We start from the raw sequence: 212,293 nt of genomic DNA on the forward strand, positions 1-212,293 counted from the left end.
ATCTGCTCCACCATCCCGTAGAAGTTGTGCGAGCGCACCAGGCCGACCTCGGCCAGGCGCTCGCGGAAGACGACCGGGGAGACGGCCTGGTCGACCAGCTTCTTCCAGCCGCCGGAGTGGATCAGGATGCCGTTGGCCAGGTCGAGACCGTTGTCCCGGGCCACCTCGTAGAGGTGCAGCCACACCATGTAGGTGAAGCCGAAGATCAGGAACGGCGCGTCGCCGTGCTTGTCGAGGAAGCCGCGGATCGCGCCGAGGTCCACGTGGCCGTCGTTGTCCAGCGCCCAGACGTGGTCGCGGCCGAACGTCGACATGCCGAGCACGCCGGCGCCGCGGGCGCTGAACGACCGGCGGTCCTTGAGCATGGCCTTGGTGTCGACCAGCAGCATTGGCAGGCGCTTGGGGCCGAGCACGGTCTGCACGGTCGCGCCGAGCTGCCGGGTCTGCGTGGCCGCGGCGGCCTTGTCGAGGTAGATCCGGCTGACCTCCCCGGTCGTGCCGCTCGACGTCAGCACCTTGAACACCTCGTCGTCCGGGATGCTCTTGAGCTCGAGGTTCTTGAAGAGCCGCACCGGCAGCCAGGGCAGCTCGGCGATCGACGACGCGCCCTCGTACCCGTTCGCCGTCAAGATCCGGTCATAGGGCGCGCACCTCGCGCGGTGGTGCGCGACCAGGGCCGAGAGCTCCTTGCGGAGCACCTCCTCCTTGGCCGCCTGCGGAAGGGTGAAGACACTCACAGCGACGCCTCCAAGGCGCGGTAATCGATCTTGCCGTTGGGGAGCAGCGGCAGCGAATCGATGCTACGCACGACGACGCCGGTGAAATGTGTGCCGAGCCACTCGGCGATCTTCGTGCGCAGGTCGCGCGCCTCGTCCTCGGAGACGCCCTCGGCGAAGACGTTCAGCTTGTCGTCGCCCGGGACCGCCGCGACCGGGAAATGCTTCTCCACGTCGTCCAGGTTGATCCGGACGCCGAAGACCTTGCCGATCCGCTTGGCGCGGCCGGTGATGAACAGGAACCCCTCGTCGTCGAGGCGGCCGAGATCGCCGGTGGGCAGCACGCCGCCCATCTCGTCGCCCCGGGCGAGGTCGGCGGCGGTCTCGGCGTACCCCATCATGACGTTCGGACCCCGGTAGACGACCTCCTGCGAGGCGGCGTCGACCGAGAACGACCCGCCCGGCAGCGCGACGCCGACCGAGCCGAGCTTCTCCTGCAGCCGCGCCGGTGGCAGCGTCGCCATCCGGGGAGCGGCTTCGGTCGTGCCGTACATGACGGAGAGCGAGCCGCCGACGGTCGCCATCCGCTGCGCGAAGTCGGCGATCAGGTCGGTGCGGAGCCGGCCGCCGGCCTGGGTCAGCTTGCGCAGGGCCGGGTACTTGGCCGGGTCGAAGCGCAGGCGCCGCAGCATCTCGTACTGATAGGGCACGAACGCCATCGAGGTCACGCCGTGCTCGACGACGGCGGTCCAGAAGTCGCGCTGCATGATGCCGGTGCGCTCGAGGATCACGGTGGCGCCCCGCAGCAGGTGGGTGTTCAGAACCGACATACCGTACGAGTAGAACAGCGGCAACGTGGTGATCGCGACGTCGTCCGGGCCGATGTCGAGCACGGTGGCGATCTGATCGGCGTTGGTCCGCACCGCGTCGCGGGAGAGCCGCACCAGCTTGGGGTTGCCGGTCGAGCCGCTGGTGGTGAGCAGCACCGCCAGGTCGGGATGCACCTCGTCGGTGGCGAAGCGCTCGGCCCAGTGCGCGTTGTCGGCCTCCGGGTCGAGCAGCACCACCGGCCGGCCGAGCCGCAGCGCGGCCAGGTAGCGCGCGATGCCGGGAACCGTCGTCGCGATCGGGTGGAACACCACCGCGCCGGGCTCCGCGGCGAGCGCGTCGGCCGCGGCGTCGACCAGTTCCGGGGTCAGCGTCTCGCCGGTCGCGGCGTCGATCACGCGCGCGCCGGGGTGCAGCAGGTTCACAGCGTCAATCCTCCATCCACTCCGAGAATCTGGCCGGTCACGAACCTGGCCTGCTCGGAGAGGAGGAATGCGATCACGTCGGCGACCTCGTCGGCCTCGCCGAGCCGGCCCAGCGCGGTGTCGCCGATCCGCTCCGCGCGCCCCTTCTCGTCGAGCGAGTCCAGCATGTCAGTCGCGATGAAACCCGGCTCGACCGCGTTGACCCGGATCCCCTGCGGGCCGAGCTCCTTGGCGGCGGACCGGGCCAGGGCCGCCACGGCGGCCTTGGACGCGGCGTAGACGGCCTGGCCGGCGATGCCGCGCGTGGCGGTGATCGACGACACCAGGACAACAGCGGGGGTACGCCCGCGGGCCAGCAGACGGGCCGCGCCACGCAGCGTGTAGGCCGCGCCGGCCGAGTTGACCGCGAACAGGCGCTGGATCGTCGCGTCGTCGGTCATCCCGAGCATGCCCGCCGCGTGCGTGCCGGCGTTGACCACCAGCGCGTCCAGCCGCTTGAAGTTGGCGAAGGCCAGCTGCATGAGCGCCTTGCTGGTGGCCGGGTCGGCGATGTCGCCGTGCGCCGCGAAGGTGGTCACCCCGAACTTGGCGGCGATCTCCTCGGCGACGGCGGCGATCCGCTCGCCGTGACCGTGCAGCACGAGGTCGTGGCCGCGCTCGGCGAGCTTGTGCGCGGTGGCGCGGCCGATCCCACGGGAGGCTCCGGTGACCAGAGCCACCCGATCAGTCATTGATGGTCACCCCATATTTGCCGAGGATCCGCACGGCCTCGGCAAAACTCGACATGTTGATCACATCGTCGGTGTCGATCATGACAGAGAACTCGTCCTCGATACTCGCGATCAATGACATGTGCGCGAGCGAGTCCCACTTCTCGTTGCCCTGGTATTGCAGGTCGTCCACGGGCGCATCCGCGGGAAGATCCAGAGCGCTCCGAAACGCTCCCCGCAGTCGCTGCAACTCGCTCACAGGCACTCCAAGTCGGAAATTGGGCTTCGGTCCAGTCCATCTACCTTCTTACAGGTCGCGCAACGACATGACCAATCCTGGCTGAACTCACGTGGAACGAGTGTTGTCCTTTCCCGTCCGGCCTGGAAACCTCGACCATCGTGGCTATGCTTCCGGCTCGGACCACCTTGACTCGGACCACCTTCCTGACCACCCCCCGGGAGCAAAGACGTGTCTGAAATCAGCGGATCCTCGATCCTCGTCACCGGCTCGACCGGTTCCTTCGGGAAGGCGTTCCTCAAGTACGCCCTCGAGCACCTGGACCCGCAGCGGATCGTGATCTTCTCCCGGGACGAGTTGAAGCAATACGAGGTCCGCCAGATGTTCGGCGACGACAAACGCCTGCGCTTCTTCCTCGGCGACATCCGCGATCGCGAGCGCCTGGCCCGGGCCATGCACGGCGTCGACTATCTGATCCACGCGGCCGCGCTCAAGCAGGTCGACACCGCGGAGTACAACCCGTCCGAATTCGTCGCCACCAACATCAACGGCTCGCAGAACGTGATCGACGTCGCGATCGACGCCGGGGTGAAGAAAGTGGTGGCCCTCTCCACCGACAAGGCGTCCAGCCCGATCAACCTGTACGGCGCCACCAAGCTCGTCGCCGACAAGTCGTTCATCGCCGGCAACCACTACGCCGCCACCCACCCGACCCGGTTCTCGGTGGTCCGCTACGGCAACGTGATGGGCAGCCGCGGCTCGGTCGTGCCGCTGTTCCGCCGGCTCGCCGCCGAGGGCCGGAGCCTGCCGATCACCGACAAGCGGATGACCCGCTTCTGGATCACCCTCCCCCAGGCCGTGAAGTTCGTGGTCGACTCGTTCGACAAGATGGCCGGCGGCGAGCTCTTCGTGCCGCGGATCCCGAGCATGCGGATCATGGACCTGGTCGAGGCGGTCGCGCCCGGCTCGGCCACGCACGAGACCGGCATCCGGCCCGGCGAGAAGCTGCACGAGGAGATGATCGCCGCCGACGACAGCCGCCGCACCCTGCGCTTCCCCGACCGCTACGTGGTGCAGCCGGTCGTGGCGAGCTGGGGTTACCAGACCCCCGAGGGCGGCGAGGAGGTCGAGGACGGCTTCAACTACCGCTCGGACAACAACGACCTGTGGCTGAGCATCGAGGACATGCGCAAGCTCCTTGGCGAGGAGAAATGATGCTGCCGTACGGGCGGCAGTCGATCGACAACGCCGACGTCGACGCGGTCGTCGCCGCGCTCGGCAGCGACTGGCTGACCACCGGCCCCCGGGTCGCGCGGTTCGAGAAGGACATCGAGGCCGTGGCCGGCGCGCCCGCCGTGACGGTGACCAACGGCACGACGGCGCTGAACGCGGCGTACGCGGCGGCCGGCGTCGGCCCCGGCGACGAGGTCGTGGTCACGCCGATGACCTTCGTGGCCACCGCGTCCGGCGCCGCCACGCTCGGCGCCAAGATCGTCTTCGCCGACGTCGAGGACGACACCGCCAACCTCGACCCGGCGGCGGTCGAGGCCGTGGTCACGCCGCGCACCCGGGCGATCGGCGCGGTCGACTATGCCGGGCACCCGGCCGACTACGACGCGCTCCGCAAGATCTCCGAGCGGGCCGGCGCGGTGCTGATCGGGGACGCGGCGCACGCGATCGGCTCGACCTGCCGGGGCCGGCCGGTCGGCACGCTCGCCGACCTGACCACCTTCTCGTTCTTCCCCACCAAAAACCTCACCACGGCCGAGGGTGGCGCGGTCGCCTCGATCCGGCCCGAGCTGCTCGAGCGGGCCCGCACCTACAGCCGCATCGGCATGGTGCGCGAGCCGGCGAAGCTCCGGCGGCCCGACGAGGGCGGCTGGTTCTACGAGGTGCACGAGTTCGGCAACAACTACCGCCTGCCCGACGTGCTGTGCGCGCTCGGCAGCTCCCAGCTGAGCCGGCTCGCCGAGTTCAAGGCGGCCCGGCAGCGGCTCACGGCGCGCTACGACGAGCTGCTCGCCGACGTGCCCGGGCTCCGGCTGCCGATCCAGCGCGAGGGCGTCGACCCGATGCGCCACCTCTACCCGGTGCGCATCCTCGACGGGCGCCGCCGCGAGGTGTACGACCGGCTCCGCGCGGCCGGGATCGGCGTGCAGGTCAACTACATCCCGGTCTACTGGCATCCGGTGTTCGAAGACCTGGGCTACCAGCGGGGGATGTGCCCCGTTGCCGAGCGCTTCTACGCTGAGGAGCTGTCGCTACCGCTCTTCGTCGACCTCACCGACGCCGACCAGGATCGCGTCGTGGATGCTTTGCGGGCGATTCTCATCGGTTGATCGGCCTCGGGAGCCTCGGGTGCACCACGGAAATCATTTCTACGGCCACGCGCACGTGCTCGCGGAGTATTGCGGCCTCGATCCGGAACACCCGCCGCGGATCGAGGGCTACGTGCAGCACGGGTGGAACGTGGTGGACGGGCTCGGCGCCGGCACGCCGTACATGCCGGGCCGGCCCATCTTCGTCTGGTCCGAGCAGACCCGGCGGCGCGCCTGGTCGATGGGGCGCCGCCAGGCCACGGTGATCGGCGCGCCGTTCCTCTATCTGCTGCGGCTCGCCCCCGAGCCGGCCGAGCCGGTGACCCGCGAGGGCACGATCTGGTATCCGTTCCACGGCTGGGAAGGACAGCGGGTGCAGGGCAGCCACGCCCGGCTGATCGACGAGATCATGGCGACCGAGGACGGCCCCGTCACGTTCTGCCTGTACTGGAACGAGTACCACAACGACCGCATCCGCGCCGAGTACGAGAAGGCCGGCCTGGTCGTGTGCCACGGCTACCGCGGCCGCCACTGGCTGGACACCGACACCAGGTTTCTCCACAAGCAGCTCGCCGAACTGCGCCGGCACCGGCGAGTGGCGTCCAACCGGCTCAGCAGCGCCATCTTCTACGGCGTTGCGGCGGGCTGCGTCCCGGCCGTCTACGGTGACCCGATGCGTCTGGAGAACGAGGATCGGCCCACCGCCGAGCGCATCCGCCGGCAGTGGCCCGAGCTGCACGGCAAGCACCCCGACCCGGCCACGGCCCGGCCGGTGGCGATGGCCGAGCTCGGCGACGGATACCTCGCGTCCCCGGCCGAGCTGAGCGTCATGCTCGGCTGGTCCGCGACGCCCCCCGGCGCCACCCAGACCGGGGCGGCCCAGACCGGGGCGGCCCAGACCGGAGCGGCCCAGACCGGTGCCAGCCGCGGGGCGGTGCCGGCGTGATCACGTTGATCGGGGGCGAGATGGCCGGCTTCGCGGAGGACCGGCCGCCGGCCGGCGGGGCTCTGCTCGGCCACCTGGCCGCCCACCTGGCCGGCCAGCTCCCGGCCGGCACGACCGTGCTGGTCGCCGGCCCGCACGAGCCCGCGCTGGTCGGCGAGCTCGCCGCGCACGCCTCGGTGACCTGCCTGGTCCGCTCGGAGACGGCGGCGATCGAGCTGGACCGCCGCGGTGTCGACGTGCTCTGCGGCACGCTGGCCAAGCTTCCCGAGCCCGGCCGCTGGGACGTAGTGGTGGCGCTCGACGGCCTCGGCCGGCTCTGCTCGGCCGAGGGCCCGCAGCTCGACTGGGTGGAATGCCTCCAGGTGGTCAAGCGGGCGCTGCGCCCCGGCGGCACGCTGCTGCTGGCCGTCGAGAACGAGCTGGGCCTGCACCGCCTGGTCGACCCGGCCACCGCCACCTCGGCGCAGACCGACGACGCGTGGCGGCCGCTCGGCGAGTTCGACGACACCAAGCCCGGCACCCCGACCCGGCTGGCCGCGCGGCTCGCCGCCGAGGGGCTCGCGGTCGACTGGCTCGGCGCGGCCTGGCCCGAGCCCGGCCGGCCGACGATGATCGCCACGCCGAACGCGCTGCGGGACGGGCCGGTGGACGCGCTCGCCGCTCTCACCGCACGAGCCGCCGCGGCGGCGTACGCGAACCGCAGTGTCCTCTCGGATCCTCGCCGCCTGTCCGCCGCGGCCGTGCGTGCCGGCCTCGGACCGGAACTCGCGGCATCCTGGCTGGTCGCCGCCCACCTCGCGCCACGCCCCTCGGCGGTCCTGACCCTCCCGCCGGTGCTGCTCGGCCACGGCCCGGCCCTCATCGACGGCCCGGCCCCGGCCAGCGGCCCCGCCAACGACAGCTCCGGCCCGGCCGACAACAGCTCCGGCCCGCCCAACAACAGCCCCGCCCCGGCCCCCGGGGGCCGGATCCTCGAGCTGTCGCCCGGCCCGGACGGCGTCTGGGTCCGCCGCCTGCTGCGCGGACCGGACGGCGAGGGCCGATCGGCGCTGGACGGCCCGCTGCCCCGCGGACGGCTGGTCGAGGAACTGCTGATCGGCGCCTGCCTGCGGCACGACCTGCCCGTCCTGCGCCGGCTCCTGGCCGGCTGGATCGCGGCGCTGCCCGGCGTCACCGCCGACAACGTGGTGGTCTCGGGCGACACCTTCAGCACGCTCGACCCCGGCGTCCCGGCCTCGGCGGATCCGCTCCGCGAGCTCGCCCGGACGCTGCTCACCGGCGGGTACGCGCATCCGTGGCCCGCCGCCACCGACCTGCGGGCGCTGACCGCGATCCTGCACGGCGCCGCCGGGCTCACGGGCGACGTCCCGGACGGCCCGGACGGCGCGGACCCGCCGCAACCGGACTCCCGCCGAGAGCACGAGGAACAACTGCGGGCCCTCAACCGCAGGCTGGCCGACGCGGCCTCCCGCGCGCAGTGGTACGAGCGCGAGCTCGCCAAGCGGGCGGAAGAACTCCGCAAAGCCCGGGTTCAGATCTCCGCTTTCAGCGGTAGTTTCGGCTACCGCTTCGCGAAGCTTGGGTATGGAGTAGCACGCAAGGCCCGGAATCGCCTTCGAAAAAGGACATAGATGACATCCCTCGGCATCATCCAGGCGCGGATGGACTCGTCCCGCCTCCCCAACAAGGTGCTGCTCAAGCTCGGCAGCCGCACCGTGCTGGAGCGCGTCGTGCTGGGCGCGCGGCAGAGCGGGGTGCTCGACGAGCTGGTCGTGGCCACCACCGTCGAGCCCACCGACGACGCGATCGTCGAGGAGTGCGAGCGGATCGGCGTGCCGCACTTCCGCGGGCCGGTCGACGACGTGCTCGGCCGGTTCCTGGGCGTGCTCGACCGGCACGAGAGCGACATCGTGCTGCGCTTCACCGCCGACAACCCATTGATCGACCCGGCGATCATCGATCTCGCCCACCGGGTCTTCGTGGCTTCCGGCGCCGACTACCTGTCCACCTCGCTGGCGCACACGCTGCCGCGCGGGCTGGACGTCGAGATGGTGCGGACCCCGGTGCTGCGGCAGGTCGACGAGTTGGCCACCGACCACCACCGGGTGCACGTGACGTCGTACATCTACACGCACGCGGAGCAGTTCGACGTGATCGGGCTGACCCTGCAGCCCGACCTGTCGCACCTGCGGCTGACGCTGGACACCGAGGACGACCTGAAGCTGATCGAGGCGATCGTCGGCCGCTTCGGCGACGACCCGGTCGACCTCAAGACCCTCGCCACCTGGCTCTCCTCCCGCCCCGACCTGGTCGAGATCAACGCACACGTGCTCCAGAAGGCGCTTGTGCAGGCATGACCGACCGCACCGGAGTCAGCGCCGCGAGCGTGGGGCCAGGAGGGCATGCCGAAGGCGGCTCGGCGTGACGATCGTCGGCATTCGCTGCGACGCCGGTGCCCGCACCGGCGTCGGGCATCTGGTGCGGTGTGTGGCGCTCGCCGAGGAGCTGGTGGCCCGCGGCGTCGGCGTCCGCTTCCTCAGCGACCTGGGCGGCGTCGAGTGGGCTGAGGCCCAGCTCAGCCGGCGGGGACTGCCCTGGCACCCGCCGCCGTTCGACCCGGTCGGCCTGGTGGCGGCGCTCGAACGCCTCGAGATCGACGCGCTGGTGATCGACTCGTACACGTTGCCACCGCCGCACAGCGTCGCGGTCCGCCGGAGCGGGCGCCGGGTGCTGGCCATCGTCGACGGCGACTTCCGCGGGCAGTCCGCCGACATCTACGTCGACCAGAACCTCGACTCGGTGATCCACGTCGAGGACGCGATCGGCCTGGCCGGCCTCGATTACGCGCTGCTGCGCGCGTCGGTGCGCTCGCTGCGGCCGGCCGCGCCCCCGGTGCACCGCTCCGGCCGTACGCCCAAGGTGGTCGCCTTTTTCGGCGGAACCGACGCCTACCGCGCGGCGCCGCAGGTCGCCGAGCTGCTCACCGGGACCGGCGTGCCCTTCGACGCCACGATCGTCGGCGCCGACGAGCAACTGCGCGCCGAGCTGGCGGCGATCCCGGCCGGTCCCGGCCGGCGCCTCGAGATCATCCCGCCCACCGACGACCTGCCCAAGCTGCTCGCCGGCGCCGACCTGGCGGTCAGCGCCAGCGGCACCTCGACGTGGGAGCTGCTCTGCCTCGGCCTGCCCTCGGCGCTGGTCTGGGTGGTCGACAACCAGATTCTCGGGTACGAGCGGGTGATGGCGCGCGGCATCGCCGCCGGCCTCGGACAGCTCGGGCATTTCGGCGACGACGCGGTGTCGACGCTGCGACGGCTGCTCACCGACGCGGATCTGCGCACCGACCTGGCCGCCCGGGCGTGGGCGGCCGTCGACGGACGCGGCGCCGAGCGAGTGGCCGACGCCCTCCTCCAGGCCGGGTGACGCTCGGCCGTCAGGGCCGGGTGATCTCGATGACCACCTTGCCGACCGCGTGCCGCTCGACCGCCTCGTGCGCGTCGGCCACCCGCTCGAACGGATAGCGCAGGATCGGCAGCCCGGCCTCCTCGCCGACGCGGAAGGCGCCCGCGTTGACCGCCTCGGCCACGGCCGCGACCGCGTTGTCCTTCTCCTCGGTCGTGGTGGTGTAGGTCAGCACGAAGTCGAGGCTGACGTTCTTGAGCATCGCCTTGAAGCTCGGGATCGTCACCTCGCCGCCCACGTAGAGCGCGATGTTCCCGCCCGGCGCGACCGCGCTCAGGTCGGTGCGCAGGTTGTCCGTGTTGACCTCGACGATGACCTGGCAGCCGCCCGGCGCCAGCTCCTTCACCCGGGCCGCCACGTCCTCCTCGCGGTAGTCGATCACGGCGTCGGCCCCCGCCGCGGTCGCCAGGTCGGCCTTCTCCTTCGAGCTCACCGTGGTCAGCACGGTGGCGCCGGCCCACTTGGCGAGCTGGATGGCGGCGTTGCCCACCGCACCCGCGCCGCCGGCCACCAGCACCGTGCGACCGGCGAGCGCGCCCGGCCCAAGACGGGCCGGGCCGTCGCCGGCCACGGTCAGGCAACGGTGCGCGGTGAGCGCCGGGATACCCAATGCCGCGCCCACCTCGAACGGGACATTGTCGTTCATCCGGACGACCTGGCGGCGCGGGAGCACCACGTACTCCTGGGCGGTGCCGTTCGCCCGGCCGTAGCCGGCGTCCCACACCCAGACCCGATCCCCCGGCTCGAGCCCGGTGACCCCGTCCCCGACCGCGTCGACCACACCCGCGCCGTCCTGGTTGGGCACCCGCGGCGGCGCCACCCCGTCGGGCACGCCGCGTCCGGCGCGGGTGCCGGTGTCGGTCGGATTCACCGCGGACAGGACCATCCGGACGCGAACCTCACCGGCCCCCGGCCGCGGGGTCTCCCGCTCCACGATCTGCAGGACGGCGGCGGGCCCGGGCTCTTCGAAGACGGCAGCAAGCATGCCTCACACCCTAGGCCGACAGCTCCGGCGCATGGGCTCACGGCCACCGCTCGACCACGGCGCCCGGATCATCCCTCCGCCAGTCGCCGCCGGCAGGTCTCCACGTGCTCCAGCACCGTGTCATTGTCCGGGAGCAGGCCTTGTCAGAAAGCGGACTTCGTCACGATTGATCGCCCATCGCGTCGAGATACGCGTCCAGATCGATCTCGGGTTCGGAAGCGGGCCGGAGCTCGACCGACAGCCCCAACGCGGAGATCACTTTGAAGACCAGACCCACCTCGGCGGTCGGCTTGCCGGCCTCGAAATCGGAGAGCCACCGCCGACTCACCGTGGCCCGGACGGCCAGGTCGTGCTGGCTCATACCGGCCGACCGCCGGTTGTCGCGCACGAGACCCGAGATTCGCGGTGCCGCGATGCAAGACGCCGCTGCCCGCCGGGCGCCAGGGCCGCCGGACGGTCTGACCGCAGCCGGATGACCAAAGGGTGGCTCAGTGACGGGTGACAAGAGCGTCGCGGGTTGATCGAAGCGTAGGGTCGGCCCATGACCGTCGCGGACACGTTGATCCACTACCGCAGCGCGCGGGGCCGCTGGGTGCTGCTGGCCACGGTCCTCGGGTCGAGCTTGGCGTTCATCGATGCCACCGTCGTCAACATCGCGCTCCCCTCGATCGGCGAGGATCTCGGCGCCGACGCGGCCGGGCTGCAGTGGACGGTCAACGGGTACGCGTTGAGCCTGGCCTCGTTGATCCTGCTGGGCGGCTCGCTCGGCGACCGCTTCGGCCGCAAGCGGATCTTCATGATCGGCGTCGCCTGGTTCGCCGCCGCCTCGCTGCTGTGCGGCATGGCGCCCACCATCGAGTCGCTGATCGGCGCCCGGGTTCTGCAGGGCATCGGTGGCGCGCTGCTCACCCCCGGGTCGCTGGCCATCCTCCAGGCCTCGTTCAGCCAGGACGACCGGGCCCGGGCGATCGGCGCCTGGTCGGGGCTGGGCGGCATCGGCGGCGCGCTCGGCCCGTTCCTCGGCGGCTGGCTGGTCGAGGCCGGCAGCTGGCGATACATCTTCCTGATCAACGTGCCGGTGGCGCTGCTGGTGCTCCTGGTCTGCGCCCGGCACGTGCCGGAGTCGCGCAACCCGGAGGCGGCGCACCACTTCGACGTGGCCGGCATCGTGACCGGCGCGATCGGGCTGGGCGGCCTCACGTACGGCTTCACCGCCTGGCCGATGCGCGGCCCCACCGACCCGGTCGTGCTGATCTCGCTGGCCCTGGGCGTGGCGGGGCTGGCCGCCTTCGTGCTGGCCGAGCGCCGGTCGCCGCAGCCGATGGTGCCGCTGGAGATCTTCCGGCACCGGGCGTTCAGCGGCGCCAACCTGGTCACCTTCGTGGTCTACGCGGCCAACGGCGGCGTCTTCTTCCTGTTCGTCATCAACCTGCAGGTGGTCGGCGGGTTCAGCCCGCTGGCGGCGGGCATCGCCCTGCTGCCGACGACCGTGATCATGCTGCTGCTGTCGGCCCGCTCGGGTCAGCTGGGCCAGCGGATCGGCCCGCGGATCCCGATGACGGTCGGGCCGCTGATCTGCGGGGGCGCGCTGCTGATGATGGCGATGATCGGGCCGGGCGCGTCGTACCTGACCGACGTGCTGCCCTCCGTGATCATCTTTGGGCTGGGGCTGACCACGCTGGTGGCGCCGCTGACCGCGACGGCGCTCGGCTCGCTCGACGACGCGCACGCCGGCATCGCGTCGGGCGTGAACAACGCCGTGGCCCGGGCCGCGAGCCTGCTGGCCGTGGCGGTTCTCCCGCTGGCGGCCGGGCTGGGCAGCGGCAGCCTCACGGTCGCCGACCAGCTGCAGCCGGTCTATCGCAACACGATGCTGATCTGCGCCGGCCTGATGGCCGGTGGCGCGGTGCTGGCCTTCCTGCTGATCCCCAACCGGATCCAGAAGCCGACACCGGCACGGACGTTCTGCGACCCGTGCTCGCCGCCGATGCCATCGGCCCACGACGCGGTCAGAAGTGGGCGATGATCCGCCGACCCGGGCCGTCCACGGTCATCCGGCCGCCGTACGGCAGGATCCACTGCGGCGCCGTGTGTCCGAAATCGACACCGAAGACCGCCATCGCCGACGGGTGATAGTCGGCCAGCGCGCGGAGCACCGCCTCGCGCTGCTCGTCGCGGAAGCGGGCCCGCTCCTCCTGCGGCGGTCGATGCTCGATGTTGCTCGCCTTGGCCGTCCCGACCAGCACCGCCGGGAACTGTTCGAGCAACCCGCGCTCGCCGGCGTTGCGCAGCATCCGGAACACCTCTTCGGCCGGCGGCATCTCCTCGGAGGTCTCCAGCAGCAGGATCATCCCGGCGTAATCGGCGTTCGGCTTGATCCACCGGTGCGCCGCCAGGTTCCCGTGCAGGATTTCCAGATTGCCGCCCCACGTCGGCGCGGTGACCACCCGGTCGGCCCGGTGCCAGTGGAAGCCCGGGCTCGGCACGTACGGCGCCGAGCTGGTCAGCGACGCCGGGTCGGCCAGCTCAGCTCCTCGTCGCTGAACTCCTCGACCGGCGTGATCTCGAGGTCGGTTGTCTCGAAGAGGGCCGCTCGCAGCGAGGCGAGGTGTTGGTGGTCGGCCACGAACGGCGCCGGGTCGAGGTGCGGGAGCACGGTGATCTGGTCGCTGCCGCCGATGGTGGCGAAGACGGCGCGGATTTCCGGATCGGCCCACGCCGCCATCAGGTCGGCCGCCCGCGCGGCCGGCGACGCGCCCTGCTGCCGGGTGGTCGGGAACTCCACCGGCTCGAGCTCGAGCAACTCGCGGAGCCGGCGCATGGCGAGCTCGTGGGTCGCGGGGTAGACCGCGGGGCCCGCCCAGGAGGGGGACACGATGGCGACCTTGTCGCCTGGCTTGAGCTTCATGCCCCCTATCCAAGCGTCAAATCATCCCCGCCCGCAGCGCATATGCGACCGCGTGCGAGCGGTTGCGCAGCTTGAGCCGGTGCGTGACGCCATAGATGACGTTCTTGACGGTCCGCTCCGAGTAGCAGAGCTTGCCGGCGATCTCGTTGGTGTCGAAGCCGTCGGCCATCAGCCGCAGCACGTCGATCTCGCGCGGGGTCAGCCCGGACGCGTTCAGGCCGTTGGGCGCGAGCACGTCCCGCTGCATCCGGTCGACCTGCTTGAGCAACTCGCCCACGAGGTTCGGCGGCATCACCCCGCCGCCGGCCGCCGCCGCCCGCACGCTGTGCGCGAGCCGCTCGGAGGTCACCGCGGCGCGCGGCAGGATCGCCACCACCTTGCACTCGACCGCGGTCATCAGCTCGGCCTCGACGACCTCCTGGCAGACCAGCACGATCGGCGCCACGGTCTCGGCGCCGGCCCGGCGCAGCGTGGCCACCACGTCCGGGGTGAGCCGCTCGGCCGCCGCGACCAGCACGTCCGCGTCGGCGCGCTGCTGCGGGCGCAGCACCGTGATGTCGCCGCGGAACTGGAGAAGCGCGGCCAGCCCGGCATGGCTGACCGGATCCATCGCCTGCAACGCGACCCTGACGTGTTCCATGGCCTGCTCCTTCCCCAGCGACGACGACACGCGGCGTGGATCGAGTGTCGGAGAAGGTTCTTCAGGAATTCTTCAGAGATCCTTCATCGCCGGAGAGGGGCCGATAGACCAGTTCAGCAGAGGTCCGTTCCGGCGCGGAAGGCTTACCCGCGAGGTGTGCCCGTAAGTGCGGTTTCCGTTATCCATTGACACCCGGCCCGTCTCCACCGAAGTTGGGTTCACCGACCCGGGAGGACACGTGCCGGAAGTTCTGCGCGTCTGCGTGCTCGGGCCGGTCCGTGCCTGGATCGGCGACCACGAGATCGACCTGGGCGCGGCCCGGCAGCGGGCGGTGTTCGCGGTGCTCGCGGCCCATGCGGGCCGGCTCGTCGGCCGCGACGAGCTGATCACCGCGATCTGGGGGGACTCGCCGCCGGCCACCGCGGCGGGCAGTGTTTACACGTACGTCTCGGGACTGCGCCGCGCGCTGACGCCCGGCCTGCTCACCTCCGCCTCCGGGGGATATCTGCTGCGGGTCGAGCCGCCGGATCTCGACGCCGACCGCTTCCAGCACCTGCGCGCCCAGGCCGCCGAGCTGCTCACCGCCGGCAACAACCGCGAGGCCGCCGACCGGCTCGACGAGGCGCTCGCGCTGTGGCGCGGCGACGCGTACGCGACGCTGGCCGGCCCCTTCCTGGAGCTGGACCGCCAGCGCCTGGCCGAGCTGCGCCTGGCCACCGCCGAGCAGCGCGCCCGCATCCTGCTCGACTCCGGCGGCGACGACGGCCTGATCGCCGAGCTCACGGGCCTGGTCAAGGACAACCCGCTGCACGAGCCGCTGCAGGAGCTGCTGATGCGCGCCCTGCACCGGGCCGGCCGGCACGCCGAGGCGCTCGAGGTGTTCCGCACGGCGCGGCGCACGCTGGTCGCCGAGCTCGGCATCGAGCCCGGCCCGGCGCTGCGCGAGCTGCAGCGGCAGGTGCTGGCCGGCTCGGCCGAGGAGCCGGCCGCGCTGCCGGTCCCGGAGCCGCTGCGCACGGTGGTTCCCACCGCCGTGGCCAAGGCGTTGCGCGATGGCCTCGCGGCCCGTGACTGGATCGGCCGCGAGACCGAAATCGATCAGCTTCGTGCGCTCGTTCGGCAGGTCGCGGCCGGCGCCGGCGGCGCGGTGTGGATCGAGGGCGAGCCCGGCATCGGCAAGACCGAGCTGCTCACCCACGCGTTCGCCGACGCGGCCCGGTGCGGCTGCCGGGTGGCCTGGGGCGCGGCCGACCAGCTCGGCTCGCGGGTGCCGCTGCAGGTGCTGTCGCGGGCGCTGGGCCTGGAGTCGGCGTCGCGCCGGCCGCGCAGCCCGCTGGCCGAGCCCGACGTCGCCGAGGATCAGATCGTCGCCGCCGTGCGGGCCGCCTGCGCGGCCGGGCCGCTCATCCTCATCGTCGACGACATGCAGTGGGCCGACAGCGCCACGGTGCGGGTCTGGGATCGGCTGCGCGCGCTGGTCACCCGGCTGCCGCTGCTGCTGGTCGCGTCGTCCCGGCCGGGCGAGCGGGCGGCGCCGGCGCACGCCGTGCGCCTCCGCCCGCTCTCGGCCGCCCAACTCGACCGGCTGGTGGCCGCGCTGGTCGGCGCGCCGCCCGGCGCGAACCTGCGGGCGCTGGTGGCCCGCTCGGGCGGCAACCCGCTGTTCGCCCGCGAGCTGGTCGGCGCGCTGCGCCAGCGGGACGTCATCGAGGTCGCCGGCGGCCGCGCCGACATCGGGCCCGAAGTCACCGTCGAGCCGCCGCGCACGCTGATGGCGGCCGTGCACGCCACGCTCGACCTGCTCTCCGGGCCGACCCGCGAGGTGCTGCGGCTGGCCGCGCTGCTCGGCTCGGAGTTCTCGGTGAGCGAGGTGGTCGCGGTGACCGGCCGCTCGGCGCTCGACCTGGTCGGCGCGCTGGAGGAGGCCCTCGCGGCGAGCGTGCTGGTGGACAGCGGCACCGACCTGGCGTTCCGGCACGCGTACCTGCGGCAGGCGCTGGTCGGCAGCGTGCCGCCGGCGCTGCGGGCCGGACTGCACCGGCACGCGGCCGAGGTGCTCGCGGCCGGCGGCAGCCCAGTCACCCGGGTCGCCGAGCAGCTGGTGGCCGAGACGCCGGCGGTCGACACGTGGGTGCTGAACTGGCTGCTGGCGCACCACGCCGAAGTGGTGCGCCGGGCGCCGCAGATCGCCGGAGACCTGATCCGCCGGGCGCTGCGCACCGACCTGCCGTCCGCGGCGCAGCGCGGCGTGCTGCTGGTCGCCCTGGTACGCCTCGAGTTCCGCCGCGACCGCTACCCGATGACCGAGGCCGAGGAGGCGATGAGCCTCGCCACCGACCCGGCCGACCGGGCCGAGATGCGGCATCTGCTCGCCACCATGCGGCATCGCAAGGGCGAGGAGGCCGAGGCGGTCGCGATGCTGCGCGAGGCGATGGACGACCCGCGGGTGCCGACGATCTGGCGCACCCGGCACCGGGTGCTGCTGGCCAACTTCCGCCGCGGCGACCTCGACGACCTCGACCGGGCCGAGCGGCGGGCGCGGGACGTGCACGCCGAGGCGGTGGCGGCCGGCCAGCCGTACGAGACCGCGTTCGCCCTGCAGACGATCTGGCTGACCAGCTCGATCCGCCGCGACCACGAGCGCGCGCTGCGCCACGTCGACGAGGCCCTCGACGTGGTGGCCGGCCGTACCGACCTGGCCGGCACGTACTTCGACCTGCTCGACAACCGCCTGTTCTCGCTGCAGAACCTGGACCGGCTGGACGAGGCGCAGCGCACCCTGCGCCGGGCCGCCGAGTTCGCCGCCGCGCACCGCCTGCCGGCCGGGCTCCAGGTGGCGACGGCGGTGCAGGACTACTGGCTGGGCCGGTGGGACGAGGCGCTGGCCGAGGTGTCCGCGGTGACCGAGGACGGCCCGGGCATCACCCTGCACGGCATGCGCGAGCCGGGCGCGGTGACCATGCTGCTGCACGGGGTGGCCGCGCTGATCGCCCTGCACCGCGACGCCCGCGACCTGGCCGCCGCCCACCTGGACGCGGCCGACGCGGTGCCGGCCAGCGACGCGGAGCGGGAGAACTGCGACTTCCTGCTGGTGGCGCGGGCGCTGGCGGCCGAGCAGCGGGGCCGCACGGGTGAGGCGCTGGAGGTGGTGGCGCCGCTGCTCCAGCCGTCGTACGCGCCGATGATGTTGCGCCACCAGTGGCTGCCCGACGTGCTCCGGCTGGCCCGCCGCGAGTCCCGGATGGACATCGCCGAACGGGCCGCCCAGATCTGCGCGGCCGAGGCGGCGCACGAGGTGCGGCCGGCCCGCGCGCACGCCGCGCACCTGCGCTGTCAGGCCCTGCGCAGCGGCGACCCGGGGCCGGCGCTGGCCGCCGCCGAGCACTACCGGCGGGTTGGCCGCCGGTTCGAGCTGGCGGCCGCGCTCGAGGACGCCGCGTTGCTCGGCGGCGACCGCCCGGACGACGCGTTGCGCATCTACACCTCGATGTCGGCGCGCTGGGACATGGCGCGCGTGTCGAGCGCTGTCGTTCGACCACATCCAGCAGCTGGTGAAGGCCCTCGACGGTCGGCACCGTCAACAGCAACTGGCAGCAGGTGATCGGCGGCGCGTCACTCGATGCTGGCGGTGCCGAGCAAGTGACCGTCGTGGTCGGCGACGCTCACCGACTGCACGTCGCGCAGCTGGATCGAGCTGGCCCCGACGACCTTGGCACTGCCGCTCGGGGTCGGCCCCCAGGCTGCCGCCTGCTCGACCTGGCCCCGCATGCTCTTCACCTGGCACCGGAACGGGCCCTCGCCGCGCAGCTTGGTGACGTCGAGGGCGATCGACACGCCCCACGTCTTCGGGGTCAGCACGGCCTCGCCCGTCATGCCGCTGCCTTGCGCCGCCTCGAACCGGGCGGTCACCAGCTGCGGGCTCGGCAGAACCTGCGACGGCTGGTTCTCCCGGCTCCCGCGGATCACCCCGACCCCGATGACGACGGCGACCAGCACCACGGCGGCCGCGGCCAGCCAGCGTACGCGAGCCATCCGATTTTCCCGGCTGCGTTCGGCGCGCATGCGCCGCAGCAGGCCTTCCACGTTTTCCGGGGACGGGCGGGCGGACAGGCTGATCGGTGGTTGCGCCGTGTCGCCGGCCGCGCGCTGGGCGTCCGGCAGGCGTTGCAACAGCTCGGGTACGGGCGCCAGCCGGTCCAACTCGTCGCGGCACTCGTCGCAGTCGCGCAGATGGGCGTCGAGCCGGTCGGTGTCCGGGTCGTCGAGCCCGCCGAGCAGGTATCCGCCGAGCAGCCGGCGCAGGTCGTCGTGATCAGGGTTCACCGCAGCACCCCCATCTCCTCGAACGCCGTACGCAACGCCCTGACCGCGTAATATGCCCGGGACTTCACCGTTCCTTCGGGCACGGACAGCCGCCGCGCCGTCTCCGCCACGCTCTGTCCCTCGTAGTACATGGCCTTGACCACGGCCTGGTGGTCGACGGACAGCCGCTCGAGCGCCTCGGCCACCAGCCAGCCCTCGACCAGCTGGTCGACGTTGTCCTCGGCCGGCATCGTGTTGACCGCGACCTCGTCGGCCACCAGATGCGGGCGGCGCTGCTCGGCCCGCCAGGCGTTGGTCACCACGTTGCGGGCGATGGTCAGCAGGTAGGAGCGGGTGCGGCCCGGATCGGTGTCGAGGTGATCGATGTGCTTCCAGGCCCGCAGCAGGGTCTCCTGCACCATGTCCTCGGCGCGATGCCGATCGCGCACGTAGCGCAGGACGAAGCTGAGCAGGACCGCGTAGTGCTCGTTGTAGAGCGCGGTCATCAGCTCCTCGTCGGGGCTCACCCGTCGCCTCATCCGCGCCATGCCCTTCGCCTGCGTCCACCGCCACTCACTTGTACACCGCCCGGGTAACAGCGGTTCGACCGGCGGCGAAACGGGCGATGCCCGGTCCCCCTCGCCGGGACCGGGCATCGCGTCAAAGAACCTCAGCGCTTCGGACAGAGACCACTACCGGGCCCGCCGTAGCGGAAGGTCCGGGGGTTCACGACGGTCAGCGGATAGGCCTTGGTCTCGGACCGCATCCACATCGCCAGTTCCGGGCCGTTGATGTACGTGATCGTCGTCATGAACGCCGAGGTGCTGTTCTCGACATCGGCGGGCTTGCCGTTACCCATGTCGGTGCAGGGGTTCTCGGTGGCCGCGGCCACCTCGCCGAAGACCTGGACCAGGCCGGAGCGGTTGAACTTGACGCCCTCGTCGTTCCACAGCGATTCGGAGAAGTAGCCGATCCACTCCGAGTCGTAGGCGACCCACCAGGAGCCGTTGAAGTACTGGATCGCGAACTTCTTGACCGAGTCGGCGGGGAGCGTGTCACCCGGCTTGACGTTCTTGCTGTACTGCTGGAAGCCGCAGCCGTTGTAGCAGCTCTCCTTGTTGTTCACCCAGTGGTAGACGAACAGGTGGGGGTCGTCGTCGCCGTTGACCACGCGGTCGACGTTCCAGCCGATCTCGACGATCTGGCTGCCGTCGGCCGACTGGAGGGCGAGCTCGCCGAGCGTGTGGTAGTCGCTGCGGGCCAGCTCGGGCTTGCCGATGTACATGTTGGCGTAGAAGCCGTCGGTCTCGGCGTCCTGCGAGCCCACGTTGTAGTGGTAATACGCCGTGGGGGTCGGGTTGCCGGCGCCGCTGGGCTCGGGCGCGGCCGACTTCGTGTTGTCGGCGGGCTCGGGCGCCGGCCGCTCGGCGTCGCGCGCCGCGGTCGTCGCGGTCTCAGTGGCCTCGGGCTCCGTCGTCGCCGTGGGAGCGGCCGTGGTCTCTTCGGGGGCTGGGGCCGCCGTGGTCGGCTCGGCCGAGGGCTCGGGCGACGCGGACGGCGGCGCCGGCGGCCGGATGTTCGTGCGTTCCTGCCGGAGCCCCGTGTTCCGGGCCCACCGGCCCTTCGGCGCATACCGGCCGCGAGGCTGGACGGAGCCGGTCGCGTCGTTGGCCGCGGCGGCGAAGCCACCGGCCCGCAGGGACCTGCTGGAGGCGCCGGCCCGGCCCTTGCGGATCCTCTCGGGACGCTGACCCCAGGGAAGCAGGGCAGGGGGCGTCGCGAGGCCCACGGTGGCGGCCGGGGCGGCCGCGGGCTGCTGGTCGGAGGCGCCCGAGATCTGTTCCGCACCCGCGTTCAGGGTCGAGGCAACGCCCAGGGCGCCGACCACGGCTAGCGCAAGGCCGGCGGCCAGCAGGCCGCGGCGTGACTTCAACACGTGTCCGTCCTCGTTGATCGTGGGGTCGGAGGTGTGGGCGAGGTGGGCCTCCGGCACCGGTTCTCGGCGGCGCAGGTCACCATATAGCCTTCTCGATTCCCGTTGACCCTGCCGACGGGATTTCCGCCTTAACGGCTGAGGCCCCGAGCCGATCCGGTGATTCAAAACCCCATTTCGACGACGCTGCGTGTCCGGGCGATCGCGGAGGGCGGATTCACGCGTTGTTCGGAAAGAGGCAAAGCGCTACGAGCTTCTTTCAGGTCCGGCGCCGGCCGGAGCCGGGATCGGGTGCCGGAGTGGTACGGTGCCACGCTCGCGCGGCCCGCGACGGTATGCCACGAATCCCGCGCCACCTGTCCGGATTTATCCGCATCAAACGCTCTCCGTCCGGCACGGAACCGAGCGAGATCATCCGGACAAAAGTTCACCATCTCGGATCGGCCCGATAATCGTCGAAATTGCGTTGGGACCGCACCCGGCCCGATCAATCCGAACCATTTCGCACCCATCCGCCGGACCGGGCGCGCCGAACCGCAGGCATGACGTGCGAGCTGACTCCCCGCAGCCGTCCTGGAGCCGCGCCGGACCGGGTCGACCACCGCTACCGGCCTCCCGGTACGCCCCTGAGCGCGTGCGCATCGCGGCGGCGACGGCGGGCGACCGGACCAGTGAGCGGAGCCCAGGCCCGGCCGCCGTCCCCCGCGACCGGTCAATGCGCGGCGGCGTCCTCGGGCCGGGCTTTCTTGGGGAGCAGGAAGGCCAGGCCGAAGGCGAGCATGAGCAGCACCAGGGTCACCCCCGTGGTCCAGACCGTGGCGTCCTGGAACCCGGCGCGGACCTGCGCCCCGCCGTACGCCTGAATCTCCGGCGACGGCGCGCCGGCGCCCTCGCAGCTGGCCGGCACCACGTCGGGGTCGTCCTGCGCGGTGCGGTCGCGCAGGCAGTCCCGCAGACCGGCGATGACCGCGGGCTGCGCGTCGGACGGCACGCCCGAGGTGGTGAGCACCGTCCGCAGCTCGGCGGTCGAGCCGTCCACGTGGGACACCACCTGGCCCGGCAGGATCGCGAAGAAGATGGTGCCGAGGACGGCGATGCCGAACGCCCCGCCGAGCTGCTGCACCGAGGTGAGCGCCCCGGACGCCGAGCCGGTCTCCTCGTGGTCGACGCCGGCCAGGACGATGTTGAAGAACGGCGCCATCGCGAGGCCCATGCCGACGCCGAGCAGCGCCGTCGCCGGGATGAAGTGATACGGCGTGATGCCGTCCCCGACGAGCCGCACGGTCAGCGCGAAGCCCACGGTCGCGACGATCATGACGGCCGTGCCGATGAGCAACAGCTTGCGGCCCAGCTTCTCGGCCAGGCCGGCGCCCGCCGCCACGAAGCCGGCCACCGTGCCCAGCGCCTGCGGCAGCGTGGTGAGCCCGGCCTTGAGCGGCGCATAGCCGAGGCCGATCTGCAGGTAGAACGTGACCACCAAGCCGGTGCCGATGAGCGCGGCGAAGAAGACCAGGCCGACCGCGAGACCGCCGGAGAACGCCCGCTTGCGGAACAGGCTGGGCGTCACCAGCGGGTCGAGACGCCGGCGCTCGCGGCCGGTCTCGTAGATCGCGAACAGGCCGAACACGATGACGCCGGCCGCCAGCAGTACGAAGCACCACACCGGCCAGTCCAGCTCGCGGCCCTGCACCAGCGGGTAGAGCAGCAGGAACGCGCCGACCGCGGCCAGCAGCACGCCGAGCACGTCGAGCCGGGGCGCCTTGTCGCTCTTGAACTCGGGCAGGAACCGGATGGCGCCGAAGACCGCGAAGAGGCCGAGCGGCAGGTTGATGAAGAAGATCATCCGCCAGCCGGCGTCGAAGTAGTCGGCGTCGACCAGCCAGCCGGCCAGGATCGGGCCGCCCACCGAGGACAGGCCCATCACCGGCCCGAACGCGCCGAACGCCTTGGCCTGCTCGGAGGCGGAGAACATCTGCTTGATCATGCCGAGGCCCTGGGGCAGCATGACCGCGCCGAACAGGCCCTGCACCGCCCGGCCGACGATCAGCTGGGTGGGCGACTGGGCGAGACCGCAGGCCAGCGACGCGAGCGTGAAGCCGGCCGCGCCGATGAGGAACATCCGGCGGCGGCCGTAGATGTCGCCGAGGCGGCCGCCGGTGAGCAGGCCGATCGCCATCGCGAGCGTGTAAGCGGCGCCGAGCCACTGGATGAGGCTGTACGACCCGCCGAGCTCGAGGCGGATCGACGGGCCGGCGATGTTGGTCACCAGGGCGTCGAGCAGGTCCATGACCTCGACGCTCAGGATCACGAAGAGCGCGACCCAGCGGTAGCGATAGACGCTCGCGGTCGCGAGCCTCGCGGGGTTCTGAACGGTGTTCGTCGTCACGAACACCGTTCTACTAGCGAACAGCGTTCGCGTCAAGGTAAATTAACCGACGATGAAGGAGTCACCGTTCCTCCGCCGGGCGATCAAGCCGCAGCGCCCCACCAAGGCGCCGCTGAGCCGCGACCAGATCGTGCGGGCCGCCCTGCGCATCGTGAAGGTCGAGGGCATCGACGGCGTCAGCATGCGGCGCATCGCGGCCGAGTTCGACACCGGCCCGTCCAGCCTCTACGCCCACGTGGCCAACAAGGACGAGCTGCTCCAGCTCATGTTCGACGAGGTGTGCGGCATGATGCCGCTCCTCGAGCCCGATCCCGCGCGGTGGAAGGAGCAGATCCTCGAGACCGCCCGCGCCGGCCATCAGGTGCTCCTCGACCACTACGACCTGGCCCGGGCCGCGCTGGCCACCATCCCCACCGGCCCGCACGCGTTGCGCGTCTCCGAGGCGATGCTGGGCCTGATGCTGTCCGGCGGCGTCCCGCCGCGCGTCGCCTCCTGGGCGATGGACCGCATCTTCCTGTACATCACCGCCGACGCGTACGAGATGTCCATCTGGCGGGGCGAGGTGGCGGTGGCCGGCACCGACAAGGCGGCCTTCGTCTCCGAGATGGCCGAGGAACTGGTGAGCTTCTTCGAGCAGCTCCCCGCGGACGAGTTCCCGCACCTCCACAAGCACGCCAAGGACATGGTCGGCGGCGGGACCGACGAGCGTTTCGAGCTCGGCCTCGCCATGCTCGTCGACGGGCTCGACAAATATGTCACGAAATGAGCGATCAACGATGTCTTCAACATCGACCATCCCGGCCCGTCACCCGTAGTTGATCTGACCAGTTTTGTTGATACTGGTCGGATGGAAGGCCTACCGGTCCCGGTCACCGCGTTCGGTCCACTGCATCTGCACGCCCTTCGGGTGCACCGGCTGGCCAACACGGGCCGCGGCCACGAGGCGATCCAGGCCGCCGACGCGTACCTGGCGCTGGCCCGCCTCTGCGGCGACCGGAAGACCATCCCCTTCCTGGTGCAGGGCAAGATGTACGCCAACCTCTACATGGGCCGTTTCGAGGAGGGCGCCGAGCTCGCGGCCGAGCTGCTGGCCATGCACCGCGCCGCCGGTTCCGCGCTCGGCGAGGCCAAGACCCTGTGCGACCTGGCCCAGTTCGACGTGCTGCGGTCCCGCTACGTCGACGGCATGCGCAACCTGGCCCGCGCCTCGGTGCTGCTCGACCTGCCGCACCCCGGCCGCGACCGCCGGATCTCCGCGCTCTGCTCGTTCGCCGAGGCCGCCACCGCCGCCGAGATGTACGAGACCGCGTCCGCCAGCTACGAACAGCTCAGCGAGGCCACCTCGGGCTTCGACCTGGTGCACGCGACCACGCTGCTCTACTGGGGCCTGCGCCTCGACCACATCGGCCGGCACGACGAGAGCGCCAGCCGCCTGCGCCGCAGCGCCGAGATCACCCGGCGGCACGTCGACCAGCGCCCCGACGACGACGGCCCGGCCGCCATGCTGGCGCTGGCCCTGGCCAAGCTCGGCGACGTGATCCCCGCGGAAAAGCTGGCCCGCGACGCGATCCTGCCGCTGCGCGAGGCCGAGAGCTTCCAGCACGCCCGCATGGCCCACCTGGCGCTGGGCGTCAGCCTGCGCGCCCAGGGCGCGCTGCACGAGGCCCGCACCGAGCTGATCGCGGCCCGCGAGCTGTGCGCCTTCGGCGGACGCCCCGACGAGAAGCCGATCATCCGCTACGAGCTGGCCCGCACCGCCCTCGAGATCGACGGCGGCCAGCCCAGTCAGGATCTGTTCGACGCGGTCCAGGGCCAGACCCGCGAGCTGTGGCGGGTGCGCATGCAACGGCTCGCGATGCTGCGCCAGGCCCGCCAGCAGGAGGAGGCCGAGACCGCGCGGGCGCGGGCGGAACGCGAGGTCCTCCGCGACCCGCTGACCGGCCTGGGCAACCGCCGCCGCTTCGATCTCCTGCTGGACCGCATCGACTCGGGCCGCCTGGCCCCGCCGCTGGTCCTGCTGCTGGTGGACGTCGACCACTTCAAGGCGGTCAACGACGCCTACTCGCACTCGGTCGGCGACCGCGCCCTGCGCGAGGTGGCCCGCATCCTGCGCGCACACTGCCGCGCCGAGGACGTCCCGGTGCGCTACGCCGGCGACGAGTTCACCCTCTTCCTCCGCGGCGACCTGGCCGTCGGCCGCGAGGTGGCCGAACGCATCCGCGCCGCGGTCGCCCACTCCGACATCATCCCCGGCGTCCGCCTCACGGTCAGCGTCGGGCTGGCCACCCTGACCGCCGACATGACCGGCGACGCCCTCTTCCGGGCCGCCGACGACCGCCTCTACGCCGCCAAGTTCAGCGGCCGCAACACCATCGCCTCCTGATCAGCCCCGGCCGGCGTTCGTCACAGGGGTTTCACGACGCCGGATTTGCCGCTGTAGAGGCTTCGACTGCCGTCGACGTCGCGCGGGGTGTCCGGCGCGTCCAGCCAGATGATGTAGGGCGCGCCCGGCTTCAGCCCCTTGATCGTCGTCGATACCGTGCAGCCCGCGCCCGCCTTGACCGTCTGCCAGGAGGGCTCCGGTTGCGGCCCGGCCACCAAACCCTGCGGGACGGCGGTGATGCGGTAGGAAGACCCGTACGCCGATGGCCACTCGACCTTGAATCCCCCCGCGACCGGGGTGATGTTCATCGGGATGAGCACCTGACCGGAGTCGGGCCAGCCGATGGTGCAGGACGCCGAGTCGGTCGGCAGGAACGACACCGGCGGCAGACCGGCCGGGCGCGAACCGGTGTACCAGGAGCCGCGCGCGCTGGGCGTCGGACTGCCCGACTCGAAGAGCACCCAGGGCCCGGAGGTCGGCGTCGGCGTCGGCGAGGCGGTGGGCGCCGGCGGGCCGCCGCAGCCGGTCAGGGCGAGTGGCAGCCCCGCCAGCGCCAGCGCGAACGACCGGCCTCGCATCCGACCCCTTTCCCGCAGGTGGTCCCTACCTCCCGATCGGCTTGGGCGCCGCCGCGCTTAGCGGCGGCGCAAAGGTCCAACCCCGCGCCAGCAGGTCGTCGGTCGCTCGCACTGCCGCGCGCAGGCGCCGACCGTAAGTTCCGGTCAATTCCCGATTTCGTACGCCGTGAACCCGCAACTCGTCGCGGAAGCGCCCGGTCATCCACCGCCGCAGATGCTCCCCGTCGCGCAGGCCGTCGTCCTCGAACGGCACCCCGTCGTCGTCGGTGAGCAGGTAGAGGTCGGCCGGGCGGACCAGCTCGCGCACGGCCGGCGCGACGACGACCGTAACCCGCTCGCACTCGCGCTCGGCCGCCCTGATCAGCTCGTGGTGCCCGAGGTGCGGCGGGTAGAACTTCCCCACGATCAGGCCATGCCCGAACCTCACGCCGCGACCAGCTCTCGGCGCGCGGCCGGCCGGCGGCGCCGGCTCAGAACCCGCCTCATGCCGCGACCAGCTCTCGGCGCGCGGCCCGCCAGGTGCGCAGGCCGAGGATGCAGAGGGCGAGGAAGGCCACGTACAGGATCGCGGTCAGCCACAGGTCCTGGTAGCCGGACGAGCAGGGCCACGTTCACCAGGCCGGTGGCGAAGCCGAGCAACTCGGCCCAGGTGGTCGGCGCGCCGAACGCGGTGAACGCGGCGCCGGTCAACCAATCGATCACGACGAGATCATCGCATCGGCGGCGGGCCGGTGGTGCCGCGGACGACGAGGTGCGGCGGGATGACGGTCTCCCGGTGCGCGACGGGCGTGCCGGCGATGCGCTCGATCGCCCGGGTCACCGCGAGCGTGCTCATCGCGTCGATGTCCTGAGCGACCGTGGTGAGGTCGATGTGGGCGAGCCGGCTGAAGCTGCTGTCGTCGTAGCCGACCACGCTGATGTCGCCGGGCACGTCGAGGCCGCCGCGGCGCAGGCCGTCGAGCAGCCCGGTGGCGGACAGGTCGTTGAACGTGGTGACGGCGGTCGGCGGGTCGTCGAGCAGGAGCCTGGCGGCCCGGGCGCCGTCCTCCTCGCCGGAGCCGCCGGGGATGACCCGGATGAGATCCTCGAGGCCGTGCCGGCGCATCGCGTCCTGGTAGCCGCGACGGCGCTCGCCGGCGGCCACCCAGCGGGCGCCGTCGACGTGCGCGATCCGGCGGTGGCCCAGCGCCACCAGGTGGTCGACCGCCAGGTGCAGGCCGCGCGCGTCGTCGGTGCGCACCACGTCGACGGCCCGGTGGCGCACGGCCCGGAACATCACCACTACCGGCAGGCGCTCGGCCAGGGCGGCCAGATCGGCGGTGGGCGCGAGCGGGCCGAGCAGGATCAGCGCGGCGCAGCGGTCCTGGAGCAGGCCGGCGAAGGCGGTGCGCTCGTCGCGGCGCGGCGTCACGGCGCTGAGCGTCAGCTCGTACCCGGCCCGGTCGGCCGCGTCGTAGAGCCCGGTCAGCACGTCGTCGTGGAACGGGTGCCGCACGGCGAAGACCACCCCGAGCAGCCGGCTCTCGCCGCTGCGCAGCAGCCGGGCGCGGCTGTCGGGCTGGTAGCCGAGGCGGCGGGCGACCTCGAGAACCTGCTGCCGGGTCGTCGCGCCGGCGCCGGGCGCGCCGCGCATGACGATCGAGACCAGCGCCACCGACACGCCCGCCTCCGCCGCGACGTCGGCCAGCGTGGGTCGCCGCTCCCCTGCCCGCATGACCCGGAAGTTTACGTCCGACCACTAGAACGTTCTAGGAAGGCTGCCGGATTTGCCGGGATGGGACGCATCCTGCGCGGCTCGCGTGATGTTGTCGGTGGCAGAGGCGCCGACGACGGCGCCGGATACGGGGGCACATCATGCGCACGGGCATCAGGACTCTGTTCACCGTCTGTATCATCACCGCGCTCGCGCCGGCCGCCCCGGCCGCCGCGACTTCGGCCGCCGCCGCTTCGGCTCGCGCGCAGGCCACCAGGATCGAGGTCGACCGGGAGGGCGGTTTCGCGGGGCGCCACGACTCGTACGTGGTCGACCGCTGGACCCATGGCGGACGGCGACCCCTGCGGATGGCCGGCAGTCGGGCGTTTCTCCGGCTGCGCGGCTCCTACGGGCGGCTGAACGCGTGTTGTGACCTCTTCTCGTACCGGGTCACCGTCACCTACCGCGGCGGCTGGCAGAAGGTGGTCTCCACCATCCAGGGCGCCCCGGCGCCGCGCATCCTGTGGGACGTCATCGCCGACGTCCAGCGGGCCGGTGTGGACAGCGGCGCGAAACTGTCACACCCCGCTGCTTAGCTGAACCCCACCCAGTGCCGGGGCGGGGGCGGTCAGTGGGCCCGCCGATCGCAAGCAAAGCGCCCGCCAGACCCGGCGACCAGGGGGATCAGCGGCCGGCCAGGCTCAGGTGATAACCGGCCATCTCCAGCTCGCCCTCGCCCAGCACGACCGGCGTGTGCAGGCCCGAGTCGTCGCTCAGGGTCATCGTCGCGCCGTCGATGTGGTAGGTCCCGTGTGCGTGGCGCTTGCGGCCGGCGATCTGCCCGTCGTACGTGCCGTCCTCGAAGATGTCGAGACGGACCGTGCCGTCCGCGCTCAGCCAGACCCCCACCGGCGCCGTGGTTCTGACCTTCGCCGGCTTGCCGGCGGCGCCCATCGCCCGCCGCAGCAGGGCGGCGGTGTCCAGGGCGTGGGTGTCCAGGGCGTGGGTGTCCAGGGCGTGGGTGTCGACGGCGCGCTTGAGCATGGCGGCTCCTGGAGGGGCGGGCGGTTCGAGTGCGGGGAACGGCCTCTAACTTCGGCCGCGCGGGCCGATCTCGGAGTGCAAGCAGGTTGCGGTTCAGTTGGACGCGCGCAGCGCGGCCGTCACGGCGGTGATCATCTTGTCGAGGTAGTCGTCGCTCAGCGGGGTGCGCGCCACGGCGAGCCGCCAGTAGAGCGGGCCGAGGATCAGGTCGACGGCCACCTCGGGGTCGGTGCTCGCGGGCAGTTCGCCGCGCGCCTTCGCCTGGCCGATAAGCTTGTCGCCGACCGACTGCTGGTGGGTGCGCAGCGCCTTCTGGAGGGTTTCGGCGATCTGCGGGTTGCGGGAGGCCTCGGCCATCAGGTCGGGGATGATCTGCGATGCGATCCGATGCTGGAGCGCACGGCTTACGATCATCATGAGCAGCTGGAGGTCGCCGGCGAAGCTGCCGGTGTCGGGCAGCGGGACGCTGCGGCCCGCCACGTCCGAGACGATCTCGAGGACCATCTCGAGCTTGTTGCCCCAGCGCCGGTAGACGGCGGTCTTGCCCACGCCGGCGCGGCGGGCCACGGCCTCGATCGAGAGCCGGCCGTAGCCGACCTCGGCCAGCTCCTGCATGACCGCGTCGCGGATCGCCTTGGTGATGTCGCCCCGGAGCACCGCTGCCCCGGCGGGTGCACGCTTGGTTGTCGCCACGCGATCACTATACGCCAGGACGTAACGGTTGCGTTCCGCCGTTTGGTCGGATAGCCTTCCGTCACGTCGATACGAACCCGTTCCATCGACAGCGGCTTGGCATCCTGATTGTTGTGTTCTCGCGGAAAGCAGCAGGACCCGATGACCCCCTCGGGCCGACGAGATCGGAGCACCACCCCATGGCTCAGACGACCGTCGTCGAGTCCTACTCCGGGCCGACCCCGAAGGAGTTGGCCCGGAAACACGGACTAGGCGCAGCGGGACGACTGCCCAGCCTGCCGGAGTACACCCGGCAGATCTGGTCGTACCGGCACTTCATCTGGGAGTTCGCGAGCGCCAAGGTCTCCGCCGCCCTGGGCAACACCCGCCTGGGCATGATCTGGCAGGTCCTGACGCCGCTGTTCAACGCGGCCGTCTACTACGTGATCTTCGGCGTGCTGCTGAACACCCAGCGCGGCGTGGACAACTTCATCCCGTACCTGTGCACCGGCGTTTTCATCTTCGGCTACACCCAGTCGGTGGTGCAGGCCGGCGTCACGGCGATCAGCGGCAACCTGGGGCTGATCCGGGCGCTGCACTTCCCCCGGGCCAGCCTGCCGCTCTCGATCACCCTGGTCGAGGCCCGCAACATGATCGCCTCGATGGCCGTGCTGATCGCCATCGTGCTGTTCAAGGGCGAGCCGCTCACCTGGGAGTGGCTGCTGCTGGTCCCGGCCCTGCTCCTGCAGACGGTCTTCAACGCGGGCTTCGCCATGCTGGTGGCCCGGCTCGGTTCCAAGCTGCACGACCTGCGCCAGCTGGTCCCGTTCATCATGCGGGTCTGGATGTACGGCTCGGCCGTGCTCTACCCGGTCACCCAGTTCACCGAGCACCTGCACGGCTGGAAGCTGGCCGTGGTCCAGGCCAACCCGCTGCTGATCTTCATCGAGCTGATGCGGCACGCGCTGATGGAGAACGTGACGCTGGCCGGGCCGCCGATGCTGCTCTGGACCCAGGCGGTCGCCTGGACGCTGGTCATCGGCCTCGGCGGGTACGCGTACTTCTGGCGTGGAGAGAAGGGTTACGGCCGTGGCTGACGACGAGCGGATCCCCACGATCATCGCGGACAACGCGCACATCATCTACCGCATCCACGGCTCGGTCTCGGCCGCGCAGAACTCGCCGGTGAGCAGCCTCAAGCGGCTGGTCACCCGCACCAAGAGCGCCGCGGTGCGCGAGGTGCACGCGGTCAAGGGCGTCAGCTTCGTGGCCTACAAGGGCGAGGCCATCGGGCTGATCGGCACCAACGGCTCGGGCAAGTCGACGCTGCTGCGGGCGATCGCCGGGCTGCTGCCGGTCGAGCCGGGCGGCGCGATCTACGCGGCCGGCCAGCCCTCGCTGCTCGGCGTGAACGCGGCGCTGATGAACGACCTGTCCGGCGAGCGCAACGTGACGCTCGGCTGCCTGGCCATGGGCATGACCCCGGCCGAGGTCAAAGGGCAGGTGCAGGACATCATCGACTTCTCCGGCATCAACGAGCGGGGCGACTTCAGCTCGCTGCCGATGCGGACGTACTCGTCCGGCATGGGCGCCCGGCTGCGCTTCGCGATCGCCGCGGCCAAGAAGCACGACGTGCTGCTCATCGACGAGGCCCTCGCGACCGGCGACGCGAAGTTCCGCAAGCGCAGCGAGCAGCGGGTGCGCGACCTGCGCGCCGAGGCCGGCACGGTGTTCCTGGTCAGCCACAGCGAGCAGTCGATCCGGGACACCTGCGAGCGGACCATCTGGCTGGAGAGCGGCGTGATCAAGGCCGACGGCCCGACCGAGGACGTGATGAAGGAGTACGAGACCTTCGTGAAGAAATGAGGCTTGTTCGCGATCTACGTCGAGCTTCGCATCAGCGCATGTGATGCAAACGGTCTCCACCGTCGCGAACAAGCCTCATCAGGTCTCGTACTCCTGTCGCTCACGGGCGTACCGATAGGTGCACGTGGTTGGTGTGGTCGCTCGACGGGTCGCCGTTGCCCCTCGTGTACGCCTTCCAGCCGCTGCTCGGCAGCCAGATGCGCCGGAACCAGATGACGTACAGCACGCCCAGCTTGCTCGAGTTGTTGATGAAGTAGTTCGCCAGGTTGTTGCCGTACGTCTTGCTGCTGCCGGTCGCCACCCCGCCGAACCCGCCCTTGTCGGCCGCGAAGTCGCAGGCCCGGCCCTTGGGATGCTCGCCGCTGTTCTGCTCGCGGAAGCAGTGCACGTAGTGGGTGAAGCCGTCCGCCTGGGCCTCCCGCATGGCGTGCAGCATGCGCTGGGTGATCCGGCCACCGCTGGTCGGGTCGTCCACCATGCCGCTGCCACCCTGGAACGCGCCGGCGCCCTTGCTGCTGCCGCCGTCGCTGGGCTGCGGGTCGTCCTGGCCGGCGTTGGCCGCCTTGAGCGCGCTCTCGGCCTGGACCTTGCGCTTGGCCATCACGTTGACCTGCTTCTGCTGGTCGCGGATGGTCGCTTCGATCGCCAGCTTGGCCTTGGCCTGGCCGTCGCGGGTGGCCTGGAGGTCGGCCATCACGGCCTTCTCCTTCACCGCGACGGTCTGGAGGGTCTCGGCGCGGTCCAGGAACCCGCCGGCCGAGTCCGCGGTGAGCAGCGCGCTCATCGGGCCGAGCCGGCCGCTCATGTAGGACTGCTGGACGATCTTGTCGAACGCGGCCTGCCGGGGGGCCAGGTCGGTGTCCAGCTGCTTGAGCCGGGCGGTCAGCTCGACCTGCCGCTTCTTGCTCGCGGCCAGCGCGTCCTTGGCCTCGAGGTAACCCTTGGAGGCGGCCTCGAGCTGCTGGATCAGGGTCTTGGAGCCGCCCTCGCCGTCGTCGCCGGTGTCGCCCGGGGCCGCGGCGGCGGGCCCCGCGACCGCGAAGGCCAGGCCGCAGGCGGCCACCAGCATGGCGAGCGTCGCCGCTAATCGCCGGCGGACAGTAATGTGCCGCACAAACTGTTCCTTCCGTCGGCCGCCGACCGAGTTAGCTGACGGGTTCGGGACGGAAGTTCCCTACCACGCCTTCGGCGTGGATTCACCCCAACGCTGAGTTTCCTCAATCGCAGTGGTTCCCCGGCTCGCCTTGCGGCGATTAGGCGGCGATCCCCGGGCGGGGATCGGGACCGACGATACCCACGACATCGATTGATCGACAGATCTCGCACTCCACGCGATCACCGGATAACCGTCTGTCGACTTATTACGGAAAGTGGCCGAAGGATTACCACATTCGCATTTTCCCGGCACTGAACTGTCGCGCGACCTCGGGTAAACTCACCCGCGGCTCTGCCACCGAGGCACCGCCCCCGAGGTGCCGGCAGGCCGCCGCCCAATCGCCGCGAGGCGAGCCGGGGACCCAGGTTTCGCAGGGGTGAATCCGGGCCGAGTCGACAGACGAGGCCCGGTAGGGATCGCTTCCGTCCCGAACCCGTCAGCTAACCCGGTCGGCGGTAACCCGGAAGGAACCTGAATGACCGTACGTCCCCGCCGGTGGCTGACCCTCGCCCTGGCGCCGCTCGTGGCTGCCTCGATCTTCGCGGCGCCCGCCGCGCCCGCGAGCGCCGATCCCGACGATTCGTCGTCCTCGTCGGCCCAGCCCGACGAAAAGGGTGACGAGATCGAGTCGAACGCCACCCTCAACGAGGTCCTCGAGTCGTCGAACCGCAAGTTTGTGCAGGCCAAGGCGGCCGTCGCGAAATCGACCTCGACGCAGAAGAAGCTCGCGATCGAGATCAACCTGGCCGAGGCCAAGCGCGACTCGCTGATTCCCGAGGTCAACGCGATCGCGGCGCAGCAGTACCGCACCGGCCACCTCGGCGCCGCGAGCTTCCTGCTCGGCAGCCAGGGATCGGACGACTTCCTCGCCAAGGCGGTCTCGCTCGAGGAGATCAACGCCCTGCACGACCGGAAGCTGCACGAGCTCAACACGGCGATCGACGAGGTCACCGCCAAGAAGGCGGAGCTCGACGCCGAGGTGAAGCAGCAGCAGACCAACCTGGTCGCGATGAAGAAGCAGAAGGAGGCGGCCGACAAGGCGCTCGCGCTGGTCGGCGGCAAGAGCCTCACCGGCGGCTTCGTCGACGCGGTGTCCAAGCGGGCGGCACCGGCCCCGCGCAACTCCGACGGCGGATTCTCCGCCGAGAAATGCAACGTGAACGACCCGACCACAAGCGGTTGCATCACCGCCCGTACATTGCACATGTACAAAGAGGTGAAGAAGGCGGGCTTCAATCGCTTCGTCGGTTGTCACCGCGACGGCGGCCCGTTCGAGCATCCGAAGGGCCGGGCCTGCGACTGGTCGTTGCAGAAGAGCGGATTCTCGGTCGCGCACAACGCCGACATGAAGAACTACGGCAACGACCTGATGGCGTTCCTGGTGCGCAACGCCGATCGCCTGGGCATCTATTACGTCATCTGGTACGCGCAGATCTGGTTCCCGGCCACCGGCTGGCACGCCTATCACGGCGCGAGCAGCCACAAGGACCACGTACACGTCTCGATGCTTTAAAGAAAAGGGCCCCGCTGGGGGCCCTTTTCGGTCAGTGAGGGTTGTTCGGGGCGGTGGAGACCAAGCCGCTGACGTACGGCGAGGTGCAACTCGAGGCCGGCCCCGAACAACCCTCAGTCCTGCGGCGCCCGGCGGACCGGCGCCCGGCCGGCCGGCTGCGTGGGCGGCGGGCCGACCGGGCCCTGCGGCGGGATCGGCACGGTCACCGGCTTCACCTGGGTCACCTCGATCTCCTTGCCGTGGTGGGTGAAGACCAGGCGGGCCGAGCCGCCACCGTTGCGCAGCGAGTAGGTGACCTCGTCGGCGGTCACGTTCACCCGCACCCGCAGCCCCCGCCACAGCAGGGAGAACTCCAGGCTGCTGATCCGGCTGGGCAGGCGCGGCGCGAACGACAGCTGGCCGTTGAAGTCGCGCATGCCGCCGAGGCCGGCGACCAGCGAGATCCAGGTCCCGGCCAGCGACGCGACGTGCACGCCGTCGCGGGAGTTCTGGTGCAGGTCGTGCAGGTCCATCAGCGCGGCCTCGCCCAGGTAGTCGTGGGCCAGCTCGAGATGACCCACCTCGGCGGCCAGGACGGCCTGGACGCACGCCGAGAGCGAGGAGTCCCGGACCGTCCGCGCGTCGTAGTAGGCGAAGTTGCGCTGCTTCTCCTCCGGCGTGAACGCGTCGCCCCGGATGTACATCGCCATGACCAGGTCGGCCTGCTTGACCACCTGCTTGCGGTACAGGTCGAAGTACGGGTAGTTCAGCAGCAGCGGGTACGCCTCCGGGGGCGTGTTCTCGAAGTCCCACTCCTGCAGCCGGGTGAAGCCCTCCGATTGCTGGTGCACCTGGAGCTCCCGGTCGTACGGGATGTGCACGGCCGCCGCCGCGTCCCGCCAGGAGGCCATCTCCTCGTCGTCCACGCCGAGCTGACGGGCCAGGTCGGGGTGGCGCTTGGCCGCCTCGACCGCGCTGAACATGTTCTGCTGGGCCATCAGGTTGGTGTAGATGTTGTCGTCCACCACGGCCGTGTACTCGTCGGGGCCGGTGACGCCGTCGATGTGGAAGCGGCCGTGCCGGTCGTGGTGGCCCAGCGACCGCCACAGCCGGGCGGTCTCGATCAGCAGCTCGAGGCCGACCTCGCGCTCGAAGTCGTAGTCGCCGGTGGCCTGCACGTAACGGCGGACCGCGTCGGCGATGTCCGCCCCGATGTGGAAGCCGGCGGTGCCGGCCGGCCAGTACGCCGAGCACTCCTGGCCGTGGATGGTGCGCCACGGGAAGGCGGCGCCCTGCAGGCCCAGCGTCTGAGCGCGCTCCCGGGCCAGATCGAGCGTCGAGTGCCGCCAGCGCAGCACGTCGGCCGCCGCCGCGGGCTGGGTGTAGGTCAGCGCGGGCAGCACGAAGGTCTCGGCGTCCCAGAACGTGTGGCCGTCGTAGCCGGGGCCGGACAGGCCCTTGGAGCCGATCGGCCGCTGCTCGGCCCGGGCGCCCGCCTGCAGCGTGTGGAACAGGCCGAAGCGGACGGCCTGCTGCACCTCGGGGTCGCCGTCGACGCGGACGTCGGAGTGGTCCCAGAACGCGTCGAGGTATTCCCGCTGGGCGTCCACCAAGCCCTCCCAGCCGTCCAGCCGGGCGCTGGCGAGCGCGGCGCCCACCTGGTCGCGGATGGCGGGCAGCGAGCGGCTTCCGGACCACCCGTACGCGGCGAGCTTGACCACCCGTAGCTTCTGGCCCGGCTCGAGCTTGGTGGCGACCGTGGTGCGCAGCCAGTCGGGGTGGCCCTCGGTGGTGATCGCGTGCTTGCCGGGCGCGTCGACCAGGTGCTCCATGGCCGCGGCCATCCGCAGGTCGCTGGCCTTGGTGCGGTGCACGAGCAGGCCGCCGGTGCGCTGCTCGAGCATCTCCTCGGCCTGCAGCGGGTGGTCCAGCACCGCCGCCACCCGCGGGTCCTTGCTCATCGGCGGCAACTGCTCGTTGGCGACCAGCTCGGACTGCAGGATCAGCCGGGCGGAGGCGTCCAGCGGCTCCACCTCGTACAGGAAGGCGACGACGGCGCGCTGGGTGAACGAGACCAGCCGTACGGTACGCACGCGGATCGCCTGGCCGGACGGCGAGACCCACTCGACGTTGCGCTCGAGCGTGCCGGCCCGCAGGTCGAGCACCCGCTCGTGGGAGCGGAGCTCGCCGTACCGCACGTCGAACGGCTCGTCGTCGACCAGCAGCCGCATGAGCTTGCTGTTGGTTACGTTGATCATCGTCTGGCCGGACTCGGGGAATCCGTAGCCGGCCTCGGCGTACGGCAGCGGGCGCAGCTCGTAGAACGAGTTCAGGTACGTACCCGGAAGGCCGTGGGGCTCGCCCTCGTCCAGGTTGCCGCGTATCCCGACGTGCCCGTTGGCCAACGCGAACACCGACTCGGACTGGGCCAGCAGGTCCAGGTCGAGCCGGGTCTCCCGGATGTGCCAGGGGTCCACGGGATATGCCCGTTCACGGATCACGGTGGTGCCTCTCGCGAATGAAAAGAGAAAGACGTCGAAAGATATAAACGCTGATACGGGGTCAGCGCGTCAGGAGTTCGGACAGGTCCGTGACAACGATGTCGGCCCCGTGCTCCACCAAAGCGTCATGCTGCCCGACGCGGTCAACTCCGACCACGATCCCGAAATTACCGGCCCTGCCTGCGGCAACGCCGGCCTGAGCGTCCTCGAAGACGGCGCACGCCGCCGGCGGGAGACCCAGGAGCTTGGCCCCGTACAGGAAAGTGTCGGGTGCCGGCTTGCCAGGCAAGTTTTGCTCGCGTGCGGTCACGCCGTCCACGCGCTCCTCTATGAGGTCGGCAATACCGGCTGCCTCCAGCACGTCCTTGCAGTTGGCGCTGGCCGAGACCACCGCGCGGCGCAGTCCCGCGTCGCGGGCGGCCTTGAGGTACTCGACGGAGCCCTCGTAGACCTGTACCGCGCCCTCTTTGATCTTCTGCAGGACGAGGACGTTCTTGCTGTTCCCCAGGCCGTTCACGGTCAGCTGGTCGGGACCGTCGTCCGGAGCCCCCTCGGGCAGGGTGATACCGCGAGAGGCGAGGAAGGTGCGGACACCATCGGCGCGTGGCCGGCCGTCGACGTAGTCGTGGTAGTCGGCGCCGGAGTCGAACGGCACGAAGTCTTGCCCGTGCTGTGCCGACCACGTCTTGAGGAACGTGTCGAACGTCTGTTTCCACGCAGCATTGTGCACAAGCGCGGTCTGCGTGAGCACGCCATCAAGATCAAAAAGGCATGCCGTCACATGCGGAGGTAGTCCGAGCACGCGCCCAATGTAGTCGCATGCGGCTCGTCGCGAGTCCCGAAGGGCGGCTTCACATTTTCCGGGACCTTTACGCCCTGTTCAACCTGCTGTTTCAGGCGGATGTCGCCCGGCGTGGCAGAGCGATCCGCAGCCCGATCGTGGTGCCGATCGGGCCCGTGGCCACGGTCACCTCGTCGCAGAGTTGATGGGCGAGCCAGATCCCCCGGCCGCCCACCTCGAACGAGTCGGGCACCTCGGGCGGCCGCAGAAAGTGCGCGGGGATGCCGGGGCCCGCGTCGGTCACCGTGCACCACGCCGAGCCCCCGGCCAGCCAGAGCACCGCGCGCCCCTGGCCGCCGGCGTGCAGCACGACGTTGGTGATCACCTCGTTGACCGCGAGCACGAAGCCCTGGAGCCGGTCGCCGGACAGGCCCGCGGCGGCGAGCCGGCCGGACACCTCGTGCCGCACCACGGCGATCTCGTCGCGGCCGAAGCGCCGGTCGAGGAGCTGCGGCGCCTCGCTGGGCGACGGGTCCAGAGAAGAAGAGCCCGGGGCCGAAGTACCCGGAGCCGATCGCACGCTCTGTCCCATTCTCTCCTCCACCGTGGTGCAGCCTACGCGGTGTGCTCGTCCCCTGGCACGAGGCCTCTCGGAAGAGATGCGAGTTGCCGCGTCGATACGCCATCGCACCGACGCACGGAATCGGTTGGGGGCGGCGACCGTCACCGCCAGCCGATGTCGATCCGATCGCCGCGCTCGTCGAAGAAATGCAGCATGTCCATGCGCACCGCGACCGACAGCGGGTGTCCGGGTGAGACGGCCGGATACGGCGCCAGGCGGACCGCCAGCTCGGCCGGGCGGCGGTGGTGCCGCCCCGGGTCGAGCACGCTGGTGCGTTCCTCGCGGGTCTGCACCGCGGTGGCCGCGGCGCTCCCGCGGCCGGTCAGCTTCTGCAGCGCACCGCCGAACTTGCGGAGCGTGCCGCTCGGCTCCGGGTCGGGCTTGCCGGTGCCCATCTCGTCCACCACGATCGCGGTCGCCCCGATGTCGAGGTACGCCAGCGACTCGTGCCCATGGTGCTCGAGGTAGCGGATCCGGCCGCGGAGCACGTCGCCCTGCACCTCGGGCGCCACCGGGGTGAGCGCCTCGGCCCGCATGCCGACCACGATGCGCTCGCCGTGGTAGTGCGCCACCGCGCGGGCCCGGATGTCGGTCCACGGCAGGTACAGCGCCTGCTCGCCGAAGTTCAGCGTGACGTACTGGTCGAGATGCACATAGACGGACGCCTCGAGCAGGTTCATCCGGGGCGAGCCGAGGAACGCGGCCACGTAGAGGGTGGCCGGCCGGCCGTACACCTCGGTGGGGGTGCCGACGTCCTGGAGCACGCCCTTGCGCAGGATCGCCACCCGGTCGGCCATGGTGAGCGCCTCGGCCTGGTCGTGGGTGACGTACATGGTGGTGACGCCGAGCTCGCGGGTGAGGCCGGTGATCTCGGCGCGCAGCTCGGCGCGCAGCCCGCTGTCGAGGTTGGACAGCGGCTCGTCCATCAGGAACAGGCCGGGGCGGCGCACGATCGCGCGGCCCATGGCGACGCGCTGGCGCTGGCCGCCGGAGAGCTGACTGGGCTTGCGGTTGAGCACGTCACCGATGCCGAGAGCGCTCGCGACATCGCCGACCCGCTCAAGCCGGCTGTTCGGCTCCATACCGGACAAACGCAGCGGAAAGCCGATATTTTCGTTCACCGTCATATGCGGATAAAGAGCGAAGTCCTGGAACACCATCGCAATGCTGCGGTCCCGCGGCGCCAATTCGAGCACCGGGTCGCCATTGAGGAGAATGTCCCCTTCGGACGGATCCTCCAGGCCCGCGATCATTCGCAAAATCGTCGATTTCCCGCAGCCGGACGGGCCCAGGAGCACGAGAAACTCGCCGTCGTCGACGTCGAGGCTCACATGATTGACGGCAACCGTGCCATCGGGCCAAACCTTGGTGACGTCCTTGAGCAAGACGGTGGACACCGTCTCTACCTCCTACCGGGAAAGTACGCAATGATCCCGGTCCCACGATGTCCGGCGATCTAGCTCACTTTGACGAGGAGTATCGATATGCCGCCATCGGGTGAACGTGCCATTTGCCCACAGTAACGGATCGATTACACCGAACTATCGCTGGTCGAGAAAGACCCGGCGAACCACCCGTTCGGCCGCGCGGCCGTCGTCGAGGTAGCAGAACCGCTCCCGGAACGCCGCGCGCGCCGGGTCGCCCCAGCGATCTTCCTGGAAGATCGCCACCAGGTCGTCGTACGTCGTGGCGACCGGGCCCGGCGGCATCGCCATCAGGTCGAAGTAGACGCCGCGCAACTCGCGGTAGACCTGCCAGTCCGGTGCGTAAATTACCAAAGGCTTGTCAAGCACCGCGAAATCGAACATCGCGGACGAATAGTCGGTGAGCAGGACGTCGGCCGCCAGATAGAGATCCTCGACGTCCGGATGCCCCGAGACGTCGATGATCCGCTCGCTGCCACCGACCGGGCGGGAGACGCCCGCATAGAAGTAGTGCGCGCGCACCAGGAGCACCGTCTCGGGGCCCAGGGACGACGCCAGCCGCTCCACGTCGAGCACGGACGCACCCTCCGGCAGCCACTCCCGATGGGTCGGGGCGTAGAGCACCACCCGCTTGCCGGCGCCGATGCCGAGCCGCTCGCGCATCGCGGCACCGTCCGAAGAGGACGCGGTGGCGAGCCGGTCGTTGCGCGGGTAGCCGGCCTCCAGCGTCTCGTACCCGCACGGATACGCCCGCTCCCAGGCGATCGTGGTGTGCGCGTTCGCCGACACGCTGAAGTCCCACCGGTCGGCGCGCCGCATCTGACCGGCGAAGTCGGTGTCGCGCACCGCCGCCGGATGATCCAGCTGGTCCATCCCCATCATCTTGAGCGGGGTGCCGTGGTGGGTCATCACGTGCGTGGTGCCGCGCCGCTTGACCATCATGTTCGGCCAGTTCACGTTGTTGATCAGATAGCGGGCGCGGGCCAGCGCGCGGTAGTAGGGCAGCGTGCCGGCCACCACGTGGTCGACGCCGGGCGGCACGGCGGCCACCCGCGAGGGTTCGATCACCCACACCGCGCGCAACTGCGGGACGAGCTCGGCGGCCTTCGCGGCGATCGCCGCCGGGTTGCAGGTGACGCCGCGATACCAGTACGCCGCGTAGAGCGCGAGCGAGCGGTCCACCGGCAACACGAGTTGCAGCCAGTAGTAGAGGCGCCCGAGGACCTGCCAGAAGCGCTTCGCGACCTTCGGGCGGGGCCGGCGCAACACCGCGCGGGCCGCCCGCATGGCGATCTCCGCGGCCCGGAACGCCGGGTACGACCCCCGGGCGACCAGCCGGTAGCGCAGTCCCTCTCCCCCGCCCGGCGACGGGAAGCCGGCCGGCGGCAGGTGCCGGCGATACATCTCCCGCATCCGGGCGAAGAAGCGGCGTCGCGAGGCCGGCGGCACCCGGTTGTCGTGCCGCAGCACCCGCATGAAGTGCCACAGCATCCGGCGGAACAGCAGCCCGCGCACCTCGTCGCCGGGATTCGCGTACTTCGCGCAGAGCGCGAGCGCGTGCTCCCAATGGTCGAAGACCTCGAAGTGCCGCTCACCCACGGTCTGGGTGATCGCCCCGGTCCGCCGTTGCCGGTAGTGCACGCAGGTGCGCGGCAGCCCGCTGATCCGGCTGGCCGCCAGCATCAGCGGGAACGTGAACGAGACGTCCTCGTACCAGCCGGCCTCGAACGCCAGGCCGAGCCGCCGGAGCAGCTCGCGGCGGATCACCTTGTTCCACGCCACGTGCAGGGTCTCGAGCACCCGAGGCCACTGCTCCGCCGAGAAGACGCGGGGCGCGTCGCCGAGCAGACGCTTGGCCGAGCCGGTTTGCACCGAGCCGTCCCAGTGCACCCGGTCCCAGCCCACCACCAGCACGTCGGCGTCGGTGGCCCGCAGCCGGGCGGCCACCGCGGCGAGCGCCCCGGTGGCCAGCCAGTCGTCGCTGTCCAGGAACCAGACGTATTCGCCGCCGGCGTGCTCGAGCCCCAGGTTGCGGGCGCGGCCGAGGCCGACGTTGGCCGGCGAGGTGATCACCCGGACCCGGGGGTCGCGGGCCGCGTACTCGGCCAGGATCCGGCCGCTGTAGTCGGGCGAGCAGTCGTCCACCGCCACGATCTCGAAGTCCTCGAAGCTCTGGCTCAGCACCGAGTCCAGGCACTGCGCCAGATAGCCCTGCACCCGGTAGACCGGCAGAACGATGCTCAGAAAGCTCACGAGCGGCGCCAGTCGGCGATCGCGTGCCCCAGGAACGAGGCGCCCACCAGCGCCGCGATCCCGGCCTCGGCGAGCGTGGCGTGCCCGGCCAGCGCGAGCGCGGCGAGCACCACCACCCGCACGTCCCAGCCGAGCAGCGCACCGGCGCCGCGCGCCCCGGGGGCGCCCTTCTCCATCCGCGCGGTCAGGTCGTAGTGGCGCAGGGCCAGCGTGAACAGCAGCAGGAACACCACCGGCGGCGGCACCGAGCCGACCAGCCCGACCGCGACCACGTAGAGATACTCGGCGGCGCGCAGGAACGCCGGGACCAGCCAGTCGAGCGGGCCGTCGTGCCGGGCCTTCGCCGGGATGCCGGCCCCGAGCAGCACCAGGGCCACGGCGCCGGCCGCCGCCTCGGACGAGGAGCCGGACAGCACCGAAGAAGCGACCAGGATCAGCGAGGTGACGGCCGCGAGCGCGGCGAAGGCGAGCGGCGCGGGGGCGCCCGGGAAGGCGAGCAGATGCCGGACGAGCGGCCCGTCGTCGCGGTGCCGCATGGTGTCGACCTTGTCGAGCACGCCGACCCGCATCGAGATCGACCGCAACGAGCGAAGAGCCAGGGTGTACGCGAACGCGAGCAGTCCCGCGGCCACCACCGCGCCGAGCGCGACCCGCCCGTTGGTCAGCATGGCCAGCACGGCGATCAGCGCCCAGCGCTCGCCGATCGGGAAGACCACGATCCGCTTGAGCCAGTACGCCGCCGACCCGGTCTCGCCCTGCACCCGGTTCGACGCCGCGGACAACCGCGCGCCCACCCCGCCGGCCGCCTGGGCCCGCGGGTGGGCGGCGGCCTCGTCGTGCAGCGCGCCGTACCACGTGTCGGTCATGTGCCGGACGGTCTGGAGCAGGATCGCCATGATCGCCAGCGGCCACGCGTACGGCAGGCCGATCCGCTCGGCGCCGGCCGCGAGGCCGGCATACACGGCGTATTCCTTGGCCCGGTCGGCTATCGTGTCGAGCCAGCCGCCGAACGCGCCGAACCGGCGGGTGTACCGGGCCAGCTGGCCGTCGACGCAGTCGAGCACGAAGCCGAGGTAGAGCAGTATTCCGCCGGCGATCATCGCGGGCCGGGAGGCCTGCCAGAAGGCGAGCGCGGCGGCCACCGCGAACAGCACCGAGATCCAGGTGACGGCGGTCGGCGACAGGCCGAGGCGAGCGGCGGCCCGGGTGACGATCGGCGACCAGGTGCTGACCGCGTACGTCGTGAAGAAGTCGTCCTTTTCCTTGACGGCCAGACGCAGGAGCGCGGCGTCCTCGTCGACGGCCACGACCGCCGCGCGGGCCCGGGCCAGCTCGGCCGACGTGTGCACCTGCTCGGCCCGGAGCAGCCGCACCGGGGTGGCCACCGGCACCACGCCCGCGTCGAGCAGGGCGGACAGCAGGTCGGGACGGTCGGCGACCTTGTCCAGCGTGGGCAGGTCGGCCGGGGCGAGGCAGAGCGCGCCGAGGTAACGGACCGTGCCGCCGCCGGGCCCGGCCGGCAGCAGCTTGCCGCGGTCGTCGCGCAGGTCACCGGCCGGGTCGGCGGCGACCAGCGCGGTGGTGCGACCACCCGGCTCGGTCGCCAGCATGCGAAGCAGGCCGGGGTGCGCCACCAGGTTGTCGGCGCAGATCAGCAGCCGCTGATCGGTGTCGTACGCCCGGCGGGACAGCGCCCGCAGCCGCACGGGATCGCCGAAGCGCTCCACCTCCGTGGCGCCCGCCGCGTGCAGCGCGCCGACCAAATCGTTCGCCAACCGGCCGGCGTCGCTGGGATCGAGGGCATTGCCGTTGCCGGCGGAGAGTACGGCCAGCGTCACGGATTTGTCACCGCCTCGACCCGGGGCCCGTAATCGGCGTCCAGGTTAACAGCGAGCCGGTCTCGGGTACGGGTCACCCTTACGGGAACGCGGCCGACCGGCTCCACCTGCGGACTGAGGGAAGCCGCTCGCGGCGCACCTACCTTCGAGCTACCGACAAAGAACCTGAAGGAGTGAGTGATCGTGACCCGCCGCCTCGCCCGCCCGCGCGACGACCGCTGGATCGCCGGCGTCTGTTCCGGACTGGGCCGCCGCTTCGGACTCTCGTCCGGCGCGGTCCGCCTGATCTTCGTGATCTCCTGCCTCCTGCCCGGACCGCAGTTCGTCATCTACCTCATCCTCTGGGCTCTGATGCCCAACGAGTGAACCCGTGCCGGGCTCGCCGCCGGCGTTCCCGGTGCGGACGTTCCGCGCCGGCGAGCCCGGCGCGGTCTCACGGCGTGGTGAACTCGATCGTCACCGACGTATAGCCGAGGCGGCTGAACAGGCTCACCAGCATGTGCTGGGTGTTGTCCCTCGCCCGCTGGTCGAGGCCGCTGGACCGGGCCGCCTCGGTGATCCGCTGCTGGGCGAGCTGATAGACCCGCTGCTGTTTGTCGGTGTCGGACTTGAACGCGTCGCCGATGCTGGTCAGCAGCCCGCGATTTTCCTCGACGACGTAGCTCTTCTGCAAGTCGAGCGCGGCGTCGCCCTGCTGCGGCGGCGGCAGGGTGATCTTGATGTTCTTCTTCTCGTTGTCGACCTCGAGCGCCTTGTCGGAGAGCGTGGAGAAGTCCACATACTCCTCCACGGTGCCGGAGCCGACGAAGAGCACCCGCCGGTTGATCAGCCAGTCGGGGACGTACTTGCGGTCCTCCTGGAGGTCGACGATCACCTGGAAGGTGCCGTCGGCGGCCACGTATCGACTGAGGTCGCGCATCGACTGCAGCAGCACGGGCTGGCTGCGGTCGGTGGTCTGCCGGTCGAACGGGTTGTCGAAGCTGGGCAGCACGTTCAGCGAGCGCAGCCCGAAGCAGGCGGCGACGATGACCGCGAAGACCACGCCGAAGAAGATGAGGACGCGAGCGACGATGCTCTTGCGCGGGGGATCGGGAACAGCGGCCGGCTGCTCGTCGGGGACGGCCGGATATTCCTTCGTCGGTTCGTCGACATCCGGTGACTGAGCCATACCCATAAGGTACGAGGGGGGTACGACACTCGCACTCGCAAGCCGCGCAGCGACTCAGTCGAACGCGCTCAGACCGGTCAATTTTTGACCTATCACCAGCTGGTGGATCTCCGAAGTTCCCTCGTACGTGAGCACGCTCTCGAGGTTCGCGGCGTGCCGCATGATCGGATACTCGCCGCTGATGCCGTTGCCGCCGAGGATCGTGCGGCAGGTCCGGGCGATCTTGATGGCTTCCCGGACGTTGTTCAGCTTGCCGACGCTGACCTGCTCGGGACGCAGCGAGCCGGTCGAGTCGCGCAGCCGGCCGAGGTGCAGCGCGAGCAGGAAGCCCTTCTGCAGCTCCAGGGTCATGTCGGCGAGCTTGGCCTGGGTCAGCTGGAATCCGGCGATCGGCCGGCCGAACTGCTCGCGGCTCCCGGCGTACTCGAGCGCGGTGGCAAGACAGTCGCGGGCGGCGCCCAGCGCCCCCCAGATGATGCCGAATCGGGCCTCGGTGAGGCAGGACAGCGGCGCCTTGAGGCCGGCGGCGGCCGGCAACCGGGCCTCGTCCGGCAGACGCACGTCGTCCAGAACGATCTCGCCCGTCGACGACGCCCGCAGCGACATCTTGTTGGTTATCTCGCGGGCCGCGAACCCCGGCGTATCGGTGGGCACCGCGAAGCCGACCACGCCCTCCTCGGCTCGCGCCCAGATCACCGCCACGTCGGCCAGCGGCGCATTGGTGATCCACATCTTGCCGCCGGTGAGGACCCAGCCGGACCCGTCGCGCCGGGCCCGGGTCGACATGGTGGCCGGGTCGGAGCCGTGGTCGGGCTCGGTCAGTCCGAAGCAGCCGATCAGCTCGCCCGCGGCCATGCCGGGCAGCCAGCGCTGCTTCTGCTCGGCCGAGCCGAACCGCCAGATCGCGTACATCGCGAGCGACCCCTGCACGCTGACCAGCGAGCGGACGCCCGAGTCGGCGGCCTCCAGCTCCATGCAGGCCAGGCCGTACGACACCGCGGAGGCGCCGGCGCAGCCGTACCCGGTCAGATGCATGCCGAGCAGGCCGAGCTTGCCGAACTCGCGGGCCAGCTCGCGGACCGGGGCGGCGCCGTCCTGGTACCAGCCGGCGACGTGCGGGCGTACCCGGTCGTCGGCGACCCGGCGGCACAGCGCGCGGATGTCGCGCTCCTCGTCGGTCAGCAGGCTGTCGACATCGAGCAGATCCAGCGGGGACACCGGCATGGTCAGCCCTCGACGACCAGGACGCGGGCATGGATCTGGTTGCGCTGCTGCAGGGCCGCCCGCAGCGCGCGGTGCAGCCCGTCCTCGAGGTAGAGGGAACCCTGATATTCCACGACGTGCGGGAAGAGGTCACCGTAGAAGGTCGAGTCCTCGGCCAGCAGCTTGTCGAGCGCGAGCTCGCGTTTCGTGGTGATCAGGTCGGCGAGCCGGATCGGCCTGGGCGGAATCTCGGCCCAGGCCTTCAGCGTGGTGTGGTGATCGGGATACGGGGCTCCGTCCCGGACGGCTTTGAAGATCACGCCGGTTGCCCCCTTCCCAAAAGCACCCAAGTTGCCGGCCCCAAGCACCCAAGTTACCGGCTAGCCTAGCCGCGCCCATCGGCCATGATGCACCACCTCGTCGACCGGGCGGTGCCCCCGCTTCAGCGACGGGGACTTCTTGTCGGGCGCCCGGTAACCCACCGTGAGCGTCCCGATCGGGTGGAACTCGCCGGGCACGCCGAACGCGTCCTTGAAGCTCTGCGTCGTCTCGACCGGGATGCCGAAGAAGCACGAGCCGAGGCCCTCGTCGACCGCGGTGAGGTGCATGAGCAGCGCCGCGAACCCGGTGTCGATGTCCCAGTACGGCACCGGCCAGTGCTTCTCGGACCGGTCGGTCCAACCCTTGTCGGCCTGGGCGTAGCGATCCAGGTAGGCCGACTTGTTGGCCAGGCAGACGATGATCACCGGCGCCATCCGCATGCGGGTCAGCCAGTCGCCGCGCCACACCGGCTCGGCCTCGCCGCCGGTGGTGACCGACCAATAGAGATCGCGATCCGCCGGCTCGGTCAGCACCAGGAAGCCCCAGCCCTGCGAGAAGCCGGCGCTCGGCGCCCGCAGGCCGTGCTTGACGATCTTGTCGACGATCTCGGGCGGTACCGGGCGCTCCGGGTCGTAGGTGCGCACCATCCGCCGCTTGCGGACGACCTCGGCGAACTCCATCAGCTCCGGATCCCCCACGTCGCCGTCCAGCGCTCGCCGGGCGCCAGCACGGTCAGGTCGCGGCCGGTGCGGAAGGAGTCGGGCGGGCAGGTCATCGGCTCGATCGCCACCGAGCGGCGGAACCGCTCGTCGTCCAGGGTGTCGCCCGAGAAGACCTGCCAGTACTTGAACTTGTCGTCGGCCCAGACCACGACCTTGGCCGGCGACGCCGGGTCGGCGATGGTGACCTCGGTGATGCCGGACGCGTCGTGCTCGATGTCGCCGAACGTGGTGTCGAGCACCAGGTCGCCGATCTTGCGCGGCTCGGTGAAGTCGTACTCGGTGCCGGCCACCCCGACCGCGCCGATCGGCAGCAGCCGCCCGTCGGCCAGGATGCGGGTCTTGCCGGGGACGTGCAGCAGGATGTCGTCCACCGCGACGCCGGGAAGCTGCACGTACGGGTGGACCGAGAATCCCCACGGCGCGTTCGACGGGCTGTTGTTGACGACCTCCTGCTCGCAGCGCAGGCCGTCGGCCGAGACCGACCAGCGGGCGCGCAGCGTCAGCCACCACGGGTAGCCGATCTGCGCCGGCAGCTCGTACTCGACGGTGATCGCGTCGGCCGTCTGCTCGGCCAGGCTCCAGCGGGCCCAGTTGGCCAGGCCGTGGATCGCGTTGTGCCGGCCCGGCTCGGTCAGCGGCAGCTGGTGGGTCTGCTGCTCGAACGTGTAGTTGCCGTCGCGGATCCGGTTGGGCCAGGGCGCCAGGATCTGACCGGCCGAGGCCGGCGACAGCTCGTCCGCCTCGAAGCCGTCCAGCACCGGCACGTCACCGACGGAGTAGTGGCGCAGCGTGCCACCGACCTCCACGATGACGGCCCGGGTGCCGCCCGACTCGATCGACCACTGGGTTCCGGATATCGCCGGCACGACACTCGTCATGGCTTGGACACTAGTCGTTCCGGGTCCTCCGCCGGGGGCCGGTAGCGCACCAAAGCGGGGAACGCGAGCCCCAGGGCCACGGCCAGTCCGGCCGCCACGAATCCGCCGCCGGCCCAGGACCCGGTCGCTCCGGCGAAGCCGGCGGTGGCGCCGGCCCGCAGGTCGCCCAGGCGCGGCCCGCCCGCCACCACCACGATGTAGACGCCCTGCAGCCGGCCGCGCAGCCGGTCCGGCGCGAAGGTCTGCAGCATCGACTGCCGGTACACGGCGCTGACCAGATCGGCCGCGCCGCCGACCGCGAGCAGCAGCACCATCAGCCACAGCGAGTGCGCGAGCCCGGCGAAGCCGATCGCCAGGCCCCAGGCGACCACCGCCGCCACCAGCGCGATGCCCTGCCGTTTGACCCGGCCGATCCAGCCCGAGGTGAGCCCGGCCACCACCGAGCCGATCGCGATCGCGGCGTACAGCCAGCCGATCGCCGCGCCGCCGCCGAACCGGTCGGCCGCCACCTCGGGGAACAGCGCCCGGGGCATGGCGAACACCATCGCGATGATGTCCACCGCGAAGGAGAGCAGCAGCACCGGCTGGGTGGTCAGGAAGCGCAGGCCGTCGACGATGCCGCGCAGGCCGGCCGAGGGCTTCTCCTCGTCCTCGGCGTGCACGATCGGCGGGATCGGCGGCAGCTTCCAGGTGGCCCAGAACGAGATCGTGAACAGCACCGCGTCGACCAGGTAGGCCACCGTCACGCCGGCGCCGGTCGAGGCCACGCCGAAGATCAGACCGGCGGCCAGCGGGCCGAGCACGCCGCCCGCGGTCGTGGTCGTGTAGCTGAGCGTGTTGGCCGCCGGGACCAGGCCGGTCGGCACGATCCGGGGCACGATCGCCTGCCGGGTGGGCGAGCTCACCGCGAAGCCGGCCGACTGCAGCGCGGTCAGTGCGAGCAGCAGCCAGCCGCTGCGCACGCCGATCAGCGCCTGCGCCAGCAGTCCGACGGTGGACAGCCAGGCCAGCGTCGAGCTGGCCAGCAGCAGCTTGCGCCGGTCGATCACGTCGGCGGCCGCGCCACCCCACAGCCCGAAGATCAGCAGCGGGATCAGGCCGGCGACGCCGAGCAGGCCCACCCACGCCGAGGAGTGCGTGATCGCGTACATCTCGACCGGCACCGCCACCGCGGTGAACTGGAAGCCGAAGAACGAGACGCCGTTCCCGATCCACATGCGGCGATAGGCCGGAGCCCGGAGCGGCCGGGTGTCGATCACCCAGGACTTGCGCTGCTTCTCCTCGACCAGCTCCTCGGTCGACTCCACGGCTTCCTGGCTCAAGGGGCCAGCCTCTCGACGATCCAGGACCGATTTTCGGTACGCCGGAAGCGCAGTCGATCGTGCAGGCGGTTGGAGCGCCCTTGCCAGAACTCCACGGTCTCCGGCACGACCCGCAACCCACCCCAGTGCGGGGGCGCCGGCACCGGCCCGTCACCGAACCTTTCCCGCGCCGCCGCCAGCCCCGCCTCGACCGCGGCCCGGCCGGGCAGCACCCGCGACTGCGGGCTCGCCCACGCGCCCAGCTGCGATCCGCGCGGCCGGGAGGCGAAATACTCCTCGGTCTCGGCCCGCGGCACCCGCTGCACCGCCCCGGTCACGATCACCTGGCGCTGCATGGCGAACCACGGGAAGACCAGGCTCGCGTACGGGTTGGCGGCCAGCTCGGCGCCCTTGCGCGACTGGTAGTTGGTGAAGAACGTGAAGCCGCGCTCGTCGTACCCCTTGAGCAGAACGGTTCGCGCCGACGGGTGACCGTCCGCGGCGGCCGTGGCCACGATCATCGCGTTCGGCTCCGGCAGGCCGAAGGCCGCCGCGTCCGCGAACCAGGCCTCGAACTGCCGGGTCCAGCTGGTGGCGAGGTCCGTTTCCAGGAGCTCGCCACGCTCGGTGTAGTCGCGCCGCATGGCCGCGGGCGAGGGGGGTTCCACAGTCACGAGCGCTCCCTGAACACTTTTCGGCACAACGACCGTAAGTCCGAGCGGCCCTTACGTCAGCCCGGTAAGGATGGGTGTCGCCGAGAGCACATCGCATCGCCCCCATCAAGCGGGCAATATGAAAGACTCGTAGCATTTCCTCGCAGGGAGCCCTGTCTCAATTGTCCGACTTTACCGGCGCCGTCTTCAAACCGGGCCTCGAGGGCGTCGTCGCGTTCGAGACCGAGATCGCCGAGCCCGACAAGGCCGGTGGCTCACTGCGCTACCGCGGCGTCGACATCGAAGACCTGATCGGCACGGTCTCGTTCGGTGACGTCTGGGGCCTGCTGGTCGACGGCAAGTTCGGTCCCGGGCTGCCGCCCGCCGAGCCGTTCCCGGTCCCCGTCCACTCCGGCGACATCCGCGTCGACGTGCAGTCCGCGGTCGCCATGCTCGCCCCGTACTGGGGCCTGCGGCAGTTGCTCGACATCGACAACGACCAGGCCCGGCGCGACCTCGCCCGGGTCTCGGTGACCGCGCTGTCGTTCATTGCCCAGTCCGCCCGCGGGCTCGGCCTGCCCGCGGTCCCGCAGAAGGACATCGACAAGGCGTCGACCATCGTCGAGCGGTTCATGCGCCGCTGGCGGGGCGAGCCCGACCCGAGGCACGTCAAGGCGGTCGACGCCTACTTCATCTCGGCCGCCGAGCACGGGCTCAACGCGTCCACTTTCACCACCCGCATCGCCGCCTCGGTCGGCGCCGACGTGGCCGCCTGCATCTCGGCCGGCATCGGCGCGCTCTCCGGCCCGCTGCACGGGGGCGCGCCGTCCCGGGTGCTGCACATGATCGAGGCGGTCGAGCGGGGCGGCGACGCCGAGGCGTACGTGAAAAGTGTCCTTGATCGTGGCGAGCGGCTGATGGGCTTCGGCCACCGGGTCTACCGCGCCGAGGACCCGCGGGCCCGGGTGCTGCGGCAGATCGCCCGCGAGCTCGGCGCCCCCCGCTACGAGGTCGCCGCCGCGGTCGAGCGGGCCGCGCTGGCCGAGCTGCGGGCCCGCAAGCCCGACCGGGTGATCGCCACCAACGTCGAGTTCTGGTCGGCGGTGGTGCTCGACTTCGCCGAGGTGCCGGCCCAGATGTTCACGCCGATGTTCACCTGCGCGCGGGTGGCCGGCTGGAGCGCGCACGTCCTCGAGCAGAAGAAGCTCGGCCGGATCCTGCGTCCCAGCCTGCGGTACGTCGGCCCGAACCCGCGCAAGCCGCAGGACGTCGAGGGCTGGGCGGCGCTGGCGCCGGCCCGAAATGCGTGACGGTCGCCGCGCCGGTCTCCCGCATAATGTGTGACCGTGACTGAGCTGACCCGCGGCGGAAGGGCCGAGGCAAACCGTGAATAGCATCCGGATTCCTGACGAGATCAAGCCGGTCGACGGGCGCTTCGGCTCGGGCCCCAGCAAGGTGCGGCCCGAGGGCGTCGAGGCGCTGGCCGCGGTGTCGCGCACCTACCTGGGCACCTCGCACCGGCAGAAGACGGTGAAGGACCAGGTCGCCCGCCTGCGCCGGGGCCTCGCCGAGTTCTTCGCGCTCCCCGACGGGTATGAGGTGATCCTGGCCAACGGCGGCACCAGCGCGTTCTGGGAGGCCGCCACGTTCGGCCTGATCCGCGAGAAGGCCCAGTTCGCCGAGTTCGGCGAGTTCGGCGCCAAGTTCGCCAAGGCAGCCGCCGACGCGCCGTTCCTCGCCGATCCGACCGTGCACAAGGCGCCCGGCGGGCAGGCCGCGTTCCTCACCGCCGAGGCCGGCGTCGACACGTACGCGTCGGTCCACAACGAGACCTCGACCGGCGTCGCCGTGCCGGTCCGCCGGGTCGCCGGCGCCGACCCCGGTGCGCTCATGCTGATCGACGCCACGTCCGGCGGCGGCAGCCTCGACGTCGACCTGCGCGAGACCGACGTGTACTACCTGGCCCCGCAGAAGGCGCTCGGCTCGGACGGCGGCATCTGGCTGGCGCTCATGTCGCCGGCCGCCATCGAGCGCGCCTTCGAGATCAAGTCGACGGGCCGGTACATCCCGCAGTTCCTCGACCTGGTCACCGCCATCGAGCAGTCCCGCCTCGAGCAGACGTACAACACGCCCGCCCTGGCCACCGTCTTTCTCGCCGCCGAGCAGCTGGACTGGATGAACGCGCAGGGCGGCCTCGCCTGGGCCGTGAAGCGCAGCGCCGAGAGCGCCGCGGCCATCTACGGCTGGGCCGACCGCTGCTCGTACGCGACGCCGTTCGTCACCGACCCGGCGCTGCGCTCGGCGGCCGTCGCGACCATCGACTTCGACGAGGGCGTCGACGCGGCCGCGATCGCCAAGGTGCTGCGGGCCAACGACGTGGTCGACACCGAGCCGTACCGCAAGCTCGGCCGCAACCAGTTGCGGATCGCGCTCTACCCGACCGTCGACCCGGCCGACGTCACCGCGCTGACCGCCTGCATCGACTACGTGGCCGAGCGGCTTTCGTAGGCTCTCCACAGCTCGGTTCGCTTCACTGGCGGGATGCTTCTTGATCCGGACAACGCGGCTTTCGTGCGCCGCGTCCACGACAAGGGCCTGCGCTTCGACCGCCGGCGCCTGCTCGGCATGCTGGGCAGCGCCGGCGGCGCCCCGCCCAGCACCCCACCAAGCGGCCCGCCCAGCGACCCCCGCGGCGCCCCGCCCAGCACCCCACCAAGCGGCCCGCCCAGCGACCCCCGCGGCGCCCCGCCCAGCACCCCACCTGAAGGCGCGCCCGCCTGGCGACCCGTCGCCGCCGTGGGTAGCCCGGCTCGGTCGTAGCAGCCAGTCACGGCGGGCCGGCCCGGTGGCGTTTGTCCCTGATCGGGCAGGACTGCCCATTGCCCCGGCCGCGCAATACCGCCCCCGATGCTGTCGTTGCCGTCCTCTGGTGAATCTTGAAGACCTGCCGCTCGATGCGAGCACGAAGTCACCAACTTGAGCGCTCCCGGCCGGCCCCGCCAGAGATATAGGCGTATATTTCCGGCACGATCCCACATGCTGGAGCCGCTGCCACCATCCGAGAGACGCCGCCACACCGTGGGACAGCCACCGCAACCGGGCCCGCGACACCGCGCCACCCGGGCTATGGCGGGCCCAGCTCAAGCGACAAGTCGCCCATTCAGGACCAACTGTCGATCATGGCCCACCCCCGCGGCCCGCCCTCCCAGGGGGAGCCCCCACAGGTCATTGTCCCCGGGAAATGGCGTGGTTGCGTGTCATGGGCGTGCAGCCTGTGGATAACCCGCGACTGTGGAAAACGAGCCCCCGCGTAACCGTTCGTGCTTCTGGTCACTCCTCGGCCCGTACGCGAATGGGGGCTTATGGGGGTTGATCTGTGATGTTGAAGATCATCTCCGCAGGTCAGCGAATGTGAAGGGCGTTTGAACTCCGGCGCGTCATCCCCCAAAGGGTGAGGTTGACGCGTACCGTGTTCCAGAACGCGCCCGGGTGACGGACTCTCGGGAGCACAGGCCAACGCGACGGGACGGAGGCAACGCATGCGGCCGGTACGCTTCGTCGCCCTCTCCGAGGACGGTCAGGCCCTGGTGCTCGCCGACGAGGTCGGCCGGCTTCTGGCCCTCCCCCTCGACGACCGGGTCAACAGCGCGGTCTCCCACGAGGCCCACCCCACCTCGCCGGGGGCCGTGACGGCCGTGACGGCGCCGGAGGCCCCACCGTCGCTGTCTCCGCGCGACATTCAGGCCCGCATCCGCTCCGGCGAGTCCGCCGAGGACGTGGCGCGCATCGCCGGCGTCCCGGTCGACCGGGTGCTGCGCTATGCCGGTCCGGTGCTGCAGGAGCGGGCCATGCTGGCCCAGCACGCGCGCCGCACCCGGCTCAAGACCTCCGACTCGGGCGCGCCGCTCGCCGAGGTGGTCGACAGCCGCCTCGCGCAGCACGGCATCGACACCGAGAAGATCTCGTGGGACGCGTTCCGGCGCGACGACGGCACCTGGCGCATCGTCGCCACCTGGCCGTCCGGCAAGGCGACCGCGCAGGCCATCTGGGATCTCGACAAGGGACGCCAGGTCGTCTCGCCGCACGACGACATGGCGCAATACCTGTGCGCCGAGCGGCCGACCCAGATCTTGGGTCAGGATCCGGTGCCCGAGCGCACGTTCCTCGAGCCCGCCCGCGGTGGCCACGGCCTGCCCGGGGCCGGCCGCACCGCCGAGCCCGCCCGCGGCGGGCACGGGCTGCCCGCGGCCGAGACTCCCGCCGCGCGGCCCACTCGCGACCCGATCCGTGCCGGGCGCGACGCGCTGCTCGCCGGCCTCGACCGGCCACTCGGCGGCGGACGCGGCCTGGAGACCAGCGAGCCCCGGCGGCCGGTGGCCGGCGGCGCCGCGGCGCTGCTCGGCGGCGGTTCCGGCTCGGCCTTCGACGACGACGCCGACCTGCCCAAGGAGGTGCCGGCGGTGCCGTCGCTCGCGGTGCTGCGTCCCCGGCGCACGGTCGGCCAGGCCGGCCAGCAGCAGGGCGAGTCCACCGACGAGACGAAACCGCGCAAGCGCTTGCCGAGCTGGGACGACGTGCTGTTCGGTGGCGGTCCGGCGGCTCGCGAGTCGTCCTGACCCGGCTGTTCGTCGCGGTCTTCCCGCCCCCGTCGGCGGTCGAGCCGTTGCGGGCCTGCCTGCCGGCCGGCGCCAAGCTGACCCGGCCGTCCAAATGGCACGTGACGCTGGTCTTCCTCGGCGAGGCGCCGGCCGACGAGGTGTCCGCCGCGCTCGACGAGGTGCCGGTCTCCGGCAGCTTCGCGCTGCGCCTGGCCGGCGGCGGTCGCTTCGGCACGGCGGCGTGGGCCGCGGTCGGCGGCGACCTCGCGGCGCTGCGCAACCTGCGCGAGGACGTCCGGAACGCGCTCACCGCCGCCGGCTTCCGCTCGGCGGATAGGCCATACCAGCCGCATCTGACGGTGACCTATCGCGGGGATCGCGCGGTGCGGGAGGCCCTGGCCGGATACGCCGGCGACTCGTGGACGGTGACGGAGTTCGCGCTGGTCGACAGCCACGACGGCGAATACGGCACGCTGCGCGCCTGGCCGCTGGAACAGGGTGGGTGAGCCGGCCGCGCTAACGCAGGGCCAGCCCCGCGGCCCGCAGCTCGCTCTCCACCCGCAACCGCTCGAGGTCGCGATCCATCCCCTGCAGCGGCCCGAGGTGCTCGACCAGCCCGAGCGCCCGGCACGCCAGGCGCAGCCGCTCGTCGTAGGCCCGCAACACGGCCGCCCGCCACTTCTCCGAGTGCTGGCTGGGCCCGCCACACCGCTGCTGGGCCAGCCGGCGCAGGTCGAAGGCCAGCTGCTCGATCGAGGGAGTGTCGAGCAGCGACAAGGACGGGACCGGATCGGAGGCGCGCAGGGCGCGGTCGAGCCGGCGCAGCGTCACGATCTCGCGCCGGCCCCGGCGGGTCCACCAGCGGCGCGCGCCCGCGTCGTCCGCGCAGAAGACGGCCATGCCGACGCACGGCAGGAACAGCAGCGTCACCAACGCCGCCGAAAGCACCACCATGTGCGCCACGCTCAAAACGTAGGACGGACACCGGCCGGACCGGAATGACCGTTCGGCCGACCCGATCTGCCAATCCCCGCGGGTGCGGGCGGGCGGTACTGTCGAGCCCGCCATGCGCCCCTCGACCGTTCTCGCCGTGCTCGCCGAGCTGGCGCCGGCGGGCGGCGACCGGGTGCTCGACGTGACCCGGGGCGGCCAGGCGCTCGCCTGGCTCGACGACGCCGAGCGCACCCGCCGCCGCAAAGAGATCGACCGGCTGGCCGCGCTGGACGCCCTGCATCGCGACGAACGGCTGCTGCGCCGCGGCTGGGGTTTCCTGGCCGGCCGCGCCGAGGTGGACGGCAAGGCCCGCAAGATCCGGGTGCCGCTGCTGAGTCAGCCGGTGCGCCTCGAGCGCGGCCTGACCGGCTACCGCGTCGTTCCGGCCGGCGACGTCGAGGTCACGCCGCTGGTCACCGACCGCGATCTGGCCGCGGCGCTGGAGTCGGCGCCGGGCCTGGCCGCCCCCGGCTGGCTGGAGGCGACCGGAAGCAAGGCGTGGCTGCGCTCGGCGGCCGCGGCGACCGGGCTCACGGTGGACGCGCTGGTCGACGACGCCCGCCGCCTTCCGGCCGACCGGGTGGTGCTGGTCGCCCGGGCCGCGCTCTACGTGGCTCGGGACGTCTTCGGCGGCGGCCTTCAGGACAGTCTGCGTAGCTGGACGGGGCGCGACCTGGACGGGACCGCGCTCGCGGCGATCTACGACTCCGCAGCGCCGGACCAGCCGGACGACGCGCCCGTCCTTTCGCCGCTGCCGTTGACCGCGGCGCAGGCCGAGGTGGTGACGCGAGCCCGGACCGCGCCGATCACCGTGGTGTCGGGTCCGCCGGGCAACGGCAAGAGCCATACGGTCGTGGCGGCGGCGCTCGAGGTGGTGCATCGGGGCGGCTCCGTGCTGGTGGCGACGCAGTCGCCGCACGCGGCCGAGGTGCTGGCGGCGCTGCTGGCCCGCTTTCCGGGGCCGACGCCGGTGCTGTTCGGCGACGCCGGGCGGCGGGAGAGCCTGGCGGCCGAGCTCACCGCGGGTGCGGAGCGCGGACCGAGCGAACGAGACCTGCGTGCGGACGTCACGGCCGTCGACCAAAAACATGATTTCGTACGCCGTACGCGCACCCGCATAGCCGACGCCCTCGACCAGGAGTCGCGGGCGGCCGAGCTGCCCCACTGGGAGCCACGCCTGGCCGCCCTGGCCGCGGAGGTGCCGGGCGCGTTCGCCGACGACTTCGACCCCGCCCGGCTCGGGCGGCGAGGGCTGGCCGGCTGGTGGGCCCGTCGACGGTTGCGCGTGCGCCGGGGCGTACCCGGGGAACGGGTGACCGAGGCGATCGCCGCGGCCACCGCGCAGCGTGCCGCCGCCCGCCTCGCCGCGACCGGCGGCACCGACCTCGCGCCGCACTGGCTCGCCCTGCACGCGGCCGAGGAAGACCTGGCCACCGCGGTCGGCACGGCCATGCGGCACGCGGCCCGCAGCGAGAAGCGCTGGGACCGGGACGCCCGCCGGGGCGCCGCCGCGCTCGCCGCCGCCCTGCGCGCCGGCCGCAACCGCCGCCGCGAGCTGCTGGCCCAGCTGGACGCGCCGCCGCTGGTGCGCGCGCTGCCGCTGTGGATCGGCACGGTCGCCGACGTGGAGGATCTGCTGCCGGCGTCGCCCGGGATGTTCGACCTCGTGGTGATCGACGAGGCGTCCCATGTGGACCAGGTGCGGGCCGCGCCGGTGCTGGCCCGGGCCCGGCGCGCGCTGATCGTCGGTGACCCGCGGCAGCTGCGGTTCGTGTCGTTCGTGAGCGACGTCGACGTGGCGGAGGTGCTCGACCGGCACGGCGCGGACGAGCGGCTGGACGTGCGCCGGGTCAGCGCCTACGACCTGGCCGCGGGCGCGGCGCCGGCCACGTGGCTGACCGAGCACCACCGCAGCGCGCCGCATCTGATCGGTTTCTCGGCGCACCGCTTCTACGGCGACCGGATCGAGGTGATGACCCGTACGCCGGCGGCCGAGGCGACCGACGCGATCGACGTGGTGCGGGCGCCGTCGGCCTCCCGGGCCGGCGAGGTCGGCGCCGTGCTCGAGGTGGTGCGCGGCCTGGTCGCCGAGGGCCGCCGCGGGATCGGGGTGATCTCGCCGTTCCGGGCCCAGGCCGAGGCCCTGGAGGCGGCGCTGGTGGCGGCGTACTCGGTGGAGCAGATCGAGGAGCTGGGGCTCCGGGTCGGCACGGTGCACGGCTTCCAGGGCAGCGAGGCCGAGGTGGTGGTCGTGTCGCTGGGCCTGCTGCCCACCGATCCGGCCGGGCGGCGCCGCTTCGTCGCGGACCCGCACCTCTTCAACGTGATGATCACCAGAGCCCGCCGCCGGATCGTCGTGGTGACCACCCTGGCCGCGGCGGACGGCCTGATCGGCGACTACTTCGACTACGCGGCCAAGCCGCTGTCCCCGCCCGATTCCGCCGGACGGGATGGCGGCTGGGGCGGCGAGCTCGCGGCCGAACTGGAACGGCTCGAGGTCGAGGTGCGCGCCGGCTACCGGGTCGGGCCGTGGACGGTCGACCTCTGCATCGGGTCGGGCGCGGAGCCGGTGGGAGTCTTCTGCGGTCCGCATCCGGACGGGGCCGAGGCGCACCTCGCCCGCCAGCGCGCCCTGCACCGGGCCGGGTGGCGCCTGCTCGACGCCTTCGCCAGCCGCTGGGCCGGTGACCCGCGCCGCGCCGCCCTGGAGCTGGCGGCGGCGCAGCGTCCGGCCGGCATGCCGTCGTCCGGTTAGCGGCGGCGGGACGACCCGCTCACCGGGTGGAAAGCGCCGGGGAGGGTCCGGTCTCGGGCAAGGGCAGGTGGACCACCGGAGCCTTCTCGGCCGGCGCCTCGTCGCGAGCCGGCCGCACGACCTGCAGCCGGGGCACCGGCCGCATCCGCACGACGATCCGGTCGCCGCTGACTCGGAGCTGCCAGACCAGCGCCACCACCGCGGTCAGGAAGCACAACAGCCCGGCGCCCCAGATGCTGGACGGCACCCCGAAGTGGTCGCCCCACCAGCCGACCACCGACGCCCCGATCGGCGTCGTCCCGAGGAAGACCAGCACGTACAGGGCCATCACCCGGCCGCGGTACTCGGCGTCGACGCCCATCTGCACCCGGTGGTTCGCCGCCTGGGCCAGGAACATCGAGAAGAAGCCGGTGGGCAGCAGGACCGCCATGGCGACCACGAAGCTCGGCGCGAACCCGACCGCGAACTCCAGCGCGCCGAACGCCAGCGCCGAGCCGAGCACCAGGTACGCGCCCGGCCGGGCCCGCCGCGCGCTGCCGGCCAGCGCCCCGCCGAGCGCGCCGACCGCGAGCATGGTGGTGAGCAGTCCGAACGACGACGGGCCGGCGTGGAAGTTGATTTTCGCGAGCGCGGCCAGGGTGACCGGGAAGTTGAAGCCGATCATGCCGACCATCGCCATGAGGGTGATCGGGAGCAGCAGGTCGGGCCGCTTGCGCACGTACCGGAGGCCGTCCATGACCCGGGCGTCCTTCTTGATCCCGGTGTCCGTGCGGTAGAGCTCGGCCGGCCGCATCCGGGTGTAGCTGAAGATCGGCGCGATCGACAGCAGGGTCGCGATCAGAAAGACCGGGCCGGTGTGGAACAGGGCCAGCGCCACTCCGGCCAGCGCCGGCCCGCCGATGCGCGCGGTGTTGAAGGTCGCGGCCGACAGCGCCAGCGCGTTGGGCAGCAGCGGCAGCTCGACCAGCTCGGAGACGAACGCCTGCCGGACCGGGGTCTCGACGGCGTTGGCGATACCGAGCAGGCCGGCGAAGAGGAAGACGTGCCAGAGGCGTACGACGCCGGCGGCGACCAGGACGGCGAAGACGATCGCGGTGATCGCGAACGCGGCGTTCGCGGCGACCAGGAGCTTGCGCTTGTCGTACCGGTCGGCGAGCCGGCCGGTGTAGAGGGTGAGCAACAGCACCGGAAGGAACTGGAGGGCCGCCACCGTGCCGAGCGCGCCGGGCGAGTTGCCGGACAGGTCGAGCACGAGCCAGTCCTGAGCGGTGAACATCATCCACACGCCGACCAGCTTCACGAGCTGGCCGGTGGCGAAGAGCCGGTAGTTGGGGACCCGCAAGGAACTGAACGTGGTACTCAGCACTGCCCGCACGAGGCTGCGCCTCCTTCTCGGTCGTACGCGTCATCACGATGTGATGAAGCGCGGCGACCGGGAAGCGGTCAGGCCCGGGCGACCTGCTGCATGATCTCCGCAGCCCGGAGCAGCACGTCCCGGTCCTCGGCGCTGAGGGTGGCCAGCTGGTCGGCCAGCCACTCGTTGCGCGCCTTCTCGAACTGGGCGTACATCTCCCGCCCCTGCTCGGTGGGCGCCAGGATCACCTGCCGGCCGTCGGTCGGGTGCGGGGTGCGGGCCACCAGCCCGCGGTCCTCCAGCTTTCCGACGATCTTGGTCATCGTCGGGGGCTGGACCCGTTCGACGTCGGCGAGCTCGCGCGGGGTCAGCGCGCCGGCCAGTTGGAGGCTGGTCAGGGCGGAGAGCTGACTGGACGTGAGATCGCCGACCGCGCGGGTCTGCCGGACCCGCCGGTTGAGCCGCTGGATGGCCTCGCGCAGCGTCCTGGCCAGCTCGTCCGCTGTCCCTCGCTCCGTAGCCACCGGCCACTCCATCACGATTCTTAGCCTAGCTAATGAGCTAGGCTAACGACCATCCGATTAGCGTATGACCGCCGTCACCGGGCCCGCTGAGCAGGCCCGGTAGACGGAAGTCTAGGTAGGCGTCAGAGGACCCAGGTCTCCAGGGGACCACGGAGGAAATACAGGACGAAGAGCACGGCGACGCCGTACAGGATGGGGTGAATTTCCCGGGCCTTGCCGACGGCGGCCTTGAGCAGGACGTACGAGATGACCCCGGCCCCGATGCCGTTGGAGATCGAGTACGTGAACGGCATCAGCGTGATCGTCAGGAACGCCGGCACCGCGATCGAGTAGTCGGTCCAGTCGATCTGCCGCACCGACATCATCATCAGGAAGCCGACCACCACGAGCGCCGTCGAGGCGGCCTCGAACGGCACCACCTGCACCAGCGGCGCCAGGAACATGGCCAGCAGGAACAGCACGCCGGTGACCAGGTTGGCGACGCCGGTCCGGGCGCCCTCGCCGACGCCGGCCGCGCTCTCGATGTACGACGTGTTGCTGGACACGCTCGCCGCGCCACCGGCGGCCGCGGCCACCGAGTCGACGAGCAGGATCTCCCGCGTACGCGGCGGCATCCCGTTCTCGTCGAGCATGCCGCCCTCCTGGCCGATCGCGACCATCGTGCCCATGGTGTCGAAGAAGTCGGTGATCAGCAGCGTGAAGACGAACATCACGCAGACCAGCCAGCCGGCCCGCGACCACGAGTCGAGCACGTTGAAGTGACCGATCAGCGAGAAGTCGGGCGAGCTGACCACCTTCTCGGGCAGCTTGGGCACGTTGAGCGACCAGCCGTGCGGGTTGGTCGCCGACGAGCCCACGCCCGCGATCGCCTCCACGATGATCGCCAGGATCGTGCTGCCGAGGATGCCGATCAGGATCGCGCCCTTCACCCGGCGCGCGAACAGCACCAGCGTGAACAGCAGACCGATCACGAAGACGAACGAGGGCCAGGTGAGCAGCGTGCCGCCGAGTCCCATCTCGACCGGCACGGTGGTGTTGGCGGCGTCCGGCACCCGGTGCACGAACCCGGCGTCGACCAGCCCGATGATCATCAGGAACAGGCCGATGCCCACCCCGATCGCGGTCTTGAGCTGGGTCGGGACCGCGCGGAACACGAGCTCGCGCAGGCCGGTCAGCACGAGGATGGCGATCAGGACGCCCTCGATCACCACCAGCCCCATCGCGTCGGCCCAGGTCATTTCCGGGGCGATCTCGTACGCGACCAGCGCGTTGACGCCGAGCCCGGCCGCCAGCGCCAGCGGGAACCGGGCCACCACTCCCATCAGGATGGTCATCACGCCGGCCACCAGCGCGGTGCCGGCCGCGAGCGCCGCCAGCGGGAGCCGCCCGCCGTCGCCGTCCGCCCCCGACCCGAGGATCAGCGGGTTGAGCACGACGATGTAGGCCATGGTGAAGAACGTGGCGAAGCCACCACGGATCTCGCGGGAGAGGTGAGATCCGCGCGCAGATATCTCGAAATATCGGTCGAAAGCGTTGCGCGCACCCTTATCGGTGGCGACCGTCGACATGGGGTCCTCCGCAGGTGTCGGAAAACTACGACTCGCGCATGCTTTCAGATGCAATGACCTGCGGAAAGTCCAGGCCGGTAAAATGATCTACCCTGTTCCGTGTGACGCAGCCGAAACCCCGGGTCGAGCCGCTGGACCCGCCGATGGTCCCGTTCGCGATCGCCGGCCTGGCCGCCTTCGCGATCGCCGGCCTGGTCATCTGGCTGGCGAGCGGCCCGGACAGCTGGCTCGACACCTGCATCGCCGGCTTCCTCGTCGGCATCCCCGGCCTGATCACCATGATCATCCACGACCGCAACCGCAAGCGCCGGCGCGCGATCACCCACGCGGAGTTTCGCGAGAATTAGCTGTGGCCGTAGTCCTCGGCCGGCTCTTCGTTCTCCACCGAGCCGTGGCCGCGGCTCACCGCGACCGACTCGACCTCGCTGTCGTCGTACACCGTCGGCAGCTCCTCGACCGGCTGCTCCGCCGAGCCGAGCAGGGCCTCCGAGTGGGCGCCGCAGCCGTGGTCGGCGCTGACCGCTCTGCCGTCGTCGGGCGCATACAGGTTGCCGCAGACGCCGAACATCGCCCGCAGCGAGCCGGCCAAGGGGAGGTAGAAGCCGCAGGTGCCGCAGCGGGCGTTGCGCGGCGCCGCGGCGGAGATCGGCGCCTCGGGGCCGGCCTCGCCGTCATACCACCGCTGGGCGGTGTCGATGCGGCCCTCGCGGGACATCACCCGGGACCGGCCGAGCCCGAGCTCCCAGCTGACCTCCTCGACCGCGGGGTCGTCGCTCAACACGTAACCCTGGGCCAGCCGATCGTCGTCGGGCGCGGTCGGCATGAGGTCGCCCACGCCGAGGTCGCCGGGCTGCAAACGCTCGTTCCACGGGACCCAGCCGGGGGCGAGCAGCGCGTCCGGGCCGGGCAGCAGGACGGTCTCGCAGACCGTGACGTGCCGGCTGCGCGGGACCCTGGTCACCGTGACCGCCCAGCGCCAGCCCCGGTAACCCGCGAGGTGGCTCTCGAAGAAGTGGGTCACGACCCGGTCGCCCTCGGCGATCGCCTCGAGGTGCTCGCCGATGTCGGCCGGATCCACCTCGGTGATCGCACCACGAGCCACCCCGACGGCATCGGCACAAACCTGGTCGAGGCGGGCAGCACGCGTGGTGGTCCTGGTCGTCACGACTCCATTGTCCCCTACCGGGACTCCTGAGCCGCAGCGACTCCCCCGAATTCCACGGCCGCGGGAGCGGACGCGGGTCGCCCCGATCAGTCAGGATGGTTCCATGCCGCTGCTTCCCACCCTCGGACGCACCGTCGGCACCGGGATCAAGGCCGCCCGGATGATGGTGCGCGGTTCCGTGCGCGGCGGCGCGTGGGCCACCCGCCGCGTCGGCACCGTGCGCGCCCGGGGCGCCGCCAACGAGATCGGCATGATCCGGCTCTTCGACCTGCATGCGATCTCCTGCGCGGGCGACACGCTGATCGCGATCGGCCTGGCCGGCACGATCTTCTTCAACGTGCCGCTCGGCGAGGCGCGCAGCAAGGTCGCGCTCTACCTGCTGATCACGATGATCCCGTTCGCGCTGCTCGCGCCGGTGGTCGGCCCGCTGCTCGACCACTTCCGGCACGGCCGTCGCTACGCGCTCGCCGCCACCATGCTGGGCCGGGCGTTCCTGGCCTATGTGATCTCCGATCACCTCTTCGGCTGGGGCCTGTATCCGGCGGCTTTCGGGGTGCTCGCGCTGTCCCGGGCGTACGGGGTGGCCCGCTCGGCCGCCGTGCCGCGGCTGCTCCCCGAGGGCGTGGGCCTGTCCCAGGTCGGCGCCCGGGCCAGCGTCTACGGCACGTTCGCCGGCGCGGTGGTCGCCCCGCTCGGCCTGCTCGCCTTCAAGATCGGTCCGCAGTGGCCGCTGCGCGTCGCCACGGTCATCTTCGTGGTCGGCATGGTGATCTCGCTGCGCCTGCCCCCGCGGGCCGACTCCGACCCGCCCGAGGCCGTGCCCCGGCCGTGGCGGGCCGCGCTGGGCCTGGGCCGCGGCGGCGACCGGCCGCTCGCCGGCCGGCTGGTGATCGCCACCCTGATCGGCAGCGCCAGCCTGCGCCTGCTCTACGGCTTCCTGCTGCTGTTCCTGGCCTTCGTCATCATGGCCGGCGACCTCGACACGATGCTGCTCGGCCGCGACGTCGGCACCAAGGTCGCGGTCGGCCTGATCGGCGGCGCGCTGGCGGTCGGCACGTTCCTGTCCACCGCGGCCGGCACCCGGCTGCGCATCCGCCGCCCGCTCGCCCTGCAGTCGGCCGGCCTGACCATCACGGCCGGCGTCGCCGTGCTCTCCGCGATCTTCTACAGCCTCGCCATGCTGGCCCTGTTCGCGCTGGTCACCGCGATCTTCAGCGGCATCTCGAAGCTCGCCATCGACGCGAGCATCCAGGAGCGCGTCCCCGAGCGGCTGCGCGCCAGCGCGTTCGCCCACTCCGAGACGGTTCTGATGATCGCCTGGGTGGCCGGCGGCGGGATAGGCATCATCCCGCTCCCCGGCCGCCTCGGCATCGCGGTGGCCGCGCTGATCGCGGTCGCCATGGCGGTGCGCGCCGGCTGGGCCGCGGCCCGCCTCCACAGCGAACACCTGAGCGGCCGGGCCGGCAGCCCCGACGAGCAGCCCGCCGAGGCCGCGACGGCCGCCGCCGACCGCACCGATCGAACCGACCGCGCTGAGCCGGCCGACCCCTGGCCGGACGCGCCCACCGTCCCGGTCCGCAACAAGCCCAACCCGGCTCCGGCCCCGGCCCCGCGGCGTGGCGCCGGCACGGCGACCCAGGCCCGTCCCGCCGACCGCACCCGGATCGACCCGGTCCCCGGTCCTCCGGACAAGCCGAGCGGCCGCCGATGGGGCTTCGGCAAGCGCAAGGAGACGCCACCGGCCCGGCCAGCCGCTCCCCCGCCGCCTCCGGCCGAGCCGGCCCCGAAGCCGGCCCAACGGAGCCGGGCGGCGGGCCCGGCCGCGACCGTGGACGATGCCGGCCCGGCGCCGGCCCCACCCGGCTACCACGTGTACCGGCCGAGCTCGGTGGATCGTCCGGCGAACGGCGACGGCGACGAGGACCGCCCCTGATGGCCCACCCGATCCTGGTGGTCACCGCGGTGGCCGCCGAGGCCGAGGCCGTGCGGGCCGGGGCCGATCCAAGCCATGTCGTGGTGGAATCGGTCGGCGTCGGGCCGGCGGCGGCCGCCGCCGGGACCGCGCGGCTGCTCGCGAAGGGCAGTTACCGCGCGGTGATCAGCGCCGGCATCGCCGGCGGGTTCCCCGGCCGGGCGCCGGTCGGCGCCACCGTGATCGGCGCCCGCAGCATCGCCGCCGACCTCGGCGCCGAGTCGCCCGACGGCTTCCTGCCGATCGAGGAGCTCGGTTTCGGCACGAGCGTGCGGCCGGCCGATCCGCTGCTGCTCAAGGGACTGACCGCCGCGCTGCCCGAGGCGATCGCCGGCGATGTGCTGACGCTCGCCACGGTCACCGGCACCGCCGCCACCGCCGAGGCGTTGAGCCGGCGCTTCCCGCGGGCCGTCGCCGAGGCGATGGAGGGCTTCGGGGTGGCCGTCGCCGCGGCCGGTCTGCCCTTCGCGGAACTGCGCGCGATCTCCAATCCGATCGGCCCCCGCGACCGCGCCGCCTGGCGGCTCAAGGACGCGTTCGCCGCGTTGTCCACAGCTTCGACGGCCCTGTGGACAGCCTGTGGATAACTTCACGATGTGGGAAGGTAGACAGCTGTCGTGACCCACGAGGCCCACGCGACGGGTCTAGCGTGGACGCGTGGCCCTTTCACTAGCCGTCTCTCCATGCCCCAATGACACGTTCGTCTTCCACGCTCTCGTGCATGGGCTCATTCCCGGCACCCCCGAGGTCAACCTGACCTTCGCGGATGTGGATGTCACCAACACGGCGGCCGAGCGCGGCGAGTTCGATCTGGTCAAGGTGAGCTACGCGGCGCTGCCCTGGCTCCTCGACGACTACGAGCTGCTGCCCGCCGGCGGCGCGCTCGGCCGGGGCTGCGGCCCGCTGGTGCTGGCCCGCTCGGCCGGCCAGGAGCTGACCGGCGCCACGGTGGCCGTCCCCGGCGACCGCACGACGGCGTACCTGTTGTTTCGCCTGTGGGCGGCCGACCAGCGGCCGGCCAAGATCGAGGTGGTCCCGTTCGACCGGATCATGCCGGGCGTCGCCGACGGCACGTACGACGCGGGCCTGGTGATCCACGAGGCCCGGTTCACGTACCAGCGCTACGGCCTGGTCGCGCTGGCCGACCTCGGCGAGTGGTGGGAGGCCGACACCGGCCTGCCGATCCCGCTCGGCGCGATCCTGGCCAAGCGGGGCTCGGCCGACCCGGCCGAGGCGACCGAGTGGATCCGCAAGTCGGTGAGCATGGCCTGGGCCAATCCCGCGGCCAGCCACGACTTCGTCCTGGCCAACGCGCAGGAGATGGAGCCCGAGGTCGTCCAGCAGCACATCGACCTGTACGTGAACGAGTTCACCCTGGACCTGGGCCGAGACGGACTCGCCGCCGCCGACGCCCTGTTGCAGCGCTCGGCAGCGGCGGGTCTGACGCCTGAAGTAAAGCTGAGCTAGCTGGCTCCGCTTCGCTCCGCGGGCAAGCGCCTAGTAACCGGTGAGATGGCAGGCGATTTCCCGCCGTCCGCAAACCCCGCGGCCGTCGGGAAATCGACTGCCATCTCACCGGCGGCGCTTGCGATCAAACTTCGAACTCCTTGGCGACGGCGTGGACCAGCTGCGCGATCTTCTGGGATGTCTTCTTGTCGGGGTGCCGGCCGCGCGAGAGGCCCGGCTGCACCTGCTGCTCGAGCACCTTGATCATGTCTTCGATCATGCCGTGCAGCTGGTCGGCCGGGCGCCGGCGCAGCTCGGCCAGGGACGGCGGCGCATCGATCAGCTTGACGCCCATGGCCTGGGCGCCCTTGCGACTGTCGACCACCCCGAACTCGACCCGCTGACCGGCCTTGAGTTCGGCCACGCCAGTAGGCAGCGCACCCTTGGGCAGGAACACATCACCGCCCTCATCGCTGGTGACGAACCCGAATCCCTTCGCCGCGTCGTACCACTTCACTCGACCCGTGGGCACCGCTGACCTCAACTTCACTCAATGGAAACAACCGCTCACCGCAAGGCTACTGAAGCGGCGGGCTACTACCCAACTGCAATCTGACTCAGCAGGGCCGGAAAGGCCGTGAGGTCGGGCAGGACGTGCGCCGCGCCGGCCGTGCGCAACTCGTCGGCCGAGCACGGCCCGGTGGTGACGCCGATGCCGGGCACCCCCGCGGTGCGGGCGGCGATCATGTCGGCGACGTGGTCACCGACGTACCAGCGGACGCCGTGCTCGGTGAGCGCGGCCGCCTTGCCCTCGGCGAACAGGTCGCCGGCCAGCTCGTCCACGACCATGCCCAGGTGATCGAGGTGCAGACGAGCCAGGCGGCCCTGCTTGGAGGTCACCACGACGACCCGCAGGCCGCGCTCGCGCACGGCGGCCAGCGCCGCGAGCGCGCCCGGGGTGGGCACGCTCGGCGTGATCGCGTAATCCGGGTACAGCGCCCGGTACGTGGTCACCGCCTCCTCGACGTCCGCGGCCGGGAACCACTCGCTCAGCTCCCTGCGCAAGGGCGGGCCGAGCCGGGTGACCGCCAGGTCGGCGTCGACGAAGACACCGGTCTTGGCGGTCAGCGCCCGGTAGGCCGCGTGGATCCCCGGCCGGGAGTCGACCAGGGTCATGTCCAGATCGAAGCCGACCCCGATCACGCGGGCGTGGACGGGATGTACGTCAAATGCTCCACCGGCAGCGGAAAGGTCAGGTCGTCGCCGAACGGCGAGGGGGCGGCGGCCCGGTCGGCCAGCAGCTCGGAGACCGCGTGCGGGCCCTTGTCGGGGGCCACGCCGGTCGACGGACGCGCTCCGGCGCCGCCCCGCACATCGGTACCCGGCAACTTGTTCTGAGCGGCCACGGATCTCCCCTTCAGGTGTTTCCCAGAGCCGGGCGGATCGCCCGGGCACCTCAATATCGTCCCACGGCGGCTAGCGTTGAGAACGATGGCCACCACATTCGCCGATCAGCTCCGCTCGCTCACCGACGAGGCCCTGGGCGCGCTCCTGCAGTTGCGCCCCGACCTCGTCGTGCCCGTGCCCGCCGACGTCTCGGCGCTCGCCGTGCGTGCCCAGTCCCGCGGCTCGGTCGCCCGCTGCCTCGACGCTCTGGACGAGTTCACCCTGCGTATCCTCGACGCGGCCCGGCTCAGCCGCGCCGCCGACACCGCGCTGACCTCGGTCGACGCCATCCTGGAGCTGGCCGGCGGCGGGGTCTCGCCCGACGACGTGCGGGCCGCCGTGGATCGGCTGCGGGCCCGTTTCCTGCTGCACGGCCCCGCCGAGGCGCTGGAGGTCACCGGCGCGGTCGACGAGGTCACCTCCCCCTACCCGGCGGGCCTGGGCCGCCCGGCCGACTACCTCGACGCCCAGACCGCCGCCCTGGTCGCCGACCGGGCCAAGCTGCGCCGCACCGTCATGGCCGCGCCGCCGGCCAGCCGGGCGGTGCTCGACCGCCTGGCCGCCGGCCCGCCGATCGGCGTGCTGAGCCGCGACGCGACGAGCCGCCAAGCAGCGGGCCGCGAGGCAACGGGCCGCGAGGCAACGGGCCGCGAGGCAGCCGGCCGCGAGGCAGCCGGCCGCGAATCAGGGAGCCGCGACGGAGCCGGCCGCGACGCGATGACCGAGCCGGTGCGCTGGCTCGTCGAGGAGCACATCCTGGTGCCGATCAGCGAGGCCGGGCGCGCCCCGCGGCCGGACGGCGAGCTGGTCGAGCTGCCTCGCGAGGTGGGCATGCTGCTGCGCCGCGAGACCGGGCCGCTCGGCGCGCTGCGCCCGTTCCCACCGCTGCCCGAGGGCACCTCCCGCGACCCGAAATCGGTCGACTCGGCGGGCGCCGGCCAGGTGATGGAGGCGGTCCGGAGCGCGGAGGCGCTGCTCGACGCGCTCGGCGCCGAGCCTGCCCCGGTGTTGCGCGCGGGCGGCCTCGGCGTCCGCGATCTGCGCCGGCTGGCCCGGGCCGCCGGCCTCGACGAGCCGGCGGCGGGGTTGCTGCTCGAGATCGTGTACGCGGCCGGCCTGCTCGGCGAGGCCGACGCGCACGGCTCCGCCCGCTCGGTGACGGTGAGCCGCGCGGCCGGCCCGGCCGACGAGATCTTCCTGCCCACCGGGGCGTACGACCTGTGGCGGGCGCTGAGCATCGCGCAGCGCTGGCACACGCTGGCCCGGGCCTGGCTGTCGCTGACCCGTCAGCCCGGCCTGATCGGCACCCGCGACGACCGGGACCGGCCGATCAACGCGCTCGCCCCCGAGGCCGAGCGGGCCGGGGCGCCGCTGGCGCGGCGGGAGGCGCTGCTGGTGCTGGCCGACCTCGCGCCGGGGGTCGCGCCGGCGGCCGACGAGGTGCTCGAGCTGCTGGCCTGGCAGGCGCCCCGGCGGGCCCGCGGCCGGGAGGCGGCCCACCGCGACGCCCTGGCCGGCGCGGCGGTGCTGGGTGTCACCGCGTTGGGCGCGCTGACCTCGTACGCGAGACTGCTTTTGGAAGATCTGGACGACGACGCCGAGAGCGATCCGCTCGGCGTGCGCGCCGCGGCGGCCCGGCAGCCGAGCGACGCCGTCCGCACCCTGGACGGCCTGCTGCCCGCCCCGGTGGATCACATCCTGGTCCAGGCCGACCTGTCGGTCGTGGTGCCCGGGCCGCCGGAGCCCGAGCTGGCGGCGGAGCTGGACGTGGTGGCCGAGCCCGAGTCGGCCGGCGGCGCGAGCGTGTTCCGGGTGACCGCGGCCAGCGTGCGGCGGGCGCTCGATGTCGGGTACACGGCCAACGACCTGCACGCGCTGTTCAAGCGGCGCTCACGCACACCGGTGCCGCAGACGCTGACGTACATGATCGACGACGCTGCCCGGCGGCACGGCGGCCTGCGCGCCGGCTCGGTGGGGTCCTACCTGCGCAGCGACGACGAGGCGCTGATCGCCGAGGTGCTCGCCGACAAGCGGCTGGTCCCGCTGGCGCTGCGGCAGATCGCGCCGACGGTGCTGGTCAGCCCGGCCCCGGTGGCCCGGCTGCTGGGCCAGCTGCGGGATGCGGGGTTCGCCCCGGTCGCCGAGGACGCGGGCGGGGCGGCCGTGCTGTCGCGTCCCAAGGTGCGCCGCGCCCCGACCCGTACGCCATTGGCAGCGCGACTCTCCGACCAGGCCGGACCACCGATCCTCGCCGGGCCCCGGCTTGCCGGGGTGGTCGAGCAGATCCGCCGCGGCGACATCGCCACCCGCGCCGCCCGGCGCGCCCCGGTCACCGTGCGCGCGGCGAACGGCCAGGCCGTGACCGGGCTCACCGCGGTGCAGCGGCACGGCGAGGCGATGGCGGTGCTGCAGCAGGCGGTCCGCGAGAAGGCCCGGGTGTGGGTCGGGTACGTCGACTCGCACGGCGCGACGCTGTCCCGGCTGGTGCGCCCGGTGTCGCTGAGCGCCGGCTACCTGCGCGCCGAGGACGAGCGCACCGAGACGCTGCACACGTTCGCCCTGCACCGGATCACCGCGGCGGTGCCCGAGCAGGAGTGAGCGAGGGTCGCACGCCCCCGAGACATCGCGCGACCCCCATTAAAGAAACGTGCGGATCGCCGGGCCGGTTGCATGCGATTTTCCCGTGGCAAACTGGAGGGTCGGCAATTGCTAGGGGGCTTTGGTGAGCGGCGGACCACTGATCGTGCAGTCGGACAAGACTCTCCTGCTCGAGGTCGACCATCCGGACGCGCAGGCGTGCCGGATGGCGATCGCGCCCTTCGCCGAGCTGGAGCGCTCGCCCGAGCACGTGCACACCTACCGGCTGACCCCGCTCGGGCTGTGGAACGCGCGGGCCGCCGGCCACGACGCCGAGAGCGTGGTCGACTCGCTGATCCGCTTCTCGCGGTACCCGGTGCCCAACGCGCTGCTGGTCGACGTGGCCGAGACCATGGATCGCTACGGCCGGCTCCAGCTGGCCAACGACCCGGTGCACGGGCTGGTGCTGCGCGGCCTCGACAAGATCGTGCTGGTCGAGGTGGCGAAATCGAAGAAGCTGGCCGGCATGCTCGGCGCCCGCATCGACGACGAGACCATCGTGGTGCACCCGTCCGAGCGCGGCCGACTCAAGCAGGCCCTGCTCAAGCTGGGCTGGCCGGCCGAAGACCTGGCCGGGTACGTGGACGGCGAGGCGCACGACATCTCGCTGGCCGAGAACGGCTGGCACCTGCGCTCGTACCAGCAGGAGGCGGTGGACGGCTTCTGGGCCGGCGGTTCCGGCGTGGTGGTGCTGCCCTGCGGCGCCGGCAAGACGCTGGTCGGCGCGGCCGCGATGGCCACGGCGAAGGCGACCACGCTGATCCTGGTCACCAACACGGTGGCCGGCCGGCAGTGGAAACGCGAGCTGGTCGCCCGCACCTCGCTGACCGAGGACGAGATCGGCGAGTACAGCGGCGAGCGCAAGGAGATCCGCCCGGTCACCATCGCGACGTACCAGGTGCTCACCGCCCGCCGCGGCGGCGCGTTCACCCACCTCGACCTGTTCGGCGCCCGCGACTGGGGCCTGGTCATCTACGACGAGGTGCACCTGCTGCCCGCGCCGATCTTCCGGTTCACCGCCGACCTGCAGGCCCGCCGCCGGCTCGGGCTCACCGCCACGCTGGTGCGCGAGGACGGGCGCGAGGGCGACGTGTTCTCGCTGATCGGGCCCAAGCGCTACGACGCGCCGTGGAAGGACATCGAGGCGCAGGGGTGGATCGCGCCGGCCGAGTGCGTGGAGGTGCGGGTCACCCTCACCGAGTCCGAGCGGATGACGTACGCGGTGACCGATGCCGAGGAGCGCTACCGGGTGGCCGCCACCGCGCGCACCAAGCTGCCCGTGGTCAAGGCGCTGGTCGACAAGCACCCGGGCGAGCAGGTGCTGGTCATCGGCGGATACATCGACCAGCTGCACGAGCTGGGTGAATACCTGGACGCCCCGATCGTGCAGGGCTCGACCACCAACAAGGAGCGCGAGCGGCTGTTCGACGCCTTCCGCGACGGTTCGCTGAAGACGTTGGTGATCTCCAAGGTGGGCAACTTCTCGATCGACCTGCCCGAGGCGGCGGTGGCGATCCAGGTGTCCGGCACGTTCGGCTCCCGGCAGGAGGAGGCGCAGCGGCTCGGGCGGGTGCTGCGGCCCAAGGCGGACGGGCGGCAGGCGCACTTCTACACGGTGGTCTCGCGCGACACGATCGACACCGAGTACGCCGCGCACCGGCAGCGGTTCCTGGCCGAGCAGGGCTACGCGTACACCATCGTGGACGCGGATGACGTGCTGGGCCCGCTCATCGGGTGAAGGCCGGCGTCGGCAGCTCCGTCGCTCGCTCGGGCGTCACGCTGATCGGGGCCGGTGGCGGCGACTGCTCACTGCGGGCGAAGGCGAAAAAGCCGAAGCACGCCGCCAGCATGATCACCAGGAGAATCGCCCCGGCGCCGACCACCGGCAGCACCCACGGCGCGCGCTCCTTCACCATCGGCGGCGGCGGTGGCAGCGGCGGCTGCGCGACCGGCGGCAGCGGGCCGGCCTCCTCATAGGCGGCCCGCGCCACCACCTCGGGGCTGCCGAGCCGCTCGAGCACCTCGATCAGCTCGGCCTCGCCGCGCAGGTGGCGGTCGGCGCGCTCGTTCTCGATGTGCGCGGCCAGGTCGGCGAGCAGCTCGCGCCGCTGCTGCGCGGGCAGCCCGGCCAGGCGCAGGTCGACCTCGCGCAGGTATTCGGCGACGACGTCGGTGTGCTGGGTCCTCATACGGCCTCACCGGTTCCCACGAGACGGTCGACGGTCTGTCGAAACGAAACCCATTCGGTGCGGAAGTGCTCGAGCGCGGCCCGCCCGGCGGCGGTCAGCCCGTAGTAGCGGCGCGGCGGGCCGGACGGAGACTCGGCCCATTTGCTGTCCAGCCAGCCGACCCGGCGCAGCCGGGAGAGCAGCGGATAGATCGTGCCCTCGCTCGCGGCCAGGCCCGGCTCCTCGCCGAGCCGGCGGACGATCTCGGTGCCGTACCGGTCCTCCAGCTCAACCATGGCGAGCACGCAGAACTCGAGCGTTCCGCGGCGCAGGCTGGTCGCCAAGTCTCCCATGCCTCACACAGTATCTTGCGACGCAAGGTAGCTCAATGCCGCGCCGGCAGCACCGGGCCCGGGGTCATCAGATCGGCCAGCAGATCGCCGTGCTTCTCGATGCGATCGAGCACCTCGTCGGCCCGGTAGTGGTGCGGCTCCGCCGAGCCGGTTCCGATCGCCTCGACCTCGTCCCAGGTCAGCGGCGTCGACACGGTCGGGAACTCCTGCGCCCGCAGCGAGTACGGCGTGACCGTCGTCTTGGCCGCCGCGTTCTGGCTCCAGTCGATGAAGACCTTGCCGGGGCGGATCGCCTTGGCCATCTTCGCGGTGATCGAGGCGGGCACCATGGCCGCCAGCTCCTCGGCGACCCGCTTCGCGTACGCCGAGACCGTCTCGGCGTCCTGCGTCCCCGAGATCGGACAGCACAGCTGCATGCCCTTCTTGCCGGACGTCTTCGGGTACGCGGCCACCCCGTCCTCGGCCAGCCGGTCCCGCATCAGCACCGCCACCGCGCTGCATTCCCGCAGCCCGGCCGGCGCGCCCGGATCGAGGTCGACGACGAGGAGATCGGGATCGGCGCCGACCCGCCACTGCGGCGTGTGCAGCTCCAGCGCGGCCAGGTTGGCCAGCCAGACCAGCGTCGGGAGGTCGTCGACCACCACGAAGTCGATGGTCTCGCGGCTCTTCGTGGACCCCGGCACCGGCAGCGTCTCCAGGCGCACCCACTCGGGCGTACCCCCGGGCTTGTTCTTCTCGAAGAAGTGGGCGCCCTCGACGCCGTTGGGATACCGGATGCGGGTCACGGCGCGGCCGGCCAGATGCGGCAGGAGCGCCGGCGCGACACGGGTGTAGTAGTCGATGACCTCGCCCTTGGTGAAGCCCGCGGCCGGGTACATCACCTTGTCGAGGTTGGACAGTTCGAGGTCGCGTCCGTCGATCGTGACGTGGAACCGCTCAGGCGCCATCCTCGTCCTCCTCCGCGCACTCCTGCGGGCTCTTGTCGTCGCGCAACCGCAGGAAGCGCGGGAAGCGCAGGCGACCGTCCGGCGTCCGGTTGCCGTAGCGGACCTCGACCACGAGCTGCGGGTCCACCCAGTGGGCGCCTCTGGCATCCTCGCGCGGAACCGCACCGGGCGCGAACGGTGAATCACGCCGGGCCAGCGGCTCCAGCCGGGACAACAGCTCCTTCTCGGCCACCGCGCCGATGCCGCCGCCGACCCGCCCGCGGAAGACCAGTCCGTCCGGGCCCGGCACCCCGACCAGCAGGCCGCCCAACTTGCGCGCCCCCGACCGCCAGCCGCCGATCACGTAGTCGCCGGTGCGGTCGAACTTCACCTTGATCCAATCCGGCGAGCGGGTGCCGGGCAGGTAGACCGAGTCGGTGCGCTTGGCGACCACGCCCTCGAGGTGGTTCTCGCGGGCCGCGATCTCGGTGGCCCGCCCGTCGCCGAACGACGGCGGCACCATCCAGCGCGGGCCGGCGAGCTCGAGCTCTTCGAGCTTCTCGCGCCGCGCGAGATACGGCAGGCCGGTCAGGTCCATGCCGTCGTGATAGAGCAGATCAAAGATCATGTACGTCACGGGCAGGCTCGCCGCGAGCCGGGCGGCCCGGCCGTGCTCGCGGACGTGCATGCGCTCGGCCAGCGCCGTGAACGACGGCCGCCCGTTCGCGTCGAGCACCACCATCTCGCCATCCAGCAGCGTGCCCTCCGGCAGGTGCAGGTCGGCGATCTCCGGGTACGCGGCAGTCACCACCGCCCCGGAACGCGCGAACAGCTCGGGCGGACCCCCGGCGAACAGGGCGAGCACGCGCACCCCGTCCCACTTGAACTCGTAGCTCCAGTCCGGGCCGACCGGCAGCGCGCCCGCGGTGGCGAGCATGGGAGACAGCGGCGCACCAGGCACTCGATCACCATAGGCTTACGCAGGCGTCTCAGTAGTGCGATCCTGACCAGGGGAACCTGACGAGGGGATATTTGACCATGCGCGCGATTTGGAAGGGCGCGGTCTCGTTCGGCCTGGTGTCGATCGCCGTGAAGCTGTACTCCGCGACCGAGGAGAAGGACATTCGGTTCCACCAGGTGCATCGCACCGACGGCGGCCGGATCAAGTACCAGCGCACCTGCTCCATCGACGGCGAGGTGGTCAGCTACGACGACATCGCCAAGGGTTACGACATCGGCGGCGGCGAGATGGTGATCCTCACCGACGAGGACTTCGCCGACCTGCCGCTGACCACGTCCCGGGCGATCGACGTGCTGGAGTTCGTCCCGGCCGACCAGATCGACCCGATCCTGTTCGCGAAGGCGTACTACCTCGAGCCGGAGGGGCAGGCCGCCAAGCCGTACGTGTTGCTGCGCGACGCCCTGCAGGACGCCGACCGGGTGGCGATCGTCAAGATCGCGCTGCGGCAGCGGGAGCAGCTGGCCACGCTGCGGGTGCATGAGGGCGTGCTGGTGCTCAACACCATGCTGTGGCCCGACGAGGTGCGCCGGCCGGAGTTCGGCTTCCTCGACGAGGACATCGAGACGCGGCCGGCCGAGCTGGCGATGGCCTCGTCGCTGATCGACTCGATGGCGGGCAGCTTCAAGCCCGACGAGTTCACCGACAACTACCGGGCCGCCCTGCAAGAGGTGATCGACGCCAAGGTCGAGGGCCGCGAGATCGTGCAGCCCGAGGAGGCCGAGGAGGCGCCGGCCGCCGCGATCGACCTGATGGCCGCTTTGAAGGCGTCCGTCGAGCGCGCCAAGAAGGCCCGGGGCGAAGAGCCGGCGCCGAAGAAGAAGGCCGCCTCGGCGAAGAAGGCCGCCCCGGCGAAGAAGGCGGCCCCGGCGAAGAAGGCGGCCAAGAAGTCCGCATGACTAAAGTTGCCCCGTGGCACTGACGTGGGCTGAGTCTTATCTGGGCAAGGTGCGGGCGAGCATCGGCGACACCGACACGATCCTCTTCGTCGGCGCTCGCGGGGTGATCATCGACGATCAGAACCGCCTGCTGCTGATTCAGCGCTCCGACAACCGCCGGTGGGCGATCCCGGCCGGCGCCATGGAGCTGGGCGAGAGCATGGAGGAGTGCGCGATCCGCGAGGTGTGGGAGGAGACCGGGCTGCGGGCGACGTCGCTCACCCCGTTCGCGTTCTACAGCGCGTACACATACACCAACGACTACGGGCACACGTACCAGCAGATTCTGATGAGCTTCCGGATCCACACCTGGGAGGGCGAGCTCCAGCGGCAGACCGAGGAGTCCGTCGACGCCGCGTTCTTCCCGCTCGACAAGCTGCCCGCCAAGTCGTACGTGGTCGACGAGACGCTCAAGGATCTTGCATCCTTCGAGGCCACCGGGCGCCTGGTGCTGAAATGACGTCGCGCTCCGAGGGCGCCGCCACGTAGCATCGCGCCACGTGAGCAAGCGCCTGGGGCTCGATCTGAGCCCACTTCGCACGTCCCGCGACTACCGGCTGGTCTTTCTGGGCGGTTCGGTGTCGGCCTTCGGGTCGTTCATCACGTACGTCACCATCCCGTACCAGGTCGCGAAGCTCACCGACGACCCGCTGATGGTCGGCCTGCTCGGCGTCTGCGAGCTGGTGCCGCTGCTGGTCATGGCCTTCGTGGGCGGCGCCCTGGCCGACTACGTCGACCGCCGCCTCCTGGTCCGCGGCGGCGAGCTCGGACTGACCGTGCTCACCGGCATCCTGCTGCTGAACGCCTTCTCCGACCGCCCGCACCTGTGGCTGCTCTACGTGATCGCCGCGCTGGCGGCCTGCGTCGACGGCCTGCAACGACCCGCGGTCGAGGCCATGGTGCCCCGCCTGGTCGAGCCCGAACAGCTGCCGGCCGTGATGGCGCTGCAGTCGCTGAGCATGCAGATCGCCCAACTCGGCGGCCCCGCCCTGGCCGGCCTGCTGATCTCCGCGGTCGACCTGACCTGGGTGTACGCCTTCGACCTGCTGACCTTCGCGGTCTCGCTGACCTGCCTGACCCTGGTCCGCGCCGTGCCGCCTCCGCCCGCCGCCGACCGCCCGTCGATCCGCTCGGTCGTCACCGGCCTGCGCTACGCCCGGTCCCGTCCCGAGCTGCTCGGCACCTACCTGGTCGACATCAACGCCATGTTCTTCGGCATGCCGCAGGCCCTCTACCCCTTCCTCGCCACCCAGTTGGGCGGCCCGCGCATCCTCGGCCTGCTCTATGCCGCCCCCTCGGTCGGCTCGCTCATCGCCACCCTCACCTCGCGCTGGACCGCACGCGTCCACCGCCACGGCCTGATGGTCCTGATCGCCGCCGCGTTCTGGGGCGTGGGCATCGTCGGCGTCGGCGTCTCCGACACGCTGTGGCTTACGCTGTTCTGCCTGGCCTTCGCCGGCGGCGCCGACATGATCTCCGGCATCTTCCGTTCGATCATGTGGAGCCAGACCATCCCCGACCACCTCCGTGGCCGGCTGGCCGGCATCGAGATGCTCTCTTACACCACCGGGCCGCTGCTGGGCCAGCTCAGATCGGGCATGATGGCCCGCACCCGGCTGGGCGTGACCGGCTCGATCTGGCTCGGCGGCGTCCTGTGCGTCGCCGGCACCCTCGCCCTGGCCGCGGCCCTGCCCCGATTCCTCCGCTACGACGGCAAGGACGGCCAGGCCCTCAAGAAAGCGGCCGACGAGGAGTGGCTGGCCGCCAGCGCCGCGCGTTCCGCCCAGGTCTGACCCGGCGAGGCCCTACTTGCCTCTTTGATCGATGCCGGTAGTATCCCCGTGCTCTGACCTGCAACGGGGAGGTAAAACCCACATGCGATGGAAGACCTCGGCCGGCGTGCTGATAGCGCTCGCCTTTCTGATTCCGGCGACACCGGCGATGGCCCGAACCGATGCGGCCGGGCTGGACAGCGCCTGCCACACGGTCGAGCGCAGGGTGTTCAAGGACATCCGCGAGCTTGTCACCATCGATCTGGACACCGCCACCGACGTGCAGATCCGGCTCCTGGCCAACCAGATCCAGGCCGAGGCGAAGGCCGAATCGCTGCCCGTCCTGCCGGACGAGGTGCAGGAGCGGCTGGACGGCACCGCGGACGAGCTGCGGGCATTCCTCAAGACCGGCATGCCGCAAGCCTGGACAGTGGCGCTGCGGGTCGAGGTGGTCCGGACGTTGACCGACGCGGGCGCCAACGTCAACGCGGAGGCGCAAAAGGTGCTCGACGCCGGGACCGTCGACACCTACCTGACTTATCTGAACGACGGCCTGTACGCGGCGCGTGCGCTCGACTGCGCGTCCCAGCCCACGGCGCCACCGCCCGTCACGCCCACCGCCACCAAGACCGCCGCACCGATCCCCGCTTCCCCCACCGGCGCGGCCACCTCCTCCGCCGCCTCGGGCACCGCCGGCGGCGAGGGCGGCGGCCTGCCGGTGACCGGCTCCAACATCGGGGCCGTGGCCGGCATCGGCGGCGCGCTCCTGCTCCTCGGCGGCGCGGGCTACCTGATCGGACGCCGCCGCCGCTCCCGCTTCGTGGCGTAGCCGACTCCGTCTCGATAACGACGAAGCCCAGGTCAGTGACCTGGGCTTCGTTCGTTGAGCCGCCTGCTCGCGGTCAGCCGCGCCAGAGGGTGAGCATCATCGCCTCGACCGCGATGTCGGGCTTGACGTTTTGGTCGATGGCGTCGCGGCAGGCCAGCACCGCCTCCAGGCGCCGCAGGGTGCTCTCGGCGGTCCACTTGCCGGCCGCCGCCTCGCACTGCCGCGCCACATCGGTGTGCACGATCGGGACCGGCGCTTTCAGCGTGGTGACCAGCACATCGCGGTAGAAACCGGCCAGGTCGACCAGCGCCCGGTCGAGGGCGTCCCGCTTCGAGCGGGTCGCCCGCGATTTCTGCCGCCTCTCCAGGTCTTTGATCTGGCCGGCGGCGCCGCGCATCGCACCGGCCGCGCCACGGCCGGTGCCGCCGGCGCCGAGGGCCTGCTCGAGGGACGCGCGCTCGGCCGCGTCGGACGCGGCGATGGCCTCGGCCGCCTCGGCCTCGGCCGCCTTGATCAGGGCGGAGGCGGCCTCGTAGCACGCGCCGACGCCGGTCAGCCGGCGCGGGACGGCCAGCACGGCGTCGCGGCGCCCGCGCGCCTCGGGGTCGTTGGCCAGGCGTTTCGCCCGGCCGACGTGGCCCTGGGCGGCCGCGGCGGCCCAGGAGGCGACGTCGGGTGCGACGCCGTCGCGGCGGCCCAGCACCTCGGCGACGGCCGCGGCCGGCGGCTGGCGGAGGGCGATCACCCGGCAGCGGGAGCGGATCGTCACCGAGATGTCGTCGGGGTGCGTGGATGGTGTGCACAGCAGGAAGACCGTGCGGGGCGGGGGCTCCTCGATCGCCTTGAGCAGGGCGTTGCCGGCCTGCTCGGTGAGCCGGTCGGCATCGGAGATGACCACCACCTGCCAGCGGCCGCCGGACGGGGCGCTGGCGGCCCGCAGCACCAGCGCACGCATCTCGTTGACCCCGATCGACAGGCCCTCGGGCACGACGAAGCGGACGTCGGCGTGGGTGCCGCCGAGCGCGGTGTGGCACCCGTGGCACTCGCCGCAGCCGATGCCGTCGCGCTCGCACTCCAGGGCCGCGGCGAATGAGCGGGCGGCGACCGAGCGACCGGAGCCGGGCGGACCCGTGAAGATCCAGGCGTGCGTCATCGCGCCCGCCGCCACCTGCTCGCCGGCCACCACCCGGGCGGCGGCCGCGGCGGCGCGGCGCAGCGTCTCGACCGGCTCGTCCTGGCCCACCAGGTCAGCGAAGACGTCTGTCACGGCACAGATGGTATTGCGCGGGTCCGACATTTCTTAATCGGCGACGGTCGGCGACCCCCGGAACGGGTTATCCACAGAGGACAACTGGGCGTAGCGAAGGAGTGACCGTTCCGGGTACGGTCTGGTCCCGGAAAGCGACGGCGTGCTGACGTGCGGTGAGGAGCCAGGGGGAATGGCGCGCGAGATCGACGAGGCGTGGATCGACGATGCAATCGATCGATATCGACGCCTTGATGAGTTGCGCGGTGAGTTCGAGCAGGTTGTGGCGTCGCATTCCGTGTCGGTCCATTCGCCGGACGACTCGATCGAGGTCGTGGTCACGGCCCAGGGAGAGATCACCGACGTGCGCATCTCCGGCTCGCTCCAGCAACGGGGCACGGCGGAATTCGCCCGCGAGATCCAGGCCGTCGTGACCAAGGCCTCCGAGGCGGCCCGATGGGCCCGGGCCAAGCTCCACGAGGAGTTCTTCGGCCGGCTGCACCCGCTGAAAGAGGATTGAGATGAGTCACCTCGCCGACCGGCTCGACCGGGCGGCCGACACGCTTGCGACGGTCGACCGCCGGCTCCCGGCGCTGGCCATCGCGCCGTCCGCGTTCGGCGCCGACGACGCCGGCATGCCCGGCCGCCTCGGACGCGAGCTGCATCGCCGCTGGGCCGCCGTGCTCGAGGCGCGCGGGCGTGAGGCGGCCGATCTCGCCGGGCGGCTCGCCGAGGCGGCGGGCGCGGTGCGAGCGGCGCGACGGGCATACGCCGAGACCGACGAGGCCGTGCGACAACGGCTCGGCCGGGAGGTGTGATGGACCGTCTCGATACGGTGCTCGCGGTCGCGGCGCCATTGCTGACGCGGATCGACGACGTGCTCGGCCGGGAGGTGTGATGGACCGTCTCGACGCGGTGCTCGCTGCCGCGGCCCCACTGCTGACGCGGGTCGACGATCTGCTCGGCACGATGGGGGCGCCGGCCGATCACGACGTGTGGCGCCAGCTTCGGCGGGTGCGGCTGCTGCCCGGCGACGCGGCCCGCGCGGTGGCGGCGTTGCACCCCGGCGAGTTCGACGACGCGGTGGGCCTGCTGCGGTCCGACGCGCGGGCATGTGCCGATGTGGCCGCCGCGCTGCCGCCGCCCGACGGGTGGGAGGGCGAGGCCGCCGACGCCTACGCCGAGGTGCGCCGGCGGGTGGCCGATCGGCTCAGCGGCGACGGCGACAGCCTGGACGAGCGGCTGGAGGCCTCGGCCGACCTGGCCCAGGCGCTGATCGACTGGATGACCCGGGCACGCGCCGACCTGGCGGCGGCGCTGGCCACGGTGCTCAGTTCGGAGCAGGCGCTGACGCTGGCGGCCGAGGACGCGCCGGAAGCGGCGGCCGAGGTCGGCGCCTACGTGTTGCGGGCGATCGCGGACAGCTACGCGGAGGCCGACGACCTGCTCCAGGCCTCAGCGGAACTGGCCGAGGCCATCCCCATGTGACGACCGGCCCATGTGACTCCCGGCCCATGTGACTCCCGGCCCTATGTAACGACCGGCCCGATGTGACGACCGGTCACGCGGTCTCGGGCCCGTTGTGCGAGCCGCACCGCGGATCCCGACGCGCCCGCACAAAAGTGATGCGCCTGCCATAAAAAGCGATCCGGACGTGGGCGCGGCGCCGCATTCGGATTTCGTTGCTCCGAATGCGACGCCGCGTCCTCCTGCACCCCCCGCAGGTGTTGCCCACTCAACGCCATTCATCGACCGTTGTCTCGGCTCTCGGGCCGGATCGGGACGCTCGGCGGAGCAGGACGGCACGACCGTCGATGCGGACTCGGCCGTCGGGGGATCGATGGGTGTCCATCTGGGCCATTTCGCTTCCGGCCCGGAGGTGGTGGCTCAGGAGTGCGAGCGCCGCCGCCGCTTGCCGAGGACGACGGCAGCCGCGCCGCTCAGCAGCAGCGCGATGCCGCCCGCCGCCAGCCCGGCCGCCCCGGGACCGGTGATCGGGAGACCAGCGCCGGCGCCCGACGTGTCGGCCGGAGCGGTGACCCGCTCGGGAGCGACCGCCGCCGCCTCCAGCAGCCCGAAGGCGAGATCGAGCGAGGCCGTGGCGGACTTTCCGCCGTACCCCGACTTGTCCCGACCGCCGGAGACCGCCCCGCCCTGGGTGATCGACACCTGGATCGCGGTGGCGCGAGCCGCGATGGCGCGCCCCTTGGCGGCGCGCCGGGCCCCGCCCAGCTCAATGTGCACCCGAGTGCCGGCGGCCGGCGTCGACTCGGTGACCGGATTCGGGGCGCTCACCGAAGGCAGGCCGGGCACATGCGGCAGCGGCAACGGCCGGCTGTCCGGGCGCAGACCGCCCATCCCCGCGACGTCGAGCACGCCCGACTCGGTCGCCTGCCGGTCCGGGCGAAGCGTCACATCGGCCGACTCCCCGGCCGCGTCGAGGCGCTTGGTCGCGATGCCGTCGCCGGAGATCTCGATGACCGCCGGCCGGTACCGCACCTCGCCACCATCGGCCCCCATCCGCGCCACCAGCGACGGCGCCTTCAGCACGCGCATCAGCACCCGCCCGCCGGCCAGCTCGATGCGTCCGGCGGTCACGGTGGCCGAGGCCACCGAGTGGGCATTGCCGGCGGGCCCCTCCAGCGCCGTCGTGCTCACGCTCGCTGCCTTTTCCGGTACGCGTACGAGCGCGCGCGCCGGTCCACCGAGGACACCGGCGCCGTTCACCGCCGACTCGGCGCGAGCCGTCTCCCCGCTCGCCGCGCCACAGGCCATCGCCGCGTCCCACCGGGCGCGCCCGGACAGCCGGCCCGGTCCGATCTTCAGCGGACCGGCCTTGCCGGCGGAGGTGGACCGGGTCGCCGGCGTGGCATGGTTCGGCGGCGCCTGCTGCAGCACCGGCTCCGTCCAGGACGGCTTCGCCGCCGCCTCGCCGTCGAGCAGGCGTGCCACGGCCGCCGACTTGACCTTCGAGGTGGCGACCATCGCCGTACGCGCCTCGCCCAGCCCGACATCGCTCACCCGCGCCGAATCGTTGCCGCGCTTCGCGGCGTCGCCTTCCGGGGCCCGCCCGACGACGCTGCCGCCGCCCCAGCCGCCGGTGTCCTCATCGGACTCGTCGGCGGCCGGCGAGGCCGCCGCGCCGTCCGCATCGGCGGCGAACGTACGGGGAAGGATCGGGTTGTCCGGGGGCAGGATCGAGCCGAGGAACGCCGCTCCCGCCGTGCCGATTCCCTCGCTGATGGTGTCGGTGTCGTCGGGGTCGTCCCGGGTCGGGTCGATGCTTCCGTCCAGGACCCGGCCGGCGGCGCCCCCGGGCGGCGTCGAGTCCTCGGTGCCCGAGTCTCCGGTGCCCCAATCTCCGGTGCCCGAGTGCTCGACGTCTTCGGTCGCCGGCCGTTCCGTTCCGCCGGCGCGTACCTCGAACCGATCGATGCGGAGCAGCTCGGCGCCGGACTGGGCCGCGTAGCTCTCGGCGTGCTCGCAGGGCGCGGGTGCGGCGAAGGCGGGCAGCGGCGCGGCGACCGAGCCGGCGAATCCAAGCGCTACGACTCTGGCGGCCAACGATCTGGCGGGCTTCATGGCAGTTCCCTCCCGAAGTGTTCCGCGATGTGGCGGCGTCTACGGGTCTGCCCAACGACGGTCGATCTGGGCGGTTGCGTCGTATCTATGCGACAACCCCAGCGGGTAGTTCAAAGCCGACATTTGGTACGGCCGATCCGCCGTCGTAGTGTGTTCTCCATGGGAATGCTGTGCGCGGTCAGCTTCAACCGGTACGGCCGTCTCTACTACCTCGATCCGGGCGCGTTCTCGCCCCAGGTCGGCGACCGGGTGCTCGTGCCCACCGACGACGGCCCCGAGGTGGCGGAGTGCGTCTGGGCGACGCAGTGGGTCGACGAGGACACGTCCGGGTTCCCCAAGGTGGCGGGCCTGGCGGGCGACGACGACCTGCGCCGCGACGAGCTGCTGCGCAAGCGCAAGGCGGAGGCCAAGGTCGCGGCCAAAAAGCTGATCAAGGCGCATGAGCTGCCGATGAAGGTGGTCGCCGTCGACCACGTCCTCGACCAGGGCGGTTCCGGCGGCCCGCGCACGACGATCTACTTCACCGCGCCCCACCGGGTCGACTTCCGCTCGCTCGTACGCGATCTTGGGGCGACCCTGCATTGCCGGGTGGAGCTGCGGCAGTTGTCGGCGCGCGATTCGGCCCGGGTGCAGGGCGGCATCGGCTCCTGCGGCCGCGACCTGTGCTGCGCGACCTTCCTCACCGACTTCGAGCCGGTCACCATCCGGATGGCCAAGGACCAGGACCTGCCCCTCAACCCGCTGCGCATCTCCGGCGCCTGCGGCCGGCTGATGTGTTGCCTCAAATATGAACATCCGCTGTACCAACGGTTCCAGGCCTCCGCCCCGGCCGTCGGCAGCCGGGTCACCACCCCCGAGGGCGATGGCCGGGTGGTGGCACACAGCGTCCCGCGCGACGAGGTCGTTGTGCGCATGGACGCCGACGGGTCCCGCTGCTCGTGCAGCCGGGCCTCGGTCTGCGGGCCCCGGCAGAGCCACGAGGAACGCTACGGCTGATCAGCGCACCTGGATCGGGGGCTCGATGCGGCGGGCGACCAGCGGGGCGTCCGGGCGCAACCACGAGGCGTGCGGCTCGGCGTCCGGGTCGGCGGACCACTTCTTGCAGATCTTGTCGATGCCGATCGGGTGGATGGTCAGCGATCCGTCGGCGGCGATGTGCAGGCGCAGGAAGCTCTTGGCGTCCTCGATGCCCTGGCCGGCGAACAGCTCGTTGACGTTCACCTGGAACTGGCCGGCGATCAGCAGGTAGAGCGCGCACACCTGGGTCGACAGGAAGCCGATGATCGGCAGGTAGATGACCGCGGCCACGGCCAGCGGCGCCGGGCCGGTCCAGTTGTGCGGCGGCAGTTGCAGCCACACCCAGGTCCCGAGGATGGCCAGGCCGATCTGGGCGAAGCCGTGCGCGAGCCCGAACAACCAGTGCCGGGCATGATGGGTGAACGCGGCGCCGGGCGGGCGGGCGAACAGGACCGTGCCGGCCAGGATGATGAAGACCATCAGGCCGAGCGGGATCGTGAACAGCCGCTGGATGTTGCCGCCCTGGCTGGCCGCGCCGGCCATGGCCAGCATGGTCAGCGTCTGGATGATGCCGAGCATGGTGGCGAAGCCCGCGTTGCGCGCCGGCACCCGGGCGAAGACTCCCCAGCTCATCCGCCGGGAGGTGGCGGCGTCGGGGAAGCGGGACTTCAAGTGGTAGTCGCGGCTGCGGCTCTTGCTGCGGGTCAGCGTCTCCTCGGGCGGGACGGTGAGCGTGCCGGGCAGCTGGTGGGTGCCCAGCAGGTACGCCCCGCCGCCGCCGCACGTGATGAGTTGCCGGTCGGGCCCGTCGTAGCGGGCGTAGTGGTGCAGGTCGCCGGAGACGAGCACCCGCACGTTCGCCCCGGTCGGCGCGAGGATGCTGCGGATGAAGTAGTCGGTCGCGTCGTACGCGTCGGGGTCTTCCGCCGCCTTGACCCACTTGGGCGAAGGGGTCATCAGGATGATCCGATCCTGCGGGCCGACGTGTCGGGCCGCCTTCTCGAAGTACAGCAGCTGCGGATCGTCGATGTACGCCCCGAACTGCTCGTCCATCGCGAACAGCCACCAGTCGGCGGGCAGCTTGACCGCGAAGTACGACCGGCGCTGCTGGGTGCGCCAGCCGCCGATGTGGCCGTCCTTGCGGCGCGCGAACAGCCGCAGGAACGCGGTGAGACCGTCGTACCAGTCGTGGTTGCCGGGCAGCGCGAACAGCGTGGGCCGCGGCTCGCCGGCCGGGGGCTCGGGCAGGGCCGCCCGGTAGGGGCCCTTCATCCGGCTCTCGTACCCGTCGCCGCTGGCCAGCGGGTAGACCTGATCGCCGCCCATCAGCAGCAGCCGGCCCCGGGGCAGCTCGGCGCCGTCGATCTCCAGGCGGGGCTGGGCGAGCAGCCAGGCCACCGAGTACGTCGCGTGGAAGCCGTCGCCCAGATCGGCCACGTAGTCGAGCCACATCTCGCCGTCGGCGGTCGCGGAATGGTCGAACCACTCGCCGTCCAGCGAGTTCTGCAGCTCGCGCTTGTCGAGGTACGCCCCGAAGAGGGTCGCCAGCAGCGCACGCAGCCCGGTGCTGAGCAGCAACAGCGGCGCCAGCCAGCCCACCGGGCGCTGCGGGGTGAATCCGAGCTCCTGAGGATCCATGCTGCGCGGGCGGGGCGGGACGACGGGCTCCGCCTCGGCGGGCCGGGAGTGATCGTCGGTCACGCCTGGCAGACTAGTCTCGGGGGGCGACACAAAGCAGCGCCCGGGTCCGGGCTCCGGGGACGGATACCGTACACTTATCCATCGTTGCCGCCTTAGCTCAGTCGGTCAGAGCGACGCACTCGTAATGCGTAGGTCGACGGTTCGATTCCGTCAGGCGGCTCAGAGTGATGACCTGACCAGCGGAGAGGCAGGTCAGGGCATCTTTTTTATCGATGAAGATTTGAGTCATCCCCCGAAAATCACCTCGGTACTGCCCTCAGCGCATCAAATCTCCCCGAGTTTGTGGGCCGGATCCCGCTGTCCGAGCAGTCTTGGTCGGCACCTCTAGGCCCCGGCTGGCCAGCGGTTTGCTCGCCGCGTCTCGCCCGATGGCATCTTCTTCCGTGTGCGTCATCGTCGGCGGCCCGGGACCGTGTTCGGAACGGCGGCTATATAGGCGCCAGACTCATCGTCGGTTACAGTTGTTTCGGATATGGCCAGTGCGAGGAGGCTGAGATGGCGCGTTCCAGCGTGCTGGGTGAGGCGACTCGTGTCGAGCCGACCTCGGATGATCGTGAGCGGGTGGCGGCAGTCAGTCGAGCAGTAGCCGGGGCCTCCCAGGCGATACTCCGAATGCCAGACGGGGAGGAAATCGCGTTGCCCGAGTCCCTGGTGGCGGTGCTGGTTGCCTCCGCGGGCCAGTTGTCGCAAGGCCACGGCGTCACGGTGCTTGCCACCGAAGTCCGCCTTACCCCCGCCGAAGTGGGGGAACTGCTCGGGTTGTCCCGGCCGTTCGTGGCCCGGTTGCTGGACGCCGGCGACATCCCGTCAGAACACCTGCCGGACAGCAAGCACCGAGTGGTGAGTCTTGCGGACGTGCTGGAGTTCCAGGCACGGCGCGAACGCCGCCGGGCGGGCCGCCGACGTATCGCGGACGCGGTTCAAGCCGCCGATCTCCCCTACTGATCCGGCAGCGCTCGCGATGACCAGAGTCTTCGTCGACACCAATGTGCTGTTTCCGTTCTCAGTCATGGACCTCATGCTGGCGCTGACCGAGGACGGCGTGCACGAGGTGCTCTGGACACAGGCACTATTGGCCGAGTGGGAACGGGTCATCGTGCGCGCCGAACGCCGATCGGCTGCCTCGGCCGCTGCGATCACGGCCGCGATCCGTGAGTGTTTCGGCGACAGCGAGGTGCTCGAGCATGCGTACGTCCATCTGATCGACCAGATGCCTGGCAAGGACCCCGACGACCGGGTACACATGGCCGCCGCCGTCGCCGGTCGTGCCGTTGCGATCGTGACCTGGAATCTTGCTGACTTCCCGGCGAATGAACTGACATCCCGCGGGGTGCGGGTATGTACGCCGGACGACTATCTGTGTGAACTGCTCGACGCCTGGCCGGATGAGGTCCTCAACTCCGTTGTCCGGTTGGCCGACGAGAAACGCCGACCGCTGATGACCGCGATCGACGTGACCGACTCCCTCGCCAAGGCGGGCGTGCCGGTATTCGCCCAGCGCCTACAGACGATGCTGACCGACCGGGATCAATAGGCCCTTATCCGGACGATGACTTCCACCAATTGCACGCCGACGTCAAGTTCGCTCTCGCAGCGCGCGTTTGTCGTCAGCGAGCACCCTGCCGTGCATCACCGTGCGCGGTCGCGTTCTCGTACGGGCAGTACGCGCCGCTCTTTATGGCGAACTGGGCCAAGAGCCCGACACTGACGGACGCGGCGAGCGCTGCGACGTTCGGACCACCTGCCCCAGTGTTGATCCCGGATTGGCTGATGTACTCGGGGTCGTCGAGGAGGCCGGCTCGATCGAGGCTGAGCTCGCTGACCCGGAGTTGCCCATTGCAGACCATGCAGGGGCGGCCAGGGACGAGTGCATACGCTCGCCGAGTACCGCCTCGCATTTCCCTGCTTGGCAGCGTATCTAGGGCGATGCCGCCGTCGATGACCGGGATGAGGTCGGCTTACGCGATGACGTTGAGGACGCCGCGAGGCAAGGGGCGGTCGACGCAGGAGAAGATGACGTCGTAGTCGAGGGCTGCGGCGAGCCCCGGCGGTGTCGTGATGCTCAGGTCGTGTACCGCCACCGTGAAGTTGTGAGCAGTCGCGGCCTGTCGAGCGATACGTGCGGCGACCTCGGTTTTTCGCCGCCCGGGACGCGGCGACAGCGGGTGGAGGGGTAGGCGACTTGTTCCCAATCTGACAGGTGCAGCTCAAGTCCGTGCCTTCAGCGGCTTGATCGAGCTCGCCAGCGCGATCGCCACCACCAGCAGCACCATCACCGCGAGCAGAGCCTTCAGCACGGTGAAGTGGTCGCCCAGGAAGCCGATCAGCGGCGGCCCGCCCAGGAAGGCGCAGTAGCCGATCGTGGCCACGACACTCACCCGGGGCGCCGCATGCGCCGGGTCGTCGGCGGCCGCGCTCATGCCGACCGGGAAGCCCAGCGACGCCCCGAAGCCCCACAACAGCGCCCCGGCGAAGGCCACAGCCGGCCACGGCCCGAAGACGAACAGCGCCAGCCCGGCGACGCTGACCACCGCGAGCACCCGTACGACCGGCACCCGGCCGTACCGGTCGAGCCAGCCCGGACCGAACCACCGGCCGGCGGTCATCGCGGCCAGGAACACCGCGAACGCCAACGTGCCGACGGCGGCGGACACCCCGTACCCGTCGATCATGGCGACGCTGATCCAGTCGATGCCGACGCCCTCGGTGAAGGCGAAGGCCAGCACGAACAGCCCGATCAGCACGGTCCGCGGTTCGCGCCAGGTGGCGAGCGTGCGGCGCAGCCGGCCGGCCGGCGCGGAAACGGCGTGCGCGGGCTGGTCGGGCACGACGTCCGCGGGATCCTCGTCGGGCCCGAACGAGCGCACCGAGGCGATCACCACGATCGCCACCACCACGCCGACGGCCAGCAGGTGGATGGTGACCGACAGATGCACCGCCACCGCGAGCGCGCCGACCAGCGCACCCGCCACGGTCCCGACGCTGAAGCCGGCGTGGAAGCGCGGCATGATCGCCTTGCCGAGCCGCCGCTCGACCACCGCGCCCTGGACGTTCATCGCGACGTCCCAGGCGCCGTTGGCGAAGCCGAAGCAGAACAGGCCGAGCACCACCGGCAGGACCCCGAACTGGTAGCCGAACGCCACGCCGGTGACCGCGATCCAGAGGATCACCGCCATCGCGGTGACCGTGCGGCGCGAGCCGAAATGAGCGACGATCTGACCGGCCAGCGGCAGTGCCACGACCGAGCCGGCCGCGATGGCGAGCAGCACGAAGCCGAGCCGCGACGGGGTCAGCGACAGCTCGTCGCGGACCTGCGGGATCCGCGATGCCCAGCTCGCCCCGGCGAAGCCGAGCATGATGAAGGCGGCGTACACGGCCCGGGTCGCCTGCCGGACCGGCGTGGCGACCATCTCGGTGGTGGTGCTCATCAGGAGTTCTCCAGCAGGCGGGCGACGATCCGGCGGGTGTCGGCGCGGTCGAAGGTGGCGGTGGACAGGGTCAGATGCATGACCATGCCCTCGATCTGGGCGTCCACGCCGCGGGCGGTCACCGGGTCGACGAACCGCTCGAGCACGGCGCGGGACCGCCGCATCCAGGACTCGGTCACGCTCCGGAGCGCGGGGTTGCGCAGGGCGGCGAGATACAGCTCGTACGCGACGACCCAGTCCCGCGAGCCCATGCCCGCGCCGCCGTGGATCAGATCGGTTACCGCCTCGATGAAGCCGTCGCGATCGCGTACGTCGTCGAAGCGTGCCTGGTAGAGCGGCGACATCCGCTCGGCGTGCCGCTCGAAGGCGTGCGCCAGCAGGTCGTCGAGGCCGTCGAAGTGGTAGGTCAGCGAGCCGAGCGGCACGTCGGCGGCGGCCGCGATCCGGCGCATGGTGGTGCCCGCGACGCCATGGGCAGCCACGACGTCGATCGCCGCGTCCACGATCCGGCTCTTGCGCTCCGGGTCGTATCGCCGCGGCGCCCGGGCCGCGGGAATGGTCGTCACGGCTCCACCGACCTGATCACCCGCGCCGGGTTGCCGACGGCGACCACCGTGTCCATAGGTACGATCGTACACAGCATATGTACGCTCGTACACAACCCGCCTGGCTAGACTCTCCGCTCGTGATCTGGGATGTCGCTGTGGTCGGGGCCGGACCCGCCGGACTGGCCGCCGCGCACGCCGCGGCCACCGCCGGCGCCCGCACGATCGTGCTGGAACGCTCGACCCATCCGCGCTACAAGACCTGCGGCGGCGGCCTGATCGGCACGTCCCTCGCGATGGCCGAGCCCCGCCTCGGGACCGTCCCGGGCCGCGACACGATCGACGCGGTCACCTTCACCCGCGGCGGCAAGCGCACCTTCACCCGGCGCGCCCGCGGCGGCCCGCTGCTCACCATGGTGCGCCGCGACGACTTCGACCACGCCTGGTACGAGGCGGCCGTCAAGGCCGGCGCCACCGTCCGCCAGGAGTCCCCGGTCCGGTCGATCACCCAGGACGACGAGACCGCGACGGTCGGCCTGGCCGGCGCGAACGGCGGCGAGGAGATCGTCGCCCGGACGGTGATCGGGGCGGATGGCTCGGCCGGCGTCACCTCCCGCCACGTCGGCGTCTCCTTCGACCAGCAGGATCTCGGCCTCGAGCTCGAGCTGGCGGCCACCGAGCAGGACCGCCGGGAGTGGCGCGGCCGGGTGCTGCTCGACTGGGGCCCGGTCCCCGGCTCGTACGGCTGGGTCTTTCCGAAGGACGACCAGCTGACGGTCGGCGTCATCATGACCAAGGGGCACGGCGCCGAGACCAAGCGATACCTGCGCGACTTCGTGGCCCAGCTCGGCCTGACCGGCCGCCGCGTGGTGCGCGACTCGGGCCACCTGACCCGCTGCCGCCGCCCGGACGCGCCGCTGCGCCGCGGCCGGGTGATCGTCGCCGGCGACGCGGCCGGCCTGCTCGAGCCGTGGACCCGGGAGGGGATCAGCTTCGCCCTGCGCTCCGGCTCGTGGGCCGGCGCCGCGGCCGCGTCCGGCGACCTGGCCGCCTATGAGCAGCGGGTGGAAAACGAGCTGGCCCCCGAGATGGCCGCCGGCCGCCGGCTGCTCGCCGTCCAGATGCGACGGCCGATGCTGATCCACACCGCCATGGCTGTTCCGGTCGGCTGGCGCGCGTTTCAGATGTTCTGCCGGGGCGAGCTGGCGATGGCGAGCGCCATCGAGCGTCCGGTCATCCGCGCCGCGGTCAAATTCCTAGGCGCATAGGCGGCGCGGCCACGGGGCCCACAGCACCGGGGCGGCGAATCCGCCGCGCCGGGCATCCCGCGCGTCCCGGCTGGTCAGTGGCCCCTCGCGGCGCGCGGTAAGCCCGACGCCGGTCAGCCGGGTCTCGAACCAGGAACCGCCGATCCCGCGCCGGACGCGCTCCCACAGCCCGCCCTCGATCAGCGCCCCGACCTGGCCGCGCAGCATGCCGATGAGCTCGGCGGGGTCCTCGGCGCAGGCGTCGCATCCGCAGGCCGGCAGGATGTCGACCCACCAGCGGCCCAGGCGGACCATCAGCCCCGGAAAGTCGGTGAAGGCGATCGCGAGGGGCCCGGCCGCAGGCGTACGCGGAATGAGCCGCACCATCCGCACCAGCGCTTCCTCGGCCCCCAGGCACTCCTTGCTCTCCCGCCGCTCCACCATGTAGCGCTCGTGCAGATCGTCGAGCAGCGTCTCGGCCGCGTCGTGCAAGACCGCGAAGCGTCCGGTATCGGTGGCGTTCGGGTAGGCCCTCACCTGCGCCAGTATGCCCCGCCCGGCGAGGGGCGGCTGCCGGTACGAGGGACGTTGGCGAATGATGAAGGACTCAGAAGCGGAACTCGCCGACGCCGACCCCGTCGACGAAGGCACGCCATTCCGCCACGGTGAACGACAGCACCGGCCCGCCCGGATTCTTCGAGTCGCGTACCAGGATCCGGCCATCGACCTCGGCCACCTCGACGCAGGCGTTGTTGCCGCACCGCGATGATCGTCGCCACTGTGTGTGTTCGGTCAGCCTGTTCAATTTCCACACCTCCAGACGATTCCCGCCATCCACGGTAAGGGAGCGTCGGAAGAGCCCGGAGAAGTTCACATGAGTGAATATGCGCCTATGCCACATTCATCCGAGAACGAGCAAATTGCCGCACGTCGTACTGCCTGATTAAGGCGCAATGTCGCATTTACCGACATCCCATCCCTCGTCAGCCCGTCGCCCGTACCTGATCCTGGAGAGCCTTGATGCGGTCGGCGATGAATTCGAGCGTCTCGTCCTCGGTGGCGGCGGCATGCCAGATCTTGTCGAAACGATCGTGGTACTTCGGTACCGAACGATCATCGACGATCTCGTCCTGCAACCCGGTCTCCACATACAGCACCTCGTTGCGCTCGCCATCCTTCCCCGATTCGAGGGTCAGCAGGTCGAACGTGGCATTGTTGGTCACCGTGTAGCCGCTGTCGAACCGGAGCACCCGCAAATTGATCTTTTCGGCGGACATGAGATCGTGCAGGTCCTGGAGTTGCTGCAGGAATACGTCGGGGCCGCCGATCGGCCGGAGGAGCACCGACTCGTCGAGCAGGGCATAGATGCGGAGCCCGTTGCCGAGCCGGGACAGAACGGCCTCGCGGCGACGCTCCCGGGCCTGGGCGCGCAGCCGGCGCGTCTCCAGCGGGATGTCGCCCTGCTCGAAGTTCGCCAGGTTGGCCCAGGTGTACGCCGGCACCTGAAGCGGGCCGGGCATGTAATAGACCTGGTAGTACCGGATCTCCACCGCCTCGGCCTCGAACTCGACCAGGCGCAGCATCGGGCCGGTCATGTGTTCCTTGACGCCGGGCTTCTGGTACCACTCGCCCCGGGGCCTCTTCCGCGCGATCTTGGTCAGCTCGAGCAGCTCGGTGACGGTGCCGCGATCCCGGACCTCGAGGTAGGTCAGCAGGGGCCGGAGGTCGTTGGGCGCGATGCTGACATCGCCGTTCTCGATGCGAATGACCTTGCTGAGCGACCACTCCATGGCCTCGGCCACCTGCGGCTGAGTCACATTGGCGCGTTCGCGGGCGTCACGTATCGCGAGGCGCACCTTATAGCGCGCAATCGTCGGCGAAACCTCGTCGGCCACTGCTGTTCGCCAATCCCTCCCTGCCGCGCATCGGACCTGCCGGCTCGCTGGTCGCCCCGCGTGATCAGCAATGGCACCATGTTATACACCGCCGCACCGGAACAACATATTGCGTCGAATCCATGTGCGGCGGCCGACCCTCAGAACGGCCCGCGGCGAGACGAGCGATTGCGGTACCCCGCGCAGCCGCCGATGGCGAGTCGTTTAGTTGAACTCCCCTGCTTTGACACCCTTGACGAAGGCCACCCACTCATCGGCGGTGAAGGCGAGCGGTGCGGCCTGCGGGTTCTTGGAATCGCGAACAAGAACGGCGTCCGAGGTCTGCGCGACCTCGACGCATGCGCTGCTGCCGCAGTAGCTGCTCTTCTGCCACTGTGGCATCTGATCGGTGTTCACTTGAGCCTGACCTTCCGAGTCGGCGGTATTATTCGCGTGCTAGAACCTTGCGATCCCTGGAATGGTTACGATGCTGTCGTCATCCCAACTCATCTGATGCGCCTCCAGACAAAATGATCGTGTCATTCTTCCGATCGGCTGTTTTCCAGAGCTTTTGCCAACGATCCTCACAGCGCGCGACCAAGCCGATCGCAGCGACTCTGGTGATCGTGAAATCCTCGGAAGCCGCATCCGCGGCCCGGGTCCGGCGCGTGCGACGCGCGGGGCGGCCCGTCTTCCCGGCGACCCCGACGGGGCGCGCCACCGGCGCATGCCGCATCGCGCGCAAGCGACGTCGCGCATCAGTGAGCGCGTCAACCTCGACCATGAGGTCCTTCAGCTTCGAGAAGACGATGATGGGTACGGCCGATAACCTGCGACGTCGCTGGATGCCATGCCGCATCCAGCGAGGTCGCGCGATAGCTTACTTACCGTCGTACCAGATGGGAAATCCGCATACGGCGTTTCCTCAAATTTCGAGCCGATCATTGCGTCATCAATTCTTGACGGTGCGCTATCGTCCCTGGTAAAGACGGGGCGACTACCCCGCTACGAGGCCATAGGAGTGCCGGACGGCGCGTCGCTCGATCGTGCGTCGCAGCGCGCGCGTCACCTGATTGAAGATCCGCGGGTCGGGCGACGTGTACACGGTGACGTCCTCGGCGCGGTATCTCGCCCGGATCTCCCACGCGTGCCCGCTGCTCCGGCGCCGCAGCGCGAACAGGGCGACTCCGACGATCGCCACGATCAGCGGCGCGGCCGCCAGGGCGCCGAACTTCAAGCCGGCGACGACCGCGAGGAGGAGCAGGCCCAAGCCCAGGGCGAATTCCACCCCCGACGGGGCGCCCGCCACGGCGCGCTCCAGACGGACGTCGTCCAGGTCCTCGATGGCGAAGATCTTGACGCGCGGGCTCTGCCAGACGAAGTGGGTTTCGGTGATGACGGCGTCGGGTCCGCGATAGTAGGTGCGCATTTCCGTCCTCCCCCTGCTGTTCCGGCGAGGAAGGAAGTGCGGGCCGCGGTGGCGGCGCAGAGAGAATTCCCACCTCGCTTGACTCGGGCGAGCATTCCCGCAGAAGGAAAACGGCACCTGGTTGCCGCCAGGTGCCGTTCTGGATCTCCCCTCCGAAAATCCGCCCTCCGGACTGTCTGCGTCGAGTACAGCATGGCCACCAGTCTCACCGCTACCGTTCAACCTGCCATCTAGCAGACTGCGCACAAGCCGATCCGACGCGATCAGCATTTCCGCAGATGAGACCCGCGCGGGCGAGAAGACGTGGCACGAAGCCGACGTCCTCAGGCGGCCGCGGCCCGGTCCGCGTACGGCGGCGACTCCCGCTCGGCCTCGATCGCCCGCAGCAGCGCCCGGCCGACCTGGTGGAACACCCGGGCATCGGTTGAGGCGTAGAGCATCACCTCGCGGCCTCGACAGGTCGCGCGCAGCTCCCAGCGCCGGGGCCGGTGCTGGCACACCATCGCGTAGACCAGGCCGGCCGCGCCGGCCAACACCGCGATGGCGAGCGCGACCAGCACCCCGCCGGCCACCGAGATGACCGCCGCCGCGACCAGGACGGCCGCGGCGGCGGGGAGAACGACGGCTCCGGGGCGGACACCCTCGGGAACGGCGGGTGAGATGCCGACATCGCGCAGGTCGTGGATCGCGAATCGTCCGGGCGACGGTCCGTGCCGGACGAAGAGCTCGCTGGTCACGACCACGTCAGGCGCACGGTAGTAGATACGCATGGCGAACTCCCTCCCTGGCTGCCTTGCGAGTCAGGGATATGCGAGCCACCATGGGCAAAGAGAGAATTCCCCGCCTCGCTCGTGTCGCTGTTTCTTGTCGAGTGTCGTCTCGACGACGGAGCTCCAGAGGTGAGAACGGCACCCGGTTGCCGCCGGGTGCCGTCGAGGTGTCTCCCCTTCACTCCGCCCGTTGCTCGGGACTGTTGCCGTTTTTTGGGGGCAGTTGCTCTGTTGATAGTGAACCACGCCACCCCGCTCTCCGCTACCTCTCAATCAGCTATGTTGCAGATTGCGTACAAGCCGGTTAGCCGGAGTAGCGCGCGTCACTCCTGCCCTTCTGCGGCGTTTCATTGACGTATGCACCGGGTAGGCCTCAACACGGATGCCACGACGAACCGAGGATTTACGCAGGTAGGAAGGGCGATGACCGCATGGAGAGCCGCCTGAGCATCGCGGGTCAAGCGGTGCAACCCATCCTGGTGATGTTTCCGCTGGGACTGTTCTCGATGGCCGTCATCTTCGACGTGGCGAACCTGCTCGGCGGCCCGGGCCTGCTGGGCGCGCTGGCGTACTGGAACATCGTGGCCGGCCTGGTCGGCGGATTCCTCGCGATGGTGGCCGGCGCCATCGACCTCGCCTTCGTCCGCCGCCCGGTGGCGAAGCGCATCGGCGTGCTGCGCGTCCTGATCAACATGGGCGTGCTGGTCCTGTTCGCCGTCATCCTCATGGTCCGCGTCGGCAACGACGACCGAGCGGCCGGCGTCGGCCTGCTGCTGATCGAACTGGTCGCGCTGTCCATCTCCGGCTTCGGCCTGTGGTTCGGCGGCGAGCTGGCCCACGGCCGCACTCCCGCCTTCGCCAAGGCCGCCGCCGGCAATCGCGGCTATTAAAAAAGAGCATTTACCGGTACGAGCATCGGCCGGTTGACGCCGCGCACGGCGAGGTCCGTGCGCCGTCGCGCCAGGTGCCGCCCGCGCCGGGCTGACCCGTCGTGGCGTCTCGGGCTCGCGGGCTCCGCCCGCCTCGCCCCGCCGCCGGAGAACTCGGCGTCCGTCGTTTGCCGCTGCGTCCGGTGGGAACGGCGATAGCAGATACACGACGAAGGGACGACACGATGAGCACTTCCATTCAGGGCAAGCGCGTGGCCTTCCTGGCGACCGACGGCGTGGAAGAGGTGGAGTACACCGAACCCCGCAAGGCCGTGGAGGGCGCCGGCGGCCGGGCCGAGCTCGTCTCGATCAAGGACGGCGAGATCCAGGCCGTCAACCACATGGACAAGGCCGGCACCTACCGGGTCGAACGGAAGGCCGGCGACGCGGATCCCGCCGACTACGACGCGCTGGTCCTGCCCGGCGGCGTGGCCAACCCGGACTTCCTGCGCGCCGACCCCGACGCGGTGCGGTTCGTCCGCGAGTTCGTCGCCACCGGCAAGCCGGTCGCCGCGATCTGCCACGGCCCGTGGACCCTGGTCGAGGCCGGCGTGGTGGCCGGCCGCACGCTCACCAGCTGGCCGAGCCTGCGCACCGACCTGACCAACGCCGGCGCCACCTGGGTCGACGAGCAGGTCCACGTGGACGGACAGCTGATCACCAGCCGCAAGCCGGACGACCTCGAGGCCTTCAGCGACGCGCTGCTGCGCGCGCTCTAGGCACCGCGGTCACCTCCGGTGCGGCGGCTTCTCGTCCTCCACCCCGAGCAGCTCCGCCATCTCCTCGAGCGCCGACTCATGCGCGCCAGGTGCGTCCCCAGCGCGCCCGGCGCGCCCGGCGCCCTCCCGCCGAGCGGCGTCACGCTCGACATCGCCAGACGGGGTGCTAGGCGCGGTCGGGTCGGGGGCGGTCGGGTCGGGCGCGGTCAGGTCGGGCGCGGTCAGGTCGGGGCCGTCGGGTAGCGCGGTGGACGCCGGTGCCGGGTGCGGGGGCGACGCCGCGAGCAGCCCGTCGAGGCGTCCGGCGACCGCGGCGGTGATCTCGTCGGCCGGGCGGGCCGCGTCCAGCACCAGGTAGCGCTTGGGGTCGGCGGCGGCAAGGTCGAGGAAAGCGTACCGGACCCGCTCGTGGAACTGGCGGGACTCGGCCTCGAGGCGGTCCTGGCCCTGGCCGCGCGCGTCGACGCGGCTCAGGCCGACCCCGGGGTCGACGTCGAGCAGCACCACCAGGTCGGGCTTGAGGCCGCCGGTCGCCCACGAGGAGAGCCAGGAAATCTCGGAGACCGGCAGGGTACGGCCCGCGCCCTGGTACGCCAGCGACGAGTCGACGTACCGGTCGCTGACCACCACGGCGCCGCGAGCCAGCGCGGGACGCACGACGGTCGCCACGTGGTGCGCGCGGTCCGCCGCGTACAGCAAAGCCTCCGCCCGCGGCGCCGGCGACTCGCTCTTGTCCAGCACCAGCTGGCGGATGCGCGCGCCCACGTCGGTGGCGCCCGGCTCGCGGGTGACCACCACGTCGCGACCCTGCTCGCGCAGCGCCGACGCGAGCCGCTCCACCTGGGTCGACTTGCCGGCGCCCTCACCGCCCTCGAAGACCACGAAGACCCCGGCGCGGACGAACTCCTCGGCCGGCGCGAGCGGGCGGCCACGGATCGAGCCCCACAGGTCGGCGAGCACCGGTACGCCGCGCTTGTCGTCCATCTGCCGGAACGAGCTGATGCCGACCCAGATGCCGATCCCGCCCGCGACCAGCAGCAGCACCCGGGTGCTGCTGACGTCGACGCTGATCGCGCCGAGGTCGATCCGGCGGGAGCTGCCCAGGCCGACCAGGAAGCCGGAGAGCGTGATGGCCAGCAGCAGCACCATCCGCACGCCGATCTGCACCACCGCGAAGACCCGGCCGCGGACCGCGTCGTCGACCTCGCCGTACAGCAGCGTGGTGCCGGCCAGGAACGCCATGCCGGCCCCCGCGCCCACCAGCAGCGCCCCGGCCAGCGCCATGGACAGGTGGAACGCGACGCCGAGGAACATCACCGAGCCGCTGGCCAGCACGATGCTCATGCCGAACCAGCGGCGCCGGGACAACTCCCGGATGATCATCGGGCCGAGGCCGATGCCCACCGCGAGGCCCATGAAGATGACGCCGAAGAGCAGGTAGAACGCGGCCTCGCCGGCGCCCAGCGAGGTGGCGAAGGTCTTGGCCGCGCCGATCACGACGCCGCCGGCCGCGAACGCGCCGAAGATGCCGAGCACCAGACCGCGTACGAGGGGGGTGTTGCCGATGTACTTCCAGCCGTCCAGGAACTGCCGGAACATGCTCTGCTGGGCCTCGCGCTGCCGCTCGGCGCTCTTGCCGCCGATCTCCTTGATGCCGAAGAAGACCGTGAGCGCGGTGGCGAGGCGGGAGATCGCGTTGAGGTACAGCGCCAGCTGCACCGGTTGCGCCCAGTCCGGCAGCGTCACGCCGGACTGCTGGACCCCGGCGGTGAGGGCGGAGAGCGCGAGCGCGGCGAGGATCGGCGTGATGCCGTACGTGGTGACCAGGGTGAGCTGATTGCTGATCTCGATGCGGGACTTGGGGATCAGGTTGGGTACCGCGGCCTCCTTGGCCGGGATCCAGATCAGCGTGATCGTCTCGCCGATGAACGTGGCGATGGTGGCCCAGGCGACGATCACCCCGGGCGAGGCCCCGACCAGCGCGACGATCGGGATCGAGCCGTAGAACACGAATCGCAGCAGGTCGGTGATGACCATCGTGTAGCGGCGGTCGAACCGGTCGGCGAACACCCCGGCGATCGGCCCGAGCAGGAGCGCGGGCAGCAGGCGTACGGCGATCGTGCCGCCGAACGCCGCGCCCTGCCCCGCGCTGCTCTGGAACTGCGCGGCGGCGAAGATGCCCGTGGCGAGCAGCCCGATCCAGTCGCCGAACGAGGCGAGGCCGAGCACCAGCCAGAGACGCCGGAACGGCCGGATGCGCAGCACTGAGCGCAGCGCCGCGACCCCCGACAAGTCGACAGGTCCGGTTTCGCGCGTTTCGGTGTCGATGGCCGTACCTCCCGTGATTCCCGCAGGGTGCACTGTAACCGGCGACCTCGACCGGACAGGTTTCGCACGTTCGGGTAACGCAAAAGTGAAGGTCTTTCGCATTGCTCGATGAAAGCGTTACCGTGCTCGCGTGATCCCCCGAGACCGCAGGACGCTGCAGAAGCGCCTCGATCGGGCGACCGGCGACCTCGAGACGCCGATCGCCGCGGTCGACCTGGCTGCCTTCGACGACAACGCGGCCCAGCTGGTGGCCCGGGCCGGTGGCAAGCCGGTGCGGGTGGCCAGCAAGTCGGTGCGCTGCCGGCGGCTGCTCGAGCGGGTGCTGGCCAAGCCGGGCTGGCACGGCGTGATGGCGTACACGCTGGCCGAGGCGGTCTGGCTGGTACGCGAAGGGGTGACCGACGACGTCCTGGTCGCGTACCCCACAGTGGATCGCCGGGCGATCGCCGCGCTGACCTCCGACCCGGCCCTGGCCGGGTCGATCACTCTCATGGTCGACCACCCCGCCCACCTGGACGTGGTCGACCGGGTCACCCCGCCCGGCAAGCGGCCCGACGTACGGCTCTGCATCGACCTCGACTCGTCGTGGAAGCCCGGGCCGCTGCACGTGGGTGTGCGCCGCTCGCCGGTCCACTCGGCCGCGCAGGCCGGCGCGCTCGCCCGCCGCCTGGTCGAGCGGCCCGGCTTCCGGCTGGTCGGGCTGATGTCGTACGAGGCGCAGATCGCCGGGGTGGGCGACGCCCCGCCCCGCCAGGCGCTACGCGGACGGGCCATCCAGTTCATGCAGTCCCGGTCGTTCCCCGAGCTGCTGAAGCGGCGCGCCGAGGCGGTCGCGGCGGTGCGGCAGCACGCCGACCTCGAGTTCGTGAACGGCGGCGGGACCGGCAGCGTGGCCGCCACCGGCTCGGACCCGGCGGTCACCGAGGTCACCGCCGGTTCGGGGCTGTACGGGCCGACGCTCTTCGACGCGTACCGGAAATGGCAGCCCACCCCGGCCGCCTTCTTCGCGCTCTCGGTCGTGCGGCGCCCGGCGCCGCGCATCGCCACCGTGCACGGTGGCGGCTGGATCGCGTCGGGCCCGGCCGAACGGTCCCGCCTGCCGCAGCCCTACCTACCGGAGGGGCTGCGGTTCAAGCCCGACGAGGGCGCCGGCGAGGTGCAGACGCCGTTGCTCGGCACGGCCGCCGACGCGATGCGCACCGGCGACCGGGTGTGGTTTCGCCACGCCAAGGCCGGCGAGCTGTGCGAGCACGTCAACGAGCTCCAGCTGATCGACGGCGAGACGGCGTCGCCGGCCCCGACGTATCGGGGCGAAGGCCATGCGTTCCTGGGGTGAGCCGTTCGGCCCCTCAGGCGGTGACGTGGCGGTGCAGGTACTCCCGGATCAGGGCCTTCGCCTCGGTGAGCACCGACTCGTCGCCGTTGGTGTCGCGGCGGAACGCCAGCTTGATCAGCGCGTCCGCCGCCTCGACCGAGATCTGCAGCGCGAACCGCAGGCGGGCCCGGTCGATCAGCTGGAACTGGTCGACCAGCAGCTCGGCCAGCCGATCGGCGATGACCGCGTTGTTGTCGCGCTCGACGTCGAGCAGGTGAACGTCGACGACGTCGCCGAAGTGCAGCGTGCGGAAGCCCGGCACGCTGCGGTGCATCTGGATGTACACGTCGATGGCCGCGTCGACCCCGTCCCACCAGTGGGCGAAGGTCTCGCTGCCGAAGCGGGCGGACAAACCCTGCAGGTACCCGTCCATGTTGCGCATGGCCAGCGCCTGCACGATCGCCCGCTTGTCGGGGAAGAACTGATAGACGGAGCCGATAGCCACCTCGGCTCGTTCGGCGAGCAGCGTCGTGGTCAGCCCCTCGTAGCCGACCTCATCGACGAGCTCCGCGCAGGCGTCGAGCATGCGCTGGACCCGGGCAACGCTTCTGCCCTGCACCGGGACGCGCCGCAACGGCCCGGTGGTGACGGTTGGTGTCGACACGCGTCGCCACTCCCTCTCAAGCGTGATAATCGGAACGTTACTCGGATCAACGAGCGAGGGGCATCGACGGGACGCGGAGGACACTCCACACGCCCAGTTTTGTGCGACTGTCCGCTCGTACGGAGGACAAAGCCATAATGACGACCCCTGTCATCGCGCGCCGCTGGTCCAACTGGGGCGGCAATCAGCGGGCCCACGCGATCGATGTGCTGACTCCTGGCACTGTCGACGAGGTCGCGGCCCAGGTCAAGGCAGCGTCCGATTCCGGACGCCGGGTCAAGGCGGTGGGCAGCGGGCACTCATTCACAGCCATCGCTGTCGCCGACGACCAGCGGTTGTTCCTGCACCGCCTGGCCGGGTTGGTGTCGGTCGATGCGCCGCTGGTGACCGTCCAGGCCGGGATGCCGCTGCACGTGCTGAACGCGATCCTCGCCGAGCACGGGCTGGCCATGCCCAACCTCGGCGACATCGACCAGCAGACGGTGGCCGGGGCGATCTCGACCGGAACGCACGGCACCGGCGCCGGGCACTCGACGCTGGCCTCGTGCGTCGAGGCGGTCAAGCTGGTGACCGGCGTGGGCGAGGTGCTCGAGGTGGGCAAAGACGACCCGATCTTCCCGGCCGCGCGGCTCGGGCTGGGCGCGCTGGGCATCCTGGTCGAGGTGACGCTGCGGTGCGTGGACGCGTTCACGCTGCTGGCGGACGAGCGGCCGATGGCCCTCGCGGACGTGCTGGCCGGCCTGGACGAGTGGATCCCGGCCAACGACCACGTCGAGTTCTACTGGTACCCGTACACCGACCGGGCCCAGCTGAAGATCAATAACAAGGTGCCGGCGCACGACCGGCCGCTGTCGAGGTTCCGCGGCTGGATGGACGACGAGTTCCTGTCCAACACGGTCTTCGGCGCGGTCTGCCGGCTCGGCCGGGCGGTGCCCGGTGTGGTGCCGACGGCCAGCGCCGTCGCGGCCCGCGCGCTGACCGCGCGGACCTACACCGAGCGGTCCGACCGGGTTTTCTGTACGCCGCGGCGGGTGCGTTTCACCGAGATGGAGTACGAGATCCCGCGCGCCGCCCTGCCCGAGGTCATCGACGCGCTCCCCCGGGTGATCGCGGCCCTGCCGTTCAAGGTCCAGTTCCCGGTCGAGGTGCGCTTCACCGGGCCGGACGACATCTGGCTCTCGCACGGGTACGGGCGCGAGTCGGCGTACGTGGCGGTGCACCAGTTCACCGGGGTCGACTACGAGCCGTACTTCCGGGCGGTCGAGGCGGTCTGCCGGCCGCTCGGCGGGCGCCCGCACTGGGGCAAGCTGCACTACCGCACGGCCGAGGACCTGCGCCCGGTCTACGAGAAGTTCGACGACTTCGTGGCCGTGCGCGACCGGATCGACCCGGCCCGGGTCTTCAGCAACGAATACCTGGACCGGGTGCTCGGCTGATCACTCGGCGGAGGCCGTCGCCTTCGTGGGGGCGGCCTTCTTGGCCGGGGTGGCCTTCTTGGCGGCCGCCGCCTTCTTGGCCGGGGTCGCCTTCTTGGCCGGAGCCTTCTTGGCGGCGGTCTTCTTGACGGCGGCCGGCTCGGTGTTCTTGGCCGCGGCCTTCTTCGCGGTGGCCTTCTTGCGGGGCGCCGGGCCCTTCGCCCGCTTCTCGGCCAGCATCTCGGAGGCCTGCTCGACGGTGAGCTCCTCGGGCGTCTGCCCGCGCCGCAGGGAGGCGTTGTACTCCCCGTCGGTCACGTACGGCCCGAAGCGGCCCTCCTTGATCACCATTGGCTTCTCGGTGACCGGGTCGGGGCCCATCTCGCGCAGCGGCGGCTTGGCCTCCCGGCGCTGCCGCGACTTGGGCTGGGAGAGCAGGGCGAGCGCCTCGTCGAGCGTGACGGTGAAGAGGCGGTCCTCGTTCTCCAGCGACCGGAAGTCGTCGCCACGCTTGACGTAGGGCCCGTATCGGCCGTTGGCCGCGACGACCTCGGCGCCCTCCGGGTCCTTGCCCAGGGCGCGCGGCAGGCTCAGCAGCCGCAGCGCCTGCTCGAGCGTCAGGGTCTCGGGAGACTGGCTGCGGAACAGCGACGACTTGCGCTCGCCGGCCTGCACGTACGGCCCGAAGCGGCCCGACTTGAGCTGCACCGGCTCGCCGGTGGCCGGGTCCTCGCCCAGCGACCGCTCGCCGCCACCGCCGAGGAACAGCTCGTTGACCTTTTCCGGGGTCAGCTCGTCGGGGGCCACCCCCTCGGGGATGGAGACCCGGTCCTCGGGCGACTCCTCGGTCGCCTCGGGCAACTGGCGCTGCAGGTAGGGGCCGTAGCGGCCGACCCGCACCACGACGTTGCGGCCGCTGTCGTCGGTGAACAGCGGGATCGAGTTGACCGAGCGCGCGTCGATGGCGCTGAGGTTCTCGGTCACCATCTTCTTCAGCCCGCCGGCGGCGGCGATGGTGTCGTCGGCGCCGCCGGCCGTCTGGCTGCCGAAGTAGAAGGAGGTCAGGAAGTCCAGCGCCGCGTGGTCGCCACCAGCGATGTCGTCGAGCTGGGTCTCCATGGCCGCGGTGAAGTTGTAGTCGACCAGTCGAGGGTAGTGCCCCTCGAGCAGGCCGATCACCGCGAACGCGAGGAACGACGGGATCAGGGCCTGGCCGCGCTTCTCCACGTACCCCCGGTCCTGGATCGTCCGCATGATCGACTCGTACGTCGACGGGCGGCCGATGCCCAGCTCCTCGAGGGCCTTGACCAGCGACGCCTCGGTGTAGCGGGCCGGCGGCGTGGTGTGGTGCCCGGTCGCGGCCAGCTCCTCGGCGGTCAGCGGCTGGTCCTTGACCAGGGTGGGCAGGCGGCGCTCGGCGTCCTCGGCCTCGGCGTTCTCGTCGTCGGACGACTCGACGTAGGCGCGCAGGAAGCCCGGGTCGGTGATCGTCTTGCCGGACGCGGCGAAGTCGACCTCCTCGCCCGAGGTGGAGATCGCCCGGATCCGCACGCTCACCGAGTTGCCGACGGCGTCGGTCATCTGCGACGCGATCGTGCGGCGCCAGATCAGCTCGTACAGCCGGAACTCGTCGCCGGAAAGCTCGTTCGCCACCTCGCCCGGGGTGCGGAAGTTGTCGCCGGCGGGGCGGATCGCCTCGTGCGCCTCCTGGGCGTTCTTGACCTTGCCGGTGTAGCGGCGCGGCTGCGGCGGCACGTTGTTGGCGCCGTAGAGCTCGCCGATCTGCCGGCGGGCGGCGGTCAAGGCCGTCTCGGAGAGGTTCACCGAGTCGGTACGCATGTAGGTGATGTACCCGTTCTCGTACAGCCGCTGCGCGGTGCGCATCGTCTGCGAGGCCGAGAACCGCAGCTTGCGGGCCGCTTCCTGCTGGAGCGTCGAGGTGATGAACGGCGCGTAGGGGCGGCGGCGGTACGGCTTCTCCTCGACCCGGGTGACCGTGAACGGCCGATCTTCCAGGCGGGCGGCCAGCCCGCGGGCGCCGGCCTCGTCGAGGTGCACCACGCCGGCGCCGGGCCGGACCTGGCCGGTGGTGGGCTCGAAGTCCTTGCCGGTGGCGATCCGGTCGCCGTCCAGCGCGATCAGCGTGGCGTTGAAGTTGCGCGGGCCCTCCCGCTTTCCCTGCACGGCGAGGGTGGCCAGGATGTCCCAGTACTCGGCGGTGCGGAACGCCATGCGCTGACGCTCACGCTCGACCACGATGCGCGTCGCCACCGACTGGACCCGCCCGGCGGAGAGGCGGGGCATCACCTTCTTCCACAGGACCGGGCTCACCTCGTACCCGTACAGGCGGTCGAGGATCCGGCGGGCCTCCTGCGCGTCGACCAGGTCGCGGTCGATGTCGCGCGGGTTGGCCACCGCGGCCTGGATGGCCGGCTTGGTGATCTCGTGGAAGACCATCCGCTTGACCGGGACCTTGGGCTTGATCGTCTCGACCAGGTGCCAGGCGATCGCCTCGCCCTCGCGGTCCTCATCGGTGGCGAGGAAGATCTCGTCGACTTCCTTCGCCAGCTTCTGCAGCTTGGCTATCTGCTGCTTGCGGTCGGAGGAGACGACGTAGAGCGCGTGGAAGCCGTTGTCGACGTCGACGCCGAGCCGCGCCCACGACTCGCCCTTGTACTTGGCGGGCACGTCGGCGGCGTTGCGCGGCAGATCGCGGACATGGCCGAAGGAGGCCTCGACAAAATAGTCGGGGCCCAGATAACCGGCGATCGTCTTGGCCTTCGACGGAGACTCGACGATGACCAGACGCGTCGTCCTGGTGTCACTCGGCACGGCACTCCCAAACTTCGCACTCAGCGTCCCGCCGTCTCTACCGGCGGGGCACAGACTTTCAACGTAACGCGCCGGACGAGACCACATTCCCGGGTAACCCCGGAGTCGGATGGTAACGGTCCGGCCACCGCATGCGTCCGACGGCGACACCGTACACCGCGAAAGGTGAGTCGTGTCGCACACAATCCAGGAAGATCACGCGCCCGCCGCCGACGGCCACATCCGCTCCGGCGCCGCGTCCGGGCGCTCACCGACCAGCTCGGCGAGCCGCCGGAGGCGTTTTTTACCGGCGATCAGATAGTGGCGTCCGTCATCCGACAGGCGGCCGGCCAGACCGGCTCGCACCAGCGCGGCATCGACCGCGACCGAGTCCTTGACCGGGTCCAGGCCCAAAGAGTACCCGCCCGGCACGGGTTTACCCGCCGCCGCGACCCAGAGCCGGAGTCGGGGTCCGGAGAGGAAGAGCTGCGTGGCGGCCTCCGGCCAGCCACGGGCCAGGCCGTTCAACCTCCTGGTGTACGCCGTGAGCACCTCGAACCGCGGCGGCGGAGGGGGTTCCGGCTCCTGCGGCGTTTGGCTTGCTTCTACCTCTTTGTGACGGACCTCCCGGCGGCCGAGCTCCTCCGTTGTCTCGGACTCCTCCTCACTTGCGGCCGGACGCCGGCCGGTTGTGAGAGAGAGCTCCCCTGGTGCAGGAACGCGCCGGCCGGCGTCCGGGTGTGGTGGATCTCCCCGGCCATCCTCCAGAAGATCAGGGTCGACCGGCTCATCCGCAGCGGAGGAGTCTGCCGGCAGCGGCCGCCACTGGGCGGTCAGGCCCCGGACGACCAGCTCGGGCACCAGAACGTGCACCCGCCAGGCGTCCTCGACCTCGACCGACACGCGCGCCGTGCCGCCCATCCGGCCGAGCCGGCCCGGGCCCGCGAGCAGACCGGCCAGGTCGGCGGGCGACGGCTCGGTGGTTTCGGCGCCGAAGAACGGCAGCTGGCGGCCGAGATCGGGAACCTGGGGACGCGGCGGCGGCCGGCGTTTGGCGGCAGCCGCGATCGGCGCGGGCAGCACCTCGCGCGGGATCAGCGGCCACCCCGTCTCGGTCATCGCGGGTCGGTCACCTCAGCGGCACTCGGGCACTTCGTCGAAGGCCTGCTTGAGCTCGGGGGAGTCGAGCTTGCTCGTGTCGAGGCTGCTCGCCTGGTAGTCGGTGTTGAGCTGGGCGACGACCTTTTCCACCTGCTGGTAGAAGACCTTGGCGGGGGTGGTGGCCAGGCCGTCGATGCCGGTGGCGGCCTTGCCGTAGGCGTCGCGCAGGCCCGCCAGCGCGCCGGTGAAGCCCTCGGCGATCTTTTTGCCGTTGTCCACGTCGGGCACGCCGGCCTCGGCCACCCCGGCGCGGGCCCGCTCGCTCGCCTTCTGCGCGCCGGCGAAGAGCCGGCTCAGATTTTCCTTGGCCTGGGTGGGCGTGGTGTTGACGTTGATCTGCTGCTGGGCACGGGTGGTGAGCGAGCCGATCTCGGTGCGCCACGGACTCAGCGTGCCGCACACCGACGCGGCCCAGGCACGCGCGTTGTGCGCGCTCCCACACGCCGCGGCGCTCAGGACGAGCGCGACCAGAAGCACAACCGAGAGGGGACGGGCCGCACGCATGGGAAGCAGCGTACGGCCCGGGTGTGACAACCTTCCACGGTGCTGGCGGGGGTGCCCTCGCGGGCACCCCCGTCGATGATCGTCAGGCGCTGACCTTCTCGGTCGGCGTCGAGTTGTCCACCGGGGTGTCGTCGCCCATCGAGATCGGCTTGCGCTTGCTGATGACGACGGCCGCGACGACGATCGCCGCCGCCACGATCGCGATGGTGACCCGCAGCGGGGTGTTGGCGTCCGAGCCGATGCTCCAGCTCACCACGGCCGGCGCGATCAGCAGCGAGACCAGGTTCATCACCTTGAGCAGCGGGTTGATCGCCGGACCCGCGGTGTCCTTGAACGGGTCGCCCACGGTGTCGCCGATGACCGTCGCCGCGTGGGCCTCGGAGCCCTTGCCGCCGTACGAGCCGTCCTCGACCAGCTTCTTGGCGTTGTCCCAGGCGCCACCGGAGTTGGCCAGGAACACCGCCATCAGCGTGCCGGCGCCGATCGCGCCGGCCAGGTAGGCCGCCAGCGCGCCGGCGCCGAGGCCGAAGCCGACCGCGATCGGGGCCATGATCGCCAGCAGGCCGGGGGTGAGCAGCTCGCGCTGCGCGTCCCGGGTGCAGATGTCGACGACCCGGCCGTACTCGGGCCGCTCGGTGCGGTCCATGATCCCCGGGTGCTCGCGGAACTGGCGGCGGACCTCCATCACGACCGCGCCGGCCGAGCGGGAGACCGCGTTGATCGCCAGGCCGGAGAAGAGGAAGACCACCGCGGCGCCGATGAGCAGGCCGACCAGGCTGCGCGGGTTGGCGATGTTGAGCAGGCCGAGGATCTCGGCCCCGACGTCCTTGATCCCGGCGTCGGCCAGCGAGCTGGCCAGGCTGTTCGTGTACGAGCCGAACAGCGCCGTCGCCGCGAGCACGGCGGTCGCGATCGCGATGCCCTTGGTGATCGCCTTGGTGGTGTTGCCGACCGCGTCGAGCTCGGTCAGGATCTGCGCGCCGTGCTCGTCGATGTCGCCGGACATCTCGGCGATGCCCTGCGCGTTGTCGGAGATCGGGCCGAAGGTGTCCATGGCGACGATGACGCCGACCGTGGTGAGCAGGCCGGTGCCGGCGAGCGCCACCGCGAACAGCGACAGGGTCAGCGACGAGCCGCCGAGCAGGAACGCGCCGTAGACGCCGGCGGCGATCAGCAGCGCCGAGTAGACGGCCGACTCGAGGCCGACGCTGATGCCGGCCAGCACGACGGTGGCCGGGCCGGTCTGCGACGACTTGCCGATGTCCTGCACCGGGCGGCGGTTGGTCTCGGTGAAGTAGCCGGTCAGCGCCTGGATGGCGGCGGCCAGCACGATGCCGATCACCACCGCGCCGACGGCGACCCAGCGCGGGTCGCGGCCGCTGTTGACGATGTCGTCGCCGATGCCCGTGTCGTTGAAGCCGGCGAACGAGCTCGGCAGGTAGATGAAGCTGACCACGGCCACCGCGATCGCGGAGAGCGCGGCCGAGATGTAGAAGGCCCGGTTGATCGCGGTGAGACCGTTCTTGTCGGACGGACGCAGCCGGGTGATGAACACGCCGACGACGGCGATCACGATGCCGATCGTCGAGACGATCAGCGGGAAGATCAGGCCGTCCTGGCCGAACGCGGCCTGGCCCAGGATCAGCGCGGCGACCAGGGTGACGGCGTACGACTCGAACAGGTCGGCCGCCATGCCGGCACAGTCGCCGACGTTGTCGCCCACGTTGTCGGCGATGGTCGCGGCGTTGCGCGGGTCGTCCTCGGGGATGCCCTGCTCCACCTTGCCGACCAGGTCGGCGCCGACGTCGGCGGCCTTGGTGAAGATGCCGCCGCCGACCCGCATGAACATCGCGAGCAGCGCGGCGCCGAAGCCGAAGCCCTCGAGCACGGTCGGCGCGTCACTGTTGAAGATCAGCACGACGAGCGCGCCACCGAACAGGCCCAGGCCGACGGTGAGGAAGCCGACCACGCCGCCGGTGCGGAACGCGATGCCCATCGCGGTCTCGCGGCCGCCCTGCTCGCCGGCGGCCGCGGCCACCCGCAGGTTCGCCCGGGTCGCGAGGGCCATGCCCGCGCCGCCGATGAACGACGAGAAGACCGCGCCCACGACGAAGAACAGCGAGCGGCCGATCTTGACCCAGACCTCGTTGTCGGTTTCGTGCACCGGCAGCAGGTAGAGCAAGACGACCGCGATCACTACGAAGATCGCCAGTGTCCTGAACTGACGGAACAGGTACGCCGACGCGCCTTCCTGCACGGCGCCGGCGATCTCCTGCATGTTCTTGGTGCCTCGCCCGGTCTTCAGAACCGACTGGACGAACATCGCGGCGAAGCCCAGCGCGATGAGCGCGAAGACCAGCGCGACGATGATGAATGTGACGTTGGAACCACTCAGGGACACTCCGCCCGCGGCAGAAGTTATCAAAGTCCCGGACATCAATGTCCTCCTGTACAACGACCGCACCCGAGGCGACGGACGAAAACGCCCGGGCGCATCCCCGTTACCGGGGAGACGACAACTGGGCCCCGCGGACGCGGGACCAGGAGCAGTAGCTGATAACTCGCGTACTGTATCGGCCGGTCGTGGTGGTGGTCACACCCGGTTCCGACCGTGTCGTGGTGATGTTCGCCGCTGTGTTAGCGCGGCGCCAGAGGGGTACCCATCTTTTTTGATCTTTAGCGGGTCACCTGCGCTGCACCGGCCACACCATTCGGACCTCCGTGCCGGGACCGTCCTCGACCGGGCGAACCTGCAGGTCATCGACAAATCCGGCGAGCAGGGCGAAGCCCACTCCAGTGGTGAGCTCGTCGTCGGTCAGCGACTCGTCGGCGAGCTCGTCGGGCGGCAGTTTGGCCAGGCCCACGCTCGCCTCGATCGGGGCATGATCAATCACCCGAACGGCATATGAGTCCGAATCAGACATTTCGACCGTCACGAGATCGGGCAGGCCGTACTGGACGTGCAGGGCGACCGCGCGCGTGCACGCCTCGCCGATCGCCAGCCGCACCTCGTCGAGCAGTTCCTCGGCGACCCCCGCCCGCCGAGCGACCGCCACGCCGACAAGCCGCGCGGTCCGGACATGGACCGGCGCCGGCGAGAAGGACAGACGGACCGTCGCCATCACGAAGTCGGACCGCTGCCGTCGCTGTCTGCGGTCGCCGCCTCGATCGTGGGGTAGATCGGGAAAACCTGGTCCAGCGCGGTGATCCGGAAGATCTTCAGCAGCGGCTCTTTGGAACAGACCAGGCCGAACCGCCCCTGCGCGACGCGCAGCCGCTTCATCGCCCCGACCAGCACGCCCAGGCCCGTGGAGTCGAGGAACTCGACGCCACCCAGGTCGACAACCACGTTGCGGGCGCCCGCGTCGACGAGCTCCACGAGGCGCTCACGCAGCCTCGGAGCCGTGTAGACGTCGACCTCGCCGCCCACCTCGAGCACCGTGTGCTCGGCGACGGTCCGAGTCGCAAGGGACAGCTCCATCGCTCCTCCTCCCTGCGGATCTCCCCTGCGAATCTAACCACCGCCCGGGTTGCCGCGGCGCACGGCACCCACCCCAGGTACCCGTTTGAGGTTGCGCCCATACCGATGTCAGAGTGCAACGCGTGACGTCCACCGCGCACCGGCCGCTGCTTTCCTCGCCCTCGGTGACCCACATCGAGCGGCTGCCGGCCCGGGCGGGCAAGCGCGTGGCCTGGCCGTCCTGGGCTCCGCCCGCGCTCGTGGCGGCCTGCCGGGAGCGGGGCATCGCCGCGCCGTGGGAGCATCAGGCGGCGGCCGCATCGCTCGCCTTCGATGGGCGGCACGTCGTGCTGGCGACCGGGACGGGGTCGGGCAAGTCGCTGGGCTATCAGCTGCCGGTGCTGGCCCGGCTGTTGAGCGATCCCCGCGCCACGGCGCTCTACATAGCGCCGGCGAAGGCCCTGGCGGCGGATCAGTTGCGGGCGGTCGCGGGTTTCGGTCTTTCCGACGTACGGCCGGCCACTTACGACGGTGACACGGCGCGCGAGGAACGGGAGTGGATCCGGCAGCACTCGCGCTTCGTCCTGACTAATCCGGATATGTTGCATCATGAGATGCTGCCGGGGCACGAACGGTGGGCGACCTTTCTCCGGTGGCTCTCGTACGTGGTGATCGACGAGTGCCACGCCTACCGCGGGGTCTTCGGCTCGCACGTCGCGCATGTCCTGCGCCGGCTGCGCCGGCTGGCCGCCCGGTACGGCGGGAAGCCCACGTTCATCCTCGCGTCGGCCACCTCGGGCGACCCGGCCGAGGCGGCGGCGCGGCTGGTCGGGGCGCCGGTCACGGCGATCACCGAGGACACGTCGCCGCGCGGGGCGATGACGTTCGCGCTCTGGGAGCCGCCGGTCCTGCCGCCTTCGACTTCGCTTCTGGCGGAGGACTTTCCGCAGGTGCGACGGTCGGCCCTGCGGGAAACGGCCGACCTGCTGACCGACGCGGTGGTCAGCGGGACGCGGACGCTGGCGTTCGTCCGGTCGCGGCGCGGGGCCGAGGTGGTGGCGGCGGTGACCCGGCGCCAGCTGGACGAGGCGGTGCCGGGGCTGGGCGAGCGGGTGGCCGCGTACCGGGCCGGCTATCTCAAGGAGGACCGGCGGGAGATCGAGCGGCAGCTGCTGACCGGCGAGCTGCTCGGGCTGGCCTCGACGAACGCGCTGGAGCTGGGCGTCGACCTGGTGGGGCTGGACGCGGTGCTGATCTGCGGCTACCCGGGCACGCGGGCGTCGCTGTGGCAGCAGGCCGGTCGGGCCGGGCGCGCGGGCGGGTCGGCGACGGCGGTGCTGATCGCCCGGGACGATCCGCTGGACACGTACCTGGTGCACCACCCGTCGGCGCTGTTCGGCCGGCCGGTCGAGGCGACTGTGCTCGATCCCGGCAACCCGTACGTCCTGGGGCCGCAGTTGTGCTGCGCCGCGTCGGAATCCCACCTCACGACCGCCGACCTCGCGCTCTTCGGCAGCGGGGCGCGGGCGGCGGTCGACGGTCTCACCGAGGCCGGGGTGCTGCGCCGCCGGCCGACCGGCTGGTACTGGACGCACCAGGGCCGGCCCGACGTGGACCTGCGCGGCACCGGCGGCGCGCCGGTGCAGGTCGTCGAGTCGTCGACCGGCCGGCTGCTGGGCACGGTCGACGCCGGCTCGTCGCACGTCATGCTGCACGCCGGCGCGGTCTATCTGCACCAGGGCGTGACGTACGTGGTCGACGACCTCGACCTCGAGGACGCGGTGGCGCTCGTGCACCAGGAGGAGCCGGACTGGTCGACGCATGCCCGCGACGTGACCGACTTGTCGGTGGTGAGCGTCCGCTCGTATGTGGACGCCGGCCCGGTCGGGCTCTTCCTCGGCGAGGTCGACGTGACGAACCAGGTGGTCTCGTATCAGCGCCGCCGCATCGGCTCGGGCGAGGTGATCGACACCCGGCCACTCGACCTGCCACCACGCGAGCTGCGGACGGTGGCGGTGTGGTTCACCGTGTCGCCGCGGGCGCTGGAGGCGGCCGGGGTCGAGCCGCCCGACTTCCCGGGCGCCCTGCACGCGGCCGAGCATGCCGCGATCGGTCTGCTCCCGCTGATGGCGACATGCGATCGCTGGGACATCGGCGGCCTCTCGACGGCCCACCACCCTGACACCGAGGCGCCGACGGTCTTCGTCTACGACGGCCATCCGGGCGGGGCGGGCTTCGCCGAGCGCGCGTACGAGACGGCGGCGGCCTGGCTGGCCGCGACCCGGGACGCGATCGCCGCGTGCGGGTGCGAGGCCGGCTGCCCGTCCTGCGTCCAGTCCCCGAAGTGCGGCAACGGCAACAATCCCCTCGACAAGCCCGGCGCCGTGGCCGTGCTGGACGCCGTCCTCGCCGCGCTCCCCTGAAATGCCGTCGTACCGCCCGGGGCGCTCAGCCCGCGGGACCGAAGAGCGGGCCCGCTCGGGCGCCCTCCTTCGCGTGCCGCACCATCCCCGGCATCGGCTCGACCTCCACCTCGGCCCAGACCACCACCTCCAGCCCGTCGACCGTGCAGAACGTCAGCCGCCCGCCGTTCGCCGCCGCGAAGTCCGCCGCCCGCGCGCACGCCGCGTCCTCGCCCTCGATCGCCCGCATCGCCGCGGCCAGCGCCGCCAGATCGGCCGCGGTATGTGCCCGGTGCCGCGCGACCCGGGCCGAGCCGATCGCCGTACCGCCGAGCCCGGCCAGCACCAACGCCAGCCCGACGGCCAGCAGAAAGATCGAGGCTCCTCCCCGATCCGGATCTCGTCGCCCTTCTGGCCGGCCGATCATGGGGTCGTCCCGGGTCATTCGATCACCCCGGGCTCCCGGGCCGCGACCGCTCGGCCCTCGACCGTGATCGCCGGAAGGTGTGCGCCCAGCATCCGCACCGGCGCCCGCACGACGACGGTGACCGCGTCGTCGCCGGTCGCTACGTCGATGCTCGCCCCCGGTGGCGCCACCCGGTCCGCCGCCGCGGTCGCACCCTCGCCCCGGGCGCCCGCGATCGCCCCTTCGCGCGCCGCGTCGACGCACTGCCCCTTGGCCGTCACCGCCGCGACCGCGGTGAGCCCGGCCAGGAGCAGCATGATGAGCGCCGGCAGCCCGGCCGCGAGCTCGGCGGTGAACGATCCCCGGTCGCGTCCGGGCGGCCGGCGCTGGATCACTGCAGGGCCCGGTCGATGATCGCGGCGAGCGCGGCCTGCACTCGTTCGCCCCCGACGACCTTGAGCAGAACGCCGGCGAACGTCACCGCGGCGAGCGTGCCGACGGCGTACTCGACGGTGCTCATCCCGGCGTCGCCGGCCTCCACCCGGAGCCGGGCGAAGTTCGCGATCAGTTTGCGCACGTGGTTCTCCTTCGGTTGTGGTTGGCGGCGGCCGACGGGCCGCCGTCGAGTCCGTGACGCGAGGTCACAGAGGTCTGGGCGGTTCAGAGCACGTCCTGAAGCACCGCGATCACGACCGGGGCGAGTCCGGCCAGCAGAAACGCCGGCAGGAAGCACACCCCCAGCGGCAGCACGATCAGCACCGCGGCCCGCTGGGCGGCCGCCTCGGCCGCGACGGACCGGTCGGCGCGCAGGTCGTCGGCGAGCCGGCCGAGCGCCCCGGCGAGCGCTCCCCCGCTGGCGCTCGACCGGACGGCCGCCGCGACCAGCCGCTCGGCGCCGTCGAGGCCGTCGAGGTGTTGCCAGGCCTCGGCCGGTTCCGCACCGAGCCGAAGCGACCGCGCCGTCCGCTGCAGCCGTTCGCCGAGCGGCCCGCCCAGCGCCTCGGCCACCGCGGCGGCGGCCCGGTCGATCGGCGACCCGGCCCGCAGTGCCGCCGCCAGGAGGTCGGCGCCGAGCGGCAGGTCGGCCAGGGCGGCGAGCCGGTCCCGTCGTTTCGCGGGTGGCTCGCGCCGCCGCAGGTACCGCTCGACGCCCACGCCGGCGGCCGCTCCGATGGCCAGACCCCACCAGGACCCGATCAGCCCGGCGACGGCGGCGCCCGCGATCACCGCCAGACCGATCCGGAGAAGGCGCCCCTCGCCCGCGGGCTTCCGCTCCGGCAACGGAGTGAAGCTGCGCCGCAGCCGGTCGAGCCGCCGCCGAGGCACTCGGCGCCGCAACGTCAGCACCAGCAGCAGGCCGGCCGCCATCAGAGCCACCAAGGTCATGGCGACACCCGCATCTCGACCTCGGCCGCCGCGCACACCAGCGAGGCGTCCCCGGCGGCCCCCTCGTCCGCCACCGGCTCCGGCTCGGGCCGGCGACGCCCCACCAGCGCGGCGAGGCAGCAGGGCCGCACCCCAAGCCGAACCGGCCCGCCCGGGCTCAGGAGCGCGTCCAACTGACACCGCTCCTCCATCGTGTCCCTTACCGGACCCCGCGCGGCGAGCGAGGCCGACGCGGGCGAAACCGACGCGGGCGAAACCGACGCGGGCGAGGGCGGGCCGGGCATCGCACTCGTCGCATCCTTCGAGCTATCCGCGCCCGGCTCCCAGCACGGGCCCGCCGTCGCGTTGTTCATCGCGTCGCCCCCGCCGTGAGCCGGTCGGTCCAGATCAGGCCGCCGGTCTGCAGCACCACGGCCCCGGCCGCGCACGCCGCGCCCATCGGGGTGTGCAGCAGCACTCCCACCGGGTCGGCGCCGATCCCGATTCCCAGGCCGATCCCGCCGGCCGGCAGCCCGGCCAGCAGCAACGCCGTGGCCTGCGCCCCGGCCGCCTGGGCCGCCGCGGAGTCGGCGGCACGATCCGCCGCCCGCGCGTCCGCCTCGATCCGCTCGACGAGGTCGGCCGCCGGCGCCCCGGTCCGCTCGGCCAGCCGCCACACCGACGACGCCAGCCGCTCAAGACGCCCGGTCGTCCAGGCCTCCGGCGCGGACCGGCCGGGGCCGGCCGCTCCGGCGCGTCCTGGACCGACATCGGCCACCGCATGGGCAAACTCGCCCCGCGCCGAACCGGCGGGCGGCAGCCCCGCCCGAAGATCGGCCGCCAGCGCTCCCCGACCCGAACCGGCGGGCGGCAGCCCCGCCCGAAGATCGGCCGCCAGCGCTCCCAGACCCGCAAGCGCGGCCGCCCGCCACGCCCGCGCCCGCCGCCGAGCCGTCCGCCGCAGCACCGCCCGGCCGGCCAGCCCGGCATAGGCGCCGGCCACCACCGCGAGCACCGGCCCGCCGACCGCCAGCCCGGCCGCCGCGGCGGCACTCACGCCGGCGACGACCGCCCGCGGCGACGCCCACGAGAGGCGGCGCCGTGCGGGCCGGGCGAACACCGCGGGCCAGGCGAACACCGCGGCCACGGCCACGAGGCACCCCACCAGGAGCGTGCTCATGCACCCACCCCCGGCGCAGGCTCGAGGACCGCCGGCACGGCGACCCCGCGACCGGCCAGCAGCCGTGCCAGCGCCGTCGCGCCCGGCGCGGCCCCACGCGTACGCCTCCAGGCCGGCACCACGGTCGCGAGCCGCTGCTCCCCGGCCGGCAGCAGCACGCTCACCGACTCGAGCGACCGCCCCCGGGCCGTACGCCGAACGTGCAGCACCACCTGCAGCGCCGCCACCACCTGCGCGTGCAGCGCGGCCCGCGGCAATCCACCGAGCAGCCCCAGCGCCTCCAGCCGCGCCGGCACGTCGCCCGCCGTGTTGGCGTGCAGCGTCCCCGCCCCGCCGTCGTGCCCCGTGTTCAGCGCGCCCAGCAGATCGACTATCTCCGCGCCACGGCACTCCCCGACCACCAGCCGGTCGGGCCGCATCCGCAGCGCCTGCCGCACCAGATCGGTCAGCCCGATCGCCCCCGCCCCCTCCACGTTGGCGGTACGTGCCTGCAGCGCGACCACGTGCGGATGCACCGGCCGGAGCTCGGCCGCGTCCTCGACCAGCACGATCCGCTCGGTCGGCGGCACGAGCCCGAGCAGCGTGGCCAGCAGCGTCGTCTTGCCGCTGCCGGTTCCGCCGGTGACGAGGTACGCCAGGCGGGCCTGCACGATGGCCCGCAGCACCGGCGCCGCGGTCTGGGCGAGGGTGCCGTGCTCGACCAGGTCGTCCAGCGTGAACGGCCGCTGACGGAAGGTCCGCAGCGACAGGTACGGCCCGTCGGTGGCCACCGGCGGCAGCACCGCGTGCAGCCGGGTGCCGTCCGGCAGGCGGGCGTCGGCGTAGGGCTGACCGTCGTCGAGCCGACGCCCGCACGCCGCCGCCAGCCGCTGGGCGAGCCGCCGTACCTCGTCGTAGTCGCGGAACATCTCGCCGGCCCGTTCCAGCCCGGCGCCCCGGTCGACCCAGACCTGCTTGCCGTTCACCAGCACGTCGGTCACCTCGGGATGGGCCAGGAACGGCGCGAGCGGCCCGGCGCCGACGAGCTCGTCGTGCACCCGGTCGGCCAGGCGCAGCACGGCGTGATCGCCGAGCGACCCGGTCTCCCGGCGCACCGCGTGGACCACCGCGGCGGGCGTGGCCTCCACGCCGCCGACCGCGAACTGCTGCCGCACCGACGTGGTGAGCTCCCCGTACGTCGTCATGCCGCCGCGCTCCGCCGCTCGTGGAGCAGGTTGTCGAGAAGCTCGCGGCACAGCGCGGCGAGCCGCCCGCGCGCCGCGTGCGCCGGACCCTTGCCGTTCTCGATCTCCACCAGCATGTCGGGCTCGGCGCGCAGCACCCCGGCCAGCGGAAGCTCGAGCGCCTTGGCGACCTCGCGGGGCGGGAGCGGAACGGGCGCCGGGCCGCGCACCACCACCGCGAGGTCGCCGCGGTGCACCCGGATCGCCTGCGCCACCCCACGGGCGCCGGCGAGGGCCCGCAGCTCGGGCCGGACGACCAGCACGGCCCGGTCGGCGGTCTGGAGCGCGAGCACCGACGGGTCGTCGAGTCGCCGAGGCAGGTCCGCCACGATCACATCGCGGGCGCGGCGGCCGGCGTGGAGGGCGGCGGCCATCGCCTCGCTGGGCACCGACGCCGGCTCGTCCCGGGCGAACGACAACAGCACCAGGTCGCCGCGCTGCGGCAGGGCGCGCAGCAGCCCCGGCGGGTCGACCCGGCCGCCGGCCTGGGCCAGCGCGGGCCATCGCAGGCCGTCTTGCGCTTCCCAGCCGAGCAGCACGTCGAGGCCGCCGCCGAGCGGGTCGCCGTCGACGAGCAGGGTGCGGTGCCCGGCCCGGACGGCGGTGACCGCGAGCCCGCCGGCGAGGATGCTGGCGCCCGCGCCGCCGCTACCCCCGATCACGGCGATGGTGCGGGCCAGGGGCGGGTCGGAATGCGGCAACGAGGCGAACCGGTCGACCAGCCAGGCCTCGCCGTCCGGCAACAGGCAGACGTGAACCTCGCCGAGCCGCTCGGCCACCGCGTCGACGCCGGGTGGCCACTTGCGGCGGGCCACGATCACCGTGCGGGAATGGCGGGGCAGACCGGCCCGCAGGCATGCGACGACGACATCGGCGCCGAAGACGACCATGGGCGCGGCGGTGACCGCCGGGCCGGCCGAGAGCGGGTCGGCGGCGACGACGACCTCGGTGCCGCCGGCGGCGGCGAGGCGCACCAGGTCGTCGAGAAGCTCCTGGTCGGCGGTCACGACGAGGGGCAGGCGCGGAGCGGGCATCGTGGCTCTCCAACACGGCGTCGGGGTGGATGAGGCGCCCACCGTCGCGGAGGGCCGCACCGCCCGGCAAGGCCGTCGGCCGACGTCTGTGGATAACTCGGGCCGGTGTGGATAACCCGCACGGCCGCGGTTGATCTGCTATGCGTAGCGGGATAAATCGGGCATCAACCGGCGTACGGGCGGCACCGGTTGGGTATGTTGATGCCGACACGGGATTGATGGGGTTGGCATGGAAAGCTCGATCCAGCGCACGCTCGCCGACGACGGCACAGCCACTGTCACCGTGCACGGGGAGATCGACTTCGCCAACTGCGACGAGCTCACCGGCCGCGCACGCGAGGCCGTCCGCGAGTGGTCGCCGCCGACCCTCCGCGTGGATCTGGAAAAGGCCGACTTCATCGACACGACGGGCCTCGGCGCGCTGATCGAGGCCTACAAGGAAGCCAACGCGGCCGGCGCCCGATTCGTTGTCGTGAACCCGACTCCGTTGTTCCGCCGGGTCCTCGACATCACCGGCCTGTCCGAGCTGTTCGGGCTGACCGACGCGGAGGTGCGGGCCACCGCGGTGGAGAGCGAAGCCTCGGGAACGTAGGAGAAGAGCCGCCACCACATAGGGAACGACCCCCGTCGGGGGAGACGGGGGCCGTCCGAGGATTCGGCTCCGGGGGGGTCGAGCCGAATCGACTCGGTGATCGCGGGGGGCGCAACCACCGAGGGTCAGGTGATGGAAGCGGACAGTCAATGAGGCGACCGCGATACATGAATCCCGATCGCAACAGCACTAGCATGCCTCACGAAAGGCACACCCGTCGAGTACCGATTGTGGCTCGGTGCGTGGGTGCTGCCCGTCTGACTGATTTCACAGCGCGTCACCAAGCCTCCGCGCGCCGCACCGGGGACGACGGGGATGACCGACTTGCGGCTACACTTTCGGCCCGTGGGGCGCAGCGCCGCGTTTTTCGACCTTGACAAGACCGTCATCGCCAAGTCCAGCGCGCTGGCCTTCGGACGGCCGTTCTACCGTGATGGCCTGATCAGCCGCCGCGACGTCGTCAAATCCGCTTACGCTCAGCTCATGTTCCGCCTGGGTGGCGGGGGTGACGAGCAGGCCATGGCCCGCACGCGCGACTACCTGGCCGCGCTCACCAAGGGCTGGCGGGTCGAGCAGGTGCAACAGGTCATCGCCGAGACCCTCGACGAACTGATAAACCCTTACGTGTACGCCGAGGCCGCCATCCTGATCAGCGAACATCAGGCGGCCGGCCGCGACGTCGTGCTGGTGTCGGCCTCCGGCGAGGAGATGGTCCGCCCGATCGGCGCCCTGCTCGGCATCACCGACGTGATCGCCACCCGCATGCGCATCGTCGACGGCCGGTACAGCGGCGAGATCGAGTTCTACGCCGCCGGCCCCAACAAGGTGGTCGGCGTGCAAGCGCTGGCCGCGAGCCGGGGCTACGACCTGGCGGATTGCTACGCCTACTCCGACTCGGCCAGCGACCTGCCCCTGCTCACCGCGGTGGGCCACCCGAGCGTCGTGAATCCCGACCGGGCCCTGCGCCGCGCGGCGCTGGAGAACTCGTGGCCGATCCTCGAGTTCCGCAACCCCATCCCGGTCGGCAAGCGCCTGCGAGACCGTCCGGCCGTCCCGGTGGCGGCCGCGCTGGGCGTCGGCGTCGGCGCCGCGATCGGCTTGGCCCTTTACGCCAGGCATCGCCGCTCACGCGCCGCCGTTTAATTAACACGGCACCCGAGACCACCCCGGAACGTGCGCTCAGCAGCGCAAAGAGTGATTGCCGCCCGGCACCGAGGGCCAGTGAGCAGCGCGAATGGCATTGGTCTGACTACTCTGGAAGGCGAGGTTTGCCAGCCTGAAGCCCTGGCGATCAAGCGGCGAGCGGCGTAGAAAGAACTGGCGAGAACCGTTGCGGAGGACCAGGAGCCGGGGAGACCCGGGGGTCGGGATACCTGAGCTTCGGAAGGCCATCGCTCCACGGTCACGCGCATCGGCGCTCGTGCACGGCCACCGGGAACCCACGCGCGATCAGCCACGGCAGGCACGTTGCGGCGGGACCTCAGCCGAGAGGCTTCAGGACTGTCGACAACGACCCAGGTGCACGCTTGATAACCCGGTCCGGACGCGCTAAAGCCGGCGCCCCTAGCGGGACGCCGGCTCTATTTTGTGCACCCGCCGCCGCACACGGCGTGCCGCCCGCCGCCACAACACCACCGCGCCGCGCCGCCACCCGCACCACCGCGCCGCCACCCGCACCACCGCGCCCCGCCGCCACCCGCACCACCGCGCCGCCACCCGCACCACCGCGCCCCGCCCGCTACCCACGCCACGGCGCCCCGCCCGCTACCCACGCCACGGCGCCCCGCCCGCTACCCACGCCACGGCGCCCCGCCACCGAACCACCGCGCCCCGCGCCGCGCCCGCCACCGAACCACCGCGGCGCCGCCGCCACACCACCGCACCCCGCCGCCACACCACAAGCCGGGCCTCGACCGCCCCGGAATTAGAGCCGACACTCCTGCGAGGCCGAGCCGCTCCCAGGTCACCGCCTCCATGGCGCCACCTGGCCCCAGCGCCACGCCGTCTGGATCGTGATGACCTGGAGTCAACCGCGAACGCCAAATCATCAGAGCTCCGGGGCAACGCCGCGACCGCCTGGATCGTGATGACCTGGAGCCAGCCGCGAACGCCAAATCATCAGAGCTCCGGGGCAACGCCGCGACCGCCTGGATCGTGATGACCTGGAGCCAGCCGCGAACGCCAAATCATCAGAGCTCCGGGGCAACGCCGCGACCGCCTGGATCGTGATGACCTGGAGTCAACCGCGAACGCCAAATCATCAGAGCTCCGGGGCAACGCCGCGAACAACGCCGCGCTCGGCCCCACAGCCGGCCGGATCGTGATGACATGCGGCGAGGAGGGTGCAGCAGATCATCAAGATCCCCGGGGTGAGTCAGGCGGGAGCGTGACCGGAGGTTTGCGCGCATCCGGCATGCAGCCACAGCCCGGCGCGGGCGGCACGGGACGGTGAGTTGCAATCAGCTCGCCGGGGCGACGCGGGGACTCTGTCGGACCCGTACTCAATAGGTGTTTTGGGCGGCTAAATGGCGGTTACGCAGCTCGTGGTAGACCGCGCGGAACACCGACGGCCGGGAGTGGAAATCGATGCCCTGGTCCCACAGCTCGGTGTTGACCATCGAGCCGTCGCGCCGCTCGATGAGCACGGTCATGCCGCTCTCGATCCGCCAGGGCCCGACGCGATGGCTGGCCTTGTGCAAGCGCACATGGGCGACGTCGCGCCAGGACATGGTGCGGGAGCGGATCAGGCCGTGGATGCGCAGGCCGGTGGCGCCGACGTAGGCGCCCATCTGCAGGATCCGGTGGGCGCCGATCACCCAGAGCGCCGCCAGGGCGCACGCGACCAGCTTGACGCCCTGGCCGGTCAGGTCGAACTGGCGGATCGTGGCCCAGGCGAGGAGGGCGAGTGCGAGCGCCTCCCAGCCGATCACCAGCCAGCGGCCGGGGCCGGGCGAGTACGGGCGGAACCACATTTCGTCCACGGGAGCGAGTATCCCAGCGTGCACGGGCCGTGAGACCCGCTTGACGGAAAGTTTGGCCGATCAGGCCGCGGCCAGAACCCCATCGCCGATGACGGCCAGCTCGTCGGCGGCCGTGGAGACCGCGGCGGCGTAGTGGCGCAGCCAGGAGCGGAGGCCGTCGGGGGTGCCGGTGGCGTAGGCGCCGGCCGAGCCGACGTATTCCGGCTCGCGGGCGAGATGCCCGATCTCGACGGCGACCAGGCCACGGGGGTCGAGGCCGCGGCCGATCAGCGTCAGGCGGGCGGCGGCGCGGGCGACGACCCCGGCGGGGCCGGCGAACGGGCGCAGCGTGATGAGCTCGGCGTGCACGATGGCGGCCAGCAGCAGGGGTGGCGTCTCCGCATTGCCGGCGACCAGCCGGGCCAGCGCGTCCACCCGATCGGCGCCGCCGGTGAGGCGGCCCAGGTCGTCGGCGGGGACGACGCCGCGCGCGGCCAGCACGTGCAGCTTGGCCAGCACCTGCCGCGGCGCGCGGGGCCAGAGGTCGACCAGGCCGCCGAGGCCCTCGGCCACCCGCAGCGACCCCTGCACCACCGGATCGGTGACCGTGCCGCCGCGGATCTCCTCGACGTCGTAGGGATGGCCCTCGAGCGCGGCGCTCGCCACCGCGGCCCGCAGCGACGCCTCGGCCGCGACCTGGCCACCGTGCCGGCGCAACGCGCGGTGCCGCATCGCGGCGTCCACCCGGTCGCGGGCGGCGGCGAGGGAGTCGGCGACGTCGGCAAGATCGAGCAGCGGTGCGAGAGGGTCCACCCGACCACCGTAGCGGGTAAGACGGGCGAAACCTGGGGTGCGCAAAGGGGCTCGCAACTGGCAAGATTCGCGCAGTACCAAGCAGCAGTCGGTCATCCAGCGCGCGCAAGATGCCACCGGGCGCGCCCGTCGCCGCAGGTGTCGCCGGGGCCCCGCGGCAGAACTAATGTGCAACGAAGAGAACCCAGTGAAAAGAGGAGCCGCCCTCATGAGCGAGACTTTGGCGAACCTGTCATCGGAGACGCGTCAGTTCCCGCCGCCGGAGCAGATCGCCGCGGACGCCAACGTCACGGCCGCCGCCTACGAGGAGGCCGCCGCCGACCGGCTGGCCTACTGGGCGAAACAGGCCGATCGCCTCACCTGGGCCAAGAAGTGGGACCAGGTCCTGGACTGGTCCAACCCGCCGTTCGCGAAGTGGTTCATCGGCGGCGAGCTGAACGTGGCGTACAACTGCGTCGACCGGCACGTGGAGGCGGGCAACGGCGACAAGGTGGCGATCCACTGGGAGGGCGAGCCGGGCGACACCCGCACGATCACGTACGCGGACCTGCTCAAGAGCGTCAGCCAGGCCGCCAACACGCTGACCGAGCTCGGCGTCGAGGCCGGCGACCGGGTGGCCATCTACCTGCCGATGATCCCCGAGGCCGCGGTCGCGATGCTGGCCTGCGCCCGGATCGGCGCGACGCACAGCGTGGTCTTCGGCGGCTTCTCGGTCGACGCCCTCTCCTCCCGGATCAAGGACGCCGACGCCAAGGTGGTGATCACCGCGGACGGCGGCTACCGGCGGGGCAAGCCGTCGGCGCTCAAGCCGACCGTCGACGAGGCGGTCGCCCAGTGCCCGAGCATCGAGCACGTGCTGGTGGTCCGCCGCACCGGGCAGGAGGTCGCCTGGGGCGAGAAGGACAAGTGGTGGCACGAGACCGTCGAGCAGGCCAGCCCCGAGCACGAGCCGCAGCCGTTCGACAGCGAGCACCCGCTGTTCATCCTCTACACCTCGGGCACGACCGGTAAGCCCAAGGGCATCCTGCACACCGCCGGCGGCTTCCTGACCCAGACCTCGTTCACCCACTACGCGGTGTTCGACCTCAAGCCGGAGTCGGACGTCTTCTGGTGCACGGCCGACATCGGCTGGGTGACCGGCCACTCCTACATCGTGTACGGCCCGCTCTCCAACGGCGCCACCCAGATCATGTACGAGGGCACCCCGGACACCCCGGGCCGCGACCGCTTCTGGCAGATCGTCGACAAGTACAAGGTGTCCATTCTGTACACCGCGCCCACGCTGATCCGCACGATGATGAAATGGGGCGACGACCTCCCGGCCGGGTACGACCTGTCGTCGCTGCGCATCCTCGGCAGCGTCGGGGAGCCGATCAACCCCGAGGCGTGGATCTGGTACCGCAAGAACATCGGCCGCGACCGCACCCCGGTCGTGGACACCTGGTGGCAGACCGAGACCGGCGCCATCATGATCTCGCCGCTGCCCGGCGTGACCGCGGCCAAGCCGGGATCGGCCATGACCCCGCTGCCGGGCATCACCGCCGACGTGGTCGACGACCAGGCCGGGTCGGTGCCCAACGGCGGTGGTGGCTTCCTGGTGCTGCGCGACCCGTGGCCGTCGATGCTGCGCACGATCTGGGGCGACGACAAGCGGTTCCTCGACACGTACTGGTCGCGGTTCGGCGCGGGCGCCGGTCAGGGCGATGAGTGGGTGTATTTCGCCGGTGACGGCGCCAAGAAGGACGAGGACGGCTCCATCTGGCTGCTCGGCCGGGTCGACGACGTCATGCTGATCTCCGGCCACAACATCTCCACCACCGAGGTGGAGTCGGCGCTGGTCTCGCATCCGGCGGTGGCCGAGTCGGCGGTGGTCGGCGCGACCGACCCGACCACCGGCCAGGCCATCGTGGCGTTCGTGATTCCGCGCGGCAATGTGGACACTTCGGGCGACAAGGGCGAACAGCTCAACCGCGACCTGCGTAACCACGTGGCCAAGACGCTCGGCCCGATCGCCAAGCCGCGGCAGATCATGCTCGTCCCCGAGTTGCCCAAGACCCGCTCCGGCAAGATCATGCGACGCCTGCTCAAGGACGTGGCGGAGCACCGCTCGCTCGGCGATGTCACCACGTTGCAGGACTCGGCCGTGATGGACCTGATCTCCGCCGGGATGAAGACCACTAAATCGGAAGACTAGTACAAATCGGACGGTAAGTGGGGGGTCGGCGCGGGCCGGCCCCTCTTTTTCGTGTTATGGCGCTTCCATAGCGCATAACCGATCAATATCAATTGTCAGCGGCATCGCTGTCTTTGCATACGTTTACCTCCAGCCCCGAACCGCGGGGCCGTTTTGATGCCGGGCTGCTCACCCCAGCGCCCGGCCCCCTAAGCGGAGGTAATGCGTGGTGCGCAAGGTAGTCGCAGGACTGCTCGGCGCCGCGATGGTCACCAGCGTCGGAGTCATGCTCCCGGCGGTGGCCCAGGCGGCACCACCCGTCGACCCGACCCCCCAGGCCGTCTCGCGCGGCGAGACCCAGGTCGACGATCTGCCCAACCCACTCGAGGACAAGCGCCGCGCGCTCAGGACACAGGCCGTCTCCAACGTGGTCAGCGGCAAGTCCACGCCGCTGACCCGCAACGGCAGCCGGGTGGTGAAGGTCGGGCGGCACGGCAAGAAGGACCAGTACGTCGAGCTCAGCCGCGAGCGCACCGACCGGATCTTCGTGATCCTGGCCGAGTTCGGCGACGAGCGGCACCCGAGCTACCCGGACGTCGACTCCGACCCGAACACGGCCGGCCCCGCGACGTTCGACGGGCCGCAGCGCAACAAGATCCCTCAGCCCGACCGCCGCGTCGACAACAGCACGGTCTGGCAGGCGGATTACAACGCCAAGCACTACCGGGACATGTACTTCGGCACCGGTAAGAACGTCGAGTCGCTCAAGACCTACATGGAGGCGCAGTCCTCCGGCCGGTACTCCGTCGACGGCGAGGTCACCGACTGGGTCAAGGTGCAGTACAACGAGGCCCGCTACGGCCGGGACGTCTGCGGCAGCCATGTCTGCACCAACGTCTGGGCGCTCGTGCGCGACGCCGCCAACCAGTGGGTCGCCGACCAACTGGCGGCCGGCAAGACGATGGCCGAGGTGACCGCCGACCTCAAGTCGTTCGACCAGTACGACCGCTACGACTTCGACGGCGACGGCAACTTCAACGAGCCGGACGGCTACATCGACCACTTCCAGATCGTCCACGCCGGCGGCGACCAGGCCGACGGCGACCCGCAGCAGGGCGAGGACGCGATCTGGAGCCACCGGTGGTACGCGTACTCGACCGGCCAGGGCACCTCGGGCCCGGCGGGCAACCTGCTCGGCGGCACCCAGGTCGGCGACTCCGGCATCTGGATCGGTGACTACACCATCCAGCCGGAGAACGGCGGCCTGAGCGTCTTCACCCACGAGTACACCCACGACCTGGGCCTGCCGGACGACTACGACACCAGCGGCCTGGGCGACAACAACAACGAGTACTGGACGCTGATGGCGCAGAGCCGCCTCAACGCAGCCGGCGAGCCGCTGGGCACCCGTCCCGGCGACCTGGGCGCCTGGAACAAGCTCCAGCTCGGGTGGCTCGACTACACCGCGGTCAAGGCCGGCCAGAAGAAGGTCGTGAAGCTCGGCCCGGAGGAGTACAACAACAAGAAGCCGCAGGCGGTGGTGGTCAGCCTGCCCGAGAAGTCGGTCACGACCGACCTGGGCCAGCCGTTCGCCGGGACCAAGCAGTTCTTCTCCGGCAACGCCGACGGGCTCAACACCACGCTGACCCACGACATCGACCTGACCGGCAAGACCAGCGGCAGCGTCACCGTCAAGGGCCGGTACTCGATCGAGCAGGACTACGACTACCTGTACTTCGAGGCGTCCGCCGACGGCGGCAGCACGTGGACCCCGCTCAACGGCACGGTGGGCGGCGCGCCGCTGCCCGTCGACTCGAGCGGCGTGCCCGCGCTGACCGGCGCCTCGGCGACGTGGACCGACATCGCGATCCCGCTGGACGCGTACGCGGGCAAGGCGATCAAGTTCCGCCTGCACTACATCACCGACGGCGGCGTCTCCGAGGGCGGCTTCTTCGGCGACGAGCTCACCATCACCGCGGACGGCGCGACGGTGCTGGCCGACGGCGCCGAGGGCGCGTCGACCTGGGCCGCCAACGGCTGGACGATCGTCGGGTCGAGCGTCACGAACAAGTTCGCGCACTACTACATCGCCGGCAACCGCAGCTACACGTCCTACGACAAGTACCTGCAGACCGGCCCGTACAACTTCGGCTGGGCCTCCACCAAGCCCGACTTCGTGGAGCACTACAACTACCAGACCGGTCTGCTGATCTCGTACTGGGACACCTCGCAGGCCGACAACAACACCAACGAGCACCCGGGCGAGGGTCGCAACCTCTACATCGACGCGCACCCGAAGCCGTTCAACAACGTCAACGGCGTTCCGTTCCGGTCGCGGATCCAGGTCTACGACGCTCCGTTCGGCCTGCGCCTGACCGACGGCATGCTGCTGCACGTGGACGGCAAGCCGTCGATCGTGTGGCCGCAGCTGCCCAACCCGGTCTTCAACGACAAGGCGAAGTACTTCTACAACGAACTGCCGAACCAGGGCGTCAAGCTGCCCGCGGTCGGCGTCAAGATCGGTGTGCTGAGCCAGAACGGCACCTCGATGACCGTCGCGGTCTCCTGACCGTTTCCCTACCGGCGCCCGGGGAGTTTCTCTCCCCGGGCGCCGCTTTCTTGCGGAACCGGCGTCGGTCGCGCAACGTCTAACCCGACACGCCTCGCTTCGCTTCGGAAGGGACAGACCACCATGAGGTACGCCGTTCCGGCCGCCCTCGCCGCAACTCTGGTCGTCCTCGCGTCCGGGTGCGGCAGCCCCGTCTCCGAGCCATCCGCAGCACCGTCCGCCGGCCCGACCCGGTCCGCGAGCGGCGCCGTGCCTGCTCCGCTCACCCCGACCGCGCCGCCCAACGGCCCGACCGACCAGAACAAGCCGACCGGCTGGATCGTGGGCACGGTCACCGCCGGTGGCACCGGCCCCTGCTACGGCCTGGAAACCGACGAGGGCGTGCCCTACGCCCTGCACTCCACCGCCGGCATCCGGCTCGACAAGGGCGCCCGGGTCCGGGTCAAGGCCACCCCGTCCCGCCTGCTCATCTACTGCGGCCCGGGAAAGCTGCTGGACATGAGCGCCGCCGAGCCGCTGCGCTGAATCCCGGCACGCCGGACCGCGGCCGCGGGCCGGTGCCCTTCGATCGAACGGCCTAGGCTGGACGCATGGTTGACGAGTCGGTTGTCCTGGTGGAGGGCCCCTGGACGCACCGTTTCGTCGGCGCGAACGGCAGCCGCTTCCACGTCGTCGAGGCCGGCGCCGGCCCGCTGGTGCTGTTCCTGCACGGCTTTCCCGAGTTCTGGTGGGCGTGGCACGACATCATGACCCGGGTCGCCGACGCCGGTTTCCGCGCCGTCGCGATCGACCTGCGCGGCTACGGCGCCAGCGACAAGCCCCCGCGCGGCTACGACGGCTACACCATGGCCGCCGACGTGACCGGCCTCATCCGGGCCCTGGGCGAACGCAACGCGATGATCGTCGGCGCCGGCGCCGGTGGCATGATCGGCTGGGCCGCCGCCGCCTTCCACCCCAAGCTCGTCAGCCGCCTAGTCGTGCTGGGCGCCGCCCACCCCCTGCGCCTGCGCGCCGCCCTGTTCGCCGACCCGCGCGGCCAGCTCGCCGCCTCCTCGACGGTCCTGCGCTTCCAGGTCCCGCGCTACGAACACGTCCTCACCCGCGACGACGCCGCCCTGGTGGGCGAGCTGATGTCCCGCTGGTCCGGTCCGACGTGGAGACACACCGACGAGTTCGCCGACTACGCCCGCCGCTGCCGCGACGCCATCCAGATCCCGCAGGCGGCGTTCTGCGCCCTGGAGGCGTACCGCTGGGTCGCCCGCAGCGCGCTGCGCTTGCAGGGATACCGCTTCGTCAAGCTGATGCAGCACCCGCTGATCACCCCGACGCTGCAGCTGCACGGCGCCCTCGACACGGCCACGCTGCCCCGCACGGCCCAGGGCTCCGGCCGCTACGTGATCGCGCCCTACGAGTGGCGCCTGATCCCCGACGCCGGCCACTTCCTCCATCAGGAGGCCCCCGACTTCGTCACCGGCGAGATCTTGCGCTGGCTCAAGACTTCCTGATCAAACCCGATTTCATCGTCACGCGCCGACTCGTTGCGGCACGGCGCGGTGGCGGGAGTGGCGCGCCTTCTCGAGGTCGGAGTATTCGGCGACCAGGGGGCCGACGTCGAGGATGAGGGCGACGTCGCCGTTGCCGAGGATGGTCGAGCCGCTGACGCATTTCAGCGAGCTGAACAGCGGCCCGAGCGGCTTGATCACGGTCTGGAACTCGCCGAGCAGGGCGTCCACCACCAGGCCGGTGCGCTGACCGGACTGCTCGACCACCACCACGCTCTGCCGGCGCGCGCCGCCGTCGAGGCCGAAGAGCTGGCCGAGCCGGATGAACGGCAGCACCTCGCCGCGCAGGTTCATGTGGTCGCGCTCGCGGTCGTCGGCGGGGAACTCGACGCACTCGGTGACCCGGTCCAGCGGGACGATGAACGACGAGCCGCCGACCCCGACCAGGAAGCCGTCGATGATGGCGAGGGTGAGCGGCAGGCGGATGCGGATGGTCGCGCCCTGCCCGCGTACGGATTCGACCTCGATGCTGCCCCGCAGCGCCGCGACGTTGCGGCGCACCACGTCCATGCCGACGCCCCGGCCGGAGAGGTTGGAGACCGTCTCGGCGGTGGAGAAGCCGGGCTCGAAGATGAGGTCGTAGACCTCGTGGTCGCTCAGGGTGGCGCCGGCCGGCACGAGACCGCGATCGACCGCTTTGGCGAGGATCCGGTCCCGGTCCAGGCCCTTGCCGTCGTCGGAGACCTCGATGACGATGTTGCCGGCGTCGTGGTACGCGTTGAGCCGCAGCTCCCCCTGCGCGGGCTTGCCGGCCGCGACCCGGTCGCCGGGCGACTCGATGCCGTGGTCCAGGGAGTTGCGCACAAGGTGCGTCAACGGGTCGCTGATCCGCTCGACGAGAGCCTTGTCCATCTCGGCGTCACCGCCGGTGATGGTGAGGCGCACCTCCTTGCCGAGGTCGACGCAGACGTCCCGGACCACCCGCTCGAAGCGGCGCAGCGTCATCCCGATCGGAACCATGCGCAGCGCCAGCGCGCTGTGCCGCACCTCGTCGATGAGCCGGGTGACCTCGCCCTGCGCCTCCGACAGCTGCTCGGTCACGCTGATGCCGGCCTGGGCGATCACCAGCTCGCCGACCAGGTCGATGAGGCGGTCGAGGCGGCCCGCGTCGATCCGGATGGTCTGGGTGTCCGAGGCGCGGGTGTCGGCGGTGCGGCGCTGCTTGCTGAGCGCGGCCTCCACCACGGCCGGCGGCGCCATCCCCCGCTCGACCAGCACCTGGCCGATCGGCACCGGGCCCTCGTCGCGGCTGCGGGTGCGCTGGATGCGCAGCGCCTCGTCGATCTCGCCGGGGGTGACCGCGCCGCTCTCCTGGAGGACGTCGCCGAGCCGGTCGCGGTCCGGCATCTGCTCGATGTACGCGGCGAACGCCTGGTGATCGTGCGGCACGATGCGGATGTCGCTGTCGTCGCGGACGAAGTCGAACACCGCCTCGATCTCCGACTTGGGCGCCTCGGTGCGCAGGTCGGCTTCGAACGCGAGGTAGTTGGTCTCGGGGTCCAGCTCGGACGCCTCGGGCAGCGCCGAGTCGTCGACGGCGACCCGCGTGACCTCGCCGAGGGTGGTCAGGTGGCGCAGCAGCGAGAGCGGGTCCATGCCGTTGCGGAGGCAGTCGGGACCGAAGCGCAGCTGCAGCAGCCAGTCGCGCGGGCCGGGGGGGGTTTCCGCTTCGGCTTTTTCGGCGGGCGCGGCCGGCCCGCCGGGCTCGAACGGCGCGAGGCGGGCGAGCAGCGCGTCGGCTTCGGCCTTCTCGGCGGGGCTGGGCTCGATCCGGCCCTCGGCGACCGCGTCCACGTACCGGGTGATGTGGTCGGCGCACGGGAGCAGGACGCTGATCAGCTCGGCGGTGACCCGCACCTCGCCCTCGCGGACGTGGCCGAGCAGTGTTTCCACCACGTGCGCGAAGCCGACCAGGTGATGGAGGCCGAACAGCCCCGAGGAGCCCTTGAGCGTGTGCGCCGAGCGGAATATCCCGTTGATCGTCTCGGCGTCGTCCGGGTCGCCCTCGAGCGCGAGCAGCCCCTCCTCGAGGCTCTCCAGCAGCTCGCGAGCCTCGGTGATGAAGATGTCGAGGGCCTCGTCGGCGTCGAAGGACATCAGGCCGGCCCCTGGGTGCTTCGCGGCTCACCGTGCTCCACCGGTCGCAGCGCGCCGTCCAGGTGCACGATCGCGAGCGCTTCGCGCACCGGCTCGCTCGCGCCGCGGAACTCGGCCGTGCCGCCCAGCCGTTCGGCCTCGCGGCGGGCGGCCAGCAGGATCTGCAGGCCGGCGGTGTCCATCTCGGTGACCCCGGCCAGGCCGACCCGGATCGAGGCGGTCCGCTCCAGCGGCCCCAGCACCCGGGGCGCCTGCTCGGCGGCGGTGTAGATGGTGAGCTCGCCGTCGAGGTCGAGATCGCTCACGGCGCGATCAGCTTGGAGACGGCGGCGAGCATCTGCTCCGGCTGGAACGGCTTGGTCACCCAGGCCTTCGCGCCCGCGGCCTGGGCCTGCCGCTTCTTGTCCTCCTGCGACTCGGTGGTCAGCATGATGATCGGCGTGAACTTGTACGCGGGCAGCTTCTTGGCCTCGCTGACGAACGTGATGCCGTCCATGTTCGGCATGTTCACGTCCGAGATGATCAGGTGGATGCGGCGGCCGTCGAGCTGCTTGAGCGCGTCCTTGCCGTCCGAGCCCTGGATCACGTCGTACCCGGCGCCCTTGAGCGCGATGCTGACGACCTGGCGGACCGAGGCCGAGTCGTCGACGACCAGAACGGTCTTTCCCATCTCTTCCCCCTAGAAGAACGTGATCTCCGATTCGCGGACGTCGGCGGGGCTGCCCGAGGTGTGCGCCCGGCGTTCCTCCTCCATCGTGTAGCTGGCCGAGATGGCCCGCAGCGCCTCGTCCGGATCGATCGGCGGCGCGTCCGAGCGGGCGCGCTCGCCGGCCTCGGCGACGGTGTCGGCGAACCTGGTCACGCTTTCCCGGAGGTGCTCGAGCACCTGGCAGACGCGGTCCTGGAACTGCAGCTGGGTCAGCGACTGACTGACCTCGGTGCGGATCCCGACGGCGGCCCGCTCCAGCTCGCTCGACGAGTCGCGGAAGCCGGTCACCAGCTCCTGCAGGTCGTCGAGGACCGCCTGCACCTCGGCGTTGGCCCCGGCGACCGCGCGGTCCTCGCGCTCGGCCGTCTCCTCGGCGTGGCCGAGGATCGCGGTGATGGTGGTGCCGGCCCGGCCGACCTTCTCGGCCATCCGCTCGCTGGTGCCCAGCGAGTGCTCGGCGAGCTGGCGTACCTCGTCGGCCACCACGCCGAACGCCGCGCCGGCCGCCCCGATGCGGGCGGCCTCGATGGAGGCGTTGAGCGCGAGCAGGTTGGTCTGCGCGGCGATCGCGCTGACCTCGCCGGACATCTGCCGCAGCTCGGTGTTCAGGGTCTGCAGGTTGTGCAACTCGGCGACGGTCTGCCGCTTGGTGGCCAGGGCGTCGTCGAGGGTGCCGACGACGTCCCCGAGACGCGCCCGGCTGCGGTCGAAGGTGCCGCCCTGGCCGTCGTCGAGCGCGCCGGTGGACGAGGAGAGCACCGTGTCGAGGTTCTCCACGATCCCGGCGAACCGCTCGGTGATCTGGCCGATCGCCGACTCCATCTGCGTACGGCTGGAGTCGATCTGGGCCGACCAGACCGGCGCGAGGGAGCCGGCCAGCCGGGTGACGCTGGTGAGGTGGTTGTCCGCCGGGCGCGCCTCGACCGGTGCGGCGACCGGCTTGCGACGGCCGATCGCGAAGCCGGCGCCCAGCCCGACGGCGAGGGCGCCCAGCGCCCAGAGCAGCTCAGCCATACCGATGGATCATCTCCGCGATGTGTGTCAGCGGCGCCTCCCGCTGGACGGCGCCGAGCTGGACCGCTTCGTGCGGCATGCCGTGCACGACGCACGTCGCCGCGTCCTGGGCCACCGTGAACGCGCCGGCCTGGCGCATCTCGAGCAGCCCGCGGGCGCCGTCGTCGCCCATGCCCGTCATGATCACGCCGATCGCGCTCGGCCCGGCCGCCCGCGCGGCCGATCGGAAGAGCACGTCGACCGAGGGCCGGTGCCGGTTGACCGGCGGCGCGTCGAAGACACGCACCCGGTAGCCGGTGCCGCACCGGACCAGTTCCATGTGCCGGCCGCCGGGCGCGATCAGCACCCGGCCGGGCGTCACCTCGGCGCCGTCCGCCGCCTCGACGACGTGCACCTGGCACATGTCGTCGAGCCGCTGGGCGAACGCGGCGGTGAAGTGCTCCGGCATGTGCTGCACGATCACCATGCCGGGGATGGCCCCCGGTAGTTCGGGCAGCACTATCTCGAGGGCCTTGGTGCCCCCGGTGGAGGTGCCGAGCACGACGACCCGGTCCCCGGTCTGCTTGGCCGGCTCGGCCTGGCGGGGCACCCGACCGGCCGCCGAGCGCACGGCCTCGACGATCTCGGCGGAACGCTCGTCGATGAACTCGCGCAGCCCGCTCGGCGGCTTGGTGATCACCGTCGTCACCCCGGCCGTCGGCGTGACGGCCGTCGCGGAGCAGAGCACCACCGGCGTCGGCCGCACCGCCATGACCTGCTGGAGGAATCGCGTGCCGCCCAGCCGCGGATCGACCACCAGGACATCCGGCCACGAGCGGCTCATCCGGTCCAGCGCGTGCACCGGGTCCGCGTACGCGCCGATGACCTCCAGGCCGCTCTGCCGGAGCCGGGCCGCCAGGTGCTGCCGTACGACGGCCGAGTCGTCGACGATGAGCACGCCGATCGACCGGCCGGCGGCCGGACCGGTCGCGCCGGGCCGCCCGCTCACGGCGAGCTCCCGGCGTGCGTCCGGCGACCGGTCGCGCCGGGCCCCGCGCTCACAGCGAGCTCCCGGCGTGGGTGCTGCGACCGGCGGCCGAGGTCAGCGTCACCTCGCCGGAGGCGATCTCGAAGCTGAGCCGGCGCGGGCCGGTGCCGCCGAGGTCGGTGTGCGCCAGCCGGAAGCCGAACCTCCGGAGCAGGGTCAGGCCCGCCTCGATGTTGTCCCGGGCGATGTCGGGCGCGCGCCCCCGCTGGTACGGCGGGAACTGGTTGCCGCCGCCGTACAGGTGGGCCACGTACTCGGCGGGACGGGTGCCGAACCGCTCGATCGCGTGCAGGAACATCCGAATCGCGTGGTCGGCGTAGCGGCCGTCCAGCCCGCGCCGGGCCGCCGGGATCCGCCGGTGCGGAAGCATGTAATGACACATGCCCCCGACCTGCAGGCGCGGGTGCCAGAGCGTGATCGACACGCACGACCCCAGCAGCGTATGGATGCGGGTGTCGTGGCCGCCGAAGTGGAAGTCTCCGGGGTTCAGGACCACTTCCAGGACATTAGCCACGCGGCTGTCCGGAGGTGCGGTAAATCGAGGGTTCGATCATCTGCAGCCGGGACGGGATGCCGTTGAGCGACTCCGAGTGGCTCACGATGAGATAGCCGCCGGGGTGCAGCATGTCTTGGAGGCGCAGAACCAGCTCCCGCTTCGTCTCCGGGTCGAAGTAGATCATGACGTTGCGCAGGAAGATGACGTCGAAGCGGCCCAGGTGGCCGAGCTGCCCCATCAGGTTGTCCTGCCGGAAGCTCACCCGGGCGCGCAGCCGCCGGTTCACCGCCATCGTCCCGTCGTACTCCTCGCGCCCGCGCATGCAGTACTTGCGCAGCATCGGGCGCGGGATCTTCGCGGCCGCCGTGATCGGATAGATGCCGAGCCGCGCGTTGTCCACGACGCGGCTGGAGATGTCGGTGCCGACGATCTCCCACGGCGCGTCCGGGAGCGCATCGGAGAGCACCATGGCCGCCGTGTACGCCTCCTCGCCGGTCGAGCTGGCCGCGCTCCACAGCCGCAGCGGCCGGGCCCGGTCGCGGTCGGGCACGACCACGTCGCGCAGGAACTGGAAGTGCTGCTGCTCGCGGAAGAAGAACGTCTCGTTGGTGGTGAGCAGGTTGATCAGCTGGACCATCTCGGGGCTCGAGGCGGGCTGGGTGCGCAGGTAGTGGACGTACTCGGGATAGTCGGCCATGCCCAGGTTGCGCAGGCGCTTGTCGAGCCGCCCGGCGACGAGCGCCTCCTTGCCGGGCGCGAGCCGGATCCCGGTCTCGCGGTGCAGCAGGCCGGTGATGTACGTGAACTCCGCCGGCCCGATCTCGCGGTAGGTCAGGGCTTGCAGCATCAATGTCCTTCTGCCAGTTCGGTCACTTCCTCGGTATGGCCCCCGGCCCGGGCGGCGTCGCCGAGGCTGACCATCTCGCTGATCGACAACACCCGGCTCACGTCGAGCAGAATCAGGAAATCTCCGTCCCGCCGGGCCATGCCGCCGATGTAGTCGGCGCGGATGCCGGAGCCGAAGGACGGCGGCGGCTCGATGTCGGTCTCGGCCAGCTCCACCACCTTGTTGACCGAGTCGACGAGGATGCCGATGTCCTGCCCGCCGGCCGCGACGCCGTCGTCGTCGTCCACGCCGATGTCGTCGAGGTGCACGATGATGATCGTGGTGCGGCGCCGGACCGTGGTCGAGCCGCGGTCGAACCGGATGGCGAGGTCGATGACGGGCACCGCCCGGCCGCGCAGGTTGATCACGCCGCGGATGAACGCGGGCATCATCGGCACCACGGTCAGGCGGCGGTACTCGAGAATCTCCAGCACGTGGAAGATGTCGACCGCGTACGCCTCGTCGTTGAGCGTGAAGGTCAGGAAGCGGCCGGAGCCCACCCGGGCCAACGTGTCGGTCACCGCAGGTCCTCTCCGTCGTCGAGCCCGTTCACGCACAATCCGACCATTAGTTCGGCAGCTCGAACCAGGATATGAATCTTTGTCTCTTATATCCGACCAATTCGCCCTAGGCTGGGGGCGAGTCGCCGATCCAACCGAGGAGCGTCACATGGCGGACAAGGGCTTCGGGTTCCGCAACCTGTCGGTTGCCTGGAAGCTGCGCTGGATGGCCATCGTCGCCTGCATCCTGTTGCTGGCGGTGGGAACCGTCGGGATCTACCAGCTGGGCAACACGCAGGAGCGACTGCAGGACATGTTCCGCACCAACCTGCAGAACACCAAGGCCCTCGACAACGTGGCGATCGCCTACCGAGACCTGCGCCTCGGGCTGCGCGCGCTGGCGCTGGCCCAGAACAGCGCGGAGACGCAGGCGGCCACCACGGTTGTGCGGGGCACGCTGGACACGCTCAACGGCGAATGGGACAAGATCAAGACGCTCGACCTGTCGGGCCGCGACGCCGACCGGGACACCATCACCAAGAACTTCGCGACCTACCAGGACCTGGCCCAGAACAAGCTGATCCCGGCCGTCGAGGCGAACAACCTCGCGCAGTTCAACCAGATCACCTCGACCCAGGTGAACCCGATCGCGGACACCATCGACGAGGCCCTCGGCGGGCTGCTCAACGCCGAGGCCGAGGCGGCCGAGACCTCGATCCGGAACTCCTCCGACGCGTACGACACCGCGCGGATGCTGATGATCATCCTGGTCGTGGTGGCCCTGCTCTTCACGTTCGGCATGGTCTTCCTGATCACCCGCTCGATCGCCGGACCGCTGCGGAAGACGGTTACCGTGCTGTCCGGACTGGCGTCCGGTCGCCTCGACCAGCGGCTCGACGTCGACAGCCGGGACGAGGTCGGTCAGATGGCCGTCGCGCTCAACAGCGCCCTCGAGCGCCTCTCCGACACCGTGGGCACCGTCATCGACTCGTCCGCGCAGATCAACAACGCGGCCGGCCAGATCAGCGGCGCCTCGCAGAGCCTCTCGCAGGCCGCGACCGAGCAGGCCTCCAGCGTCGAGGAGACCACCTCGAGCCTCGAGCAGATGACCGCCGGCATCGCCCAGAACAGCGAGAACGCGAACGCCACCGAGGAGATCGCGGCCAAGGCCAAGGCGGAGGCGCTGGAGGGTGGCGAGGCGGTGCAGCTGACCGTCAACGCGATGAAGGAGATCACCAGCAAGATCGGCATCATCGACGACATCGCGTTCCAGACCAACATGCTGGCCCTCAACGCCACCATCGAGGCCGCCCGGGCCGGCGAGCACGGCAAGGGCTTCGCGGTCGTCGCCACCGAGGTCGGCAAGCTCGCCGAGCGCAGCCAGGTCGCGGCCCAGGAGATCAGCGAGCTCGCCTCGGGCAGCGTGCAGACCGCCGAGCGGGCCGGCGACCTGCTCAACACGATCATCCCGAGCATCATCCGCACGTCCGACCTGGTGCAGGAGATCGCGGCGGCCAGCTCGGAGCAGCGCACCGGCGTCCTTCAGGTCAGCATCGCGATGAGCCAGATCGGCAAGGTCACCGAGCAGACCGCCTCGTCGAGCGAGGAGCTCGCGGCCACCGCCGAGGAGATGTCGGCGCAGACCGCGCAGCTGCAGACGATGATGGAGTTCTTCAACACCGGCCGGGCGGTGGCCGGCACGCGATCGTACGGGCACGCCGAATACACCAACATGAACGCCGGCACCTATCCGAGCCGCAACGTCCCGGTCGGCGCGTACTCCGGCGGCGGCCAGGACGCCTTCGGCCCCGAGACGGAAGCCAAGTTCGACAGCTTCCGCTAAGACCCTAGATGCGCTGCTCGTGGAGGTCGCGGACCTCGTGCGCCGGCGCCCACGTCTGGTAGACGCCGAAGTCGAACTCCTCCAGGCCGAGCTGGCGGGCGATCGGCGCCCGGCCGCCCGTGTACTCCACCCGCAGCCAGTTGTCGGCCTCGGCGAGCACCAGGAACGGCGCGCCCCGCCAGGTGCAGGTGGTGCGGACGTAGACCAGCTCGTCGTACTCGTCGGGGGTCAGCACCCGCACGTACCGGCCCGGCCGGATCTCCTCGAAGCCGTCGGCCGGCTGGGTCGTGTAGATCCGCGCGTTGTCCCCGTCGGGAACCGCGTCGAACTCGCGACCCTGCCAGGTCACCACGTACCCGTCGCGCATCACTGCTCACCCACCCGGCGCCACAGCGGACCGTCGTTGTCGAAGATCGCGATCATGTGCTCGCTGCCGTCGGCGTCGATCCGCCACAGCTGCGCGCCGTGCGGCAGCCGGACACTGTCGACCTTGAACTCGGCGATCACGTCGCGGCCCTCGCCCGGGGCGAAGCCGTTGCCGCGGAACGGCGCCCGCTCGATCACCCAGCCGTCCATGGCCTTGAGCGCCTGCTCGTTCTGCCCGCCGTAGGGGATCCGGTACAGGCTGGGCCGATAGGCGGGCCAGCGCAGCACGTACGCCTCCTTGGCGTCGGCCAGGTGCGGCGAGCCCGCGTAGGTCAGGCCCAGGGCGCTGAGCAGCTCGCCCGGGGTGCGCAGATGCTCCACCTCGGTGGCGCGGTGCACGAAGCCGGCCACCCGGTCGTAGCCGCGCTCGAGGTAGTAGTCGACCTGCTCGGGCGGCAACGTCTTCTGCATCACCGTGGCGTGCTGAGCGTCGTCGTTGGCCGGGGCGGGCGCGGGCACCGGCTCCAGCGCGTCGTCGTGCTCGGCCGGTTCGGCGCCCAGCCCGGCCTCGGCCGCCCAGCTCGCCAGGGCGATCACCTGCGGGCCGGGGTACTTCGCGCCGATCGGGCTCTTCGGGTTGACCGCGAACGACCAGGCCGGGTCGGGCCAGTTGCGGATCAGCTCGTAGAACTTGACGCTCACCGTCCGGGTCGGCTCGGCGTAGTGCTCGGCCAGGCGGTCCTTGCTGGTGAAGACGATCAGGAAGGTCTCGCCATCCATCTGCTCGGTGCGGAACGCGAAACCGGACTCGCCGGGCGCGCTGCCCGGGCGGGAGTGGTGCGCGACCGGCACCAGCACCGAGGCGAGCAGCAACGTCGACAGGTAGTGGTCGGTGCTGTGGCCGTCGGCGGCGTCGTAGAGCTCGCGCTCGACGTCGTTGGCCGGGAAGAACGGCTCGGCCGACGACGAGGCCGACAGGCCGGCCGTGCGCGCCGGCGGGGGCGGGACGGCGCCGCGGGCGTCGAGCGGCGGATGCGGCGACGCGCCGGACTGCGGGTATTGCGACGCACCGGACTGCGGGTACTGCGACGCGCCGGACTGCGGGTGCTGCGACGCGCCGGACTGCGGATGCTGGGGCGGGCCGAGCGGCGACGGCTGGGGCGCGCCGAGACGGGCCGGCCGGTCGCTGCCGGGCGCGCCGGGGATGACCGGCGGCGCCAGGCCGGGACGGCTCGCCGGAGGCGCGGCGGGGGACGCGGCCTGCGCGGCGGCGGTGGCGGCGCGCTCGGCCGGCGTCTTGAAGGCCGGGAACGACGTCATCGGGGCGGGCTCGGCGGCCTGGGCGGCCTGCCGGCGCGGCAGCGGCGTGCCGAACCCGGCGGCCGGCTGCCCCGGCGTGAAGGCGGCCCCCTGCGAGCCGGGGGCGGGCGACTGCTGAGCGGCGGCGGCCTGCGGGGACGCCGGGCCTTGCGGGAAGCCACCCGGCGCGGCTTCGGTGCCCGGCTGGGTGGGCTGGCGGCGGGGCAGCTCGGGCAGGCCGGGCGCGGGAGCCGGCGGACCGGAGGCGGCCGGCGCGGACCAGCGGGGATCCAGCGGCGGCTCGGGGACCGGGTTGTCGGCCAGGTGCTCGGGGACCGGCGGCGTGTTCGCCATCGGGGTGCGGACCGGGAGCGGGGCCTTCGGGTCCGGAATCGGGCCGCGCGGGTCCTCGCCGTGGCGGAACGTGGGCCAAGCGCCGGTGGGCGCGTTGCCGGTGGGCGCGTTGCTGGTCGGCAGCGACGGCGGGCGGTAGGCGGACGGAACCCCCGCCGGCGCGGCGGACGACGCTTCCGCGGCGGGGCCGGGCGGGGTGCGCGAGGGCAGGCCGCTCGGCATCACGCCGCTCGGGTTGCGGATGGGCAGCCCGCCGGGCCCGATCTGCGGCCTCTCGGCGCCGGGCGGCACAGCGGCGCCGGGCGGCCCGGAAGTGGCCGGCCCGAAACCGGCAGGCCCAGAAGCGGCCGGCCCAGAAGCGGCGGACCCGGCAGCGGCGGACCCCGGAGCGGCTTGCCCGGGGGTGGCCGGTCCAAAAGCGGACCCGGAAGCGGCTTGCCCGGAAGCGGCTTGCCCAGGAGCGGCAGGCCCGGAAACGGTGCGCCGGGCGGCGGCGGCCGGCCCGGAGAAGGCGAGCGGCGCGGCCGAAGCAGGCCCGGAGGGCCCGGACGACGCGGGTGCGACCGGCGGCGGCGCGGAGATCGGACGAGCGGCCGGTGCGGGCCCCGAGACCGGGCGCGGGCCCGACGGCGACCCGGAGACCGGCGTGGACGACGGCGTGCCCGCCTCGGGCTGCTCCTCGTCGGCGGCCGGGAACTGCGGCATCCGGGTCTGGGCGGCGGCCTGCGCGTAGCCGGGCGGGCCCGCCATCGGCGCGAACGACGTGGACGAGGCGGCGGCCATCGGCGGCGCGCTGGTCGGCTGCGGGTAACCGGCCGCGGCGACGGACGGGACGCTGGCCGGCTGATAGCCCGAGGCGGCGGCCGGCTGCGCGCCGGCCGGCTGCGGATAGCCGGGGCTGGACGCGGGCGGCACGCTCGTCGGGCGCTGCGGATAGCCGGACGGTGGCGCGCTGGTCGGCTGCGGGTAACCGGCCGTCGCGGCGGGCGGCACGCTGGCCGGCTGCGGATACCCGGGGGTGGCCCCGGGCGGCACGTGCGCCGGCTGCGGGTAGCCCGCCGCCGGGGCGGGACGCTGCGAGTAGTCCGTGGCGTCCTGCTGCACGGCGGCCGCGTTCGCGGCCATCGCGGCCGAGTGCAGGTCTTGGATGCGGCCGGGGGCGGCGGCCTTCTCGCGGCCGGGGCCGCGGGTCGGCAGCCGCAGGTCGCCGCGGGACAGCTGGGCGACGAACCAGGCCGGAAGGTAGCCCTCGATCGGCAGGCCGGGGTTGACCGCCAGCCACCACTCGAGGTTGGGCCACGTGTTCGCGAGCTCGGAATACGGCACGCGGCGGGCCGAGCCGTTGTAGTCGGCCAGGCAATGCTCCATCGCCGCCGGGGAGGTGAACGCCAGCACGTGAGTGCGGCCCCCGGTGCTCCAGGTGCCCCAGCCGAGTGGCGTCAGCCCTTGAAGGGCCTCGGCCGACACCGGCAACAGGAGGTCAACGCCGGCGAGGATGCGGAAGTACGACTCCTGGTCGTCGGTGCGCAACGCATCGCGCATCGCGACCTCGGCGTCCGTAGCCGGTTCCCACTCGGACACGTCCACCTCTCCCCACCGCGCGACGAGGCCATCTCAACGCGTACAACCTACAAGGTCAGGCGACGATCACAATGGGGGGCGTTGAGGTGACGGGCAAGTCGTGTCCGAGGCGCCCCCGGTTGGTCGCCAACGGCCCCATTTTGGTCGCTGAACGCGATCATTGAACCACCGATCGTAGTCGCAACGGCCTTTCCGGCCACTACGCGATCGGGGGACATCAAATACGCAACAACGGACTAAACGGCCGGATCAGCCACAGCGGGCTGGTCCGGCCGTTTCGGCGTCGCACGACGCGGGCGCTCACTGGAAGCGCTGAGTCGCCTGCTTTTCCGTCGTGATGTAGTCCTCGGTCGACTGCTCGACCGCGGCCTTGATGTTCTGCAGGATCTGGGTGAGGTCGGTCGACGCCGCCTTCCACTTGGCCTGCCGGGCCGCATACGCCTCCTGGGCGTCGCCGCCCCAGGTCGCCACCAGCGGAGCCGCGGCGCGCTCGAGCTCGTCGAGCTGGCTCTGCATGGTGCTGATGCCCTTGTTGATGTCGGCGGTCGCCTGCTGCAGCGCGCCGAAGTTGACGAGAAGCATTCCGTCGTTGGCCATCTTTTACTAACCCTCCCCGTCGGGGCTCAGAGCGGCAGGCTGAAGCCGCCGCCGCTGTTGGCGACCTTGCTGGCGGCCGTGGTGTCGGTGGCGTCGTAGCCCGCGCCCGACTGGCGGATCGACTCGGCGGTCTCGGACAGAGCCTGGTTCAGCGCCTTGAGGTCGTTCGCGTACTGAATTTTGACCTGCTCGAACGCCTGCGCGCCAAGGCCCTTCCAGGAGCTCTGCAGCGCCGAGAGCTCGTTCATGAGCTGCGACAGCATCGTCTGCAGCCCATCGTTGACACTGTCGAACTTGGTGGCGGTTGCCGCCATCACCTGGGATTCTGCCTGCGTGTAGGCCACCCCGGTCGTCACCCCGCTTTCTCGATCGTGTCGCCGAAGCGCCGGTCATCCCTTGTGGACGGGGCCGAAGGGCCCTCGGCGTATCGACGGTGGCCTTCACGTTAACCCGATCCCGCAACGCGAAAAGGGTGGCCCGTGAGCGGCCGACTCCAGTTTCTTTCTGAACGCTGACGGTAGCGATCCGGTTCAATCGGCGATACCCCGGGATAGCGATCTGTGGATAACTCGTCACCCCCTACGGTGGCCGGGCGGGCCCTACGATGGGCTCCGACAAGGCAGAAGGGTGGTACGCGGTGACGGTGGGAGTGGCGGGCGGGCGGGATTACCGCGACCTCACCGGGGCGGCCGGCCCACTACCCAAGGTCAGCACCGGCCCACGCCGGCGGGGCCGCCTGTTCGGCATCCGCGCGAGCCAGCTCGTCGGCACCCAGGTCGCGGCGGCCGCCCTGCTGATCGGCGCGGTCAACGGCCCGATCGCGCTGGCCGTGGCCGCCGTGCCGGCCGTGCTCATCCTCGCCCTGACTTGGCTGCGGCTGCGCGGGCGATGGGTCTTCGAGTGGATCGGCGTGGCGATGCGCTTCGGCGGCCGCAAGCACGCCGCGCCCCCGGGCCCCGCCATCGGCGCGCTGCTCGAGTTCGCGGCGCCGGGCAGCCGGGTCGAGCAGACCGACCTGGCCGGCGACCCGGCCGCGGTCATCGTCGACGGCCTCGGCCTCACCGCGGTGCTCGAGCTGGGCGACCCGGCCGGGCTGCTCGCCGAGGACTCGCCGACGCTGCCCTCGCCGGCCACGCTGCTGCCGCCGGCCGGCCCCGAGCAGCCACCGGTGTTGATCCAGCTGCTGCTCACCGGCGCCCCGGCGCCCTCGGTGCGGGCCGGCGCCGGCACCCCGGCCAACTCGTACCGGCAGCTCACCGAGGGCCGCCTGCTCGGGCACAGCCGCGCGCTGCTCGCCGTGCGGGTGCTGCGCGCCGAGGGCTGGTCCGACGACGAGCTGCTGCGCACGCTCTCCGGCCTGGTGCGCAAGATGACCCGCCGGCTCTCCGCCGCGCCGGCCCGCCCGCTGGGCGAGGCCGCGGCGCTGCGGGCGCTGGCCGAGATCGCGCACGACGAGGGCGTGGGCGGCGCCCAGGAGGCGTGGCCCGGCCTGCGCGTCGGCGGCCTCGCGCAGACCACGTTCCGGCTGAGCCGCTGGCCCGACACCCGCATCGAGACGTCGCGCCGCCTGGTGCCGCGCATGCTGACGCTGCCGGCGGCGGCCACCACGATCTCGCTGACCGCCGGGCCCCGCCCCGCGCACGGCCCGACCCCGATCGATCTGACCGTCCGGCTCGCCGCGCCCGATCCGGCCACGCTCGGCGTTGCCACCCAGGCGCTGCGCAAGGTGGTGTCGGCCGAGCACGCGCACGTCCGCCGGCTCGACGGCGAGCACCTGATGGGCCTGGCCGCCACGCTCCCGCTCGGCCGCAGCGGGGCGCCCGCGCCCGTGCCCGGGCTGCCGCCCGAGGTGCAGCCGGCCGATCAGTCGGAGGCATTGATCCTGCCGGTCGGCACGTCGGGCCTGATGCTGGGGCGCAACCGGCACGGCAACCCGGTGGTGGTCCGGTTGTTCCGCCCCGAGCAGACGCGCATGCTCCTGGTCGGCGGGGTGCGCTGCGCCCAGCTGATCTCGCTGCGGGCGATGGCGCTGGGCGCCCGGGTCGTCGTGCAGACCGCCCGCCCGCAGGCGTGGGAGCCGTTCGTGCGGGGCGCGGCCGTGCCGGGCGAGTCGATCGCCGTGGTGCCGCCCGGCCGGGCCTTCGAGATCGCGCCCGGCTCGGCCCTGCACCCGCTGCTGGTCGTGGTCGACGTGGGCCCGGTGGGCGCCGACAACCGGCCCGGCGCCGGCTGGCAGGCCACGCTGGTGGTGCGCGACGACTTCGGGCCCGCCGACATCGATGTGGCGTCCCGGGCCGATCTGCTCGTGCTCCAGCCGCTGCGGCCCGAAGAGGCGACGGTGCTCGGTGGGGCGCTGGGCCTCGGCGAGGTGGCACAGTGGATGACCCGGATCCGGCCCGACATGGTGGGTGTGGTCAACCGGCGCGCCGTGCGCTGGGCCGCGCTGGCCGAGACCCCGATCGAAGGCCAGTTGATCGGCGCGCCCACACGCTGAAAAGGTATCGCCGATTGGCATGATCGTGACACCATCCGGTGCCATGGGCATCCTCATCCGGCTGGTGATCACCGCCGTCTCGCTGTGGATCGCGACACTTCTGATCAGCGGGATCGAGCTGACCACCGATTCCGTCCCCCAGAAGATCGCGACCCTGCTGGCCGTCGCGGTCATCTTCGGCATCATCAACGCGGTGCTCCGGCCGATCATCAAGGTGATCGGCTGCGGGCTCTACGTCCTCACGCTCGGTCTGATCGCGCTCGTGGTCAACGGTCTGCTCTTCATGCTGACCAGTTGGATCGCGGGCGAGCTCGGCCTGCCGTTCCACGTGGACGACTTCTGGCCCAGCGCGGTGCTCGGCGCCCTGCTGGTCGGCGTCGTGAGCTGGCTGCTGAACATGCTGGTCCCGGACGGCGACGACTGATCCACCGGCGAAACGGCCGCCCGCCCCACCCGGGGCGGGCGGTCGTGCGTTCCGCCGCGACGGCGGCCGTGAGCTGAGCCATATGCAAGGGGCCGAAGCGAGTCGAGCCCTTACGGTGTTGGCATGAGCGAGGAACGGCGCGGTTATCTGTACGGCCTGGCGGCGTACGTGATCTGGGGTTTCTTTCCGATCTACTTCAAGCTGCTCCAGCCGTCCGGCGCGCTCGAGATCCTCGCCCACCGGGTGATCTGGTCGGTCGTCTTCATCAGCATCCTGCTGGCCGCGGCCCGCAATTGGCGCTTCCTGGCGCGGATCGTGCGCTCGCCCCGGCTGTTCGGCGGGATGTCGGCCGCCGCCGTGCTGATCGCCATCAACTGGGGCACGTACATCTACGGCGTCAACTCGGATCGGGTGGTCGAGACCGCGCTCGGCTACTTCATCACCCCGCTGGTGCTGGTGCTGCTCGGCGTGACCATGGAGCGGGAGCGGCTGCGCCCCTGGCAGTGGGCGGCCGTCGCGATCGGCGGGCTGGCGGTGGTGGTGCTGACCGTCGACTACGGCCGCCTGCCCTACATCGCGCTACTGCTGGCCGCGAGCTTCGGCTCGTACAGCCTGGTCAAGAAGCGCCTCAAGCTGCCGCCGGCCGAGGGCCTGTTCGTCGAGTCGTCGGTGCTGGCGATCCCGGCGCTGGCCTACGTCGCCTGGCTGACCGCGGCCGGGCATGCGAAGTTCGGGCACGTGTCGGTCACGCACAGCGCGCTGATGATCTTTGCCGGGGTGGCGACGGCGGTGCCGCTGATGCTGTTCGCGGCGGCGGCCAACCGGGTGCCGATGGTCGGGATCGGCATTCTGCAGTACGTGGCGCCGATCCTCCAGCTGGCCTGCGGACTGCTCATCTACCACGAGCCGATGCCGCCGGCCCGGCTCGCCGGCTTCGGCCTGGTCTGGATCGCGCTGATCATCTTTACCGTGGACGCGCTGCGCCAGAGGTCGACGCCCGGCCCGGCAGCCGCCACCGCCGAGCCGGTCGCCGCCCTTCCACCCCGCTGATCCGGAATCAGAGGATCAGGGGACGTCGTACGCCAGCAGCACCGCGCCGTCGAACCGCACCAGCTCGATCCGGCTGATGTTGCCGCGGCCGAAGTGGGTGAAGCCCTGCATCGAGAAGACCGCGCCCGGCTCGGCGTCCCAGGAGCCGATCTGCTCCTGGTCGTCGCCGTGGCCGTGCGCGACCAGATGGAACGTCGACCGCTCGGGCGCCGACGAGCTGTAGGTGCAGACCAGGTCGGCCTTGGTGCCGCCGGGCGCACTGGTCAGCCGTACGGTGGCGGAGACCAGCGAGGACGCGTCGACCCTCGTCATCGCGGTCGCCGGGCCGCTCGGCGCACCGCCGGCCGGGGTGTCGCGAGTCCAGGCCAGCACGCCGATGCCGATGAGGCCGACGAGGATCGCCGCGGCGACGGTGCTCAGCACCCGTACGCCGAAATTCTTTCTTCTTCTGCCTTTGGCCGCCGAAGGCGCCGCCAGGTCGCGCAGGGACGCGCCCGGGTGATCGGCGGTCAGGGTCGGGTCGAGGAGCTTCGCGAACTCCTTGGCGTCCAGCCGGGACAGCAGGTCGGGCAGCGTCGAGATGTCGGCGACCGCCTCGCGGCAGAACGAGCAGGTGGCCAGGTGCCGCTCATAGGCGGCGCGCTCGGCCGGCGAGAGGGCACCCAGCACATACGCCCCGTCGTCATGCTCGTGCTCACAGTGCACCCCGTCACCACCCTCCGCTGATCTCCCGCGTGCACCCTGTCTTACGTGGCGGGGCCGCATGAGGTTCAACGGAGTCTTAGACCCCCTCGTCAGGCCGTCATTGCCGTCCGATTTGTCAGGCTGTTGCCGACTCGCCCGCCGACAGGGCCTCGGCCACGTTGCGCGCGGCGCCGGTCAGCTTGGCCCGCACCACCCGCGCCGAGGTCAGCATCTCGGCGGCCGGCAGCGAGCACGCCAGCACCAGCCGGCGCTCGATGTCGCGGTCGGCGACCACGAGCACCGCGGCACAGGCCAGGCCCTGCCGGAACTGGCCCATCTCGATCTGCATGCCGCGCCGCTCGCCCGCCGACAGGTCGGCCTCGAGCGCCTCCGGCGTGACCAAAGTGGCCGGGGTGAACTGCCGCATGCCGTAGTCGCGCAGGTAACGCGCGCGCTGATCCGGGGTCAGCGTGGCGAGCAGGGCCTTGCCCAGCGCGGTGGCATGGCCGCCCTCGTCGAAACCGGGCGCCATGTCGTCGACGAACGGCGAGCGGGCGCCCTCGGCCGAGGCGGTCACCGCTATCCGGCCGCCGACGAAGCGGCCCAGATAGTGGGTGTAGCCGGTGTCCAGGGCGGCCCGGCGCAGCGCCTCGCCGACCGCAGGCGGCCCGCGGAACGCCGAAACCAGCTCACGATATCGATCGGCGATCTCCAGCCCCACGATGTACGTGCCGTCCTCACGACGAATCACGTAGCCCTCGTAGGCCAGGGTCCGCACGAGGTGGTACGTCGTCGCGACAGTCAACTCGCACCGTCGCGCTATCTGCTTCACGGTGAGTCCGCGCGGGGCCCGGCCGACCGATTCGAGGACACGCAACGCGCGTGACACGCTCCGAATCAGATCGGACGGCTCCGCCAGGGGGTCGCGCACAGCTACCTCCGACGCCAGGGACTTACACCATATGAATAATCTTCCCCCGACGGAATGCCAAACAGCATGTGGATCACGATCGATTTACACGAGGTGTGTGGTCATTTGCACTGAACGCGGCCGGATGCATTCTGCCGGCATAGGGTTCGAGCAATGGCCCGCACGCTCGACAACGCATCGACCAGCGTAAACGTCACCCGCCCCGGGAACGCCGCGGTAGGCGCGCTCACCACGACGGCCGCGGTGGCCTTCCCGGTCTTCCTGGTCGGCGGTCTGGCCGTCCAGATAAGTGATGATCTTCGATTCTCTCCGGCCGGGCTCGGGCTCGCGGTCTCGGCCTACTTCGGGGCGAGCGCGCTCGCCTCGCTGCCGGCCGGGTGGCTGGTCGAGCGGTACGGGGCGGCGCGGATCTCCCGGTACGGCATCGCGCTCTCGGCGGTCTCGATGATCGGCATCGCGGTCGCCGCCGATGCACTGTGGAGCCTCGTCGCGATCCTCGCGCTCGGGGCGGGCCAGGCCCGATACCGCTGATCGCCGGGGTGGTGCTCGGCTTCGGACTCGGCTGGTCATGGCCGGGGCTGATGAATTTCGCGGTGGTGCGACTCCACCCGCGGGCGCCGGCCGCCGCCACGTCGATCACGCAGACCGGCGTGTATGCCGGCGGGTGCGTGGGGCCCGGTAACCGCGGACCTCGGGCGCTGCTTACCCCGGGTGAGCAGGGCAAAGGCGGCCCAGGCAAGCGGGGCGAAGCCGCGGTCGGCAACGTGTGGTGGAGCCCAATCACCCACCCCCGAACAGATGCCTAGCTGGTGCGGTCGGCGATGAATTCGCAGAGAGCCTTCATCGCCCGCTTCGCCTCGCCGGCCGGGAGCGGCGCCAGCTGGGCGCGGGCCTCCTCGGCATAGGTCCGCACGGTTTCGCGCGCCCTTTTCATCGCCGCCGACTCGCGCAGCAGCGTCAGCGCCTCGGCGTGCAGGCCGTCGTCGGTGATCGGCCCGGTCGCCAGGATCTCGCGCAGCCGCACCGCGGAGGCGTCGGTGTCGTCGCCGGCCAGCGCATACAGCACCGGCAGGGTCGGCACGCCCTCGCGCAGGTCGGTGCCGGGCGTCTTGCCGGACTGGACCGACTCGGAGGCGATGTCGAGCAGGTCGTCGGAGAGCTGGAACGCGATGCCCATGGTCTCGCCGTAGCCCGCCAGCGCCTCGACGTGCTCGGGCGCCGCACCCGAGAACAGCCCGCCGAACCGCGCCGACGTGGCGATCAGCGAGGCTGTCTTTTCGGTGATGACGTGCAGGTAATGCTCGATCGGGTCGGCGCCGCGCGGGCCCACGGTCTCGGCGATCTGGCCGTGCACCAGCCGCGCGAACGTGCGCGCCTGCAGGTGGACGGCCTCGGGCCCGAGGGAGGCGGCGATGTCGGCCGCGCGGGCGAACAGGTAGTCGCCGACCAGGATCGCCACCGAATTGCCCCAGCGCGAGTTGGCGCTGGCGGCGCCGCGCCGGACCAGCGCCTCATCCATCACGTCGTCGTGGTAGAGCGTCGCCAGGTGGGTCAGCTCCACCACGTTGGCCGCCGCGATGATCTCGGGCGCCCGCGGATCGCCGAACTGGGCCCCGAGCGCCACGAGCAGCGGCCGGAACCGTTTGCCACCGGCATCGGCGAGATGCCGCGCAGCCTCGGCCACCAACGGATCGGCGCTGGCCACGTTGGCCCGGAGCGCCTCCTCCACAGCGGCCAGCGTCGACGTGACCGACGCATCGACCGCGGGGTCGATGTCGAGGCCAAGCGACGACAGCGTCAGATCACCGGTGCTCACCACGCTTTCACGATGCCACATGGGTCCGACACTTCCCGCCCCAGGGGTGTCCGGAACAAGATCAAAATCAAAATCCACCAGGGGTACGCGGTCCACCCGGCAACCGCCGCATCGCCCGGCTGAGTGGGTGGTCACGCTCCGCGCGCCCGACCGGGCTGTCCCGGCGGCCCATCCGGCCCGGCCGAGTGGGTGGTCACCCGCCACGCGCCCGACCGGCTGTCCCGGCGGCCCAGCCGGCGCAGCCGAGTGGTGGTCACCCGCCGCCCGCCCGACCGGGCGGCGGCACAGCCGGCCGGGCTGATCAGATACGGCCAGCCGCAAGGACCCGTGCGGCTCGTCAGGGCGCGATCACGCGGACGGCCAAACGGCGGACGGCCGGGTTGTGGCGGGCCAAGCGGGCTCGCGACTGCGCCCGGCTGACGCGGCGTGGGTTGCGGCGCCAGATGCCGTCCAGCAGGTCGTCGACGCCCACGGGTGCGCAGACCTCCAGGCAGTCGTCGCCGGCCAAGCGGACGGCCACCGAGATGGCCCGCTCGGGCCAGGTAGCCACGCCATCGGCGGCCGAGGTGAGCGGCGGGACCGGATCGCCGCCGAATGTGCGGTGATACCAGGGGTGCACGGCCGCCTGGTTGATCGCCTCCCACGGGACCTCCGGGCGGAGCGCTCATGGGGTATCACATTCGGACTCATGCACAACGGGCCCCGGCGGTTGCCGAGGCCCGTTCGTCGATCGACGGTCAGCGGACGAACTGCGCCGCGTCCCGGGTCAGGTCGATCAGCGGGGCCGGCACCACGCCCAGCGCCAGCGTGGCGACCACGCCGATGGTCAGGGCAGCCGAGGTGAGGAAGCCGGGGATGGACACCGTCGGGGTGGTCTCGCCGGGCTCGCTCAGCCAGAGCAGCACGATCACCCGCAGGTACGGGAAGGCGATCAGCATGCTGGTGATCACACCGAAGATGACCAGCCAGGTCTGGCCGCCCTCGATCGCCGCGCCGAAGACCGCGAACTTGCTGGTGAAGCCGCTGGTCAGCGGGATGCCGGCGAACGCCAGCAGGATGAACGAGAAGGTCAGCGCGAACAACGGACTCTTGCGCCCGAGCCCGGCCCAGCGGGACAGGTGGGTGGCCTCGCCGTCCGCGTCGCGCACCAGCGTGACGATGCCGAACGCGGCGAGCACCGAGAAGCCGTACGCGACCAGGTAGAACATCGTGCTGCTCAGGCCCTCCTTGTTGAGCGCCAGCACGCCCACCAGGACGTAGCCGGCGTTCGCGATCGAGGAGTAGGCGAGCAGCCGCTTCATGTCGGTCTGCGTCACCGCGAGGACCGCGCCGACCAGCATGGTGAGGACCGCGACCGTGCCCAGGACCGGCTGGAAGTCCCAGCGCACGCCCTCGAACGCTACGTACAGGATCCGCAGCAGCGCGCCGAACGCGGCGACCTTGGTGCAGGCCGCCATCAGCGCGGTGATCGGGGTGGGCGCGCCCTGGTAGACGTCGGGCGTCCACACGTGGAACGGCGCCAGCGCGGCCTTGAACAGCAGGCCGATGGCGACCAGCGCGAGACCGCCGTACAGCAGGATCTCGCTCTGGGTCGGGTTGGCCACCGCCGCGTGCACCTCGCTGAGCGCGATGCCGCCGGAAAAGCCGTAGATCAGCGCGACGCCGAACAGGAAGAACGCCGACGCGTACGAGCCGAGCAGGAAGTACTTGAGCGCGGCCTCCTGGCTGAGCAGGCGGCGCCGGCGGGCGAGCGCGCACAGCAGGTACAGCGGCAGCGAGAAGACCTCGAGCGCGACGAACATGGTCAGCAGGTCGTTCGCCGCGACGAACAGCAGCATGCCGCCGAGCGCGAAGGTGGTCAGCGGGTAGACCTCGGTCGCGCCGGGCTGGTCGCCGGCCTGCCGCAGGTCCTTCTGCGAGCCCACCGTGATCGCGGCCTGCGCGACGAACGGGCCGCCCCGCTCGATCGACCGCTCGCCGATCAGCATCATCGAGACCGCGCCGAGCACCAGGAGGGTGCCCTGCAGAAACAGCGTGGGCCCGTCGACCGCGACCGCGCCGCCGATGGTGACCTTCCGGGTGCCGTGCTCGACGATCACCATGACGAACGCCGCGATGATCGCCAGGAAGGACAGGCTCAGCTGGACCGTGTGCCGCGACCGGCGCGGGACCAGCCCCTCGATGACGATCCCGACGCAGGCCGCCCCGAAGAGGATCAGCATTGGCGCCAGCGCGCCGTAGTCGATCTCGGGAAGTTTGAGCGCTTCCATGGCTAGCGAGCCCCTCCGTTAGCGACGACCGACGTCGGGCCCGGGTCGGTCTTTCCGACGTCCTGCATGGTCGCCTGCACCGCCGGGTTGATCACATCGATGACCGGCTTCGGGTAGAAGCCGAGCAGGATGAGCAGGAGGATCAGCGGCGCGACCACGACCTTCTCCCGCAGGGTGATGTCCTTGCGCATGGCCGGTATCTCTTCGAGCGCCGGGTTCAGAGTGCCCTGGGTGGTGCGCTGCACCAGCCAGAGGGCGTACGCGGCGGCCAGGATGATGCCCGCGGTCGCGATGACGGCGTACGCCTTGTGCACCGAGAACGTGCCGATCAGCACCAGGAACTCGCTGACGAACGGCGCCGTGCCGGGCAGGGCCAGCGAGGCCAGACCGGCGAAGAGCAGCACGCCGGCCAGGACCGGGGTGAGCTTGCCGGCGCCGCCGAAGTCGCTGACCAGGCTGGACTTGCGCCGAGCCACGTACATGCCGACCACGATGAACAGCAGGCCGGTGGCCAGGCCGTGGTTGACCATGTAGAGCACCGCGCCGGTCCCGGCCTGGGTGGTGAAGGCGAAGATGCCGATGCCGATGAAGCCGAAATGCGCGATCGACGTGTACGAGACCAGCCGCTTCAGGTCGTTCTGGCCGACCGCGAGCAGCGCCGCGTAGATGATGCCGATCACCGCGAGCACCAGCGCGGCCGGCGCGAACCAGCGGGACGCCTCCGGGAACAGCGGGAGGCAGTAGCGCAGGATGCCGAAGGTGCCGACCTTGTCCATCACGCCGACCAGCAGCGCGGCCGCACCCGCCGGGGCCGCGCCACCGGCGTCGGGGAGCCAGGTGTGGAACGGGAAGAACGGCGCCTTGACCGCGAAGGCCACGAAGAAGCCGAGGAACAGCCAGCGGGCGGTGTTCTGATCGATCGAGTTGACCGACTCGACCAGCTTGGCGAAGTCGAACGTGTGCCCGCCGACCACCCACAGGCCGATCACCGAGGCCAGCATGAACAGGCCGCCGACCAGGCTGTAGAGGAAGAACTTGACCGCCGCGTACTGCCGGCGGGGCCCGCCGAACGACCCGATGATGAAGTACATCGGGATCAGCATGACCTCGAAGAACGCGTAGAAGAGGAACACGTCGGCGGCGGCGAAGACGCCGATCATCGTGAACTCGAAGGCCAGCAGCAGCGCGAAGTAGGTCGGGACCGAGCGCTTGGCGCCGTCCGGCGACGACTCGACGTCGTGCCAGGACGCGAGGATCACGACCGGGGTGAGCACCGCGATCAGCATCAGCATGACGAGCGCGATGCCGTCGGCCGCGAACGTGAAGCGGGCGTCCCAGGACGGGATCCACGCGTACGACTCGTGGAACTGGAACCGGTCGCCGCCGACCTTGAAGGCGACCCACATGACGATGGTGAGCACCAGCACCGCCAGCGACCAGACGAAGGCGATCGTCTTGGCCAGCTCGCCGTTGCGGCGCGGGATCAGCGCGACCACGATCGCGCCCACCAGCGGGAGCAGGGTCAGGATCCCCAGGAACGGAAAGTCCGTCACGCCAACCACCCCAACTGGATCGCGAGGAAGGCGCCGACCACGAGCAGAGCGCCGGTGAGCATGGAGAGGGCGTACGACCGGACGAAGCCCGTCTGCAGCCGTCGTAGTCGGCCGGAGCTGCCGCCGACGCCGGCGGCGATGCCGTTCACGATGCCGTCGATGCCCTTGTTGTCGAGGTAGACCAGCGCCCGGGTCAGGTAGATGCCGGGACGCTCGAACACCGCCTCGTTGAACGCGTCGGTGTACAGGTTGCGCCGGGCCGCCGTGACGACCGCGCCGGCCGGCTGCTCCTGCAGGGCCGTGCCCCGGCGGAACAGCGCCCAGGCGATGCCGGCGCCGAGCACCGTGACGACCAGGCTCAGCGTGGTGAGCAGCCAGTGCGCGAGCACCGGTTCGGCCTCGGCCTGCTCGGCCCCGAAGACGGGCTCGAGCCAGTCCGGCACCGACGTGGACATCAGGTAACCGGCGGCGATCGATCCGAGGGCGAGCAGCATCAGCGGCACGGTCATGATGTACGGCGACTCGTGCGGGTGCTTGTTGTCCTCGGTGTAGCGCTCCGGGCCGTGGAAGGTCAGCACGAACAGCCGGGTCATGTAGAACGCGGTCAGGCCGGCGCCGATCAGCGCGGCCATGCCGTACAGCCAGGCGGTCCAGCCCTCACGCTCGAACGCCGCCACGATGATCGGTTCCTTCGAGAAGAAGCCGGACAGCGGCGGGATGCCGATGATCGCGAGCCAGCCCATCATGAAGGTGAGCCAGGTCCACTTCATGTACTTGTGGAGGCCACCGAACCGCCGGATGTCGACCTGGTCGTGCATGCCGTGCATGACCGAGCCGGCGCCGAGGAACATGTTGGCCTTGAAGAAGCCGTGCGCGAGCAGGTGGATGATCGCGAGCGCGTACGCCGCGCCGCCCAGCCCGACGCCGAGGAACATGTAGCCGATCTGGCTGACCGTCGACCAGGCCAGGACCCGCTTGATGTCGTCCTTGGCCGCGCCGATGATGCAGCCGATGAGCAGCGTGATCGCGCCGACGCTCACCACGATCGTCTGCAGCGCGGTGTTCGCCGTGAAGATCGGGTTGGAACGGGCGATCAGGTAGACGCCCGCGGTGACCATGGTCGCGGCATGGATCAGGGCGGAGACCGGGGTCGGGCCCTCCATGGCGTCCGGCAACCACGCCTGCAGCGGGAACTGGCCGGACTTGCCGGCCGCGCCGAGCAGCAGCAGGATGCCCATGATCAGGACGGTCGTCGCGGACAGCGAGCTGACCCCGTTGAAGACGTCCGCGTACTGGGTGCTGCCGAGCGTCGCGAACATCAGGAAGATGCCGATCGCCAGGCCGGCGTCGCCGACCCGGTTCATCAGGAACGCCTTCTTGCCGGCGGTGGCCGCCGACGGGCGGTTGTACCAGAACGCGATCAGCAGGTAGGAGGCGAGACCCACGCCCTCCCAGCCGAAGTAGAGCATCACGTAGTTGTTGCCGAGAACCAGCAGCAACATCGCCGCGACGAAGAGGTTGAAGTAGCCGAAGAACTTGCGGCGTCCCGGGTCGTGCTCCATATAGCCGACCGCGTACAGGTGGATCAGCGAGCCGACGCCCGTGATCAGCAGGACGAAGACGCCGGACAGCGGGTCGAACAGCATGCCGAAGTCGACATGCAACCCACCGACGGTCATGAAGTCCCACAGGCTCAGCTCGGCCGAGCGGTGCTCCGCGTCGAGCCCGGCGAGGCTGAAGAAGAACACCAGGCCCAGCACGAACGAGGCCGCCACCGCGAGGACGCCGAGCCAATGTCCCCACTTGTCGGCCCGTTTGCCGAGGAGCAGCAGGACCGCGGCGCTGGCCAGCGGAATGGCCACCAGCAGCCAGATCCCGCTCAGCGTTCCCGTCGCGTGGGCATACTCCACTGTCTGTTCCACAGGAAGGCCCCTTTAGTACTTAAGAAGGTTCGCGTCGTCGACGCTCGCCGAGCGCCGCGTACGGAAGATCGACATGATGATGGCGAGACCCACCACGACCTCGGCCGCCGCGACCACCATCACGAAGAACGAGATGATCTGACCGTCGAGGCTGCCGTTGATCCGGCTGAAGGTGACCAGCGCCAGGTTCGCCGCGTTGAGCATGAGCTCGATGCACATGAACAACACGATCGCGTTGCGGCGGATGAGCACCCCGGTCGCGCCGATGGTGAACAGGATCGCCGCGAGGATGAGGTAGTAGTCGGGAGTCACTTCGCAACCTTCATTTCTCGGTCCCCTTCGGAGCGACCTCTTGGGCGGTCAGCTCACGCACGGGCAGGATCGGCGAGATGCTCCGCTCGCTGCCGTTGCCGTCGGGCAGCCGCGCGGGCGCCGCGACCGACATCGTGTTGGCGTAGACGCCCGGGCCCGGCTTCGGGCCGGGGTAGTTGCCCGGCCGGAACCGCCGGGTCATCCGGGTGACCTGGTCCATGATGTCGGCCTTGGCCCGCTCGACGTGCGCCATCACCAGCGCGCCGACCGCCGCCGTGATCAGCAGGGCCGAGGTGAGCTCGAAGGCGAAGACGTACCGGGTGAACAGCAGCGCGGCCAAGCCCTGCACGTTGCCGCCGTGCGCGGCGTTCGCCTCGGTCAGGCCGACGGCGGGAAAGTCGCCGAGCGCGCGGGCGAGCCCGGTGGCGACCAGCACCGCGAAGCCGACGCCGAGCACGATCGCCGCGATCCGCTGCCCGCGTAACGTCTCGATCAGCGAGTCGGAGGCGTCCCGCCCGACCAGCATGAGCACGAAGAGGAACAGCATCATGATCGCGCCGGTGTAGACGATGATCTGCACGGCGCCGAGGAACGGCGCCGCGTTGACCACGTACATGAAGCCCAGGCAGAGCATCGTGACCACGAGCCAGAGCGCGGAGTGCACCGCGTTGCGGGCGATCACCATGCCGAGCGCGCCGATCACCGCGATCGAGCCGAGGATCCAGAAGGCCCAGGCCTCACCGGTGGACACGTGGCTCATCGGACGACCTCCTTGGGCTGGTCACCGGCGCCGGCCCGGTGGCTGGTGCCCGCCGTCTCGGGCCGGCCGGCCGACTCCGCCGGATCCGACGCGTCGTGCGTGCCCGCGTCGGACCACGGCGCGCGCTCGGCGCCGGCCGAGGTGCCCGGGTTGGTGAGCGCGCCGACGTAGTAGTCCTTGTCGGTGTCGCCCAGCCGCATCGGGTGCGGCGGCTGCTCCATGCCCGGCAGCAGCGGCGCCAGCAGCTCCTTCTTCGTGAAGATCAGGTCCTGCCGGCTGTCGCGGGCCAGCTCGTACTCGTTGCTCATGGTCAGCGAACGGGTCGGGCAGGCCTCGATGCACAGGCCGCAGAAGATGCAGCGGGCGTAGTTGATCTGGTAGATCTTCGCGTACCGCTCACCCGGCGAGTAGCGCTCCTCGTCGGTGTTGTCGCCGCCCTCGACGTAGATCGCGTCGGCCGGGCAGGCCCAGGCGCACAGCTCGCAGCCGATGCACTTCTCCAGGCCGTCCGGGTGCCGGTTGAGGATGTGCCGGCCGTGGTAGCGCGGCGCCGGCGTCGGCGGGGAGAACGGGTAGTCGGTCGTGACGACCTTGCGGAACATGTGCGCGAAGGTCACCCCGAAGCCCTTGAACGAGCCGGTGAACGTCCCCACGTCACACCTCCTTGGTTTCGGATTCGCCGCCGACGGTGGCGGGGGTGCGTTCGGCCACCGCGCGGCGGGCCCGCGGGCTCGGGGGTACCTGTAGATCCATCGGTGGCACCGGGAAGCTGCCCGGCGGGCGGGCGGCCAGTTGTTCCTCGATGGAGATCTGCCTCGGCTTGCGGGCGGCCGGCCAGAACAGCGCGACCAGCAGGACCACCACCACGATGCCGCCGATCGACAGCCACTTGGCGCGGTCGGAGAGCTCGTTGTTGGCGACCTTGACGTAGGAGAGGAAGAGGATCCACACCAGGTTGACCGGGATGAGGACCTTCCACCCGAAGCGCATGAACTGGTCGTACCGCATCCGGGGGAGCGTGGCCCGCAGCCAGATGAAGCCGAACAGGAAGATCAGCACCTTGGCGAAGAACCAGATCAGGCTGAACCAGCCGGAGTTGGCGCCGGACCAGACCGCGGTGATCGGCCACGGGGCACGCCATCCGCCGAGGAAGAGCGTGGTGCAGAACGCCGACACGGTGATCATGTTGATGTACTCGGCGAGGAAGAACATCGCGAACTTGAACGACGAGTACTCGGTGTGGAAGCCGCCGACCAGCTCGGACTCGGCCTCGGGCAGGTCGAACGGAGCGCGGTTGGTCTCGCCGACCGCGGCGATCATGTAGATGATGAAGCTCGGCAGCAGCAGCACCGCGTACCAGCTCGGCGTGGTCAGCTCCATGCCGAACAGGTGGAACGGGTTGCCCTCGGCCTGCGCCTTCACGATCTGCGAGGTGCTCATCGTGCCGGCGGTCATGAAGACCGCGACGATCGACAGGCCCATCGCGACCTCGTACGAGATCATCTGCGCGCTCGACCGCAGGCCGCCCAGCAGCGGGTAGGTCGAGCCGGACGCCCAGCCGGAGAGCACCACGCCGTACACGGCCATCGACGAGCAGGCCAGCAGCACCAGCACCGAGACCGGCACGTCGGTGAGCTGCAGCGCGGTCTTGTGGCCGAACATGCTGACCACGCCGCCGAACGGGATCACCGAGAACGCCGTGAACGCCGTCGTGGCGGAGATCACCGGCGCGATGAAATAGACCACCTTGTCGGCGGTCTTCGGGATGATCTCTTCCTTGAACGGCAACTTCAGGCCGTCGGTGAGGCTCTGCAGCCAGCCCTTGGGACCGACCTGGTTGGGGCCCGGCCGGACCGCCATCCGGGCCACGACCTTGCGCTCGTAGTTGATCGTGAACAGCGTCAGCAGCACCAGGAGCACGAAGACGCCGATCAGCTTGATCAGGACGATCCACCAGACGTCGTTCTCGAACGACTCGAGCGTCGGGTCGACGGCGTGGGCCGCCACGACCATGGAGTTCATGCGTTCGCCCCCTTCATGCGGGTCTCTCCGGGCAGCGCGGCGGAGCCGCCGTCCGGGTCCCCGGCGAGGATCGGGCCCGGGACGCCGGCGGTGAGCCGGACGACCGCGCCCGAGTTGACGCCGAGGCCGCGACGCAGCGTCGAGCCCGGCGAGTTGGTGGGAAGCCACACCACCTGCGGGGGCAGGTCGGTGATCGCGGCCGGCAGCGAGATGCCGCCCCGGTCGGTGCTCACGGTGACGATGTCGCCCTCGGCCACGCCGAGCGACTCGGCGAGGTCCTTGCCGATCCGCGCCACCGGCGGCCGGGCGGTGCCCTTGAGCACGTCGTCGCCGTCGAGCAGCGAGCCCATGTCGATCAGCTGGTGCCAGGTGGCCAGCACGGCCTCGTTGGCGCCCGGCCGGACGACCGCGGCCGCGGCCACGGCCGGCAGCGCGGGGCGGCCGGCCCTGGTGGGCGGCATGGCGCCCAGCTCGCGCCGGATCGCCATCACGTCGCCGGTACCCAGTGAGAAGCCTTTAGTCGTTTTTTGGGCGGTGGCGGGGTGGTTGGACGGGTCGAGCTGGGCCGCGATCGCCTCCAGCACCCGGCCGTCGGACATCGCCGTGGTCGGCAGGACGGTCGGGAACGAGCGGAGCCGGCCCTCCCAGTCCATGAACGTGCCGGACTTCTCCTGGGCCGGGGCCACCGGGAGCACCACGTCGGCGCGGCGGGTGACCGCGCTGCCGCGGATCTCGAGGCTGACCACGAAGCCCGCCTTGTCGAGCGCCTGCTCGGCGAGGCGCGGGTCGGACAGGTCGGCCGGGTCGACGCCCGCGACCAGCAGGCCGCCGAGCTCGCCCTTCGCGGCCGCCGCGATGATCGCGTCGGTGTCCCGGCCGGGCGCGCTGGGCAGGCGGCCGCTCTCGACGTCCCAGGCCAGCGAGAGCTCGGCGCGGGCGGCCGGGTCGGCGACCGGACGGCCGCCGGGGAGCAGGTTGGGCAGGCAGCCGGCGTCGACCGCGCCGCGGTCGCCGGCCCGGCGCGGCACCCACGCGAGGCGGGCGCCGGTGCGCTCGGCCGCCGCGGCCGCCGCGGAGAGCCCGCCCGGCACGGTGGCCAGGCGCTCGCCGACGATCAGCAGGGCGCCTGGGGTGGCGAGCGCCGCGGCCACCGCCGGGTCGTCGGCCAGGATCCGGGCCTCCTCGCCCGGGGTGGCGGCGACGAGTGCCGCGCCGACCTTGGTGAAGCCGCGGCTCAGGTACGGCGCGACCGCCGTGACCTGGAGCTTGCGCTTGTTGGCCGCCTTGCGCAGCCGGAGGAAGAGGATGGGGCACTCCTCTTCCGGCTCCAGGCCGACGATGACCGCGGCGGGGGCGTTCTCGACGTCCTCGTAGGTCACGTCGGAGACCCCGCCGGCCACCGCGGCGGCGAGAAATGCAGCCTCCTCGCCTGGGTTGTCAGACGTGGCGATTGGGCGGGCCCGGAAGTCGATGTCGTTGGTGCCGAGGGCGAGCCGGGCGAACTTCGCGTACGCGTACGCGTCCTCCACCGTGAGCCGGCCGCCGGTCAGCACCCCGACGCCGCCGGCGGCCTTGGCCGCCTTGAGGCCCTCCGCCGCCGTGAACAGCGCCTCGCTCCAGGAGGCCTCGCGCAGCTCGCCGGTGCGGGCGTCGCGGACCAGCGGGTTCATGATCCGGTCGTTGGCGGTGGCGTACCGGAAACCCCACCGGCCCTTGTCGCAGTTCCACTCCTCGTTGACCGCCGGGTCGTCGCCGGCCAGGCGGCGCAGCACCTTGCCGCGGCGGTGGTCGGCGCGCATCGAGCAGCCGGCCGCGCAGTGCTCGCAGGCCGTCGGCGTGGAGACCAGGTCGAACGGGCGGGCGCGGAACCGGTACTGCTCGCCGGTCAGCGCGCCCACCGGGCAGATCTGGATGGTGTTGCCGGAGAAGTACGAGTTGAACGGGACGTCGCCCTCGTCCTCGCCGGCCTGTCCGTCGCCGGTGCCCCGGCCGCCGAAGAAGTCGTCCCGGTACACGTTGATCTGCTCGGCCGAGGAGCGGTCCATCAGGTCGATGAACTTGTCGCCGGCGATCTCCTCGGAGAACCGCGTGCAGCGCTGGCAGAGGATGCAGCGCTCGCGGTCGAGCAGCACCTGGGTGGAGATGTGGATCGGCTTCTCGTACTCCCGCTTGTGCTCGTGGAAGCGCGAGTCGGCCCGGCCGTTGGACATCGCCTGGTTCTGCAGCGGGCACTCGCCGCCCTTGTCGCAGGTCGGGCAGTCCAGCGGATGGTTGATCAGCAGCATCTCCATGATGCCGTGCTGGGCCTTGTCGGCCACCTCGGAGGTCAGCTGGGTCTTGACCACCATGCCCTCGGCGACCGCCTGGGTGCAGGAGGCGACCGGCTTGCGCTGGCCCTCGATCTCGACCAGGCACTGGCGGCACGCGCCGGCCGGGGCGAGCAGCGGGTGGTCGCAGAACCGCGGGATCGCGATGCCCATCCGCTCGGCGACCCGGATGACCAGCTCACCCTTTTCCGCGGTGACTTCTATCCCGTCGATCGTGAGGGTGACTGTGTCTGCCTTCTTGGCAACGTCGGTCATCAGTGAGCTCCAACCAGGGCCTTGGCGGACAGACGCGGCGCGGTGCGGCCCTCGATGTAGTCCAGGTAGTCCTGGCGGAAGTACTTCAGCGTCGACATCACCGGGGTCGCCGCACCGTCGCCCAGGCCGCAGAACGACCGGCCGAAGACGTTGTCGGCGGTGTCCTGCAGGGTGTCGAGGTCCTCGTAGGTGCCCTCGCCGGAGAGGATCCGGCGGTACGTGCGCACCATCCAGTAGTTGCCCTCGCGGCACGGCGTGCACTTGCCGCACGACTCGTGGTGGTAGAACTCCAGCCACCGCCAGGTCGCGTAGACCGGGCAGTCCTGGTCGCTGAAGATCTGCATGGCCGTGGTGCCCAGCAGCGAGCCCTGGGCCGCGACCCCCTCGAAGTCCATCGGCGTGTCGATGTGCTCGGCGGTCAGCAGCGGCGTCGACGAGCCGCCCGGCGTCCAGAACTTCAGGGTGTGCCCGGGCTTCATGCCGCCGGCCAGCTCGATCAGCTCGCGCAGGGTGATGCCGAGCCCGCACTCGTACTGGCCCGGGTTGACGATCCGGCCGGAGAGCGAATAGATCATCGGGCCGGTCGACTTCTCGGTGCCCATGCTGCGCCACCAATCGGCGCCGCCCAGCACGATGTACGGCACGCTGGCGATGGTGCCGACGTTGTTGACCACCGTCGGGCTCGCGTACAGGCCGGCGATGGCCGGGAAGGGCGGGCGCAGCCGGGGCTGGCCGCGGAAGCCCTCCAGCGAGTCGAGCAACGCGGTCTCCTCGCCGCAGATGTACGCGCCGGCGCCCGAGTGCACGACCAGGTCGAGGTCGAAACCCGAGCCCAGGATGTTCGTGCCGAGATAGCCCTTCGCGTACGCCTGCTGGACGGCCGCGCGCAGCCGGCGGGCCGCGTGCACCGCCTCGCCGCGGATGTAGATGAACGCGCGGTTGGCCCGGATCGCGTACGCGGCGATGATCGCGCCTTCGACCAGCGCGTGCGGGTCGTAGGTCATCAGGGGCAGGTCCTTGCAGGTGCCCGGCTCGCCCTCGTCGGCGTTGATGACCAGGTAATGCGGCTTGGCTGGTTTCAAACCCCCATCAGGCTCCTGCGGGATGAAGCCCCACTTGAGACCGGTGGGGAAGCCGGCGCCGCCGCGGCCGCGCAGGCCGGAGTCCTTCACCAGCTGGATCAGGTCGTCGGGGTGCACGTCGAGCGCCTTCTTGAGGGCCGCGTAGCCATCCAGCCGCTCGTAGACGTCGATCTTCCAGGCGTCCGGCGACAGCCAGCGCTTGGTCAGGACGGGGGTCAGCTTCTCGAGGACCTCACGCCGTGGCTGAGTCACTTCTGCTCCTCGTTACCGCGCTCGGTGTCGCCGGCCGGCTTGCCGTCGCCGGCCGGCAGGTTCGTGGCCACTCCCTCGGCCTCGGCCGAGTTGCTGGGCACCGCCCGGGTGGCCCGGCTGTCGCCGGTCTTGTCCGGCTCGCCCATGGTGGGGTTGCGCTGCTCGGCCGTGCGGATCTCGGGGTCCTTGGCGTCGCCGGTGTCGGTCGGCTTGCCGGCCCGGTCGGTGGCCTGGGACGCGGCCCGGGCGGTGCGCCGCTCCTCGACCCTGTCCGCGACTGCGCCGGCCGCCGCGCGCACCGTGCCGGTGACCTTGTCGGCGGCCGTGGCGACCCGGCCCCTGTTCTCCTCGCGGGGCGCGGGCTTGGTCTTGTTGATCGGGGCGTCCAGGTGGAAGTCCGGCACCGCGATCCCGTACTGCTGGGCCAGGGTCACGCCGCGCAGGGTGGAGGCGCCGGCCGGCCCGTCGGCGACCGCGCCGTCCCGCTCGTCGGCGAAGCCGGCGAGCTGGTGCTGCATCTCCCTGAGCGAGCAGATCCGGGCGCCGCGCGACGGCATCGGGCGCTCACCGCGGCGCAGCGCGTCGGTCAGCTCGATCGCCGCCTCGGGGGTGGCCTCGTCGATGGCGAAGTCGTAGTTGACCGTCACCACCGGCGCGTAGTCGCAGGCGGCCAGGCACTCGGCGTGCTCGACGGTGATCTTGCCGTCGGCCGTGGTCTCGTCGTGGCCCACGCCGAGGTGGTCGGTCAGCCGGTCGTAGACCTCCTGGCCGCCCATCATGTTGCACAGCGTGTTGGTGCAGACGCTGACCAGGTATTCGCCGGTGGGGCGCCGCTTGTACATGGTGTAGAACGTGGCGACCGCGCCGACCTGGGCCTTGTTGATGCCCAGCACCTCGGCGCAGAAGGTCACCCCGCCGGGGCTGACGTGGCCCTCCTCGGTCTGCACCAGGTGCAGCAGCGGAAGCAGCGCGGAGCGGCTGCGGCCCTCCGGGTAGCGCGCGATGATCTCGAGCGCCGCGGGGAGCAGATTTTCCGCCAGCGGCGCCGCGGCCGGAGAGAACTCGATCGTCTTGTCGGACATTTAGCGGTCACACCCACCCATCACGGGGTCGAGGGACGCGCCGCCGGCGATCACGTCGGCCAGCAGCGCGCCTTCGGCCATCGGCACGATGGCCTGCAGGTTCACGAAGCTGGGGTCGCGGTAGTGCACCCGGTAGGGGCGCGTGCCGCCGTTGGAGACCGCGTGCACGCCGAGCTCGCCGCGGGGGTGCTCGATGCCGACGTAGACCTGGCCCGGCGGAACCCGGAAGCCCTCGGTCACCAGCTTGAAGTGGTGAATCAGCGACTCCATCGACTGACCCATGATCTTGGCCACGTGCTCCAGCGAGTTGCCGAGGCCGTCGACGCCGAGCGCGAGCTGGGCCGGCCAGGCGATCTTCTTGTCGGAGATCCAGATCGGGCCCGGGCGGAGGCGGTCGAGAGTCTGCTCGATGATCTTGAGCGACTCCCGGATCTCGGCCACCCGCACCTGGTAGCGACCCCAGACGTCGGCCGTCGTGGCGGTCGGCACGTCGAACTCGTACGTCTCGTAGCCGCAGTACGGCATCGTCTTGCGCAGGTCCCAGGCCAGGCCCGCGGCGCGCAGCACCGGGCCGGTGGTGCCCAGCGCCATGCAGCCGGTGACGTCGAGGACGGCGACACCCTGGGTGCGCTGCTGCCAGATGATCTGGCCGGACAGCATGTTCTCGTACTCCTTGAGCTTCTTCGGCATGTAGACGAGGAAGTCACGGATCTTGCGGATCGCCGATTCCGGCAGGTCCTGCGAGAGGCCGCCCGGCCGGATGTAGCCGTTGTTCATCCGCAGGCCGGAGGTCTCCTCGAAGATGTCGAGGATGTACTCCCGCTCGCGGAAGCCGTACAGCATCATCGAGATCGCGCCGAGCTCCATGCCGGTGGTCGCCAGCCACACCAGGTGCGAGGCGATCCGCTGCAGCTCCATGAACATGACCCGGATGGTGGTGGCCCGCTCGGTGATCTGGTCCTCGATGCCGAGCAGCCTCTCCACCGCGAGGCAGTAGCCCACCTCGTTGAACATGTTGGCGAGGTAGTCCATCCGCGTCACGAAGGTGACGCCCTGGGTCCAGTTGCGGTACTCGAGGTTTTTCTCGATGCCGGTGTGCAGGTAACCGACGACCGGGCGGCACTCGGTGACCGTCTCGCCCTCCAGCTCCAGCACGAGCCGGAGCACGCCGTGCGTGGACGGGTGCTGCGGGCCCATGTTGACAACGATCTTCTCGTTGCTGAGCGGATCGATGTTGTTGGTGATCGCATCCCAGTCGCCGCCGGTGACCGTGAAGACACGGCCCTCGGTGGTCTCGCGCTCGGTGGCGTATGACTGCCGATCGCTGGTGGCTCGTGTCATTGGTAGACCCTCCGCTGGTCCGGCGGCGGAATTTCGGCGCCCTTGTACTCGACGGGCACGCCGCCGAGCGGGTAGTCCTTCCGCTGGGGGTGGCCCTCCCAGTCGTCCGGCATGAGAATCCGGGTCAGGTTGGGGTGGCCGGTGAAGACGACCCCGAACATGTCGTACACCTCCCGCTCCTGCCAGTCGGCGGTCGGGTAGACGCCGGTCACGCTCGGGACGCTGGTGCCCACGGCGACGGCGACCTCCAGCCGGATGCGGCGGCGGTACGTCATCGAGGTCAGCTGGTAGCTGACGTGCAGCCGCCGGTTGTCGCTGCCCAGGTAGTCGACGCCGTCGACCGAGGAGCACAGCTCGAAGCGGAGCGCCTCGTCGTCGCGCACCACCTGGCAGACCTCGGCGATCCGCTCGGGCTTGATGTGCAGGGTCAGCTCGCCGCGGTCGACGACGACCTTCTCGATCGCGTCGGCGAACGCCGGGTAGGCCTCCTCCAGCGCGTCGGTGACCTCGTCGAAGTACCCGCCGTACGGCTTGGGGCTACCGGCCACGTCGGGCCGCCGGCGGACCAGGCCGCCGTAGCCGGAGACGTCGCCGGTGCCGGTGATGCCGAACATGCCCTTCTGCGGGCTCGGCGGGACCTGGGCGGGCGCGTCGATGTCGGCGCCGACCGGGTCGGCGCTGACCGGCACGCCGCCGGTCGAGACTTCCGGGCTGTTGGGTTCGGTCACTTCCCGGCCTCCCGCAGGTGCGGCTGAAGCTTCATCCAGTTCTCGATGCGCAGCTGTTCCTCGCGGCCTTCCTTGACCGCCTGGGTCCACTCCGCGCGACGGGTCTTGTCGACCCGGTAGGAGGAGGGCATCGCGCCGGGCGCGACGACCGGCGTCTTGCCCGCGGCCTTGCGCGCCTCGAGCATCTTGCGGCCGTTCGGGCCGAGCGGCTGGTGCAGCACCTTCTCGCGCATCTTGAGGATGGCGTCGATCAGCATCTCGGGCCGCGGCGGGCAGCCGGGCAGGTAGATGTCGACCGGGACGATGTGGTCCACACCCTGCAAGATCGCGTAGTTGTTGAACATGCCGCCGGACGACGCGCACACACCCATCGAGATCACCGAGCGGGGCTCGGGCATCTGGTCGTAGATCTGGCGGACGACGGGCGCCATCTTCTGGCTGACCCGGCCGGCCACGATCATCAGGTCGGCCTGGCGGGGCGAGGCCCGGAAGACCTCCATGCCCCAGCGGCCGAGGTCGTAGTGCGGGCCGCCGGCGGCCATCATCTCGATCGCGCAGCAGGCGAGGCCGAAGGTGGCGCCCCAGAACGAGGACTTACGCGCCCAGTTCGAGAGCAGCTCGACCGAGGTGAGCAGGATTCCGGCAGGGAGCTTCTCTTCGATACCCATAACGCATCAGTCCCAGTTGAGTCCGCCGCGCCGCCACACGTACGTGTAGGCGATGAAGACGGTGACGATGAACAGGACCATCTCCACGAACCCGAACACGCCGAGGGCGTTGAAGGACACGGCCCACGGATACAGGAAGATGGTCTCGATGTCGAAGATGATGAAGAGCATCGCGGTCAGGTAGAACTTCACCGGGAACCGGCCACCGCCGATCGGCTGCGGCGCCGGCTCGATCCCGCACTCGTACGCTTCGAGTTTTGCCCGGTTGTAGCGCTTCGGGCCGACGATCGGCGCGATACCGACCGAGAACAGCGCGAACAGCGCGCCCAGAATCATCAGCGCGACGATCGGGACGTATGGGTTGATCGTCATGATCTCTCCTGCTCGAACGTTAGCCGCTTCACACTATTGATCCGATTCGGCGCAGCGTCGACCGGGTCCTCCAACCGCCCTGCCCACCGCCCCTGACCTGCCTGAAGGCTCTGCTCGATGCTCATACGGCCGGCGCCACCCTCGTCAGGCCGTTGATGATCCGGTCCATGGCGTCGCCGCCACGCGGGTCGGTCAGGTTGGCCAGCAGCTTGAGCACGAACCGCATCAGCGTCGGATGCGGCATGCCGTGCTTGGTGGCGATGCGCATGATCTGTGGGTTTCCGATCAGCTTCACGAATACCCCGCCGAGGCGGTAATAGCCGCCGAAACGCAGGCTCAGCTCGGACGGATAGGCCCGGAGAGCGCGTTCACGGTCGGCGCCCGCGGGCCGGGCGAGCGCCTGCACGGCCACCTCCGCCGCCAGCTCGCCGGACTCCATCGCGTACGCGATGCCCTCGCCGTTCATCGGGTTGACCATGCCGCCGGAGTCGCCGACCAGCATCAGCCCCCGGGTGTAGTGCGGCACCCGGTTGAAGCCCATCGGCAGCGCGGCGCCGAGGATCGGGCCGTCCGCGTTCTCCTCGCCGCGCATGCCCCAGTCGGCCGGCGTGCCGGCCAGCCAGTCGGTGAGCATCGAGCGGTAGTTGGTCTTGCCGAAGGCGCTGGACGAGTTGAGGATGCCGAGGCCCACGTTGACCCGGCCGTCGCCCATGCCGAAGATCCAGCCGTACCCGGGCAGCAGGCGCTCGCGATCGGTGGCGCTGCGCAGCTCGAGCCAGGACTCCAGGTAGTCGTCGTCGGCGCGCACCGGGGAGTGGTAGTAGCGCCGGACCGCGACGCCGATCGGGCGGTCGTCGCGCTTGGCCAGGCCCATCCCCAGCGGCAGCTTGCCGGAGACGCCGTCGGCCGCGATCACCAGCGGGGCACGGAACTCGACCGGCTCCTTGCCCGGGCCGACCTTGGCGGTGACGCCGATCGCCCGGCCCTCGTCGTCGAGGACCGGACCGGTCACGTTCACCCCGGTACGCAGCAGCGCGCCGGCCTCGGCCGCGCGCTTGGCGAGCATGTCGTCGAAGTCGAGCCGGGTGCGGACCAGGCCGTAGTTCGGAAAGCTGGCCAGATCGGGCCAGTCCAGCTCGAGGCGGACGCCGCCGCCGATCACTCGCAGGCCCTTGTTGTGCAGCCAGCCCGCCTTCTCGGAGGTGTCGACCCCCATCCGGACGAGCTGCCGGACGGCGCGCGGGGTCAGACCGTCACCGCAGACCTTCTCGCGCGGGAACTCGGTCTTCTCCAGCAGCAGGACCCGCAGGCCGTGCCGCGCCATGTGGTAGGCCGCCGCGGAGCCTCCCGGCCCGGCGCCGACCACTATTGCGTCGGCTTCGTCCTCGATGACTCCCGACGGACCAGCGGGCCCCGATGTAGCTGGGTTGTGCACGGCACACCTCCGTCTCGTGCGGGCTCGTGAAACAGTTCACAAGCACGCCCAGATCGGAGTCTAGGACGGCCATCGAAGCTCGTTCGGGTTAGGCAACCCTAACTGTTTCATGCCGGTGAAATGCCCGATCCGCTATCCGTCAAGGTCCGCTCTGCGCCATCAGATGGCTCTTGGTCCAGGTATTCCCGAAACGTACCGCCCATCGCCTTGTCGAGGGCGACGATCAGCTCATCTACCAGGTCCTGAGCCAGTTCCGGGTCCTGCGCGGCCACCATCCGGATCCGGGCGGCCAGCTCCATGCCGCGTCGCTCGCCCGCTTCGTTGTCGTCGATAGCGATGTCGATGTCCGTGTCCTCTAGTTGCCCGAAAGTCGTCATGAGGGCAGCAAAACAGGTGTTACCGCCCTAGACAGCCGAATGACCGTTTTATACCCGAGTGGCGCGATGGAGCGCGACAACACCCCCGGTGAGATCGCGCCAGCCCACCCGGGTCCACGGGCCGGCGGCCCCGATCCGGGCCGCGAGGGCCTCCTGGCCGGGCCACGCGCGGATGGATTCGGCGAGATACACGTACGCCTCGGGGTTGCTCGACACGCCGCGGGCCACGGCCGGCAGCGAGCGCATCAGATATTGCAGGTAGACGGTGCGGAACGCCGGATTCACCGGGTGGCTGAACTCACACACGACCAGTCGGCCGCCCGGACGCGTCACCCGCCCGAACTCGCGCAGCGCGCCCTCGGTGTCCACCACGTTGCGCAGGGCGAACGAGATGGTCACCGCGTCGAAGGTGGCATCCGGGAACGGCAGGCGCAGCGCGTCGCCGGCCAGCAACGGCACCTGCGGCCGCACCGAGCGCCCGGCCCGCAGCATGCCGATCGACAGGTCGGCGCCGACCGCGTAGGCGCCCGACCGGGCCATTTCCTCGGTCGAGACGCCGGTGCCGGCGCCGACGTCGAGGACCCGTTCGCCGGGGCGCAGCCCCAGCGCCGCCCGGGTGGCGCGACGCCAGCCCCGGTCCTGGCCGAAGGAGAGCACGGTGTTGGTGAGGTCGTACCGCTTGGCCACGCCGTCGAACATCTCGGCGACCTCGTGCGGCTGCTTGTCCAGATCTGCGCGCGTCACCGGGCAACTATTTCCCATCCAACCGGCCCCGCCCACCACCCACACGCGGACTAAAGCGAACCTCACAAACAGTACGGGCGGGATGGTTGCCCATCCCGCCCGTTCCTTGTGCGTTATATATACGACCGCCATCGGTCGGGTCCGCGGTCGTCAAGCTGCAGCTCGCGATCTGCCAGCCTGACTTTCCAAGGAAGTTCTCAGCCTTACGTGAGAGAACGTAACCAGCGTGACCAGAGGGGTACAGGGTTTTACCGGCCTCGTTACGAAGGAGCAATCGCCCCACGGCCGGTCAACCGACCCCCACCTGTCCGAAAGGACGACCGCGATCCCTACTTCGCGTCGACCAGCGGGAGGTTCTTCCGTCCGCCCTCGGGCATGGCGATCGACGAGAAGTGCGAGACCACCCGGTCGTCGGTCGGGTCGTCGGCCTCGGTGTAGTGCACCGCGAGGTGGCGGTAGAGGGTGTCGCGCTGCGCCGGGACCCGCTCGGCCGACCGGATCATCCAGATCAGCTCGTGCAGGTTGGACCGGTGCCGGGCGCCGGCCGAGGAGATCACGTTCTCCTCCAGCATGATCGAGCCGAGGTCGTCGACGCCGATGTGCAGCGAGAGCTGGCCGACGTCCTTGCCGGTGGTCAGCCAGGACGCCTGCAGGTGGGCGACGTTGTCGAAGAACAGCCGGGACACCGCGATGAAGCGCAGGTACTCCATCGTCGTCGCCTGGGTGCGGCCCTTGAGGTGGTTGTTCTCCGGCTGATAGGTCCACGGGATGAACGCGCGGAAGCCCCCGCGGGCATGTGAGCTCTCGATCGGGTCGTCGCGGTAGCCGTTGGCCACGGCCAGGTCCTGGCAGTCGCGGATCATGCGGATGTGCTCGATGCGCTCGGCGTTGGTCTCGCCGGTGCCCATCATCATCGTCGCGGTCGAGGAAAGGCCGTTGCGGTGCGCGATGGTCATCACCTCGATCCAGCGCTCGCCGCTCTCCTTGAGCGGGGCGATCGCCTTGCGCGGCCGCTCGGGCAGCATCTCGGCGCCGGCCCCCGCGATCGAGTCGAGCCCGGCCGCCTTGATCCGCAGGATCGCCTCCTCGATGGAGACGCCCGAGACCTTGGCCATGTGCAGGATCTCGCTGGGGCCGATCGAGTGGATGGCGAGTTGCGGGTACGCCTGCTTCACCCCGGAGAAGAGGCTCTCGTAGTACTCGACGCCGAACTCGGGGTGGTGGCCGCCCTGGAGCATCACCTGGGTGGCGCCGAGGTCGACCGCCTCGCCGCAGCGGTGCAGGATCTCCTCCATCGGGTGCGCCCAGCCCTCGGAGTGCTTGGGCGCGCGGAAGAAGGCGCAGAACTTGCACGCGGTGACGCACACGTTGGTGTAGTTGATGTTGCGATCGATCAGATAGGTGACGATCCCGTCGGGGTAGCGGCGGCGGCGCACGGTGTCGGCGGCCTCGCCCAGCGCGTGGAACGGCGCCTCGGTGTAGAGGAGCAGCGCCTCCTCCGGCGTGATGCGCCCGCCGTCGGCCGCGCGCTGCAGGATGCTGTCGATCTCCCGGTTAGCCGTCACGCTCCGAAGATTACGTCCCCGGTCCGGCGTACGACAGCGGCGCACCTCACCGTCGTAGTCTCTATGCCGTCGTTCCAGGGGGTGGATGTGCTCGTCGTGCAGGGGTGCTGGCTGCCGGGCCGGCTCGTGCTCTGGGCCGAGGGTGGCGGCGACCTGCCGGAGAAATCGGGCATGTCGCCCGAAGTGGTCACGCTCCGCCTGCCGGGCACGACCCGCGGCCCGGCGCCGTCGCCCGAGAGCGGGACCGAGCCACCCAAGCGGCTGAGCCTGCGGTCGTACCGGATCCCGGCCCGGGTGACCCCCGGGCCGGAGGCGCTGGCCACGCTGGGCGATCTCGAGACCGAGCTCGGGACGGACGAGGACTGGCTGCCGGCCGCGTCGGTGCGCTTTCTCCAGCTGCTGGCCGGCTTCGCGTGCGACCTGGCCCGGCGCGGCCGGATGCTGCCCCAGCTGGTCATGGCGGACGGCGTCCCGGCCGCCCGCTGGCGTCCCGTGCTGACCGGCGGTGACGCCGCCACCTACCGCGACTTCGCGGCCGCCATGCCGCCGGTGGTCCGGGCGGGTGACACCGGAGTCGGGCGCACGCTGCGGGACGCGCTCGACGCCATGGTCGACTCGGCCGCCCGCAGCGTGCTGCCGGAACGGCTGCTGCACGGTCACCGGGCCGGCCCCAAGGCGCCGCTGCCGGACCGCTGGATCGCCGCGCTCACCGCCGACGACCCGGCGCTGCCCGGCAGCCGCCCCGAGGAGGTGCGCGAGCTCGGCGCGGCGCTCGGCGACTGGATGCGAGCGGCCAACGAGGCCAACGGCCCGGTCCGGGTCTCCTTCCGGCTGACCGAGCCGGCGCCCGAGGAAGACGACTGGCGGCTCGCGTTCGCCCTGCAGTCGGCCGAGGACCCGAGCCTCTGGCTGCCGGCCGCCGACGTGTGGGAGGGCGCCCGCTTCCCCGGCATGCCGCCGCGGCCCGACGAGACGCTGCTGGCCGGGCTGGGCCGGGCGGTGCGGCTCTTCCGCCTGCTGCACGTGGCCCTGGGCGACCAGCGGCCGGCCGAGATGGCGCTGAGCACCGGCGAGGCGCACGACTTCCTGACGCAGGCGGCGCCGCTGCTGCAGGCGGCCGGCTTCGGGGTGCAACTGCCGGCCTGGGCCGGGCGCAAGGCGGTCGGCCTCAAGCTGACCACGCGGTCGAAGTCCTCCTCGAAGAGCCGGGCCGCGGCGGGTTCCGGCTTCGGCCTGGAGCAGCTGGTCGACTTCCGGGTCGACCTGGTGATCGGCGAGCACACCGTGACCGCCGAGGAGCTGGCCGAGCTGGCCCGGCTCAAGGTGCCGCTGGTACGCGTACGCGGTCAATGGGTTGAGCTGGACGACCGGCAGCTGAAAGCGGCCCTCAAAGCGGTGGGCCGCCGGCGCGAGGGCGAGCTGACCGCTGGCGAGGTGCTCCAGCAGGTGATCGACGGCGGCGAGGAGGACCTGCCGCTGGTCGAGGTGGACGCGGACGGGGAATTGGGCGACCTGCTGTCCGGGCAGGCGGCCGAGCGGATCGCGCCGCTGCCGACGCCGGCCGGCTTCCAGGGGACGCTGCGGCCGTACCAGGAGCGGGGGCTCTCCTGGCTGAGCTTCCTCTCGCGGCTGGGGCTGGGCGGGATCCTCGCCGACGACATGGGCCTCGGTAAGACGGCCCAGACCCTGTCGCTGCTGTTGGCGTCGCGCGCGGAAAAACCGACTCTTCTTGTTTGTCCCATGTCTCTGGTCAGCAACTGGCAGAAAGAGGCCGCCCGTTTTGCACCGTCAATTCGGGTATATGTCCATCATGGCGGGTCGCGAAGGCGCGAAGCGATCACCGATGCCGACCTGGTGATCACCACCTACGGCACGGCCGTGCGCGATTTGTCCACCTTGCAGCTCACCACCTGGGAACGCGTCGTGTGCGACGAGGCCCAGGCGATCAAGAACAGCGGTACCCGCCAGGCCCAAGCGGTGCGCGCCATCAAGGCCCGTACCCGCATCGCCCTGACCGGAACGCCGGTGGAGAACCACCTCGCCGAGCTCTGGTCCATCATGGACTTCGCCAACCCGGGCCTGCTCGGCCCGGCCAAGCGCTTCCGCCGCCGCTTCCAGGAGCCGATCGAGGTGCGCCGGGACCAGGACGCCGCGGCCGCCCTCAAGCGCGCGACCGGCCCGTTCGTGCTGCGCCGCCTCAAGACCGACAAGTCGATCATCTCGGATCTCCCGGAGAAGAACGAGATGAAGGTCTGGTGCACGCTCACCCCCGAGCAGGCGACGCTGTACCAGGCCGTGGTCGAGGACATGATGGCCACGATCGAGAGCACCGAGGGCATCGAGCGCCGCGGCAACGTGCTGGCCGCGATGACCAAGCTCAAGCAGGTCTGCAACCACCCGGCCCACCTGCTCAAGGACGGTTCCCGGCTGCCGGCCCGCTCGGGCAAGCTGGCCCGCCTCGAGGAGCTGGCCGAGGAGATCGTCGAGGACGGCGACAAGGCGCTGGTCTTCACCCAGTACTCGGAGTGGGGCTCGCTGCTCCAGCCGTACCTGGCCGCGCACCTCGACCGGCCGGTGCTGTGGCTCCACGGTGGACTGTCGAAGGCCCGGCGGGACGAGATGGTCGAGCGGTTCCAGACCGACGACGAGCCGATGCTCTTCCTTCTTTCCCTCAAGGCGGCGGGCACGGGCCTCAACCTGACGGCCGCCAACCACGTCGTCCACTTCGACCGGTGGTGGAATCCGGCGGTGGAGGACCAGGCGACCGACCGCGCGTTCCGCATCGGACAGTCGCGGGACGTGCAGGTCCGGAAGTTCATCTGCACCGGCACGCTGGAGGAGAAGATCGACGTGATGATCGAGCGGAAGAAGGCGCTCGCGTCGTCGGTGGTCGGCACCGGCGAGGACTGGATCACCGACCTGAGCACCGACCAGCTGCGCGAGCTGTTCGCGCTGGAGAACGGGGTGGTGCACTGAGATGCCGGTCGACCGGGAGGGAAGGTTCTTCGAGGGCGGCAAGCCGATCGCGGTCGAGGGCGGCATCGCGGTGCGGGCCAAGCGCGGCAAGATCGGCGAACAGTGGTGGTCGCGCCGCTTCGTCGACGTGCTGGAACGCGTCTGCGACGGCGGGCGTCTCGCCCGCGGGCGGGCATACGCCCGCAAGGGCCAGGTGATGGACTTCCAGATCACGGCCGGTTCGGTGACGGCCCGAGTGCAGGGTTCCAGACCTCGGCCGTACGCGGTGAGCATCGCCATCGCCGCGTTCGACGAGGCACAGTGGACCGATGTGACCGAGTCGCTCGGCAGCCGGGCGCTCTATCGCGCCGCGCTGCTGGCCGGCGACATGCCCCACGAGCTTCTCGACGTCTTCGCGGAGCGCGGCCTGCCGCTCTTCCCCGACGAGCTGGACATCCGGTGCAGCTGTCCGGATTGGAGCGTCCCGTGCAAACACGGCTCGGCCGTCCTTTATGTACTGGCCGAGGCGTTCGACGACGACCCGTTCCTGGTGCTGGCGTGGCGCGGCCGCGACCGGGAGACCCTGCTGACCGCGCTGCGCGGCACGCCGGAGCCGGTCGAGGCGGTCGACCCGCTCGCGGTCGAGGAGTCGCCACTCGAGGACCACCTGGCCGACTTCTACTCCCCCGGGATCAGCCTGAGCCGCCTGCGGGAGCGTCCCGCCCGCGTGACCACGCCGCCCGAACTGCTGCTGCGCGCCCTCGACCCACCGCCGGTGAAGGTGCGGCACATCCCGCTGACCGACCTGCTGCGGCCGGCGTACCGGGATCTGGCGGCGCCGCCGTCCGATCGGGACGACGGCGCCTGAACCACGGTCAGCCCTTGCGCCACTTCTGGTTGGCGGAGCCGGCGCAGTCCCACAGCTGGAGCTTCGCGCCGTCGTTCGGGTTGACGTCGACGATGTCGACGCACCTGTTGGCCTGCGGGTTGACCAGGTCACCGGCCCCGCTCAGGACGAACTGCTGGGCGCCGGTGCCGTTGCAGGTCCAGAGCTGGATCGCCGCGCCGTTGGCCGTCGAGCCGGAGGCGACGTCCATGCACTTACCGCTCGGGCTCACCAGCGCGCCGCCGGTGAACGTCCACTTCTGCGCGTTGGTGCCGTTGCAGCCCCACATCTGCAGCCGCGCGCCGTCGACGAAGTTGGAGCTCGGCACGTCGATGCACTTGTTGTTGAGCGAGCTGATCACCGAGACGGCGCCGCTGGGCGTGGTGCCGCCGCCACCACCGCCGCCGCCCGAGAACGGCGACAGGATGATCCCGGCCGAGCGCGGGTCGCCGTCGTTGACCAGCGATTCGAAGTTGGCGACGTCGTCGAAGGCGAACGCGTACGCCTTGCCGTCGGTCATGTTCGCGTGGATCGTCTTGGCGTACACGTTGGTCGGGTTGTTCTGGTAGAACTGCCCGGCGTTGGTGCTCGGCTGGGTGTCGATCGTGCCCAGCGTGCCCCGGTTGAGCGCGGCACAGAGCGTACGCGAGATCGGCCCCACCACCTGGTCGTTCGGCGCCGGCAGGTCGCCGTCGCAGCCCCACACGCTGGCCGAGGACGGCCGGTTGAACGACGCCACCTGGGCCCCGGACGAGTTCGTGAACCGCATGACGTTGCCGCTGGTCCGGCCGGTGTACCGGGTGTTGGGCTGGTCGGCGAACGGGACCACCGTCAGGTTCTTGCCGGTGTACGCGTTCCACGCCGACGAGATGTACGAGTCGAGGTACGTCGAGCTCAGCAGCCCGGCGCCGGCCGCCTTGCCGGGCGAGAGCACCCGCAGGACGGTGCCGTCCGACCGGGTGTAGACCGTGCCGGCCCACCCGGACGTGCCCCGGATCGTGTTGATCACGTTGGTGCGGCCGTTCGCGACCAGGTCGCCGGTGCGCTTGGTGGCGCCGGCGCCGTTGGTCACCGTGACCGCGTGGGGAATGGCGAACATGTCGACCTGGGAGCTGTTCAGCCAGAGCCCGTCGTCGTTGTAGGTGAACTCGCTCCAGTCGAACAGGATGTCCCGGTTGGCGTCGCCGGCCGCCCACGGCGCGGGTTGCACGAATCCGTCCGGGGTGAGGAAGAACTTGAGCTTCTCGCCGAGCGAGAAGTAGACCCGGCCGGAGAAGCCGCGCGGGAAGTTGATGGTGGTGCTGCCGCCGTTGCCGGCGCCGGGGATGGAGACGTCGGGCGCGGGCGAGGGCGGTATCTGGCCGCCGGTCCACGCGGTGAAGGCGCCGGCCCGGTTGACGTAGCCGAGCCGGCCGGAGGAGAGCTGCTTGCCGATGACGTACAGGTAGACCGCGTCGCCGCGGCCGGTGCTGTTGGTGACGGTGACCGGCAGGATGTTCGGCCCCACGGCCTGGGCCGCGGGCGGTGACAGGACGGCCGCGAGGGGGACGGTCAGGGCCAGGGCGGCCAGAGCTCGAAGGACGGAACGCACGGGAGACACCTCTTTCCGCTGGGTTCGGGGATGCGGAGAGCGCTCTCACGAGAGTCGGCTTTGTTAACAACGTGTGTCAATAGATCGGTGCAGATGTCCGGCGTCCCCGGGCAAACGTTGTACCGAACGGGCATAGGCTGGGGCGGTGAGCGAGATGAGCTACCGCCGGCTGGGCACCTCGGGCCTGGTCGTCTCCGTCGTCGGCATCGGCAGCAACAACTTCGGGCGCAAGCTCGACGCCGACGGCACCCGGGAGGTCGTCGACGCGGCCATCGACGCCGGCATCACCCTCTTCGACACCGCCGACATCTACGGCAGGCCGCACGGCGCCTCCGAGGAATGCCTCGGCGCGGCGCTCAAGGGCCGGCGCGACGAGGTCGTCCTGGCCACCAAGTTCGGCATGAACATGGAGGGTCTCAACGGCAACGACTTCGGCGCCCGCGGCAGCCGCCGCTACATCGTGCGCGCCGTCGAGGCGTCGCTGCGCCGGCTCGAGACCGACTACATCGACCTGTACCAGATGCACGAGCCCGACCCGGCCACCCCGATCGACGAGACCCTCGCCGCCCTCGACGACCTGGTCCACTCGGGCAAGGTGCGATACCTGGGCAATTCCAACTTCGCCGGCTGGCAGATCGCCGATGCCGACTGGACCGCCCGGGCCGGCAACCGCACTCCGTTCATCAGCGCGCAAAACCGCTACAGCCTGCTGCAGCGCGGCGTCGAGGACGAGGTCGTGCCGGCCTGCGAGCAGTTCGGACTCGGCCTGCTGCCGTTCTTCCCGCTCGACTCCGGCCTGCTCAGCGGCAAGTATCGCCGCGGCGAGACACCCGCCGCCGGCACCCGGCTGTCGCTCGACCGCTACCAGCGGTTCCTGGACGGCGCCGACTGGGACAAGATCGAGGCGCTCACCGCGTTCGGCGCCGAGCGCGGCCACAGCCTCCTCGATGTGGCGATCGCCGGGCTCGCGGCGCGGCCCGCCGTGACCAGCGTCATCGCCGGGGCGACCAGCGCCGAGCAGGTCCAGGCCAACGCGGCCGCGGCCGGGTGGCAGCTCGACGCCGCCGACCTGGCCGCGCTCGACCAGATACTCGCGGCCTGAGCAGGGCGGTTCCGCGCTGCGGACGGTGGCGTCGCGCTGATAGCTTGGCCTTCGTGTCGGCTGCCGACGATCCCGCGCGCTCCCCCGGGGAACGCGCCTCGTCGTACCCGGGAAGGTTTCTTGCCGTCCTCGGCCTGCACTGGCCGCTGTGGGTCGTGCTCGGCGCCGCGACAGCGATGCGCGTCTGGTTCGTCTCCGCGTACCCGTACGCGTTCTTCTTCCCCGACAGCGGCAGTTACACGTTGTCGGCGGTCAACGGTTACCCCAACCAGATTCGGCCCTGGGGCTACTCGGGCCTGATCACACCGTTCCTCCACCAGCCGTACCTGCGGATCGCGATCCTCCAGCACGTCATCGGCCTGGCCGTGATCGTCGCCGGGTACGCGTTCCTCCGCCGGCGCGGCGTGCGGCCCTGGCTGTCCGGGCTGGCCATGCTGCCGTTCGCGCTGGACGCCCGGGTCCTCACGATCGAGCACTTCGTCCTGGCCGAGACCGCCTACATCGCGTTCACGGCCGCCGGCCTGTTCCTCATCGCGTGGCGCGACAAGGTCGGCTGGATCGCGGCGGCTCTCGGCGGGCTGCTGCTGGCGGCCGCGGCGCTCACCCGCAGCGTCGGCCTGCCGATCCTCGCGCTGGCCGGGGTCTACCTGCTGATTCGCCGGATCGGCGGGCTGCGGCTGGTCGCCTTCGCGGTGCCGGTCGTGGCGCTGCTCGGCGGCTACATGGCCTGGTACCACCAGCATTGGGGCGTCTACTCGACGGGCCAGTACCAGGGCCGCTTCCTCTACGCCCGGGTCATGTCGATCGCCGACTGCGACCGGCTCAAGCTCACCGACGAGCAGCGCGCGCTCTGTCTGCCGAGCCCGCCGAGTGTGCCCGGTGCCCCCAGCGCGCTGGTTGCGCCCGGCGTGCCGAGCATGCCGGGCACTCGCGAAGACTGGAGGCAGCGGCCCGACGCGTTCCTCTGGAACTCGGCCAGTCCCGCGTACCGGCTCCACCCGGATGCCCAGGACGACCCGATCCTGCAGCAGTTCGCGATCGCGGTGATCAAGCAGCAGCCCGGCGACTATCTGGCGCTGGTCGCCGAGCAGACCGGATGGCACCTGCGGTGGCGCGCCCCGCTCAACCCCGGCGCCGAGTGCCTCGCGACTCAATGGCTGCCGCCGCCCAACCCCGGCGATCAGTGCCAGGCCCGCTACTACCTCCCGATCCAGCCCGGCCGTTCCCCGGCGCCCAACTTCCTGGTGGACAACCCCCTGGCAAAGGCCCTGCACGCGTACGGCGAATGGGCCACCACGCCGGGCCCGCTGTATGCGGCCGGCGTGGTGGTCGCGCTGTTCGCGGCCGTGTGGCGCGCCCGCCGGAGGCCGTGGCGAGACGCGGCCGACGCGCTGCTGTTCGCCTCCGCCGGCTTCGGGTTGCTGATCGTCAGCGTCGCCACCAGCCTCTTCGACTACCGCTACGCGGAGCCGGCGGTGCTGTTCATCCCGGTGGGGCTGGCGCTGTCGGCCACCCGCATCGCGGCGCTGGCGAGAACGCATCCGGCCGCCCGCGCCTCGAAGCCGGCCGCCACCGCTCACCCGGCTGCCATCACCCACCCGCGCGGCACGGCCCGCCCGACCGCTGCCGCTCACCCGGCGGCCACTGCCCACCCTGCGGGCACCGCCCACCCGGCCGCCATCGCCCACCCGGCCGCGGCTGACCACCCAGACCCCGGCTGAGACCGCCGCCTGAACCTCAGACCTCGGCGAAAACCGGTCCGCCGGCCGGAAGGGCCGGGACCTCGCCGCGGAGGGCGGCCCGCCGGGCGAACTCGCGCAGACCCGCGACCTGACGATCGCCGAGCGAGAAGTCGAGGGCGCGGAAGTAGTTGGCCAGCGTGTCCGCGTCGAACGGCTCCCAGCGCGCCGCGGCCGCGGCCGCCTCGTCCAGCTCGCCCAGGCAGAGGTCGCGCGAGCGCTGGAAGGCCTCGTGCACGTCCTTGACCGCGCCCGGGTTCGCGGCCGCGAAGTCCTTGCGCGCCGCCCAGACCGCGAACACCATCGGCAGCCCGGTCCAGTCCTTCCAGGCCTGCCCCAGGTCGGTGACCGTGAGACCCAGCCGGGGCGCCTCGTACATCGCCCGCAGTGCCGGATCCCCGATCAGCACGCCCGCGTCCGCCTCCATCAGCATCTGGGTCAGCTCGGGCGGGCAGCGGAAGTACTCCGGCTCGGCCTGATAACGCTCGGCCAGCAGCATCTGCGCCAGCAGGACGCCGGTGCGGGACGTGGAGCCGAGCGCCACCGGCCGGCCGTCGAGCTCGGTCAGCGGCCGGGTGGAGATCAGGTTGACCGAGAGCACCGGCCCGTCGCTGCCGACCGCGAGGTTGGGCAGCAGGAGCAGCTCGTCGGCGTGCCGCAGGTACTCCACCAGCGTGATCGGGCCGATGTCCAGGTGGCCGGCCACGAGGTCGTGGCTGAGCTTGTCGGGGGTGTCCTTGCGCAGGTCCACGTCGAGCAGGGCGCCGGATCGCATCAGACCCCAGTAGATCGGCAGGCAGTTCAGAAACTGGATGTGCCCAACCCGGGGCCGACCGGCGACGTCGCTCATGACCTCGACGCTATCCCGCCGATCTCGAACTTGCCGCCGGGCCTGCCTCCGGGTGGCTCACATCGCATCGACCATAGGTTTCGGCTCGCGAATTGTCCGATCTCCGACCGAGCCTCCGTCTCGCGACGGCCCGTCCCCGGTCACCGACGCCTCGGAGCTCACCACCGCCCCCTCGCTCGGCAGCGTCTCCCTGGTGCGGCCGACGATCGGCATGGCGGCCACCGATGCGAGCAAGCCCAGCCCACCCGCCGCGGCGAGCAGCCAGCGCGGCTCGAAATGCTCGACCAGCGGGCCGGCGGCGAGCAGGCCGATCAGCGACCCGCCCTGGATGGCGCCGGACACCATGGCGAACGCCCGGCCGTGCGCCGCGGCTGGAGCCCGGCCGGCGACGATCACCATGACGAAGACGTTGATGCCGCCGTTGCAGGCGCCGCCCAGGATCCAGAGCGGGATCATCCAGAGGGCGTTGCCGACCACGAGACAGCCGATCAGCGGCGCGCACGAGCCGGCCGTGATCAGCAGCGCCGCCGGGGCGGTGATCCGGTGGCGCGGCACCCGGCCGAAGACCACGCTGCCGATCAGCATGCCGACCGGCCACGCCGCGGCGACCAGGCCGAACACCGTGGTGGAGGCGGCGAGCGTGTCGCGGATGAAGAAGACGTCGACGACGTTGACCGCGCTCACCCCGGCGACGACCGCGGCCAGCGCGCCGACCAGGACGGTCAGCGTGCGGTCGTCCCAGATCCGATATCTCACCGTCGCCGTGACCGCGGTGGCCGCCACCGGGCTCCGCCGAGTGCGGATCGCGAGGCCGGCCACGACCAGCGCCAGGTAGCTGGCGGCGTCGAGCAGCAGCGGGAGCCGCGGCCCGGTCTGGCCGACCAGGAAGCCGGCCAGCGCCGGGGCGATGAGCATGCCGATCACGCCGGCCGTCTGGTTGAGGCCGCTCGCCCGGGCCAGGCTCTCGGAGCGGACCATCCGCGGGATCAGCGCCGCGACCGTCGGCTGCGTGACCGCGAGACCGCAGGCGAGCAGCGCGACCATCCCGATGATCGCCACCGGGTGGTGGACGAACGCGAGGCCCAGGCAGACCAGCCCCTGCAGGAGGCCGACGGTGACCAGGACGACGCGGCTGTCGGCCCGGTCGGCGATCCGGCCGCCGAGCGGGGCGAGCAGGGCGATCGGCAGGCTGGCCGCGACCAGCAGGCCGGAGACGGCGAGGCCGCCGTGGCCGGCCTGCTGGAGAACCAGAGCCAGCGTAGTGGCGGCGAGGAACTCGCCGCAGACCGAGACGGCCCGAGTGATCGAGAGCAGATAGACATCCGCCCACCGCTCATCGCCAGATGCGAAGGACATACTTCGAAAGTATTCCTTCACATCTGGTTGCGCAAGACCCCGCCGGCGATCAGTCCTCCGGGTAGGCCGCGTAGCTGACCGACACACGGCGCGCCCCCGCCGGCGCGCTCTCCTGCCTCTCCCGCATCCGGTACGGCTCGACCAGCTCACGCACCTTGGCGTTGATCTCCTTGAGCTCGTCCGCGGTGATCAGCAGTCGCTGCCCCATGATTGTCCCGGCGTCCCGCCAGTCCGGCCCCTCGTCGGGCTGCCGCTGGATCCACGCCCGCAGGCGCTCCTGATCGCGATGCAGGTACAGGTCGATCAGGGTCTGCGTAGCGGCCCGCGTCGCCGGCTCGTCGAGGTCGGCGTCGATCCGCAGTCCCGAGCTGGTGCTCTGCCAGACGCGCTCGCGCCCGTCCCCCCGGCTCGGCGCCTGCTCGACCAGGCCGTACTTGGCGAGCTCCCGCAGGTGATAGCTGGTCGCGCTGGGCGACAACCCCACCAGGGCCGCCGCCTCGGTCGCGGTCACCGCCGCCCCGGTGTCATTGAGATGCTCGACAATCTCGATCCGCGCCGGGTGAGCCAGAGCCCGCATGACGCGCGGATCCCCGATCCGCATCCCACCGCTTTCCGCCCGCTCGTCAGCCATGCCACCCATTGTTCAACCGCGACCGCCGGCGTTCCGCGCGGGCTACGCGACCTTGAGCTGCTCGTCCCCGAAATCCGCGATGAGCTTGAGCGTCCCCCCAAGCGCGGCGATGTAGCGAGCGCGGCGGAAAATCGGTGGACGACGAGCGTGGCGAGCGTAGTGTGGATGGCCGCTTGACGGCCGTGGTGAGCATGCACCGCAGCGGGCGTCCTCCGCGCCGAGGGCCGCTGAGCCGGACTCGGATACGCGAGCAGCCCACAAGCCTGTTGTGAGGATGGACCGTGTCTTCCTTCGATCTGGACACCGAGCTCTCCGCCGAACGCCGGCACCTCAGCGAGTCGCGGGCCGCGCTGGCCCGGATGCGCGGACGCGCCGAGGCTCTCTACTCGGCCGGCTCCGAGGTGGCCGGCGACCCGTACGGGGCCGAGGCGCTCGGCCGCACGCTGTCGCGCCGGGTGGCCGAGCTGGCCGACGACCCGACCACGCCGCTGTTCTTCGGGCGGCTCGACATCGACGAGTCGAACTACTACGTCGGCCGGCGGCACGTCACCGACGACGCCGGGGAGCCGATGGTGCTCGACTGGCGAGCGCCGCTGTCGCGCTCCTTCTATCGGGCCAGCGTGCGCGATCCGCAGGGGGTGGCCACCCGCCGCCGGTTCGGGTTCGTCAAGGGCGAGCTGACCAGCTTCGAGGACGAGCACCTCGACCGCGGCGAGGAGCTGGGCACCAGCAGCCGGATCCTGACCGCCGAGATCGAGCGGCCCCGCGTCGGGCCGATGCGCGACATCGTGGCGACCATCCAGCCCGAGCAGGACGAGCTGGTACGCGCCGAGCTGGGCGACTCGATCTGCGTGCAGGGCGCGCCCGGCACCGGTAAGACCGCGGTCGGGCTGCACCGGGCGGCCTACCTGCTGTATCTGCACCGGGAACGGCTGCGCCGGTCGGGCGTGCTGATCGTCGGGCCGAACACGGCGTTCCTGTCGTACATCTCGGCGGTGCTGCCGGCCCTCGGCGAGGTCGAGGTGCAGCAGGCCACGGTGGACGGTTTGATCGGCCGGCAGCCGGTGCGCGCCGTCGACAGCGAGGCGGCGACGCTGGTCAAGCACGACGTGCGGATGGCCGAGGTGCTGCGCAAGGTGCTCTGGTCACGACTGGCCAAACCCGCCGAGCCGATCATGGTGTCGGACGGCAGCTACCGGTGGCGGATCGACCCGGAGCCGCTGCGCCGGATCGTCGACGAGGCGCGTCGCGAGGGCCTGCCGTACTCGGTGGGGCGGGAGCGGGTGCGGGCCCGGGTGGTCGGGTTGCTGCAGCGGCAGTCCGAGTACCGCACCGGAAACTCGCCGAGCGAGTCCTGGTTGCGCAAAATGTCCAAAGTGGCCCCGGTCGCGACCTTCCTCGACGCGGCCTGGCCGGCCGTCACCCCCGAGGCGCTGGTGGTAGAGATCCTGGTCAATCCGGAACGAGCGGGCGAGCTGCTCAGCCCGGCGGAGCAGGAAGCGATCCGCTGGGCCAAGCCGCCCAAGACCGCGAAGAGCGCCAAGTTCAGCGCCGCCGATCTCCTCCTGATCGACGAGGCGGCCGGCCTCCTGGAACGGGAGAGCAGCTTCGGCCACGTGGTGGTGGACGAGGCGCAGGACCTCTCCCCCATGCAGGCGCGCGCGATCGCGCGCCGCAGCGAGCACTGCTCGATCACCCTGCTGGGCGATCTGGCCCAGGGCACCGCCCCCTGGGCCGCCGCCGACTGGCGCGACACCCTGGGTCACCTGGGCAAACCCGAGGCGAGCGTGGTGCCGCTGACGATCGGCTTCCGCGTGCCCGCGGCCGTGGTGGCCCTGGCCAACCGGCTGCTGCCGGCGCTCGCCGTGGACGTACCGGAAGCGGTCTCCCTCCGCCGCGACGGCGACCTGTCGATCATCCCGGTCGAAGAGCGGCAGCTCGACGCGGAAACCCTGGTGGAGGTGACCGCGGCGCTGGACCACGAGGGCTCGGTGGCGGTGATCGCCGCCGACACCGCGGTGGACCGGCTTCGCGCCCACCTCGCGGCCGCGGGCATCGAGAACGCGACCCCGGACGATGTCGAGTCCGAGGCGCGAGTCACGGTGGTGCCGGCCACGGTGGCGAAGGGCCTCGAGTACGACCACGTGATCGTGCACGAGCCGGCGGACATCGTGGCCGCCGAGCCGCGCGGGCTCAACCGCCTCTACGTGGTGCTGACCCGGGCCGTCTCGCGCCTGTCGGTCGTACACGCAAAACCGCTGCCGGAAGCTCTCACCGAAGCAGCGGCTTGACCCATCGGGACCATTCGGCCTGCCGGCGATAGCCGGCGGCCGACCACGCGCCGTGCGCACCCGTGTTGTTGTCGAGCACCATCGCGTCGGCCCGGGTGCCGCCGAGTGCCCGGAACCGCTCCTCCGCGGCCTCGATCAGCCGGCGCCCGATCCCCTGCCGGCGGCGCGACGGCGCGACCGCGAGCCGGTAGAGGTGGCAGCGCCAACCGTCCCAGCCTGCGATCACCGACCCGACGATCTCGTTGCCGTCGACGGCGAGCAGCAACGCTCCGGGGTCGCGCAGGTGCAGCGCGGCGAGGGCGGCGTGCGTGTCGGCTGGGCGGTTCTCGTTCTCGGCGGCCTCTGCCCACAGCTCCAGAACGGCACCAAGGTCATCGACGGTCGCGGGCCTGATCATCACGCTCCCGAGCCTAGCCAACTTTATGGCACAAACCTCTTTGACTTTGTGCGGTAAAGTTCTCTGCATGGAAGACGACGAGACACCTCCGGCCGACCCCCTCGCCCTGATCCAGCGCGAGCAGGCCAACCTCGCGCGCGACCTCACCCCCGACCCCCGGCTCATGTATTGGCCGTGGGGCTTCGCCTGGCTGATCGGCTTCGGCCTGCTGTTCCTGCGCTTCGGCCCGGACGGCAAGGTCTTCGTCGACCTGCCCGAGTGGCTGCCGCTGACCGTGCTGCTGCTCCTGCTCATCGCGGCCGGCATCACCACCGGCGTGGCCGGGGCGCGCGCCTCCCGGCAGACCGCCGGACCGACGTCGCGCCAGGGCCGAATGTACGGTTTCGCCTGGTCGATCGCCTACACCGGCTTCTCGATCCTCTTCGCGCAGTACAGCGGCGTCCTGCCCGACGACAAGCTGAGCCTGCTCTGGGCGGGCGGCATGGTCGGGCTCACCGGCGCGCTGCACATGGCCGGCGGCGCGGTCTGGAACGATCGCCAGCTCTTCTTCCTCGGCGCCTGGACCAGCGTGATCAACATCATCGGCATCCTCGCCGGCCCCGGCTGGCACTCGCTGATCGTCGCGGTCGCCGGCGGTGGCGGCATGCTGCTCGCCGGCCTGCTCTGGCGGTCGCGGCGATGAGCGAGAGCATCGACCTCGATCCCGTCATCCACGCCCAGGCCCGGCTGCGGGTGGTCTCCGCCCTGTCGATCCTGCGCGAGGACGACAAGCTCGGCTTTCCCCGGCTGCAGGACTCGCTGCGGATGACCGCCGGCAACCTCTCGGTCCACCTGCGCAAGCTCGAGGACGCGGGATACGTCGAGGTCACCAAGACCCACCAGGGCCGCACGCCGGCCACGTTCGTGCGGCTCACCCGCCGCGGGCGGCGCGCCTTCGAGGAGTACCAGGAGGCGTTGCAAGCCCTGCTCAACCCCCACCCCACCGCCCCGCCCGCCGGGCCCGGACCGACCGAGGGCCCGCCGACTCCGCTGGAGGAACAGCCATGATGCTCGCCCGCGCCGTCGAGGTGACCCGCCGCTACGGCGACACCCTGGCGCTCGACCGTGTGTCCCTCGATATCGCGCCCGGCGAGCTCGTCGGCCTGCTCGGGCCCAACGGCGCCGGCAAGAGCACGCTGCTGAGCCTGCTCACCGGGGTGCGGTCGCCCAGCGCGGGCCGCGTCGAGCTGCTCGGCGGGGATCCGCGCCGGCCGGCAAGCCGGCGGCGCCTGGGGGTCACGCCACAGGAGACCGGTCTGCCCGCCTCGCTTCGCGTCGGCGAGGTCGTCGATTTCGTACGCGCGCACTACCCCGACCCGATGTCCCGCGACGAGGTCCTCGCCCGCTTCGGGCTGGCCGATCTGGTACGCCGTCAGACCGGCGGCCTGTCCGGCGGCGAGAAGCGGCGGGTCGCGGTGGCCCTCGCCTTCGCGGGCCGGCCCGAGATCGTGTTCCTCGACGAGCCGACCACCGGGCTCGACGTCGAGGCGCGCCGGTCGCTCTGGGACGGCATCCGCGAGTTCCACACGGGCGGCGGCACGGTCGTGCTGACCAGCCACTACCTGGAGGAGATCGAGGCGCTGGCGCAGCGGGTGGTGGTGATCGGCAACGGCCGGGTCCGGGCCGACGACACGGTCTCGGCGGTGCGCGGGCTCGTGTCGGTCCGCCGGGTGAGCCTGACGTCAGCCGTGCCCATGCCGGCCCTGCCCGGTCTGAGCGCGACCGACCGCGAGGGTGACCGCTGGCACCTGCTCACGCCCGACTCGGATCGCCTGGTCCGCGACATCGTCGCGGCCGGCGTGCCATTCACCGACCTCGAAGTGCGGCCCACGTCGCTGGAAGAGGCGTTCCTGACCTTGACCGACCGGACCTCGACCGACACCCCGGAGGAATCATGTCTGCTCTCGTCCTGACGCACGCCCGCGCTCAGCTGATCGAGACCGCCCGCACGCCGATCGCGGTGATCGGCAGCGCGTTCTGGCCGGCCGCTTCGATGCTCGCCTTTGTGGTGCCGTTCGTCGGTTCCGACCCGGTTTACGCGACCTACGCGACCGCGTCGATGGTCACGTTCGCGGTGATGAGCACCAATCTTTTCCAGTACGGGGTGGGCGTCGCCGAAGACCGGGTGCAACCCTGGGAGCCTTATGTCCGGACGCTTCCCACCGGCGCATTGCCCCGCTTTGCCGGGCGATTGCTCTCGGGCTTCGCCTTGATGGTGTTCTCCCTTCTGCCGGTCGTTCTGATCGCTTGGCTGTGCACCGCGGCCACCGTTACGCCGTTGTCCTTTTTGGTCGCTTTGATCGCGACTTTTGTCATTTCCGTTCCCTTTATCTTCATGGGATTGGCAATCGGGTACTCGGTACCGCCGAAGGCCGCGGTCGTGGTCGCGCAGGTGCTGTTCTTCCCGCTGGCCTTCGGTGGTGGGCTGATGACCGCGCCGGGCAGCGCACCCGGCTTCGTCGAGGATCTCGCGCCCTATCTGCCGACCGGCGCGTCGGTCCGGCTGATGTGGGCGGCGGTCGGCGACTATCCCCTGCAGATCGGCTCGATATTGTCCTTGCTCGCGTGGATTGTCGTGCTCGGCGGGGTGGCCCTGTGGGCCTATCGACGGGACGAGGGTCGTCGATTCAGCTAGGAAATCGACACTTAATCCCAACCAAAGGAAGTCGATGCGACGATGCGCTCATGACCGCATCGACACCCGGCTTTCCGACCTGGGTGGATCTGGGAACGGCCGATCTCGAGGGGGCACGGCGCTTCTATTCGGCGCTGTTCGGGTGGGGCTTCGAGGACGACGGGGCCTATACCACCTTTCTCCTCAACGGGCGGCCGGTGGCGGGCGCCGGGCCGCTCTACGACGCGGGGCAGCCGACCGCCTGGAGCACGTACATCGCGACCGACGACGCCGACGCCGTGGCGGCCCGCGTGGCGGCCAACGGCGGCAAGGTCCTGGTGCCCCCGTTCGACGTGCACGACCAGGGCCGCATGGCGGCGTTCCTGGACCCGGGCGGCGCGCCGTTCAGCGTCTGGCAAGCCGGCACGATGTACGGCGCGGAACTGTTCGACGTGCCCGGGAGCCTCACCTGGAACGAGCTGAACGCCCGCGACCTGGAGGGCGCGCACGCGTTCTACGGCGCGGTCTTCGGCTGGCAGTTCCGGCACAGCTCGATCGGCGACATGCCGTACCTGGTGGCGAAGCGCAACGAGACGCCGATCTGCGGCATCCAGCCGATGACGGCCGAGAACTGGCCGGCCGACGTGTCCCCCCATTGGATGGTCTATTTCGCGGTGCACGACTGCGACCGCTCGGCCCAGCACGCGCTGGCGCTGGGCGGCCGGGTGCTGTTTCCGCCGGCGAGCTTGCAGTTCGGGCGCTACGCGGTGCTCACCGATCCGCAGGGTGGCATGTTCGCGGTGCTGGCCTCCCACCGCCGGCACTCGGCTTGACGCCGCGGCCCCGCGCTCAGCCCCGGCCCGGAAGCGGTCGGCGCCGCGCTCAGCCACGCACCGGGACCACCAGCGGGCCGTGCTCGCCCTCGATCACCCGGACCCGCACCCGGTAGTGCTCGGCCAGGTTGCCCTCGGTCAGCACGTCCCGGGGCGTGCCCGCCGCGACCACCTTCCCGGCCGCGAGCAGGACCATCCGGTCCGCGTACTCCCCCGCGGTCGTGAGGTCGTGCATGGTCGCCAGCACGGTCAGCCCCCGCTCGGCCCGCAGCCGGTCGACCAGCTCGAGGACCTCCTGCTGGTGTCCGATGTCGAGGGCGCTGGTCGGCTCGTCGAGCAGCAGGATCCGCGCCCCCTGGGCCAGCGCCCGGGCCAGGAACACCCGCTGGCGCTCGCCGCCGCTGAGCGTGTCGAGCCGCCGCCCGGCGAACCGTTCGAGATCGAGCTCGCCGAGGACCTGGCCGACGGTGGCAAGGTCGGCGGCCGACTCGCGCCCGAGTGGAGGGACATAAGGGGTACGCCCCAGCAGGACGTAATCGAATACCCGCATGGCGGGCGGCACCACCGGCGACTGCGCGACGGTGGCGACGGTCTTGGCCCGCTCCCGGCGATGCAGTTTGTCGACCGCGACGCCGTTCAGCTCGACCGCGCCCTCGAACGGCAGCAGTCCGCCGATCGCCCGCAACGCCGTCGACTTGCCCGCGCCGTTGGGCCCGATGACGGTCACCCACTCGCCGGCCCCGACGTCCAGGTCGACCCCGTCGACGATGAGCGCCCGCTCCAGCCGCACCCGCAGTCCCGCGACGACGACGGCCCGCTCGGGGTCGCTCCCGCCTGTCGGGCCGGGACCGGCGGCGTCGCGCTCGGGCTCGCGCGCGCTCGTCAGGCCGGGACCGGCGGCGTCGCGCTCGGCGTGCGTCGCGTCGACGGCGTCGCGGTCCACATAGGTCGGGCCCGCGCCGTCACGCTCAGCATGCGTCAGGCTGGCGCCGTCGCGCTCGGCATGCGTCGGGCCGGCCGCGTCATGGTCCGCGTTTCTGGTCATGGGGCGGCCGTCCGCGTCGTCCGCAGCACGACGATGAAGAACGGGGCGCCGAAGAAGGCCGTCACCACCCCGATCGGGATCTCGGCCTGGCCGCCCGCCGTGCGCGCCAGCAGGTCGGCCAGGGCGAGGAAGGCCCCGCCGAACAGCACCGACAGCGGCAGGATCGAGCGGTAGCTCGGGCCCGCCAGCAGCCGCATGGTGTGCGGGACGATGATGCCCACGAAACCGATCAGCCCCGACACCGAGACCGCCGCGGCCGTGCCCAGCGAGGCGGCGACGATCAGCAGGTAGCGGCTGCGCTGCGGATGCAGGCCGAGGCCGGTCGCCTCCTCGTCGCCGACCGTGAGCACATCGAGCTCGCGTCGTTGCGAGAGGACGATCGCGCCGGTCACCGCGGCATACGGCAGCACCAGCAGCACGTCGTGCCAGCCGGCGGTGGCCAGGCGGCCCAGCAGCCACGAGTAAACCTCGCGCAACGTGTCGACGTGCTGCTGCATCACGTACGTCTGAGCGGCCGCCAGAAATGACGAAACCGCGACCCCGGCCAGGATCAGGGTGGCCGGCGAGCGATCGCGGCCGCCGGCCGCGCCCAGGATCCAGGTCAGCGCCACCGCGATCAGCGCGCCCGCGAAGGCCGCCACCGGCACGCCGAACGGCAGGCTGGTCGTCGCGTCGCCGGTGGTCGACCGGAAGGCGATCACCGCGGTGACGCCGAGGCCGGCTCCGGCGGCCACGCCGAGCAGGTGCGGGTCGGCCAGCGGGTTGCGGAAGACGCCCTGGTAGGCGGCACCGGCCAGGGCCAGCATGCCGCCGACCAGCAGACCCAGCACGACGCGCGGAAGGCGTAGCTCGAGGAGGATGGCCACCTCGCGCTCGGAGAGGCCGCTGTGCAGCCGTACGCCGGGAATGAGATTGAGCAGCTCGGCCGCGACCCCCGCCGGAGGCAGCGCGACCGAGCCGAAGGCGAGGCCCGCGACCAGCGCGACCAGAACCGCGAGAACGCCGCCGGCCAGCCACGCCGGCTTCAGGCCGGCGGGCCGCAGTGCTCGCTCGCTCGGCCGCGCTTCGCGCAGGCCGGAAATCACGCCGGAACCTTGGCCACCGCGTCGGCAACGGACTGCACAAGATCAACCGTACGGGGACCCCAGCGCGACGCGATGTCGTCGTCGAGCGCGTAGATCTGTTTCGTCTTGACGGCGGTGATCGCCTGCCAGCCGGCGCGGGCGGCCACGGTCTGCGCCGACTGCTGGCAGCACTTGCTGTCGGCCAGGAAGATCGTGTCGGGGTCGGCCTTGACCAGCGCCTCCTGGCTGAGCTGCGGATAGCCGCCCTTGGCGCCGTCCGGGTCGGCGGCATCGGCCACATTGGTCATGCCGAACAGCGAGAAGATCGAACCGATGAAGGTCTTGGACGTGACCGAGTACAGCGTCGGGTCGAGCTCGTAGTAGTAGCTCAGCGGCTCGGTGCGGGCCGGCGCCCCCTTGACGATCTTGTCGATCTGGGTGGCCATCTGCTGGTGCAGCGCCTCGGCCTCGGCCACGTGCCCGGTGAGCGTGCCGAGCTGGGAGATCTCGGAGTACGTGTCGTCCATGCTGACCGCGGCGGGCGTCAGAAAGACCGGGATCTTGAGCTTGTCGAGCTGATCCACGATCTTGTCGGTGTCGTTGGAGAGCAGCACGAGGTCGGGGTTCTTGGCCGCGATCGCCTCGGCGTTCGGCTTGAAACCCGACAGGTCGGTCTTGGGGGCGTTGTCCGGGTACGTCGACTGGTCGTCGACGGCCACGACCTGCGGGCCCGCCCCGATCGCGTAGAGCATCTCGGTCGCGGTGGGGGTGAGCGAGACGATCCGCTTGGGCTGTGCATCGAGCGTGAGGTCACCGACGGTGACCGGGTACGTGACGGCGCCGGCCGACGGCGTGCCACCGTTCGAGCCGCCATCGTTGTCGGTGTCGTCGGTGCTGCCGCAGCCGCCCGCGAACAGCAATGTGGCAGCCGTCGCCGCGGCAATGAACACGCGTTTCATCGAATCCTCCTGTCGGCCGGGCAAGCGGTGTGCTTCGCCGACAGGACGCGGTCAACCCGGGCCCGCCCGCGAGGCGCCCCTCCCCGAGAGCGCTACTTCGCGACCGGCGCGCAGGCGACCTGGCTAGACCTCACCGGGGTCGATGAGGCATCACAGTTGCGGGACAGCGCCGGATTCCCACCGGCTTCGCTGCGACGCGGTCCCCCGCACGTTATCCCACCCCACCGGCGACGCTCGCCGCGGTGCTCGCCTGCGGGGAAACGCACCATTTCGCCGCGGGCCGGCTCGGCCGACTTTTGGCGGCTTGTCAGACCCTCTTCTTGGAGGTCTCGGCCTGCTTGGCGGCTTCCGGCGCGGCCTTCTCGGTGGCGGCGAGGTCGGCCGCGCGGTCAGTCTCGGCGGCGGGCTCGGCCACGCGGTCGCTCGCGGCGACGGGCTCGGCCGGGCGGTCGCTCTCGGCGACGGGGCGGTCAGCCAGGGCGGCGCGGTCGCCCTGGGCGGCGGCGCCTTCGTCGCCGGCCAGGGCCGCGCGGAGGCGCTGCTTTTCCGCGGTGCGGCGCGAGGCCGCGTCGGCCAGCTGCTCGCCCATCTTGTTGCGCCAGTCGGCCAGCAGGAAGTAGGAGAGGACGGCCGACAGCAGGAGCGCGACCATCGCCTTGATCAGGATGTTCAGCGGGAGCGGCAGGAGTAGCGCGAAGAACAGCACGAACAGGCCCAGGCGGCCGAGCGTGTACTTGACGGCGGGACTCATTCTTCTCTCCCTAACCCGCGCGGTGGCTCAGCCACCGGAGGCCGTAGAACCAGATCAGGCAATAGACGACCGTGAACGAGCCGGCCCCGGCCAGGCCGCTGGCCAGTGCCGGAAAGACGGGCGCGACCAGGCCCACGACGATCAGCCCGGCCGCCACACCGAAGCCGGCGGCCAGGACGGCCACCACGACCCGGTAGGCGCCCTGCTCTCGCGCGGCCCGGAACTCCTCGGTGAACAACCACAGCGGGAGGATCAAGGCGAGCCAGCCGCTCGTGTTGCCGAACTCGGCCGTCCGGGTCAGCGCCAGCACCCCCTCGAAGGCCAGCAGCAGCACAGCACCGATCACGAGCCCGGCCAGCGCGGTGCCGAGCAGATCGCCGACGGTGGCCAGGCGTCCGCTGGGGTCGCGGCGCGGGCGCCGCTCACTCTTGGTCTCGGTCATGACACCCCGAGGGTACGCCGTACCGAAGTGTCCCCTTACGCCCAGACCTGCTGCGGCTCGCTGCGTCGGTCGGCCAGGCTCGGGGCCTCGTCGTACTCACGGACGACCTCGTAGCGCGTGTTGCGCTCGACCGGGCGGAAACCGGCGTCCCAGATGAGGTGCAGCAGGTCGTCGCGGTGCATCGTGTGCGGCGTCCCATACGCGTCGGCGTCGTGGGTGATTTTGTATTCGACCACCGAGCCGTCCAGATCGTCGACGCCGAAGTTCAGGGAGAGCTGGGCCACCGACAGGCCGTGCATGACCCAGAAGTTCTTCAGGTGCGGCACGTTGTCGAGCAGCACCCGGGAGACGGCGAACGTCTTCAGCGACTCGGCGGGCGCTGCCATCGTCGTACGCGATTGGAGCCTGTTTCTGATCTTGCCGTCCTGGGAGTCGACGAAGTCGTGCTGGTAACGCAACGGGATGAAGACCGCGAACCCGTGCGTCTCGTCCTGCAGCTCGCGCAGTCGAAGGACATGGTCGACGCGGTGCCGTCGCTCCTCGATGTGGCCGTAGAGCATGGTGGCGGGCGTCTTCATGCCTTTCTCGTGGGCGAGGCGGTGGATGCGCGACCAGTCCTCCCAGTGGCAGTCGTGGTCGACGATGTGCTGCCGGACCTCCCAGTCGAAGATCTCGGCGCCGCCGCCGGTCAGCGACTCGAGGCCGGCCTCCATCAGCTCGTCGAGGATCTCGCCGGCGGATAGCCCGCTGATTTTTTCGAACCACTGGATCTCGGTGGCGGTGAAGCACTTGAGCTTGACGCCGGGGAGCGCGGCCTTCAGCTCGCGGAGCACGGTGGGGTAGTAACGCCACGGCAGGGTGGGATGGAGGCCGTTGACGATGTGCAGCTCGGTGAGCCCTTCGCCCTCCATTTCCTTGGCTTTGCGGACCGCCTCGTCGACGCGCATCGTGTACGCGTCCTTTTCGCCGGGTTTGCGCTGAAAGGAACAATAGGCGCAGCTTGCACTGCAAACGTTGGTGAGGTTGAGGTGCCGGTTGACGTTGAACATCACCCGCTCACCGTTCAGCTCGACGCGCCGGTGGTGGGCCAGCCGGCCGAGCCAGGCAAGATCATCCGACGCGTACAGCGCGATGCCGTCCGCGCGGGTCAGCCGATCTCCGGCGTAGACCTTCTCTTCCAGCTCACGCTTGAGTCCGGCGTCCATGTGCTGCCCCTTCCCTCATCTGGTCGTCGAGACTACGGCTCCCCTCCGACAAGAAACTCCGACCCCAGCGCGGAGGCGTTCCATGTCATGCTGTCGTTCTCTGGATTCCCAGCCTTCTTTCACCTTCGATCAATCGACAGGCCTGCGCGGCATGCGGTAAGCAATGAAGGGGACACCGCACGGACGGGGAGCAGATGGCGACAGCACGACAGGCAGACCGACGAAACCGCACGGCGCATCCTTGGTGGCGCCCCGCGGTTTACTCGGCTGCCGCGACCGCGGCCATCGCGGCGCTGTTCAATCCCGTTCCCGCGCTCGCCACGCCCGGCGCGCCGCCGGTACCGGGCGCCCCCATCGCGGTTCCCGACGTGGGCTCCCGCCCGATGGCGCTGGGCACGCTCGTGCTGCCCGGGCAGGCCACCGCCACGACGCCCGCGGTCACGCCGGTCATCGGCGCCGCGACCAGCCCCGCCCTCCAGCAGATCGAAAAGGGCCGGGCCGAGATCGCCACGATGGGCGACGAGCTGATCCAGGTCGGGCAGGACCGCGATCTCGCCAAGGCCCAGCAGGAGACCGCCGCGCAGAAGTACGAGCAGTCCGTCGCGCTGATGCAGGACGCGCGGTCCGCGGCCGCGTCCGCCGCCGCCAAGTCGGTGATCGAGGCCGCGGCGATGCCGCCCGGCGCGTTCGACTCCGGGCTCGCCGGCCTCGACGACCTGGCCCGCCTGCAGCGCGGCGACACCGGCACCGAGCTGGCCGCCGCCCGGCAGCTGGAGACCGCCGAGACGTCGGTCCAGCTCACCCTCGACGAGGAAAATCTCGCCAAGCAGCGATACGACGAGCTGGTCAGCAAGTACAACAAGCTCAACACGCAGCTCGGCAAGAAACAGACGGCGCAGCAGGCCCTCGAGCTCGCGCACGCCGACGAGTTGACCGCGGCCGAGGCCACCGAGACCGCGACCGACAGCCGGCTCGGCGCGCAATACCTGGCGGGCGCCAGCGCCGGCCGCGGCGCCGACCCCAGGGCGATCAAGGCGCTCGAGTTCGCGCTGGCCGAGCGCGGCGACCCATATCTGTGGTCCGCGGAGGGCCCGAACGCGTACGACTGCTCCGGCCTGATGTGGGCGGCGTACCGGTCGGTCGGGTTCCAGCTCGCACGGGTCTCCCGCGACCAGTACTGGCAGACCCACGAAAAGGTCGTCGACCGCTACTCGCTGCTCCCGGGCGACCTGCTGTTCTTCAGCTACTCCAACAGCTGGCGCGGCATCCACCACGTCGCGATGTACGCCGGCCAGGGCCCGATGGGCCAGGGCCTGATGGTCGAGGCGCCGCGCACCGGCCTCAACGTCCGGCTCGTCCCGGTCCGCTGGTCGCGGCTCTTCCAGGCCACCCGGGTCTTCGGCTCGGTGCCGGGCGTCACCGAGGGCCCGACGCTCGGCCGCCCCGACCCCGACACGGACGGCCCCACCACGCCCGACAACACCACGCCGGCGACGACCAGCCCGACGCCGAGCCCGTCGGCCACCACCAGCAAGCCGGGCACGACGCCGCCCACGACGCCGGGGACGACGAAGCCGACCACCGACCCGACGCCCACCAAGCCGACCACCGACCCGACGCCCACAGGGACGCCGACCACCGAGCCGACGGGCGAGAACCCCACGTCGCAGCCGACCGGGACGCAGACCACGACCCCGAGCGGCGCCAACTCGTCGAGCGGCTCGAACCCGCCGTCCGGTAACTCCTCGGCGGCGGCTTCGTCCCCGACCTCCTCGTCGACGTCGTCGGCGGCATCGACGTCCACCTCGTCCGCGCCGACGACCTCGACCTCCACCTCGTCGGCCTCGACCCCGTCGTCGTCGAGCACCAGCTCGGCCACCGCGGCCGAGCACGCATCGGCGTCCGCCTCGGCGAGTTGATCGGTACGGCTATCGTCCGCCGGGGCGGTAAAGATCGCCTTTCCGGCGGTAAGGACCCGGCCGCGCGAGTGGCCGGGTTGGTGCCGGGTGTGCTGACGCGCACGGATATGGCACGGTAAAGGCAGCGCCCGACGTCCCGGACCGTCGGCATGCGCGGTCGGGAGGTTTCATGGACGAGCGGCAGGCGACGCCGGACAGCGACGGCACGAGGCCGGCTACCGGTGACGACCAGGAGGCGTACGCCCCTCCGCCGCCGCCTGCCCCGGGCGCACTCTGGTCCGCGCCCACCGCGGCCCCGCCCACCCCGAATGCGCCCACCTCGACCTCACTCACCTCGATCCCGCTCGTGGCGGGCGGCCCCTCGAAGAGCGACGCTTCCAAGAGCGAGCCTTCCAAGAGCGACGCTTCCGAGAGCGACGCTTCCGAGAGCGAGCCTCCGAGGAACGAATCTTCCGAGAGCGAATCTTCCGAGAGCGAATCTTCCGAGGGTGAGGATTCGACGAGCGAAGCTCAGGCCGACAAAGACTCCGCCGACAAGTCGGGCGAAGCAGGCAAGCCCGCGGTTGCTCCGGTGAGTGTCTCGGCGAGCGGCCGGGCGACCGTCGGAAAGCCTCCAGGGTCGGTCAGTGCCTCGGCCCCGGTGTCCGGTCCCGGCCGCGTGTCCGGCTCGTTCAGCGCATCGGCTCCCGTTTCCGGTCCCGGCCGGGTGACCGGACCCGGGCGCGTCACCGGCTCCGCTCGCCCCATCAGCCCGTCCGGTCAAAGCATCGCGCCCGAGCGGGTCGACGGCTCGTCACGTCAGCTTCCGGCCACGCCGAGCTCCGGCGCGGCCCGCGCTGCCGTTCCCGGCGCCATCAACCCCGACCCTGGCGCCGTGCGTGCCGGATCCTGGCCGAGCGGCCAGGCGAAGGTCTACGGCGGCCGCCCGGCGGAGTCGCCGTCCGCAGACAAGCCCGCCGACCTCATCCCGTCCGACCCCAAGCAGACCGACCCCAAACTGTCCGACCCCAAACCGTCGGACCGCAAGCCGTCCGATCCCCAGCCGTCGGACCCCGGGCCGTCGGATCCCAAGCCGTCCGACCCCAAGCCGTCGGAGCCCAAGCCGTCGGACCCCGAACCCGCGGAGCCCAAGCCCGAGCCAGGCCCCGGAAAGCCGGAGCCGGAGAAGCCCGAGCCGCCCCGCCCGGTCCCGCCGACCAGGCCCGAGCCGGCCCGGCCCGACCCGACCAAACCGTTCGAGCCGCCGGCGCCGTTCCCGCAACCGGGACCGCAGCCCGGCCCGTTCCCGAGTCCCGTCCCGCCGGGCCCCGGTCCGTCTCCGGTGCCGCCCGGCCCGGGTCCGTCGCCCATCCCGCCCGGTCCCGGCCCGTTCCCGGTGCCGCCGCCCGCGCCGAGCCCGGTCCCCGACCCGCCCGGCCCCAACCCGATCCCCGGCCCGCCGCAGCCGGTCTTCCCACCCCCGCCGAGCATCCCGCCGGCGACCGCACACCAGGGCAACCCGGCAGCCGCACACCCGGGCAACCCGGCCACGCACCCGGGCAACCCGGCGGCGCACCAGGGCAACCCGGCCGCACAGCACGGCAACCCGGCCGCACACCAGGGCAACCCGCCGGTGGCCGCGCACCAGGGCGGCGTTCTCCCGACGTACACGATGCCGCCCTCGACCCCCGCCCGCCCGGCCGCGACGCCGCCGCCTCAGCACCCGTTCGGGGTCGGCGGACCGGCCTCGGTCACCCAGCCTTTCGGTGCGACTCACGCCCCCACCGCCCAGGTGAGCCCGCCGCCGGTCGATCCGCCGGCGTTCGATCCGGCGGCCACCACGGCCCTTCCGCAGCAGCGCGGGCCGGGCGGCACGGTCTACGGCACCGGTGGCTATCCGTCGATCGACACCACGATGCCCGTCTCGACCAATCCGGTGGAGAACTCCGGCTCGCTGACCGGCCACATCCTGGCCCAGGGCTGGCGTGACGAGATCGTCGACCGGCGGCGCAGCAACGTCAAGGTGGCGATCGCCATGATGGTGGTGCTGGGTTTGCTGGTGACGGTGAGTGTGGTATTCCTGTTCACCGCCGGGAGCGCCTTCACCGACATGATTTCGGGGATGTTCGGCTGAGCTACCCTTGCGGAGTTTGCGCCGATGGGTGAGCCTGCCCACTGCCGGTGCGGAATGCGGTCGGCGTCCCAAACGTTGAGCCGTACACTTATGACAGTTGTTGACGCGGCGTGCCTTCACGGAGCACGCCACGGGCGTTCTTGCGGGCATTACAGCGGCGGGCTCATGGCAGCCGCGGCGGGCCATTCGCGAGCATGCGCCCCCGTAGAGAGGTTCTCTTGACCACTTTCGCTGATCCCAGCACGTTCCCGTCCGTTTTCGAAAACCCCCAGGTAGACCCCGTCCAGGCCACAACCGCCCAGACAGACGCAGTCCAGACAGACGCAGTCCAGGCAGCAGAAGAGACGCAGACCACGGCGGCGATCGAGACACCGATCGAGACGCCGGTCGAGATCACCCCGAAGAGCTTCGGCGATCTTGGTCTGCCGCCCGAGATCGTGCGCGTGCTCACCCGCGAGGGCATCACCACCCCGTTCGAGATCCAGGCCGCGACCATGCCCGACGCGCTGTCCGGCCGGGACGTGCTCGGTCGCGGGCAGACCGGCTCCGGCAAGACCCTGGCGTTCGGCCTGCCGCTGCTCACCCGCGTCGCGCAGGGTGGCCGCGCCCGGCCGCACCACCCCAAGGCCCTGATCCTGGTGCCGACCCGCGAGCTGGCCATGCAGGTGGCGGACGCGCTCCAGCCGCTGGGCCGCTCGGTCGGCGTCTTCCTCAAGACCGCGGTCGGCGGCGTGCCGTACGACCGTCAGATGGACGCCCTGCGCCGCGGCGTCGAGGTGATCGTGGCCACCCCCGGCCGCCTCGGCGACCTGATCGAGCGGGGCGCCTGCAAGCTCGAGGACGTCGAGGTCACCGTGCTCGACGAGGCCGACCAGATGGCCGACATGGGCTTCCTGCCCGAGGTCACCGAGCTGCTGGCCAAGACCCCCGCGAACGCGCAGCGCCTGCTCTTCTCGGCCACTCTCGACGGTGACGTCGACACTCTGGTCAAGCGGTTCATGCACGACCCGGTCACGCACTCGACCGCGCCGGTCGAGGCCAGCGTGTCCACCATGGACCACCACCTGCTGATGATCCCGCCGCAGGAGAAGTTCCCGATCACCGCGGCGATCGCCAACCGCGCGGGCAAGACGATCGTCTTCGCCCGCACCCAGATGGGCGTCGACCGCCTGGTCGAGCAGCTCCGTCAGGTGGGCGTCCGGGCCGGCGCGCTGCACGGCGGCAAGACCCAGCGGGTCCGCACGCGTACGCTCGCCGAGTTCAAGGAGGGCCGCACCAACGTCCTCGTGGCGACCGACGTCGCCGCCCGGGGCATCCACGTCGACGGCATCTCGCTGGTCGTGCACGTGGACCCGCCCAAGGACCCGAAGGACTACCTGCACCGGGCCGGCCGCACCGCACGGGCCGGCGAGTCGGGCGCGGTGGTCACGCTGGTGCTGCCCAAGCAGCGGCGCAGCACCCAGGTCATGATGGGCAAGGCCGGCGTGGCGCCGGGCGAGGTAAGGGTCCGGCTGGGCGACGAGAAGCTCACCGAGATCACCGGCGCGCGCGAGCCGTCGGGCGTCCCGGTGGTGGACGAGCCGGAGCCCCGGCGCGGCGATCGGCCGCGGGGCCGTTTCGGCGACCGGCCGCAGCGCTCGTACGGCGATCGTCCGCAGCGTTCATACGGTGACCGTCCGCAGCGCTCGTACGACGACCGCCCCCGCCGGGACGGCGACCGCCCGCAGCGCCCGTACGGCGACCGCCCGCAGCGCACCTACGACGACCGCCCCCGCGGCGACGGCGACCGCCCGCGCGGCGAGCGCTCCGAGCGGGGCTTCGCCCCGCGCAACGGCGAGCGCACGGGCGGCTTCCGTCGCGACAACCAGCGGAACGATCGCCGCGACGGCTCGTCGACCCGCTTCGGCGCCCGCCCGGCTCGCACCTACTGAGGGCACCCCGCCCACTGAGGGCGCCCGCACCCTGAGGCACACCTGTGATCCCCGGCAGATTTTGCCGGGGATCACTGGCATTGTGGGACCATGCCGACGATGCCCAAGTCGCTGTTCTGGGAACGACGGGACACCGCTGGGGCGGAACACGCCCTGGTGGACGCCCACAGCGGCCTCTACGCCCGCGGGACGGTCCTGGCCGTCGATCCGATCCCCTTCACCTGCCGCTACGAGCTGCGCACCGAGCCAGGCTGGTCGACCGCCCACGTGGACGTGACCGCCGAGGGCGCCGGCTGGGTGCGCAGCGTCCGGCTCGAGCTGGCCGCGGGCCGCTGGCGCGCCACGACGGCCGAGCAGGGCGACCTCGACGCCGTGCTGCGGGCCGGCGGCCACGCGGGCGCCGGCTTTCCCGGCATCGAGGATCCCGATCAGCTGTACGGCGCGTTCGACGTCGACCTCGGCGGCTCCCCGCTGACCAACACGCTCCCCATCCGACGGCTGGGCCTGCTCAAGGCGGAAACCGGCGTCTCACACCGGATCAGCGCGGCCTGGGTCCTGATCCCCAGCCTCGAAGTGGTCCAGGCCGACCAGATCTACACGCCCCTCGGCGACAACAAGATCCGGTACGCCAGCGAGACGTTCAGCGCCGATCTCACGGTCGACGACGAGGGGTTCGTGCTCGACTACCCCGGCCTCGCCGCACGAACCAAACGACAGTAAATCTCAACCCAGGCCTGGCTGGGGCCGGTTCTCCCACTTCGTCGACAGGGCGATCGCCGTACGCGTCGAAGCGACCCCGGGCGTGCGGTTGATCCGCACGATGAGCTGCTCGAGCTCGGCGATCGTCCCGACCCGCACGGTGAGCTGGTAGGACTCCACGCCGGCCATGAAGTAGCAGCTCTCGACCTCGGGCATGGCCCGCACCGCGGCGAGCACGTCGTCGGTGTCGGCGCCGGAGTCCTCGATGATGCCGATCAGCGCGGTCACGCCGAGCCCGAGCGCCTCGTGGTCGACGTCGGCCCGATACCCGCGGATGGTGCCGGCCGCTTCCAGCTTGCCGACGCGCTCATGTACGGCGGGCGCGGAGAGTCCGACCTTGCGGGCCAGCTCGGCGTACGACGAGCGCGCGTTCTCCCGTAGCAGGTCGATCAGCCGGAGGTCGATGGAGTCCATGGGTCAGACCCTAATCGGGTGGCAGATAGCTACTCACGCCCGGTAGCGACGAATCGGCGGCAGGATAACGATCACTGTCGCAATTAGGGCTTTTTCCGCATTCCAGGGACTCGGTTCCGGGGCGATGCTCTAATGGCTTTACGTCCCGATCGAGCACGCCGACACTCACCGTGATCACGGCCGCTCCAAGACCGACGCGAGGAGGGGGTTGTGGACACTGGAGATCGTCTGCTGACACCGGGCGAGGTGGCCGCGCTGTTCCGCGTCGACCCCAAAACGGTCACGCGATGGGCCGCCGCCGGGCGTATCGGCAGCATCCGCACTCCGGGTGGCCACCGCCGGTTCCGTGAGTCCGAGGTCCGCGCGCTGCTCGAGGGCGACGGCGTGGTCGAGGAAATGCGCGAGGACGACGCCGCCAATCGCCCCCGCAACGCGGGCCCGAGCAATCCCGGCATGGGTTACGGCCCGCCGAACGGCTTGCGCTGAGCATTGAGCTCGCCCCTCCAGCGGGCAAAGAGCGTGTGCGGCACGCCCAGCCCGTCGAGCACCTTTCCGGCCACGAAATCGATGAGCTGCTGCGCGCTCGCCCCGGCCCCGGCGCCATAGAAACCGGGGCTGGCCGGCAGCACGACCGCCCCGGCGTCGTGCAGTGCGATCAGGTGCTCGAGGTGACTGCGGGTGACCGGGGTCTCCCGCGGCACCACCACCGTGCGGCGGCGTTCCTTGAGGTTGACCTCGGCCGCCCGCTGCAGCAAATCCTTGGAGAGCCCGATGGCTATCCCGGCACACGCCGCCGTGCTGGCCGGCACGACCGCCATCCCCTTCGCCGGGTAGGAGCCGCTGCTCGGCCCGGCCGCCAGGTCGCCCGCCGGCCAGTAGGCCAGGTCACCCAGATCGCGACCGAGCCACGCCGCCACGTCGTCCTTCCAATGCGCGTCGCGCACGGTCGCGCCGGTCTCGTCGAGCAGGGTCAGTCGCGCCGCCCGGGAAACGACGAGGTCGACCGATTCGCCCGCGTCCAAAAGACCGATCAAGACCGCTTTCGCGTACGGGGTCCCCGAGGCACCCGAGACGCCGACGACCCACGGTTCACGCATGCCTCAAGTGTGCCCGCTCATTCCGCGCCGATCAGCGCGCTCGCCGGGAACGCCTGGGTGACCGGCATCCACGAGGCGGGATCGGACGGCGGCACGTACTTGCCCGATTTGATCATCCGGCCCAGCTCGACAGTGTCGACCGCGTTCCGGCTGCGCGCCTCCTCCACCCGCAGGGTGCCGAGGAAGGCGTAGCAATACGTGTTCAGGCCGGTGTTGCCGCCCTTGGTGTCCTCCGGGCAGAGCACGCCGTCGCGCGGCCGGCCGTGCTGGGCGCCCGCCGGGCTGATCCGCAGCGAGATGGTGGCGAGCGGCCGGGAGGCCGGGGAGTCGGGCTTTCCCCGCCGGGCGACGGCGTCGGCGGTCGGGATGAACAGCGCGGATGCCGACGTAATTTCGACAAGCTGATAGCCCTCGGGAACGTAGTCGGCGCCGAACCCGATGCGCACCGGCTCGGGTGTGCCCAGCTTGAACGCGTCGGCTACCTGGCGCAGCTCCTTGGGCGTGAGCGCGGACTTGCCGGGCCCGTTCGCCCGCGAGGCGACCAGCGCCATCGCGTCATCGGCATACTCCCAGAGGAACATCGGGCTGCCGTCGGCGTCGACCTGGTAGGCCGGCCGGCCGCGAACCGGCGCGGTCGGAGTGATCTTCGCGCCGTCGAGCGTGCTCCGCGGGTCGACGCCGCGGTGGTAGAGCGTGATCTCACCTTCCGGCGCGTCCCCCGCGCCGTCCTCCTTGTCGACCGGCGCCGTTTCGCCCGCCAGGGTCCATCGCATCGGGTCGCCGACCTGGAGCTTGCCGGTGGTGTAGGCGCTCAGCAGATAGTTCACCTCGGGGGTCGGCTTCGAGGTCGCGCTGGGCGAGGGCAGTGGCCCGGCCTGCTGGATCGTCCGCTGCGGTGCGGAGACGAGAAACGGCGCCGCGATCACGACGGCCACCGCCGTCCCGGCCGCGAGGACCCATCCGGCGCGTCGGCGGCGCCGCAGCCGCTTGCCGGCCCGGACCACGTCCGCCACGTCGTAGCGCGGCGGCGGCGCGTCCGCCCGCACCTCGTCCAGCAGCTCAGACAACCTCATAGCGAGCCTCCGTCCGCTCGTCGATGCCCGGGTCGGCGCCGAGGATCCGGCGGAGCGCGTCGAGGCCCCGCGACGTGTACGCCTTGACCGTGCCCTCGGGGCAGCGCAGGGCGGCCGCCGTCTGCGGCACGCTGAGCCCCTCGAGGAACCGCAGCACGAGCACCGCCCGGTGGTGGACCGGCACCCGCAGCAGCGCCGCGCGCAACCGCAGCCGCTCGTCGACGGCCGGGGTGACGTCGTCGTCCACCACGTCCGGCATCGCGTGGCTCAGCGACTGCTCGCGCCGCCACCACGGCCGCCGGGTCTCGTCGATGGCGGCTCGCACCACGGCGGTGCGGGCGTACGCGTCGGGGTTGTCCACCCGCCCCCACCGCACGTACAGCCGGGCGAGCGCGGCGAGGACGGCGTCCTCGGCCAGCTGCCAGTCGCCGCAGGTGAGGTAGGCGAGCCCGCGCAGCGCGTCCATCCGCGCCGCGACGAACTCGCGGAACTCGGCCTCGTTGTCGCTCACGCCGATAAGACGGACGAGACCAGCCTTCGGGTTACACCAAATAGGGGTCGACCCGCGACTGCCTCCTCATCAGCCCGAAAGGGGCGATCGCCCGCGGCGCCGGAGGCGACGCCAACAGGCTCAGTCACAGCAAAATCAGGTCGAGCAGCGCGAACAGGAACAGCGCGATCGCGACGAAGCCGTTCGCGGTGAAGAACGCTCGGTTGACCTTGGAGAGGTCGGTCGGGGTGACCACGATGTGCTGGTAGGCGAACGCCGCCGCGGTCAGCGCCAGGCCGAGCCACCAGAGCCAGCCCAGGCCCACCACGGCGCCGAACCAGACGAACAGCGCGAAGGTCACCACATGCGTGACGGTGGAGATGTGCAGCGCGGTGCGCACGCCCCAGCGGGCCGGGGTGGAGTGCACGCCGATCCGGCGGTCGATCTCGACGTCCTGGCAGGCGTAGATGATGTCGAACCCGCCGATCCACAGGCCGACCGCGACGCCCAGCAGCCAGGCCGGCCCCGAGCCGGCGAACGTGCCGGTGATGCCGAGCCAGGCGCCCACCGGGGCGACCGCCTGGGCGAGCGCCAGGACGTAATGCGGGTAGTTGGTGAAGCGCTTCGCGTACGGGTAGAGCACCAGCGGGATCACGGCCAGCGGGAACAGCACCAGGCACAGCAGATTGAGCAGGCCCGCCGCGACCGCCATGACCACGAGCGAGACCAGCGCGCCGGTCCAGGCAGTGCGCACCGAGACGGCGCCGGTGACCAGCTCGCGATTGTTCGTACGCGGATTTTGAGCATCGATCTTGCGATCGAGGATGCGGTTGGCGGCCATCGCGAAGGTGCGGCCGGAGACCATCGCGATCGTGATCAGCAGCAGGTCGACCCAGTGGATGCCGGTGCCCTCGCGGTCGAGGGCGACGGCGGCCGACAGGTACGCGAACGGCAGCGCGAAGATCGAGTGCTCGATCTTGACCAGCTCGAGGAACGACTTGATCCGGCCCGGCTTTTCCGGGACCGCGGCCACCGCTGTCATATGCCGTATTCCTTCCAGCGCTTGTCCACGAGCGCGACCACCTCGCTCGACATGGCCATCTCTTCCGGCCAGCCCCTGCTGTAGCCCTCGGACGGCAGCTTACGGGTGGCGTCGATGCCCGCCTTACCGCCCCAGAACTGCTGGTACGACGCGTGGTCGAGGTGATCGACCGGGCCCTGGGTGAGCAGCAGGTCACGGTCGTAGTCGACGTTGCCGAACGCGCGGAACGCCACGTCGGCGTAGTCGTGCACGTCGCAGTCCTCGTCCACCACCACGATCAGCTTGGTCAGCGACATCAGGTGCGCGCCCCAGATCGCATTCATGATCTTTTGGGCGTGCTTCGGATACCGCTTCCGGATCGAGACGATCACGCAGTTGTGGAAGACGCCGGCGGCCGGCATGTCGTAGTCGACGATGTCGGGGATCAGCATGCGCAGCAGCGGCAGGAAGATCCGCTCGGTCGCCTTGCCGAGGCCGTGATCCTCCTGCGGCGGCTTGGCGGTGATGATCGAGTGGTAGATCGGCTTCTTGCGCATGGTCATGGTCTCGACGTGCAGCACCGGGAAGGGCTCGACCGGGGTGTAGAAACCGGTGTGGTCGCCGAACGGGCCCTCGGGGTGGCGCTCGCCAGGCTCGAGAAAGCCCTCCAGCACGATCTGGGCGTGCGCGGGGACCTGGAGCGGGACGCTCAGGCAGTCGACCATCTCGACCCGCTCACCGCGCAGGAAACCAGCGAAGAGGTATTCGTCGATGTCGGACGGCAGCGGGGCGCTCGCCGCGTAGCAGACCACCGGGTCGCAGCCGATCGCCACGGCCACCGGCAGGCGCTCGCCCCGGCGCTCGGCCACCGCGTGGTGTGCGGTCGAGTCTTTGTGGATCTGCCAGTGCATGCCCAGCGTGTTTTTGGAGTGCTGCTGCAGGCGGTAGAGCCCGAGGTTGCGCTTGCCGGTCTCGGGGTGCTTGGTGTGGGTGAGCCCGAAGTTGTGGAAGATGCCACCGTCGCCGGGCCAGACCTGCAGGCCGGGCAGCCGGCCGAGATCGACGTCGTCGCCCTTGAGCACGACCTCCTGGCAGGGCGCGGCCTTGACCTTTTTGGGCGGCAGGGACTTGAGCTGGAGCGCCTTGCCGATGCCCTCGCGGATGCCGGACCAGCCGACCGGGAGCTCCGGCTTGATCAGCGAGCCGATCCGGTCGCCGATCTCGTCGAGGGACTCGACGCCGAGGGCCATCGCCATCCGCTTCTCGGTGCCGAACAGGTTGATCGCCACGGGCATCTCGCCGCGCGTGGGGCGCTCGAAAAGCAGGGCCGGACCGCCGGCCCGGACGGTGCGGGTCACCACCTCGCTGATCTCCAGCGTCGGGTCCACCGGAACGGTGACCCGGCGCAGCTCACCGGCCGCCTCGAGGGCCGACAGGAAGCTCTGCAGATCGTCATAGGGAAACCCACGAGGCACCATGCATCCAGTCTTCACCACCGGTACGACAGTTCGGCACTCGGGCGATCACCGTCACTCCGCATGTCCGATTCGCGTTGAGGTGGGCGATTGTTCCGCATCGGCCGACGATCGGCTCCCACGGCTCAGCGAGGTGACGAGTGAACGTTCGGAACGCGGCGCGGTGGTCCGCCCTGACCGCGGTCGCCGCCATGCTCATCGCGGCCGTTCCGACGGTCTCCGCCGCGGTTTCGTCGTCGCGGCGACCGTCGGCGGCACAGCTGCCGGCCTGCCCGGCGGGCCGGGCCTCCACCCGGCCGCCCACCACTGCGGCCGGCCCCGGCTCGCCCGGCGCCTGCCGCGCGTCCGGGCGCGTCCTCGAATCCGGGGTCCAGCTGACCAAGCCGGCCACGGCCGGCTTCACCCCGAGCGGCTACCACCACCTCGGCGCCAACTCGGCCGGCGAGTGGAGCGGCGTCTCCGGCCGCATCTCGGTGGTCGACGGGTCGATCCGGCCCGGCAGCTACGACTTCGTGGCCGGGCGCTTCATGGTCAAGCGGAACATGGGCGGTGGCCGGATCTCCTGGCTCGAGGCCGGCTGGGCCCAGACCGGTTGGGCCGGGCCGCTGCGGCAGCACATCTACACGTTCAACACCAACACGCACACGTGGCAGTTCTACGACCAGTACGCGCTGCGCCCGGGCGACCGGGTCTGGCTCGACCTGCACAGCGACGCCAACGGCGTGTGGGGGGCATGGTTGTGGTGGGGCAACCGATGGAACCTGCTCACCGCGCAGCGGCTGCCGATCGGAAGCAGCGCGTTCGTGGAGCAGTACGTGGAGGTGCACGTCGACTCGGGACGGCCGGCCCGCATCGACGTGCCCGAGGTGACGGTCGACAACGTGCAGTTGCGGCCGCCGGATGGAAGCGCGGCCCGGTATTGGCGGGATGACGTGCCTACGCTGACGGGATATGGGCCGGGGCAGCCGCAGCGGACCGGTGGTTTCTGCCTGAATTGGGTCAACCGGTACGACACGTGGACCGCGGGAGACTGCGGGCCGGACCGCGACGCCGGGGTTCCGGCCGGAGGGCGGGCCGTCATGCCGACGCCGGCAGCCCCGAGCTCGCCGGTGGCCCCGAATCCGCCGGATCTCGGCTCGCCGGGCTCGGAGACGGCGGGCTCGGAGACGACGGGCGTCGTTGAGCCGTCAGGGTCGGCTCAGGCGGTGACGCCCTCTGTTGAGCCGTCTCGGGGATCGCTGCTTGGGGATCTGCTCGGCGAGTAAGGCGTGGGGCTTTACATGCCGCCGGCGTTTGCGTAGGAGTGGAAGCCGCTGAAGAAGAGGTTGACGCCGAAGAGGTTCATCAGCATGGTGGCGAAGCCCAGCAGCGCGATCCAGGTCGCGACCGTGCGCTTGACGCTCGGAGTTGCCCTTGCGTGCAGGTAGCCGGCGTAGACGATCCAGGAGATGAACGCCCAGACCTCCTTGGGATCCCAGCCCCAGTAGCGGCCCCAGCTCGCCTCGGCCCAGATCGGGCCGGCGATCAGCGCGCCGAAGGTGAACAGCGGGAAGGCGAACGCGTGCAGGCGGAAGGTCAAACGCTCCAGGACCGCGGCTTCGGGGGTGTTCTTTCCCAGCGAGTACGGGAACTTCCGCTTGCCCTTGTCGTACCCGTCGCGGATCAGGAACATCGTGGCCGGCACCGCGCCGACCAGGAAGATGCCGGAGCCGATGATGATCGTCGAGACGTGGATGACGAACCAGTACGAGTGCAGGGCCGGCACCAGCGGGCCCACGGGGGTGTACGCGATCATCCCGGCCGCGCCGAGCAGCAGCACCAGCGCCAGCGAGACGAACAGGCCGATGTGCCGGACCGCCGGGCGGCGCAGCAGGATGCCCACCCAGACCGCCGACCCGACGAAAGTCGCGGAGAGGATGTACTCGTACATGTTGCCCCAGGGCATGCGGTCGGCGGCGATGCCGCGGGTGACCAGCGTGCCCAGGTGCAGCAGCAGGGCGACGACGTTGAGGCCGACCGCGACCCGGCCGATGATCTCGGCCTTTCGGTCGAAGGGCGGCGTGGTCTCGACCAGCTCGTCCTCGACAACGTCGTCATCGACCGGCGCGCCGGAGCCGACGAGCTGCCTGGCGGGCCGGACGGCGGCCCGGCCGATCCGGCTCCTGGAGCCGAAGGCGTACTCGGCGGCGTACCCCACCATCGCGGCCAGGTAGGCCAGCACGGTGACCGCCATCAGCTGATTCGACAACTCCGCCATCACGGCGTCCCTTCCTCGGCGGCCGTCACCAACTGTGCGAACTCGTCGGCGAAACCGGGATAGTCGGTGCGCGGGAGACCACCGGCTGACAACAACGTACCGCCGGCCGAACCCGGCGAGGCCGGCAGGGCGCGGAACCAGACCCGGCGGCGGCGCCCGGCCAGCGAGAGCATCAGCCCGGCCAGACCGATGGCGGCGCCGGCCAGCACCAGCGTCTGGGTCGGGTCGTACCGGATCGAGAGCGTGGCGAACGGCCGGGTGCCGAGGAACTCCAGCTTGGTGCCGTCGTCCAGGGTCCAGGTGTCGCCGATCTTGAGTTCGTGCGGGCGGGCGCCGCTGACGTTCTTGAGGTCGCCCGTCGCGATCTGGCCCTGGTTGAGCGCGTAGACCGAGCCGGGCGTGCCCACATCGAGGCCGAGGTCGCCGCGGTACGCGGTGAGGAACAGCCCGGGCGCGTTCTCGGCCGGGTACGCCGAGGTCGCGCCGTCGCCGACGGTCGGCAGGTAGCGGCCCTCGAAGCCCATCTGCAGGCCGGCGTCCCGCTTGTTGGTCTTGGGGTCGATGTTCACGTCGGGGAACTGGGCGACGCCCTCGCTGGTGAACATGCCGTCGACCGGCAGGAACGGCACGATCTTGGTCTGGGCGGCGCCGAACCGGTCGGTGTAGCGCAGGGTGACCGCGTAGCCGTGGCCGATCAGGTGCACGTTCGCGCCGTGCAGGCGCAGCGGGTCGTTGACCGTGAACTCGCGGATCTTCTCGGGACCGTCGTCCTCGCTCACCGCGACCGTCGCCGAGAACTTGTTGGGCTGGCCGCTGGGCTCGTACGAGGCCTGGAAGCTCTTCAGGTTCAGGCAGAAGTTCGGCAGGTCGGCGGCGTCGACCCGGGGACCGAGCGTGGAGTCGTCGTACTGCGCGAGCGAGTCGCAGAAGCCCTGGTCGGCGCCCTGCACCAGGATGCGGTTGCCGTGCCAGCCGTACCAGTGCCCGAAGCCCACCCCGATCAGCACCGCGAGCAGCGCGAAGTGGAACAGCAGGTTGCCGGTCTCCTTGAGGTAGCCCTTCTCGGCGGAGACCGTGAAGCTGCCGTCCTCCTGCTCGCGCACCCGCGTGCGCCAGCGACGGCGGCGCAGGATGCCGGAGATGTCCCGCGCGGCGTCGGCCGGCGCGGACGAGACGGACCGATCGGCGACGGAGACCGGCAGGCGGTCGAGACGCCGGGGTGCGTCCGGCGGGGCCTGGCGCAGCGCCCACGCGTGGTCGCGGAGCCGGGGCAGCACGCAGCCGATCAGCGAGGTGAACAGCAGCAGGTAGATGGAGGCGAACCAGGGCGACCCGTACACCTCGAAGCCGCCGAGCCGCTCGAGCCAGGGCGCCAACTGCGGGTGCGCCTGGTAGTACTCGGTGACGCGCTGCGAGTCGACCGCGCGCTGGGGGAAGACCGAGCCGGGGATCGCGGCGACGGCCAGCAGGAAGAGCAGGACCAACGCCGTACGCATGCTGGTGAGCTGTCGCCACGAGTTGCGCAACAGCGCCCACCAGCGGTGGGGCCGCTTCGGCGGCGGTTCGGCCGGCGGCGCGGGACGTTGCTCGACCACGGTCACAGCAGTGTCCCCCCGCCGAAGTTGAAGGTGGTCATCAGCCAGACCAGGAAGTGGTTCCACCCGCCGGTGATCAGCGCGACGCCGACCAGGATCAGCAGCACGCCACCTATCCGGGTCACCCACTGGCTGTTGCGCCGGATGGCCCGGAAGACCCCGAGCAGCTTGCGGAAGAAGAGCCCGAAGAGCACGAACGGAATGCCGAGCCCCAGGCTGTACGCGAGCGACAGGGTGACCGCCCGGCTGGTCTGCCCGCTGGTCGTGGCCATCGCGAGCACCGCGGCCAACGTCGGTCCGGTGCACGGCAGCCAGGAGAGCGCGAAGATCGCCCCGAAGACCGGCGCGCCGACCAGGCCCGCCGCCGGCAGCTTGCTGATCCGCACCTCGCGCTGCAGGCCCGGGATCCAGCCCAGATAGCCGAGGCCGAGCACGATCACCAGCACGCCGAGGACGATGTTGAGCGTGTCCTCGTGGCTCTTGAGCGCGAAGCCGATGTTGGCCACCAGGGTCACCAGCAGCGTGAAGACGACCGCGAAGCCGAGCACGAAGAGCGTGGTGCCGGCGAGCACGCGCCGGGTCTTGGCGGCGCCGGCGTCCATGTCGGAGCCCGCCAAACCGGTCACATAGGACAGATAGCCCGGCACCAGCGGCAGCACGCACGGCGACAGGATGCTGACCAGGCCGGCGATGGCCGCGACGGCGATGGCCAGCAGCAGCGGGCCGGTGCCGGCGATCGAGGCGAACTGGTCGCCCATCATCCGGTCGCCTCGGACGCGATCTTTTCGACCAGGGGCTGGAGCTGGGTGTGCGTGGTGGCCGCGCGCAGCGCCACCGCGATCCGGCCCTGCCGGTCGAGGATCAGGGTCTGCGGGGTGGTGGTCTGGGTGACGTCGAACTTCAGCGCCACCTTGCCCTCAAAATCATAAATGCTCGGGTACGTCACCCGGCCGCGCTCGAAGGCGATCGCCGCGTCCTTGTCGTCGCGCGAGTTGATCCCGATGAAGCTGACGCCCTTGGCCTTGGTCGCCTGGTACGTCGTCTCGAGGTCGTCGGCCTCGGCCCGGCACGGCGCGCACCACGAGCCCCAGAAGTTGACCACCACGACCTTGCCGCGGTCCTGCGCGACGTCGTACGTGCCGCCGCCGAGCAGGTCGCCGGTCACGTCGCCGACCTGCGGGCGCCGGTCGGGCGCGCACTCCACGACCTTGCCGGTGGTGGTGCATTTCTTGGCCCAGTTCTCCCCGCCGCAGCCGGACAGGACGGCCGCCGCGACGGCGGCGACGGCCAGGACCCCGGCGAGGCGGCGCATGGTCAAGCTCCCTTGGCGGTCTTGGCGGAGGCGGAGAGGGCGACCAGGTGGGCGGCCGGCTCGGAGTACTCCATACCGACGACGGTAGAGCCCTCGAACAGGAAGGTGGTGAGGCTGGCCAGGCCGCACTGCCGGCGGCGCGGGTCGTGCCAGAGCCGCTTCTTCTCCACGTACCGCCGCAGGGTCCAGATCGGCAGCTGGTGCGAGACGCAGACCGCCTCGTGGCCCTCGGCGGCGACCCGGGCGGCCTGCACCGCGGCGAACATCCGCTGGGCGATCTGCAGGTAGGGCTCGCCCCAGGACGGCGTGATCGGGTCGCGCAGCACCCACCAGTTGCGCGGGTTGGTGAACGCGCCGTCGCCGACCGACACCTTCTTGCCTTCGAAGAAGTTGGCGCTCTCGATCAGCCGGATGTCGGTGGCGATGTCGAGCTTGAACTCGGCGGCGATCGGAGCGGCCGTCTCCTGCGCGCGCTCGAGCGGGCTCGCCACCACATAGGTGACGTCGCGGGCGGCCAGGGTCTCGGCGGCGGCCTTGGCCATCTGCCGGCCCAGCTCGGAGAGGTGGAAGTCGGGCAGCCGCCCGTACAGGATCTTGCCGGGGTTGTGCACCTCGCCGTGCCGCAGCACGTGCACCTTGGTCCTGGTGGGCTCGCTCACGCCAGGCTCCCCGCCGCGCGGGCCGCGTGCGGAAGGGCCGCGGCGATCTGTTCCAGCGCCGCGTCGTCCAGCGCCGTCGACACGAACCACGACTCGAACGCGCTGGGCGGAAGGTAGACGCCGCGGGCGAGCATGGTGTGGAAGAAGGCCTTGAACTGCGCCGCGTGCTGCGTCTTCGCCGATTCGTAATCGCGCACGTCGGTGTCGGTGAAGAAGATCGAGAACATGTTTCCCGCGTACGAGAGGCGGTGCGCCACGCCGGATTCGGCGAGCGCCGCCGAGGCGAGCGCGCCGACGGTGGCCGAGAGCTCGTCGAGCCGCTTGTAGACCGCGTCGTCGGCCAGGCGCAGCGAGGCGAGGCCGGCGGCGCAGGCCAGCGGGTTGCCGGAGAGCGTGCCCGCCTGGTAGACCGGGCCCGCCGGGGCGAGCCGCGACATGATCTCGCGACGCCCGCCGAACGCGGCCGCGGGCAGGCCGCCGCCCATCACCTTGCCGAAGGTGAACAGGTCGGCGTCGACCGGCTCGAGGCCCGCCCAGCCGCCGGCCGAGACCCGGAAGCCGGTCATCACCTCGTCGACGATCAGCAGCGCGCCGTGCGCGTGGGCGATCTCGGCGAGCCGCTGGTTGAAGCCGTCGCGCGGGGCGACCACGCCCATGTTGCCGGCCGCTGCCTCGGTGATCACCGCGGCGATCTCGGGACCGTTCGCCGCGAAGGCGGCCTCGACGGCGGCGGCGTCGTTGTAGGGCAGCACGATCGTCTCGGCGGTGGCCGCGCCGGTCACGCCGGGCGAGTCGGGCAGGCCGAGCGTCGCGACGCCGGAGCCGGCCGCGGCGAGCAGCGCGTCCACGTGCCCGTGGTAGCAGCCCGCGAACTTGATCACCTTGGCGCGGCCGGTGTACCCCCGGGCCAGCCGGATCGCGGTCATGGTGGCCTCGGTGCCGGAGTTGACCAGGCGTACCTGGTCGACCGCCGTACGCCGGACGATCTCCTCGGCGAGGTCGACCTCGCCGGCCGTGGGCGTGCCGAAGCTGGTGCCGCGGGCGGCCGCTTCCCGCACCGCGGCGACGATCTCGGGGTGCGCGTGCCCGTGGATCAGCGGGCCCCAGGAGCAGACCAGGTCGACGTAGCGCCGGCCGTCGGCGTCGGTGAGCCAGGGCCCACGGCCCTCGGCCATGAACCGGGGTGTGCCGCCGACCGCCCGGAACGCACGCACGGGTGAATTGACCCCGCCGGGCACGATGGCCGAGGCGCGGTCGAACAGGGCCTGGGAGGCCGGGGCGTCCTCCGGGTACGGGAAGCCCTCGGCGCGGTATGAGGTGGTCACAGCGGCTCCCATTCTGTCAGCGACTCACGCGTGCCGTCTCAAGAGGGTTGTTCACGTCGTGCGTACGTCACACCAGCCCGTCCGGTACGTCCCGATACGAACGCGCCCAACGGGCAGATCAACACCTCGGACGATAGGCTGACGTGGTGGAGCGACCGGAACTGACCATCACGGTTGAGCGTGCTCCCGACGAGGTCGTTCTCCACCTCGCCGGGGAGATCGACGTGCTCACGGTCACCAACCTCTCCGCCCTGGTCAATGAGACCCTGGCCGATCCACCGCCGCGCATCGTGCTCGACATGGCCGGGATCACATTCTGTGACTCCCAGGGCCTCGGCACGCTGGTGGTGCTCAGCCGCAAGGCCCAGCACGCGCGCACGGTGCTCGCGCTGACCAACGTGGGCGACTTCCTCATGCGCGTCCTCGACATCACCGGCCTGCGCAGCGCCCTGATGATCAGCTCGGTGTCGTAGACCGCACAACAGGGTTGCCTTGACATCGGTGTGAAGGCCTAGACGAGTGATGACTGGGTTGAGCTGGGTCAGTGGTCGTAGGCGATCAGGCTGCGGGTGACCGGTTGGCCGGTTTTGTGGTTGTGCCAGATCGCGGCGGTCATGGCGAGTAGGCGTTGGGCGA

The 212,293-nt window shown here is 71.3% G+C and carries 201 protein-coding genes, 1 tRNA gene, 4 pseudogenes and 3 riboswitches (1 of these 209 running past the window's edge); of the genes and pseudogenes, 73 read left to right on the forward strand and 133 right to left on the reverse strand.

All coding sequences use genetic code 11. The annotated features are described in order from the left end of the window. The 4 genes in view from ACFQS1_RS09615 to ACFQS1_RS09630 are tightly spaced (each overlapping or abutting the next) and all read right to left on the reverse strand, a layout consistent with a single transcriptional unit that may run on beyond the window. Nucleotides 1–737: the 5' portion of a LuxE/PaaK family acyltransferase gene (locus ACFQS1_RS09615; protein WP_378965935.1), read on the reverse strand. It extends 298 nt beyond the left edge of the window; the window shows 737 of its 1,035 coding nt (coding positions 1–737); it begins with the start codon at nt 735–737; the stop codon falls past the left edge of the window. After that, complete coding sequence (locus ACFQS1_RS09620) at nt 734–1,969, reverse strand: AMP-binding protein (protein ID WP_378965937.1); 1,236 nt, start codon at nt 1,967–1,969, stop codon at nt 734–736. Before ACFQS1_RS09620 ends, ACFQS1_RS09615 begins: the two co-directional genes overlap by 4 nt. Then, nucleotides 1,966–2,700: an SDR family NAD(P)-dependent oxidoreductase gene (locus ACFQS1_RS09625; protein ID WP_378965939.1), complete on the reverse strand. Its 735-nt coding sequence runs from the start codon at nt 2,698–2,700 to the stop codon at nt 1,966–1,968. The genes ACFQS1_RS09620 and ACFQS1_RS09625 overlap by 4 nt, the downstream gene beginning before the upstream one ends. Next, nucleotides 2,693–2,938 (reverse strand): acyl carrier protein, encoded by a 246-nt coding sequence (locus tag ACFQS1_RS09630; protein WP_378965942.1) that lies wholly within the window; start codon nt 2,936–2,938, stop codon nt 2,693–2,695. Before ACFQS1_RS09630 ends, ACFQS1_RS09625 begins: the two co-directional genes overlap by 8 nt. Nucleotides 2,939–3,148: 210 nt before the next feature. On the opposite strand from ACFQS1_RS09630, the gene pseB reads away from it, so the two are divergent. The 6 genes from pseB (at nt 3,149) to ACFQS1_RS09660 (ending at nt 9,604) form a co-directional block, all read left to right on the forward strand. Beyond that, complete coding sequence (gene pseB / locus ACFQS1_RS09635) at nt 3,149–4,132, forward strand: UDP-N-acetylglucosamine 4,6-dehydratase (inverting) (protein ID WP_378965944.1); 984 nt, start codon at nt 3,149–3,151, stop codon at nt 4,130–4,132. Further along, nucleotides 4,132–5,256, forward strand: coding sequence for a DegT/DnrJ/EryC1/StrS family aminotransferase (locus ACFQS1_RS09640; protein WP_378966341.1), 1,125 nt, complete (start codon nt 4,132–4,134; stop codon nt 5,254–5,256). The genes pseB and ACFQS1_RS09640 overlap by 1 nt, the downstream gene beginning before the upstream one ends. 19 nt (nt 5,257–5,275) lie before the next feature. Then, nucleotides 5,276–6,181, forward strand: coding sequence for a hypothetical protein (locus ACFQS1_RS09645; RefSeq protein ID WP_378965946.1), 906 nt, complete (start codon nt 5,276–5,278; stop codon nt 6,179–6,181). Beyond that, the gene (locus ACFQS1_RS09650) at nt 6,178–7,812 is read left to right on the forward strand and encodes a hypothetical protein (RefSeq protein ID WP_378965949.1); all 1,635 of its coding nucleotides are present in this window, start codon (nt 6,178–6,180) and stop codon (nt 7,810–7,812) included. Before ACFQS1_RS09645 ends, ACFQS1_RS09650 begins: the two co-directional genes overlap by 4 nt. Next, a complete protein-coding gene (locus ACFQS1_RS09655; RefSeq protein ID WP_378965951.1) occupies nt 7,813–8,538 on the forward strand; it encodes a cytidylyltransferase domain-containing protein in 726 nt (241 codons plus the stop codon). 64 nt (nt 8,539–8,602) lie between these two features. Continuing rightward, complete coding sequence (locus tag ACFQS1_RS09660) at nt 8,603–9,604, forward strand: PseG/SpsG family protein (RefSeq protein ID WP_378965953.1); 1,002 nt, start codon at nt 8,603–8,605, stop codon at nt 9,602–9,604. A gap of 10 nt (nt 9,605–9,614) precedes the next feature. Here the strand turns inward: ACFQS1_RS09660 and ACFQS1_RS09665 are convergent, their stop codons facing one another. Together ACFQS1_RS09665 and ACFQS1_RS09670 are read right to left on the reverse strand one after the other, a co-directional pair. Beyond that, nucleotides 9,615–10,628 carry an NADPH:quinone reductase gene (locus ACFQS1_RS09665; RefSeq protein WP_378965955.1) on the reverse strand — a complete coding sequence of 338 codons (1,014 nt, stop codon included), beginning with the start codon at nt 10,626–10,628 and terminating at the stop codon, nt 9,615–9,617. 160 nt (nt 10,629–10,788) lie between these two features. Further along, on the reverse strand, nt 10,789–11,196 hold the full coding sequence (locus ACFQS1_RS09670) for a helix-turn-helix domain-containing protein (RefSeq protein ID WP_378965958.1): 408 nt from the start codon (nt 11,194–11,196) through the stop codon (nt 10,789–10,791). Here ACFQS1_RS09670 and ACFQS1_RS09675 point away from each other — a divergent pair. Continuing rightward, on the forward strand, nt 11,170–12,654 hold the full coding sequence (locus ACFQS1_RS09675; protein WP_378965960.1) for an MFS transporter: 1,485 nt from the start codon (nt 11,170–11,172) through the stop codon (nt 12,652–12,654). The two genes, ACFQS1_RS09670 and ACFQS1_RS09675, sit on opposite strands and share 27 nt — an antisense overlap. On the opposite strand, the gene ACFQS1_RS09680 is transcribed toward ACFQS1_RS09675, so the two are convergent. From ACFQS1_RS09680 to ACFQS1_RS09690, 3 genes are read right to left on the reverse strand one after another with little or no spacing between them, the layout of a single operon-like run. Next, entirely contained in the window at nt 12,638–13,114 is a 477-nt protein-coding gene (locus ACFQS1_RS09680; protein ID WP_378965961.1) for a S66 peptidase family protein, read from the reverse strand. The two genes, ACFQS1_RS09675 and ACFQS1_RS09680, sit on opposite strands and share 17 nt — an antisense overlap. 17 nt (nt 13,115–13,131) lie before the next feature. Further along, on the reverse strand, nt 13,132–13,536 hold the full coding sequence (locus tag ACFQS1_RS09685; protein WP_378965963.1) for an LD-carboxypeptidase: 405 nt from the start codon (nt 13,534–13,536) through the stop codon (nt 13,132–13,134). A 16-nt stretch (nt 13,537–13,552) separates the two neighbouring features. Next, nucleotides 13,553–14,176, reverse strand: a complete 624-nt coding sequence (locus tag ACFQS1_RS09690; RefSeq protein ID WP_378965965.1) for a helix-turn-helix transcriptional regulator — start codon at nt 14,174–14,176, stop codon at nt 13,553–13,555. A gap of 238 nt (nt 14,177–14,414) precedes the next feature. On the opposite strand from ACFQS1_RS09690, the gene ACFQS1_RS09695 reads away from it, so the two are divergent. Then, nucleotides 14,415–17,777, forward strand: coding sequence for a BTAD domain-containing putative transcriptional regulator (locus ACFQS1_RS09695; RefSeq protein WP_378965967.1), 3,363 nt, complete (start codon nt 14,415–14,417; stop codon nt 17,775–17,777). An 11-nt stretch (nt 17,778–17,788) separates the two neighbouring features. Here ACFQS1_RS09695 and ACFQS1_RS09700 read toward each other — a convergent pair whose 3' ends face one another. From ACFQS1_RS09700 to ACFQS1_RS09715, 4 genes are all read right to left on the reverse strand, one after another. Further along, complete coding sequence (locus ACFQS1_RS09700) at nt 17,789–18,499, reverse strand: zf-HC2 domain-containing protein (protein ID WP_378965969.1); 711 nt, start codon at nt 18,497–18,499, stop codon at nt 17,789–17,791. Then, the gene (locus ACFQS1_RS09705; protein ID WP_378965972.1) at nt 18,496–19,005 is read right to left on the reverse strand and encodes a sigma-70 family RNA polymerase sigma factor; all 510 of its coding nucleotides are present in this window, start codon (nt 19,003–19,005) and stop codon (nt 18,496–18,498) included. The genes ACFQS1_RS09700 and ACFQS1_RS09705 overlap by 4 nt, the downstream gene beginning before the upstream one ends. 143 nt (nt 19,006–19,148) lie before the next feature. Further along, nucleotides 19,149–20,471 carry a neprosin family prolyl endopeptidase gene (locus tag ACFQS1_RS09710; protein ID WP_378965974.1) on the reverse strand — a complete coding sequence of 441 codons (1,323 nt, stop codon included), beginning with the start codon at nt 20,469–20,471 and terminating at the stop codon, nt 19,149–19,151. 652 nt (nt 20,472–21,123) lie between these two features. Further along, nucleotides 21,124–22,797, reverse strand: a complete 1,674-nt coding sequence (locus tag ACFQS1_RS09715; protein WP_378965976.1) for an MFS transporter — start codon at nt 22,795–22,797, stop codon at nt 21,124–21,126. Between the two features lie 52 nt (nt 22,798–22,849). Between ACFQS1_RS09715 and ACFQS1_RS09720 the strand changes: the two genes are divergently transcribed. Both ACFQS1_RS09720 and ACFQS1_RS09725 read left to right on the forward strand, forming a co-directional pair. Then, a complete protein-coding gene (locus ACFQS1_RS09720; protein ID WP_378965979.1) occupies nt 22,850–23,563 on the forward strand; it encodes a TetR/AcrR family transcriptional regulator in 714 nt (237 codons plus the stop codon). An 81-nt stretch (nt 23,564–23,644) separates the two neighbouring features. Further along, on the forward strand, nt 23,645–25,180 hold the full coding sequence (locus ACFQS1_RS09725; protein ID WP_378965981.1) for a GGDEF domain-containing protein: 1,536 nt from the start codon (nt 23,645–23,647) through the stop codon (nt 25,178–25,180). A gap of 20 nt (nt 25,181–25,200) precedes the next feature. On the opposite strand, the gene ACFQS1_RS09730 is transcribed toward ACFQS1_RS09725, so the two are convergent. The 3 genes from ACFQS1_RS09730 to ACFQS1_RS09740 all read right to left on the reverse strand — a co-directional run bounded on the left by ACFQS1_RS09730 (nt 25,201) and on the right by ACFQS1_RS09740 (nt 27,472). After that, complete coding sequence (locus ACFQS1_RS09730; RefSeq protein WP_378965984.1) at nt 25,201–25,758, reverse strand: hypothetical protein; 558 nt, start codon at nt 25,756–25,758, stop codon at nt 25,201–25,203. A 25-nt stretch (nt 25,759–25,783) separates the two neighbouring features. Then, entirely contained in the window at nt 25,784–26,185 is a 402-nt protein-coding gene (locus ACFQS1_RS09735) for an adenylyltransferase/cytidyltransferase family protein (protein ID WP_378965986.1), read from the reverse strand. 282 nt (nt 26,186–26,467) lie between these two features. Further along, nucleotides 26,468–27,472, reverse strand: coding sequence for a LacI family DNA-binding transcriptional regulator (locus tag ACFQS1_RS09740; protein ID WP_378965988.1), 1,005 nt, complete (start codon nt 27,470–27,472; stop codon nt 26,468–26,470). Between the two features lie 140 nt (nt 27,473–27,612). Between ACFQS1_RS09740 and ACFQS1_RS09745 the strand changes: the two genes are divergently transcribed. Further along, nucleotides 27,613–28,047: a hypothetical protein gene (locus ACFQS1_RS09745; protein ID WP_378965990.1), complete on the forward strand. Its 435-nt coding sequence runs from the start codon at nt 27,613–27,615 to the stop codon at nt 28,045–28,047. A gap of 88 nt (nt 28,048–28,135) precedes the next feature. Here the strand turns inward: ACFQS1_RS09745 and ACFQS1_RS09750 are convergent, their stop codons facing one another. After that, entirely contained in the window at nt 28,136–28,495 is a 360-nt protein-coding gene (locus ACFQS1_RS09750; RefSeq protein ID WP_378965992.1) for an Atu4866 domain-containing protein, read from the reverse strand. 93 nt (nt 28,496–28,588) lie between these two features. Next, nucleotides 28,589–29,188: a TetR/AcrR family transcriptional regulator gene (locus ACFQS1_RS09755; protein WP_378965995.1), complete on the reverse strand. Its 600-nt coding sequence runs from the start codon at nt 29,186–29,188 to the stop codon at nt 28,589–28,591. Nucleotides 29,189–29,367: 179 nt separating this feature from the next. Here ACFQS1_RS09755 and ACFQS1_RS09760 point away from each other — a divergent pair, with 179 nt between their 5' ends. Continuing rightward, on the forward strand, nt 29,368–30,264 hold the full coding sequence (locus ACFQS1_RS09760) for an ABC transporter permease (RefSeq protein WP_378965997.1): 897 nt from the start codon (nt 29,368–29,370) through the stop codon (nt 30,262–30,264). Continuing rightward, a complete protein-coding gene (locus ACFQS1_RS09765; RefSeq protein WP_378965999.1) occupies nt 30,257–31,033 on the forward strand; it encodes an ABC transporter ATP-binding protein in 777 nt (258 codons plus the stop codon). The genes ACFQS1_RS09760 and ACFQS1_RS09765 overlap by 8 nt, the downstream gene beginning before the upstream one ends. 100 nt (nt 31,034–31,133) lie before the next feature. Here the strand turns inward: ACFQS1_RS09765 and ACFQS1_RS09770 are convergent, their stop codons facing one another. After that, nucleotides 31,134–32,147, reverse strand: coding sequence for a coiled-coil domain-containing protein (locus tag ACFQS1_RS09770; protein WP_465263201.1), 1,014 nt, complete (start codon nt 32,145–32,147; stop codon nt 31,134–31,136). A 4-nt stretch (nt 32,148–32,151) separates the two neighbouring features. Beyond that, nucleotides 32,152–32,303, reverse strand: a riboswitch (cyclic di-AMP (ydaO/yuaA leader). Nucleotides 32,304–32,510: 207 nt separating this feature from the next. Then, a riboswitch (cyclic di-AMP (ydaO/yuaA leader) is annotated at nt 32,511–32,659 on the forward strand. 5 nt (nt 32,660–32,664) lie between these two features. Between ACFQS1_RS09770 and ACFQS1_RS09775 the strand changes: the two genes are divergently transcribed. Beyond that, complete coding sequence (locus ACFQS1_RS09775) at nt 32,665–33,702, forward strand: coiled-coil domain-containing protein (protein ID WP_378966001.1); 1,038 nt, start codon at nt 32,665–32,667, stop codon at nt 33,700–33,702. Between the two features lie 113 nt (nt 33,703–33,815). Here the strand turns inward: ACFQS1_RS09775 and ACFQS1_RS09780 are convergent, their stop codons facing one another. From ACFQS1_RS09780 to ACFQS1_RS09805, 6 genes are all read right to left on the reverse strand, one after another. After that, the gene (locus ACFQS1_RS09780) at nt 33,816–36,182 is read right to left on the reverse strand and encodes a glycoside hydrolase family 65 protein (RefSeq protein ID WP_378966003.1); all 2,367 of its coding nucleotides are present in this window, start codon (nt 36,180–36,182) and stop codon (nt 33,816–33,818) included. A 61-nt stretch (nt 36,183–36,243) separates the two neighbouring features. Further along, nucleotides 36,244–36,984, reverse strand: coding sequence for an HAD family hydrolase (locus ACFQS1_RS09785; RefSeq protein WP_378966005.1), 741 nt, complete (start codon nt 36,982–36,984; stop codon nt 36,244–36,246). 91 nt (nt 36,985–37,075) lie between these two features. Continuing rightward, complete coding sequence (locus ACFQS1_RS09790; protein WP_378966008.1) at nt 37,076–37,555, reverse strand: ATP-binding protein; 480 nt, start codon at nt 37,553–37,555, stop codon at nt 37,076–37,078. Between the two features lie 131 nt (nt 37,556–37,686). Next, nucleotides 37,687–38,982, reverse strand: a complete 1,296-nt coding sequence (locus tag ACFQS1_RS09795; protein ID WP_378966010.1) for an ABC transporter ATP-binding protein — start codon at nt 38,980–38,982, stop codon at nt 37,687–37,689. A 144-nt stretch (nt 38,983–39,126) separates the two neighbouring features. Beyond that, complete coding sequence (locus tag ACFQS1_RS09800; protein ID WP_378966013.1) at nt 39,127–41,262, reverse strand: bifunctional glycosyltransferase/CDP-glycerol:glycerophosphate glycerophosphotransferase; 2,136 nt, start codon at nt 41,260–41,262, stop codon at nt 39,127–39,129. Continuing rightward, complete coding sequence (locus ACFQS1_RS09805) at nt 41,259–43,100, reverse strand: DUF5941 domain-containing protein (protein WP_378966015.1); 1,842 nt, start codon at nt 43,098–43,100, stop codon at nt 41,259–41,261. The genes ACFQS1_RS09800 and ACFQS1_RS09805 overlap by 4 nt, the downstream gene beginning before the upstream one ends. Before the next feature lie 183 nt (nt 43,101–43,283). Between ACFQS1_RS09805 and ACFQS1_RS09810 the strand changes: the two genes are divergently transcribed. Next, on the forward strand, nt 43,284–43,466 hold the full coding sequence (locus tag ACFQS1_RS09810; protein WP_378966017.1) for a PspC domain-containing protein: 183 nt from the start codon (nt 43,284–43,286) through the stop codon (nt 43,464–43,466). A gap of 67 nt (nt 43,467–43,533) precedes the next feature. Here ACFQS1_RS09810 and ACFQS1_RS09815 read toward each other — a convergent pair whose 3' ends face one another. The 7 genes from ACFQS1_RS09815 to pdxH are packed head-to-tail and all read right to left on the reverse strand — an operon-like array spanning nt 43,534 to nt 49,337. Beyond that, the gene (locus ACFQS1_RS09815) at nt 43,534–44,268 is read right to left on the reverse strand and encodes a DUF4230 domain-containing protein (protein ID WP_378966019.1); all 735 of its coding nucleotides are present in this window, start codon (nt 44,266–44,268) and stop codon (nt 43,534–43,536) included. A gap of 54 nt (nt 44,269–44,322) precedes the next feature. Beyond that, nucleotides 44,323–45,486 carry an acyl-CoA dehydrogenase family protein gene (locus tag ACFQS1_RS09820; protein ID WP_378966346.1) on the reverse strand — a complete coding sequence of 388 codons (1,164 nt, stop codon included), beginning with the start codon at nt 45,484–45,486 and terminating at the stop codon, nt 44,323–44,325. 8 nt (nt 45,487–45,494) lie between these two features. Continuing rightward, on the reverse strand, nt 45,495–45,791 hold the full coding sequence (locus ACFQS1_RS09825; RefSeq protein WP_378966021.1) for a type II toxin-antitoxin system VapB family antitoxin: 297 nt from the start codon (nt 45,789–45,791) through the stop codon (nt 45,495–45,497). Nucleotides 45,792–45,851: 60 nt separating this feature from the next. After that, entirely contained in the window at nt 45,852–46,472 is a 621-nt protein-coding gene (locus tag ACFQS1_RS09830) for a nitroreductase family protein (protein ID WP_378966349.1), read from the reverse strand. Next, nucleotides 46,472–47,392, reverse strand: a complete 921-nt coding sequence (locus tag ACFQS1_RS09835; protein WP_378966023.1) for an aldose 1-epimerase family protein — start codon at nt 47,390–47,392, stop codon at nt 46,472–46,474. Before ACFQS1_RS09835 ends, ACFQS1_RS09830 begins: the two co-directional genes overlap by 1 nt. Further along, nucleotides 47,389–48,714, reverse strand: a complete 1,326-nt coding sequence (locus ACFQS1_RS09840; RefSeq protein WP_378966025.1) for an MFS transporter — start codon at nt 48,712–48,714, stop codon at nt 47,389–47,391. Before ACFQS1_RS09840 ends, ACFQS1_RS09835 begins: the two co-directional genes overlap by 4 nt. After that, nucleotides 48,711–49,337, reverse strand: a complete 627-nt coding sequence (gene pdxH / locus ACFQS1_RS09845; RefSeq protein ID WP_378966351.1) for a pyridoxamine 5'-phosphate oxidase — start codon at nt 49,335–49,337, stop codon at nt 48,711–48,713. Before pdxH ends, ACFQS1_RS09840 begins: the two co-directional genes overlap by 4 nt. 191 nt (nt 49,338–49,528) lie before the next feature. Here pdxH and ACFQS1_RS09850 point away from each other — a divergent pair, with 191 nt between their 5' ends. The 5 genes from ACFQS1_RS09850 to thpR all read left to right on the forward strand — a co-directional run bounded on the left by ACFQS1_RS09850 (nt 49,529) and on the right by thpR (nt 54,450). Continuing rightward, complete coding sequence (locus tag ACFQS1_RS09850) at nt 49,529–50,656, forward strand: citrate synthase 2 (protein ID WP_378966028.1); 1,128 nt, start codon at nt 49,529–49,531, stop codon at nt 50,654–50,656. 76 nt (nt 50,657–50,732) lie between these two features. Next, nucleotides 50,733–51,854 carry a phosphoserine transaminase gene (serC, locus tag ACFQS1_RS09855; protein WP_378966030.1) on the forward strand — a complete coding sequence of 374 codons (1,122 nt, stop codon included), beginning with the start codon at nt 50,733–50,735 and terminating at the stop codon, nt 51,852–51,854. A 33-nt stretch (nt 51,855–51,887) separates the two neighbouring features. Next, a complete protein-coding gene (locus tag ACFQS1_RS09860) occupies nt 51,888–52,166 on the forward strand; it encodes a hypothetical protein (RefSeq protein ID WP_378966032.1) in 279 nt (92 codons plus the stop codon). A 719-nt stretch (nt 52,167–52,885) separates the two neighbouring features. Further along, complete coding sequence (gene sepH / locus ACFQS1_RS09865; protein WP_378966034.1) at nt 52,886–53,962, forward strand: septation protein SepH; 1,077 nt, start codon at nt 52,886–52,888, stop codon at nt 53,960–53,962. A gap of 5 nt (nt 53,963–53,967) precedes the next feature. Then, the gene (thpR, locus tag ACFQS1_RS09870) at nt 53,968–54,450 is read left to right on the forward strand and encodes an RNA 2',3'-cyclic phosphodiesterase (RefSeq protein ID WP_378966353.1); all 483 of its coding nucleotides are present in this window, start codon (nt 53,968–53,970) and stop codon (nt 54,448–54,450) included. A 10-nt stretch (nt 54,451–54,460) separates the two neighbouring features. Here the strand turns inward: thpR and ACFQS1_RS09875 are convergent, their stop codons facing one another. Further along, nucleotides 54,461–54,898: a hypothetical protein gene (locus tag ACFQS1_RS09875; RefSeq protein ID WP_378966356.1), complete on the reverse strand. Its 438-nt coding sequence runs from the start codon at nt 54,896–54,898 to the stop codon at nt 54,461–54,463. A gap of 112 nt (nt 54,899–55,010) precedes the next feature. Here ACFQS1_RS09875 and ACFQS1_RS09880 point away from each other — a divergent pair, with 112 nt between their 5' ends. After that, nucleotides 55,011–57,692 (forward strand): AAA domain-containing protein, encoded by a 2,682-nt coding sequence (locus ACFQS1_RS09880; protein WP_378966036.1) that lies wholly within the window; start codon nt 55,011–55,013, stop codon nt 57,690–57,692. Nucleotides 57,693–57,711: 19 nt separating this feature from the next. Here ACFQS1_RS09880 and ACFQS1_RS09885 read toward each other — a convergent pair whose 3' ends face one another. From ACFQS1_RS09885 to ACFQS1_RS09895, 3 genes are all read right to left on the reverse strand, one after another. Beyond that, complete coding sequence (locus ACFQS1_RS09885; RefSeq protein WP_378966038.1) at nt 57,712–59,067, reverse strand: MFS transporter; 1,356 nt, start codon at nt 59,065–59,067, stop codon at nt 57,712–57,714. A 68-nt stretch (nt 59,068–59,135) separates the two neighbouring features. Beyond that, complete coding sequence (locus tag ACFQS1_RS09890; RefSeq protein ID WP_378966358.1) at nt 59,136–59,582, reverse strand: MarR family winged helix-turn-helix transcriptional regulator; 447 nt, start codon at nt 59,580–59,582, stop codon at nt 59,136–59,138. 110 nt (nt 59,583–59,692) lie between these two features. Beyond that, nucleotides 59,693–61,138, reverse strand: coding sequence for an NCS2 family permease (locus tag ACFQS1_RS09895; protein WP_378966040.1), 1,446 nt, complete (start codon nt 61,136–61,138; stop codon nt 59,693–59,695). 143 nt (nt 61,139–61,281) lie between these two features. Here ACFQS1_RS09895 and ACFQS1_RS09900 point away from each other — a divergent pair, with 143 nt between their 5' ends. Continuing rightward, nucleotides 61,282–61,485, forward strand: a complete 204-nt coding sequence (locus tag ACFQS1_RS09900) for a DUF2530 domain-containing protein (protein WP_378966360.1) — start codon at nt 61,282–61,284, stop codon at nt 61,483–61,485. Here ACFQS1_RS09900 and ACFQS1_RS09905 read toward each other — a convergent pair. Continuing rightward, nucleotides 61,482–62,354 (reverse strand): DUF3027 domain-containing protein, encoded by an 873-nt coding sequence (locus tag ACFQS1_RS09905; RefSeq protein ID WP_378966362.1) that lies wholly within the window; start codon nt 62,352–62,354, stop codon nt 61,482–61,484. The two genes, ACFQS1_RS09900 and ACFQS1_RS09905, sit on opposite strands and share 4 nt — an antisense overlap. Before the next feature lie 52 nt (nt 62,355–62,406). Here ACFQS1_RS09905 and ACFQS1_RS09910 point away from each other — a divergent pair, with 52 nt between their 5' ends. The 3 genes from ACFQS1_RS09910 to ACFQS1_RS09920 all read left to right on the forward strand — a co-directional run bounded on the left by ACFQS1_RS09910 (nt 62,407) and on the right by ACFQS1_RS09920 (nt 65,742). Continuing rightward, nucleotides 62,407–64,236, forward strand: coding sequence for an MFS transporter (locus tag ACFQS1_RS09910; protein WP_378966043.1), 1,830 nt, complete (start codon nt 62,407–62,409; stop codon nt 64,234–64,236). Further along, a complete protein-coding gene (locus ACFQS1_RS09915; RefSeq protein WP_378966045.1) occupies nt 64,236–64,862 on the forward strand; it encodes a futalosine hydrolase in 627 nt (208 codons plus the stop codon). Before ACFQS1_RS09910 ends, ACFQS1_RS09915 begins: the two co-directional genes overlap by 1 nt. A gap of 70 nt (nt 64,863–64,932) precedes the next feature. Beyond that, nucleotides 64,933–65,742, forward strand: coding sequence for a 1,4-dihydroxy-6-naphthoate synthase (locus ACFQS1_RS09920; protein ID WP_378966047.1), 810 nt, complete (start codon nt 64,933–64,935; stop codon nt 65,740–65,742). Nucleotides 65,743–65,866: 124 nt separating this feature from the next. Here the strand turns inward: ACFQS1_RS09920 and ACFQS1_RS09925 are convergent, their stop codons facing one another. From ACFQS1_RS09925 to ACFQS1_RS09935, 3 genes are all read right to left on the reverse strand, one after another. Beyond that, nucleotides 65,867–66,253 carry a cold-shock protein gene (locus ACFQS1_RS09925; protein WP_378966049.1) on the reverse strand — a complete coding sequence of 129 codons (387 nt, stop codon included), beginning with the start codon at nt 66,251–66,253 and terminating at the stop codon, nt 65,867–65,869. Between the two features lie 65 nt (nt 66,254–66,318). Then, nucleotides 66,319–66,924, reverse strand: coding sequence for an HAD family hydrolase (locus ACFQS1_RS09930; protein WP_378966051.1), 606 nt, complete (start codon nt 66,922–66,924; stop codon nt 66,319–66,321). Then, nucleotides 66,921–67,127 (reverse strand): hypothetical protein, encoded by a 207-nt coding sequence (locus ACFQS1_RS09935; protein ID WP_378966053.1) that lies wholly within the window; start codon nt 67,125–67,127, stop codon nt 66,921–66,923. Before ACFQS1_RS09935 ends, ACFQS1_RS09930 begins: the two co-directional genes overlap by 4 nt. Nucleotides 67,128–67,212: 85 nt before the next feature. On the opposite strand from ACFQS1_RS09935, the gene ACFQS1_RS09940 reads away from it, so the two are divergent. Further along, nucleotides 67,213–69,765 (forward strand): helicase-associated domain-containing protein, encoded by a 2,553-nt coding sequence (locus tag ACFQS1_RS09940; protein WP_378966055.1) that lies wholly within the window; start codon nt 67,213–67,215, stop codon nt 69,763–69,765. 124 nt (nt 69,766–69,889) lie between these two features. Then, on the forward strand, nt 69,890–71,542 hold the full coding sequence (locus tag ACFQS1_RS09945; protein ID WP_378966057.1) for a DNA repair helicase XPB: 1,653 nt from the start codon (nt 69,890–69,892) through the stop codon (nt 71,540–71,542). Here ACFQS1_RS09945 and ACFQS1_RS09950 read toward each other — a convergent pair. From ACFQS1_RS09950 to ligD (ACFQS1_RS09965), 4 genes are read right to left on the reverse strand one after another with little or no spacing between them, the layout of a single operon-like run. After that, on the reverse strand, nt 71,532–71,993 hold the full coding sequence (locus ACFQS1_RS09950) for an HAAS signaling domain-containing protein (protein ID WP_378966060.1): 462 nt from the start codon (nt 71,991–71,993) through the stop codon (nt 71,532–71,534). The two genes, ACFQS1_RS09945 and ACFQS1_RS09950, sit on opposite strands and share 11 nt — an antisense overlap. Beyond that, a complete protein-coding gene (locus ACFQS1_RS09955) occupies nt 71,990–72,325 on the reverse strand; it encodes a PadR family transcriptional regulator (RefSeq protein ID WP_378966062.1) in 336 nt (111 codons plus the stop codon). Before ACFQS1_RS09955 ends, ACFQS1_RS09950 begins: the two co-directional genes overlap by 4 nt. 32 nt (nt 72,326–72,357) lie before the next feature. Further along, nucleotides 72,358–73,272 carry a non-homologous end-joining DNA ligase gene (gene ligD / locus ACFQS1_RS09960; protein WP_378966064.1) on the reverse strand — a complete coding sequence of 305 codons (915 nt, stop codon included), beginning with the start codon at nt 73,270–73,272 and terminating at the stop codon, nt 72,358–72,360. Further along, complete coding sequence (gene ligD / locus ACFQS1_RS09965) at nt 73,262–74,212, reverse strand: non-homologous end-joining DNA ligase (protein ID WP_378966066.1); 951 nt, start codon at nt 74,210–74,212, stop codon at nt 73,262–73,264. The genes ligD (ACFQS1_RS09960) and ligD (ACFQS1_RS09965) overlap by 11 nt, the downstream gene beginning before the upstream one ends. A 77-nt stretch (nt 74,213–74,289) precedes the next feature. Between ligD (ACFQS1_RS09965) and ku the strand changes: the two genes are divergently transcribed. The 4 genes from ku to ACFQS1_RS09985 all read left to right on the forward strand — a co-directional run bounded on the left by ku (nt 74,290) and on the right by ACFQS1_RS09985 (nt 77,808). Further along, the gene (gene ku, locus ACFQS1_RS09970) at nt 74,290–75,168 is read left to right on the forward strand and encodes a non-homologous end joining protein Ku (RefSeq protein ID WP_378966068.1); all 879 of its coding nucleotides are present in this window, start codon (nt 74,290–74,292) and stop codon (nt 75,166–75,168) included. 13 nt (nt 75,169–75,181) lie between these two features. Next, nucleotides 75,182–75,667, forward strand: a complete 486-nt coding sequence (locus ACFQS1_RS09975) for an NUDIX domain-containing protein (protein ID WP_378966070.1) — start codon at nt 75,182–75,184, stop codon at nt 75,665–75,667. A 40-nt stretch (nt 75,668–75,707) separates the two neighbouring features. Further along, the gene (locus ACFQS1_RS09980; RefSeq protein WP_378966072.1) at nt 75,708–77,000 is read left to right on the forward strand and encodes an MFS transporter; all 1,293 of its coding nucleotides are present in this window, start codon (nt 75,708–75,710) and stop codon (nt 76,998–77,000) included. Nucleotides 77,001–77,082: 82 nt separating this feature from the next. After that, nucleotides 77,083–77,808 carry an LPXTG cell wall anchor domain-containing protein gene (locus ACFQS1_RS09985; protein ID WP_378966075.1) on the forward strand — a complete coding sequence of 242 codons (726 nt, stop codon included), beginning with the start codon at nt 77,083–77,085 and terminating at the stop codon, nt 77,806–77,808. Between the two features lie 73 nt (nt 77,809–77,881). Here ACFQS1_RS09985 and ACFQS1_RS09990 read toward each other — a convergent pair whose 3' ends face one another. Next, the gene (locus tag ACFQS1_RS09990; RefSeq protein WP_378966077.1) at nt 77,882–79,075 is read right to left on the reverse strand and encodes a DNA polymerase III subunit delta'; all 1,194 of its coding nucleotides are present in this window, start codon (nt 79,073–79,075) and stop codon (nt 77,882–77,884) included. Between the two features lie 172 nt (nt 79,076–79,247). On the opposite strand from ACFQS1_RS09990, the gene ACFQS1_RS09995 reads away from it, so the two are divergent. The 3 genes from ACFQS1_RS09995 (at nt 79,248) to ACFQS1_RS10005 (ending at nt 80,542) form a co-directional block, all read left to right on the forward strand. Next, nucleotides 79,248–79,574 (forward strand): YbaB/EbfC family nucleoid-associated protein, encoded by a 327-nt coding sequence (locus ACFQS1_RS09995; protein WP_378966079.1) that lies wholly within the window; start codon nt 79,248–79,250, stop codon nt 79,572–79,574. 1 nt (nt 79,575) lies between these two features. After that, nucleotides 79,576–79,872 (forward strand): hypothetical protein, encoded by a 297-nt coding sequence (locus ACFQS1_RS10000; protein WP_378966082.1) that lies wholly within the window; start codon nt 79,576–79,578, stop codon nt 79,870–79,872. Between the two features lie 79 nt (nt 79,873–79,951). Next, nucleotides 79,952–80,542, forward strand: coding sequence for a hypothetical protein (locus ACFQS1_RS10005; RefSeq protein ID WP_378966084.1), 591 nt, complete (start codon nt 79,952–79,954; stop codon nt 80,540–80,542). Nucleotides 80,543–80,941: 399 nt separating this feature from the next. Here ACFQS1_RS10005 and ACFQS1_RS10010 read toward each other — a convergent pair whose 3' ends face one another. Next, nucleotides 80,942–82,636: a hypothetical protein gene (locus ACFQS1_RS10010; RefSeq protein WP_378966086.1), complete on the reverse strand. Its 1,695-nt coding sequence runs from the start codon at nt 82,634–82,636 to the stop codon at nt 80,942–80,944. Between the two features lie 159 nt (nt 82,637–82,795). Between ACFQS1_RS10010 and ACFQS1_RS10015 the strand changes: the two genes are divergently transcribed. Further along, entirely contained in the window at nt 82,796–83,632 is an 837-nt protein-coding gene (locus tag ACFQS1_RS10015; protein ID WP_378966088.1) for a PSP1 domain-containing protein, read from the forward strand. Here the strand turns inward: ACFQS1_RS10015 and ACFQS1_RS10020 are convergent, their stop codons facing one another. Next, nucleotides 83,633–85,354, reverse strand: a complete 1,722-nt coding sequence (locus ACFQS1_RS10020; RefSeq protein ID WP_378966090.1) for a metallophosphoesterase — start codon at nt 85,352–85,354, stop codon at nt 83,633–83,635. It lies immediately after the preceding gene. 86 nt (nt 85,355–85,440) lie between these two features. Between ACFQS1_RS10020 and ACFQS1_RS10025 the strand changes: the two genes are divergently transcribed. From ACFQS1_RS10025 to ACFQS1_RS10035, 3 genes are all read left to right on the forward strand, one after another. Then, nucleotides 85,441–85,514: transfer RNA gene (locus ACFQS1_RS10025), tRNA-Thr, on the forward strand. Nucleotides 85,515–85,849: 335 nt separating this feature from the next. After that, entirely contained in the window at nt 85,850–86,299 is a 450-nt protein-coding gene (locus tag ACFQS1_RS10030; protein WP_378966093.1) for a helix-turn-helix domain-containing protein, read from the forward strand. 16 nt (nt 86,300–86,315) lie between these two features. Further along, a complete protein-coding gene (locus ACFQS1_RS10035) occupies nt 86,316–86,888 on the forward strand; it encodes a PIN domain-containing protein (protein WP_378966095.1) in 573 nt (190 codons plus the stop codon). Between the two features lie 424 nt (nt 86,889–87,312). Here ACFQS1_RS10035 and ACFQS1_RS10040 read toward each other — a convergent pair whose 3' ends face one another. The 3 genes from ACFQS1_RS10040 to ACFQS1_RS10050 all read right to left on the reverse strand — a co-directional run bounded on the left by ACFQS1_RS10040 (nt 87,313) and on the right by ACFQS1_RS10050 (nt 89,348). Further along, the gene (locus tag ACFQS1_RS10040; RefSeq protein WP_378966097.1) at nt 87,313–87,435 is read right to left on the reverse strand and encodes a hypothetical protein; all 123 of its coding nucleotides are present in this window, start codon (nt 87,433–87,435) and stop codon (nt 87,313–87,315) included. A gap of 126 nt (nt 87,436–87,561) precedes the next feature. Then, complete coding sequence (locus ACFQS1_RS10045) at nt 87,562–88,782, reverse strand: MFS transporter (protein WP_378966099.1); 1,221 nt, start codon at nt 88,780–88,782, stop codon at nt 87,562–87,564. Next, nucleotides 88,782–89,348, reverse strand: coding sequence for a TetR/AcrR family transcriptional regulator (locus tag ACFQS1_RS10050; RefSeq protein WP_378966101.1), 567 nt, complete (start codon nt 89,346–89,348; stop codon nt 88,782–88,784). The genes ACFQS1_RS10045 and ACFQS1_RS10050 overlap by 1 nt, the downstream gene beginning before the upstream one ends. A 77-nt stretch (nt 89,349–89,425) precedes the next feature. Between ACFQS1_RS10050 and ACFQS1_RS10055 the strand changes: the two genes are divergently transcribed. Beyond that, the gene (locus tag ACFQS1_RS10055; RefSeq protein ID WP_378966104.1) at nt 89,426–90,595 is read left to right on the forward strand and encodes a geranylgeranyl reductase family protein; all 1,170 of its coding nucleotides are present in this window, start codon (nt 89,426–89,428) and stop codon (nt 90,593–90,595) included. On the opposite strand, the gene ACFQS1_RS10060 is transcribed toward ACFQS1_RS10055, so the two are convergent. The 7 genes from ACFQS1_RS10060 to ACFQS1_RS10090 form a co-directional block, all read right to left on the reverse strand. Beyond that, a complete protein-coding gene (locus tag ACFQS1_RS10060; protein WP_378966106.1) occupies nt 90,584–91,111 on the reverse strand; it encodes a DUF6226 family protein in 528 nt (175 codons plus the stop codon). The two genes, ACFQS1_RS10055 and ACFQS1_RS10060, sit on opposite strands and share 12 nt — an antisense overlap. Before the next feature lie 70 nt (nt 91,112–91,181). Further along, nucleotides 91,182–91,448, reverse strand: a complete 267-nt coding sequence (locus ACFQS1_RS10065) for a DUF397 domain-containing protein (protein ID WP_378966109.1) — start codon at nt 91,446–91,448, stop codon at nt 91,182–91,184. 109 nt (nt 91,449–91,557) lie between these two features. Next, on the reverse strand, nt 91,558–92,469 hold the full coding sequence (locus tag ACFQS1_RS10070) for a helix-turn-helix domain-containing protein (protein WP_378966111.1): 912 nt from the start codon (nt 92,467–92,469) through the stop codon (nt 91,558–91,560). A 204-nt stretch (nt 92,470–92,673) separates the two neighbouring features. Then, nucleotides 92,674–92,865 (reverse strand): DUF397 domain-containing protein, encoded by a 192-nt coding sequence (locus tag ACFQS1_RS10075; protein ID WP_378966114.1) that lies wholly within the window; start codon nt 92,863–92,865, stop codon nt 92,674–92,676. Between the two features lie 79 nt (nt 92,866–92,944). After that, nucleotides 92,945–93,307, reverse strand: a complete 363-nt coding sequence (locus tag ACFQS1_RS10080) for a hypothetical protein (protein WP_378966116.1) — start codon at nt 93,305–93,307, stop codon at nt 92,945–92,947. 138 nt (nt 93,308–93,445) lie between these two features. Continuing rightward, nucleotides 93,446–93,877 carry a DUF6232 family protein gene (locus ACFQS1_RS10085; RefSeq protein ID WP_378966118.1) on the reverse strand — a complete coding sequence of 144 codons (432 nt, stop codon included), beginning with the start codon at nt 93,875–93,877 and terminating at the stop codon, nt 93,446–93,448. Between the two features lie 323 nt (nt 93,878–94,200). Beyond that, nucleotides 94,201–94,647 carry a DUF6232 family protein gene (locus ACFQS1_RS10090; RefSeq protein WP_378966120.1) on the reverse strand — a complete coding sequence of 149 codons (447 nt, stop codon included), beginning with the start codon at nt 94,645–94,647 and terminating at the stop codon, nt 94,201–94,203. Nucleotides 94,648–95,078: 431 nt separating this feature from the next. Here ACFQS1_RS10090 and ACFQS1_RS10095 point away from each other — a divergent pair, with 431 nt between their 5' ends. Beyond that, entirely contained in the window at nt 95,079–95,537 is a 459-nt protein-coding gene (locus ACFQS1_RS10095) for a DUF2231 domain-containing protein (RefSeq protein ID WP_378966122.1), read from the forward strand. Between the two features lie 224 nt (nt 95,538–95,761). Continuing rightward, a complete protein-coding gene (locus ACFQS1_RS10100; protein ID WP_378966124.1) occupies nt 95,762–96,295 on the forward strand; it encodes a type 1 glutamine amidotransferase domain-containing protein in 534 nt (177 codons plus the stop codon). A 9-nt stretch (nt 96,296–96,304) separates the two neighbouring features. Here the strand turns inward: ACFQS1_RS10100 and tmk are convergent, their stop codons facing one another. Next, a complete protein-coding gene (tmk, locus tag ACFQS1_RS10105) occupies nt 96,305–98,524 on the reverse strand; it encodes a dTMP kinase (protein ID WP_378966365.1) in 2,220 nt (739 codons plus the stop codon). Between the two features lie 232 nt (nt 98,525–98,756). Here tmk and ACFQS1_RS10110 point away from each other — a divergent pair, with 232 nt between their 5' ends. Continuing rightward, nucleotides 98,757–99,959: an amino acid deaminase/aldolase gene (locus ACFQS1_RS10110; RefSeq protein ID WP_378966367.1), complete on the forward strand. Its 1,203-nt coding sequence runs from the start codon at nt 98,757–98,759 to the stop codon at nt 99,957–99,959. Nucleotides 99,960–99,972: 13 nt separating this feature from the next. Here the strand turns inward: ACFQS1_RS10110 and ACFQS1_RS10115 are convergent, their stop codons facing one another. Beyond that, nucleotides 99,973–100,602 carry a TetR/AcrR family transcriptional regulator gene (locus ACFQS1_RS10115; protein ID WP_378966127.1) on the reverse strand — a complete coding sequence of 210 codons (630 nt, stop codon included), beginning with the start codon at nt 100,600–100,602 and terminating at the stop codon, nt 99,973–99,975. Nucleotides 100,603–100,739: 137 nt separating this feature from the next. Between ACFQS1_RS10115 and ACFQS1_RS10120 the strand changes: the two genes are divergently transcribed. Continuing rightward, complete coding sequence (locus tag ACFQS1_RS10120; RefSeq protein ID WP_417629324.1) at nt 100,740–102,038, forward strand: D-arabinono-1,4-lactone oxidase; 1,299 nt, start codon at nt 100,740–100,742, stop codon at nt 102,036–102,038. Here ACFQS1_RS10120 and topA read toward each other — a convergent pair whose 3' ends face one another. The 6 genes and pseudogenes from topA to ACFQS1_RS10150 form a co-directional block, all read right to left on the reverse strand. Beyond that, nucleotides 102,039–104,849, reverse strand: a complete 2,811-nt coding sequence (gene topA / locus ACFQS1_RS10125; protein WP_378966129.1) for a type I DNA topoisomerase — start codon at nt 104,847–104,849, stop codon at nt 102,039–102,041. 801 nt (nt 104,850–105,650) lie between these two features. Next, nucleotides 105,651–105,947 (reverse strand): annotated as a pseudogene (locus tag ACFQS1_RS10130) (hypothetical protein); the annotation flags it as partial. Between the two features lie 15 nt (nt 105,948–105,962). After that, on the reverse strand, nt 105,963–106,493 hold the full coding sequence (locus ACFQS1_RS10135) for a hypothetical protein (RefSeq protein ID WP_378966131.1): 531 nt from the start codon (nt 106,491–106,493) through the stop codon (nt 105,963–105,965). A gap of 82 nt (nt 106,494–106,575) precedes the next feature. Further along, complete coding sequence (locus ACFQS1_RS10140) at nt 106,576–108,930, reverse strand: sodium-translocating pyrophosphatase (RefSeq protein ID WP_378966134.1); 2,355 nt, start codon at nt 108,928–108,930, stop codon at nt 106,576–106,578. A gap of 247 nt (nt 108,931–109,177) precedes the next feature. Continuing rightward, the gene (locus ACFQS1_RS10145; protein WP_378966136.1) at nt 109,178–109,618 is read right to left on the reverse strand and encodes an ATP-binding protein; all 441 of its coding nucleotides are present in this window, start codon (nt 109,616–109,618) and stop codon (nt 109,178–109,180) included. Then, nucleotides 109,615–109,974, reverse strand: a complete 360-nt coding sequence (locus tag ACFQS1_RS10150; RefSeq protein WP_378966138.1) for an STAS domain-containing protein — start codon at nt 109,972–109,974, stop codon at nt 109,615–109,617. Before ACFQS1_RS10150 ends, ACFQS1_RS10145 begins: the two co-directional genes overlap by 4 nt. A gap of 113 nt (nt 109,975–110,087) precedes the next feature. On the opposite strand from ACFQS1_RS10150, the pseudogene ACFQS1_RS10155 reads away from it, so the two are divergent. Then, nucleotides 110,088–112,373, forward strand: a pseudogene (locus ACFQS1_RS10155) (DEAD/DEAH box helicase); the annotation flags it as partial. A gap of 28 nt (nt 112,374–112,401) precedes the next feature. On the opposite strand, the gene ACFQS1_RS10160 reads toward ACFQS1_RS10155, so the two are convergent. The 8 genes from ACFQS1_RS10160 to ssd form a co-directional block, all read right to left on the reverse strand. Continuing rightward, the gene (locus tag ACFQS1_RS10160; protein ID WP_378966140.1) at nt 112,402–112,800 is read right to left on the reverse strand and encodes an Rv3654c family TadE-like protein; all 399 of its coding nucleotides are present in this window, start codon (nt 112,798–112,800) and stop codon (nt 112,402–112,404) included. Further along, nucleotides 112,797–113,156 carry a TadE family type IV pilus minor pilin gene (locus tag ACFQS1_RS10165; protein WP_378966143.1) on the reverse strand — a complete coding sequence of 120 codons (360 nt, stop codon included), beginning with the start codon at nt 113,154–113,156 and terminating at the stop codon, nt 112,797–112,799. Before ACFQS1_RS10165 ends, ACFQS1_RS10160 begins: the two co-directional genes overlap by 4 nt. Continuing rightward, a complete protein-coding gene (locus ACFQS1_RS10170) occupies nt 113,153–113,281 on the reverse strand; it encodes a DUF4244 domain-containing protein (protein WP_378966372.1) in 129 nt (42 codons plus the stop codon). Before ACFQS1_RS10170 ends, ACFQS1_RS10165 begins: the two co-directional genes overlap by 4 nt. Nucleotides 113,282–113,421: 140 nt before the next feature. Further along, complete coding sequence (locus ACFQS1_RS10175) at nt 113,422–114,147, reverse strand: type II secretion system F family protein (RefSeq protein WP_378966145.1); 726 nt, start codon at nt 114,145–114,147, stop codon at nt 113,422–113,424. Then, nucleotides 114,144–114,320, reverse strand: coding sequence for a hypothetical protein (locus ACFQS1_RS10180; RefSeq protein ID WP_378966147.1), 177 nt, complete (start codon nt 114,318–114,320; stop codon nt 114,144–114,146). The genes ACFQS1_RS10175 and ACFQS1_RS10180 overlap by 4 nt, the downstream gene beginning before the upstream one ends. Nucleotides 114,321–114,496: 176 nt before the next feature. Beyond that, on the reverse strand, nt 114,497–115,306 hold the full coding sequence (locus tag ACFQS1_RS10185; protein ID WP_378966150.1) for a hypothetical protein: 810 nt from the start codon (nt 115,304–115,306) through the stop codon (nt 114,497–114,499). After that, nucleotides 115,303–116,490, reverse strand: coding sequence for a TadA family conjugal transfer-associated ATPase (locus tag ACFQS1_RS10190; protein ID WP_378966152.1), 1,188 nt, complete (start codon nt 116,488–116,490; stop codon nt 115,303–115,305). Before ACFQS1_RS10190 ends, ACFQS1_RS10185 begins: the two co-directional genes overlap by 4 nt. Continuing rightward, on the reverse strand, nt 116,487–117,563 hold the full coding sequence (ssd, locus tag ACFQS1_RS10195) for a septum site-determining protein Ssd (protein WP_378966154.1): 1,077 nt from the start codon (nt 117,561–117,563) through the stop codon (nt 116,487–116,489). Before ssd ends, ACFQS1_RS10190 begins: the two co-directional genes overlap by 4 nt. A 229-nt stretch (nt 117,564–117,792) precedes the next feature. Here ssd and ACFQS1_RS10200 point away from each other — a divergent pair, with 229 nt between their 5' ends. Then, nucleotides 117,793–118,155: an STAS domain-containing protein gene (locus ACFQS1_RS10200; protein ID WP_378966156.1), complete on the forward strand. Its 363-nt coding sequence runs from the start codon at nt 117,793–117,795 to the stop codon at nt 118,153–118,155. Between the two features lie 345 nt (nt 118,156–118,500). Continuing rightward, entirely contained in the window at nt 118,501–119,298 is a 798-nt protein-coding gene (locus ACFQS1_RS10205; RefSeq protein WP_378966159.1) for an HAD family hydrolase, read from the forward strand. A gap of 1,358 nt (nt 119,299–120,656) precedes the next feature. Here the strand turns inward: ACFQS1_RS10205 and ACFQS1_RS10210 are convergent. Next, complete coding sequence (locus ACFQS1_RS10210; protein WP_378966374.1) at nt 120,657–121,127, reverse strand: PH domain-containing protein; 471 nt, start codon at nt 121,125–121,127, stop codon at nt 120,657–120,659. A gap of 69 nt (nt 121,128–121,196) precedes the next feature. Continuing rightward, a complete protein-coding gene (locus ACFQS1_RS10215; RefSeq protein WP_378966162.1) occupies nt 121,197–121,928 on the reverse strand; it encodes a Fic family protein in 732 nt (243 codons plus the stop codon). 208 nt (nt 121,929–122,136) lie between these two features. Here ACFQS1_RS10215 and acs point away from each other — a divergent pair, with 208 nt between their 5' ends. The 4 genes from acs to ACFQS1_RS10235 all read left to right on the forward strand — a co-directional run bounded on the left by acs (nt 122,137) and on the right by ACFQS1_RS10235 (nt 128,175). Next, nucleotides 122,137–124,122, forward strand: coding sequence for an acetate--CoA ligase (gene acs / locus ACFQS1_RS10220; RefSeq protein WP_378966164.1), 1,986 nt, complete (start codon nt 122,137–122,139; stop codon nt 124,120–124,122). 244 nt (nt 124,123–124,366) lie between these two features. Beyond that, nucleotides 124,367–126,670, forward strand: coding sequence for an immune inhibitor A domain-containing protein (locus tag ACFQS1_RS10225; protein WP_378966376.1), 2,304 nt, complete (start codon nt 124,367–124,369; stop codon nt 126,668–126,670). Nucleotides 126,671–126,793: 123 nt separating this feature from the next. Next, complete coding sequence (locus ACFQS1_RS10230; protein ID WP_378966166.1) at nt 126,794–127,195, forward strand: hypothetical protein; 402 nt, start codon at nt 126,794–126,796, stop codon at nt 127,193–127,195. Between the two features lie 65 nt (nt 127,196–127,260). Continuing rightward, on the forward strand, nt 127,261–128,175 hold the full coding sequence (locus ACFQS1_RS10235; RefSeq protein ID WP_378966168.1) for an alpha/beta fold hydrolase: 915 nt from the start codon (nt 127,261–127,263) through the stop codon (nt 128,173–128,175). Nucleotides 128,176–128,193: 18 nt separating this feature from the next. Here ACFQS1_RS10235 and ACFQS1_RS10240 read toward each other — a convergent pair whose 3' ends face one another. From ACFQS1_RS10240 to ACFQS1_RS10275, 8 genes are read right to left on the reverse strand one after another with little or no spacing between them, the layout of a single operon-like run. Next, entirely contained in the window at nt 128,194–130,329 is a 2,136-nt protein-coding gene (locus tag ACFQS1_RS10240) for a chemotaxis protein CheA (RefSeq protein ID WP_378966170.1), read from the reverse strand. Beyond that, on the reverse strand, nt 130,329–130,634 hold the full coding sequence (locus tag ACFQS1_RS10245) for an STAS domain-containing protein (protein WP_378966173.1): 306 nt from the start codon (nt 130,632–130,634) through the stop codon (nt 130,329–130,331). Before ACFQS1_RS10245 ends, ACFQS1_RS10240 begins: the two co-directional genes overlap by 1 nt. Next, nucleotides 130,631–130,999 (reverse strand): response regulator, encoded by a 369-nt coding sequence (locus ACFQS1_RS10250; protein WP_378966175.1) that lies wholly within the window; start codon nt 130,997–130,999, stop codon nt 130,631–130,633. Before ACFQS1_RS10250 ends, ACFQS1_RS10245 begins: the two co-directional genes overlap by 4 nt. 9 nt (nt 131,000–131,008) lie before the next feature. Then, on the reverse strand, nt 131,009–132,052 hold the full coding sequence (locus ACFQS1_RS10255; protein WP_378966177.1) for a methyl-accepting chemotaxis protein: 1,044 nt from the start codon (nt 132,050–132,052) through the stop codon (nt 131,009–131,011). Then, nucleotides 132,045–133,040 carry a chemotaxis-specific protein-glutamate methyltransferase CheB gene (gene cheB, locus ACFQS1_RS10260; RefSeq protein WP_378966180.1) on the reverse strand — a complete coding sequence of 332 codons (996 nt, stop codon included), beginning with the start codon at nt 133,038–133,040 and terminating at the stop codon, nt 132,045–132,047. Before cheB ends, ACFQS1_RS10255 begins: the two co-directional genes overlap by 8 nt. Nucleotides 133,041–133,089: 49 nt before the next feature. Next, entirely contained in the window at nt 133,090–133,575 is a 486-nt protein-coding gene (locus ACFQS1_RS10265; RefSeq protein ID WP_378966182.1) for a chemotaxis protein CheD, read from the reverse strand. Between the two features lie 10 nt (nt 133,576–133,585). After that, entirely contained in the window at nt 133,586–134,422 is an 837-nt protein-coding gene (locus tag ACFQS1_RS10270; RefSeq protein WP_378966184.1) for a CheR family methyltransferase, read from the reverse strand. Beyond that, a complete protein-coding gene (locus tag ACFQS1_RS10275) occupies nt 134,422–134,982 on the reverse strand; it encodes a chemotaxis protein CheW (RefSeq protein ID WP_378966186.1) in 561 nt (186 codons plus the stop codon). The genes ACFQS1_RS10270 and ACFQS1_RS10275 overlap by 1 nt, the downstream gene beginning before the upstream one ends. Before the next feature lie 148 nt (nt 134,983–135,130). Between ACFQS1_RS10275 and ACFQS1_RS10280 the strand changes: the two genes are divergently transcribed. Further along, nucleotides 135,131–136,804, forward strand: a complete 1,674-nt coding sequence (locus ACFQS1_RS10280; protein ID WP_378966189.1) for a methyl-accepting chemotaxis protein — start codon at nt 135,131–135,133, stop codon at nt 136,802–136,804. Nucleotides 136,805–136,808: 4 nt separating this feature from the next. Here ACFQS1_RS10280 and ACFQS1_RS10285 read toward each other — a convergent pair whose 3' ends face one another. The 4 genes from ACFQS1_RS10285 to ACFQS1_RS10300 all read right to left on the reverse strand — a co-directional run bounded on the left by ACFQS1_RS10285 (nt 136,809) and on the right by ACFQS1_RS10300 (nt 141,357). After that, entirely contained in the window at nt 136,809–137,171 is a 363-nt protein-coding gene (locus ACFQS1_RS10285) for a hypothetical protein (RefSeq protein WP_378966191.1), read from the reverse strand. Continuing rightward, nucleotides 137,171–140,404, reverse strand: coding sequence for an SseB family protein (locus tag ACFQS1_RS10290; protein ID WP_378966193.1), 3,234 nt, complete (start codon nt 140,402–140,404; stop codon nt 137,171–137,173). Before ACFQS1_RS10290 ends, ACFQS1_RS10285 begins: the two co-directional genes overlap by 1 nt. Before the next feature lie 300 nt (nt 140,405–140,704). Next, a complete protein-coding gene (locus ACFQS1_RS10295; RefSeq protein ID WP_378966195.1) occupies nt 140,705–141,001 on the reverse strand; it encodes a WXG100 family type VII secretion target in 297 nt (98 codons plus the stop codon). A gap of 26 nt (nt 141,002–141,027) precedes the next feature. Further along, entirely contained in the window at nt 141,028–141,357 is a 330-nt protein-coding gene (locus ACFQS1_RS10300) for a WXG100 family type VII secretion target (protein ID WP_378966198.1), read from the reverse strand. A 281-nt stretch (nt 141,358–141,638) separates the two neighbouring features. Between ACFQS1_RS10300 and eccE the strand changes: the two genes are divergently transcribed. The 3 genes from eccE to rarD all read left to right on the forward strand — a co-directional run bounded on the left by eccE (nt 141,639) and on the right by rarD (nt 144,969). Beyond that, nucleotides 141,639–143,495 (forward strand): type VII secretion protein EccE, encoded by a 1,857-nt coding sequence (gene eccE, locus ACFQS1_RS10305; protein ID WP_378966200.1) that lies wholly within the window; start codon nt 141,639–141,641, stop codon nt 143,493–143,495. A 43-nt stretch (nt 143,496–143,538) separates the two neighbouring features. Next, nucleotides 143,539–143,919, forward strand: a complete 381-nt coding sequence (locus ACFQS1_RS10310) for a phage holin family protein (RefSeq protein ID WP_378966202.1) — start codon at nt 143,539–143,541, stop codon at nt 143,917–143,919. A gap of 123 nt (nt 143,920–144,042) precedes the next feature. Next, nucleotides 144,043–144,969 (forward strand): EamA family transporter RarD, encoded by a 927-nt coding sequence (rarD, locus tag ACFQS1_RS10315; protein WP_378966204.1) that lies wholly within the window; start codon nt 144,043–144,045, stop codon nt 144,967–144,969. Nucleotides 144,970–144,984: 15 nt separating this feature from the next. Here the strand turns inward: rarD and ACFQS1_RS10320 are convergent, their stop codons facing one another. Together ACFQS1_RS10320 and ACFQS1_RS10325 are read right to left on the reverse strand one after the other, a co-directional pair. After that, the gene (locus ACFQS1_RS10320) at nt 144,985–145,674 is read right to left on the reverse strand and encodes a zf-HC2 domain-containing protein (RefSeq protein WP_378966206.1); all 690 of its coding nucleotides are present in this window, start codon (nt 145,672–145,674) and stop codon (nt 144,985–144,987) included. A gap of 115 nt (nt 145,675–145,789) precedes the next feature. Further along, complete coding sequence (locus ACFQS1_RS10325; protein WP_378966209.1) at nt 145,790–146,584, reverse strand: IclR family transcriptional regulator; 795 nt, start codon at nt 146,582–146,584, stop codon at nt 145,790–145,792. Between the two features lie 153 nt (nt 146,585–146,737). Here ACFQS1_RS10325 and ACFQS1_RS10330 point away from each other — a divergent pair, with 153 nt between their 5' ends. Continuing rightward, nucleotides 146,738–147,115: an MFS transporter gene (locus ACFQS1_RS10330; protein WP_378966211.1), complete on the forward strand. Its 378-nt coding sequence runs from the start codon at nt 146,738–146,740 to the stop codon at nt 147,113–147,115. A gap of 271 nt (nt 147,116–147,386) precedes the next feature. Here the strand turns inward: ACFQS1_RS10330 and ACFQS1_RS10335 are convergent, their stop codons facing one another. From ACFQS1_RS10335 to mqnC, 20 genes and pseudogenes are all read right to left on the reverse strand, one after another. After that, entirely contained in the window at nt 147,387–148,379 is a 993-nt protein-coding gene (locus ACFQS1_RS10335; protein ID WP_378966379.1) for a polyprenyl synthetase family protein, read from the reverse strand. Nucleotides 148,380–148,737: 358 nt separating this feature from the next. Next, nucleotides 148,738–149,046, reverse strand: a pseudogene (locus ACFQS1_RS10340) (nucleotidyltransferase family protein); the annotation flags it as partial. 91 nt (nt 149,047–149,137) lie between these two features. Next, nucleotides 149,138–150,670, reverse strand: coding sequence for an NADH-quinone oxidoreductase subunit NuoN (nuoN, locus tag ACFQS1_RS10345; RefSeq protein WP_378966214.1), 1,533 nt, complete (start codon nt 150,668–150,670; stop codon nt 149,138–149,140). A gap of 2 nt (nt 150,671–150,672) precedes the next feature. Then, on the reverse strand, nt 150,673–152,223 hold the full coding sequence (locus ACFQS1_RS10350; protein ID WP_378966216.1) for an NADH-quinone oxidoreductase subunit M: 1,551 nt from the start codon (nt 152,221–152,223) through the stop codon (nt 150,673–150,675). Next, on the reverse strand, nt 152,220–154,145 hold the full coding sequence (nuoL, locus tag ACFQS1_RS10355; RefSeq protein ID WP_378966218.1) for an NADH-quinone oxidoreductase subunit L: 1,926 nt from the start codon (nt 154,143–154,145) through the stop codon (nt 152,220–152,222). The genes ACFQS1_RS10350 and nuoL overlap by 4 nt, the downstream gene beginning before the upstream one ends. 12 nt (nt 154,146–154,157) lie before the next feature. Then, nucleotides 154,158–154,457: an NADH-quinone oxidoreductase subunit NuoK gene (nuoK, locus tag ACFQS1_RS10360; RefSeq protein WP_378966220.1), complete on the reverse strand. Its 300-nt coding sequence runs from the start codon at nt 154,455–154,457 to the stop codon at nt 154,158–154,160. A gap of 10 nt (nt 154,458–154,467) precedes the next feature. Then, complete coding sequence (locus ACFQS1_RS10365; protein ID WP_378966222.1) at nt 154,468–155,217, reverse strand: NADH-quinone oxidoreductase subunit J; 750 nt, start codon at nt 155,215–155,217, stop codon at nt 154,468–154,470. Beyond that, nucleotides 155,214–155,870 (reverse strand): NADH-quinone oxidoreductase subunit NuoI, encoded by a 657-nt coding sequence (nuoI, locus tag ACFQS1_RS10370; protein ID WP_378966224.1) that lies wholly within the window; start codon nt 155,868–155,870, stop codon nt 155,214–155,216. The genes ACFQS1_RS10365 and nuoI overlap by 4 nt, the downstream gene beginning before the upstream one ends. Before the next feature lies 1 nt (nt 155,871). Beyond that, nucleotides 155,872–157,230, reverse strand: coding sequence for an NADH-quinone oxidoreductase subunit NuoH (nuoH, locus tag ACFQS1_RS10375; RefSeq protein WP_378966381.1), 1,359 nt, complete (start codon nt 157,228–157,230; stop codon nt 155,872–155,874). Between the two features lie 5 nt (nt 157,231–157,235). After that, nucleotides 157,236–159,821 carry an NADH-quinone oxidoreductase subunit G gene (locus ACFQS1_RS10380; protein WP_378966227.1) on the reverse strand — a complete coding sequence of 862 codons (2,586 nt, stop codon included), beginning with the start codon at nt 159,819–159,821 and terminating at the stop codon, nt 157,236–157,238. Continuing rightward, complete coding sequence (gene nuoF / locus ACFQS1_RS10385) at nt 159,821–161,155, reverse strand: NADH-quinone oxidoreductase subunit NuoF (RefSeq protein WP_378966229.1); 1,335 nt, start codon at nt 161,153–161,155, stop codon at nt 159,821–159,823. The genes ACFQS1_RS10380 and nuoF overlap by 1 nt, the downstream gene beginning before the upstream one ends. After that, nucleotides 161,152–162,237, reverse strand: a complete 1,086-nt coding sequence (gene nuoE, locus ACFQS1_RS10390) for an NADH-quinone oxidoreductase subunit NuoE (protein WP_378966231.1) — start codon at nt 162,235–162,237, stop codon at nt 161,152–161,154. Before nuoE ends, nuoF begins: the two co-directional genes overlap by 4 nt. Further along, nucleotides 162,238–163,578 carry an NADH-quinone oxidoreductase subunit D gene (locus tag ACFQS1_RS10395; RefSeq protein WP_378966233.1) on the reverse strand — a complete coding sequence of 447 codons (1,341 nt, stop codon included), beginning with the start codon at nt 163,576–163,578 and terminating at the stop codon, nt 162,238–162,240. It lies immediately after the preceding gene. Beyond that, nucleotides 163,575–164,306, reverse strand: a complete 732-nt coding sequence (locus ACFQS1_RS10400; RefSeq protein WP_378966236.1) for an NADH-quinone oxidoreductase subunit C — start codon at nt 164,304–164,306, stop codon at nt 163,575–163,577. The genes ACFQS1_RS10395 and ACFQS1_RS10400 overlap by 4 nt, the downstream gene beginning before the upstream one ends. Next, nucleotides 164,303–164,974: a NuoB/complex I 20 kDa subunit family protein gene (locus ACFQS1_RS10405; RefSeq protein WP_378966238.1), complete on the reverse strand. Its 672-nt coding sequence runs from the start codon at nt 164,972–164,974 to the stop codon at nt 164,303–164,305. Before ACFQS1_RS10405 ends, ACFQS1_RS10400 begins: the two co-directional genes overlap by 4 nt. A 6-nt stretch (nt 164,975–164,980) precedes the next feature. After that, nucleotides 164,981–165,346: an NADH-quinone oxidoreductase subunit A gene (locus tag ACFQS1_RS10410; protein ID WP_465263202.1), complete on the reverse strand. Its 366-nt coding sequence runs from the start codon at nt 165,344–165,346 to the stop codon at nt 164,981–164,983. A 121-nt stretch (nt 165,347–165,467) separates the two neighbouring features. Beyond that, on the reverse strand, nt 165,468–166,781 hold the full coding sequence (locus ACFQS1_RS10415; RefSeq protein WP_378966240.1) for a geranylgeranyl reductase family protein: 1,314 nt from the start codon (nt 166,779–166,781) through the stop codon (nt 165,468–165,470). Between the two features lie 107 nt (nt 166,782–166,888). Continuing rightward, on the reverse strand, nt 166,889–167,158 hold the full coding sequence (locus ACFQS1_RS10420) for a hypothetical protein (RefSeq protein WP_378966242.1): 270 nt from the start codon (nt 167,156–167,158) through the stop codon (nt 166,889–166,891). A 48-nt stretch (nt 167,159–167,206) separates the two neighbouring features. Next, nucleotides 167,207–167,902, reverse strand: coding sequence for a demethylmenaquinone methyltransferase (locus ACFQS1_RS10425; protein ID WP_378966244.1), 696 nt, complete (start codon nt 167,900–167,902; stop codon nt 167,207–167,209). A gap of 329 nt (nt 167,903–168,231) precedes the next feature. Continuing rightward, the gene (gene mqnC / locus ACFQS1_RS10430; RefSeq protein ID WP_378966246.1) at nt 168,232–169,467 is read right to left on the reverse strand and encodes a cyclic dehypoxanthinyl futalosine synthase; all 1,236 of its coding nucleotides are present in this window, start codon (nt 169,465–169,467) and stop codon (nt 168,232–168,234) included. Nucleotides 169,468–169,530: 63 nt separating this feature from the next. Between mqnC and ACFQS1_RS10435 the strand changes: the two genes are divergently transcribed. Then, entirely contained in the window at nt 169,531–172,443 is a 2,913-nt protein-coding gene (locus tag ACFQS1_RS10435; RefSeq protein ID WP_378966249.1) for a DEAD/DEAH box helicase, read from the forward strand. Nucleotide 172,444: 1 nt separating this feature from the next. Next, nucleotides 172,445–173,290, forward strand: a complete 846-nt coding sequence (locus ACFQS1_RS10440; protein WP_378966251.1) for an SWIM zinc finger family protein — start codon at nt 172,445–172,447, stop codon at nt 173,288–173,290. Between the two features lie 7 nt (nt 173,291–173,297). Here the strand turns inward: ACFQS1_RS10440 and ACFQS1_RS10445 are convergent, their stop codons facing one another. Next, the gene (locus tag ACFQS1_RS10445; protein WP_378966253.1) at nt 173,298–174,899 is read right to left on the reverse strand and encodes a beta-1,3-glucanase family protein; all 1,602 of its coding nucleotides are present in this window, start codon (nt 174,897–174,899) and stop codon (nt 173,298–173,300) included. Between the two features lie 154 nt (nt 174,900–175,053). On the opposite strand from ACFQS1_RS10445, the gene ACFQS1_RS10450 reads away from it, so the two are divergent. Together ACFQS1_RS10450 and ACFQS1_RS10455 are read left to right on the forward strand one after the other, a co-directional pair. Then, entirely contained in the window at nt 175,054–176,001 is a 948-nt protein-coding gene (locus ACFQS1_RS10450) for an aldo/keto reductase (protein WP_378966386.1), read from the forward strand. 53 nt (nt 176,002–176,054) lie between these two features. Then, nucleotides 176,055–177,722: a phospholipid carrier-dependent glycosyltransferase gene (locus ACFQS1_RS10455; protein ID WP_378966255.1), complete on the forward strand. Its 1,668-nt coding sequence runs from the start codon at nt 176,055–176,057 to the stop codon at nt 177,720–177,722. 16 nt (nt 177,723–177,738) lie between these two features. Here the strand turns inward: ACFQS1_RS10455 and ACFQS1_RS10460 are convergent, their stop codons facing one another. Genes ACFQS1_RS10460 through ACFQS1_RS10470 form a run of 3 tightly spaced genes read right to left on the reverse strand, consistent with a single transcriptional unit; the run spans nt 177,739 to nt 180,577 of the window. Further along, nucleotides 177,739–178,590 carry a menaquinone biosynthetic enzyme MqnA/MqnD family protein gene (locus ACFQS1_RS10460; protein WP_378966258.1) on the reverse strand — a complete coding sequence of 284 codons (852 nt, stop codon included), beginning with the start codon at nt 178,588–178,590 and terminating at the stop codon, nt 177,739–177,741. 57 nt (nt 178,591–178,647) lie between these two features. Further along, nucleotides 178,648–179,946: an MFS transporter gene (locus ACFQS1_RS10465; protein WP_378966260.1), complete on the reverse strand. Its 1,299-nt coding sequence runs from the start codon at nt 179,944–179,946 to the stop codon at nt 178,648–178,650. Nucleotides 179,947–179,995: 49 nt separating this feature from the next. After that, entirely contained in the window at nt 179,996–180,577 is a 582-nt protein-coding gene (locus tag ACFQS1_RS10470) for an ArsR/SmtB family transcription factor (RefSeq protein ID WP_378966263.1), read from the reverse strand. A gap of 281 nt (nt 180,578–180,858) precedes the next feature. Between ACFQS1_RS10470 and ACFQS1_RS10475 the strand changes: the two genes are divergently transcribed. Continuing rightward, nucleotides 180,859–182,868, forward strand: a complete 2,010-nt coding sequence (locus ACFQS1_RS10475) for a HelD family protein (RefSeq protein ID WP_378966265.1) — start codon at nt 180,859–180,861, stop codon at nt 182,866–182,868. Here the strand turns inward: ACFQS1_RS10475 and ACFQS1_RS10480 are convergent. Continuing rightward, nucleotides 182,849–183,334, reverse strand: a complete 486-nt coding sequence (locus tag ACFQS1_RS10480) for a GNAT family N-acetyltransferase (RefSeq protein ID WP_378966267.1) — start codon at nt 183,332–183,334, stop codon at nt 182,849–182,851. The genes ACFQS1_RS10475 and ACFQS1_RS10480 overlap by 20 nt on opposite strands. Between ACFQS1_RS10480 and ACFQS1_RS10485 the strand changes: the two genes are divergently transcribed. The 5 genes from ACFQS1_RS10485 to ACFQS1_RS10505 are packed head-to-tail and all read left to right on the forward strand — an operon-like array spanning nt 183,333 to nt 186,751. Then, nucleotides 183,333–183,947: a transporter gene (locus ACFQS1_RS10485; protein ID WP_378966270.1), complete on the forward strand. Its 615-nt coding sequence runs from the start codon at nt 183,333–183,335 to the stop codon at nt 183,945–183,947. The genes ACFQS1_RS10480 and ACFQS1_RS10485 overlap by 2 nt on opposite strands. Then, complete coding sequence (locus ACFQS1_RS10490) at nt 183,944–184,312, forward strand: winged helix-turn-helix domain-containing protein (RefSeq protein WP_378966272.1); 369 nt, start codon at nt 183,944–183,946, stop codon at nt 184,310–184,312. Before ACFQS1_RS10485 ends, ACFQS1_RS10490 begins: the two co-directional genes overlap by 4 nt. Continuing rightward, entirely contained in the window at nt 184,309–185,217 is a 909-nt protein-coding gene (locus ACFQS1_RS10495) for an ABC transporter ATP-binding protein (RefSeq protein WP_378966274.1), read from the forward strand. Before ACFQS1_RS10490 ends, ACFQS1_RS10495 begins: the two co-directional genes overlap by 4 nt. Then, on the forward strand, nt 185,199–185,939 hold the full coding sequence (locus tag ACFQS1_RS10500; protein WP_378966277.1) for an ABC transporter permease: 741 nt from the start codon (nt 185,199–185,201) through the stop codon (nt 185,937–185,939). Before ACFQS1_RS10495 ends, ACFQS1_RS10500 begins: the two co-directional genes overlap by 19 nt. A gap of 50 nt (nt 185,940–185,989) precedes the next feature. Further along, nucleotides 185,990–186,751: a VOC family protein gene (locus ACFQS1_RS10505; RefSeq protein WP_378966279.1), complete on the forward strand. Its 762-nt coding sequence runs from the start codon at nt 185,990–185,992 to the stop codon at nt 186,749–186,751. A gap of 49 nt (nt 186,752–186,800) precedes the next feature. Here ACFQS1_RS10505 and ACFQS1_RS10510 read toward each other — a convergent pair whose 3' ends face one another. The 6 genes from ACFQS1_RS10510 to mqnE form a co-directional block, all read right to left on the reverse strand. Further along, the gene (locus ACFQS1_RS10510) at nt 186,801–187,547 is read right to left on the reverse strand and encodes an ABC transporter ATP-binding protein (protein ID WP_378966388.1); all 747 of its coding nucleotides are present in this window, start codon (nt 187,545–187,547) and stop codon (nt 186,801–186,803) included. Nucleotides 187,548–187,792: 245 nt separating this feature from the next. Further along, the gene (locus tag ACFQS1_RS10515; protein ID WP_378966281.1) at nt 187,793–188,881 is read right to left on the reverse strand and encodes a FecCD family ABC transporter permease; all 1,089 of its coding nucleotides are present in this window, start codon (nt 188,879–188,881) and stop codon (nt 187,793–187,795) included. After that, nucleotides 188,878–189,819 carry an ABC transporter substrate-binding protein gene (locus tag ACFQS1_RS10520; protein ID WP_378966283.1) on the reverse strand — a complete coding sequence of 314 codons (942 nt, stop codon included), beginning with the start codon at nt 189,817–189,819 and terminating at the stop codon, nt 188,878–188,880. Before ACFQS1_RS10520 ends, ACFQS1_RS10515 begins: the two co-directional genes overlap by 4 nt. 109 nt (nt 189,820–189,928) lie before the next feature. Further along, a riboswitch (cobalamin riboswitch) is annotated at nt 189,929–190,053 on the reverse strand. Between the two features lie 73 nt (nt 190,054–190,126). After that, nucleotides 190,127–190,570 carry a DUF4229 domain-containing protein gene (locus ACFQS1_RS10525; protein WP_378966285.1) on the reverse strand — a complete coding sequence of 148 codons (444 nt, stop codon included), beginning with the start codon at nt 190,568–190,570 and terminating at the stop codon, nt 190,127–190,129. Nucleotides 190,571–190,580: 10 nt separating this feature from the next. Then, nucleotides 190,581–191,012, reverse strand: coding sequence for a hypothetical protein (locus tag ACFQS1_RS10530; protein WP_378966287.1), 432 nt, complete (start codon nt 191,010–191,012; stop codon nt 190,581–190,583). Nucleotides 191,013–191,047: 35 nt separating this feature from the next. After that, nucleotides 191,048–192,217, reverse strand: coding sequence for an aminofutalosine synthase MqnE (gene mqnE / locus ACFQS1_RS10535; RefSeq protein WP_378966289.1), 1,170 nt, complete (start codon nt 192,215–192,217; stop codon nt 191,048–191,050). A gap of 368 nt (nt 192,218–192,585) precedes the next feature. Here mqnE and ACFQS1_RS10540 point away from each other — a divergent pair, with 368 nt between their 5' ends. The 5 genes from ACFQS1_RS10540 to ACFQS1_RS10560 all read left to right on the forward strand — a co-directional run bounded on the left by ACFQS1_RS10540 (nt 192,586) and on the right by ACFQS1_RS10560 (nt 198,900). Beyond that, nucleotides 192,586–194,136, forward strand: a complete 1,551-nt coding sequence (locus ACFQS1_RS10540; protein WP_378966291.1) for a C40 family peptidase — start codon at nt 192,586–192,588, stop codon at nt 194,134–194,136. Between the two features lie 308 nt (nt 194,137–194,444). Beyond that, on the forward strand, nt 194,445–194,711 hold the full coding sequence (locus tag ACFQS1_RS10545; protein WP_378966294.1) for a pentapeptide repeat-containing protein: 267 nt from the start codon (nt 194,445–194,447) through the stop codon (nt 194,709–194,711). A 299-nt stretch (nt 194,712–195,010) separates the two neighbouring features. After that, nucleotides 195,011–196,249, forward strand: coding sequence for a hypothetical protein (locus ACFQS1_RS10550; protein WP_378966296.1), 1,239 nt, complete (start codon nt 195,011–195,013; stop codon nt 196,247–196,249). 218 nt (nt 196,250–196,467) lie between these two features. Next, nucleotides 196,468–198,180 carry a DEAD/DEAH box helicase gene (locus ACFQS1_RS10555; RefSeq protein WP_378966298.1) on the forward strand — a complete coding sequence of 571 codons (1,713 nt, stop codon included), beginning with the start codon at nt 196,468–196,470 and terminating at the stop codon, nt 198,178–198,180. A gap of 90 nt (nt 198,181–198,270) precedes the next feature. Further along, entirely contained in the window at nt 198,271–198,900 is a 630-nt protein-coding gene (locus ACFQS1_RS10560; RefSeq protein ID WP_378966300.1) for a putative glycolipid-binding domain-containing protein, read from the forward strand. Between the two features lie 3 nt (nt 198,901–198,903). Here the strand turns inward: ACFQS1_RS10560 and ACFQS1_RS10565 are convergent, their stop codons facing one another. Continuing rightward, nucleotides 198,904–199,353, reverse strand: coding sequence for an Lrp/AsnC family transcriptional regulator (locus ACFQS1_RS10565; RefSeq protein WP_378966302.1), 450 nt, complete (start codon nt 199,351–199,353; stop codon nt 198,904–198,906). A 210-nt stretch (nt 199,354–199,563) separates the two neighbouring features. Here ACFQS1_RS10565 and ACFQS1_RS10570 point away from each other — a divergent pair, with 210 nt between their 5' ends. Further along, nucleotides 199,564–199,839: a BldC family transcriptional regulator gene (locus tag ACFQS1_RS10570; RefSeq protein WP_026206443.1), complete on the forward strand. Its 276-nt coding sequence runs from the start codon at nt 199,564–199,566 to the stop codon at nt 199,837–199,839. Here the strand turns inward: ACFQS1_RS10570 and ACFQS1_RS10575 are convergent. The 5 genes from ACFQS1_RS10575 to ACFQS1_RS10595 all read right to left on the reverse strand — a co-directional run bounded on the left by ACFQS1_RS10575 (nt 199,812) and on the right by ACFQS1_RS10595 (nt 204,512). Continuing rightward, nucleotides 199,812–200,450, reverse strand: a complete 639-nt coding sequence (locus tag ACFQS1_RS10575; protein ID WP_378966305.1) for a UbiX family flavin prenyltransferase — start codon at nt 200,448–200,450, stop codon at nt 199,812–199,814. The genes ACFQS1_RS10570 and ACFQS1_RS10575 overlap by 28 nt on opposite strands. 17 nt (nt 200,451–200,467) lie before the next feature. Continuing rightward, entirely contained in the window at nt 200,468–201,523 is a 1,056-nt protein-coding gene (locus tag ACFQS1_RS10580) for a hypothetical protein (RefSeq protein WP_378966307.1), read from the reverse strand. Further along, entirely contained in the window at nt 201,510–202,034 is a 525-nt protein-coding gene (locus tag ACFQS1_RS10585; RefSeq protein WP_378966310.1) for a SigE family RNA polymerase sigma factor, read from the reverse strand. Before ACFQS1_RS10585 ends, ACFQS1_RS10580 begins: the two co-directional genes overlap by 14 nt. A gap of 124 nt (nt 202,035–202,158) precedes the next feature. Beyond that, the gene (mqnP, locus tag ACFQS1_RS10590) at nt 202,159–203,055 is read right to left on the reverse strand and encodes a menaquinone biosynthesis prenyltransferase MqnP (RefSeq protein ID WP_378966312.1); all 897 of its coding nucleotides are present in this window, start codon (nt 203,053–203,055) and stop codon (nt 202,159–202,161) included. Then, nucleotides 203,052–204,512, reverse strand: a complete 1,461-nt coding sequence (locus tag ACFQS1_RS10595) for a menaquinone biosynthesis decarboxylase (protein ID WP_378966314.1) — start codon at nt 204,510–204,512, stop codon at nt 203,052–203,054. Before ACFQS1_RS10595 ends, mqnP begins: the two co-directional genes overlap by 4 nt. 137 nt (nt 204,513–204,649) lie before the next feature. Here ACFQS1_RS10595 and ACFQS1_RS10600 point away from each other — a divergent pair, with 137 nt between their 5' ends. Beyond that, nucleotides 204,650–205,774, forward strand: coding sequence for a hypothetical protein (locus tag ACFQS1_RS10600; RefSeq protein ID WP_378966316.1), 1,125 nt, complete (start codon nt 204,650–204,652; stop codon nt 205,772–205,774). 11 nt (nt 205,775–205,785) lie between these two features. On the opposite strand, the gene ccsB is transcribed toward ACFQS1_RS10600, so the two are convergent. From ccsB to hemL, 6 genes are read right to left on the reverse strand one after another with little or no spacing between them, the layout of a single operon-like run. Next, nucleotides 205,786–206,766 (reverse strand): c-type cytochrome biogenesis protein CcsB, encoded by a 981-nt coding sequence (gene ccsB / locus ACFQS1_RS10605; protein WP_378966319.1) that lies wholly within the window; start codon nt 206,764–206,766, stop codon nt 205,786–205,788. Beyond that, nucleotides 206,766–208,367, reverse strand: a complete 1,602-nt coding sequence (resB, locus tag ACFQS1_RS10610; RefSeq protein ID WP_378966321.1) for a cytochrome c biogenesis protein ResB — start codon at nt 208,365–208,367, stop codon at nt 206,766–206,768. Before resB ends, ccsB begins: the two co-directional genes overlap by 1 nt. Continuing rightward, nucleotides 208,364–209,119: a cytochrome c biogenesis CcdA family protein gene (locus tag ACFQS1_RS10615; protein ID WP_378966391.1), complete on the reverse strand. Its 756-nt coding sequence runs from the start codon at nt 209,117–209,119 to the stop codon at nt 208,364–208,366. The genes resB and ACFQS1_RS10615 overlap by 4 nt, the downstream gene beginning before the upstream one ends. Further along, on the reverse strand, nt 209,119–209,679 hold the full coding sequence (locus ACFQS1_RS10620) for a TlpA family protein disulfide reductase (protein ID WP_378966323.1): 561 nt from the start codon (nt 209,677–209,679) through the stop codon (nt 209,119–209,121). Before ACFQS1_RS10620 ends, ACFQS1_RS10615 begins: the two co-directional genes overlap by 1 nt. Further along, complete coding sequence (locus tag ACFQS1_RS10625) at nt 209,676–210,332, reverse strand: histidine phosphatase family protein (RefSeq protein WP_378966326.1); 657 nt, start codon at nt 210,330–210,332, stop codon at nt 209,676–209,678. The genes ACFQS1_RS10620 and ACFQS1_RS10625 overlap by 4 nt, the downstream gene beginning before the upstream one ends. After that, on the reverse strand, nt 210,329–211,669 hold the full coding sequence (gene hemL, locus ACFQS1_RS10630) for a glutamate-1-semialdehyde 2,1-aminomutase (protein ID WP_378966328.1): 1,341 nt from the start codon (nt 211,667–211,669) through the stop codon (nt 210,329–210,331). The genes ACFQS1_RS10625 and hemL overlap by 4 nt, the downstream gene beginning before the upstream one ends. 134 nt (nt 211,670–211,803) lie before the next feature. Between hemL and ACFQS1_RS10635 the strand changes: the two genes are divergently transcribed. Continuing rightward, the gene (locus ACFQS1_RS10635) at nt 211,804–212,130 is read left to right on the forward strand and encodes an STAS domain-containing protein (protein ID WP_378966330.1); all 327 of its coding nucleotides are present in this window, start codon (nt 211,804–211,806) and stop codon (nt 212,128–212,130) included. 68 nt (nt 212,131–212,198) lie between these two features. On the opposite strand, the pseudogene ACFQS1_RS40645 reads toward ACFQS1_RS10635, so the two are convergent. Continuing rightward, a pseudogene (locus tag ACFQS1_RS40645) lies at nt 212,199–212,293 on the reverse strand (IS982 family transposase); the annotation flags it as partial.

The sequence above is a fragment of the Paractinoplanes rhizophilus genome (genome assembly GCF_042664765.1).
Classification (GTDB): domain Bacteria; phylum Actinomycetota; class Actinomycetes; order Mycobacteriales; family Micromonosporaceae; genus Actinoplanes; species Actinoplanes rhizophilus.

What these genes read in the sequence shown, in the direction of transcription:
- mqnP (WP_378966312.1), bottom strand. Translation starts at nt 203,055, where the DNA reads ATGACAGCGGTGGCCGCGGTCCCGGAAAAGCCGGGCCGGATCAAGTCG.
- ACFQS1_RS10285 (WP_378966191.1), bottom strand. Translation starts at nt 137,171, where the DNA reads ATGCGCGACGGGTACGTGGTGACCTGGCAGGGTCGCGAGTTCGACGCG.
- ACFQS1_RS10030 (WP_378966093.1), top strand. Translation starts at nt 85,850, where the DNA reads ATGGCGCGTTCCAGCGTGCTGGGTGAGGCGACTCGTGTCGAGCCGACC.
- ACFQS1_RS09760 (WP_378965997.1), top strand. Translation starts at nt 29,368, where the DNA reads ATGGCTCAGACGACCGTCGTCGAGTCCTACTCCGGGCCGACCCCGAAG.
- ACFQS1_RS10435 (WP_378966249.1), top strand. Translation starts at nt 169,531, where the DNA reads ATGCCGTCGTTCCAGGGGGTGGATGTGCTCGTCGTGCAGGGGTGCTGG.
- ACFQS1_RS09655 (WP_378965951.1), top strand. Translation starts at nt 7,813, where the DNA reads ATGACATCCCTCGGCATCATCCAGGCGCGGATGGACTCGTCCCGCCTC.
- ACFQS1_RS10190 (WP_378966152.1), bottom strand. Translation starts at nt 116,490, where the DNA reads ATGACGACGTACGGGGAGCTCACCACGTCGGTGCGGCAGCAGTTCGCG.
- ACFQS1_RS09890 (WP_378966358.1), bottom strand. Translation starts at nt 59,582, where the DNA reads ATGGAGTGGCCGGTGGCTACGGAGCGAGGGACAGCGGACGAGCTGGCC.
- ACFQS1_RS10255 (WP_378966177.1), bottom strand. Translation starts at nt 132,052, where the DNA reads ATGGCTGAGCTGCTCTGGGCGCTGGGCGCCCTCGCCGTCGGGCTGGGC.
- ACFQS1_RS10280 (WP_378966189.1), top strand. Translation starts at nt 135,131, where the DNA reads ATGGCGGACAAGGGCTTCGGGTTCCGCAACCTGTCGGTTGCCTGGAAG.
- ACFQS1_RS10250 (WP_378966175.1), bottom strand. Translation starts at nt 130,999, where the DNA reads ATGGGAAAGACCGTTCTGGTCGTCGACGACTCGGCCTCGGTCCGCCAG.
- ACFQS1_RS10170 (WP_378966372.1), bottom strand. Translation starts at nt 113,281, where the DNA reads ATGAGCACCGTCGAGTACGCCGTCGGCACGCTCGCCGCGGTGACGTTC.
- ACFQS1_RS10545 (WP_378966294.1), top strand. Translation starts at nt 194,445, where the DNA reads ATGCGCCCACCTCGACCTCACTCACCTCGATCCCGCTCGTGGCGGGCG.
- ACFQS1_RS09775 (WP_378966001.1), top strand. Translation starts at nt 32,665, where the DNA reads ATGACCGTACGTCCCCGCCGGTGGCTGACCCTCGCCCTGGCGCCGCTC.
- ACFQS1_RS10530 (WP_378966287.1), bottom strand. Translation starts at nt 191,012, where the DNA reads ATGACCGAGACCAAGAGTGAGCGGCGCCCGCGCCGCGACCCCAGCGGA.
- ACFQS1_RS09790 (WP_378966008.1), bottom strand. Translation starts at nt 37,555, where the DNA reads ATGGGACAGAGCGTGCGATCGGCTCCGGGTACTTCGGCCCCGGGCTCT.
- ACFQS1_RS09985 (WP_378966075.1), top strand. Translation starts at nt 77,083, where the DNA reads ATGCGATGGAAGACCTCGGCCGGCGTGCTGATAGCGCTCGCCTTTCTG.
- ACFQS1_RS09835 (WP_378966023.1), bottom strand. Translation starts at nt 47,392, where the DNA reads ATGACGAGTGTCGTGCCGGCGATATCCGGAACCCAGTGGTCGATCGAG.
- ligD (WP_378966064.1), bottom strand. Translation starts at nt 73,272, where the DNA reads ATGGCGCCTGAGCGGTTCCACGTCACGATCGACGGACGCGACCTCGAA.
- ACFQS1_RS10580 (WP_378966307.1), bottom strand. Translation starts at nt 201,523, where the DNA reads ATGAGGTTGTCTGAGCTGCTGGACGAGGTGCGGGCGGACGCGCCGCCG.
- ku (WP_378966068.1), top strand. Translation starts at nt 74,290, where the DNA reads ATGCGCGCGATTTGGAAGGGCGCGGTCTCGTTCGGCCTGGTGTCGATC.
- ACFQS1_RS09740 (WP_378965988.1), bottom strand. Translation starts at nt 27,472, where the DNA reads ATGCGGGCAGGGGAGCGGCGACCCACGCTGGCCGACGTCGCGGCGGAG.
- ACFQS1_RS10365 (WP_378966222.1), bottom strand. Translation starts at nt 155,217, where the DNA reads ATGAGCCACGTGTCCACCGGTGAGGCCTGGGCCTTCTGGATCCTCGGC.
- ACFQS1_RS09625 (WP_378965939.1), bottom strand. Translation starts at nt 2,700, where the DNA reads ATGACTGATCGGGTGGCTCTGGTCACCGGAGCCTCCCGTGGGATCGGC.
- ACFQS1_RS10505 (WP_378966279.1), top strand. Translation starts at nt 185,990, where the DNA reads ATGACCGCATCGACACCCGGCTTTCCGACCTGGGTGGATCTGGGAACG.
- pdxH (WP_378966351.1), bottom strand. Translation starts at nt 49,337, where the DNA reads ATGCGGCGCGACTACACCGAGCGTGGCGAGCTCCTGGAAACGGACCTC.
- ACFQS1_RS10120 (WP_417629324.1), top strand. Translation starts at nt 100,740, where the DNA reads ATGACGACCCCTGTCATCGCGCGCCGCTGGTCCAACTGGGGCGGCAAT.
- ACFQS1_RS10470 (WP_378966263.1), bottom strand. Translation starts at nt 180,577, where the DNA reads ATGGCTGACGAGCGGGCGGAAAGCGGTGGGATGCGGATCGGGGATCCG.
- nuoN (WP_378966214.1), bottom strand. Translation starts at nt 150,670, where the DNA reads ATGGAAGCGCTCAAACTTCCCGAGATCGACTACGGCGCGCTGGCGCCA.
- ACFQS1_RS09950 (WP_378966060.1), bottom strand. Translation starts at nt 71,993, where the DNA reads ATGAGGACCCAGCACACCGACGTCGTCGCCGAATACCTGCGCGAGGTC.
- ACFQS1_RS09955 (WP_378966062.1), bottom strand. Translation starts at nt 72,325, where the DNA reads ATGGGAGACTTGGCGACCAGCCTGCGCCGCGGAACGCTCGAGTTCTGC.
- ACFQS1_RS09915 (WP_378966045.1), top strand. Translation starts at nt 64,236, where the DNA reads ATGGCCCACCCGATCCTGGTGGTCACCGCGGTGGCCGCCGAGGCCGAG.
- ACFQS1_RS10440 (WP_378966251.1), top strand. Translation starts at nt 172,445, where the DNA reads ATGCCGGTCGACCGGGAGGGAAGGTTCTTCGAGGGCGGCAAGCCGATC.
- ACFQS1_RS10200 (WP_378966156.1), top strand. Translation starts at nt 117,793, where the DNA reads ATGGAAAGCTCGATCCAGCGCACGCTCGCCGACGACGGCACAGCCACT.
- nuoH (WP_378966381.1), bottom strand. Translation starts at nt 157,230, where the DNA reads ATGGTCGTGGCGGCCCACGCCGTCGACCCGACGCTCGAGTCGTTCGAG.
- ACFQS1_RS10380 (WP_378966227.1), bottom strand. Translation starts at nt 159,821, where the DNA reads ATGACCGACGTTGCCAAGAAGGCAGACACAGTCACCCTCACGATCGAC.
- ACFQS1_RS10085 (WP_378966118.1), bottom strand. Translation starts at nt 93,877, where the DNA reads ATGCGCACCTACTATCGCGGACCCGACGCCGTCATCACCGAAACCCAC.
- ACFQS1_RS09815 (WP_378966019.1), bottom strand. Translation starts at nt 44,268, where the DNA reads ATGGCTCAGTCACCGGATGTCGACGAACCGACGAAGGAATATCCGGCC.
- ACFQS1_RS10160 (WP_378966140.1), bottom strand. Translation starts at nt 112,800, where the DNA reads ATGACCCGGGACGACCCCATGATCGGCCGGCCAGAAGGGCGACGAGAT.
- ACFQS1_RS10045 (WP_378966099.1), bottom strand. Translation starts at nt 88,782, where the DNA reads ATGAGCACCACCACCGAGATGGTCGCCACGCCGGTCCGGCAGGCGACC.
- ACFQS1_RS10450 (WP_378966386.1), top strand. Translation starts at nt 175,054, where the DNA reads ATGAGCTACCGCCGGCTGGGCACCTCGGGCCTGGTCGTCTCCGTCGTC.
- ACFQS1_RS09730 (WP_378965984.1), bottom strand. Translation starts at nt 25,758, where the DNA reads ATGCGAGGCCGGTCGTTCGCGCTGGCGCTGGCGGGGCTGCCACTCGCC.
- ACFQS1_RS10270 (WP_378966184.1), bottom strand. Translation starts at nt 134,422, where the DNA reads ATGCTGCAAGCCCTGACCTACCGCGAGATCGGGCCGGCGGAGTTCACG.
- ACFQS1_RS10090 (WP_378966120.1), bottom strand. Translation starts at nt 94,647, where the DNA reads ATGCGTATCTACTACCGTGCGCCTGACGTGGTCGTGACCAGCGAGCTC.
- ACFQS1_RS10035 (WP_378966095.1), top strand. Translation starts at nt 86,316, where the DNA reads ATGACCAGAGTCTTCGTCGACACCAATGTGCTGTTTCCGTTCTCAGTC.
- ACFQS1_RS10490 (WP_378966272.1), top strand. Translation starts at nt 183,944, where the DNA reads ATGAGCGAGAGCATCGACCTCGATCCCGTCATCCACGCCCAGGCCCGG.
- ACFQS1_RS09750 (WP_378965992.1), bottom strand. Translation starts at nt 28,495, where the DNA reads ATGCTCAAGCGCGCCGTCGACACCCACGCCCTGGACACCCACGCCCTG.
- ACFQS1_RS09900 (WP_378966360.1), top strand. Translation starts at nt 61,282, where the DNA reads ATGGTCCCGTTCGCGATCGCCGGCCTGGCCGCCTTCGCGATCGCCGGC.
- ACFQS1_RS10615 (WP_378966391.1), bottom strand. Translation starts at nt 209,119, where the DNA reads ATGGGCGACCAGTTCGCCTCGATCGCCGGCACCGGCCCGCTGCTGCTG.
- ACFQS1_RS10295 (WP_378966195.1), bottom strand. Translation starts at nt 141,001, where the DNA reads ATGGCCAACGACGGAATGCTTCTCGTCAACTTCGGCGCGCTGCAGCAG.
- ACFQS1_RS09665 (WP_378965955.1), bottom strand. Translation starts at nt 10,628, where the DNA reads ATGCTTGCTGCCGTCTTCGAAGAGCCCGGGCCCGCCGCCGTCCTGCAG.
- ACFQS1_RS10235 (WP_378966168.1), top strand. Translation starts at nt 127,261, where the DNA reads ATGGTTGACGAGTCGGTTGTCCTGGTGGAGGGCCCCTGGACGCACCGT.
- ACFQS1_RS10560 (WP_378966300.1), top strand. Translation starts at nt 198,271, where the DNA reads ATGCCGACGATGCCCAAGTCGCTGTTCTGGGAACGACGGGACACCGCT.
- nuoE (WP_378966231.1), bottom strand. Translation starts at nt 162,237, where the DNA reads ATGTCCGACAAGACGATCGAGTTCTCTCCGGCCGCGGCGCCGCTGGCG.
- ACFQS1_RS10095 (WP_378966122.1), top strand. Translation starts at nt 95,079, where the DNA reads ATGGAGAGCCGCCTGAGCATCGCGGGTCAAGCGGTGCAACCCATCCTG.
- ccsB (WP_378966319.1), bottom strand. Translation starts at nt 206,766, where the DNA reads ATGGCGGAGTTGTCGAATCAGCTGATGGCGGTCACCGTGCTGGCCTAC.
- ACFQS1_RS10480 (WP_378966267.1), bottom strand. Translation starts at nt 183,334, where the DNA reads ATGCAGAGAACTTTACCGCACAAAGTCAAAGAGGTTTGTGCCATAAAG.
- ACFQS1_RS10210 (WP_378966374.1), bottom strand. Translation starts at nt 121,127, where the DNA reads ATGTGGTTCCGCCCGTACTCGCCCGGCCCCGGCCGCTGGCTGGTGATC.
- ACFQS1_RS10410 (WP_465263202.1), bottom strand. Translation starts at nt 165,346, where the DNA reads ATGACGATCAACCCATACGTCCCGATCGTCGCGCTGATGATTCTGGGC.
- ACFQS1_RS10015 (WP_378966088.1), top strand. Translation starts at nt 82,796, where the DNA reads ATGGGAATGCTGTGCGCGGTCAGCTTCAACCGGTACGGCCGTCTCTAC.
- ACFQS1_RS09745 (WP_378965990.1), top strand. Translation starts at nt 27,613, where the DNA reads ATGCGCACGGGCATCAGGACTCTGTTCACCGTCTGTATCATCACCGCG.
- ACFQS1_RS10500 (WP_378966277.1), top strand. Translation starts at nt 185,199, where the DNA reads ATGTCTGCTCTCGTCCTGACGCACGCCCGCGCTCAGCTGATCGAGACC.
- ACFQS1_RS09725 (WP_378965981.1), top strand. Translation starts at nt 23,645, where the DNA reads ATGGAAGGCCTACCGGTCCCGGTCACCGCGTTCGGTCCACTGCATCTG.
- ACFQS1_RS10485 (WP_378966270.1), top strand. Translation starts at nt 183,333, where the DNA reads ATGGAAGACGACGAGACACCTCCGGCCGACCCCCTCGCCCTGATCCAG.
- rarD (WP_378966204.1), top strand. Translation starts at nt 144,043, where the DNA reads ATGAGCGAGGAACGGCGCGGTTATCTGTACGGCCTGGCGGCGTACGTG.
- ACFQS1_RS10460 (WP_378966258.1), bottom strand. Translation starts at nt 178,590, where the DNA reads ATGAGCGACGTCGCCGGTCGGCCCCGGGTTGGGCACATCCAGTTTCTG.
- ACFQS1_RS10395 (WP_378966233.1), bottom strand. Translation starts at nt 163,578, where the DNA reads ATGACACGAGCCACCAGCGATCGGCAGTCATACGCCACCGAGCGCGAG.
- ACFQS1_RS09910 (WP_378966043.1), top strand. Translation starts at nt 62,407, where the DNA reads ATGCCGCTGCTTCCCACCCTCGGACGCACCGTCGGCACCGGGATCAAG.
- ssd (WP_378966154.1), bottom strand. Translation starts at nt 117,563, where the DNA reads ATGCCCGCTCCGCGCCTGCCCCTCGTCGTGACCGCCGACCAGGAGCTT.
- ACFQS1_RS10240 (WP_378966170.1), bottom strand. Translation starts at nt 130,329, where the DNA reads ATGTCCTTCGACGCCGACGAGGCCCTCGACATCTTCATCACCGAGGCT.
- ACFQS1_RS10010 (WP_378966086.1), bottom strand. Translation starts at nt 82,636, where the DNA reads ATGAAGCCCGCCAGATCGTTGGCCGCCAGAGTCGTAGCGCTTGGATTC.
- ACFQS1_RS10405 (WP_378966238.1), bottom strand. Translation starts at nt 164,974, where the DNA reads ATGGGTATCGAAGAGAAGCTCCCTGCCGGAATCCTGCTCACCTCGGTC.
- ACFQS1_RS10230 (WP_378966166.1), top strand. Translation starts at nt 126,794, where the DNA reads ATGAGGTACGCCGTTCCGGCCGCCCTCGCCGCAACTCTGGTCGTCCTC.
- ACFQS1_RS10225 (WP_378966376.1), top strand. Translation starts at nt 124,367, where the DNA reads ATGGTCACCAGCGTCGGAGTCATGCTCCCGGCGGTGGCCCAGGCGGCA.
- ACFQS1_RS10175 (WP_378966145.1), bottom strand. Translation starts at nt 114,147, where the DNA reads ATGACCTTGGTGGCTCTGATGGCGGCCGGCCTGCTGCTGGTGCTGACG.
- ACFQS1_RS10310 (WP_378966202.1), top strand. Translation starts at nt 143,539, where the DNA reads ATGGGCATCCTCATCCGGCTGGTGATCACCGCCGTCTCGCTGTGGATC.
- ACFQS1_RS09895 (WP_378966040.1), bottom strand. Translation starts at nt 61,138, where the DNA reads ATGTCGACGGTCGCCACCGATAAGGGTGCGCGCAACGCTTTCGACCGA.
- ACFQS1_RS09940 (WP_378966055.1), top strand. Translation starts at nt 67,213, where the DNA reads ATGGCCACCACATTCGCCGATCAGCTCCGCTCGCTCACCGACGAGGCC.
- ACFQS1_RS10465 (WP_378966260.1), bottom strand. Translation starts at nt 179,946, where the DNA reads ATGTCCTTCGCATCTGGCGATGAGCGGTGGGCGGATGTCTATCTGCTC.
- ACFQS1_RS10080 (WP_378966116.1), bottom strand. Translation starts at nt 93,307, where the DNA reads ATGCGGCATGGCATCCAGCGACGTCGCAGGTTATCGGCCGTACCCATC.
- ACFQS1_RS10525 (WP_378966285.1), bottom strand. Translation starts at nt 190,570, where the DNA reads ATGAGTCCCGCCGTCAAGTACACGCTCGGCCGCCTGGGCCTGTTCGTG.
- ACFQS1_RS10565 (WP_378966302.1), bottom strand. Translation starts at nt 199,353, where the DNA reads ATGGACTCCATCGACCTCCGGCTGATCGACCTGCTACGGGAGAACGCG.
- ACFQS1_RS10520 (WP_378966283.1), bottom strand. Translation starts at nt 189,819, where the DNA reads ATGAAACGCGTGTTCATTGCCGCGGCGACGGCTGCCACATTGCTGTTC.
- ACFQS1_RS10055 (WP_378966104.1), top strand. Translation starts at nt 89,426, where the DNA reads ATGTACGCTCGTACACAACCCGCCTGGCTAGACTCTCCGCTCGTGATC.
- ACFQS1_RS09830 (WP_378966349.1), bottom strand. Translation starts at nt 46,472, where the DNA reads ATGGAGTTCGCCGAGGTCGTCCGCAAGCGGCGGATGGTGCGCACCTAC.
- mqnE (WP_378966289.1), bottom strand. Translation starts at nt 192,217, where the DNA reads ATGGACGCCGGACTCAAGCGTGAGCTGGAAGAGAAGGTCTACGCCGGA.
- ACFQS1_RS10495 (WP_378966274.1), top strand. Translation starts at nt 184,309, where the DNA reads ATGATGCTCGCCCGCGCCGTCGAGGTGACCCGCCGCTACGGCGACACC.
- ACFQS1_RS09875 (WP_378966356.1), bottom strand. Translation starts at nt 54,898, where the DNA reads ATGGTGGTGCTTTCGGCGGCGTTGGTGACGCTGCTGTTCCTGCCGTGC.
- ACFQS1_RS10150 (WP_378966138.1), bottom strand. Translation starts at nt 109,974, where the DNA reads ATGGAGCTGTCCCTTGCGACTCGGACCGTCGCCGAGCACACGGTGCTC.
- ACFQS1_RS09860 (WP_378966032.1), top strand. Translation starts at nt 51,888, where the DNA reads ATGCTTCTTGATCCGGACAACGCGGCTTTCGTGCGCCGCGTCCACGAC.
- acs (WP_378966164.1), top strand. Translation starts at nt 122,137, where the DNA reads ATGAGCGAGACTTTGGCGAACCTGTCATCGGAGACGCGTCAGTTCCCG.
- ACFQS1_RS10185 (WP_378966150.1), bottom strand. Translation starts at nt 115,306, where the DNA reads ATGAGCACGCTCCTGGTGGGGTGCCTCGTGGCCGTGGCCGCGGTGTTC.
- ACFQS1_RS09880 (WP_378966036.1), top strand. Translation starts at nt 55,011, where the DNA reads ATGCGCCCCTCGACCGTTCTCGCCGTGCTCGCCGAGCTGGCGCCGGCG.
- ACFQS1_RS09720 (WP_378965979.1), top strand. Translation starts at nt 22,850, where the DNA reads ATGAAGGAGTCACCGTTCCTCCGCCGGGCGATCAAGCCGCAGCGCCCC.
- hemL (WP_378966328.1), bottom strand. Translation starts at nt 211,669, where the DNA reads ATGGGAGCCGCTGTGACCACCTCATACCGCGCCGAGGGCTTCCCGTAC.
- ACFQS1_RS09640 (WP_378966341.1), top strand. Translation starts at nt 4,132, where the DNA reads ATGCTGCCGTACGGGCGGCAGTCGATCGACAACGCCGACGTCGACGCG.
- ACFQS1_RS09685 (WP_378965963.1), bottom strand. Translation starts at nt 13,536, where the DNA reads ATGAAGCTCAAGCCAGGCGACAAGGTCGCCATCGTGTCCCCCTCCTGG.
- sepH (WP_378966034.1), top strand. Translation starts at nt 52,886, where the DNA reads ATGCGGCCGGTACGCTTCGTCGCCCTCTCCGAGGACGGTCAGGCCCTG.
- ACFQS1_RS09690 (WP_378965965.1), bottom strand. Translation starts at nt 14,176, where the DNA reads ATGGAACACGTCAGGGTCGCGTTGCAGGCGATGGATCCGGTCAGCCAT.
- ACFQS1_RS09675 (WP_378965960.1), top strand. Translation starts at nt 11,170, where the DNA reads ATGACCGTCGCGGACACGTTGATCCACTACCGCAGCGCGCGGGGCCGC.
- ACFQS1_RS10000 (WP_378966082.1), top strand. Translation starts at nt 79,576, where the DNA reads ATGAGTCACCTCGCCGACCGGCTCGACCGGGCGGCCGACACGCTTGCG.
- ACFQS1_RS10575 (WP_378966305.1), bottom strand. Translation starts at nt 200,450, where the DNA reads ATGCGTGAACCGTGGGTCGTCGGCGTCTCGGGTGCCTCGGGGACCCCG.
- ACFQS1_RS10135 (WP_378966131.1), bottom strand. Translation starts at nt 106,493, where the DNA reads ATGCGTGCGGCCCGTCCCCTCTCGGTTGTGCTTCTGGTCGCGCTCGTC.
- ACFQS1_RS09995 (WP_378966079.1), top strand. Translation starts at nt 79,248, where the DNA reads ATGGCGCGCGAGATCGACGAGGCGTGGATCGACGATGCAATCGATCGA.
- ACFQS1_RS10595 (WP_378966314.1), bottom strand. Translation starts at nt 204,512, where the DNA reads ATGGTGCCTCGTGGGTTTCCCTATGACGATCTGCAGAGCTTCCTGTCG.
- ACFQS1_RS10005 (WP_378966084.1), top strand. Translation starts at nt 79,952, where the DNA reads ATGGACCGTCTCGACGCGGTGCTCGCTGCCGCGGCCCCACTGCTGACG.
- ACFQS1_RS10330 (WP_378966211.1), top strand. Translation starts at nt 146,738, where the DNA reads ATGGCCCGCACGCTCGACAACGCATCGACCAGCGTAAACGTCACCCGC.
- ACFQS1_RS10100 (WP_378966124.1), top strand. Translation starts at nt 95,762, where the DNA reads ATGAGCACTTCCATTCAGGGCAAGCGCGTGGCCTTCCTGGCGACCGAC.
- ACFQS1_RS10140 (WP_378966134.1), bottom strand. Translation starts at nt 108,930, where the DNA reads ATGTCCGGGACTTTGATAACTTCTGCCGCGGGCGGAGTGTCCCTGAGT.
- ACFQS1_RS10420 (WP_378966242.1), bottom strand. Translation starts at nt 167,158, where the DNA reads ATGACGACTTTCGGGCAACTAGAGGACACGGACATCGACATCGCTATC.